We start from the raw sequence: 227,362 nt of genomic DNA on the forward strand, positions 1-227,362 counted from the left end.
GTCCTGCTCGTCGGCCGTCTCACCCGCGCCGGCGGCCAGGCGCTCGGCGGCGATACCGGCCTCTCCGGAACCCGGTATCCGCGTGGGTGCGGTGTCGACGTTGTCCGGGTTCTCTTCGCTCACACCGAATGCCGACGTGTCTGAGGCACCGTCGAAGCCCTCCGACGGCGCCTCCCACGGATTGGCCGATGATGTCGATCCCGACTCCCCCGGTGCAGACAGCGCACCCAAACCCTCAGTGGCGTACCGATCGCCGAACATTGCCGCCGATGGATCGCCGCCGCTCGATGCCTGTGCACCCGTACCCAGCGTGCTGTAGGCCTGTTCGGCCTCGGCGCCGTACGAGTCGTCGTAGCGGTCATCGACGGGGCCTGGACGATCGATGTCGCTACGGCGCCGGTTGCGTAGGGTCGCGAACGCCACCAGGCCCACGAGGATGAGCACCGGCACGATCGCGAGCAACCACCACCAGCTGAAGCTGAACCAGTTCCCGTTGCCCCCGGAGTCGGAGGCGCGCGGGGTACCCGGCGTTTCCGAACTCTGCTCGGCGGGCAAATCCAGCCCGGCCAACTCGGTCGCGAGATTGGGCGGTTCGGTGCTGAACTCGCCGGTGGACCGATTCCAGGAGACCACGCCGCCGGTGAACCGCTGGGTGATGACGTCACCCTTCTCGGACTGGTCGGCCATCGGTGCGCCGAGCGTCCCCTCCGCGCCGTCGAGCTTGTCCCACGCCGCACTCATCGCGCCGCGTACCAGCACCGCGCCGTGGTCCGGCGTCCAGAAGATCACCGGTTTGTCGTCGGCGGCGAACCGCGACATCCGGCTCGTCGTGGGCAGCCCGCCGTCGGCCTCACTGGCAATCGGGAATCCGAGATCGCCCTCGGGCCCGCCGAGGCTTTCGTACTTGGCCAGGACCTGTCCGGTGACGACTCGCGCCCCTGTGTCCGGACTGTAGAAGATCTTGCCTCCGGCGAAGTTCTGACCGAGTCCGTCTTCGCCTATCTGGTACGGCGGTCCTTCCGCGGCGCCGAGCGGGCCCAGCGGGCCTCCGGCCGCGCGCCGTGCAGCGTTGATCGCCGACGTCGCATCACCGGGGATTTGCACGTCCGCCAACTGCCCGGCGGCATCGGGGGGCACCGTGGTGAACGTCTTGTCGCGGGTGTTGTAGGTGATCTCACCGCCGGTGAATCGCTGCGTGATCAGATCGCCGCGGTAGGTCTCGTCGTCGGCGGGCACTCCGAGCGATCCCGTGGAACCGCCCAACTTGTCCCAGGCCGCGTTGATGGGTCCCCGGACCACGCGCGCGCCGGTGTCCGGCGTCCAGAAGATCACCGGTTTGTCACTGGCACTGAACGTGACGTTGAAGCTGCCGGGCGCGCGCCCCGGGCCGTCGTCCATGGTCGGGAAGCCGAGGTCGCTGTCGGCCGGTCCACCGAGCGATTCGTACTTCTCCAGGATTGCGCCGCGCATGATGTGAGCGCCGGTGTCGGGTGTGAAGAAGATCTTGCCGCCGGCGAAGTTCTGGGCGAACCCATCCCCCACCGGGTAGACGTCGCCCTGCCTGGGGCCCAAGGGGCCGCCGTCACCGCCGCTCCCGTCCCAGGCCGCGGTGATCGCGGCGTTGGCGGCATCGGATTCCGGCGATGCGCTCGCCACCGGCGGTAGCAGTAGGGCGACGGCGCCCACGAGCAGACCGATCGCCATCCGGCCCAACAAAGTGGTGCCCCGGCTGTTCTGCCCGATCATTCGACCTCCCGGGTCGGTACGAAATTTCGCTCGAGTTTTTCGCACCCGTCCTCTATCTGTCGCCAGACGCCAATAACCAACGAACACGCCGATCTTCGGAAGAAAATACCTGCCGACACTCCATTCGCTGTGGATAACCCCGCCGTGCCGCTCGATTTAATCGCGACGGCATCCCCACTATTCGTCATCACGGTCCCGTTGCAGCGCAGCAATCAGTTTGCACGCAGCAGTGGTGAATGGCGGGCATACGCGAAGTATTTGCACAAATATTGGTAGCTACCAGGCAATGTCTTGTGCGGTCGACGGCCCGTGCACGCGTTTGTGGGCAAATCGCCATTCGCTATCCGTGCGCGCCCGGGGCGGTTGGCCGGACCGGGCCGGGAGATGTCCGCACCTAGACTGATCCGGTGTCCACCCCGGTCAGCCTGACGCACTGGGGAGCCTTCGCCGCCGACATGCGAGACGGTGACATCTACGCGGTCAGACCCTTCGACGGCGACGCGGACCCCTCACCGCTGCTCGGCAATCTGCCGGGCTCGCTTCGACACCGATCACGGATAGCCACGCCCGTCGTCCGCCGCGGTTGGTTGCGCGACGGGCCGGGTCCGACGACTCGGCGCGGTGCCGACGAGTTCGTCGCCGTCACATGGGACCAACTGACCGAACTGCTCGCCGATGAGCTGCGCCGGGTCGTCGACGCGCACGGTAACGAGGCGATCTTCGGCGGTTCGTACGGCTGGTCGAGCGCAGGGCGCTTTCATCACGCCCAGAGCCAGGTGCATCGTTTTCTGAATCTCCTTGGCGGCTATACGTTTTCCCGTCACTCCTACAGCCTCGGCGCGACAGGAGTGATCATGCCGCGCGTGGTGGGCACACACGACGACCTGTTCAAGCGGTCCACCTCGTGGGAGGTCATCGTCGAACACACCGAACTTCTGGTGTGTTTCGGCGGGCTGGCACTGAAGAACACGGCGATCAACCACGGTGGGACGACCGCGCATCCGGCGCGGGACGCGCTGCGCCGTTACCGAGCCCGCGGCGGACAAATTGTGTCGTTCTCCCCTCTGCGCGATGACGTCGACGGTGAATGTGAATGGTTTGCGCCGGTGCCCGGCACCGACGTGGCGATCATGCTCGGGCTCGCCTATGTGCTCGCCACAGAGGGCCTGGCCGACCGAAACTTCCTGAGCACGTACTGCACCGGCTATGAACGCTTCGAGCGCTATCTTCTCGGAGCCGAGGACGGGGTGCCGAAAACTGCTCGGTGGGCGTCGGCGATCTCCGGCATACCCGCTGACGACATCGTCGGCTTGGCCCGGCGAATGTCGCAGCACCGCACGATCGTCACGGTCAGCTGGTCACTGCAACGAACGCGACACGGCGAGCAGGCACCGTGGATGGGTTTGACACTGGCGGCCATGCTCGGCCAGATCGGCGTTGCGGGCGGCGGATTCGGGCACGGCTACGGCTCGATGAACGAACCCGGTCTGGCGCCGCTGCGGTGCGGATTGCCAAGGCTCCCACAGGGCATCAACCCGGTGCGGACATTCATTCCGGTGGCCGCAATCAGCGATCTGCTGTTGCGACCCGGGGAGCCGTTCGACTACAACGGCCAACGGCTCGTCTTCCCCGACATCAGATTGGTGTACTGGGCGGGCGGCAACCCCTTCCACCACCACCAGAACCTCCCCCGGTTGCGGCGGGCACTCGGTCGCGTCGACACCCTCGTTGTGCACGAACCCTATTGGACCGCAATGGCCAAACACGCCGATATCGTCGTGCCGTCGACGACATCGTTCGAACGCGACGACTATTCGGGGTCGCGCAACGACCCCATGTTGATGGCGATGCCCAAGCTCGCCGAACCGTTCGCCGAATCACGCGACGATTACGCGACTTTCGCCGCACTGGCCGATCGTCTGGGGTTCGGCCACCAGTTCACCGAGGGCCGTACGCCGCGACAGTGGCTCGCGCACCTGTACGACAAGTGGGCCTCCGAGCTGGATTTCACCGTTCCGACGTTCGACGAGTTCTGGAGGCGTGGGCGTCTGCGGTTGCCTGTCGAGGAAGGCCTCACACTGCTGGCCGACTTCCGCGCCGATCCCCTGACCCATCGACTCGGCACTCCGAGTGGCTTGATCGAGATTTTCTCCGCCGACATCGACGGCTTCGACTACGCCGACTGTGCCGGACACCCGAAATGGTATGAGCCTTCCGAATGGCTTGGCGGCCCACGGGCGGTCGACTATCCCCTGCACCTCCTGGCCAATCAACCGGCGTCTCGGCTGCATGGCCAACTGGACGGCGGAGCGGTCAGCCAGAAGTCGAAAGTCGAAGGGCGCGAGCCTATCCGGATGCATCCGCGCGATGCCGCCGATCGTAACCTCGTCGATGGCGACGTGGTGCGGGTGTTCAACGACCGCGGGGCGTGCCTGGCCGGACTGGTGATCGACGATCGCTTGCGCCCCGACGTCGTGCAGTTGTCGACCGGCGCCTGGTTCGACCCCGTCGAACCGGGCGATCGCGATTCGATGTGCGCGCACGGAAATCCCAACGTGCTGACCGACGACGTGGGGACCTCTTCGCTCGCGCACGGCTGCACGGGTGCACATGTGTTGGTGCAGGTCGAGAAGTACACCGGCGACCTGCCGCCGGTACGGGCACACGAGCCGCCCGTGATCGAAGGGCTGTGAGCCTCCTCACCGCCAGCAGGTTGTCCGATTAGCGAAACCGCGTTTCGGGTATTGGACGGTCACACCGACCCGATCGGCAAGGAGGAAGCCGCAGTGTCCGACAAGAACAACAGTGGGCCCGAAGAGGCCATCAAAGGTGTCGTCGAGGGCGCCAAGGGCAAGGCCAAAGAGGTGCTAGGCGCCGTCGCCGGTCGCGACGACCTGTACCGCGAGGGCAAGGCGCAGCAGGACAAGGCGGACGCTCAGCGCAACGCCGCGCAGAAGGAAGCCGAGGCCGAGAGCGCGCGGGCCGCGGCCAAGACGGCCGAGAAGCGGCAAGAGTCCGAGCAGCGGCCATCCGACGACCGGTAGTCATTCAGCGAGAGGCGCGGAGGGATCGAACCCTCCGCGCCTCTGTGCGCCCAGGCCTCCGGGCCGCCCTCAGAACGTCGAGTACTCGCGCAGCGCGGCGGCCAGTGGAACCGGCACCCGGGCCTTGATCCGGGTCCCCTCGGCGGTGTGCTCGGTGGCATCGACACGGCCCTCGGCGTGCATACGGTTAACCAGATCGCCGCGCTCGTAAGGGATCGTCACGTCGACCACCGCGTCGGTGGGTGTGATCAGCTCGGCCATCCGCTGCTGCAAGCGCTCCAGCCCGTCACCGGTGCGCGCTGACACGAACACCGCATCGGGCAGGGCGCGACGCAGCTGCGCCAACGTCAAGGCGTCGGCGGCGTCGATTTTGTTGACCACCAACAGTTCCGGTGCCCTGGCCCCATCGTGGTCGGCAATGACCTCGTTGACCACCGTCCGTACCGCGTTGATCTGAGCGAGCGGATTGACATCGGATCCGTCGACGACGTGCACCAGCAGGTCGGCGTCGACGACCTCCTCCAGCGTGGAGCGGAAGGCCTCCACCAGCTGGGTGGGCAGATGACGAACGAACCCGACGGTGTCGGTCAGCACGAACGGCCTGCCGTCGGCGAATTCGCCTCGGCGCGTTGTCGGTTCGAGCGTTGCGAACAACGCGTTCTCCACCAGCACGCCCGCGCCGGTGAGCGCGTTGAGAAGACTGGATTTGCCCGCGTTGGTGTAACCCACGATCGCGACCGACGGCACCTCGCTGCGGCGCCTGCCGCTGCGCTGGGTGTCGCGGATCTTCTTCATGTCCTTGATCTCGCGTCGCAACTTGGACATCCGCTCGCGGATGCGACGACGGTCGGTCTCGATCTTGGTCTCACCGGGACCGCGCGTGCCCACCCCGCCGCCGGCACCGCCGGCACGGCCGCCGGCCTGCCGCGACATCGACTCGCCCCAACCGCGCAGTCTGGGCAGCATGTACTCCATCTGCGCCAGGGTCACCTGCGCCTTGCCCTCGCGACTGGTCGCGTGCTGGGCGAAGATGTCGAGAATCAGCGCGGTGCGGTCGATCACCTTGACCTTGACCGCCTTCTCGAGGGCCGTTAGCTGGGCGGGGCTGAGTTCACCGTCGCAGATGACGGTGTCGGCACCCGTCGCGAGCACGATCTCGCGAAGCTCGGCGGCCTTGCCCGAGCCGATGTAGGTCGAGGCATCCGGCTTGTCGCGACGCTGGATGATGCCCTCGAGCACTTCCGAACCCGCGGTTTCGGCGAGCGCGGCCAGTTCAGCCAGGCTGGCTTCGGCGTCGGCGGCATTGCCTTCGGTCCAGACGCCGACCAGCACCACGCGTTCCAGCCGGAGCTGGCGGTACTCGACCTCGGAGATGTCGGTCAGTTCGGTTGACAAACCAGCCACGCGGCGCAGCGCGGTGCGGTCTTCGAGAGCCAGCTCGCCTGCGCTCGGGGCGCTGTGGGTTGAAGGATCGGGATACGTCATAGGCGAATAGAGGTTCGCACGGAGATCACTTTTCATGCACCCCAATTAACGTTGCGCAACGTTCCACCATTCCTCGGACAGCTCGCCGTGGGCCACCAGGACCGACGGGCCGCGCAGAAAACTGCTGGCCTCGGTGACGGTGACCGAGACTTCGCCGCCCGGTATTCGGACGTCGAGGCTGCCGGTGGAGGCGCCGGAGTACGCCAACGCGGCGACCGCGGCGGCGACGGTGCCCGTTCCGCACGACCGGGTCTCGCCCACCCCACGTTCGTGCACGCGCATCGTCACCGCGCCGTCCACCGGTGCGGTCAGCACCTCGACGTTGACCCCCTCCGGGAACAGCGCGGTGTCGAAGGACACCGGCGCCCCGACATCGAGGGCGGACAGCTCCTCGGGCGTCAGGTCGGGGTCGACGCAGGCCAGGTGGGGGTTACCGACGTCGACCGCGAGCCCGGCGAATGGCCTGCCGCCGACGATCGCCTCTCCGGCGCCCAACTGGTTCACCTTGCCCATTTCGACGGTGACATCGGCGTTCGTCGCGTCCCAGTTGTGCAGGACCACCGGCCTCGGACCCGCCAACGACCCGACCACGAAATCGTCGCGGCTCTCCAAGCCGCTGGCGCGCAGATAGTGCGCGAACACCCGCACCCCGTTGCCGCACATCTGCGCGATCGATCCGTCGGCGTTGCGGTAGTCCATGTACCAGTTGTCGCCGGCGACGCCCTCCGGCAGTTGGTCGAACAAACCGGCGCGCTGCGCGGCCTGCGCGGTGGTCACCCGCAGCACACCGTCGGCGCCCAGCCCTCGGCGCCGGTCGCACAGCGCCGTCACCGCAGCCGGGGACAATGTCAGCTCGAAATCGAGGTCGGGCAGCAGCACGAAATCGTTCTGCGTGCCGTGCCCCTTGGCGAACCTCACGTGTTCAGGGTACGTCCCGCCACACCCGCAGCGTCTCCTCCGCGAGGCCCGGGGCGGCACCGTCCAGCCACGTGATGCGGTGGTCGCGGCGAAACCAGGACCGTTGCCTGCGGACATAGCGGCGGGTGCCGACGAACGTCGGCTCGCGTGCCGCCGAGCCGTCGCCGCCGGCGTCGAGGTCGGCCAGGACCTGTGCGTAACCGAGTGCCCGCGGTGCGGTGACGCCCTCGCGCAGGCCGCATTTCAGCAGCGCGCACACCTCGTCGATGAGCCCGTCGGCGAACATCTTGTCGGTTCGCTGGGCCAGGCGCTCGTCGAGAAGCGTTGTGGGCCAATCGAGCCCGATGATGACGGTGTCCCAGCGCGGGGCGCCGATGGTGGGGAACGACGCGGCAAAGGGCCGGCCGGTCAGTTCCACCACCTCGAGCGCGCGCACGATGCGTCGCCCGTCGGTGGGCTGGATGGAGGCGGCGGCGTCGGCGTCCACGCGGGCCAGTTCCTGGTGCAGGGCGGCCGTCCCGATGTCGGCGAGCCGCTGCTCCCAGCGTGTGCGCACCGCCGGGTCGGTCGCGGGGAACGTCCAGTGGTCGAGCAGCGATTGGACATACATCATCGACCCGCCCACGATGACGGGCACCGCACCGCGATCGAGGATGGCCTCGATGTCTTCGGCGGCCGACTGCTGGTAGCGGGCCACGCTCGCGGTCTCGGTCACCTCGAGCACGTCGAGCTGGTGGTGCGGGATCCCGCGGCGCTCATCGACCGTCAACTTCGCGGTCCCGATGTCCATCCCGCGGTACATCTGCATCGCATCGGCGTTGACAATTTCGGCGCCGATCTCGCCGCTCAATCTCTCGGCCACGCCCAGCGCGAGCGCCGACTTGCCGGTCCCCGTCGGGCCGATGATCGCGATCGGCCGCGTCATGTCCGAGCGCTCATCGCGGCTGCCACAGGCCCGCGAAATAGCCGACGCCGTAGGGCGCTCCGCGGTACAGCTCCTTGGCCGACCGGGGGCCCGGGCCGACCAACCCGGCCAGCACACCGAAGGCGACCCGCCCCACCACCGCCTCGGACAACCGCGTCAGCGGGGCGGTTTCGCCGCCGGCCAACGCGTCGTCCAGCGCGGCCTGCACGGCGATCGAGTCGGGGTCGAAGCCGCCCGGCGCGGACGGTGTCAGCGTGTTGGCGCCGTCGGCGACGACGAGCACGCCGATGGGTTCGCCCGCCTCGTCGATGTCGGCGCGCAACCGCTGGCCGTGAGCCAGCGCCGCGTCGGGGGAATGGCCGTCGGCGTAGACCCGCACCTCGGCGGAGACGTCGGGGCGGGCCGCTCCGCGCACCCAGCCGGTGATCAAGGCGCACAGCGGCAGCGTCACCGGATCGCCGTCGCCCTCTGGGGACAACGCGACCCTCACGTCGACGCCGTAACCGGCGAATGTGCCGGCCTGATCGGGACCGACGACCTGATCGCGTTCCCCCACCCCGACCGCGACCCAGCGCGAGGGCAGCCCGGCAGCCGCGGTGAACACCGCCTCACGCAGGTCGGCCAGCTCGGGCGCGGCACCTGCAGCGAGTTCGGGCACCATCACCGGTGCCGACGGGACGATCGCGATGGCGCTCAGCACGTCGTCCACGCTAATGCGATGCGGGCGCAGTGGCGGTGGCGGCTTCACCGCGGGCCAGCGCGGCCGTCGAAACCACCATCACCACCACCGCGACGATCAGCGTCAGCCAGCCCTCCTCGCCCGGCCGCAGCGTCTCCCCCAGGACGACGACTCCGAGCATCGAGGCGACCACCGGTTCGGTCACCGTCATCGTCGGCAGCGACGCGGTCAGCGACCCGGCGCGGAACGAGGCCTGCTGCCACGCTGTGCCCGCGACCGCCACCACAGCCCAGACGTAAAGCTCAGGTGTGCGTAACAGGGCCTCGAGCCCGTCGTCGAGACGGTCGACCACGCCCTTGGTCAGCACAGCGAACAGCCCCCACAACGCTCCGGACACCAGCGCCAGAAGAACCGCGCCGACGGGTCCCTTCCAGATGTTGGCCCCGATCACGCACAACGCCAGCGCCGGAACGAGCACCACCAGCACCGCCGCCCAGGTCTCCCACGAGGCCCGTGAGTCCCCCTCGGTCGGGTTTCCGACGGTCACGATCACCACGACCGACGCCGCCAGCAGCGCGGCCCACGTCCACTGCCACGGCGTCACCCGCTGATGCGAAAGCCGGGCGTGGATCGGCAGGGCGAACAGCAGCGAAGTCACCAGGATCGCCTGGACAAGGAGCACCGACCCAACGCCGAGCGCCGCGGCCTGCAACGCGAACCCCGCCGCGGCCACGAAGCTGCCCAGCCACCACTGCCGGTCCCGCAGCAGCCGGCTGAACAGCTCCAGATGACCGACCGGCTCGTCGGCGACGTCGTGGGCCTGCCGCTGGTGGATCACATCGCCGATCGCCACGAACACGGCGGCGCCGAGTGCCAGGACGACGGCCAGATCCACCTGAGCGCTCACACCCGCCATCGCAGTCCTCCCCTAGGTTGTCGCGACGAGCCTAGGCAGGTCATCGGGGAAAGCTGTGCGCACGCGCCCGGGCGACCTGTTTGAATAGCGTTCGGACAGCGATCAGGCGCCGCGTTGCGCGGCAGGTACGCGGCGCGCCGCGGAGGGCACGAGGATTACCGACATGACGACCAGCCAGCCAGGGGGCCAGTCCTCCTCGCCGAAACCCGCTCCCCGGCCCGGGCCGCCGCGACCCGGACCCGTGCCGCGGCCCGGCCGACCAGCCCCGACAGTGGTCGCGCCCCCGTCCAGCGATCCGCACCGATTCGGCCGGGTGGACCCCGACGGCACGGTGTGGCTGATCACCGGCTCCGGTGAACGAATCATCGGGTCCTGGCAGGCCGGCGACACCGAGGCCGCTTACGCGCACTTCGGGAGGCGTTTCGACGATCTGCAGACCGAGGTTGTGCTGATGGAGAGCCGGCTGGAGTCGGGCACCGGCGACGCGCGCAAGATCAAGGCGGCCGCGCAGTCGCTGGCCGAAACGCTGCCGACAGCGCACGTGCTCGGCGACGTCGACGCGATCGCCGAGCGATTGCAGGCGATCATCGACCACGCCGACGAGACTGCTCAGGCCGAGAAGGCCCGGCGCGAGGAGGTGCGCGCCGCGCAGACGGTCCGCAAGGAGGCGCTGGCGGCCGAGGCCGAGGACATCGCCGCCAACTCCACCCAGTGGAAGGCCGCAGGCGACCGGCTGCGCGAGATCCTCGACGAGTGGCGCACGATCACCGGATTGGACCGCAAGACCGATGATGCGCTGTGGAAGCGGTACTCGGCGGCGCGCGAGCAGTTCAACCGCAGGCGCGGCTCGCATTTCGCCGAACTCGACCGTGAACGCGCCGGCGCCCGGCAGGCCAAGGAGGCGCTGTGCGAACGCGCCGAGGGCTTGGCCGACTCGACGGACTGGGGTCCCACGAGCGCGGCGTTCCGCGAACTGCTGAACGAATGGAAGGCGGCGGGCCGCGCGGCCAAGGACGTCGACGACGCGTTGTGGCAGCGGTTCAAGGCGGCCCAGGACAAGTTCTTCGGGGCGCGCAACGCGGCCACCGCCGAGCGCGACGCCGAGTTCCGCGCCAACGCAGACGCCAAGGAGGCGCTGCTGGCCGAGGCGGAGAAGATCGACACCTCCGATCTCGACGCGGCGCGCGCTGCGCTGCGGGTGATCGGCGACAAGTGGGACGCCATCGGCAAGGTGCCCCGCGAGCGCGGCGCCGATCTGGAACGGCGTCTGCGCGCCATCGAGAAGAAGGTCCGCGAGGCGCCGACGCACGGTGTGGATCCCGAGGCCCAGGCACGAGCCGACCAATTCCGGGTCCGCGCAGAGCAATACGAGCGTCAAGCGGAGAAGGCCGCGGCCGCCGGTCGCGACAAGGACGCCGCCGAGGCGCGGGCCAACGCGGAGCAGTGGCGGCAGTGGGCGGACGCGGCCGCCGAGGCGCTCGGCAAGACCCGCTGAACGCTCAGCAGTCGGTGGAGATCTCGAACGGCGCGGTGGTGCGTTCGCCCGGATCGTCGTGGAAGAACCCGACCGCGGTGCCGGTGATCGTGAACTTGCCGTCCACCAGGCTGGCTTCGGCCTCACCGGTGGTCTTGTCCCAAAAGCTGCCCGTGAACCCGCCCAGGTTGTTGATCTGCACCGATCGCGCGACGACCGGATCCCCGGTGCGAACCTGGGCGATCAGGCCGGGCGTCTGCTCGAGCGTCTCGAGATTCCACAGCCAGCCCACCTGGGTGCAATCGACGGGGTGCCCGCCGGCGTCCTTCCCGTCGATGCTCACGTGAACGAGGTGCTTGGCCAGCAGTTCCGGGCCCGACGCGCATCCCGTCGGGATCATCAGCACGGCTGCTGTTGCAACGGCAAATCGTTTGTCCATGGTGCCGCCTCGATGACTTCCCGGCTACTCGTCTTCGCCGGGCGTTGACATTCGCGTTCCCCACGGAGATTTGCTGTATACCTCCGGCGTATGGCCGGCAGCCATTGCGGGTATCACTTTGACCCGATCCCGAAGGTCCGGTCATGGTCGAAGATGTCAGCGTCGCGCGCACCGCGGCAGCGCTGTTGCTGACCGTAGGGCTCGCCGGCTGCTCTTCCGCACCGCCGGCTTCACCCGACCCCATGGGCGGCACCGCGACGGTGTCCATCAACTCGCATCCCACCGGTGATCGGTACTACGTCAGCTGCGCCAAGGTGAAGTGGCTGCTGACCATCGAAAGCGGGGACACCGACACGGGTTTCACGGCCATCGTCGATACGGACGACGGCCCCGACGCGCAGGTCGTCAAGATCCGCGACCTCGGCGGGTTCACCGGTTCCGCGTGGACGGGTGGCGTCGGTCAACTGCGGGCAACCCGCGACAACGGCCGAATCACGATCAGCGGCACCGGCTACGGGTACTTCGCCGACGACCCTCACCGCCCAGCGACAGCGGCCTTCGACATCACGGCCGGATGCTAGCCCGGTTGCGAGAGTGAGCCCGTGCGCGAACCGATCGTCACCGTCGTTTGTTCACGGTCACCCCCGCGCATGAACACCATCGATTGCTCGGACCCCGGCTGCGTCTGGCGCAAGCCACCCAGTAGGTCCTCGACAGAATGCACCGGCTTGCCGGCGAACTCGACGATCACGTCGCCGGGCCGAAGCCCCGCGAGGGCAGCCGGTGCGCCGGGATCGACGCTGGTCACCAACGCACCGCGGTCGACCTGCACACCCCGCAGCTGCTGGATCGCCGGGGTCAGCCGGCCCAGGGAGATACCGAGGTACGGGTGCGTGGCTTCGCCGTCGGCGAGGAGTTGATTCGCCACGTCGAGCACCGTTGCCGCGGGAATCGCGAACCCCAACGACACCGCGCCCACTGCCGGCGGAATGTACGCCTCGTTGATCCCCACGACCCGTCCCTCAGCGTCGAGCAAGGCGCCGCCGGAGTTACCCGGCGAGATGGGCGCGTCGGTCTGGATCAAATCCACCAACGACTGAGTTTTCGCCGCCGAGCCGGGGATGTCTCGGTGCAGACCCGAGATGACGCCGACGGTCACGGAGTTCTGGAACCCCAGCGGACTCCCGATTGCGACGGCGACCTCGCCGGGCCGGGGCAGATCTTCGCGGAACTGCGGCACCGGCATGTCCTGGCCTTGCGTGCGCACGACGGCCAGGTCGGTCACCTCGTCCGTGCCCACCACGACGCCGGGCGAACGTTCCTCGTCGGCGGTTATGACGGTCACTTCGCGGGCGTCGCCGACGACATGGGCATTGGTCACCACGACGTCGGGGCGTAGCACCACACCGCTGCCGACGCCGCCGTCGCGCTCGACGGTCACCACGCTCGGACTGACGCGTTCCACCAGATCGGCGTAGCCGGTGCGGTCCAGCGCCGAAGGCGGGGAAGTCTCGGTCAACGGCGTCGCTGCCGGGATCGGTGTCGACGCCGGAGTCGATGTCGACGCGTCCTGTGGATTGGACTGCAGCGTGCATCCGGCGACGGCGACGAGAGCTGCCGCGGCGGCCGCTCCGACACGAAAATGCCTGCCCTGCAAAGGTTTACCTCCTGAATTCAGTATGCACACGGCACGGATCGGCCGCCGGCGATAAGCAGCGGCTCGGACTGCCGAAGCGGTGCACGGGCCGGCTAGGGGGACCGCTTGGCTCGCTTCCAGCGGGCACCCAGCACGAGCGCGCCGGCGGCAGCAACGACACCGGCGCCCGCCAGCGTGATCGTCCATATCCGCCGATCTTCGAGATTCATCTGACACAGCCGCGTGAAGTCGGTGTCGGCGACCACCCCACCGGGAACCGGGATGTTGGCTGCGCTGCCGTCGTCGTGCGCGCGAGCGGCGGACAGGTCGGGCGCCACGGCGCTGCCGCACTCGATCGTCAGATTCTCGGGTGATGCCGAAACCGGAGTGAACAAGCCCGCGACGCCGACGATCGCCGCGACGACACCAACGAAAAGCACTATCCGAAGCACAATCATGCGCCTGACATACCCATTGCCGCGGATTCCTCGCGGCAGGATTGCCGCAGCCGCTCCAGCGTCGCGCCGAGCAGCCGCGATACCTGTACCTGCGAAATGCCGAGGCGCCGGCCGATTTGGCTCTGCGGCAGGTTCTCACAGAACCGCAGCCGCAGGATCAGCCGTTCACGCTCGGTGAGCGTGCTCACCAGTCCGGCGACGGTCAGCGCGTCCTCGACGCTGCTGTAGCGCGGGTCGTCGAGGCCCTGTCGCGCGGCGGCCGGTTCGGATTTCCCATCACCGGGTGCCGCCGCGTCGAGTGACGACGGTCGGTACGCGACAGCCGCGTCGACCGACTGCACCACCTCGTCTCGGTCGACACCGAGCTCGGCGGCCAGTTCGGTGGCCGTCGGTGCTCGGCCGAGACGCTGTGACATCGGACCGATCGCGGCGCAAACGCGCTGGCGGGTGTCCTTGATCCTGCGGGGCACGTGCATGACCCACGTGTGGTCGCGGAAGTGGCGGCGAACCTCGCCCATGATCGTCGGTACGGCGTAGCCGAGAAACGGCCCCTTGCCTGGGTCGTAGCGGTCGATCGCCTTGATCAGGCCCAGCCGGGCCACCTGCCTCAGGTCGTCGGCCGATTCGCCGCGGCCGGCGAAGCGGCCCGCGATATGGTCGGCCAGCGGCAAACATCTGGTGATGATCTGGCAACGAAGCGAATCCCGTCGCGCCCCCTCCGGCGTGCGGCGCAGCTCGCAACACTGCGGGTGCACGTCGTCGTAGTCGTCTTCGTGAGTCCCCACCGCGCCCGTGCCGCCCGTCGGTTCCACGAAATCGACGCGATTGCCAGCCTCCATCAGGGCCGATACCATGACAGCCTCCCCTCTCGGTATTGACGTCGGACCGGCCCGCCCACCGTTCGGCTGGGCGCTGTCGACCGGCCTGTACGTGCAGACTATCGGCGCAGGAATACCGCAACCTGAAAGGACTCTAATAAGAACCCGTGAACCCGGACTCGCAAATTCAGCAAACAGAAGTAGGCGCAGTGGGCCCGGTGCGCCGGTCGGCTGCCGAACGTATAGGGACGCGGTTCGCGGGCAACTCTTCTCACCATGCAAGCTCTCACCGTTGACCCGACCAAAGCCCAGTCTCTGCGAGTGGAAGACCTCGCCGATCCCACTCCCGGGTCGACTGGCTGTGCCTGCCGCGCTTCGACTCGCCGGGATGCTTTGCCGCGAGATCGGCAACTCAGATGAAGACACTTACCGTTTCACGGCGTCGCGTTGCGGCGGCCGGTTTGGTGACGAGCGTGCTGGTCGCCGGTTGCGGCGGCGATCCGAACATGGACTCGTCGAACCGGGGCGCGGGTTCGGAGACCGAGACGACGTCGGTCGAGAATGCCTTCATCGTGCCGCGCTTCATACCGGGGTCGTGCGCCATTCAGGTCGGCGATGCGGCGGCGCTCACGTTCACGGTGACGAACAACCGGATCACCGAGCCCGAACGCCTGCTCGGCATCGAGACACCCGCCGCCGAGGCGATTCGGCTGTCTCCCGATGCGACGCTGGAGATTCCGCCCGAGACGTCGATCGCCGCCGGCCAACCGATCGAAGACGTCACCGACGGCGCCGCAGACCAACCCTTCACGGCCAGAGTCGAGGGGCTTCGGGAATCGGCGACGCCGGGCAAGTCGGTGGACATGACGTTTCACTTCGACAAGCAGGGCGACCTCGTGATGAAGGTTCCGATCGAGGCCTGTCCCACTCAGAAATAGGCCATTCGGTGCGGCCGCCGAGGGGTAGGTCAGCCGTCGGTCGAGCCGTCGTCGTCGTCGAGGTTCTCGAGCAGACCCTTCTTCTGTTGCTCCGCGGCGGCCCTGCGCCGTTCCTCCTCGGCGGCCAACTGCAGCGCGGTGCGCGCCCACACCGCCCTGGCCCAGTGGAACGTCACCACCGCGACCGCGATCCAGGCGATGATGAGCCCGATTCCGGGACCCGGGTAACGGTCGGGGGCGGTTTGGCGCGACCACACCGCCAACAAACCGAGAAGCGTCGCCACGGTCGAGCCCGCCAGCGCGATCCAGGCCAGCGCCCATCGCCGGGTGAGCAGCGCGAGCATCGAGAAGCCGACGCCGAATACCAGTACCAGCCAAGCGAATACCCGTAACGGCAGGGTGATTCCCTCGCGGAGCGCGGTTTCGCCGCCGACGAGCACATCCAGACCGCGCGCGTCGCCGGTGTGCGGCAGGATGAACGACACCAGCAGTACGAACACCCCGATGGCGATCACCAGGGCTCGTGCGCCGGGGTCGATCTCGCCCGCGACGCGTCGCTCGGCGGCCTCGATGTCGCCCTTGAACTCCTCGAAACCGTTGTCGCCGGGCGTCGTCACTGTGTGCATCCCGTCGCGGTAGCGGGTGTCGTCGGTGCGCCGATGCCCGGCATGCCCAGGCCCACTCCGGTGCGTGGGCGCCGACCTTCGGCGTGGGCGTCGCCCGCCCGGGTGCGCCGATGGCTGTGCACGGCCGAATCGGCGATCAGATGGTGCGGTGCGGCGCCGGTCACGGTCGTGGTCACGACGTCGCCGGGGCGGATGTCGAGTCGCTCCGGGTTGAAGTGCACCAGGCGGCCGTCGCGGGCACGGCCCGACATTCTGGCCGTCGAGGCGTCCTTGCGGCCCTCCCCGGCAGCCACCAGGACTTCGACGGTGCGGCCGACCAGCGCGCGGTTCTCCTCGAGCGAGATTCTCTCCTGGAGGTCGATCAAACGCTGATAGCGTTCGCTCACAACGGCTTTCGGAATCTGATCGGGTAACTCGGCGGCGGGGGTGCCGGGCCGCTTGGAGTACTGGAAGGTGAACGCGCTGGCGAACCTCGCCTGCTCGACGACATCGAGCGTCGCCTGGAAGTCCTCCTCGGTCTCACCCGGAAAGCCGACGATGAGGTCGGTCGTGATCGCCGCATGCGGTATCGCCGCGCGGACGCGGTCGATGATGCCGAGGTAGCGCTCGGCGCGGTAGGACCGTCGCATCGCGCGCAGGATGTGGTCGGACCCGGACTGCAGCGGCATGTGCAGCGTCGGGCACACATTCGGCGTCTCGGCCATCGCGGCGATGACGTCGTCGGTGAACTCCGCGGGGTGTGGTGAGGTGAACCGCACCCGTTCCAGTCCGTCGATGCGCCCGCAGGCGCGCAGGAGTTTGGCGAACGCGCCGCGGTCCCGCGGCTCTTCGGGGTCGACGAAAGAGACGCCGTAGGCGTTGACGTTCTGGCCGAGCAGCGTGATCTCGAGCACGCCTTGTTCGACGAGCGTCTGCACCTCGGCGAGCACGTCGCCGGGCCGACGGTCGACCTCCTTGCCGCGCAGCGCGGGCACGATGCAGAACGTGCAGGTGTTGTTGCAGCCCACCGACACCGACACCCAAGCGGCATATGCGGATTCGCGGGCGGCGGGCAGCGCGGACGGGAACTCCTGCAGCGCCTCGACGATCTCGACCTGGGCCGCCTTGTTGTGCCTGGCCCGTTCGAGCAGCGTGGGCAGGGACCCGATGTTGTGTGTGCCGAACACCACGTCGACCCACGGTGCCCGGCGCAGCACGGCGGCCCGGTCTTTCTGCGCCAGGCAGCCGCCGACGGCGATCTGCATATCGGGATTGGCCTGCTTGCGCGGCGCCAGGTGGCTGATGTTGCCGTAGAGCTTGTTGTCGGCGTTCTCGCGCACGGCGCAGGTGTTGAACACGACGACATCGGCGTCCTCGCCCTCGGCGGCGCGTTGGTACCCGGCGCCTTCCAGCAATCCCGCGAGTCGCTCGGAGTCGTGCACGTTCATCTGGCAGCCGTAGGTGCGGACCTGGTACGTGCGGATTGTCGCCGGCGCGCGTGAGGACTCGTCGGTCGCGTGTGGGCGAACGGCCACGTCGGCCGCTCCCTGTCGCGTCACCATCGAAGTCACGGCCCCATGGTACGGACCCGGCGGTGCGCCGACCCGGGCGGATTGACGAGTTCCGGGCAGGCATGCCCTTCCCTCGGTAAGGTCTGCACCCATGAAGACCAGCGAGTCGGACGGAAAAGAGGTCAATCCGACTCAGTCAAGCGTGCCGATGATCTCGATCTCGGATGTCAACAAACACTTCGGCAGCCTGCATGTGCTCAAAGACATCAACCTCGACGTGGAGCGCGGCGAGGTGATCGTGGTGCTCGGTCCGTCGGGCTCGGGCAAGTCGACGTTGTGCCGCACCATCAATCGGCTCGAACCCATCGATTCGGGCACGATCACGATCGACGGTGAAGTGCTTCCCGAGGAGGGACGCAAGCTCGCCGAGTTGCGGTCCGACGTGGGCATGGTGTTCCAGTCCTTCAACCTGTTCGCCCACAAGACGATCCTCGAGAACGTCACTCTGGCTCCGATGAAGGTGCGCAAAAAATCGAAGAACGAGGCCCGCGAGAAGGCGATGCAGCTGCTCGAGCGGGTGGGCATTGCGAATCAGGCCGACAAGTACCCGGCGCAGTTGTCCGGTGGCCAGCAGCAGCGGGTGGCCATCGCGCGATCTTTGGCGATGAACCCGAAGGTGATGCTGTTCGACGAACCGACCAGCGCGCTGGACCCCGAAATGATCAACGAAGTGCTCAACGTCATGACGTCGCTGGCCAAAGACGGGATGACGATGTTGGTCGTGACGCACGAGATGGGTTTTGCCCGGGGCGCGGCCAACCGGGTGGTGTTCATGGCTGACGGCGCGATCGTCGAGGCGGCCGAACCGGATCAGTTCTTCACCAACCCCCAAAGCGACCGTGCCAAAGACTTTCTCGGCAAGATCCTTCACCACTAGTCGAAAGGAATCTCCAATGCCATCGATCTCCAGGCGCGTTCTGGGAGCGCTCGCGCTCGCCGTCGCGCTGCCTCTGTCCGCCACTGCCTGCGGTGGTGGGAGCGACGGCGACACGATCGTCATCGGCACCAAGTTCGACCAGCCCGGGCTCGGAATGAAGAATCCCAACGGCAGCATGAGCGGCTTCGACGTCGACGTGGCGAAGTACGTCGCCCAGCAGCTCGGCTATCCGGAGGACAAGATCGAGTGGAAGGAAGCGCCATCCGGTCAACGCGAGACGCTGATCCAGAACGGGCAGGTGAAGTACATCGTCGCGACGTACTCGATCACCGAGGCGCGGGAGAAAAAGGTCGATTTCGCCGGACCGTATCTGATCACCGGCCAGAGCCTGTTGGTGCGCGCCGACAACACCGATATCACCGGTGAGGCATCGCTGGAGAACAACAAGAAGCTCTGTTCGGTTTCGGGATCCACACCCGCGCAACGCATCAAGGACAAGTACCCCCGCGTACAGCTGCAGCAGTACGACACGTACTCGGCGTGCATCGAGGCGTTGAAGAACGGCGGCATCGACGCGGTGACGACCGACGAGGTGATCCTTGCCGGCTATGCCGCGCAGAACCCCGGCGCGTTCAAGGTGGTCGGCGGCACCTTCTCCGAGGAGCGCTACGGGATCGGTTTGAAGAAGGGCGATTCCGAGCTGCTGACGAAGATCAACGACGCGCTCGCGAAGATGATTCAGGAAGGCGCATGGAAGAAGGCCTGGGACGACAACCTCGGGGCGGCAGGAATTCCCGCGCCGCAGCCCCCGCAGATCAACCAGAGCTGACAGACCTCCCCCGCGCAAGGAGGTCACGTGGAGGTTCTCCCCGGCTACACCGTCGGCCAGATCGTCGAGGCGTTCTGGACGACGATTCAGCTGACCGTCTACTCCGGCATCGGCGCGCTGGTGCTCGGCACGGTGCTGGCCGCGATGCGGCTGGCGCCGGTGCCGGTGCTGCGTTGGCTCGGAACGGCATACGTCAACGTGGTGCGCAATACTCCGCTGACGCTGATCATCCTGTTCTGTTCGTTCGGGTTGGCCGGCACTATGGGGATCACGCTGGTCGACCCGAACTCGCCAACGTCGATCGAGGACAGCAACTTTCGCCTGGCGGTGCTCGGCCTGGCGCTGTACACCGCGGCGTTCGTCTGTGAGACGGTGCGCTCCGGGGTGAACACCGTGCCGCTGGGCCAGGCCGAGGCGGCGCGGTCGTTGGGGTTGACATTCGGGCAGAATCTGCGGCTCATCCTGATGCCACAGGCTTTTCGAGCCGTGATCATTCCGCTGGGGTCGGTATTGATCGCCTTGACCAAGAACACCACGATCGCCTCGGCGATCGGCGTGGCCGAGGCGGCGTTGCTGATGAAGGAGATGATCGAGAACACCGCGGCGATCCTCACCATCGGTGCGATCTTCGCAGCCGGCTTCGTCGTCCTCACACTGCCGACCGGACTGTTCTTCGGCTGGCTCGGCAAACGGATGGCGGTCAACCGATGAGTTCGGCTTCTGTCCTCTTCGACGCTCCGGGACCGCGGGCGCGGGTTCGTAACTGGTTCGTGTCGGCGATCGTCATCGTCGTCACCGCGCTGGTCCTGGTCGCGGTGCTCGTGCAGATGGCGGCCAAGGATCAGCTCACGGCGGCCAAATGGAAGCCGTTCCTGACGGCCGACCTGTGGAGGACGTACGTACTGCCCGGCGTGCAAGGCACGTTGACCGCCGCGGCGGTGTCGATCGTGCTGGCGCTGATACTCGGTCTGCTGCTCGGTGTGGGCCGACTCTCGACACACGGCCTGCTTCGGTGGCCGTGCGCGGTCATCGTCGAATTCTTTCGTGCCGTACCGGTTCTGATCATGATGCTGTTCGCGTTCGCGCTGTACGCCGCCTACGACATGTTCCCGTCCAGGCATCTGGCGCTCGCCGCGGTCATCACCGGGCTGACGCTCTACAACGGCGCAGTCATCGCCGAGATCGTGCGCGCCGGCGTCCACGCCCTGCCCCGCGGCCAGTCGGAGGCGGCCTATGCCCTCGGCATGACGTGGGGCCAGACGATGCGCTCGATCCTGTTGCCGCAGGCGATCACGTCGATGCTGCCGGTGCTGATCTCGCAACTCGTCGTCGTCCTCAAGGACACCGCGATCGGCTACATCATCACGTTCCTCGAACTCGTGCGCCAGGGCGTGCAGATGGGTACCGCCTACAGCAATCTGCTGCCAGCGCTGATCGTGGTCGCGTTGTTGATCATCACCGTGAACTTCACGCTGTCCTGGGTGGCGACCCGGGTGGAAGCGCGGATGCGGCGTTCGCGTCGTGGTCCGACGCCGCTTGAGACCGAGGCCGTCGAGCAGGAGGGCGCACCTGGCGCTAAAGCCGTGTGATCAGGCCAGTTCCGCGCATCGGGCCAGCAACTCGTCGTCGGGCGGCTGATAGAAGGACAACACGACGTGCTGGCAGCCGAGTCGGCCGTAATCGGCCAGGGAGTCCAGCTGGGCGTCGACCTGATCGGGCTGCTCCGGATGCAGGAACAACTGCACGCCCCGTCGGATCGACGCTGGGTCACGGCTTTCGGCCGCGCACGCCTCGTCGAGACCGTGGCTGGCGGCCGCCCATTCCTGGGGCGAGGTACTCGGCATGTTCCATTCGTCGGCGTGGCGTGCCGCGACGCGCAACATCTTCGGCTGCGACGCGCCAACGACGATCGGCGGATGCGGACGTTGGAGCGGCTTGGGATCGCAGAGCGCCTGCTGCAGCGTGAAGAAACGGCCGATGAAGTCGACCGTCTCCTCGGTCCACAGCCTGCGGATGACCGTCAGCGCCTCGTCGACCATCGCGACCCGCTGTCCCGGCGGCGGAAAGTCGATCCCGTAACCGCGGTGCTCGGCCTCGTGCCAGCCGGCCCCGAGACCGAAGTCCAGTCGCCCGCCGGAGATGTGGTCCACGGTGACGGCCATCTTCGCCAGCACCGCGGGGTTGCGATAGGTGACACCGCTGACCAGGCAGCCCACGCGGGCGCGCCGCACGACGACCGCCATCGCGGCGAGACTGGTCCACCCCTCGTGGGTCGGCGTCGTGGGATCGACCAGGCCGTAGAAGTGGTCGTAGTTCCACACCGCCGGGAATCCGAGGTCGTCGGCGGTCCGCCAGAACCGCTCGAGGACCGGGTAGTCGAAGGTGGGCGCCAGCTTGACGGACAACTGCATGCAAAATGCTTACGCGGTCGGCTATTTCCTTGCAACCGGCCACGCTACGTGCGCCGAGGACTCGACTTCTCGACCACGGTCTGGAGTCCTAGACCTGGCGACGCTCGCGTTCGTTGGCCAAAGCGACCTTGACGACGTCGAACGCCATCGTTTGGTTGTAGCCGCGCCGGGCGAGCATCCCGACGAGCCGACGGGCCAGCTTGGCGTCGTCGCCATCGGCCAGCTTTTCGCGGCGCAGCTTGTCGGCCACGAGTCGCTCGGCGCGGGCGCGTTCGGCACCGGGTTCGTCGTCGGCCAGCGTCGCCTCGATGATGTCCGTGTCGACGCCTTTGGTCCGTAGCTCGGCAATCAACGCGCGCCTGCCTTTTCCGGCGTTCACCCGCCGGGATCGGACCCACTGTTCGGCGAAATTAGCGTCATCAACGAGGCCGACTTGTTCGAGCCGGTCGAGCACCTTTTCGCTGACGTCGTCTGGGTATCCACGCTTGGTGAGCTGGCCGGCCAGTTCGGCCCGAGTGCGCGCTCGCGCGGTGAGCAGACGCAGACACACATTTCGCGCCTGCTCCTCGCGCGAGGCCTCAGAAGTCGACGGGGGCGGGCAGGACTTCGTCATCGGTCACCACGGCGCCAATGCCGAGCTTCTCTTTGATCTTCTTTTCGATCTCGTTGGCCACCTCGACGTTCTCGAGCAGGAAGTTGCGGGCGTTCTCCTTGCCCTGGCCCAACTGCTCACCTTCGTAGGTGAACCACGAGCCGGACTTGCGGATGAAGCCCTGCTCGACACCCATGTCGATGAGTGAGCCTTCCTTGCTGATGCCCTTGCCGTAGAGGATGTCGAACTCGGCCTGCTTGAACGGCGGCGACACCTTGTTCTTGACGACCTTGACCCGGGTGCGGTTACCGACCGCGTCGGTGCCGTCCTTGAGGGTCTCGATCCGCCTGACATCCATCCGGACCGAGGCGTAGAACTTCAAAGCCTTTCCGCCCGTTGTGGTTTCGGGCGAATTGTGCACCATGACGCCGTCGACGAAATAGTTGTGGTTACCCTCGACCTCGATGTCGAATCGATTCATCGATCGAGTATGTGGCTTGACGTGGACATCGAGGACTCGCGCCGGAACCAACCGCTGCGTGGGCTCGACGAACTGCGGTGTTACCGCGCCCTGACCGCGGAACCGAGGCAGCAACTTGTACTCCATCGAGGGCGTGATGTACGGGGCCACCAATTCCTGAAACTTCGCGCTGGACGCGGTGGAGAACACCAGCACCGACTTTCCGGCCGCACCGGACAGCCGCAACCGTACGTCCAGACCGTGTGTATCGCGCAGATAATCACGCAGCCGGATCCGAGTGCCCTCACTCATGGCCTCGACACAAATCTCGATACGCCCGCTGCCACCCGCGGTGCGCTCCTGCAGCCCCTTGGAACGGACGGTGAACGTCCCGTCATCCATGTACCAGATAGCAAGCGCCAGCGGAGTGAGCGCCTTGAGGTACTCCTCGGATAAGAACTTCTTACCGTCACCGAGATACACCGCCCGCTGCAGTTCAGCCAACTCGGGCAGCGGGGTGAAGTCGACGAACGTTGCGCCCTTGTCATTTACGTGGGTCGAGTGCTTGATATTGCCCAGAAGCGCTGTCTTCCACTGCAAATAGTCGACCTGCTTGGCGCCGTGGCCCATTCTAAAGCGAACCCCATTACGGTCCCGGCGATTCGGCGACAGGTTGCCATCGCCCATCAAAGACCCGAGTACGACCTGAAACTGCTGATCGCTGAGTCGATGCGGCTCCGCGGCCATCACTCGATCACCGGCGACGAGGTCGCCCGCTTCCGTCCAGCCGGCGGGAGTGCGGATCAGGTGGTTCGGGGTAGCCGCGAACTGCGATTTGCCGTTGCCGCCCGACTTCTCGACGGTGAACTGAAGAAATTGCTCGGCGGGACCGTTGTTGAACCAGTTCACCACCTTGCGGGGCACAACCTGATCGGTGTCCGGGTCATAGGACATGACCTCAACGTCCATCTTCTGGTTGACGATCTTGCCGATCTTCTCGGTGGTGCCGTCGGCCAACTGCACCCGGGTGCCATAGGCAAAACACCCGAACATCACACCGATTTTTTCGCGGAGCTGGTTGATGAAGATCGCGGTGGTGCCCGAGTTGCTCAACGCGCCGGTCATCTTGCGCAGCGCCTGGCTCATCAGCCGGGCCTGCAGGCCGACGTGGCTGTCGCCCATCTCCCCCTCGATCTCGGCGCGGGGCACCAGCGCCGCCACCGAGTCGATGACCAGGATGTCCAGCGCGCCCGAACGGATCAGCATGTCGGCGATCTCCAGCGCCTGCTCACCGGTGTCGGGCTGGCTGACCAGCAGCGCGTCGGTGTCCACCCCGAGCTTCTTGGCGTACTCCGGATCCAGCGCGTGCTCGGCGTCGATGAATGCCGCGATACCGCCGGCGGCCTGCGCGTTGGCGACCGCGTGCAGCGCGACGGTGGTCTTACCCGACGACTCCGGGCCGTAGATCTCGATGACCCTGCCCCGCGGCAGGCCGCCGATGCCGAGGGCCACGTCCAGCGCGATCGAACCGGTCGGGATGACCGAGATGGGCTGGCGGACCTCTTCGCCGAGCCGCATCACCGACCCCTTGCCGAAGTTCTTGTCGATCTGCGCGAGTGCCAGCTCGAGGGCCTTCTCGCGGTCGGGTGCCTGCGCCATGGGGTTCTCCGTCCTTCGGATGTCTAGCTGTTCGGTGATCGGTTTCGATCTGTTGGCCGTGACGCTAGAGGCAGCCACCGACAAGTTCTGTGACAAGTCGGCCGGACCAGCAGCATCTAGCCGTCGAACACTGCCCACAGTAGACGAACACCTGTTCGACTCAAGTGAGACACGCCGTGGGATGGGCTGCGTGTCGAATAGGCCGCTCCTGCGGGCGCCGCGCGGCCTATCGTGAAGTCATCCCGGCCGAAACGGGGTCCGCGTGCACGAGATGGCGATAACGCAGAGTGTGGTCGATGCGGTGTGCGAGCACGCCGCGGGACGCCGGGTGCACTGCGTCAAGCTGGAGGTCGGCGCGCTGTGCGCCGTCGTACCGGACTCTATGCGGTTCTGCTTCGAACTCGCCACCGCGGGCACCGTCGCCGACGGCGCGCGCCTGGACCTCGATGTGCAACCCGGCGCGGCGCGCTGTCACACCTGCGGCCAAAGCTTCGAACTACCCGATCTGATTCTGTTGTGTCCCTGCGGCAGTGCCGATGTCGAGGTGACCGCCGGTCGGGATCTGAGGATTCTCTCGATGGAGGTGAGTTGAGCATGTGCGCGACCTGCGGCTGCGGCGACGACGGTGCGACCATCACCACGCCGGGACACACCCACCTCCACCCTCACGAGCATGACCATCTCCACGAAGGCGAACACGTCCACACCGAGACCATCACGCTCGAGCAGAAGGTGCTCGCCAAGAACGACGAGCTCGCCGAACGGAACCGCGCATGGCTGGCCGCCCGCAACATCCTGGCGCTCAACCTCACCAGCTCGCCGGGCGCCGGTAAGACCACCCTTCTGGAACGCGCCATCCGCGATCTGCACCCGGATCGCCCGGTCGCGGTCATCGAAGGCGATCAGGAGACGCTGCTGGACGCCGAACGCATCAGGGCCGCGGGAGCGCGGGCCGTACAGGTCAACACCGGCGCGGGCTGCCATCTCGACGCCACCATGGTGCAACGGGCACTGGAGACCCTCGACCCCGAGCCGGGGTCGCTTCTGTTCATCGAGAACGTCGGCAACCTCGTCTGCCCCGCTCTGTTCGATCTGGGTGAGCGCAGCAAAGTCGTCGTGATCTCGGTGACGGAGGGCGACGACAAGCCGCTGAAGTATCCACACATGTTCGCCGCGGCGGGACTGGTGATCGTGAACAAGACCGACCTGCTGCCGTATGTCGCTTTCGATCTTGAGAAATGCCGCGACCATGTACGCTCGCTGAACCCAGGCGCGCAGATACTGACCATGTCGGCCGCCACCGGCGACGGTGTCGCGCGGTGGTACGACTGGATCGACGATTGCGCGAACTCGGCCTCTGCGCTCGCACCCATTGACAAGATATAACCCCCGGAGTAAACCCAGACTCAGCGCCGGAATTCGGCGCCGCGGCACAACGTGAGGTTGGGAGCCCCAGCCCGGCTCCCGGTCGTGAGGGCCCCAGCCCGGCCCCCAGGAAGCTGTGACCTATGCCAACGGAGGCAGCAGTCAAAGCGGAAGAGGCCTTGATCCACGTCCTGTGGATCAACGCCGGATTGAGTTGTGACGGAGATTCGGTGGCGTTGACTGCCGCCACCCAGCCCAGCATCGAGGAGATCGCCCTCGGCGCTCTTCCCGGGCTGCCCAGAATCGCCGTCCATTGGCCCCTGATCGATTTCGAGTGCGGGCCGAACGGTGGCGCCGACGATTTTCTCGAATGGTTCTTCAAGGCCGACCGGGGTGAACTGGAACCATTCGTTCTGGTCGTCGAGGGGTCCATCCCGAACGAGAAGATCAAGGCCGAAGGCTACTGGTGCGGATTCGGCAACGATCCGGCCACCGGCCAACCGATGACCACCAGCGAGTGGCTGGATCGGCTGGCGCCCAAGGCCACTGCCGTCGTCGCGGTCGGAACGTGCGCCACCTACGGCGGCATCCACGCGATGGCGGGCAATCCCACCGGCGCCATGGGTGTCCCGGACTACCTCGGCTGGGACTGGAAGACCAAGGCCGGCATTCCGATCGTCTGCGTACCGGGATGTCCGATCCAACCCGACAACCTCGCCGAGACGCTGACCTACCTGCTGTACATGGCCACGGATCAGGCTCCGATGATCCCCCTCGACGATGCGCTACGGCCCCAGTGGCTGTTCGGCGCAACCGTGCACGAGGGTTGTGACCGAGCCGGGTACTACGAACAGGGCGATTTCGCGACCGAGTACGGATCGCCGAAATGCATTGTCAAACTGGGTTGCTGGGGTCCGGTCGTCAAGTGCAACGTACCCAAGCGCGGCTGGATCAACGGAATCGGCGGCTGCCCGAACGTGGGTGGCATATGCATCGGCTGCACCATGCCCGGATTCCCCGACAAATTCATGCCGTTCATGGACGAACCCCCCGGTGGCAAGGTGTCCACCGCGGCGTCGGGCCTGTACGGGTCGGTGATCCGCAGCCTGCGCCATATCACCGGCCGCACCGTCGACAAAGAGCCGAAGTGGCGCCATCGCGGCACGCAACTCACGACCGGAGCGACCCGCACCTGGTAGGTGTGGCTCGTCGGAGGGCGCGCAGGCGTGCTTTCGGTCTCCGAAATGTCCTGTGACGCTCCTCATCTGAAGAAAGAGAAGAGTTCGATGACAACCATCATCCCCGAGCCGTCACACGTGAAGCGCGACCCCGGCCAACTGGTGGAGATGGCGTGGGATCCCATCACCCGGATCGTCGGTAGCCTCGGCATCTACACCAAGATCGACTTCGACAATCGCGAGGTCGTCGAGTGCCACAGCACCTCGTCGATCTTCCGCGGTTACTCGATCTTCATGAAGGGCAAGGATCCTCGCGACGCGCACTTCATCACGAGCCGCATCTGCGGCATCTGCGGTGACAACCATGCGACGTGCTCGTGCTACTGCCAGAACATGGCCTACGGTGTCAAGCCGCCACATCTCGGCGAGTGGCTGATCAACCTCGGTGAAGCCGCCGAGTACATGTTCGACCACAACATCTTCCAGGAGAACCTGGTCGGCGTCGACTACTGCGAGAAGATGGTCTCCGAGACCAATCCCAGTGTGCTGGCCAAGGCGGAGAACACCCAGGCCCCGCATGCGGACATGCACGGCTACCGCACGATCGCCGAGATCATGCGTGCGCTCAATCCTTTCACCGGCGAGTTCTACCGCGAGGCCCTGCAGGTCAGTCGGTGGACGCGAGAGATGTTCTGCCTCATGGAGGGTCGACACGTCCATCCGTCGACGCTGTATCCCGGCGGTATCGGTACCACCGCGACGGTCCAGTTGATGACCGACTACATGACGCGGCTGATGCGCTACGTCGAGTTCATGAAGAAGGTCGTGCCCATGCACGACGACCTCTTCGACTTCTTCTACGAAGCGCTTCCCGGCTACGACCAGGTCGGCTTGCGCCGCACGCTGCTGGGCTGCTGGGGCTCGTTCCAGGACCCCGAGGTGTGCAACTTCGAGTACAAGGACATGGAGCGTTGGGGCGACGCGATGTTCGTCACGCCCGGTGTGGTGATCGACGGGAAGCTGCACACCCACTCGCTGGTCGACATCAACCTCGGCATCCGAATCCTGTTGGGCCACTCGTATTACGACGACTGGACCGATCAGGAGATGTTCGTCAAGACCGATCCCCTCGGCAATCCGATCGACCGGCGCCATCCCTGGAACCAGCACACCAATCCCCGGCCGCAGAAACGCGACTTCGACGGCAACTACAGCTGGGTGATGGCGCCGCGCTGGTTTGACGGCACGGATCACCTGGCGCTCGACACCGGCGGCGGTCCGTTGGCGCGGCTGTGGTCCACTGCGCTCGCCGGGCTGGTCGACATCGGCTATGTGAAGGCGACCGGTCAGAGCGTGCAGATCAACCTGCCCAAGACGGCCCTGAAGGGTCCGGTCGAACTCGAGTGGAGGATTCCGCAGTACGGCAGCAACACGCTCGAACGCAATCGCGCCCGGACGTACTTCCAGGCCTACGCGGCCGCCTGCGGCCTGCATTTCGCGGAGAAGGCGTTGACCGAAATCCGAGCCGGCCGAACCAAGACCTGGGAGAAGTTCGAGGTGCCCGACGAGGGCATCGGTTGCGGGTTCACCGAGGCGGTCCGCGGAGTCCTCAGTCATCACATGGTGATTCGCGACGGCAAGATCGCGAACTATCACCCGTATCCGCCGACGCCGTGGAACGCCAACCCCCGGGACAGTTACGGGACACCGGGACCCTACGAGGACGCGGTCCAAGGGCAGCCGATCTTCGAGGAGAACGACAGGGAGCATTTCAAGGGCATCGACGTCATGCGCACGGTGCGCAGTTTCGACCCGTGTCTGCCGTGCGGCGTGCACATGTACCTGGGTAAGGGGAAGTCGCTCGACCTGCTGCACTCCCCCACCCAGTCCGTCACCGGGGAATAGGGAATGGCCCCGCCGATCCGAGACGATGCGCAGTGGCGTACGGCGGGCGACCGAATACAGGCCCTGCTTGACGCGTCCGCCGCGGGCGGCCCCGCCGCGCACGAGCGCGCGGTCCAACTCGTCGGTGAGGTTACCGATCTCTACGGGGCCGCGCTCGAACGGATCCTGCGGATCGCGGTGAGCGCCGACGCCACGCTGGCCGAACGACTGGCCGGCGACGACCTTGTCGCCAGCCTGCTGCTGGTGCACGGGTTGCACCCGCACGACATCCACCGGCGCGTCGAGGATGCCCTGGACCGGGTGCGGCCGTATCTCGGCTCGCACGGCGGCGACGTGACACTCCTCGAAACACTGCACGGCCCAGACGGATTCACCGTTCGTCTGCAGTTCTCCGGTAGCTGTAAGAGCTGCCCCTCGTCGGCGGCCACCCTGGAGTTGACCGTCGAGGACGCGATTCGGGCGGCGGCACCGGAGGTCACCGCGATCGAGGTGGTGGCACCGCAGTCGAGTCCGACCGTGATACCGCCGGCGACACTGTTCAGCCGCGTCCAGCAGCGCGCGCCCAGCCATGCCTCGTGGCACCCCGTACCGGAATTCGCCGACCTGACGCCCGGCGAAGTGGGCGGATTCTCGGTGGCGGGAACCACCGTGCTGGCGTGCCGCATCGGCGAGGAGGTGTTCGCTTATCGCGACCGGTGCGGTGTCTGCCGCGAATCGCTGGCCGGTGCCGCGCTGCACCGTCGCATGGGGTCTCCCACCGGCGAGGCGGTGTTGCGCTGCCCGCGCTGCCACGCCCATTTCGACGTCGTGCACGCCGGGGCCTGCGTCGACAAGGGCCCCGACCCGGTCGCTCACCTGGAGCCGATTCCGCTGCTGGCGCGCGACGGCGTGCTGTCGATCGCGATGGCCGCGCACGCCACCGAGGCGGGTGTGGCATGACCAGCGCATACGACGTGCTCGCGATGATCAGGGCCAACCGCGGCGTTCCCGCGCCCGCCGGCGAACGCTGTGAGATGTGCACCGAAACGATTGCCGATGAGCACCAGCACGTCGTGAATGTCGAAGCGCGGGCGCTGATGTGCGTGTGCCGGGGCTGTTATCTGCTGTTTACTGACACCAGGGCCGCGCTCCGCTATCGTGCGGTCCCCGACCGCTGGTTGTCGTTTCCGGGATTCGGGATGGACCGCCGGGATTGGCAGCGTCTTCAGATCCCGGTCGGGCTGGCGTTCTTCTTCCGCAACTCGAGCCTGCATCGCGTGGCCGCCTTCTATCCCGGGCCGGCGGGCGCGACCGAGTCCGAACTGGACCTCTGGGCGTGGGACGGTGTGCGTGCGGCGGACCCGCGGGTGGACCTGCTCGCCGACGACACCGAGGCCCTGCTGGTGCTGGTGCCCGACGACGAACGACGGGCCCCGGAATGCTTTCTGGTGCCCATCGACGCCTGCTACGAGTTCGTCGGCAGGCTCCGTCAGCTGTGGCGCGGATTCGACGGCGGCCAGCAGGTGCGCGGCTACGTCGAGGACTTCTTCGAGCACGTGCGTAACCGGGCGAAGGTGGTGGCGCCGTGCCAGAGCTGACCTTCGCAGTGCTCGACATCCGCGCCGAACCGTACGCGGTCACACCCGTGCTCACCGCCCGGATCGGTATCGCTTCCGACGGTGACGACCCCGTGCACGCCATCGCGCTGCGCTGCCAGGTTCGCATCGAACCGTTGCGTCGCCGATACTCCGATGACGAGGCGCTCGGACTGCTCGACCTGTTCGGGCCCCGCGAACGCTGGGACACCACACAACACAACTTCCTCTGGCAACATGCCAGCACCATGGTGCCGGGATTCACCGGAACCACGCAGGTCGACCTGCCGCTCGAGTGCACCTACGACCTCGAGGTGACCGCGGCCAAATACTTCCATGCACTGCATGACGGCACGATTCCGCTCCAATTCCTGTTCAGTGGAACAATTTTCACCCGCGGTGAGAAGAACCTGCGCGTGCAGCAGGTTCCCTGGGATCGCGAGGACCGCTACGACATGCCCGTGTCGACGTGGCGTGACCTGATGCGCGTGCACTACCCCAACACGGGTTGGCTGCGGCTGGGTCACGACACCATCGCTGCGCTGTCGGAATTCAAATCAGCCCGCGGCCTTCTGGATTACGACGACGCGATCGTTTCGCTACTGGCCGTTCACACCGCAGAGGAGATTCGATGACCGCAGACTGGGATCACGCCCGAGCCGTCGCGGACGCGGTGCTCTACGAGGGGTACCTGTTGTATCCCTACCGAGCCAGCTCGCGCAAGAACCAGTCCCGTTGGCAGTTCGGCGTTCTCGGGCCGAACGGTGCCGCGGAGGCCGCCATCGGCGAAGACGCCTCGATGTCCACCCAGGTTCTGTTGACCCCGCACGGCATCCCGATGGTGACCGGTGTGATCCGGTTTCTGCAGCTTCAGCACCGCAGTGTCGAACGCGACGCCGGCGGTGGACGGTTCGAACCGGTCGACGAACTGAGTTCGGGAACCGACACATGGGTCAGCTGGGACGAGGCGGTCGAGTGCGAGATCCCGATCCACCCGTTCCCGGTGATGAGCCTGCCTGCCACACTGGACATCTCGGTTCCGTCGGCCAGTGAGATCGAGCCCGTCGCGGGCGGCAGGCTGGTGCGGACGCGTCGCGAGCTGAGCGGCCGGCTCGACGTCTCCGCCGAGCAGGACGGTGACTTGCTGCGACTCACGTTCGACGTGTGCAACACCGCTGCACCGGCCGGCGACAAGGACGAGGCGATCGCCGTGTCGCTGATCGGGACCCACCTGTTGCTGGAGGTGGCCGACGGCGAATTCGTCTCCCTGCTCGAACCGCCGGAGAGGGCCTCCGCCGCCGTGGCGCGGTGCCGACAACACCGCTGCTTTCCCGTGCTGGCCGGCCCGGCGCCGCATCGGGATCTCGTGCTCGCGTCGCCGATCATCCTTTACGACCACCCCGAGATCGCCGAGCAGAGCAAGGGTGCGCTCTACGACTCGACCGAGATCGACGAGATCCTGACGCTGCGCATCATGACGATGACCGACGACGAGAAAGCACAGGCCCGCGCTACCGATCAACGCGCCGCGGCGATCATTGATCGCTGCGACTCGATGTCACCCGAGGCGATGCTCGATCTGCACGGTGTGCTGCGGGACCCACATGCGCCCGGTGGGGAACCGGGCCTGATCCCGCAGATCCCGACCGGCATCGAGTGGTGGGACCCGATGGCCGATACGGCGGTGCGGCCGGACTCGGATGCCGTGCTGGTCAACGACACTCGCGTCGCCCGTGGCAGCCGTGTGCGGTTGCACCCGTCCCGGCGAGCCGACGCGCAGGACGTGTTCTACGCCGACAAGATCGCGCGCGTCACCTCGGTGCACGAGGACGTCGACGGCGAGCACCATATCGGCGTCGTCATCGAGGACGATCCCGGTGCCGAACTGCACGACTGGTACGGCCGCTACCTGTACTTTGCACCCGACGAGGTCGAACCTCTGGTTGAAGGGAGTCCGCAATGGAAGTGATCGGCTGGATCGCGGTAGGCGTCGTGGCGGTGGTGGCCGTGGCGGCGGCGGCGGTGGGTATCCGCTCCGTGCCGGATGCGCGGCGCTACATGAGAATGCGCCGGATGTGACGGCGAACGAGGTGTTTTGATCTCCCGAATTCTGGTAGCCGGGCTCGGCAACATCTTCCTCGGTGACGACGGCTTCGGCCCCGAGGTGATGCGCCGCGTGCCGCCCGACCTCGCCGGACCACACGTTGCGGTCACCGATTACGGGATCGGCGGCATGCACCTCGCCTACGACCTCCTCGACGGCTGCGACGCCCTGGTCCTGGTCGACGCCATCCCGAACCGCGGCACGCCGGGCACACTCCACGTGTTCGAAGCCGACCTCGACAACGCCCGGGCCGCAACCGGTTTGGATGCGCACGCGATGGACCCCGCGGCGGTGTTCGCCAGCCTCAACGCGCTCGGCGGCACCCCGCCCTTCACCGTGGTGATCGGCTGCGAAGTCGACCGCGTCGACGAGGGTATCGGGCTGTCGGATGCCGTTGCAGCGGCCGTGCCGGAGGCGGTCCGGGTGATCGGCGAGGTGGTCGACGGACTGTTGGCCCGCGTCCCGGTGGCGGAGGGCTGACCGATGTGTCTGGGAATTCCGGGACGGGTCGTGACGATGCTGGAGGGCTACGGCGATCAGCTGGCCCTCGTCGACGTGGCGGGTGAGCACCGCAAGGTCAACGTCGGCATGCTCCCCGAGGAGACGTTCGCACCGGGCGACTGGGTCATCATCCATATGGGCTTCGCGGTGGAGAAGACCGACAAGGCAGGGGCCGACGCGGCTCTCGCGGGCCTGCAGTTGATGGGCAGCGGCGAACCTGTTCCGGACCTCGGGGACTTGCCATGAGCACGCGGCGCCGGCTGCGCGTCCGGGTCCGCGGAGTGGTCCAGGGGGTCGGCTTCCGCCCCTTCGTGTATACGACGGCGGCCGGACTGGGGCTGACCGGAAGCGTCCGCAACGACAGCACGGGCGCGCTCATCGACGTCGAGGGTGACGCCGCCGACGTCGATGCGTTCCTGATTCGGTTGCGCGACCACCCACCGCCGCTGGCCGTGATCGAAAGTCTCGACGCCGAAGCGCTTACGGTGGCGGGCGGGACGGGCTTCGTCATCGCCGACACCACGCGCACCGACGGCGGCCGCACGCTGACCTCACCCGACGTCGCCATGTGCGCCGACTGCGCCGCCGAACAACGCGACCCGCGCAACCGACGCTTCCGTCATGGGTTCATCAACTGCACCAACTGCGGTCCGCGCTTCACCATCATCGCCTCGCTGCCCTACGACCGGCACGCCACGACCATGGCGGGCTTCGACATGTGCGAGGCCTGCACGCGCGAGTACCACGATCCCGCCGACCGCAGGTTTCACGCCCAGCCCATCTGCTGCCGCGACTGCGGCCCGGCCATGACCTACCGCGACCATGCGGGCGCGACCACGACAGGAGAATCCGCGCCGCGGCGCGCACGCCGATTGCTTACCGACGGCGGCATCCTCGCGGTCAAGGGCATCGGCGGCTATCACCTGGCGTGTGATGCCGACAACCAACACGCGGTCGCCGAGTTGCGTGCCAGAAAGCGCCGCGGCGACAAGCCGTTCGCGGTGATGGCACCCGACCTTGCGACAGCTCGCGAGCTGGTCGAGATCGATACGCCGTCGGCGCGGTTGCTGACCGGACCGCAACGCCCCATCGTGTTGATGCCGCGGCGCGGTGACGCCCCGGTCGCCGATGCCGTCGCACCGCACAACCCGGACCTGGGCGTTCTGCTGGCCTACACCCCGCTGCACACGTTGCTGTTCGGCTTGCCGGGCGACGAACCCGGTCCAAGCGCGATGGTGATGACCTCGGCCAACCTTGCCGGCGAGCCGATCTGCTTCACCGATGCCACTGCGCTGGAGAGGCTTTCGCATATCGTCGACGGCTGGCTCATGCACGACCGCGAAATCCTGGTGCCCTGCGACGACTCCGTGATGCGGGTGATCACCCTCGACGGCGCAGACAAGCCGGTGGAGTTGCCGATCCGGCGTTCGCGTGGCTACGCGCCGTTGCCCGTCGCGTTGCCGACGCCGGTCCCGCCCACGTTGGCGGTCGGCGCCGATCTGAAGAACACCATGGCGGTCGCGGACGGCCGGTACGCATGGTTGAGCCAGCACATCGGTGACATGGACGATCTGGCGACGTTGTCGGCGTTCGATTCCGCGCAACGCCATCTGCGGGAGCTGACGTCCGTCGCGCCGCAGGTGCTGGTCGCCGACGCGCATCCGCTGTACCGCTCGACCGAGTGGGCCCGGCGCAACGCGGCGGACCGGCCGGTCAAATTGGTTCAGCATCATCACGCGCACATTGCCGCGGTGATGGCCGAACACGGCCTCGACGGGTCCACGCAGGTGCTCGGGTTCGCCTTCGACGGAACGGGTTATGGGCCCGACGGTGCGGTGTGGGGCGGCGAGGTGCTGCTGGCCAATTACAAGGGCTACCAACGTCTCGCGCACCTGAAGTACGTGCCCCTGGCCGGTGGTGACGTCAGCGTGCTGCGGCCGTACCGGATGGCCCTGGCACACCTGTGGTCGGCGGGGATCGGGTGGGATCCTGAACTGCCCCCGGTTTCGGCCTGCCCACCCGGCGAGCGTCAAGCGCTCGCCCGGCAACTCGAGATCGGCCTCGGCTGCGCGCCGACCTCCAGCATGGGTCGGCTGTTCGACGCGGTGTCCTCACTGGTCGGGGTGCGGCACGTCGTCGACTACGAGGCGCAGGCCGCCATCGAGCTGGAGGGCATCTCACGCGGCATCGAACCCGGTTCAGACGCATACGCGTTCGCCGTCGACGCATCCGACTCGACGGCGGTGGTCGATCCCGCGCCCATACTGCACGCCATCGTCGCCGACCTCCGCGCGGGCATATCGCCCTCCGTCATCGGCGCCCGGTTCCACCGCGCGGTCGCCGACCTGGTCGTCGAGCTTGCTTGCATCCACGCCGACTCGTCGCGGCCCGTAGCCCTGTCCGGCGGTGTGTTCCAGAACGCCCTGCTCCTCGAGTCGACCCTGAACGGCCTACGCGCCAGGGGCATCGACGCGATGACCCATCGCGCGGTGCCGCCCAACGACGGCGGCATCGCATTGGGCCAGTTGCTGGTGGGGAACGCATCATGAACGACCGGGGCGGTTCCACGTTGTTCGGCCGCTATGCCTACCCACCGAACGAGCTCGGCTACTGCGGGCCGGCGGACTGCGGTGGCGCCTCCGGGCTCGCCTCACACGCCCGCGAATTCGACGGTGCCTGGCCGTATCTGACCGCCATCGCCGAGGCCGTCGGGGCATCCGACGCGCTGGACGACGAGGTCGTCGGCAGTTACTGGATCGGCGGTCCGGCGCTGTCCAAGGTGGATCCCGATCACCTGCTGGCGCGGTTGCGCGCGTCGTTCACCGGTCAGGTCACCGGGATGCTCGGCACAGTGCCCGCCACCTCCGATGTCCTGGCACACCACAGCTTTCACGTCTTCGTCGTCTACCCATGGGTGAAGTTCCTCGGGCGCGACGCCGACACCGCCGTGGGTGTCATGCAGGCCTGCCGCATCCGGTGGGGCACCGTCACGTCCGTGACCGGCGACCGGGCGGAGATCGCGTCGCGGCCCCTGCAATACGCGGATGGTCGGCTGATGCTGGGCGATTCCCGCGCCGAGCGGATCGCGTGGAAGCGGGGCGAGGTGTCACTTGCGCCCGTTCCGCAACTCGGCGCGGTCGTCTCCGCCCATTGGAACTGGATCTGCGGGACACTGACCGACGAGGAGGCCGCCGACCTCGAAGTTGCCACACAGACGACGCTCGACCTTGTCAACTCCGTCCTCGGACAGGGAGTATCGCCATGACGACCGCGCAACGCCCGTATGTCGGGGAGGAACTGTCAGCCGACCTCGCCGCCGCCGCCCTGGATTTCGCTCGCCGGTTCAACGATGGAGCGACCCTGTGGGTGATCTCGCCGCAGTGGGAGCCGCACGCCCATCACATCGCCGTCGAGTTCGTGCATCCGGTGATCGTGGGCAAGCGGGCACTTCCGTCGGTAGCCCTCGTCGAACCGGACCCCGTCGCGCAGGCGCGGGTGGCCAGCCGGCCCGGCGATCTGCTGATCGCGGTGGCCTCGGCGAACGAACCGTCGGTCGTCGACGCGATGCGGCGCGCCCGCGCGTGGGGCGTCCTGACGCTGTGGATCGGGTCCGGACCGCGTCCACCGGCGGGAGCGGCGAACCACATCCTCTGGATCGACACCGAGGACCCGATGGTGCCGGCCACCGGAGCGTTTGTGCTGCTGTATCACCTGCTGTGGGAGCTCACCCATGTCTGCTTCGAGCATCCGGGACTGCTCAAACCCGCAGAGCCCGCCGCGGTCTGCGTGACGTGCAGCGACGACGGGCGACTCGGTGAAGTGCTCGCGCCACCACTCGATGCGACCAGCTCGGCGCTGGTACGCACCGCCGACGGTGAGGAGTGGGTCGACGTGACCCTGGTCGGTGATGTCGCGGTCGACGATCTCGTTCTGCTGCATGCCGGCGCGGCCATTTCGCGTGTCGAGCCCGAGGAGGTGCGCCGATGACCGACTCCGATGCCACCGGTTTCCTGTACCCGTTCATCGAGTCCGAGGAGACCGACGCCGCGAGCCTGCTCGACGATCTCGCGGCCTCGGCCCGGGCCAAGGCGGCTGAAAGCGCTCGGCTGCAACGGGACTCGCTCGGAGAGTACGGTGACGCGTTGACCGCGGCCGGCTCGCAGATGGCCGAGCGGTTCCGCCGCGGCGGGCGGTTGTACACCTTCGGCAACGGCGGAAGTTCCACCGACGCCGCGACGTTGGCCTCGCTGTTCAGCCGGCCGGCGCGCGGAAGGCCGGTCGCCGCATGGTCTTTGGCCGCCGACAACGCGGTGGTGACCGCGCTCGGCAACGACGTCGGCTTCGAACTGATTTTCAAACGCCAGATCATCGCCCACGCCCGCGACCGCGACGTCGCGGTCGCGCTGTCCACGTCCGGCAACTCCGACGACCTGATGACCGCGATCACCGAGGCCAAGCGTCGCGGCCTGCTGACCGTGGGCTTCTCCGGACACGACGGCGGGCGGATGGCGGCCGCCGACGACCTCGACTTCTGTTTCACTGTCCACTCACAGAGCATCCACCGCATCCAGGAGAGCCATGCGATGCTCGGCTACCGGCTCTGGTCGGTGGTCCAGGAACAGCTGCACACCAACTCGGCCCGCGCACTGAACGGAGCACATTCCACATGACACGAGCTGCGAGCGCGTCCGAACGCGAGGACCGCGTGCTGGAACGGATCGACAAGTTCCGTCAGCGACGACCGCGGCTGCTCGACGACGTGGTGACGCTCGCGCACGGCGCGGGCGGCAAGTCGTCGGCCGCGCTCGTCGACGCGGTGTTCCTCGAGGCCTTCCGCAACGACGAACTCGAACAACTCGGCGACGCGGCGGCCGTGCGGATGTCGTCGGGTGAACGGCTGGCCTTCTCCACCGACTCCTTCGTGGTGTCGCCGCGGCGCTTCCCCGGTGGCTCCATCGGCCACGTCGCGGTGCACGGCACGATCAACGACCTGGCCGTCTCCGGCGCCCGCCCCCAGTGGCTCTCGGCGGCGTTCGTGATCGAGGAGGGCTTCGCGATCGCCGAGCTGCGCGAAATCGTCGCGGACATGGGCGAAGCCGCGTCGAACGCGGGGGTGCAGATCGTCACCGGCGACACGAAGGTCGTCGGCAAGGGGGCCGCCGACGGTCTCTACATCTGCACCGCGGGCGTGGGATTGATTCCCGAGGGCCGGCGGCTGTCCCGTGACAGCGTCCAGCCCGGCGACAAAGTCGTGCTGTCCGGCACGGTCGGCGAGCACGGGATGGCCGTCATGCTGGCGCGCGGCGACCTGGCCATCGACGCCGACATCGCCTCGGACACCGCGCCGGTACACGAACTCGCCGAGCTTCTCCTGACCGCGGCGCCGTCCACCCGGTGGATGCGCGATGCGACCCGCGGCGGCGTGGGCACGGTGGCCAACGAACTCGTCAAGGACGCGCCGTTCGCGATGATCCTCGACGAGGAGAAGCTGCCCGTCCTGCCGCAGGTGCTCGGGGCGTGCGACATGCTCGGTATCGACCCGCTCTATGTGGCGAACGAAGGCAAGTTCGTCGCCGTGGTGCCCGCCGACGAAGCCGATGCGGCGGTGGCCGCGTTGCGCGGCCACCCGCAGGGGGAACACGCCACGGTGGTCGGCGAGATCGTCCCCGAGCCCCACGGAATCGTCGCGCTACGAACGTCGTTCGGCGGCAGCCGAATCGTCGACATGCTCGTCGGCGACCCCCTGCCACGGATCTGTTGAGAGGAGAGCACATGTGCCTCGGTATCCCCGGTCAGGTGGTCGACATCGTCGACGCCGAACAGTCGCTGGCCAAGGTCGACGTCAACGGCGTACGCAGGATCATCAGCGTTCGACTGCTGGCCGACGACAACCTGCAGGTCGGTGACTGGGTCCTGGTGCACGTCGGGTTCGCGATGGCCAAGATCGACGAACGCGAGGCGAAGCTCACCCTCGACCAGGTGCAGAAGATGGGCGCCGACTACGCCGCCGAGATCGAAGCGTTCAACTCGTCCGAAATCGCTTGAGAGGCAAGTCATGAGATTCGTCGACGAATTCCGCGACCCGGCCGCCGCACGCGCGCTGGTCAGATCCATCACCGACCTCGCCGGTGACGACGAGTTCAAGTTCATGGAGGTGTGCGGCGGCCACACCCACACCATCTACCGCCACGGCATCGAGCATCTGCTGCCGGAGACGGTCGAGCTGGTGCACGGGCCCGGGTGCCCGGTGTGCGTCATCCCGATGGGACGCGTCGACGACGCGATGTGGCTGGCCGAACAAACGGACGTCATCTTCACGACGTTCGGCGACATGATGCGAGTGCCGGGCTCGCGGGGCAACCTCATCGAGGCGAAGGCCCGCGGCGCCGATGTGCGCTTCGTGTACTCACCGCTGGACGCGCTCAAGATCGCGCTCGACAACCCCGACAAGCGAGTCGTGTTCTTCGCCGTGGGCTTCGAGACCACCGCGCCGTCCACCGCCGTGACGCTGGTGCGTGCAAAAGCGTTGGGCGTGGGTAACTTCAGCGTCTTCTGTAACCACGTCACGATCGTTCCACCGATCAAGGCGATCCTGGAGTCTCCCGACCTGCGTCTGTCCGGATTCCTCGGGCCCGGACACGTCTCGACGGTGGTGGGGTTGCGCCCGTACCGGTTCGTCCCCGACGTGTACGGAAAACCCATGGTGGTGGCTGGGTTCGAACCGCTCGACATCCTCGCGTCGGTGCACATGCTGTTGCAGCAGATCCGCGACGGCCGCTGCGAGGTCGAGAACCAGTACACGCGAGTGGTGCGTCCCGAAGGCAACACCCAAGCGCTCAAGCTGATGGCGCAGACGCTCGAGCTGCGACCGCATTTCGAGTGGCGGGGCCTGGGTTTCATCTCGCAGAGCGCGCTGCGGCTCCACCCCGACTACGCCGACTTCGACGCCGAACGCACCTTCGCCATGCCGGGTGTGCGCGTGGCCGACCCGAAGGCGTGCCAATGCGGCGAGGTACTCAAAGGCGTCATCAAACCGTGGGAGTGCAAGGTTTTCGGGACTGCGTGCACGCCGGAGACACCGATCGGGACGTGCATGGTGTCCCCCGAGGGCGCCTGCGCGGCCTACTACAACTTCGGCCGGTTACACCGGGAGACAGCGCTGGTGCTCGGGCGGCGCGCATAGCGGCGGTCTAGTCATCGCCGCAGATTCCGCGGCGACAAGTGAGGAGTGATTGTCATGTCAGAGCCGGAGGAACGAGGCAAGCGCGGAACCGGATCCGATCAACCCTCGGGCGGGCCGGCGGACCGTCCGTCGGACACCTATCGCGGTGACGAGTCCGTCCCCGCACACGAGGACGGCGGTAAGCCGGACTTCCAGCCGGGATTCACCAACGAACCCCCCAAGGATGTCGAACCCGAGATCCCACCGTACGAGGGGCGGCAGCAGTCGGCCAAGCCGGAAGGCTCCGGCGACGACGGCGGCGAACGCACCGCGGGTGCGGTGAAGCCGGCCACCGATGCCGCGAGCAAGGCGCCGCCGCCGAGCGAGACCATGGGCGGTGCGACCGCCTCCCCCGCCGACGAACAGCCGGCATCACAGATGCCGGAGTCCGACCGCGACGACGACCGGGTCGGCCCGTCACACACCACGGGCGCCGGTCGCGCCGAGGACAAACGCTAGCCGTTCACCACTGATCGCGCGGGACGTCGAAGTCCGAGCACAGTGCGCGCCACACGTCGCGCGGTTCGACGCCGTCCTCGATGGCCTGCTCGGCGGTGCGCCCATCCAACCCGCTCAGGACATGGTCGACGAGCAGGGACGAGCCGCGCACGGGGCCGAACTGTTCCTCGACGAGCTGATGAAATTCCGTCAAGCGCACGAGCCCAAACTACGCTGTGGCCCTCAGTGCTTCATGGCACACCCGTACCGGATCATCGACGTCGGCTACCGTCGCCCCGGCCCGCCGCGCCGCCTGCCGGTAGCCAGGTGTGCTCATCACCTCGCGCACCGCCTGCACCAACCCATCCGGGGTGAGAGGACGCACCAACTGTGCACTCCCCTGGCGCACAACACGATTCGCGATCTCCCATTGGTCCCCGCCGCCCGGCACGATCACCATCGGCACACCGGCCAGCAGCGCCTTGGCAACGGTCCCGTGTCCACCGCCGCAGATCAGCACGTCCGCCTCGGCCAGCAGCTCGTCCTGGCGGCCGAGTCCGACCACGGCCCACGGCGGCACCTCGCGATCAGGCCCTTCGAGCCGCGACACCACCACCCGCGAACCGGCGGGCAGGACGTCGCCGGGCACCAACACGTCCAGCGCCAGGTCGGTGAGTCCGCCCGCACCCGTGGTCGCCGTCGACGGGGCCACCGCCACGACCGGGCCGTCACCGGCGGGCAGCGTCAGCACCGCGGTCGTCGGCTCGTAGTGCAAAGGGCCGACGACGACGGCCTCGGCCGGCCAGTCCGGTCGCAGCACCTCCAGGGCGGGCAAGGTCGCGATGAGACGTCGCAGCGGTCCCGGATCCTCGGGGGGCAGGCCGATCCCGACGCGGGCCGCGGATCGCTGCCGGAGCCCGGCGCGCCACGACCGCGCACTGAGTGCGCGCAGCGCCGCGTCGCGCAGCCGCCCCCGCACACCTGTTCCGGCCGCCAGCCCGCTGCCGATCGGGGGCAGGCCCTTTGACGGCCGGTACAGCGGGTGGGTGTTCAGCTCGACCCAGGGCACGCCCAGCAGGTCGGCGGCCAGCCCGCCGCACGCGGTGATCGAATCGGAGACCACCAGATCAGGTTCCAGTGCGGCGATCCGATCCCTGTTGAGCACCGCCATCCGGGCCGCCCGTTGGTGGATCTTGGCGCCCGCGTCGGCGTCGTCGTCGGCGGCCGTGGGATCCAGACCGTCCAGTTCGCAGGCCTCGATGCCCTCCCCTCGTGCCGTGTCGAGCCATCGGGTCCCGGTCAACAGCGTCGGTGAATCCCCGTTGGCCAGAAAACGAAGACACAGCGCGATCGCCGGAAAGGCATGCCCCGGATCGGGGCCGGCAACAACTGCGACGCGCATTGGGCTACCGTGCCACAGCGCTGCGGCACTACGCTTGCGCCCATGACCGACCAGGCTTCCGAACTGAAAACCGACGTCGACAACATCCGGGCGGTGGAGACGTTCCTGTACGCCCTGCAGGACGAGGATTTCGACACCGCCGACGGCCTGCTCGCCGATCACGCCGAATGGCACAACGTCGGCTATCCCACGATCCGGGGCAGGCAGCGCATCATCGGCCTGATGCGCCGGGGTCAGGGTCGGCTCGGCTTCGAGGTGAAGATCCACCGCATCGCCGCCGACGGCAACTCCGTGCTCACCGAACGCACCGATGCGCTGGTGTTCGGACCGGTGCGCCTGCAGTTCTGGGTGTGCGGGACCTTCGAGGTGCACGCCGGTCGGATCACATTGTGGCGCGACTACTTCGACACCCTGGACTTCCTCAAGGCCACGGTGCGCGCGCTGGTCGCGACGGTGTTCCCAGCGCTGCGGCCGACGATGTAGTCAGGCCCCGCGGAGGTGGCCGAGTTCGTTGAACGCCTCGGCCCAGCCGACGAGCCGGTCGGTGGCATTGGACAACTCGTCGCGGTAACGCTGTTGCCACATGGGCGAGGTCGACGTCGGTCCGGCGTTCGCCGCCGACACCAGTTGCGCTGCGGCGTTGACCATATCGGCGTACTGCCGTGCCCCGTGATCGAGTTGGGCCGTGAATGCCGCGATCGTGGGCGCCAGGTGCGCCCGCGAGTGCGGCGTCGCGCGGATCGCTTTCTCCATCGACGTCACTTCGTTCGCGGTGGCCGCCATGGTCGTCGCGGTCTGATTCGCCGCCGCGCTCAGCTCGCGCAGTTCATCCGGCGGCAGCATCCGCCCCCGCTCCAGGACCCCCAGCAGTGAGAAGAATCCACGCTCGGAGGCGGCCAACGTCGCCATCGGTTGGCGTGCGGCCGAACCCCACGGTGGGAGCCTGCGGGTGGCGCGCGATCGCGGAGGGGGCAGCGGCTCGCGTCGCAGCCACCGGTACCGCAGGAACGTCAGCGTGGCCAGGAACGCGGCGCCGACCGCGATCGGCGACGGGATGAGCAGCGCCCATGCGGGAACATCCCAGGCCGCCACCACGCCCGTCACGCCGATCCAGAACACGCAGGAAATCGCGAAGAAAACGGTGAGCCGCAATGCCCAGCGCCGCTTACGCAGCAGCTTCGCGCGGGGATCGGCGGCGGCGTTCAGCTTGTCGGCCAGCACATCGGACCACTCGGCCGCCGTGTCTATGCCGTTCTGGACACCCCGCTGCACCAGCGAGCGCCACGGCTCGGGTCGACTCCTCTGCGCACTCACGGGTGTCCTCACGAACTACTGAGACAGCGGATTTTCCGGTGTCGCCTGCTGCGGATTGGCCGCCGGGGTGGCGGGCTGCGCCGCGGCGTTACCGCCTGCGGGCAACTGCTCGCCGCGCATCGAGGCGCGGATCTGCTCGAGCCGTGAATGTCCGGCCATCTGCACGCTGGCCTGCTGGACCTCCAGCATCCGGCCCTGCACCGAGTTCTGCGCCAACTCGGCCTCGCCCATCGCGTTGGCGTACCGGCGCTCGATCTTCTGACGCACCTCGTCGAGGCTAGGGGTGGTCCCCGGGGCGGCCAACTCGCTCATCGAGCGCAGCGACGAGCTGACCTGCTCCTGCATCTTGGCCTGTTCGAGCTGGGACAGCAGCTTGGTGCGCTCGGCGATCTTCTGCTGCAGCATCATCGCGTTCTGCTCGACGGCCTTCTTGGCCTGGCCCGCCGCGTTGAGTGCCTGGTCGTGCAGGGTCTTGAGATCCTCGACGCTCTGCTCCGCGGTCACCAGCTGCGCGGCGAACGCTTCCGCGGCGTTGTTGTACTCGGTGGCCTTGGCGGCGTCACCGTTGGCGACGGCCTGATCGGCCAGCGTCAACGCCTGCCGCACGTTGACCTGCAGCTTCTCGATGTCGGCGAGCTGGCGGTTCAGACGCATCTCCAGCTGGCGCTGGTTGCCGATCACCTGGGCCGCCTGCTGGGTCAGGGCCTGATGCTGGCGTTGGGCTTCCTCGATGGCCTGCTGAATCTGCACCTTCGGGTCGGCGTATTCGTCCACCTTGGAGCTGAACAGCGCCATGAGGTACTTCCACGCCTTGACGAACGGATTGGCCATGTCAGTTCACTCCGCCTTCGTGTCGTTGTGTCGGACTCGCCGGCCCGCCTTCCCGTGCTGCCCAATCTATCGGGTCAGCGCGCATCACCACAGTCAGTAATGGTCGGCTCAGCGCGTCAGGCCACCGCCATCGACACGACCTGCGGGATGACCACCTTGGTGGTGGCGTCGATGTTGGCGGCGCCGGCGAAGGCGGCGCTTTCCTCTCGCTCCATCTCCTGACCGGCGTCGAAGAGCACCTGAGAGAGCGGAACGTCCAGGGCGCCGCAGATCGCGCTGAGCAATTCGCTCGAAGCTTCCTTGCGGCCGCGTTCGACCTCGGAGAGGTAGCCCAAACTGACCCGGGCGGTGTCGGACACTTCGCGCAGGGTGCGTCCTTGATCGACGCGGGCACGACGCAGCACGTCGCCGATCACCTCGCGCAGCAATGCCGTCATCGTGCATCTCCCTTCGGAGTGAATGTCTGGGATCTAAGAGGGCAACGCTGAAGGCGGGCCGGTTGGTTCCCGATTAACGCAGATCACTGTCGCACGGGCCCTGACCAGCGCTCGTGCGTCGTCACTGAGCAGCGGGTCGGCCACGGGAGTCCTTGATCGCCGTCACGACGTAGTCGACGCCGGTGACGACCGTCAGGATGACCGCCGCCCACATGACCACCCACGCGGCGGCCAGCCACGCGCCGGACAGCGGCAGCACGAACAGCCCTATGGCCACCCCTTGCACGAGGGTCTTGAGCTTGCCGCCGCGGCTGGCCGGGATCACGCCGTGACGCAACACCGCGAACCGCAGCGCCGTGATGCCGATCTCGCGGATGAGAATCACCACCGTGATCCACCACGGCAGGTCGCCCAGTAGCGAAAGCCCGATCAGCGCCGCGCCGATGAGGGCCTTGTCGGCGATGGGGTCGGCCAGCGTGCCGAACTCCGTCACCATGCCGTAGTTGCGCGCCAGCGCCCCGTCGAACCGGTCGGTGATCACGGCGACGGTGAACACCACGAATGCGGCTATCCGCCAGAATGTTTCATGCCCGTCACCGACGAACAGCACCACCAGAAAAACCGGGACCAACGCCATCCGCACGCCGGTGAGCACATTCGCGATGTTCGCTATGCGGGCGCGCGGGACCAGCGGATCAGTATGGGGTTGGCCCGACACCGCAACAGAATATCGGTTGCTCGAACCGATACTCTCCACCTGTGAGCGCAGAATCCGGCGAGGCCGTCGTGCGGCGTGCGCGAACCTCGGATGTCCCCGCCATCAAGACCTTGGTCGACATCTACTCCGGCAAAATCCTGCTGGAGAAGAATCTGGTGACGCTCTATGAGGCCGTGCAGGAGTTCTGGGTCGCCGAAATCGACGGCGAACTGCTCGGCTGCGGCGCGCTCCACGTGCTGTGGTCCGACCTCGGCGAGGTGCGCACTGTCGCCGTGCATCCCAAGGTCAGGGGCCAGGGCGTCGGGCATGCGATCGTCGACAAACTGCTCGACGTCGCCCGCGAATTGCGCCTCGAGCGGATCTTCGTGCTCACCTTCGAAGTCGAGTTCTTCAGCAGGCACGGGTTTCGGGAAATAGACGGCACACCCGTCACCGCCGAGGTCTACGAGGAGATGTGCCGCTCGTACGACACCGGCGTCGCCGAGTTCCTCGACCTGTCCTACGTCAAGCCGAACATCCTCGGCAACACCCGAATGCTGTTGACCCTCTAGCGGTTTGTGCACGCCTCGATGCGCTCAGCGCTCCTGAGCGCGCACAAGTCACTCGTCGTCGTCGCCGCCGGCGTCCGATCCGCGGATAGATGCCAGCGTGGCCGCGAGTTCGTCGGGTTTGACGAGAACCTCGCGGGCCTTGGAACCCTCGCTCGGCCCGACGATGTTGCGGGTCTCCATCAAATCCATCAACCGGCCCGCCTTGGCGAACCCGACGCGCAGTTTGCGCTGCAACATCGAGGTCGACCCGAACTGGCTCGACACCACCAGCTCGACCGCCTGCAGGAAGACGTCCATGTCATCGCCGATGTCGGGGTCGACGTCGGTGCGCTCGCTGTTGGTCTTGGCATTGGTGACGCCCTCGGTGTACTCCGGTTCGGCCTGCGACTTGGTCGCCTCCACGACGGCGTGAATCTCGTCGTCGGTGATGAACGCGCCCTGCAACCGGATGGGCTTGTTGGCCCCCATCGGCAGGAACAGCCCGTCGCCCATGCCGATCAGCTTCTCGGCGCCCTGCTGGTCGAGGATGACGCGGCTGTCGGTCAGCGACGACGTGGCGAACGCCAACCGCGAGGGCACGTTCGTCTTGATCAGGCCGGTGACGACGTCCACCGACGGTCGCTGCGTGGCCAGCACCAGGTGAATACCTGCCGCGCGGGCCTTCTGGGTGATGCGCACGATCGCATCCTCGACATCGCGCGGGGCGGTCATCATGAGGTCGGCCAACTCGTCGACGATCGCGACGATGTACGGGTAGGGCTTGTACTCACGCTGGCTGCCCAGCGGTGTGGTGATCTCGCCGGAGCGCACCTTCTTGTTGAAATCGTCGATATGGCGCACGCGCGACGCCTGCATGTCCTGATAGCGCTGCTCCATCTCCTCGACCAGCCACGCCAACGCGGCGGCGGCCTTCTTCGGTTGGGTGATGATCGGGGTGATGAGGTGCGGAATGCCTTCGTAGGGTGTCAGTTCCACCATCTTCGGGTCGATCAGGATCATCCTGACCTCTTCCGGTGTGGCCCGCACCAACAGCGACACCAGCATCGAGTTCACGAAGCTCGACTTGCCCGAACCGGTCGAGCCGGCGACCAGCAGATGTGGCATCTTGGCGAGGTTCGCCGAGATGTACTCGCCCTCAATGTCTTTGCCCAGACCGATGACCAGCGGGTGGTGGTCACCTCGGGTGGCCGGGTCGGTCAGCACGTCAGCCAGGCGCACCATTTCGCGGTCGACGTTGGGAACCTCGATACCGACGGCGGACTTGCCCGGAATCGGCGCCAGCATCCGGACGCTCTCGGTCGCGACCGCGTAGGCGATATTGCGTTGCAGCGCAGTGATCTTCTCGACCTTGACACCCGGTCCGAGTTCGACCTCGTAGCGCGTGACGGTCGGTCCGCGGGTGCAGCCGGTGACCGATGCGTTGACCTTGAACTGGTCGAGCACCTCGGTGATCGCCTCGATCATCCGGTCGTTGCCTGCGCTGCGCCGTTTCGGAGGATCGCCGGCGATCAGAAGCTCGAGCGACGGCAGCGCGTACGGTCCGTCGACCACACGGTCGAGCGTCATCGTCGGCTGCTTGGACTTCTTCTTGCGCGTCTTGGCGGTCGGTTCGGGGATTGTCGGGGCTTCGTCGGAGAGCGGATAGTTCTCCATCGGCGTTCCGGTCGGCCAGGCCTGTTCGGCGTCGTCGCCGTAGGAGGCGGGGTCGTCGTAGTAACCGTCGGAGAAATCGTCGGACTCGGAGATGACGGCGGTGTCCTCGTCGTCGTAATCGTCGTAGTCGTACTCGTCGTAGCCGCGTGCGGAGAACATCGCGCGCACGGTCGAGGGCACTTCGCGGATCGTTGTTCCGGTCACCAGCAGGACGCCGAACAGCACCCCGATGAACAACAGCGGCGCGGCGATCCACGGCGTCAGGCCATCGGAGAGCGGACCGCCGATTGCGAAGCCGAAGAAGCCCGACGCTTGTCGACGTGCCGCCGGATCCTGCGGCGAGCCCGCCCACAGATGCCACAGCCCGAGTGCGGGCAACGCGATCATCGCCGAACCCAGGATCAGCCTCGGCCTGGCGTCAGGATCCGGTTCGGTGCGCATGAGCGTCACACCGATGGCGGCCAGCGCGATCGGAACGAGCACGACGGCCGCGCCGATCAACGTCCGCCAGAAAGTGTCGAGCCAGTCGCCCACCGGACCGGCGGCGCCGAACCACGAACTCGCCGCGAGGATCACCGCCAGACCGAGAAGCGCCAACGCGATGCCGTCGCGGCGATGGCCGGCTTCCAGATCGCGGGCCCGACCCACCGAACGCGCCGTGGTGCCCGCGCCCTTGGCCAACATCAACCAACCGGCCCGCACGCCGCGTCCCACCGAGGCACCGGCCGACGAGATGGGCGACGATGTCCGGCGCGGTGACGACGTCCGGCGCGGAGCCGGCTTCCGTCGCGGCGCCGCGCGGCCACCCGATCGCGCGCCCGGCTTTGACCTGGTCGAACGACTTCCAGAGCGCGCGGCGGTCTTACTAGGCATGCCTGTAAGCCTAGTCGCTCTAGCCCCAGAATCACCATCTGCCACACGGGTAACAGATCCGTATCGATTGACGCCCTTTTGCGACTTATCGTGCGGAAATGACCGATAACGACAGGTCGGCGGGCTTGCCGACGACCACTAAAGCGCTCTGTGCCGTCTATGCCGCCATCGCGGTCGGCGCGCTGATCGCCACGTGGAGCCAGAACCTCGCCTACCTCGACAGCGGGGCGGGATTCTTCCGCGTGTTCTGGGAAGACACCAAGGTCAACCCGGCGTCGCGGTCCATCACCGCCGACATCGCCCTGTTCCTACTCGCCGCGGTGATCTTCATGGTGTTCGAGGCGCGCAAACACGGCATCCGATTCGTCTGGATCTACGTCGTCGCCTCATTCTTCATCGCGATCAGCGTGACGTTCCCGTTGTTCCTTCTCGCGCGCGAATTGCGAATACATCGCAGCGAGGCCCCGCGAATCGGGACGCTTGACACCGTGGGCCTCGTCGTCGTCGCGACGGCTACGGCGGCCTTCACGATCTGGATTGACGTGGTCTGAGCACCGCGGCTGTCGGTGAGTAGGCTGTGCACTCGTCCAGCAGCACTCACCGAGGAGTCCCGCCAATGCCCGTTGTCGTCGTCGCCACCATGACCGCCAAGCCCGAGTCCGTCGACACCGTGCGGGACGCGTGCAAAAAGGCCATCGAGGCGGTGCACCAGGAGCCCGGCTGCGAGCTCTACGCGCTGCATGAGGCGAACGGCACCTTCGTGTTCGTCGAGCAGTGGGCCGACGAGGACGCCCTGAAGACGCACAGCACCGCCCCCGCCATCGGTGAGCTGTTCGGTGCGGTCGGCGAGCACCTCGACGGCGCGCCCGACATCAAGATGCTGCAGCCGGTCGTCGCGGGTGATCCGAGCAAGGGCGCGCTGCGGTCCTGATGGCTCCGCTCGCAGGCAGAGTCGCGTTCATCACAGGCGCGGCGCGAGGTCAGGGCCGCGCAGAGGCGGTGAAGTTGGCCTCCGACGGCGCGGACATCATCGCCGTCGATCTTTGCGACCAGATCGCCTCGGTGCCTTATCCGCTGGCGACAGCAGACGATCTCGCCGAGACCGTGAAACTCGTCGAGGACACGGGCGCGCGAATAGTGGCGCGCCAGGCCGATGTTCGCGACCAGGATGGCTTGGCCTCGGCACTGCAGGCCGGTCTCGGCGAGTTCGGCCGCCTCGACATCGTCGTGGCCAACGCCGGTATCGCGCCGATGCAGTCCGGCGCCGACGGGTGGCGCGATGTGATCGACGTGAACCTCACCGGCGTCCATCACACGGTGGAGGTGGCCAAGGAGGCACTGATCGCCACCGGCGAGGGCGGTTCGATCGTCCTCACCAGTTCGGTGGTCGGCCTGGTCGGAATGGGCAGCGACGACCCCGGCGCGATCGGCTACGTCGCCGCCAAACACGGCATCGTCGGGTTGATGCGGTTGTATGCCAATCTGCTTGCGCCACATAGCATCCGGGTCAACTCGGTGCATCCTGCCGGCGTGGACACCCCGATGATCAACAACGAAGCGACGCGACAGTGGTTGGGCAGCATCGCCGAGAAGTCTCCGCAGGACATGGGCAACGCGCTTCCCGTCCAGGTGCTGCAACCCGAAGACATCGCCAACGCGGTGGCGTGGCTGGTCTCCGATGCGGCGCGTTACGTCACCGGCGTCGCGCTCCCGGTCGACGCGGGGTCGGTCAACAAGCGCTGAGCTGCCAGCAGCCGCGAGCTCGCAGCCGCCGCCTCTTCCAGCTGCCAGCAGCCGCAAGCTTGCAGCCGCCGCCTCCTCCAGCTGCCAGTGGTACCTCCTTTACTGCCCAGCTATGAGCGAATTATTCGTCGATAGCGAATAATTCGCTCATAGGCGGGCAGCCCCACAAGTGGGGTCCCACGGATGCCGATGAGGCTGGTCAGATTTCGATGACCGTCGGGACGATCATCGGCTGGCGCCGGTAGACCTCGCCCACCCATTTGCCGACGGCCCGCCGCGACGCCTGGGCGATGCGGTTTATGTCGGTGACCCGTTCGGCCACAAGCGCTTCGAGCGCCTCTTCGACCTTGCGGGTGGCCGGCTCGAGAGCTTTCGGGTCCTCGGAGAAGCCGCGGGAGTACAGGTGCGGCGGCGCCGCGGGCTTACCGGTGCCGCGCTGGACGACCACCGTGATGCCGATGAACCCCGAGGAGAGCGTGAGCCGTTGACCGACTACGGCGTCCCCCACATCGCCGGTCACCAGCCCGTCGACGAACATCTTCCCGGTGGGCACCGCGCCCGCGATCGAGGCTCGGCCCGCCACCAGGTCGACGCTCACGCCGTTCTCGGCCAGCACGATGTTCTCCTCGGGAACGCCCGTGCGCGCGGCCAGACCGGCGTTGGCCCGCAGCATCCGCCAGGTGCCGTGCACGGGCATCACGTTGCGAGGCCGCACACCGTTGTAGAGAAACAGCAGTTCACCGGCGTAGGCGTGACCGGTGACATGAACTCGCACTTGCGCGTTCGTGACGACGCGTGCCCCGATCTTCGCCAGCGCGTCCAACACTCCGAAGATCGCTTCCTCGTTGCCCGGTATCTGCGACGAGGACATGATGATGAGGTCACCCGGGGTCAGCGTGATGCTGCGGTGCTCGCCGCGCGACATGCGCGACAGGGCCGCCATCGGCTCGCCCTGCGTACCGGTGGTGACGAGTACGACGCGTTCGGGCGCCATCATCTCCGCGGCGCCGATGTCGATGATGTCGTCATCGTTTTCCAGCGTGAGATATCCGAGTTCCTTGGCGATCCCCATGTTGCGGACCATCGAGCGGCCGACGAACGCCACCTTGCGACCCAGCGCCACCGACGCGTCGATGATCTGCTGTACGCGACCGACATTGGAGGCGAAGCAGGCGACGATGACCCGGCCCTGGGCGCTGCGGATCAGCCGGTGCATGTTCGGCCCGATCTCACTTTCCGAGGGACCCACACCGGGAATCTCGGCGTTGGTCGAGTCGCACAGAAACAGGTCCACCCCGGCATCGCCGAGCCGCGACATACCGGGCAGGTCGGTCGGTTTCCCGTCGGGCGGAGACTGGTCGAGCTTGATGTCACCGGTGTGCAGCACAGTGCCCGCGCCGGTGTGGATCGCGATGGCCAGGCATCCCGGAATCGAGTGGTTGACCGCGAAGTACTCGCATTCGAACACGCCGTGTCGCGAGCTTTGGCCCTCGTCGACTTCGACGAAGACCGGCTTGATCCGGTGCTCGCGGCACTTCTCGGCCACCAGGGCGAGCGTGAACTTCGAGCCGACGACCGGGATGTCGCGACGGAGCTTGAGCAGGAACGGAATCGCGCCGATGTGGTCCTCGTGCGCGTGGGTGAGCACCAGCGCCTCGACCTCGTCGAGCCGGTTCTCGATGAGGCGCAGGTCGGGCAGGATCAGGTCGACGCCGGGCTCGTCGTGGGTGGGAAACAAGACACCGCAGTCGACGATCAGCAGTCGGCCCAGATGCTCGAAAACGGTCATGTTGCGACCGATTTCGCTGATCCCGCCCAGCGCAGTGACCCGAAGTCCGCCTGGGGCCAGTGGCCCCGGTGGGTTGAGTTCTTCGTTCACTACCGCAGCACCGCGGCCGCCCGCATATCTGCGGCCAACGCGTCGAGTTGTGCAGGCGTGGCGGGCACTTGCGGCAGCCTCGGATCGCCGACCTCGAAGCCCTGTAGTCGCAACCCGGCCTTCGACAACGTCACCCCGCCGAGTTGGGCCTGCGCGTCGACGAGCGGGCCCAGCGTGGCGTTGATCTTGCGGGCCGTCGCGATGTCGCCGGACTGGAAGGCCGACAACATCTCTCGCAGCTGGCTGGCCGCCAGGTGACCCCACACACTGACGAATCCGACAGCCCCCATGGCCAGCCACGGCAGGTTGAGCGCGTCGTCCCCCGAGTAGTACGCCAGCCCGGTCTCGGCGATGATCTGCCCGCCCCCGTGCAGATCGCCCTTGGCGTCCTTGACGGCCACGATGTTGGGGTGCTCGGCAAGGATGCGCAGCGTCTCCCACTGGATCGGCACCACCGACCTCGGCGGGATGTCGTAGAGCACCACCGGTAGAGGCGTCGCGTCGGCCACCGCGGTGAAGTGCGCCAGCAGCCCGGCCTGCGGCGGACGCGAGTAGTAGGGCGTCACCACCAGCAGCCCGTGTGCGCCCTCGGCGGCACAAGCCCTGGCCAGGTGCACGCTGTGCGCGGTGTCATAGGTGCCCGCACCGGCGATGATGCGTGCCCGGTCGCCGACGGCGTCGAGCACCGCTCTCAACAGCGCGATCTTCTCGGCATCGGTGGTGGTCGGCGACTCACCGGTGGTCCCGGACAGCACCAGGCCGTCACAGCCGGAGTCGACGAGCCGCGTCGCCAAGCGGGCCGCGGCATCACAGTCGAGCGTGCCGTCGGGCTTGAACGGAGTCACCATCGCGGTCAGCACGGTGCCCAAACGGGCCCTCACATCGATTCCGCTGGTGCTCACGCGGCTCAGATTACTCGTTGATGGTCACGCTTCCGTGGCCAGAGGGGATGTGGCGACCTCCGTGCCGTCGGACAGCGTGGAGATCTCGAAGTCGCTGAACACCTGGGGTGCGACGTTGACCAGTTGGCGCAGGCATTCGATGGCCAGTCGACGAATCTCGACGTCGGCGTGCTCGCTGGCCCGCACCGCGACGAAATGCCGCCAGGCGCGGTAGTTGCCGGTCACGACGATGCGGGTCTCGGTGGCGTTGGGCAGCACCGCACGCGCGGCCTGACGCGCCTGCTTGCCTCGCAGAACACCGAGTTTCTCGCCGGGCTCGTCGCCTCGGAATTTGGCCTCCAGGCGTTCGAGCAGCTCGGTGTAGGCGGCGCGGCTGGCGTCGGCCGCCGCGGCGAACATCTCGATCAACTCGGGGTCGCCCTCGATTGCCGGCGGCACCACCACCTGCGCGTCGTGTTCGGGGACGTACCTCTGCGAGAGCTGGGAGTACGAGAAGTGGCGGTGACGGATCAGTTCGTGGGTGCACGACCGGGAGATACCGGTGATGTAGAAGGAGACCGAGGCGTGTTCGAGCACCGAGAAATGCCCGACGTCGATGATGTGGCGGACGTAGGCGGCGTTGGTGGCGGTGCGCGGATTCGGCTTCGACCAGCTCTGATAGCACGCGCGGCCGGCGAATTCGACGAGCGCGGGTCCGCCGTCGGCGTCGGTCTCCCATGGCACATCCGGCGGCGTGCTGAACTCGGTTTTGGCGATCAGCTGGACGCGCAGCGGCGAGGTCTCGGCCACGGCTCACCCTAACGCGGGCCGACGGTGATGCCGGTGAGCGCCGAGCCGGCCGCCGGGTGTAGACCGAACCGAGCCGAGAATCCAGGTTTCGACCGCCCGCCGGCCGGGAACAAATCCGTTCTCAATCGGTGTTACCCAGACGCCGATCTAGAGAGGGAGTGTGACCGATGGCCACCGATTACGACGCACCCCGTGTGAAAGACCCCGACGAAGCGGTCGACGAGTCGCTCGAGGCGATTGCGGCCCGGCGGCGCGGACAGGTCGACGTCGCCGTGCTCGACGTCGATGATGGTGACGCGGCCGATCCGATCATCCTGCCCGACATGGACCTGTCCGGGGAGGAACTCACCGTGCGGGTGCTGCCCAAGCAAGCCGACGAGTTCACCTGCTCGAGCTGCTTCCTGGTTCAGCACCACAGCCGGCTGGCACTGCAGTCCGGCGATCGCACGATCTGCGCCGACTGCGTCTGAACCGTCCCTTTCGGCCGAGTGTCGGGTTGTGTCACGCGGTATCGCGCGACACGTGCGTCAACCCAACACTCGGCGTAGGTCAGCGGGCCCCTAAGAGCCAGACGAGCCAGCTGACGACCAGCACAGCGGCGTACACGAGCAAGATTGCCTTCGCGATACGAACTCCGCGATTCTGAGTCAAGCGCGATTGCACGATGCGACTTCTGCGCCCGGCGAACGCCAGCGCAACACCGACGACAGCGATCCCCGGCACCGCGACTGGCCACGCAGCCCAGATCAACGCCGGGCCGTAGAGGCTCAGCCCGAACACGAACCCGAGGACGTATTCCCCTCCCGAGGCGGCCCCGTTGACCACGAATCGCCCAGCCGTCAGAAGACCGGCTACGAGGCACGCTGCTGCTGCCACGAGAGCGATCGATACTCCGATCTCCCGAAGGGACGGCGAACGTCCGGTTGTGGCGACCACGGACCTATCTTCCTTTGGCGACTGTTGGCAGTCGACCGGCGGTCGGATCCTGCAACTCGGTCGCGTGGGCACTGAAGGGATCTCCACCCCAGGGTGTGAGGTTTTCCAGTTCCCACTTCCAACTTGGGATGTCGGGTTCAACGAAAGGGATGGTCGCATCGCCAACCCAATGGTGGCGGCTGAGGCTGGTCGCCGGGCCTAGTTCGCTACCCGAGTTGGCTGGATCCCATTGGAGTTCTACGGGCTCGGCGTAATCGCGGTACTGGTAGGTCTCCATGCTCGGGTAAATGGTCGTGTTGCCTCCGAGACTTACCGCACCATTCTCCGCGGGAGCGAAGGTCACGCGACCGTTCACAGTCACGCCAGCCGCCTTGGCCGCGGGGTTCTCGTATGAGTCGTGGGCGTTGTAGTCAATTGTGATCCGGCCATCGGGCGCTTCGAGAACATTGACCTGGGGAACGGCTGCAAGCGCGCCGCCTCGCTCTCCGTCGACTGCGACGGTTGGATTCTGTCGTGCGACGACAACGCCGTTCTCGTAGTCGAGCAGGATCGTCACGCGTGACGCTTCAATGTCGGCATTCGGATCCGGTCCACGGTTGTCGCCCAAATTGTCTGGGAATAACCGACCGTTGGCGATGTCAGTCCCGTCCATGGCGACATTCTGGACCTTCTCAGCCGGGATGAAGAGGTTGGTCCGGACAAGTCCCCGACCCGGTTGTGGGGTGAACCTCCCCGCCACCACTTCCGCGTCGACACCGAGATTCCTCGGCTGATATGACCCAGGGTCGAGCGCAGCCGCCATACGCCAGTCATTGGGCGAGGCGGGGTCGCGACCGTAGACCTCGCGGAACGCATTGCGGCGGTTGAGCTCTCGTTCAGGAGTGACGTTCTCCGCGCCGATGCTCGGAAATCGATCACCTGTCGCCGATGACAGAACCCGCGCAAGTTCGTCGTCTGTCGACTCAGCATGCATCAACACAGCAGCGATGCGATTCTGGAGGTCGGCCACCTTCGCATCCGCCTTGACGACCTCCTCCGTGGACCATCCGACGGTATCGGGTGGAAGAACGGTGTTGGTGTTGGTCACTATCTCGATTGCCGGCGACTCGGCGGCATATGCAAGAAGCTCTCTGACTTCACTCTTTACAGCCTTTGCATCGTCGTACGCACGTGCGGCGCCAACGGCGACGAGAAACGCCTCTCGCGCGGAGATCTCGAGGCTATTGCGGCTCTCGCTGATCGCTTCTCGAGCGGCTTCTGCGGCATCCCCGCTCCACTGCGTGAACGCCGGCAGGTTACGAAGCTCGTCGGCCTTCTCGCGACTGGTCCGAGCCCGAGCAGCCGCGGCCTGCGAGACCTCATGGATCTCGTCAGGTTCCCAAAACTGTATGTCCGCGAGCGAAATGGACACGCGTTAGCTCACAGTCCTAGGTCGCGCAGGCTGGGGCCGGCTTCGTCAATCGCAGAGGCTGATTCTGAGTCAGTTTCGAAGTAGCTGGCTGCAGCAGAACGGAAATCGTGGCCGCGCTCAACCAGATCAGTGTAGTGACGAGCGCTTTCCTCTTCCCATTGCGCCGCTTTCGCCGCTAGCGCGACCGCGCTCCCGCCGATCCAGCCACGCTGAGCTGCGGTTATCCGCAAATGCGCGGAACTATGGCGAGCACGCAGCTCGTCGGCGGTCGTATCAATGTGCCGCGCTGTCTTATCCAGAGCTGGCACATCTACTTTCAGTTCGTCACTCATCCAGGCACACGATTTTGCTAACGGGAAGCGCTGATTGTTTGCTGGACAACCTATCCCCATCAGGTGACCGCAACCGACACAAAATTTTTCGGCTATTAGAATCGGCGTAGATCGTCGACCAGGTCGCCATTTGCGCCGACCGTGACGTCGGTCAGCCCGAGCCACGACGCCATGGTCCGCAGTTCGTCGGCCAACGCCTTGGCGACCCGTGTCGGCTCAGCGCCCGACTCCCCGAACGCACCCACCACATGTAGCGCGTCGCGTGCGCGATCGGCCTTCAGGTCAACCCTTCCGACCAGTTCGCCATCGAGCAGAAACGGCCACACGTAATACCCGTACTGCCGCTTCGGCGCCGGGGTGTAAATCTCGATGCGGTACCGAAATCCGTTGAACAGGCGCTCGACCCGTGGTCGGAAGAAGATCAGCGGATCGAACGGGCACAGCAGCGCCGTTCCGCGGTCACGTCGCGGAATCACCTGTCCCGTCCGCAGATACGCCGGCCCCTTCCAACCGTCGACCTCGACCGGTTCGAGTTCGCCGTCGGCGGCCAGTTTCGCGATCGCGGGCTTCACTTGCGCCGGGGACAACCGGAAATAGTCCCGGATGTCCTGTTCCGTACCCACACCCAGCGAGCCCGAGGCTCTCAGCACCAGTTCGCGCACCGCGTCCGCCTCGTCGACCTCACGGGCGAGCACCTCCGGCGGCAACACCCGCTCGGCCAGGTCGTAGTGCCGCGCGAACCCGACCCGGGTGGCGGTCGTGAGCACTCCGGACGCGAACAGCGCCTCGGTCACCCATTTGGTGTCGCTGCGGTCCCACCACGGGCCTTTGCGGCCCCGCTGCTCGGCGCCCAGATGCTCCTCGATCTGGCCCGCGGTCGACGGGCCCAACTCGGTCACGGCGCGGACCACCTCGTCGGCCAGCTTGGCGTTCTTCTTGACGATCTCCTTGCCCCACCGGCCGTGGGTGTATTCGCGCATCCGCCACCGCAGCAGCGGCCAGTCGTCGACCGCCATCAGCGCCGCCTCGTGCGCCCAGTACTCGACCAGCATCCGCGGCGATCGCTGCGAATGGCTCCACGCCGCCCTGTCGAGCACGTCGCGGTCGTAGGGCCCGAGCCGACTGAACACCGGCGCATAGTGGGCGCGCACCGACACCGACACCGAATCCAACTGCAACACCTGGATCCGCGAGATCAGCCTTCGCAGATGTGCACGGGTGACCGGCCCCCGCGGGCGCGGTTCGGCGAGCCCCTGCGCGGCGACGGCGACACGCCGCGCCTGCTCGGCCGTGAGTCTGGTCGGCACCCCGCCATCGTGCCCCACACCACCGACATCGCCGTCGCCCAGCGCTCAGGCATGTACGCAATCTGCGGCGAAAACGTACCGAGCTGAGCGCTTGGGTGTTCAGCAGGCCGGTCAGCGCCGGTAGCTGTAGAACCGGTAGCGCAGGCCAGAGGTACTGGTCAGCCAGTCCCCCGCCGCCCCGATCCACGACTCGTCGAGCACCGGGGCCATCACGTCGGCGTCCTGACGCGGCAGGTCGATCTCGACCTCGGTCACCTCGCAGCGCGTCGCGATCGGCAGGGCCGCCGTGTAGATCTGAGCGCCGCCGATCACCCACACCGGATCGTCGGTCAGCGCGTCGTCCAGCGAGGCCACCACTTCTGCTCCCTCGGCCGCATAGTCGGGCCGGTGGGTGAGCACCACGTTGCGACGCCCGGGCAACGGACGGACCTTGGCGGGCAGCGACTCCCACGTCAACCTGCCCATCACCACCGTGTGACCCATCGTCAGTTCCTTGAACCGAGCCTGGTCCTCGGGCAAACGCCACGGGATACCCCCGCCGCGGCCGATGACACCGGAACTCGACTGGGCCCAGATGAGCCCGACGTTAGACCGCAACCGGGGCCTTGATCGCCGGATGTGGATCGTAGTTGCAGATGGCGACGTCTTCGTAGGTGTAGTCGAAGATCGAATCCCGCGGCGCGAGAACCAGTTCCGGGTAGGGTCGGGGGTCGCGGCTGAGCTGTAACTGCACCTGTTCGACGTGATTGTCGTAGATGTGGCAGTCCCCGCCCGTCCAGATGAACTCACCGACCTCCAGCCCGGCCTGCGCCGCCATCATGTGGGTCAGCAGCGCGTAACTGGCGATGTTGAACGGCACACCGAGAAACAGATCGGCGCTGCGCTGATACAGCTGGCACGACAGCCTGCCGTCCGCGACGTAGAACTGGAAGAACGCGTGGCACGGCGGCAACGCCATCTGCGGAATCTCCCCGACGTTCCATGCCGAGACGATGTTGCGGCGCGAGTCGGGATCGGACTTCAACAGCTCCAGCGCGCCGCTGATCTGGTCGATGTGCTCGCCCGACGGCGTCGGCCAAGAACGCCACTGCACGCCATATACAGGACCGAGATCCCCTGTCGGAGAGGCCCATTCGTCCCAGATGGTGACGCCGCGCTCCTGCAGCCAGCGGACATTCGAGTCGCCGCGCAAGAACCACAACAGCTCGTAGACGATCGACTTGGTGTGCACCTTCTTGGTGGTGATGAGCGGAAATCCGGCCGCGAGGTCATAGCGCATCTGGTGGCCGAACAGGCTGCGAGTGCCGGTGCCGGTGCGGTCGGACTTCGGGGTACCGCGCTCCATCACCAGCCGCAGGAGATCCTCGTAAGGCGTGACGATCGGCACGCCGGTCAGCTTACTTCCAGACCCGGCGAGTAGAACGGAGGCCATGCCGAGCATCTCCGCGACCGTCACCACTCCCGACGGCACCTGCCCTGTCACCCTGCACACGCCGAACGGCCCGGGACCGTGGACCGGCGTCGTGATGTACGTCGACGCCGGCGGTGTCCGCGACACCTTCCAGGAAATGGCCGCACGGCTGGCCGGGTTCGGCCACGCTGTGCTGCTGCCCGATGTGTACTACCGCCACGGCGACTGGGAGCCGTTCGACATGCGGACCGCCTTCACCGACGCTAAGCAGCGCAAACGCTTGTTCTCGATGATCTCCTCGATCACCCCCGACATGATGGCCTCCGACGCCGCGGCGTTCTTCGACTTCCTGCAGTCACGGCCCGAGGTCAAAGGCGACGCGTTCGGGGTCTGCGGCTACTGCATGGGCGGGCGCACTTCGGTGATCGTCGCGGGTCGGGTACCCGATCGGGTCGCCGCGGCGGGATCGTTCCACGCCAGCGGGCTGGTCACCGACGAACCCAACAGCCCGCATCTGCTCGCCGACCAGATGAAGGCCACCGTCTACGTCGCCGGCGCCGAAAAGGACCAGGGCTTCACGACCGCGCACGCAGAGACCCTCGACAAGGCCCTGACCGCGGCGAACGTCACCCACACGGTGGAGTTCTACCCCGCCGGCCACGGCTTCGCGGTGCCCGACAACGCCCCGTACGACGAAGAGGCCGCCCAGCGGCACTGGATTGCTCTGCAGGAGCTGTTCGAATCCGCTCTGCCCAACTGAGGCGCATTTGACCGGGTCCGGGCACAGCCTGCCCGGCCGATACGCAACGATGATCCGATGGACGTTTCGGATCACGGCGCTCACGCGGACCACGAGGACGTCGGCTCGCGTATCGACCCGGTGCTGGCCCGCAGCTGGCTGCTGGTGAACGGCGCACAGTACGACAGGTTCGCCCCTGCCGTACGGTCCCGAGCCGACATCGTCGTCCTGGACATCGAGGACGCGGTCGCGCCGAAGGACAAGACCGTCGCCCGCGACAACGTCGTCCGCTGGCTGACCGAGGGCAACACCGACTGGGTCCGCGTCAACGGGTTCGGCACGCCGTGGTGGGCCGACGACCTCGACGCGCTGGCGAAGACGTCGGTCGGTGGGATCATGCTCGCGATGGTCGAATCCGTCGACCACGTGACCGAAACCGCCAATCGGCTACCGGGGGTGCCGATCGTCGCGCTGGTCGAAACCGCCAGGGGGCTCGAGCGCATCACCGCCATCGCCGCGGCCAAGGGCACGTTCCGGCTGGCGTTCGGCATCGGCGACTTCCGGCGTGACACCGGGTTCGGCGAGAATCCGACCACCCTCGCCTACGCGCGGTCGCGGTTCACCATCGCGGCCAAGGCCGCCCACCTCCCGAGCGCGATCGACGGCCCCACGGTGGGTTCGAGTGCGCTCAAGCTCAGCGAGGCCACGGCGGTGTCCGTCGAGTTCGGCATGACGGGCAAGATCTGCCTGACACCCGAGCAGTGCACCACCGTCAACGAGGGGCTTTCCCCGTCGCCCGAGGAAATCGCCTGGGCCAAAGAGTTTTTCGTCGAGTTCGAACGCGACGGCGGTGAGATCCGCAACGGGTCGGATCTACCCCGCATCGCCCGGGCGAACAAGATCCTCGATCTGGCCCGCGCGTACGGCATCGAGGTGTCGGAGTTCGACGACGTCGACGATCCTGCGCACATCCCGGCTCCGTCGGACACCTACCACTACTGAGGACGACGTCTGCGCAGCAACATCTGCAGCGATCGCAGCAGGCCGCGCGCGGCGTAGATCCCGGCGACGATCGTCGCGAGGATCATCACGATGAACATCAACAGCCAGTTCGTCCGGTCGTGGTCGACGTTCCACCAGACGATGGTGAACAGGATCGCGCAGAGGAACACCACGATGTCGCGCCAGTTCCCCCGGTAGGACATTGCCGCCAGCCGCAGGTCGCGGCTGCGCTCGGCGGCGCTGATCATGTCTTCGATGCGATGGTCGATGCTGGCTTTCAGCCGCGCCTTGAGTTCGGGTTGGTCGTCGGGTATGCGCTCGAGCAGATCCATGTCCTTGGCGATCATCCCGCGAAAGTCGGGTCCGCGGAGGTTGCCCGCGGCGATACCGAGCAGTGCCCCGCCGGCGAGTGGCGCGGCGCCGAGGGCGAGTTCGGCGATTCCGGGCATGAGTCCTCCCTCAACGTGGCGGCCAACGGTCGTGATGGTTACCTTATGGGCGCTCGATCTTGCAGCGCGGTGATCATCCGTTGTATCGCCTCGCGCGTCGCCTGCAGCGTCGAAGGCTCCAATGCGTCGGCAAGTCGATTGTTGACGACGAGGGCGCGTTCGGTGATTCCTTGCAGAACGCGACGGCCCTCGGCGGTTGGCCCAAGGAGGGGCGATGTGCGGTGGTCGGGGTTGGGTCTGAATTCAGCCAAGCCGGCCGCGACGAGATCATTGGCGACCCTCTGAACCCCCTGGCGGCTGACCCCGAGGCGGCGAGCGGCTTGCGGCACGCTGCGCGGTAGTTCCGAGACCACGCTGAGCAGCTGCCATCGCGCCTGGGTCTGGCCTTGGCCGGCCGCGATCGCTTCACCTGAGCGCCGCAAGAGTCCGGCGAGTTCGTATACGTCTGCGATCAGCAGTGCGACCTCGTCAGCGCTATCCATTGACAATATGTTGTCATTATGGTTTGTTGTTGTCAATGGGCTTGCCAACTCGACCGGTAACGGAGAAGACATGACTGCTGCGGTAGCGAATCTTCAAGCAGCACAGCGTGATGCCGCCGCGCGGCGTCCAGGGGTCCAGGCATTTCCCCATCTGGCTGAAACGATGCGGCGCGCCGGTGTCCGATTCAATACCTGGTGGCTTCCAGCGATGCACAGCCTGTACGAAACCGATCTCGGTCCGGTTTGCGTCCAGGACGTGCCCTGGTTGAGGGCATGTCGGAGGTGCCGTCGTTCAACCAAGAGGCGCTCGTCGCCGCGCTGCGTGCCGACCAGGCGGGTGAAACCACGTTTCGAGAGTTTGCCGCAGCGGCGTGGCGAGCCGGCGTTCTCCGCTATGTCGTCGACCTCGAGAATCGCACCTGCACCTACTTCGGCCTACACCATCGGTCGTACGTCGAACACTATGCTGCAGTGAGGATTTGCGACAACCCAGGACTCTCTGAGGCTTGACAGCTATTCCATCAGCTGAGCAGCGACTGTTGCCCCGAGGTTCCAGCACGCCTCGACGTCGGCCTTGGTCGGCTTTCCCATGACAAGAACCGTCTCCGCAGCCTGCACCCAGCCAAGCCCAGTAGTGATGGCCACGAGACCCCGCTCGGCTCCCTCGGTGCCCTCGTTGCCGTGGATGTAGGCCCCGAACGACCGTCCTTGAGTGGTGTCGAGCAGTTGGTAGTACGACTGGTCGAAGGCGTGCTTGAGGGCACCACTGAGATATCCGAGGTTGGCGGGCGTGCCCAGCAGATAGCCGTCAGCCTCCAACATCTCGACCGGAGACACCGTGAGCGCTGGTCGGCGCACCACTTCCACACCTTCGATCTCCGGATCGGTTGCGCCTGCCACGACCGCCTCGAGCATCTCTTGGCAGTGTGGCGACGGCGTGTGATGGATGACCAACAACGTTTTGCTCACGGCTCGCGCTCTTCCATCTCGACGGCCTTCCTCATCGCCTCGCGCGCCCTGCTGCGGTCACCGGCGTAGTCGTAGGCACGTGCCAGTCGATACCACCGTCGCCAGTTCTGCGGGTCGTTTTCCAGTTCCGCGCGCACGGTGACGAACAGCGCGTCGGCGGCGTCGCGCTGGATTCGCCCCGACGGCATCCGGGGCAGCGCGCTGACGTCGAGTTCCATCCCCTCGTCGTGGACGATCCGCGCGAGCCGCTGATGGGCCAGGCCCGCCCGCAGCGTGCTGAGCATCGCCCACAACCCGATCAACGGAAGCCCCATCAGCGCCAATCCCAGCCCCACCGCGGCCGGCTCACCGGTCCTGACGAACGCCATCGCGAGGCGGCCCAGCAGCACGAAGTACACGACCAGCGCGACACACATGAAGCCGATCAACAGTTGGATGCGCAGGACGCGGCCGCCCTCGGCCATCAGAGGTCGAGGAGCGGCTCGATACCCACCGTGAGCCCCGGCCGTTCGGCGACCCGCCGCACCGCGAGCAGCACTCCGGGCACGAAGGAGGTCCGGTCCAGGCTGTCGTGCCGGATGGTCAGCGTCTCCCCCTGCGTGCCGAACAGCACTTCCTGATGGGCGACCAGTCCGGCCAGGCGCACCGAATGAACCGGAACACCGTCGACGTCGGCACCGCGCGCACCGTCCAACCCGGTGCTGGTGGCATCGGGGTTGGGCGGCATGCCTTTTCGCGCTTCGGCGATGAGTCGCGCGGTGCGCGCCGCGGTGCCGGACGGGGCGTCGGCCTTATGCGGATGGTGCAGCTCGATGACTTCGACCGATTCGAAATGCCGCGCGGCCTGCTGGGCGAAATGCATCGACAGCACCGCTCCGATCGCGAAGTTCGGCGCGATCAGTACCGCTGCGTCCGGTTTGGCCTCCAGCCATTGCCGGACGGTGGCCAACCGCTCGTCGGTGAACCCGGTGGTGCCGACGACGGCGTGTATCCCGTTCTCGATGAGGAACTCGAGGTTGTCCATCACAACGTCGGGATGGGTGAAGTCGATGACGACCTCGGTCTGACTGTCGGTCAGCAGGCTCAACGGATCACCCGCATCCACGCCCGCGGTGAAGGACAGGTCATCGGCGGCTTGGACGGCCTCCACCATCGTCGCGCCGACCTTGCCCTTTGCGCCCAGCACTCCGACTCGCATGGCGTCACCTTATCCACCGGGGTCGACGCCGATTGATGCGACCGGATCGCCGCATTCGGCGGCAATGCCTCGGGAAAGCGGGTAACCATGCTGACAGCACACCGGAACGACAGCAGATGGAGTTCGAAGTGACGGATACGAGTGGACGGCCCGAGCAACAGGTGGGTGACCAGCGGCCCGCCCGCCAGGTCATCGCGACATTCGACAACTATGCCGACGCGCAACGGTTGGTGGACCGGATGTCCGACGGCGGCTTCCCCGTCGAGCATGTGCGCATCATCGGCGACGACCTGCGCACGGTCGAACGCATCACGGGACGTATGACCAAGGGACGCGCGGCATTCGCCGGCGCGGCGAGCGGCGCCTGGTTCGGCTTGTTCATCGGCCTGCTGTTCGCGATCTTCACCGTCGGACCGGTGTGGATCGTGACGATGCTGATCGCGCTGGCAATCGGCGCGTTCTGGGGCGCGGTATTCGGGTTCGTCGCGCATGTGGCGACCAGAGGTGAACGGGACTTCTCCAGTGTCGAGTCGCTCGAGGCTCGGCGCTACGAGGTGTGCGTGCCGCCCCAGTACGCCGCCGACGCGGCGCGCTACATTCAAACCCCTTGAGCAACAACGGTTTTTCGGCTACAGCGGCGACGCTCCCCGGAGGTGCTCGAAGATCAGCGACGTCTGCGTACCGGCGACGTCGGCATCGGCATTGAGGTTTTCCACCACGAACGAGCGCAGATCGTCGGTGTCACGGGCGGCGACGTGGAGGATGAAGTCGTCGGCGCCGGCCAGAAAATACACGTCCATCACCTGCGGCCTGCGCCGGATCTGCTGAATGAAGCTGTGGATCCTGCCGCGAGCGCTGGACTGCAGGCTCACCGAGATCATCGCCTGTAGCGGCAGACCGATCGCCGCCGGATCGATGTCGGTGTAGAAACCGCGGATCACCCCGGAGTCCTGGAGCCGGCGCACCCTGCCGTGGCACGTCGACGGCGCAATCCCGACCGCCTCGGCGAGCGCACTGTTGGACATGCGCGCGTCGCGGTGTAGCGCGGCCAGAATCCGGCGGTCGACGTCGTCGAGAGGAACGGGGCGAACATCCTTCGGATCCCCACCGCCTGATGCCCGCGGGAATGAAGATCTATCGTCCATACCGCGAGATTACAGAATTTCACGCAGATGAATTGCCCGCTAGAGCGAAGTTTCTTCACACTGGATTTCACACTTCAGCAGAGGAGCGGTCATGCGTGTCGGCATTCCGACCGAGATCAAAAACAACGAATACCGGGTCGCGATCACCCCGGCCGGCGTCGCCGAGCTCGTGCACCGCGGTCACGAGGTGATCATCCAGTCGGGTGCGGGTGAGGGTTCGGCGATCTCGGACGCCGACTTCAAACGCGCGGGAGCCCAGCTCATCAACGGCGCCGACGAGGTGTGGGCCCAGGCCGACCTCCTGCTCAAGGTCAAGGAGCCGATCGAAGCCGAATACGAGCGCATGCGCCGTGGTCAGACGCTGTTCACCTACCTGCATCTGGCGGCATCGCGGCCGTGCACCGAAGCCCTGCTGGTCTCCGGGACGACGTCGATCGCCTACGAAACCGTCCAGACCGCCGACGGCGCCCTTCCGCTGCTGGCCCCGATGAGCGAGGTTGCCGGACGGTTGGCGGCCCAGGTCGGGGCCTACCACCTGATGCGCAGCCACGGCGGCCGCGGCGTCTTGATGGGCGGCGTGCCGGGTGTGGCTCCGGCCGCCGTCGTCGTGATCGGCGGCGGCACCGCCGGATACAACGCCGCGCGGGTGGCCGCGGGCATGGGGGCGCACGTCACCGTGTTCGACGTCAGCCTGAACAAGCTGCGCGACGTGGACTCAGAGTTCGGTGGCCGCGTGCAGACCCGCTACTCGTCGATCCTGGAGCTCGAGGACGCGGTGAAGGACGCCGACCTCGTCATCGGCGCGGTTCTGGTGCCGGGCGCCAAAGCACCCACTTTGGTTTCGAATTCGACTGTCGCCCATATGAGAACCGGTGCAGTGCTGGTCGACGTCGCGATCGACCAGGGCGGGTGCTTCGAGGATTCGCATCCGACCACGCACGACGACCCGACGTATGCCGTGCACGACACGATCTTCTACTGCGTCGCCAATATGCCCGGAGCCGTGCCCCGCACGTCCACCTTCGCCCTGACCAACGCCACCATGCCGTACGTGCTCAAACTGGCCGACCAGGGCTGGCGGGCGGCGTGCCGGGCCGACGCCTCGCTTGCGAGGGGTTTGTCCACCCACGACGGCGCCCTGCTGTCCCAACAGGTCGCCGCCGACCTCGACCTGCCGTACACGGATCCGGCGTCGTCGCTGGTCTGAGACCGAATTGCGCGTGTTTGCCCGGCACCCTTAAACGTGCCAGTGCAAAAAGATAGGGATTCGCCCGATTCCTCCGTCGCGCCGCATGCCATACCGTCTAGTCAGCGGCTGGCGCTCAGTGCAGGGGGGGCCAAGAGCGTGGGGGGACAGCCGCTGACAGCCAGCTGGACCCGGCCCCGAGGGGTGGCCGGGCTAAGCTGCTGCTTTCGGCGTCATCCGGCCAGAAGTTCGGCCACCAGCACAGAAGCCACGTAACCGACCAACTGCCGGTCGTTCGGGACGTCGGGGTCGTTTGCCGCGGTCCTGGTCATGATCGCCAGTAGCAGTCGTTCGCCGACCGGGCCGTACGCGATACCCACGTCGTTGGTGCTCGCGTAGTCACCACTGCCGGTCTTGTCGGCCGTCGCCCAGCCCGGTGGCAGCACGGGTCGCACGCTCGACGTCTGATTGGCCCGCATCCAGTCGTCGAGTTGCCGGCGTTGCGGCTCGGCGAGCACATCGCCGGTGAGTATCGACCGGTAACCCGCCCCGATGGCCTCGGGCGTCGTCGTGTCGCGCGGGTCTGCCGGCACCGCCGCGTTGAGCTCGATCTCCCAGCGGTCGAGCCGGGACCGCTGGTCGCCGATGCTGCGGGCGAAATCGGTCACGCCGGACGGACCGCCAATGACCCGTAACAGCCAGTTGGCCGCGGCGTTGTCGCTTCGCTGCAGCGCGGCCTGACACAACTGCGCCAACGTCATCGTCTGCCCGACGTGCGCCTCGGACACCGGCGAATTGGGCACGATATCGCCCGGCTCGATCGTGACGCGATCGGTGAGCGCGAGCTCACCGCGCTCGGCCTTCTGCAGTACCCGCGCCGCGGCGTAGGTCTTGAACGTCGAGCACATCGCGAACATGTCCTGCGCTCGGTGTGCGATGGTGCGCCCGGTGCCGAGATCGGTTGCGAACACCCCGATCAACGCGTTCTGGCGACGTTCCATCTCGCCGAGTCGATCCTCGACCGGCTGCAGCGGGCGGTTGGGATCGGCCACGACGGCCTTGTGCGGTGATGCGGCCAGCGCCGCGAGTGTCAACCCACCGATCAGAACGTGACGCCGTGACAACCCGGTCATGGGCCCCCAGCGTAGGCGATCAGCCGGCGATGGCCCGAAGCGGCTGAGGCAGTGACCGTTTCGACCGAACCGGGCCCAGCACGGCGCCGCCGTAGGGCCGCCGCAGAAGCCGGCGCGCGACGGCGTTGACCTCGTCGAGCGTCACGGCGTCGATCTTCGCCAGCGTCTCGTCGATCGTGCGGTGTTCACCGAAATGCAGTTCGCTGCGGCCGATGCGGTTCATTCGCGATCCCGAATCCTCGAGGCCGAGGACCAGTCCGCCGCGCAGGGAACCCTTCGCGATGCGGCACTCGTCTTCGGTGATCCCGTCGCGCGCCACCGCCTCGAGCACATCGGTGGTCACGCGGGCGACCTCGTCGAAGCGGTCCGGCAGGCAACCCGCGTACACCGACAGAGCCCCGCTGTCGGAGAAGGTGTCGACCGCCGAGTACACCGAGTACGCCAACCCGCGTGCCTCTCGAATCTCTTGGAACAGCCGCGAACTCAGGCCACCGCCGAGCGCCGTGTTCAGCACCGACAGCGCCCAGCGGTGTTCCCAGTGTCGCCCCGGCGTGCGCACTCCAAGCGTGAGGTGCGTCTGCTCGGAGTCCCGGTTGACCAGCTCCAGGGTCGGGTGTCCACCGACCCTGCCCGCGCCCTTGCGGGGCGGCACCGGTGCGCGGCCCCGCGCCAGTCGCGCGCCGAAGTACTCGCGCGCCAGCGACACCACGTCGTCGTGGTCGACGTTTCCCGCCACCGCGAGCACCATCCGCTCGGGGGTGTAGCGGCGGACGTGGAAGGAGTGCAGTTGGGCGCGTGTCATCGCAGAGATCGAGTCCACGCTGCCGATGACCGGGCGCCCGACCGGATGCGAGCCGAACATCGCGGTGAGGAACACGTCGCCGAGGGTGTCCTCGGGATCGTCGTCGCGCATCGCGATCTCCTCGAGTACCACGTCGCGTTCGACCTCGACGTCCTCGGCCGCGCACTGTCCGCGCAACACCACGTCGGCGACGAGGTCCACGGCCAACTCCAGATCGGAGTCGAGCACATGCGCGTAGTAGCAGGTGTGCTCGCGGGCGGTGAAGGCGTTGAGCTCACCGCCGACCGCGTCGACGGCCTGCGCGATGCTCACCGCCGACCGGGTCGGCGTCGACTTGAACAGCAAGTGCTCGAGGAAGTGGGCCGCGCCCGCGACGCTCGGGCCCTCGTCGCGCGAACCGACATTGACCCATAGCCCCACCGACGCCGAATGCACCGACGGCAGGTACTCGGTGACCACACGCAGGCCACCGGGTAACACCGAGCGACGCACTGCCTCCGATGATCTGTCGCCACGTCCGGTGTGGCGCAACGCCCTAACTGCTGGCCGCTGCGGCATCTGCCGGTGCGGTCTCCGAATTGGGGGTTTCCTCATCGACCAGGATCAGCGAGATCTTCCCGCGGTTGTCGATGTCGGCGATCTCCACCCGCAGCTTGTCGCCGACCTTGACGACGTCCTCGACCTTGGCGATCCGCTTGCCGCGTCCCAGCTTCGAGATGTGGACCAGGCCGTCGCGACCCGGAAGCAGCGACACGAAGGCGCCGAAATCCGTTGTCTTGACGACGGTTCCGAGGAACCGCTCGCCGACCTTGGGCAGCTGTGGGTTGGCGATCGCGTTGATGCGGTCGATCGCTGCCTGCGCCGACGGTCCGTCGGTGGCACCGACGAACACCGTGCCGTCGTCCTCGATGGAGATCGACGCGCCGGTCTCCTCGGTGATCTGGTTGATGATCTTGCCTTTCGGGCCGATCACCTCGCCGATCTTGTCCACCGGCACCTTGATCGTGGTGATCCGGGGCGCGTACGGGCTCATCTCGTCGGGGCCGTCGATGGCTTCGGCCATCACCTCGAGGATCGTCAACCGGGCGTCCTTGGCCTGCGAGAGCGCACCCGCCAGCACCTTCGACGGAATGCCGTCGAGCTTGGTGTCCAATTGCAGCGCGGTGACGAACTCCTTGGTTCCGGCGACCTTGAAGTCCATGTCGCCGAACGCGTCCTCGGCGCCCAGGATGTCGGTCAGCGCGACGAAGCGGCGCTCGGTCTTACCGTCCACTTCGATGTCGTCGGACACCAGGCCCATCGCGATGCCCGCGACCGGAGCCTTCAGCGGCACACCGGCGTTGAGCAGCGCCAGCGTCGAGGCGCAAACCGAACCCATCGAAGTGGAACCGTTGGAGCTCAACGCCTCCGACACCTGGCGGATCGCGTAGGGAAACTCCTCGATGCTGGGCAGCACCGGCATCAGCGCGCGCTCGGCCAGTGCGCCGTGGCCGATCTCGCGGCGCTTGGGCGAACCGACACGGCCGGTCTCACCGGTCGAGTAGGGCGGGAAGTTGTAGTGGTGCATGTAGCGCTTGCTGGTCTCGGGCCCCAGTGAGTCGATCTGCTGGGCCATCTTGATCATGTCGAGGGTGGTGATGCCCAGGATCTGGGTCTCGCCGCGCTCGAACAGCGCGCTGCCGTGTGCCCGCGGAACCACTGCGACCTCGGCGCTCAGCGCGCGGATGTCGGTGATGCCGCGGCCGTCGATGCGGAAGTGATCGGTCAGAATGCGTTGGCGCACAAGCTTCTTGGTCAGTGACCGGAATGCGGCGCCGACCTCCTTCTCACGGCCCGCGTACTGCTCGGCCAGCCGCTCGAGCACCTCGGCCTTGATCTCGTCGGTGCGGTCGTTGCGCTCGGCCTTTCCGGCGATGGTCAGCGCCTCCGACAACGCGTCGGTGGCCACTGAGGCGACGGCGTAGTAGACGTCCTCGCCGTACTCCGGGAACACCGGGTAGTCCGCGGTCGGTTTGGCGGCGCTCTGCGCCAGCTCCTGCTGGGCCGCGCACAGGCTCGCGATGAACGGTTTGGCGGCCTCCAGGCCCTCGGCCACGACGGCCTCGGTGGGCGCCTGCGCGCCGCCGCCGATCAGCTCGATGACGTTGTCGGTGGCCTCGGCCTCGACCATCATGATCGCCACGTCGCCGCCCTCGATGGCACGACCGGCGACGACCATGTCGAAGACCGCCCGCTCGAGCTGCTCGACGGTCGGGAAGGCGACCCAGGTGCCGTCGATCAGCGCGACACGCACGCCGCCGACCGGTCCGGAGAACGGCAAGCCGGCGATCTGGGTGGACGCCGACGCGGCGTTGATCGCGACCACGTCGTACAGATCCTTCGGATCCAGGCTCAAGACGGTGACCACGACCTGGATCTCGTTGCGCAGGCCGTCGACGAACGTCGGCCGCAGCGGGCGGTCGATCAGCCGGCAGGTCAGGATCGCGTCGGTCGACGGGCGGCCTTCGCGGCGGAAGAACGAACCGGGGATACGACCCGCGGCGTACATGCGCTCTTCGACGTCGATGGTCAACGGGAAGAAGTCGAAATGGTCTTTGGGGTTCTTGCTGGCCGATGTCGCCGAGAGCAACATCGTCTCGTCGTCGAGATAGGCGACGACGGCGCCCGCGGCCTGCTGCGCCAGCCGACCGGTCTCGAAACGAATGGTGCGGGTGCCGAAGCTCCCGTTGTCGATCACGGCGGTCGCTTCGTACACGCCGTCTTCAATTTCAACTACAGACATAGGTGTCCGTATGGCCTCTCTGGTTCAGTGTCTCCACTGTTTAGCTGTTTTCGCGTCGTCACAGCGCTTGAACCACGGGCCTCGATGCGGCTACGGCCATCGATCGAAGCTGCCGGCAGTTCTTCCGGCAGCCACTACCGAAGACCGCGCGATCGAGCAGGTCCTGGTTATGACACGCGGGAGCGATGCTCGCGGAGCTGCGAAAACCGCACCCAGGTCGTTCGCGCCGAAGTGGCAGTCGAACGAGGCCATCGTACTCTGCGGGGAGTACCCGGCCGAATCCCGGCGCGCGTTCGCGCGCCGGTACGAGGTCAGCGACGCAGGCCGAGTCGTTCGATCAGCGTGCGGTACCGCTGCACGTCCACCTGGGCCACATACTTGAGCAGCCGGCGCCTGCGGCCGACGAGCAGCAGCAGACCGCGCCGCGAGTGGTGATCGTGCTTGTGCACCTTCAGGTGCTCGGTGAGGTCGGTGATCCGCTTGGTCAGCAGGGCGACCTGCGCCTCGGGCGAACCGGTATCGGTGTCATGCAGGCCGTACTCGGTCAGGATCGACTTTTTCTCTTCGGCGGTGAGCGCCACGAAACAACTCCATCTTTTTCAGTCCGCGGGAAGGGGCGAATGGCCCCGGGGAGGCGCGGCCGCCGCGAACTGCAGCACACGCCCGGTCGGCAGGCAGTCTAGCAGCGGCGAGGTGAGCGACGAAATTCGCCGAGCGCTCCCCTACGTACACCTGTCGACCCGCCGTCCTGGGGTTTTGTGGTCATACCGGAGCGCTCGCGGTCAGCGGGCGAGGATCGAACGGGCGTATTCGGTGTCGCGGCCCATCTGCTGCACCAGGTCGTCGACGTTGGCGAACTTCTCCTGGCCACGCAGCCTGGCCACGAAGTCGACGGCGACGTGCTGGCCGTACAGGTCGGCGGTGGTGTCGAGCACGAACGCCTCGACGGTGCGGGTGCGCCCGGAGAACGTCGGGTTGGTCCCCACCGAGACCGCGGCCTGGTACCGCTCGCCCGGGATCACGCTGCCGGCGACCGGTCCATGGCCGAGCACGGTGAACCACGCCGCATAGACGCCGTCCGCGGGGATCGCCGAGTACATCGGCGGTGCCACGTTGGCGGTCGGGAAACCCAGCACCTTGCCCCGTCCATCGCCGCGCACCACGACACCCTCGACGCGGTGCGGGCGTCCCAACGCCTCGGCGGCGGCGACGACGTCGCCCGCGTCGACGCAGGACCGGATGTAGGTCGAGGAGAACGTGACGGCCTGGTCCCGGTCGGTGTCGGCCGCCTCGGAGACCAGGGTCACGCTCTCCACCGCGAAGCCGAACCGCTCGCCGGCCTGGCGCAGCAGGGCGACGTTGCCCGTCGCCTTCTTCCCGAACGTGAAGTTCTCCCCCACGACGACCTCGACCACGTGCAGGCGTTCCACGAGGAGTTCGTGGATGTAGCGCTCGGGGGTCAGCTTCATGAAGTCGGCGGTGAACGGCATGACCAGGAAGACGTCGACGCCGAGTTCCTCGACCAGTTCGGCGCGCCGGGTCAGCGTGGTCAGCTGGGCTGGGTGGCTGCCCGGGAAGACGACCTCCATCGGATGGGGGTCGAAGGTCATCAGCACCGTCGGCACCCCGCGCGACCGGCCAGCCTTGACCGCGTGGTTGATCAGCTCCTGATGTCCGCGATGCACACCGTCGAAGACCCCGATGGTGACCACGCAACGGCCCCAGTCCGTCGGGATCTCGTCTTGTCCCCGCCAGCGCTGCACGAGGGCAAGCCTACGGCGCGTACGGGGCCCCGCGCCTCGCCGGATCCCCCGGACGAGGTGAGTATTGCCTAAACTCTCTAAGTGTGAATCCTGCCGGCGATGCGCGTGACCTGACGACGGTTGCCCAGGACTACCTGAAAGTCATCTGGACCGTCCAGGAGTGGTCGCAGGAAAAGGTGAGCACCAAGCTGCTGGCCGAGCGCCTCGGTGTGTCGGCCAGCACCGCATCGGAGTCGATCCGCAAGCTCGCCGACCAGGGTCTGGTCGATCATGAGAAGTACGGCGCGGTGACGCTGACCGAGGCCGGCCGGGCCGCCGCGCTGGCGATGGTGCGCAGGCACCGGCTGATGGAGACATTCCTCGTCCGCGAGCTGGGCTACAGCTGGGACGAGGTACACGATGAGGCCGAGGTGCTCGAGCACGCGGTCTCGGACCGCATGCTCGACCGCATCGACGCCAAGCTCGGGCACCCGACCCGCGACCCGCACGGCGACCCGATCCCGGCCGCGGACGGACGCGTGCCCACCCCGGATGCGCGCCAGTTGTCGGCCTGCCACGACGGCGACCGCGGCACGATCGCGCGCATCTCGGACGCCGATCCGGAAATGCTGCGGTATTTCGACAGTGTGGGCATCAGCCTGGACTCACGACTTCGCGTGGTGGCCCGGCGCGACTTCGCCGGCATGATCTCGGTGGCCATCGAGTCGGCAGACGGCGACGACACCACCGTCGACCTGGGAAGCCCTGCTGCAGAAGCGATCTGGGTGGTCGCGAGCTAGCTGGTTTGTGACACCGTGGCGCGCGGCCGACCACCTCGGTGAGTGCCCGCCTATCAGCGAATTATTCGCTGGTAGCGAATAATTCGCTGCGAGGCGGGCATCTTGGTCAATGGTGGGCAGCCAGAGCCGGCCGCTGGATTTTCGTCCCTGGCGCCCATTCGGCGGGCTTCCGCGAGCCTCGGGTCAGGGTCGCAGGCTGTCCTTCGGGCAGCCACGGATGCCACGCGCTCCCCGACCACCCCGCTCTGGGACGACGTCGGCGTGCGCGCGGATGCGTGGCTACGAAGGTGGGCTACGGGGCTGGGCTACAGAGTGGCGGGACGCAACACGACGACCGACTTCGTGCGCGCCGACCGGTCTTCCAACAGCGCGATGACCTGACCGTCCTGAGCCGTCGCGGCATAGATCCCCTCGATGCCCGCCGGTGTGAGCGGTCGGCCGTGCCGCACGTCCGCGGCCTCCTCCGCGGTCAGGTCCCGGCGCGGAAACGTCAGAAGACATGCGGTGTCGAGGCTGTAGGACAGCTGGGGGGTTTCGGCGAGCTCGTCGAGCGTGCGCGCCTCCGTCAACCCGAAACCGCCGACCCTGGTGCGGCGCAACGCCGTGAGGTGCCCACCGACACCCAGCGTGGTGCCGATGTCGCGGGCCAGTGCGCGGATGTAGGTGCCGCTGGAGCACTCCACCTCGACGTCAACGTCGATCACGCCGGGATGGCGACGGACGTCGAGCACGGCAAAGCGGTCGATGCGGACGCGGCGGGGCGCCAACTCGACAGCCTGACCTTCGCGCGCGAGCTTGTAAGCACGCTGCCCGCCGACCTTGATCGCGCTCACCGCCGACGGGATCTGATCGATATCCCCGCGCAACTGGGCCACCGCTGCCTCGATCTGCTCATCGGTGACGGCGTCGGCCGAACTCTCCTGCAGCAGTTCGCCTTCGGCATCATCGGTGGAGGTGGTCTGGCCGAGGCGAATGGTCGCGGAATACGCCTTGTCCGTCGCCGTCAGCTGGCCGAGGATCTTGGTGGCGCGCTCGATGCCGACGACCAGAACGCCGGTCGCCATCGGGTCGAGGGTCCCGGCATGCCCGACTTTGCGGGTACTGAAGAACCGACGGCAGCGGCCGACAACGTCATGGCTCGTCATGCCCGCGGGTTTGTCGACGATGACCAGACCCGCCTCGGTCATAGCACGATCGCGGTCAGCGCCAGACCGTCGCGGACCGACCACCGGCCGGTCAGACTCTCCAGCGGCGGTCCGTGCATCGCCGCCGGGTCGATCAGAATCCGCGAGACGAACCCGCCGGATATGCCGCTGTCGTCGACATCGAAGACGATGTGCGCGTCCTCAAAGCCCAGCCATCGGCGGGTCACCGGAAACCACGCCTTGTAGGTCGCCTCCTTGGCGCAGAACAGGATTCGGTCCCAGTGCAGACCATCCGGGAGCTGCGCGAGCTCGGTTCTTTCCGCGGGCAGGCTGATCGCGTCGAGTACACCGTCGGGCAGCACACCATGCGGTTCGGCGTCGATGCCCACCGACCGCACCTCGACGCGCCGGCCGACCACGGCACCGCGGTAACCCTCACAGTGTGTCAGCGAGCCGACGACGCCGTCGGGCCAACACGGTTCGCCCTTCTCGCCTTTCAGAATCGGCACCGGTCCGACTCCGATCTCGGCGAGTGCCTGCCGCGCGCAGTACCGCACCGTGACGAATTCGTTGCGCCGCTTGGCCACCGACTTGGCGACCAGCGGCTCCTCCTCGGGCAGCGGCGCCAGTCCCGGCGGATCGCGATAGACCTCCGCGGCCGCCAGCCCGGTCGTCGTCGCCGGTAGCACACCGGACAACAGCGAAGCGGCGACCGTCATCGCGAGACCTGCCTGTCGCGGAGGCGCTGCTGCATCTTCTGGGCGTTCTCCCGCATCTCCTGAGTGATCTGGAAGTGACCGCCGAACTCGTTGAGGTACCCGGGCGGATACTGGGGGTCCGGGAGGATCTGGCGCATCCAGCGATATGGCTTGCGGCGCCGCCACTCTCGTGGATAGCCGACCGACACCTCCTCGAACCGCACACCGTCGTACCACGTCGTGCGCGGAATGTGCAGATGTCCGTAGACCGAGCACACCGCGTTGTAGCGGGTGTGCCAGTCGGCGGTGGCGGTGGTGCCGCACCACAGCGAGAACTCCGGATAGAACATCGCATCGCACGGTTCGCGCACCATCGGGAAGTGGTTGACGAGCACCGTCGGCGTCATCCAGTCCAGGTCCTCGAGCCTCTTGCGGGTGTAGGCCACCCGATCGCGGCACCACGCATCGCGGGTGGCGTACGGCTCGGCGGACAGCAGGAACTCGTCGGTGCCGACGACGTTGCGCTCCCGCGCGATGGCCAGTCCCTCGGCCTTGGTGGCGGCGCCCTCCGGCAGGAAGGTGTAGTCGTACAGCAGGAACATCGGCACGATCGTGGCCGGGCCACCCTCCTCGGTCCACACCGGAAACGGGTGCTCGGGCGTGATGATGCCCATCTCGTCGCACATGTTGACCAGGTAGTCGTAGCGGGCCTTGCCGAAGATCTGCATCGGATCGCGGTTGGTGGTCCACAGCTCGTGGTTGCCCGGAATCCAGATCACCTTGGCGAACCGTTTACGCAACAGGTCCAGGGCCCACCGGATCTCGTCGGTGCGTTCGGCAACGTCGCCGGCGACGATGAGCCAATCGTCGGGCGAGGCCGGGTGCAGCGACTCGGTCACGGGTTTGTTGCCGGTGTGACCCGTGTGCAGGTCGCTGATCGCCCAGAGGGTGGGTCGTCGGCCGTCGCGTGTCACAACCGACCAGGGTACTTAACCAGATCCGCGCGGCTCGCCCGGCAACTAGAACAGGTTCTTGTTTCCACTTCGGGCGCTGGGAGCGGACCGCTAGACTCCCCGCAGGGTCGGACCGACGAACAAAGGGGTGACATGCTCGCCAAGCTGCGCTTGGTCTCGGCACTGTGCGCACTGATCGCTGCGGTGATGGTGGTGTGGCAGGCCAATCCGGCGGGCGCCCCTCGGGTGGATGCCGGCGACATACCGATGACGAATGTCACGACGTCGATCAAGTGGCCCGTCATCGAGACCACCGACCCCTCGCCGTTCAATCCGTGCAAGCAGATTCCGCTCGAGGCGGTGCAGGCGCTCGGTCTGACGTTCACCCCGCCGACGCCGGAGGACCAGCTGCGGTGCCGCTACGACGCGGGCAACTATCAGCTGGCCGTCGAGGCGATCGTGTGGCGCACCTATGAGCAGACGCTGCCCACCGATGCGGTCCAGCTCGACATCGACGGTCACCGTGCGGCGCAGTACTGGGTCATGAAGCCGACTGACTGGAACAACCGCTGGTGGATCACCTGCATGATCGCCTTCGACACCAGCTACGGCGTGCTGCAGCAGTCGCTGTTCTACTCGCCGATCTACTCCGAACCCGACCCCGACTGCATGCAGACCAACCTGCAACGCGCGCACGAGCTGATCCCGCACTACGTGTTCTGATCGGCCCTTGACTCGATGCGGTCCATCGGGCTCGACCGCTCCAGCATCCCGATCGTCTCCTCGCCGTCCCAGCGATAGCGCACACCGGCCTGCTGCAGGGCAGGAAACGTCCAGTTGGCCATCTTTGCCAGTTGTTCGGCGGGGATCGCGGCCGGATCGGTGATGTCGTGGGTGGACAGCACGGTCTCCCCCTCGATGCGCAGGATTCCGCGAGCCGTCTCGAGCACCATCGACACGTCCTCCCCACGCGGTTGCAGTCGGCGCAGCCACGGGGCCTCGACGACGCGGGCGGGGATCAGCGCTGCCGAGTCCCCGAGGTACAGGTACCCCTCGTTGTAGTTCGGCTGCCCGTCGGGCCGCGGCGGGTAGGCGATGTAGCCGAACGCACGTCCGCTGTCGAACAGCGCCGACTGCCAGCAGTGTCCCCAGAACCCCTCCAGCCGACGGACACCCTGCCGACGGATGCGCAGCCCGGTACCTGTGAGCGGCTGCCGACGACCCGCCACCTCCACGGCACCGTCGGCGCGGAACAACTGTTCGTAACGGGCGCCACCCATCAATTCGCCGACCACCGTGGTCTTCAGCTGATCGGCGGCGTCCGCTTGCATCGCGCCCTGGCTCCAGGGCGGCACCGCCATCGTCGCCTCGACCTCGAACCGCACGTCGACCAGCGGGCCGCTCTTGTCACCGGCGGCCAGCGCCTCCGAGGACGTCTCGACCGCGCGGCCGTCGAACGCCACCGTCCACGTGTCGAACGGCGCCACGCACTCGAACGTCAGCGGCCCCGCCCCGAGCACCGTGGGTTTGCCGTCGCGGCCCCGCACCGGCTTGCTCTGGCCGTCGTCGCGTAACCGGTAGACGCGTCCGTCGGCGAACGCCAGGTTGACCTGTAGTCCGTGGGATGCCCAGTTGGACGCGACCGCCTCGACGCCGATTCTGGGCAGGCCGAACTCACCGCTTTCGTCGAACACCCAGAAGCTGACCGAATCCCGCATCTCGGGGTCCTGCGGCCGCTCGTCGAACATGTACTCGCGGGCCGGGTCGATGCCGCCCGTCACGTCGGGGGTCATGGCGCACTTTCCTTCTGCCGCTCCGGACGCCGAGAGCCACCGGCGTAGGCATCTACGTACGCGGCGAACAACGGTCGAATCGCGTTGTCGTCCAGGCCGAACGACTGTGGGTCAGCCTTGGGGTGCGGCTCACGCTTTTCGGCGTTCTCGGCCCACCACCTCCGCATCTGCGCCTCGAACCGGTCGGTCACACCCTCGCCGAGCCAGCTGTACAGCCGCTTGACCTCACCGATCGGATCGGCCTGAATGGCACGAAAGTCGATGTCGTAGAACCGATCCGCGGCCTTCTCGCGGAACGCCATCACCCGCGCGATGCCCGTCGACCACTGGGTGACGTTGAGCTCGCCGAGATAACGCCGGTCGAGGTGGTCGGTGAAACCGCCGACGATGTCGGCGTAGACGTCGACGACCGAGAACAGCACGTCGGCCGGATCGCGGTGTGTCATGACGAAGCGGGCGTCAGGGAACACACGGGCGAGATAGTCCAGCGAAAGCACGTGTGCCGGTGACTTGAGCCGCCACGGGCGGGTCGGCTCCCCCCACTGCAGCAACTTGAGCACCCGTCGTTCGTAGCGGTAGGTCGAGGTGAAATCAGCTGCCTCACAGAGCCATTGAGAGTAGCTGGGAATCTGCGCGTAGGCCTGGAAGATCTGGGATTTGAAGTCGAGCGCCATCAGGTCCAGGCATTCCATCGGGCCGCGGACGTCAGTGGGCACGTGGTGGCGAGTGCCGACGAGCACGTGCCGCTGATCCGGCGGAATGCGGGGGTCCTCGCCGCGCACGGTCGACGGTGGAGGGCACGGCTGCGCGGACTCCCAGCTGCGCAGGTAACGGACATCGGGATCCTGGGCGAGCAGAAACGACAGCGCGGTCGACCCCGTCCGCGGCAGGCCCAGCCCGAACAGCGGCGAGCGGATCTGCTCGTCGTCGATGCCGGGATGGCGCCGGTACCAGTCCTCCACCAAGAGCCGCTGAGACAGGTGCAGCCTGATGCGGTCGTAGACGAAGTGCTCGCCGCGCGCGTTGAGCCGAGCTTCATCGCGCAGGGCACGGACGAGGATCTCCAGGCCCTCCCGGAACGAGTCCTCACCGAAGTCGTCGAGCCCGGTGCGCTCGACGGCCGCGGCCATCAGCTCCTCGACAGATGCCACGCTGCACCTCCCGCCGACCCGCCAACGTTCATCACCGCTCGATACTCGGTAACTCTTCGCGCGGTGTTCAACGTTCGGCAGGATTGTGAATTGGTGACAGTACACTGTCATCATCATGGCCGGCTCGTCAACGCGTGCGTACGACAACAGCGTCCGCAGGCGCAAGGCCGCCGACACTCGTGAGCGCATCGTCGTCGCGGGCAGTGAACTGGTGCACGAGTTCAAGAGTTGGGACTGGCGCGAGCTGACGTTCAGGGCCGTCGCCGCGCGGGCCGGGGTCGGCGAGCGGACCGTGTACCGGCATTTCCCGACCGAACGCCATCTGCACGATGCGGTGATGCAGCGCCTCGAGGACGAGGCCGGCGTGTCCTATGACGACGTCACGTTGGCGAACCTGAGCGAGGTGACGGCGCGGGTTTTCGCGTCGCTGCAACGCTTCTCGGTCGAGCGCAGCGCGCCGTCGCCGGCGGACCCCGCGTTCGTCAGCTCCGACGTGCGCCGCCGCGACGCGCTGCAACGAGCAATCATCGAGGCCGCACCGCAACTGCCCGATGAGCAGCGGCGCGCGATCGCGGGTCTGCTCGACGTGCTGTGCAGCCCGGCCACCTACGAGCGCCTGGTCGCGGTGTGGGGCCTCGACGGCGACGCGGCGACCGATGCGATCGACTGGTTGATGGCCCAGGTGACACGGGCGATCGACGGCGACGGCATCGGTTCTGCGTAGCCTCGTGACGTGACCGCTTCCACCGTCGCCGCCCCGCACGCATCCCGTTCGAAGGTCAAGCAGCTCGCCGGACGCACCGTGTCACGCCTGCTGCGGCTGCCGCCGCACACCACCGACTTCACAACGCACAAGGTCAGCGTGCCGATGCGCGACGGTGTCGAGTTGCGCGCCGACCACTATGCGCCCAGCACAGCGGATCCAGCGGGCACGCTGCTGGTGCGCTGCCCCTACGGTCGCGGCTTTCCCTTCGCAGCCCTTTACGCACGCGTGTACGCCGCGCGCGGCTATCACGTCGTGCTGCAGAGCGTGCGTGGCACCTACGGCTCTGGCGGCGATTTCGATCCGATGGTCAACGAGATCGCCGACGGCGCGGATACCGTCGAGTGGCTGCGCAACCAGGAGTGGTTCACCGGCTCGTTCGCCACGATCGGGCTCTCGTATCTCGGCTTCACCCAGTGGGCGCTGCTCTCCGACCCGCCACCGGAGATGAAGGCCGCGGTGATCACCGTCGGTCCGCACGACGTCAGCGGGCCGCGGTGGGGTCCCGGTTCGTTCGCGCTGAGCGACTTCCTCGGCTGGAGCCATCTGGTGGCCTATCAGGAGGATCCGAACCGGGCGCGGGCACTAATTCGCCAACTGCGGTCACGGCGCCGACTCGCCCGCGCGATGAACCGGCTGCCCGCCGGGGAGGCGGGCCGCACACTGCTGGGCTCGGGCGCGCCGTGGTGGGAGTCCTGGCTCGATCACCCCGATGCCGACGATCCCTTCTGGACCGCGCTGAACTTGCGGCGGGCCTTGGACACCTCCGACGTGCCGGTGCTGCTGATCAGCGGCTGGCAGGATCTGTTCCTGGAGCAGACGATGGCCCAGTATCTACGGCTGCGCGAGCGCGGCGTCGAGGTCGGACTGACTGTCGGCCCGTGGATCCACACCCAGCTGATGACCAAGGCCGCGCCGACGGCCATCCGCGAAACGCTCGACTGGCTGGGCGCTCACCTCACCGGCGCCGAGAGCAAGCGACGCCAACCGGTGCGGATATTCGTCAACGGCAGCGGCTGGATCGATCTGCCCGACTGGCCACCGGCCATGCCCGAGGTAGTGCGTTACCTGCAACCGGGTGGCCGGCTGGGCGATGCCGTCCCGCCGGAGACCGCCACTCCGTCGACGTTCTCCTACAACCCGGCCAATCCGACGCCGACCGTGGGCGGCCGGCTGCTGTCGCCGGAAGGCGGATATCGCAAGGACACCAAATTGGCTCAGCGTGCCGACGTGTTGAGCTTCACCGGCGACCGCCTGCCCGCCGATCTGTACGTGGTGGGGGTGCCGGTCGTCGAGCTGTCGCACTCGTGCGACAACCCGTACAACGACCTGTTCGTGCGCGTGAGCGAAGTGGACGCCAAGGGGCGCTCACGCAATGTGAGCGACGGCTACGTCAGCGCCGCACCCGATTCCGGTCAGGTCCGCATCGAACTCGATCCGATTGCGCATCGCTTCCGTGCGGGTTCGCGCATCCGGGTGATCGTGGCGGGCGGGTCGCATCCCCGGTTCGCCCGCAACCTCGGTACCGGCGAGCCGCTCGGTACGGGTAAGACCCTCGCGCCGGCCACCCATACGGTGCATCTCGGCGATGGCGCGTCGCGGCTGGTGCTGCCCGCCGGACCCCAGCCGCCGACAGGCTGACGCGCGGGTCACCCCACCGAACGGCGCAGTCGCTCGGCGATCTCGCGCAGCGCGGCCTCGTCGTGCACCGGCGCCGCCCATTCGGGATCGACCGGCAGTTGCACCCAGCTGGTACAACCCGCGTACTCGGGTCTGCGGTCGAGCTGCAGCGGCCGCACCAGCGGGCTGGCCTGGACGACGAGCGCGGTGAGCCGATGTTTGGGCCGGAAATCGAGCCGGTCGGCGCGAACCGATGCGTCGGTCCAAATATGCAGGGACGCAACCTGTTCGAGGCGCTCTGGACGGATCACCTCGACCGCGGCCACAACACGAGCGCCGGCTCGGATCACGACTGCGTCGTCGGTGCTGTCGGCGGCCGCTGTGTCGAGCAGATCGCGGTGCTCGGGGCGCACACGTTCGGCGTGGCTGTGCGCGACGGTCGGAAACAGCAAGAATCGCGACGCCGTGACCGCGAACCGCTTCTCGTGGATTCCGCCCTTGCGCAGCAGCACCGTCTGCCTGCCGTCCAACAAGGCGTGCACCGCGGCGCTCCACTCCTTGAGCGCGGGCTGCGTCAGCGTCGTCGTCATCGGGCTATGTCGCGGCCGCCGCTTTGGCGTCCATGCGGGCCCGCACCTCGGGCCGGCGCAACGGCGGCACCGACTTCGGCGGCTGACGCCGCGCCGGCAGGGCCGTCAGCAGCCGGTGGGTGGTGGCGGTGACCTCCGCAACGGCGGCCTCGAAGGCGTCGACGTTGGCCGCGGTCGGCCGGGTGATGCCGCTGACCTTGCGAATGTACTGACGCGCGGCGGCCTCGATCTCCTCGTCGGTGGCCGCCGGTTCGAGCCCGCGTAGCTCGGTGATGTTTCGGCACATGGCTCCACGATAGGTTCGTCGGGTGACTGACGACATCCTGCTCATCGACACCCGCGACCGGGTGCGCACCCTGACCCTCAACCGACCGCAGTCGCGCAACGCGCTGTCGTCCGAGCTGCGCAGGCGGTTCTACCGCGCCCTCGGAGAGGCTCAGGCCGACGACGACGTCGACGTCGTGATCGTCACCGGCGCCGATCCGGTGTTCTGCGCGGGTCTGGACCTCAAGGAGCTGGGCGACACCAGCGAGCTGCCCGACATCTCGCCGAAGTGGCCGCCGATGACCAAGCCGGTGATCGGCGCGATCAACGGCGCGGCGGTCACCGGGGGCCTTGAGATCGCCCTGTACTGCGATGTGCTGATCGCCTCCGACCAGGCGCGGTTCGCCGATACGCACGCCCGGGTCGGGCTGTTGCCGACGTGGGGGCTGTCGGTGCGCTTGCCGCAGAAGGTCGGCATTGGCATGGCCCGCCGGATGAGTTTGACCGGCGACTATCTGTCGGCCGAGGATGCGCTGCGGACCGGGCTGGTCACCCAGGTGGTGCCGCACGCCGAGCTGATGTCGAGCGCGCGGCAGGTCGCGGCGTCGATCGTCGGCAACAACCAACGGGCCGTGCGTGCGCTGCTGGCGTCCTATCACCGCATCGACGAGGCGCAGACCAACGAGGGACTGTGGATCGAGGCGGCGTCGGCGCGCGAGTGGATGCGCACCACCAGCGGCGACGACATCGCCGCCAACCGCGACGCCGTCCTGCAGCGAGGCCGCTCCCAGCTGCGCTGACCTTCCCTTTGTTGCGCGAACGTGCGTGTCTGCACACGACACGCCGCTGATTTACAGCAGTTTGCGCACCCTCGTACGCTGCGAGCGTGAACGAAGCGCATGAGTACTGCGGAAGCGAGGAATGGCGGCAGCTGATCCGCGAGGTGATCCTGCCGTGGGCGTTGGGTGAGATCGACCTCGGCGACGACGTCATCGAGGTCGGCCCCGGCTACGGCGCGACCACCGACGTGTTGAGCGAATCGGTGGGCCGGCTGACGTCAGTCGAGATCGACGACGAACTCGCGGCGATGCTGACCGCTCGCTTCGCCGACGTCCCGAACGTCGAGATCGTGCGCGGCGACGCGACGGCGCTGTCCTACGACGACGACCGCTTCACCGGCGCAGCATGTTTCACGATGCTGCACCACGTCCCCACCGCCGAACTTCAGGACCGGCTGTTCGCCGAGGTCGCACGGGTCCTGCGGCCGGGGGCGGCGCTGGTGGCCAGCGACAGCCTCGGCAGCGACGAGTTGGCCGTCGCGCACGAGGGCGACACCTACAATCCCGTCGACCCCGATACGCTGCCGGACCGGTTGGCGGCGGCGGGTTTCGGCGATGTGCGGGTCAAGACGACGGAGTTCGGCTGGGCCGCGGTAGCCCGCGCACGCTCATAGCGCGGACGCTGACGCCCCGCGAGCGCCCACATTCAGCCATTTCTTGGCGGTGTGTCGTACACAGACACGGGCGCTCGCGGCAGGAAAGTCAAGCCGTGCCCGGCACCAGCCAACGGCCCGAGAAGGCGCGCCAGCCGACGAAGACCAACCGCAGCACCATGAACGTCGACAGCCCCGCCCAGATGCCCAGCAGCCCCCAGCCGAACGCGAGCGACAACCAGATCAACGGGAGGAAGCCCACCAGCGCGCTCGTCAGCGTCGCGTTGCGCATGAACTTCGCGTCGCCCGCACCCAGCAACACGCCGTCGAGCGCGAAAACGATTCCGGCGACCGGCAATTGGGCCACCATGAACCACCACGGCACGCCGATGGCGTCGAGCACCGAGCGGTCGTCGGTGAACACGCTCGGAAACACCGACGCACCGGCCGCGAACACGATGGCGAGCACCGCCGAGGCCAGCGTCGAGAAGATCGTCACTCGCCACGCCACCGACTTCGCGTGCGTCAGCTGCCCCGCACCCAACGCCGCACCCACCAGGGACTGAGCGGCGATCGCCAGCGAATCGAGAACCAGCGCAAGGAAATTCCACAGCTGCAGCACGACCTGGTGCGCGGCGACGGCGGCCGCGCCGAACCGTGCGGCGACGGCACCTGCCGACACGAAACACGCCTGGAACGCCACCGTCCGCAACACCAGGTCGCGGCCCATGACCACCTGCGCGCGCAACACCTCGGGGTGCACCCGCAGCGGCACCCTTTCGATCAGCAGGGCGCGACAGAACAGCGCGGCGGCCAGCCATTGGCCCACCGCGTTCGCGACGGCCGAGCCGGGCAACCCGAGCCGGGGCATGCCGAGCCAGCCGTACACCAGCAGCGGGCACAGCACCGCCGACACCGCGAACCCGAAGACGACGAACTTCAACGGCCGCACGATGTCCTGCACCCCGCGCATCCACCCGTTGCCCGCCGCCGACACCAGGATGGCCGGTACGCCGAGGATCGCGATGCGCACCCACGACAGCGCCTCGTCGGCGATCTCTCCCCCGTCGGAAGACCCCGCCAACGCCGACACCAACGGCACCGCGAACACCTGCACCGCCGCGACGATGACCGCACCCAACCCCAGCGCCAGCCAGGTGGCCTGCACGCCTTCCCCGACCGCGGCCGCCCGATCGCCTGCGCCGTAGAAGCGGGCCGAGCGCGCGGTGGTTCCGTACGCCAGGAATGTCATCTGGGAGCTCACCGTGGTGAGTATCAGACCGCCGATCGCCAGCCCCGCCAACGCCAACGCGCCCAACCGGCCCACGACCGCGAGATCGAACAGCAGGTAGATCGGTTCGGCCGCCAGCACTCCGAGCGCCGGCAATGCCAGGCCGGCTATCCGGCGGCCGGTCGCCGCAGCGTTCGGCGGCTCCGGTGCGGGCTCAGCCAAGGGCCGTGTGCAACGCCTTCACCACGTCCTCGGCGGACCCGGTGGCCGAATATCCCGCGGCCAGCCGGTGACCGCCACCGCCGAACCCACTCGCGACCGGCGACAGGTCATAGGACTTGGCCCGCATCGACACCGACCAGTGCCCCGGCTCGATCTCCTTGAACACCGCGGCCACCTCGGCCTCCTCGGTGGTGCGCACGATGTCGACGATGCTCTCGACCTCCTCGGGCCGGGCGTTGACCCACTCGTCGTACGCCACCACCGCGTACACCAGGCCCCGTCCTCCGGCAGCATCAGGCAGCAGCTGCGCCGAGGACAGCACCCGCGACAGCATCGGCAGCCAGGCGTACGGATGGGTGTCCAGCAGGGTCCGGCTGATGCCGGCGTTGTCGACGCCGAGATCGACCAGCCGCGCCGCCAGCCGGTGCGCGCGGGGCGTGGCCCACCGGAACGAACCGGTGTCGGTGGTCAAGCCCGCGTACAAGCAGTGCGCGACGCCGATGTCGATCGGCTTGTCCCACGCGTCGAGCAGGTCGGCCACCAGCATCGTGGTGGAGTCCGCCGAGGCGTCGACGTAGTTGGCGGTGCCGAACAGCTGGTTGGAGGCGTGGTGGTCGATGACCAAGACCTCGCGGCCGTCGTCGACGAGGCGGCGCAGCACGCCGAGGCGGTTGACGCTGGGAATGTCGACGGTGACGACCAGGTCGGGGTCGCGGCGCATCTCGTCGGGTCCGACGAGCAGTTGTCCGCCGGGCAGCGACTGCAGCGATTCGGGCAGTTTCTCCGGCGCCGCGAAACTCACCTGGACGCTCTTGCCCACCTGATCGAGCACCAGCGCCAGCGCCAGCCCGGCACCGATGGTGTCGGCGTCGGGGTAGACGTGGCAAACCACCGCAACCGAGGCGGCCGCCGACAGCAATTCGGCAGCGGCGCGGGCGTCGACCCGATCGCCCACTTCCAGGGCGTCAGTCGTCTTGTCGATCGCGGTCACCGCTGTCCTCAGAGTCGTCGGGCCCCCCGGCTACTGCCTCGCCCTCCACCTCACTGACACGGTACGGGTCCGCATCGCCCGCGTGCTTGGCACCTTGCCGAACTCTCGCCAAATCCTCATCGGCGGCGCGAGCGCGGGCCAGCAGTTTCTCCATCTTGACCGCGGCGTCGGGAACGGTGTCGCGCTCGAACGCCAGGGTGGGCGTGAACCGCACACCGAGGCTCGCGCCCACCTTGGACCGCAGCACGCCTTTGGCTTTCTCGAGCGCGGCCGCTGCCCCGCCGTAATCCGGCTCTTCGGACAGCGACGCGCCGAGCACCGTGTAGTACAGCGTCGCGTCGTGCAGATCGTTGGTGACCTTGGCGTAGGTGATCGTCACCCCGGCCAGCCGCGGATCCTTGATCTCGTATTCGATCGCCGAGGCGACGATGGTGGAGATGCGTTTGGCCAGTCGCTTCGCCCGTGCGGGGTCAGCCATCTACACCCGTTCCTTCTCGACCAACTCGTAGGTCTCGATGACGTCGCCTTCCTTGATGTCGGAGTACGTCAGCGTCAGACCGCATTCATAACCCTCGCGGACCTCGGTGACGTCGTCCTTCTCCCGGCGCAGCGACGACACGGTGAGGTTCTCGGCCACGACGACGTTGTCGCGCAGCAGCCGGGCCTTCGCGTTGCGACGCATGATTCCGGACTGGACGAGGCAGCCGGCGATGTTGCCGACCTTCGACGACCGGAAGATCGCCCGGATCTCGGCGCGGCCGAGTTCGCGCTCCTCGTAGATCGGCTTGAGCATGCCCTTGAGCGCTGCTTCGATCTCATCGATCGCCTGGTAAATGATCGAGTAGTAGCGGATCTCCACACCCTCGCGGTTGGCCAGCTCGGTGGCTTTGCCCTCCGCGCGGACGTTGAAGCCGATGATGATCGCGTCCGAGGCCGACGCCAGGTTGACGTTGGTCTCGGTGACACCACCGACGCCGCGGTCGATGACACGCAGCTCCACCTCGTCGTCGACCTGGATACCCAGCAGTGCCTCCTCGAGCGCCTCGACGGTACCGGCGTTGTCGCCCTTGAGGATCAGGTTCAACTGGCTGGTTTCCTTCAGCGCCGAATCCAGATCCTCGAGGCTGATCCGCTTGCGGCTGCGCGCCGCCAGCGCGTTGCGCTTGCGCGCGCTGCGCCGATCGGCGATCTGACGCGCGATGCGGTCCTCGTCGACGACGAGCAGGTTGTCACCGGCGCCGGGCACCGACGTGAAGCCGATGACCTGCACGGGCCGGGAGGGCAGCGCCTCCTCGACATCCTCGCCGTGTTCGTCGACCATTCGGCGGACACGACCGTAGGCGTCACCCGACACGATCGAGTCGCCGACGCGCAGCGTGCCGCGCTGCACCAGCACCGTGGCCACCGGGCCGCGACCGCGGTCCAGGTGCGCCTCGATCGCGACACCCTGGGCCTCCATGTCCGGGTTGGCCCGCAGGTCCAGGGCGGCGTCCGCGGTCAGCACGACCGCTTCCAGCAGCGCCTCGATGTTGGTGCCCTGCTTGGCGGAGATGTCGACGAACATCGTGTCGCCGCCGTAGTCCTCGGGGATGAGCCCGTATTCGGTGAGCTGGCCGCGGATCTTGGCGGGGTCGGCGCCTTCCTTGTCGATCTTGTTGACCGCCACCACGATCGGAACCTCGGCGGCCTGGGCGTGGTTGATCGCCTCGACGGTCTGCGGCATCACGCCGTCGTCGGCGGCGACCACCAGGATCGCGATGTCGGTGGCCTTCGCACCGCGGGCACGCATGGCGGTGAACGCCTCGTGACCCGGGGTGTCGATGAACGTGATCGGCCGGACGGTGCCGTCGAGGTCGACCTCGACCTGGTACGCGCCGATGTGCTGGGTGATGCCGCCGGCTTCGCCCTCGCGGACGTTGGCCTGACGGATGGTGTCCAGCAGCCGGGTCTTGCCGTGGTCGACGTGGCCCATGACCGTGACCACCGGCGGACGCTGTTCGAGGTCCTCCTCGCCGCCTTCGTCCTCGCCGTAGGTGAGGTCGAACGACTCGAGCAGTTCGCGGTCCTCGTCCTCCGGGGAGACGACCTGAACCTTATAGTTCATCTCGCTGCCGAGCAGTTCGAGGGTGTCGTCGCCGACGGACTGCGTCGCGGTGACCATCTCGCCGAGGTTGAACAGCGCCTGCACCAGCGCGGCCGGGTTGGCGTCGATCTTCTCGGCGAAGTCGCTCAGCGACGCGCCGCGGGCCAGCCGGATGGTCTCGCCGTTGCCGTGCGGCAGTCGGACGCCACCGACGACCGGCGCCTGCATGTTCTCGTATTCGGCGCGTTTCGCCCTCTTCGACTTGCGTCCGCGCTTGGGCGCGCCGCCGGGACGACCGAACGCACCGGCCGCACCGCCACGCTGGCCGGGACGGCCACCGCCGCCGGGACGACCCCGGAAGCCTCCGCCGGCGGGCGCGCCGCCGCCACCGCCGCGGTAGTTACCGCCGCCACCGGCACCGCCGGGACCGCCGGGACGACCGCCGCCGCCACCGGGTCCGCGACCACCGGGGCCCGGACGCGGACCACCGGGGCGACCCATCGCACCGGGCCGGGCGCCGGGCGGACGCGGCGGCATATTGCCGGGCGTCGCACCGCCTGGGCGTGGCGCGCCGGGACGCGGACCACCGGGCCCGGGACGGGGGCCTTGGGGACGGGGAATCGGCCGGTCGACCGGCTGTTGAGAGGAGAACGGGTTGTTGCCGACGCGGGGTACGCGTGGCGCCGGCTTCGGCGCGCCCGGCGTGGGGCCCGGCCGCGGGCCGGGGGTCGGCCCCGGGCGGCTGGGCGGCGCGGCGGGTGTGGCCGGCGGGGCGGCGGCCGCCGCGGGTGGCGCGACGGCCGGAGCCTCGGTGGCGGGTGCCGCAGGCTTGGGCGCCGGCGCGGGCTCCGTCGGAGCGGCGCTCTTGGCAGGCGCGGCCGGCGCGGCGGTCGATGGGGCGGCCGCCGAACCATTGCCATCGGATTTGACCTTCTCGGCGGCCTTTTTGCCGCCGCCGAAGGATTCGCGCAACCGGCGCGCAACCGGGGCCTCCACCGTGGAGGATGCGGATTTGACGAATTCGCCTTGTTCGCTCAGACGAGCGAGAACTTCCTTACTGGTGACACCGAGTTCCTTGGCCAACTCGTGTACACGGGCCTTACCTGCCACTACATCTCCATCTCTAGAGGCGTCAGCGGTGGTAGGCGCCGCGCCTCGGGTTAGCTATGACGCATGGTCATCGGGACTTCACGGTGTGCTCATGTTCTTCGCTACCTGTTCTGTTGCCGAGGGGTCGGGCGGGTCGGCACTGCTGCGAGTGCCGACACACTCGATCACCGCGGATACGTCCGGTGAACCGGTGATGCGCAACGCTCGACCGAACGCTCGCCGACGAATCGCTGCCTCGAGGCACTGAGGAGTGGGATGCAGCCACGCACCCCGCCCCGGCAGCTTTCTCGCCCGGTCAACGGTGACGGTGCCGAGAGAATTCCCAGCCCCATCGACGTTGCCGACAGCGACCACCCGAAGCAGTTCGACGGCCAGCTCTCGTTTCCGGCAACCAACGCAGGTCCGCACCGGTCCGACAGGATCGTCGGGGCTGCGTCGTTGCGCCGAAGCCGAAGTCTCGCGCTGGATCACAGGTGAGTCTACCGTCACGTCCGCTGGTATTTGAAATGGCTGCGCTGCTCGGCGTGGACGCGTGCGCCGGCCGGCGCTTACCGGTCCCCCACGGCGCCGCGGGCCGCGTCCTGGTCGGGCTCGCCGGTGCCCGCGGGAGGCGCGTCGCTGCGGATGTCGATGCGCCAACCGGTGAGCCGGGCCGCCAGCCGGGCGTTCTGCCCTTCCTTGCCGATGGCCAGCGACAGCTGGAAGTCGGGTACGACGACGCGGGCCGCGCGGGCGGCCTCGTCGATGACGGTCACCGAGACCACCTTGGCCGGTGAGAGCGCGTTGGCGACGAACTTCGCCGGATCGGGGTCGTAGTCGATGATGTCGATCTTCTCGCCCGACAGTTCGCTCATCACATTGCGCACCCGCTGACCCATCGGCCCGATGCAGGCGCCCTTGGCGTTGAGCCCAGGAACCCGCGAGGCCACCGCGATCTTCGAGCGGTGACCGGCCTCCCTGGCGACCGCGACGATCTCGACCGAACCCTCGGCGATCTCGGGCACCTCGAGCGAGAACAGCTTGCGCACCAGGTTCGGATGCGTGCGCGACAACGTGATCAGCGGTTCCCGCGCGCCGCGGCTGACGCCCACGACGTAGCAGCGCAACCGGTCGCCGTGTTCGTAGCGCTCGCCGGGCACCTGCTCCGCGGCGGGGATGACGCCCTCGGAACCCTTCGTCTCACTGCCCATCCGGACCACGACGAGGCCGCGGGCGTTGGCCCGCGCATCACGCTGGATCACCCCGCCCACGATGTCGCCCTCGCGCGCGGAGAACTCGCCGTAGGTCTTCTCGTTCTCGGCGTCGCGGAATCTCTGCAACATCACCTGCCGCGCCGTCGTCGCGGCGACGCGACCGAATCCTTCTGGGGTGTCGTCCCATTCGGTGATCGTGTTGCCGTCCTCGTCCACCTCGCTCGCGATGACCTTGACCTCGCCGGTCTTGCGGTCGATCTCGATGCGCGCCTCGGCGGCATGGCCCTCGGTGTGTCGATAGGCCGTCAGCAGCGCGGATTTGATGGTCTCGACGAGCTCGCCCACCGGTATTCCGCGGTCGACCTCGATGGCGTGTAGCGCGGCCATGTCGATGTTCACGCCGACGCCTCCTTCCCAGATTGGCCGACCAGCTCCAGCTCTCGCGGATTGGGAGGCGAGAATTCAACTTGCACAACAGCTTTCGAGATACCGTTGAGCGGCAACTCGCGGACCGAGAAGTTGGCCTGTCGGCCGGCCCGCACCACCAAACGCACCACGCCGTCGCGGGTTTCGCCGAGCCTGCCGGTGAGCTGCGAGCCGTCGGACAGGGTCAGTTCGACCTTGCGGCCGCGCGCTCGGCGGTAGTGCTTCTCGGCGGTCAGCGGCCGGTCCACACCCGGTGAGGTGACCTCGAGGACATAGGGCGCGGATCGGTCGTCGACCTCATCGAGCAGCGCAGAAGCAGCACGGGACAGTTGGGCGATCGAAGCGAGGTCGAGGCCGTCGTCCCCGTCGGCCACCACCGTGATGCGCGGCGGACGCGCGGCCGGGTCGACGATCACGTCCTCGATTTCGTAACCCGCACGCGCGAACTCGCCGTCGAGTAGCTCGATCACCTCTTTCTGCGACGGTAATCCCGCAGAACGCTCCGTCACGGCGAGCTCCTCGTCTTGAGTTGTCCGGACACGATCCCCGGCGACACACCTCGGAACCAACACTCCACGATACGCCAGCACCGGCGCGGTAAACGCCAAACGAACACCGATGCGGACCGAGCGCAATGGCAAGATGATCTCCGTGCCGAGCCCCCCGCCGACCATCAGCAGAAGACGCGTGTTGGCCTCGGCGGCGGCATTGGCGCTGCTGGGCGCAACCGCGGCCGCCTGCGGCTCGCCGCCTCCGCCGCCCGAGGTCGACGAACTCGCCGCTCAGCTCGAGCGTGCGCGCGCCGACAGCCAATTGGCCACCGACGCGGCGGCCAACGAGCGCGGGACCGTTGCGGAGGCCCTGACGGCGGTGGCGGCCGAACGCGCGGCCCACGCCCAGGCGCTGTCCGACGAGTTGGTCCGGTTGCGCGGCGACGAGGCACCCACGTCCACTCCTACCAGCACCACCGCGGAACCGGCGAAGCCGCCCACCGTCAAGGACGCCGTCAACGCGCTGCGGGCGTCGGCGTCGAGCGCCGCCGAGCTGGCGGCCAAACTGTCGGGCTACCGCGCCGGACTCGTCGCCTCGATCGCCGCGGCGTGCACGGCCGCGTACATGGTCGCCCTCGCCGAACCGGAGAAACCGCTATGACATCGGCAGAGCCCACGCCGACGCGGCCGTCGGAGGCCGCGGACGGCGCGCTCTACGACGCGATCGCCACCGAACACGCGACCATCTACGGATACGGCGTCGTGTCGGCGCGCTCGGCGCCCGAGGACAACACGCTGGTGGCCAAGTCCATGGCCGAGCACCGTGAACGCCGCGAGGCCGGGCTGCAGATGCTCGAGGACCGGTCCGTCGCCGGCCCCCTGCCCGCTGCGGGCTATCAGCTGCCGATGGAGGTCAAGACCCCCGCCGACGCCGCCAGGCTCGCGGTGCGGATGGAGGAGGACGCGGCCGTCGCGTGGCGCGCCGTCGTCGAGCAGGCCACCTCCGAGCAGGAGCGGGCGTTCGGCGTTGAGGCGCTGACGCAGTGCGCGGTGCGGGCGGCGCGGTGGAGCCGACTGCTGGGCACGACGCCGGTCACGGTGCCGTTTCCCGGCGGCAGCGAGTAACCACCACGCGCCGAGTGTGGGCGTATGTCACGCCTCGGCCGCCTCAGGCGTGCGGGTAACCCACGTTCGCGCTAGGGCCGGAGGGCGGCGACGATCTCGTCGGCCGCGGCGCCGACCGCAATCTCGCGCGTCTCGCCGGAGAACCGGTCGCGCAGCTCGACGACGCCGTCGGCCCAGCCGCGGCCGACCACGACGAGCCACGGCACACCGAGCAGCTCGGCGTCCTTGAACTTCACCCCCGGCGAGGCGGTGCGGTCGTCGAGCAGCACGTCAATCCCGCGGCAATCCAATTCGCCGGCCAGTTCTTCGGCCCCGGCGCGCGCCGCGGCGTCCTTGTTCGCGATGACGAGGTGGACGTCGAACGGTGACACCTCCGACGGCCAGCGCAGCCCGAGCTCGTCGTGGTGTTGTTCGGCGATGACGGCAACCAGCCGCGACACCCCGATGCCGTAGGAGCCCATGGTCAACCGGACCGGCTTGCCGTTTTCGCCGAGCACGTCGACCTCGAACGCGTCGGTGTACTTGCGGCCCAGCTGGAAGATGTGGCCGATCTCGATACCGCGCGCGCTCACCAGCGGCCCGGCCCCGTCCGGCGACGGGTCGCCGTCGCGCACCTCGGCGGCCTCGATGGTGCCGTCGGCGACGAAGTCGCGACCGGCCACCAGGCCCACGACGTGCTTGCCGGGTTGGTCGGCGCCGGTGATCCACGACGTCCCGTCGACCACCCGGGGGTCGACCAGATAGCGAACCCCGTTGGCCAGCAATGCCTTCGGGCCGATGTACCCCTTGACGAGGAACGGATACCTGGCGAAGTCGGCGTCGTCGAGCAGCGCGTACTCGGCCGGTTCGAGCGCGGCGCCCAGACGTTTGTCGTCAACCTCCCGATCGCCGGGCACACCGATGCCCAGCAGCTCCCACTCGCCGCCCGGCACGCGGGTCTTGAGCATGACGTTCTTGAGGGTGTCGGCCGCGGTGACGGTGCGGTCGAGGGTCGCGTTGGCCCAGTCGACCAGCGTGGCGATCGTCGGAGTGTCCGGGGTGTCGTGGACCTTGGCCTCGGGCTGCCCGTCGATGGGCAGCGCAGCCGGGGCGGCGGTGGTCACCGCTTCGACGTTGGCGGCGTAGCCGGATTCCAGACACCGCACGAACGTGTCCTCGCCGATCTCGCTCTCGGCCAGGAACTCCTCGGACGCGCTGCCGCCCATCGCCCCCGAGACCGCCGAGACGATGACGTACCGGACGCCCAACCGGTCGAAGATCCGCTGGTAGGCCTGCCGGTGGGCCAGGTACTGCGCGCGCAGCCCGTCGTCGTCGACGTCGAACGAGTACGAGTCCTTCATGACGAACTCGCGGCCGCGCAGGATTCCCGCGCGCGGGCGCGCCTCGTCGCGGTACTTGGTCTGAATCTGGAACAGCAGCAGCGGAAAGTCCTTGTAGGAGCTGTACTCCCCCTTGACCGTCAGGGTGAAGAACTCTTCGTGCGTCGGGCCCAGCATGTAGTCGTTGCGCCGGCGGTCCTGCAGCCGGAACACGCTGTCGCCGTACTCGGTCCAGCGGTTGGTCGTCTCGTACGGCCCCTTCGGCAGCAGCGCAGGGAACAGGATCTCCTGGCCGCCGATGGCGGTCATCTCGTCGCGGACGACCCGTTCGATGTTGCGCAGCACCCGCAGCCCCAGCGGCAGCCAGCTGTACAGGCCGGGCCCGACCGGTCGGACGTAGCCGGCGCGGATCAGCAGTTTGTGGCTGGGCACTTCGGCGTCGGCCGGGTCGTCACGCAGGGTGCGCAGGAACAGCTCCGACATGCGGGTGATCACAGGCGACAACCTTACTGACCGTGTTGATCCCCCGATCGCTACGCTCCTACCCCGCCGGAACCCGGGCTACAGCTCGCCGGCCTCCACAGCTTCCTTGGTGTGCTGCGCGGAGGCGATCTGACGGGAGGAGAAGCCGATGAAGAAGGCGGCGACACCGACCAGCACCGCGACACCGGCGACCCACAGCAGCGAATAGGTGTAGCCGTAGCCGAGCGCGTCCAGTTGGGCGGGCGTCATGTCCTTGACCGGTCCGGTGGTGCCGCCCAGGTACAGCGTGCGCGACGTCTGCACCGCCTGGATGACGACGAGCACCAAGGGACCGCCGAGGTTCTGGACCATCAGCGTGATCGACGACACCGGGCCGATCTCGCCGGGACCCACTCCGGCGATCGCGCACAGCGGCAGGATCACCGCGATTGCTCCGATGCCGAAGCCGCCGATCACAATCGGCGCGAACAGGTCCGGGAAGTACGGGATGCTGCGGTCCAGCGTCGACCCGTACAGCATCGCGCCCAGCACGAACAGGCCGCCGCCGAGGATCAGCCAGCGTGGTGCGACAAGCGGCGCGAGTCGGGCGGCCACCGCGGTGCCCACCCCGAACGCGAGCGCGAACGGGATGAAGCAGATGCCCGCTTCGAGCGCCGAGTAGCCCAGAACGTCCTGCACCAGCAGACCGATCATCACGGTCAGCGTCAGCAGCACGCCGCCGGCCAGGAACAGCGCGATGAACGTCATGACCCGGTTGCGGTTGTCGAACACCGAGAACGGCACGATCGGGTGCTGGGCGGTGCGTTCGACGAGCAGGAAGCTGATGAAGAAGACCGCAGAGGCGACCGCGGCGCCGATGACCAGCGGGTCGACCCAGCCGCGCGGCGGGCCCTGGGTGAAGACGAGCACCGCCGACGAGCAACCCAGCGTGGCGAGCAACGCGCCGGTGATGTCGAGTTTGAGTCGCTCGTGGTGTGTTTCGGCCAGTTTGAGTACCGCGATGGTGATGATCGCGATGCCGATCGGCACGTTGATCAGAAACGCCAACCGCCAGGAGATCACCGTCAGAGCGCCACCGAGCACCAGGCCGAGCACCGAGCCGATGCCCTGCATGGCCGCGGAGATGGCGAGCGCGCGGTTACGCGCCTGGCCGACCGCGTAGGTCGTCGCGATCAGCGCCAGCCCGGTGGGCGCCGCCACCGCCGCCCCGATGCCTTGTACCGCGCGCGCGACGATCAGCGTGGCGGGGTCGGTGGCCAACCCGCAGACCAGCGAGGCGATGGTGAAGACCCCGACGCCGGACAGGAATGCGCGCTTGTGACCGATCGCGTCGCCGACGCGGCCGCCGAGCAGCAGCAGTCCGCCGAACGCCAGGACATAGGCGGTGATCACCCAGCTCTTGCTGGCGTCGGTGAGGCCGAGGTCGGCCTGCATCCGGGGCAGCGCGACGATCACGATGGTGCCGTCCAGCGTCGACATCAGCTGCATGCCCGTGATCGCGATGATCGCCGGGCCCAGAACGGACTTGGCGAGCGGCAACGCCGCGGGCGGCACGGGACGGTCCGTCGACTCGGAGGAACCACCGACGGCAGACATGGAACGCCACCCTACCGAGTGCCGTTTCGGTGTACTCGGTCGCGGCGGACGCGACGGACTACACCGAAGTCACAACTCTCCGGAGTGAGATGTCGAGCTAAAGCTCTCCGGTGTTGGATGTCGAGCTAAAGCTCTCCGGAGTCGATCGCGTCCTTGACTTCCTGCGCATGCGCAACCTGCGACGCGCTGTAGCCGATGAACAGCGATGCGAGCCCGACCACGACCGCCACCGCGGCCACCCACAGCAGTCCGTAGGTGTAGCCCTGGTCGAGCGCGTGCAGCTGCGCGGCGTTCATGTCGTTCACCGGCCCTGTGGTGCCGCCCAGATACAGCGTGCGCGACGTGATCACGGCCTGGATGATGGCCAGCACGACGGGCCCGCCCAGGTTCTGCAGCATCAGCGCGATCGCCGACACGGGGCCGATCTGGTCGAAGCCGACCCCGGCGATCGCCGACAGCATCAGCGGCACCACGATCATTCCGATGCCCAGGCCGCCGACGGTGATCGGCAGCACCAGGTTCGGGAAGTACGGGATGTTGGCGTCGAGCGTGGAGCCGTAGATCATCGCACCCAGCACCAGCACGCCACCGGCGATGACCAGCAGCCGAGGCGGGAACATCTGCACCAGCTGCGACGAGAGCCCCAGCCCGATCCCGAGCGCGATCACGAACGGAATGAATCCGATGCCTGCGCGCAGCGGGCTATAGCCCATGATGTCCTGCACGTACAGCCCGATCAGCACGGTGAGCGTGAACATCACGCCGCCGGCCAGGAACACCGCGGCGAAGGTCGCGACCCGGTTGCGGTCCTTGAACAGGTCGAACGGCATGACGGGGTTGGCCGCCGTGCGCTCGACGTAGAGGAACGCGAGGAAGGCGGCGCAGGCGGCGAGACCCGAACCCAGCGTGATCGGTGACAGCCAGCCCTGTTCCGGTCCCATCGAGAACCCGAACACCGCCGCGGTGCAGCCGAGGGTGGCCAGGATCGCGCCCGTGGCGTCCAGCTTGAGCCGCTCGCGGTTCGTCTCGCGCAGCGTCTTGCGCGCCAGGTGGATCATCACCAGGCCGATCGGCACGTTGATCAGAAACGCCCAGCGCCACGACACCTCGGTCAGCGCTCCGCCGACGATCAGGCCCATCACCGAACCGATTCCGGTCATCGCGGCGAATATCGCGGTGGCCGCGTTGCGGGCCGGGCCCTTCGGGAACGTGGTGGCGATCAATGCCAGTGCTGTGGGTGACGCGATGGCCGCGCCGACGCCCTGCAGCAGGCGGGCGACCACCAGGGTCGCCTCGTTCCACGCGAGGCCGCACAGGACCGAGGCGATGGTGAACAGCGCCACGCCGACGATGAAGGTGCGCTTGCGGCCGATCGTGTCGCCGAGTCGCCCACCGAGCAGCATCAACCCGCCGAAGGTCAGCACGTAGGCGGTGATCACCCAGCTGCGGCCGGCGTCGGAGAGGCTCAGCTCGTCCTGGATCTTAGGAAGCGCGACGATCGCGATCGTGCTGTCCATCGTCGCGAGAAGCTGCATACCGCCGATAGCGATGACCGCCGCGATGAACCTCGGCGACGGCAGCCACGTCGAGGACCTGCCGGTTTGCCCGCGCACGGACTCGACAGCGGTCTTCTGGGAGTGCGGTGGGAACGCTCCGTTTGCCCCACCTTCGACGTCACGGCGCATGGCAGCACGCTCTGCGTCATTGAGAGCCGTCATGCGGGTTACCTTACAGTAATCTTAAGAATCCTTTAACCGCCGAAGGCGGCCACGGGCCCGATCACGATGATCGCAGGGGGCCGAATTCCGTCCTCGCGGATGCGTTCTGCCGCATCGGCGAGCGTCGCGCGCAAAGTCCGCTGTGCGGAGGTTGTGCCGTGCTGAACGACCAGCACCGGTGTATCCGCTGGTCGTCCGCCTTCCAGCAGAGCGGTCGCGAACAGTTCGATGCGTTCGACCGCCATCAGCAACACGATGGTGCCCGAGAGCGCGGCCAGGGCATTCCAATTGACTAACGATTCGGGATGCCCGGGCGCGACGTGCCCGCTGACCACCACGAACTCGTGGGTGACGTGCCGATGGGTGACGGGCACGCCGGCGAGCGCGGGAACTCCTATGGCACTGGTCACACCGGGTACGACGGTGACCGGGATGCCGGCCTCGGCGCACGCCAACACCTCTTCGTATCCGCGCGCGAACACGAACGGGTCGCCGCCCTTGAGCCGCACCACGAACTTGCCCGCCTTGGCCCGGTCGATCAGCAGGCCGTTGATCGCGTCCTGCGCCATGGCCCGCCCGTACGGAATCTTCGAGGCGTCGATGACCTCGACATGCGGCGGCATCTCGGCCAACAGTTCCTGGGGCGCGAGCCGGTCGGCGACGACGACGTCGGCGTGCGCCAGGAGCCGGCGCCCCCGAACGGTGATCAACTCGGGATCACCCGGCCCGCCTCCCACGAGCGCCACGCCGCCGTGCACGACGTCGGCGGTCGCCGAACTGTCCGGGGCGATGAGCCCCCGCTGCATCGCCTCGTGGATCGCGGACCTGATCGCCGCCGACCGGCGGTGCTCACCACCGGCGAGCACACCGACCGACAGGCCCTCGTACTCGAACGATGCGGGGGTGACCGCGGTGCCCTCGACGGCCACGTCCGCGCGCACGCAGAAGATGTGGCGCGCCTCGGCCTCGGCGACGACGGCGGCGTTGACGGCCGGGTCGTCGGTGGCCGCGATCGCGTACCAGGCACCCTCGAGGTCGCCGGGGCGAAACTCACGCAGCTCCAGTGTGATTCCCGTCATCGCCTCGACCACGGGAGTGGCATCACGCGCGATCACGACCACGTCCGCGCCGTTGGCCACCAGAAGCGGCAGGCGGCGCTGCGCCACGCTGCCGCCGCCGACGACGACGACCTTTCTGCCGGTCAGGCGTAGACCGACGAGGTAGGCGTTCTCGGTCACTGATCCGAATCCTGTTCGCGCGAGCTCATCGGCGCGAGCTTAGAGGCCGCGGCCACCGCCACGAAGCGGCTGATCGCCCGCGGGTGCGCGGCGGGGTGGGTGTGCAGGTAGCCGGCATGCACGGCTCCGTCCACGACACCGTCCCTTCTCCTGTCGGTGGCCTGGCCGGCGAAGATCCACGCGGGTGCATAGTCGTCGTTGAAAGTGACTGCGGTGCGGTGGAACTCATGCCCCATCATCCTGTCACCGATGGTGTGCAACGGCGAGTCGGCCACCACGACGGCCTCGCGGTAGCCGAGTGTGAGGCGATCGGTGAAGGTCGCAGTGCCCGAGATCACGCCACACATGGGGTGACCGTCGAGGTCGTCGACGAGATAGGTCAGCCCCGCGCACTCGGCGTGCACGGGCGCCCCCGACACCGCCAGTTGCCTGACCTGGGTGCGTGCGAGCTCGTTGGCCGAGAGTTCAGCGACGAACTCTTCCGGGAAGCCGCCGGGTAGGACGAGGGCGTCGGCGCCCGCGGGCAACGGATCGGTCAACGGGTCGAACTCCACGACCTCTGCGCCCGCCGCGGTGAGCACTTCGCGATGTTCGGCGTAACCGAAGCTGAACGCCCTGCCTGAAGCCAGCGCCACCGTGGCGTTTCCACCGACGGGCGTCACCTCCTCGGCAGCCCAGGGGTCGTCCATGACCCGGCTGTCGGCCAGCGCGGCGATCTCCGCCAGGTCGACGTGGCGACCGACCAGCGCGGTCATCGCCTCCACCGCCGCGCGCGCCCTGTCCCCGTGTTCGACCGCGGTGACCAGACCCAGATGCCGTGAGGGGACTGACATTTCGTCGCTTCGCGGAATTGCGCCGAAGACGGGGATGCCGGCGTGGGCACAGGCCTGGCGCAGCACCTCCTCGTGACGCGGCGATCCGACGCGGTTGAGGATTACCCCGGCGACGTGAACCGATGAGTCGAATGTCGAAAAGCCATGCAGCAGTGCGGCGATACTGTGGCTCTGCCCGCGGGCGTCGACGACCAAAACTACCGGGGCCCCGAGCAGGGCGGCGACGTGTGCGGTGGATCCGAACGCATTGCCGCGCGAATCTTCGGTGATGCGCCCGTCGAACAGGCCCATCACGCCTTCGATCACCGCGATGTCGGCGCGGGCGCTGCCGTGCCGGTACAGCGGGCCGATCAGGTGCTCCCCTGTCAGGACGGGGTCGAGGTTGCGGCCGGGCCGCAGCGAGGCCAGCGCGTGGTAGCCGGGATCGATGTAGTCGGGCCCGACCTTGAACGGCGCGACCGCCCGCCCCGCCCCTCGCAGCGCGCCCATCAAACCCGTTGCGACGGTGGTCTTTCCGCTACCCGAGGCGGGCGCGGCGATCACCACCGCTGGCGTCGCCCTCGTCACGCCCGCCGCCCCCTCTCCTCTTCCCCGCGAGCGTGAGTAGCGCGAGGGAGGGTCACCACTCGATGCCTTTCTGCCCCTTGCGGCCGACGTCCATCGGGTGCTTGACCTTGGTCATCTCGGTGACCAGGTCCGCGGCGTCGAGCAACTGCTGCGGGGCGTCGCGGCCGGTGATGACGACGTGCTGCCTCCCGGGTCGCGAACGGATCGTCTCGACCACCTCGTCCACGTCGATCCAGCCCCACTTCAGCGGATAGGTGAACTCGTCGAGCACGTAGAAGTCGTGGCGTTCGTCGGCGAGCCGGCGCGCGACCTCGGCCCAACCGTCGGCTGCGACCGCGGCGTGGTCGGGCTCGTCGCCCTGTGCGCGCGACTTGTCCCTTGTCCAGGACCACCCCGACCCCATCTTGTGCCACTGCACCGGTCCCCCGACGCCGTGCTCGTCGTGCAGCCTGCCGAGCTCGCGGAAGGCCGCTTCTTCGCCCACCTTCCACTTGGCGCTCTTGACGAACTGGAACACCGCGATGTCGAAACCTTGATTCCATGCGCGCAGCGCCATGCCGAACGCCGCGGTCGACTTGCCCTTGCCCGCACCGGTGTGGACGGCGAACAGCGGCGCATTGCGGCGCGCGCGCGTGGTCAACCCGTCGTCGGGGACCGTCAGCGGCTGACCTTGAGGCATATCTACCTCTCTCTACTCCGTGGGCCGATCTCAGGCGGCGGTGCGGACCACGTCGGTGAGGCTGTCCGCCCGCAGTTGGGCCAGCCGCACCGCCGGGGCACCCAGTTGTCCAGCGAGCTCTTCGGCCAGGCCCAACCGCACGTACGACGTTTCGCAGTCCACGACGACGGCGGCGGCGCCTTCGGCCACCAATCGCGCAGCGGCCGACCGTGCGCGCCCCAGTGGGTCGGGGCCGCCGGTGGCGCGCCCGTCGGTCAGCACCACCACCAGGCTGCGCCGGGCGCGGTCGCGGGCCTTCTCCCTCACCACGAGGTCGCGGGCCGCCAGCAGCCCTTCCGCCAGGGGCGTCTTGCCGCCGGTGTCGAAGCGTGCCAGGCGTCTGCTGGCGATATGCACCGACGACGTCGGGGGCAGCAGGACTTTCGCGTCCCGCTGGCGGAATGTGATGACGGCGACCTTGTCGCGTCGCTGATAGGCGTCGCGCAACAGCGACAGCGCCGCGCCGCCGACCGCGGACATCCGGTCACGCGCGGCCATCGAACCCGACGCGTCGACCACGAAGATCACCAGGTTCCCCTCGCGGCCCTCCCGGATCGCGCGCCGCACATCGCCCGGTTGCGGCCGGGGCGCCCCGGGTCTCCGCTGCCCTTCGACCGCGGCCAGCAGGGTGCCGAACACGTGCACGCCGTGACCGGTCCCGGCGTCGGACGTGGCAGAGATCGTCTTGCCGGTGCGGTTACGCGCCCTCGACCGGCGACCGGGCGCCCCCTCCCCCACGCCGGGCACCACCAGGGAGCGGGTGCGAAACACCGCCGAGGGTGCGGCACTGGGACGCGAAGCACCACCCGAATCCCGTTGCGACGGTTGCCCATCGCGGCCGTCAGTGTCCGGCGACGACGCGCCACCACCTGGCGGGTCCGGATCCGGTTCGGTATCGCGGTTCTCATCGGTGGCCTCGTCGGCCTGCGCCATCGCGTCGTCGAGTTGGCCTGGATCGAGGCCGGGGTCGTCGAACGGGTCGCGCCGTCGGCGGTGCGGCAGCGCGAGTTCGGCGGCCACCCGGATGTCCTCCTCGGAGACCACCTCGGCCCCGCGCCACGCGGCGTGCGCGACGGCGGTCCTGGCGACCACCAGGTCGGCGCGCATCCCGTCGACGTCGAAGGCCGCGCACAGCGCCGCGATGCGACGTAATTCGCTGTCGGGCAACGAAATCGATTCGGACAGAGCGCGGGCGGCCGCGACACGGCGCGCCAGCTCGGCATCGGCTTCGGCGTAGCGCTGCGCGAATCCGGCGGGGTCGGCCTCGTACGCCATGCGCTGCCGGATCACCTCGACGCGCACGTCGACGTCGCGCGACGCCCGCACGTCGACGGTGAGCCCGAACCGGTCGAGCAGCTGCGGACGCAGTTCGCCCTCTTCTGGATTCATCGTGCCGATCAACACGAAGCGCGCCTCGTGGCTGTGCGACACCCCGTCGCGCTCGACGTGCACCCGCCCCATCGCCGCGGCGTCGAGCAGCACGTCGACCAGATGATCGTGCAGCAGGTTCACCTCGTCGACGTAGAGCACACCGCCGTGCGCGCGGGCGAGCAGCCCCGGCGAGAACGCGTGCTCACCGTCGCGCAGCACCTTCTGCAGGTCCAACGAGCCGACCACCCGGTCCTCGGTGGCACCTATCGGCAGTTCGACCAGCTGACCGGTGGTGCCCGACGCGCCGTCTGCCGCTTCCAGCACCTTGGCCAGCCCCCGCACCGCCGTCGACTTCGCGGTGCCCTTCTCCCCACGGATCAACACCCCGCCGATATCGGGCCGGATCGCGCACAGCAGCAGCGCCAACCGCAGACGGTCATGCCCGACGATCGCACTGAAGGGATAGGTCACGGCTTCAGCATAGGGACGTGCGGAATGCCGTCCTGCATGAACTCCTCTCCGTCGCGGACGAAGCCGAGGCGGGCATACATATCGGCGAGGTAGGTCTGCGAGTCGATGCGGCATGGATAGTCGCCCACCTCGGCCAGCGCCGCCAGCAGCAGCCGGGTGCTGTGGCCCTGCCCGCGTGCCTCGCGCTTGGTGCACACCCGCCCGATGCGGAAGCCCTTCTGCCCGCCGGGATGCTCCTCCATCAGACGTAGTGTCGAAATGACCTCACCGGTGGCGGTTTCCAGCCAGAAGTGCCGCGTCTCGGCGAGAAGGTCGCGGCCGTCGAGCTCGGGATACGGGATGGCCTGCTCCACGACGAAGACCTCGACGCGCAGCTTGAGCAGTTCGTACAGCGTTGCGGCGTCAAGGTCTCGAGACCAACTGCGGCGCAGCGCAACCGTCATCCCGTGGCCACCGCCGACGACTCGTCAAGGCGCAGGACCCGCGTTCCGTGCGACCACACCTCGTCGAACAGCCCCGGCTCGGAGGACAACTCGTGTCCCAGCGACGGCACCATGTCCTTGATCTTGGACTCCCAGGCCGGATAGCGCTGGGAAAAGCAGCGTTGCAGCACCTCGATCATCGCGGGCACCGCGGTCGACGCCCCCGGGGATGCGCCGAGCAGCCCGGCGATGGCGCCGTCACCGGAGGTGAGCACCGTGGTGCCGAAGTCCAGCACGCCCTTGCCGCTCTTACCGCAGATGACCTGGACCCGCTGCCCCGCCACGTTGAGCTCCCAGTCTGATTCCCTTGCGCTGGGCGCGAATTCGCGCAAGGCCTCGATACGCTCGGCGTCTGACAGCATCAACTGGCCCACCAGGTACTTCAACAGACCGAATTGGGTGAGCGCGACGTTGACCATCGACGCGACGTTGTTGAGCGTGATGGACTCGGGCAGATCGAAGACGTCGCCCTGCTTGAGGAACTTCGGTGACCAACCGGCGAACGGCCCGAACAGCAACCAGGACCGGCCGTTGATGACGCGCGCGTCCAGGTGCGGAACAGACATCGGGGGCGCACCCACCGGAGGCTGGCCGTACACCTTGGCCCGATGCGCATCGGTCAGGCGCGAGACGTCGGTGCGCAGGAACTTGCCGCTGACGGGGAAACCACCGAAGTTCTTGGCCTCCTTCATGCCTGCCTTCTGCAACAGGTTCAACGCCCCGCCGCCCGCGCCGACGAACACGAACCCGGCGTTGAGCTTGCTGGTGCGCCCGGTCCGCAGGTTGGTCAGCTTCAGCGTCCACGAACCGTCGGAGTCCTGGCGCAGGTCGCGCACCTCGTGACCGAAGTATGTGGTCATCCCGCGCTGGGCGACGTAGCCGAGCAGTTGGCGTGAGAGGGCACCGAAGTCGACATCGGTGCCCTGCTCGGTCCAGTTCAAAGCGACCGGTTCGGAGAAGTCACGTCTCTCGGCCATCAGCGGCAACCGGCGGGTGAACTCGTCCTCGTCCTCGATGTACTCCATGCGGGCGAACAGCGGATTGGTCACCAACGCGTCGTAGCGGCTCCGCAGATACTTCACGTTGTCCTCGCCGTGCACGAAGCTCACGTGCGGGATGGGATTCACGAAGCTGCGCGGATCGTCGATCAACCCGTTCTCCACCGCGTACGCCCAGAACTGGCGCGTCACCTGGAACTGCTCGTTGACGCGGACCGCCTTGGAGATGTCGATCGAGCCGTCGGGTTGTTGGGGGGTGTAGTTCAGCTCGCACAGCGCCGAGTGGCCGGTGCCCGCGTTGTTCCAGGCGTCGCTGCTCTCGGCGGCCGCGGCGTCGAGGCGCTCGATGAGTGTGATCGACCAGTCCGGCTCCAGCAGCCGCAGCAGCGCGCCCAACGTCGCGCTCATGATCCCGGCCCCGATGAGCACGACGTCTGTCTTTCTGGGTTCGTCAGACACTCTCAGTTCCCCCGACTGGACTCGGTTTGGCGGCGGCCGGTGGAATCCGGCCCCGGTCATGGTCGATCATCAGGTTAGCCCGCAACGGATGTTCTCAATCCCCACGCGATCGCCGCGCGCAGCACTTCGTTGGCCCGCTTCACCCGGCGGCATCGGCCGTCGCGGCTATCGTTGCTGTCGTGCCCGACTGGAAGCCAGACGTGCTGCCGGGCTACTGGCAACACACGATGGCCCTCGGCGCGGACCCGGACGGAGAGGGCGAGCTCGTCGCCACCATCGTGCGTCGCGGGGAACCGGACCGGTCGGCCACGCGCGCGGTTCTGTTGGTGCACGGCTTCACCGACTATTTCTTCAACACCGAGCTCGCCGACCACCTCGCCGGGCGCGGATTCGCCTTCTACGCGATCGACCTGCACAAATGCGGACGCTCGTGGCGCGAGGGTCAGACGCCTCACTTCACCACCGACCTGGCCCGCTACGACGTCGAACTGGAGCGCGCGCTCGACATCATCGGTTCGGTGTCCCCGGCGGAGGTCCTGATGTACGGGCACTCGGCAGGTGGGCTCATCGTGTCGTTGTGGCTGGATCGGTTGCGCCGCCGCGGGCGGACCAGACGCAAACGCGTCGGCGGCCTCGTACTGAACAGCCCGTGGCTGGATCTGCAGGGGCCGTCGATACTGCGGGCCGCGCCGACGCGTGCCGCGCTGGGCGCCGTCTCGCGGGTGAGCAAGCGGCTGGTGGTGCGCCCGCCGAGCGAGGGTGGCTACGGTTCCTCACTGCACCGCGACTATCACGGCGACTTCGACTACGACCTGAAGTGGAAGCCCGTCGGCGGCTTCCCCGTCACGACGGGCTGGATCGCCGCGATCCGTCGGGGTCACGCGAGACTTCACCGCGGCCTCGACGTCGGTGTGCCCAACCTCATCCTGCGCTCGGACCGCAGCGTGCGTGAGATCAGGGACCCGGACGCGATTCAGCGCGGCGATGCGGTGCTCGACGTCAGGCAGATCGCCCGGTGGGCGGGATGCATCGGTAACCGGACCACGATCGTGCCCGTCGTCGACGCCAAGCACGACGTGTTCCTGTCGGTACCCGACGCGCGGCGAGCCGCATACGGCGAATTGGACCTGTGGCTGGACTGGTACCTCGACCCGGCCGCCCGCGGCTCCGCCGTCACTCGATCCCCAGGAGGCCGATCATCATGACGCACTTCGACATCGCGATCATCGGTACCGGCTCGGGCAACTCCATCCTCGACGAGCGCTACATCGACAAGAAGGTCGCGATCTGCGAGCAGAACGTGTTCGGCGGCACCTGCCTCAACGTGGGTTGCATCCCGACGAAGATGTTCGTCTACGCGGCCGGCATCGCCGACAACGTCAGGGATGCAGCACGATACGGCGTCGACGCGCACATCGACGCGGTGCGGTGGCCCGACATCGTCTCGCGGGTGTTCGGACGGATCGACCCGCTGGCGGTTGCGGGAGAGAACTACCGCCGCTCGTCACCGAATGTGCAGGTGTTCTCCAGCCACACCAGGTTCGCGCCGACCCGAGCCGACGGCCGGTACGCGTTGCGCACCGATGACGGCGACGAGTTCACCGCCGACCAGGTGGTGATCGCGGCCGGTTCCCGGGTGGTGGTGCCCGAGGCGGTCACCGAATGCGGTGCGCCGTACCACACCAGCGACACGATCATGCGGATCACCGATCTGCCCGAGCACCTCATCATCGTCGGCGGCGGTTATGTCGCTTGCGAATTCGCCCACATCTTCTCGTCGCTCGGCACCCGGATCACACTGCTGATCCGCGGCAGCACCCTGCTGCGCGGCCACGACGACGACATCGCCATGCGCTTCACCGACATCGCCGCCAAGAAGTGGGAGGTGCGCAACCATCACGAGCTGGCCGACGCCCACGAGGTCGACGGCGGCGTCGAGGTCACCTGTCACGACGGCTCCAATCTGCGCGGTGACGCGCTGTTGGTGGCGACCGGCCGCGTCCCCAACGGCGACCTGCTCGACGCGGAACACGCCGGTGTCAAGGTCACCGCGAGCGGACAGGTCGTGGTCGACGAATACCAACGCACCACGGCCCGTGGCATTTTCGCGCTCGGCGACGTGTCGTCGGATTATCAGCTCAAGCACGTGGCCAACCACGAAGCGCGCGTCGTCAAACACAACCTGCTGCAGGACTGGGATGACACCGACGCGCTCATGCCGGCCAACCACCGCCATGTGCCCTCGGCCGTCTTCACCGATCCGCAGATCGCCAGCGTCGGACTGACCGAGAACGAGGCCCGCGCACGGGGTTTCCGGATCAGGGTCAAGATCCAGGATTACGCCGACGTCGCCTACGGGTGGGCCATGGAGGACACCGCCGGTATCGCGAAACTCATCGTCGACGACGACTCCGGGCTGCTCCTCGGCGCCCATATCATGGGCCACCAGGCATCATCGCTGATCCAGCCGGTCATCCAGGCGATGGCGTTCGACCTGCCGGCCCAAGAGATGGCGCGCGGGCAGTACTGGATTCACCCCGCGCTGCCGGAAGTCATCGAGAACGGTTTGCTGGCGCTGTGCGGTGAACCGCCGTGGCCACCGTCCAAACGGCACTAGTCTCCGGCGATTTGGGTGCGTCGAAGCGCGCTCAGCGCAACAAGGCGCACACGATCCGCTAGCGGGCCGGCACCTCGAAGCCCCAGGGCAGCTCCAGCCGGTGCGCGGCAAGCAGTTCGGTGTCGGCGAGGATGTCCCGAATCGGCCCGTCTGCCACGATCACGCCGCGGTCCATCACCACCGCGCGCTCGCACAGCTGGGCGGCGTAGGGCAGGTCATGGGTGACGATCAGCATCGTGGAGTCCAGCGCGGACAGCGTCGCGGCCAGTTCCCGGCGGGCGACGGGATCGAGGTTCGCCGATGGTTCGTCGAGGACGAGGATGTCGGGCCGACATGCCAGCACGGTCGCCAACGCCGCGCGGCGGCGCTGGCCCGCCGACAAGTGGGTGGGGCTGCGATCGGCCTCATCGGTCAGCGACACGGTCGCGAGCGCTTCGCGCACCCGGTCGGCCAGCTCGCCACCGCGCAACCCGAAGTTCGCGGGGCCGAACGCCACATCCTGGGCGACGGTCGGCATGAACAACTGGTCGTCGGGGTCCTGGAAGACCAGTCCCACGCGCCTGCGCACATCGCGAAGTGTCTTGCGGGTCAGCGCGACATCGCCGATCCGCACCGTGCCCGACGTCGCGGTGAGCACACCGTTGAGGTGCAGCATGAGTGTGGTCTTGCCTGCGCCGTTGGGGCCCAGCACGGCGATGCGTTCCCCGTGGGACACGGTCAGGTCGACACCGTCGAGGGCCACGTGACCATCCGGGTAGACGTGGCGCAGGCCCTCGATAGTGATCGCGTTCATCGCAGCACCCATGCCGATACGGAGACCGCCACCGCGGCCGCGGCCGGCGCCATCACGACCACCCATTGCGACGCGACCGCCCGCGGTGGCGCACCGATGACGGCCAGATCGGGGGCGTTGCCGTCGAATCCGCGGGACAGCATCGCGACGTAGACCCGCTCACCGCGCTCGTAGGACCGTAGGAACAGTGCCCCGATGCCCTTGGCGATCGCGCCGGCCTGATGTAGGACACGTGGTGAATCGCCGCGCGAGATGCGCGCCATACGCATCCGGCTCGTCTCGGCGGTCAACAGGTCGACGTACCGGATCATCAGCACCAGAACCGACGTCGCGACCGCAGGCACACCGAGCCGGCCCAGAGCGGTCGGTAACTCGGTCGTCGAGGTGGTGGCGGCCAGGGTCAGCGCCGCCGCGACCCCGAGCGTGCCTTTGACGACGATGCCCCATGCCGCCCACAACCCGGCGACCGAGAGCTGCAGCCCGGCAACCTCGATGCGGTCGCCCCCCTCGGCGAACGGCAGCAGCACGGCCAGGACGAGGAACGGCGCTTCGATCAGCATCCGCGGCAGGACCCACCGCAGCGGGATGCGCGCGAGACGCCAGACGCCGACGACGATCACGGCGTACACGGCGAAGGGCCAGAACATCTCCCGCGGTGTCGCGACGACCGCGAGCACGAATACCAGAAGGCAGACGACCTTCACCTCGGCCGGGGCGCGGTGCACGACCGACTCGTCGTGCCGATAGAGGGGATGAGCGCCCGCGCCCATGGTCAGCCAGGCCCGTTGCGGTCGGTCACGTTGCGGCTGCGGGCAATCAGCCAGAACACCGATCCGGCGACGACGACCGTCGCGAGCACGCCGATGATCCCGGCGATCCCACCGGTGCCGTCGCGTCCGCCGATCGCGTAGTCGGCAAGCGGGGACGACGCCAGGCTGTGCTCCTCGGCGTGCTGGGCGATGCACTGCCCGGTGAGTTCCTCGCCGTCGGCGGTCTCGACGACCTCACACCCGCGCAGCGTCGTCGCATCGAGCCCGTCCGGGCTGGAACTGGCGAAGTAGGACACCGCACCGGCGATCAGCAGCGTGACGACCGCGAACACCGCCCAGAACTGCCAGCGCGCCCTCATGCCGCAACCTCCCGCCGGCTCCGACGCAACAGGTAGACGAGGTCGGGACGCGAACGCGCGACGGCCACCACGGTGACCGCGGTGATCACGCCCTCCCCCACACCGATCAGCGCATGGGTGCCGAGCATGTAGCCGGTCACTGCGCCCAGCGACGTGGTGGCCGCTCCACCGATCGCGTACTCGACGACGAAGCCCATTGCCGCGCAGATGGTTCCGATCAGCGCCGCGACGAACGCGATCACACCCAGTCCGGCCACCGGGACGTCCCGGCGCCTGCGCGCGACGGAGTACAGGAGCACGGCGGTCCCGTAGCCGGCGGCCACACCGATCACCGCCATGTTGACGATGTTGGTGCCCAGTGCCGTGACACCCCCGTCGGCGAACAGCAGCGCCTGCACCACGAGGACGATCGCGATGCACAGCGCCCCGGTGTACGGGCCGACGAGGATCGCCGCGAGCGCGCCGCCGAGCAGGTGACCGCTGACACCCGGGAGGATCGGGAAGTTGATCATCTGCACGGCGAAGATGAACGCGGCGACCAGGCCCGCCAGCGGCACCGTGCGCTCGTCGAGCTCGTTTCTGGCCTTGGCCGCGCACAGTGCGACGACGGCAACGGCGACGACGCCGAAGACGACGGAGGTCGGGGCGTTGACGATGCCGTCGCTCATGTGCATCGCGACGTACGAATGGGTCACCAGGCGAGCCTAGAGCTCCAGGTGAACACCTGTCTAGCTGAACAGGTGTTCATGCGAGCTTTGGCCTCCGGCGGGACCGGGCGGGCACCAATGGCCCACCCGGTCATGGCCTCAGCTGAGGCAAAGCCGGTGGTAGGTGTCCAGGGTGCGATTGGCGATATGAGTCCAATCCTTTTCCGCCTGCTTGTCACCCTGTTGACGTGCCACGTTGGCTACATGAATAGCGCTATCGGCCGACGCAGCGATCGCTGCGCAATTGGCTTGCCTCGGCTTGGCAGCGGCAGTACCTGTGGTGAGACCGGCGACTGCCGGCGTCGCGAGGGCCGCGGACAGCAACGCGGCGGCGATCGCCCGGTTGAGCACTGTGGCCATGATGTTTTCTCCTTCGCTTGTCGTCCGCGGGCCGTTCCCGCGAAACTGTTACGGCATCACCGTCGCGCGCGCGGCTTCGGTCTTCGTTGACGAAATGTGAAACGCGCAGTTCAGCGGGAGTTATCGCAATAGCGCAGGAGGGCTGCCCGGGCGAGCGCCACCGCCTCGGCGCCCGTCGGAGCGGCGTGCTCAGGGTCGGCTTCGGCGTCGTTGAGCGGCGAATCTTTTCCGGCGGTGAGCAACGCCTGGTGAAGTGCGAGCGCATCGCCGTCGGCCCCGACCCGGGCGAAGAACCGGGCGACGTAGCGCAGGTTGAGCCACTGTTGGCTCCAGTCCCCCACCCGGTCCCAGTGGTCCAGCACGTCGACGAAAGCGGTTGCCGCATCGGCGGGTTCACCGTGCACGGCCCGGGTCGACGCGACCTCCATCAGCGCGATGCCATACCACCAGAGGTTCGCAACCGAATCGGCAAGCGCGGCGGCCTCGTCGAACAACTGCAGCGCGCGATCGGGCTCGGATTTCTTGAGCACCAGCCCCAGCGCGTAGCGGCCCATCGATCGCGCCGTCGCGTTTCCGGTCTCGTCCGCGACACGCACCGCCTCCTCGGCCGCCGCCACCCCCTCGCTCGGGACCCGCAGGGCGGCATGGCATACCGAGATGTAGAACAGCGTCCACACGAGACGAATCGGATCGGCGTCGTCCCTGGCACGCTGTGCCTCCGCCTCGTAGTGCAGCAGGCTTGCGGCCGCATCGCCCTCGTAGAGTGCGACGTCGGCCAGCACGTCGGCGGGGTAGGCGACGCGAGCGGTGCCGCGGGCAGGAGGGCGGCCCTGTGCGAGCGTCGCGAGCCTACGGGCCGCATCGAATTCGCCCCTGTTCCAAGCCCCGCGCGCGGCGAAGCCGACGGCCGCGGCGTAGAGCGGGTGGGCGGGATCGGCCGCTTCGACGGCGCGTTCGGCCCACCCTGCCGATTCGTAGCTGTGTCGTAGGTGGACGACTTCGGGTAGTGAGGTCACCAGCCGCAGCGCGGTGTCGACGTCTCGAACCGAGAGCGCGTACTCGAACGCGGCTCGCAGGTTGTCGTAGTCGGGCAGCATCATGTCCACCCACATCCGCTCGTCAGGGCCGTGCATACCGGCAGCCGCGCCTTCTGCCAGCGCGGTGAAGTACTCGGCGTGCCGCGACGCCACGGAGTTGTCAACATTGTTGCGCTGCAGGCGATCCCGCCCATATGCGCGAAGCATCTCCAGAACCGTGTAGCGTGTCCGGCCAACCGATGTTTGCCGCGTCACCATCGATTTCTCGATGAGGCCGGTGAGTGAGTCGAGCGTGTCGTCTTCGTCGCCCGCGCCGCAAACCGCGTGCGCGGCTTCGACGTCGAATCCGCCCGCGAACACCGACAGCTTGGTGAACAGTTGCTGTTCGGCATCGGTCAACAGCTGGTAAGACCAGTCGATGGTCGCGACGAGGCTCTGTTGACGAGGACTGCCCCGCGCGCCGCCGCTGAGCAACCGCAACCCGTCCAACCGGCGCGCGACGTCGAGGCTGCTCATGGCGCGCATCCGGGCGGCGGCCAATTCGATTGCCAGTGGCAGACCGTCGACGCGTCGACAGATTTCGGCGACGGCGCCCACGGGCTCGTGTTCCAGGGCGAAATCGTGCCGGCTCGCCCTGGCTCGGTCGACGAATAACTGGGTGGCCTCGTCGAGCGGAAGCGGTGACACCGGCCAGATGTGTTCACCGTCAACGCCGATCGCTTCTCGGCTGGTGGCCAGTACCACGACATCGGGGCAGTTGCCCACAATCGAGTCGGCCAGCGTCGCGGCCGCGTCGAGCAGGTGTTCGCAGTTGTCCAGAACCAGCAGCAGGTTCTTCGCGCGCAGGTAATCGATCACTGTTTCCTCGATGCCCAGGCCGTGGCGTTGCTGCAGGCGAAGTGCGGCGGCCACGGTATGGCCCACGGCTGCACCGTCATCCAGCGGGGCGAGCTCGACGAGCGTGACTCCGTCGGCGAAGCGCGCTTGCGCCATGGCCGCGGCCTCGAGTGCCAGGCGGGTCTTGCCCACGCCGCCGACCCCGGTCATCGTGACCAGTGAACGCTCACGCAATACGTCGACGACGTGGGCGACCTCGTCGTCGCGCCCGACAAAACTGGTGCTTCGCCGCGGCAGGTTCATCCGGGGTCGGGCGCTGACGGCCACCGGTGGTCCGGCGGCCGGAACCGGAGCCGCCCGGTCACCCTCCAGGAGCTGCATGTGCACCTGTTGCAGCGCCGGACTCGGATCCGCGCCCAGATCCTCGACGAGCCGCTCACGCATCGCGCGGAACGTCTCGAGTGCGTCGGCCTGACGGCCACACCGGTACTGCGCCACCATCAGCTGCGCGGCCAACCGTTCGTCGAGCGGGTGATCGGTCAGCATGGTGGTCAGTTCGGGGAGCACCTCGGCGTGCCTGCCGGCCCGCAACGCGGCGTCGTTGCGATCCAGTGCGACAGCGAGTCGTTCGGCGTGCAGGGCGTTTCTGACCTCGTTCAGCCACGGGGTGTCGAGCGTGACGAATGGGTCGCCACGCCACAGCTGCAGCGCCCGGGCGAACAGCTCGTCGGATTCGAGGGGGTCGACTGCGGCGCGCGCCTGGTTGCTCAGATGCCGAAATCGGTGCAGGTCGACGCTCATCGGATCGGCCACCAGGGCATAGCCGCCGGACTCCCGCGCGATGTCGGCGTCCGCGCTGCGCCCGATGACTGCTCGCAACCGAGACACGTAGGCCGCCAGCGCATTACGCGCACGGTGGGGCGGTTTGTCGGCCCACACCCGATCGATCAGCTGGTCGGACGGGACCGGGCGGTTCAGGTCGATCAGCATCGCGACGAGAACCGCACGCTGGCGGGCGTGCCCGATGTCGACGCGTTCACCGTCGACCTCGGCCCCGACGTCGCCGAGCAGCCGGAACATCACCGTCACGCTCACAGCTTCCACCAGGGCCAACCGGGTGTCGGCACTATTCGTCAAGTACGGACAATCAGTGCCCCGATGCGGTCTTCGTGGCGGTGATCAGCAGATACTCGGCGTCGTACCCGGTTGCCGTCGAGCGGGGCCAGTCGGTGAGAAACCGTAGGAAGTCGCGGTCGAGGTCGGCGATACGCTGCGGCTCACTGGCGTTGAAGGCGTAGGTGGCGATCGTCGGCCCGTAGTTGCGCTTCCAGTACTCCCTGAACTCGAGCGGGCTCGCGCAGCGATCCATGCGAACGGTTCGCCGCTGCATCCGCAGATCGGTCACCCGGTCGGCGAACAGCGACTGCACGTGCGATTCGTCTCCCCACAGCGGTGCGGGGCTCGCACCGGGCGGCGGGGGCGGTGCGTAGGGCTTCATTGTCTTGAAGAGGTTGCCGATGAACCCCTCGGGAGTCCAGTTGATCATTCCGATGGTTCCGCCCGGTCGGCACACCCGCACCAGCTCATCGGCGGCGGCTTGATGGTGCGGTGCGAACATCGCTCCGACGCACGACATCACGACGTCAAAGCTGTTGTCGGCGAACGGCATCGCTTCGGCGTCCGCTTCGACCCACTCGATCTGGACTCCGTGCCGGTCGGCGATCGCGCGCCCCGCGGTGAACAACTCCGGCGTGAGGTCGCTTGCCGTGACGGCCGCACCCGCGGTGGCGGCCGGGATGGCCGCGTTGCCGGAGCCCGCGGCGACGTCGAGCACGCGGTCGCCCGCGCGGACTGCGCAGCCGCGCACCAGTTCGGGGCCCAGCTCGGGAATCAGCTCGGCGGCAACGGCCGGGTAGTCACCCGACGCCCACAGCGCCCGGTGTTTGGCCTTAAGTGCGCGGTCGGCATCGTGTTCGGTCGTGTTGTCCAGGGTGTTCTTCATGATCGTGCGCCTCGGTTTTCTCCTGCCCGTCACCCACCGGCGAGCATGGTCATCTGACGGCTTCGACGATCGGTCGAGGATGTGAAGCAACGCTTCGGTAATCGTGAAATTCCCTGGTCAGGCGTTCAGCCGTGCCGGGCGCCGATCCAGTGCAGCAAGTCGTGCACGATCTCGTCGTCGAGACGGTAGCTCACGGCCCGTCCCACCCGCGTGGCGCTGACCCAGCCCTGCTGGCGCAACACGCGAAGCGCCTGCGAGACGGCGTTTTCCGACCGGCCCAATGCCGATGCGAGGTCTCCGACGCGGATTCCCGGCACTCGGTGCAACGTGAGCAGAATCTCCAGCCGATGCGGGTCCGACAGCAGGTCGAACCGCTGCGTCCAGCTGGCGGTGTCGACGTCGGCCAGCGCCGACGCCGCGCGTTCGACGTCCACCTGGCCGACTGGCTCGTTCACGGGACTCAATGTAGCGCCGATGCGCACGCTCGCGGGCGCATGACCGTGCGCGAATGTCGATAAATGACCGGCGTGTCGGCGACTTACACGCACGCTGGCGAGGATTGTGTGGGGGCGCGGTGCTAGTCGAGGAAACCGTGCAGCAGCGCCGCGGACCCCTCGACGTGGGCCCGCATCGCTGACGCCGCACCCTCACCGTCGCCGGCGAGGATCGCGAGCACGATCGCCTCGTGCTGCTCGTCGGAATGGGCGATGTTGCGTGGCAGCAGCGGGATCCGGTCGAGCAGGGCATTGAGCCGCATCCTGTTCTCGGCCAGCAGCGGGACCAGCGACGGCGATCCGGCGGCCTCGGCGATCGCCAGGTGCAGGCGAGAGTCCAGGCGGCGGTAATCGTCGGGGGCGGCGGCGCGAACGTCGGCCATCCGGGCCCACAGCACCTCGCGTTCGGCAGCGGCGAGGGTCCGGGTGGCCGCCATCCGCGCGGCGCCGACTTCCAGGATCTCGCGCAGCCGTAACGCGTCGTCGATCTCCGCGCATGTGACCGCATCGGCCTCACCGGTGGGTCGCGGCAGCTCGTCGGCGAGGAACGTCCCGCCGTACCGTCCGCGCCGCGACACCAGGTAGCCCGCGTCGGACAACGACTTGATCGCCTCGCGCACGGTGTCGCGGCTGACGCCGAGCCGTGAGGCCAGTTCCCGCTCGGGCGGTAGGCACTCACCGGGCGCCAGCACGCCGAGCCGGATCATCTGCAGGAGCCGGGCCACGGCGTCCTCAAAGGCGTTACCCCCACGCACCGGGCGCAGCAGCGCTTCGGCCGCCACTTCCGCGGCGAAGCCGGCGTGCGTCACCGGCATCTCCGAGTCGGCCGACATGACTACAGCGGCGTGACGTAGTGACCGCCGATGCCGCCGTCGACGAGGAACGACGAGGCGGTGATGAACGACGCGTCATCGCTGGCGAGAAAGGCCACCGCGGCCGCGATCTCGTCGGGTTCGGCGAACCGGCCGGCCGGAATGTGCACCAACCGCCGTGCGGCCCGTTCGGGATCCTTGGCGAACAGCTCCTGCAGCAGCGGAGTGTTCACCGGTCCGGGGCACAGCGCGTTAACCCGGATCCCCTGGCGCGCGTACTGCACGCCCAGTTCACGCGACATCGTCAGCACGCCGCCCTTGGAGGCGGTGTAGGAGATCTGGGATGTCGCCGAACCCACCACCGCCACAAAGGAAGCCGTGTTGATGATCGAGCCCTTCTGCTGTGGCACCATGTGGCGCAGCGCCGCCTTGCAGCACAGGAACACCGACTTGAGGTTGACGTCCTGCACCCGCTGCCAGGCGTCGATGCCGGTGTTCTCGATCAGATCGTCATCGGGGGGGCTGATGCCCGCGTTGTTGAACGCGATGTCGACCGATCCGTAGGTCTCGGCGGCGGTGTCGAACAGCTTGTCCACGGCCACCTGGTCGGAGACGTCGAGCTGGACGAAGGTGCCGTTCAGATCGTCGGCGACGGTTTTTCCGGCCGCCGGGTCGATGTCGCCGATCACGACGGACGCACCCTCGGCCTTCATTCGCTTGGCGCTTGCCAGGCCGATGCCGCTGGCCCCGCCGGTGATGACGGCGACCTTGCCCGCCAAACGTTGCGTCAGATCCATCAGGCCTCCTGCACCGCGATGAACACGTTCTTGGTCTCGGTGAACGACAGCGGCGCATCCGGGCCGAGTTCGCGCCCGAGGCCGGACTGTTTGAAGCCGCCGAACGGCGTGTTGTACCGCACCGAGGAATGCGAGTTGACCGACAGGTTGCCCGCTTCCACCGCCCGCGACACCCGCACCGCCCGCGACAGGTTCTCGGTCCAGATCGACCCGGACAACCCGTATGGGGTGTCGTTGGCGAGCGCGATCGCGTCGGCCTCGTCGTCGAACGGCAGCACGGTGACCACCGGACCGAAGATCTCCTCGCGCACCGTGCGGTCGGTGCGCTGCGGCGTGAGCACCGTCGGCGGGAACCAGTACCCGGGCCCCGATGGAGCCGAACCCCGGAACGCGACGGGCGCGTCGTCGGGCACGAACGACGCGACGGTCTTCCAGTGTCCCTTCGACACCAGCGGGCCCATCTCGGTGTCTTTGGCGCGCGGGTCGCCGACCACGACGCCTTGTACCGCGGGCTCGAACAATTCCATGAAACGGTCATAGATGTTGCGCTGCACCAGAATTCGGCTGCGTGCACAACAGTCCTGCCCCGCGTTGTCGAACACCCCGTACGGCGCGGTAGCCGCCGCCTGCTCCAGATCGCAGTCGTCGAAGACGATGTTGGCGCTCTTACCGCCGAGCTCGAGGGTGACGCGTTTGACCTGTTTGGCCGCGCCCGCCATGACCCGGGTGCCGACCTCGGTGGAGCCGGTGAACACCACTTTGCGCACATCGGGATGCGAGACGAACCGTTCCCCGACCACCGACCCCTTACCGGGCAGCACACAGAACAGGTCGGCGGGGATGCCCGCCTCGACGGCCAACTCCCCCAGCCGGATCGTGGTGAGCGGCGTCCACTCCGCGGGTTTGACCAGCACGGCGTTGCCCGCCGCGAGCGCGGGCGCGAAGCCCCAGGCGGCGATCGTCATCGGAAAGTTCCACGGCGTGATGACGCCGACCACCCCGAGCGGCTCGTTGAACGTCACGTCGATGCCACCGGCGACCGGAATCTGCCTGCCGGACAGGCGTTCCGGCGTAGCGGCGTAGAACTGCAGCACATCGCGGACGTGGCCGGCCTCCCACTCGGCGTTCCCGATGGGGTGCCCCGAGTTGGCGACCTCGAGCGCCGCCAACTCGTCGATGTGAGCATCGACCGTCGCGGCGAACGCGCGCAGCGCGGCCGCCCGGTCGGCCGGTGCCTGCCGCGCCCATTCCCGTTGTGCCGCTTTCGCCCGGGCCACCGCATCGTCGACCGCGGCCTCGTCGGTCTGCTCGACGCTGGCCAGCAGCTCCTCGGTCGCCGGGTTGATCACGTCGGAAGTGCTCAAGCGTTCACCCTTTCTCGTGCATATGCGTCCGCCGCTTCGACGACGGCGGCGAACAGCCGCAGGTCGTCGAGGCGCTCTTCGGGATGCCACTGCACGGCCACGACGAACGCGTCCGGGTGTGTGGTCCTGTCGAGTTCGACCGCCTCGATGACGCCGTCGTCGTCCTGCGCGCTGATCACCAAGCCGTCGCCGAGTCGGTCGATGGCCTGGTGGTGGTAGCACTGCGCGTCCGACGACTCGCCGATGAGCTCGGCTATCCGGGTGCCCGGCACGGTGCGGACCGTCGACGTGGTGAACACCGCGTTGCCCTGCTGATGGCGGTTGTGTCCGATGACGTCGGGCAGGTGCTGGTGCAGGGTGCCGCCCAGCGCGACGTTGAGGACCTGGGCGCCGCGGCAGATGCCCAGCACCGGCATGCCGCGTCGCATCGCGCCGCGCACCATCGCGAACTCGAACTGGTCACGGCGCCGGTTGTCCTCGATGTCGGCGTCGGTGGCCGGGTGCGGGTTCTGGCCGTAGTGAGCGGGAACGACGTCACGGCCACCGGTGATGACGACGCCGTCGAGGCCGTCGAGCAACCGGTCGGCGATGTGGTCGTCGACGGGCTGCGGCGGAAGCAGAACCGAGATGCCGCCGGCCAGTTCGACGCCCTCGAAGTAGATCGCGGGCAAGAAGCTGGCCCGCACATCCCACACCCCGCTCTGCGCCTGCTGCAGGTAGGTGGTCAACCCGAGTACGGGCCTGCGATTCTGCCCGCGCGCACTAGAGCCGCTCAAAACCGCGAACCCTTTCCCAGTCCGTGACGGCGGCGTTGAACGCGGCCAACTCGACACGGGCGTTGTTGAGGTAGTGCTCGACCACCTCGTCGCCGAACGCGGCCCGCGCCACCTCGGACTTCTCGAACAGCGCCGCGGCCTCGGCGAGGGTGGTCGGAAGCCGTTCGACGCCACTGGTGTACGCATTGCCCTCCGTCGGCTCGGACAGTTCGAGTCCGCGTTCGATGCCGTACAGACCGCCGGCAATCAGCGCCGAGACCGCCAGGTACTGGTTGACGTCACCGCCGGGGGCCCGGTTCTCCATCCGCATACCGTGGCCGTGGCCGACGACGCGCAGCGCGCAGGACCGGTTGTCCAGACCCCACGCGATCGCGGTCGGGGCGAAACTGCCGTCGACGAACCGCTTGTAGGAGTTGATGTTTGGCGCGTAGAACAGCGTCAGCTCCCGCAAGGTGGCCAGCTGCCCGGCCACGAAGCTGCGGAACATCGGCGACATGCCGAGCGGGTCGGACTCGTCGGCGAACACCGCTGCACCGTCGTCGCCTCGCAGCGAGATGTGCACGTGGCAGCTGTTGCCTTCGCGTTCATCGAATTTCGCCATGAACGTCAGGCTCTTGCCGTGCCGGTCGGCGATCTCCTTGGCGCCGTTTTTGTAGATCGTGTGGTTGTCACAGGTGACCCGGGCATGGTCGAAGCGGAACGCGATCTCCTGCTGGCCGAGATTGCACTCCCCCTTGACACCCTCGCAGTACATGCCCGCACCGGTCATGCCGAGCCGGATGTCGCGCAGCAGCGGCTCCATCCGTGTCGAGCCGAGCATCGCGTAGTCGACGTTGTAGTCCGAGGCCGCCGTCAAACCGCGATACCCCTTGGCCCACGCCTCGCGGAAGCCGTCGTCGAACACCATGAACTCGAGTTCGGTCCCGACGTAGGGCACCAGACCGCGTTCGGCGAGCCGGTCGATCTGCCGGTTGAGGACGCTTCTGGGGGCCTGCTCGACCGGGCCGCCGTCGTGCCAACCCAGATCGGCCATCACCATCGCGGTGCCCGGCAGCCACGGAATCCGCCGCAGCGTCGAGAAGTCCGGCGTCATCACCATGTCGCCGTAGCCGGTCTCCCAACTCGACATCGAGTACCCGTCAACGGTGTTCATGTCGACGTCGACGGCCAGCAGATAGTTGCAGCATTCTGCGCCGTGCTCGGCGACCTCCTCGAGGAACAGCCGAGACGACACCCGCTTACCGGTGAGCCTGCCCTGCATATCGCAGAAGGCGACGATCACCGTGTCGATCTCGCCGTCGGCGATCATGCGCTCGAGATCGGCCTGCGACAACATGCCCGATGTGACGCTCATCCGTGGTGGGGCCTTTCCTTCGACGGCGCGAGATTGCCGGTAGTCAACCATCGGCCGTGACACGCTCCGGCGTTCGCCCAAGTCTTTTACCGAGATGTCACTTCCAAAGGTAGGACACCAGACCTTTGCAAGTTTATTCTCCCTATGCCTGGTAACCGCAAGAAGGAGACCGAATCCGTGGCTGACGACAAGATGAAGAGCTCGGGTGGAGTCACCTACAGCCAAGCGGGCGAGGGCTACTTCGAGAAGCGGCAGCTCAAACGCACCGCCGGCTTCTGGGGCCTGTGGGGAATCGGCGTCGCGGCGGTCATCTCCGGTGACTTTTCCGGCTGGAACTTCGGCATCGGCGCCGCCGGATGGGGCGGCTTGGCGATCGCCTCCGTCGTCATCGTGATCATGTACTTCGGCATGCTCTTCTCGATCGGGGAGATGTCGGCGGCCATGCCCCATACCGGCGGCGCCTACTCGTTCGCCCGCGCCGCGATGGGACCGTGGGGCGGCTTCGTCACCGGGTTCGCCGAGACCATCGAGTACGTGTTCACCACCGCGGTGATCGTCTACTTCTCGGCCTCCTACGCCAACGCGGTCACGACCGATCTGTTCAACCTCTCCCTGCCGATGTGGGTGTGGTGGATCATCCTGTATGCGATCTTCGTCGGGCTGAACTCATGGGGCGCGGAGATCTCGTTCAAGTTCGCCCTTGTCGTCGCGATCATCTCGATCGGCATCCTGGTGTTGTTCGGCGTCCTGGCCATCGCCAACGGCGCGGTGGACTTCTCCAGGCTGTTCGACATCGCACCAGATCCGGCCGCGGCGGGTTCCTCGACGTTCCTGCCGTTCGGCTGGGTCGCGATTCTCTACGCGATGCCGTTCGCGATGTGGTTCTTCCTGGGCATCGAGGAACTTCCGCTGGCCGCCGAGGAGGCGCACGACCCGGCCCGCGACATTCCCCGCGCCGGCATCTGGGGGCTGCTCTCGCTGATCGGCTGCGGTGCGATCGTGTTCTTCCTCAACCCGGCGGTGACCGGGTCGCAGGCACTGGGCAATTCGGACGAACCTCTGCTCGACGGCTTCCGCGCGTTCCTGCCCGCCAACCTCGCCGCGGTGCTCTCGGCGTTCGCGTTGATCGGGCTGCTGGCCAGCCTGCAGGGCATCATGTACGCCTACGGCCGCAACATGTACTCGCTGAGCCGGGCCGGCTACTACCCGAAAACGTTGTCGCTGACCGGATCCCGGCAGACGCCGTACGTCGCGCTGCTGGCGGGCGCGGTCATCGGATTCGTGGCGCTGCTCATCGTCAACTACAACGAGGGCGCCGGAGCGGTGGTCCTCAACATCGCGGTGTGGGGTGCGGTGCTGGCGTACGGGTTGCAGATGGTCTCTTTCATCCTGCTGCGTCGCAAGTTTCCCAACGCGCGACGACCATGGGTGAGCCCGACCGGCAACTGGGGTGCGGTCGTCGCGCTGGTCATCGCGGCGGTGACATTCGTCGGCGTGCTCGTCAACCCGGACTACCGGCCGGCGGTCATCGCGATCGTCATCTTCTACGTCCTGGGACTGCTGGTGTTCGGCTTCTACGGCAGGCACCGCCTGGTGCTGTCGCCCGAGGAGGAGTACGCCGTCACCGGGGGTCTGCACGGTTACGACCCCGGCGCCGAAGGGCTCGGCGGCACCATCGAGGACGAGATCCTCAAGGGCCACACCGAGTGAGCCGCCGGCGCGCCGGAGATTGCCCGTACGGTGACCGGCGATGCGACTTTTGCTGGTCCGACCAGCGCTGACTAGACCCACGTCACACCCGTAACAGGTTTCGCTGCCGTCAACAAGGGTAATGTCGAGGGCGTGTGTGGAGCCACCGGCGAGGTGCGTCTCGACGGCCGGGTACCGGATGTAGCAGCTGTCTCGGCGATGGCCGAGGCGATGACACCCAGGGGTCCCGACTCGGCAGGCGCGTGGTCACAGGGCAGGGTCGCGCTCGGTCACCGTCGCCTCAAAATCATCGATCTGACCGAAGCGGGCGGCCAGCCCATGCTCGACTCCGAGCTGGGGTTGGCGATCGCGTGGAACGGCTGCATCTACAACTACAAACAGTTGCGCCGCGAGCTCAGCGAGCAGGGGTATCGGTTCTTCTCGCACAGTGACACCGAGGTGCTCCTCAAGGCGTATCACCACTGGGGCGACCGGTTCGTCGACCATCTCTACGGCATGTTCGCGTTCGCGATCGTCGAGCGCGACAGCGGTCGGGTGCTGCTCGGCCGCGACCGGCTCGGCATCAAACCGCTGTACATCAGCGAGAATTCCAACCGCATCCGGTTCGCCTCGTCGCTGCCCGCCCTGCTCGCCGGTGGCGACATCGACACCCGCATCGATCCGATCGCGCTGCACCACTACATGACGTTCCACTCGGTGGTGCCCGCGCCGCGCACCATCCTGCGCGGGGTCGCCAAGGTGCCGCCGGCCTCGCTCATCGCAATCGAGCCCGACGGCCGCCGCACGACCACGACGTACTGGGAACCCGACTTCACCCGCCACGCCGACCGCGCCGACTGGTCCGAACGGGACTGGGAGAACGCGGTTCTCGACACGTTGCGCGTTGCCGTCGAGCGGCGCCTCGTCGCCGACGTCCCGGTGGGCTGCCTGCTCTCCGGCGGCGTCGACTCCAGCCTGATCGTGGGCCTGCTCGCCGAGGCGGGCCAACACGGGCTCAAGACGTTCTCGATCGGCTTCGAATCGGTCGGCGGTGTGGCCGGTGACGAATTCAAGTACTCCGACATCATCGCCGAGCGCTTCGGCACCGACCATCACCAGATCCGCATCGGCACCGACCGCATGCTGCCCGCGCTCGACGGCGCGATCGGCGCCATGAGCGAGCCGATGGTCAGCCACGACTGCGTCGCCTTCTATCTGCTCAGCCAGGAGGTGGCCAAACACGTCAAGGTGGTGCAGTCCGGTCAGGGCGCCGACGAGGTGTTCGCCGGATACCACTGGTATCCCCCGCTGGGCGGTCCGGATGCGGCCACGCTCGACGGAGCGGTGGCCAGCTACCGCAAGGCGTTCTTCGACCGTGACCGCGCGGGCTACGACGCATTGGTGACACCGGCGTTCGCCGTCGACGGCGACCCCAGCCTGGATTTCGTCACCGAGCACTTCGCCCGGGCGGGCGCCGAGACCGGCATCGACCGCGGTCTGCGACTCGACACCACGGTCATGCTCGTCGACGACCCGGTCAAGCGCGTCGACAACATGACCATGGCGTGGGGCCTGGAGGGCCGCGTACCGTTCCTCGACCACGAACTCGTCGAGCTCGCGGCGACCTGCCCACCCGAGCTGAAGATCGCCCACGAAGGCAAGGGAGTGCTGAAACAGGCGGCACGCCAGGTGATTCCGTCCGACGTCATCGACCGGCCGAAGGGCTACTTCCCGGTGCCTGCGCTCACCCATCTCGAGGGTCCGTATCTGGACATGGTGCGCGACGCGTTGTATGCGCCAGCCGCCAAGGAACGCGATCTGTTCCGGCCCGCTGCGATCGACCGGTTGCTCGCCGATCCGAACGGACGCCTGACGCCACTGCGCGGCAACGAACTGTGGCAACTGGCACTGCTCGAATTGTGGTTGCAGCGACACGGCATCACGGGGCCCGCGGCATGACGGCGCTGGGACCCGACGCAGAGCAGACCGAAGCGATCACCCTCGGCCTGCACGACGCGTCACCGCAGCATCTCGTCGACGCGATGGCCGACGACGTCGTCATCGAGATGGGTTGGGGGCGACTGATTTTCGGTCAGACCTTCGCCGACCCGGCCAAGCTGGCAGAAGTGCTGCGGCATGAGGGACACGGCAGGCGCGACATCTGCATCTACGCCCGCGAACCCCACGTCCTGGTGTCGATGGCGCCCGCCGAACTGTTCATCGACCCCAGCCACACCTACCGGCTCCGGTTCACCGAGGACCCCGACCCCGGCAAGACGCCGACCGGGTTCTCGGTGCGCTCCCTGCAGAGCGCCGACGACGCCGACGAAATGAACCGCGTGTACGTGCGCTGCGGCATGGTGCCCGCGCCCGTCGACGTGCTGTGGAACAACCACCAGACCCAGGACGCCCTCGACTACCTGGTCGCGGTGCGTGACGACGACGGCTCCGTACTGGGCACCGTGACCGGCGTCGACCACAAACGGCTGTTCTCCGATCCGGAGAACGGTTCGAGCCTGTGGACGCTGGCCGTCGACCCGACGACGAGCCTGCCCGGCGTCGGCGCCGCGCTCACGCGGGCGCTGGCCGCGATCTACCGCGAACGTGGCCGCGCCTACATGGATCTGTCGGTCAGCCACGACAACGCCGCGGCGATCTCGCTCTACGAGAAGCTCGGTTTCGAGCGGGTGCCGGTGATGGCGGTCAAGCGCAAGAACGCGATCAACGAACCGCTGTTCACGCATCCACCCGAAACCGTGGAAGACCTCAACCCGTACGCGCGGATCATCGCCGACGAGGCCATGCGCCGCGGCATCTGGGTCGAGGTGCTCGACGCCGAGGCCGGCGAGATGCGCCTGTCGCACGGCGGCCGCACCGTCATCACCCGGGAATCCTTGTCGGAGTTCACCTCCGCGGTCGCGATGGCGCGCTGCGACGACAAGCGGCTCACCAGGCGGCTGGTGGCCGAGGCCGGCATCGCGGTGCCCAAGGGCAGACTGGCGACCTTCGACGAGAGGGACCACGAGTTCCTCGCCGAGGTCGGTGACGTCGTGGTCAAGCCCACCCGCGGCGAGCAGGGCAAGGGCATCACCGTCGGCGTCAGCAGCGCCGATGATCTGGACGCCGCGCTGGCCCGCGCCCGGGAGGAACACCCGCACGTGCTCATCGAGCAGCGCGCTGAGGGTGACGACCTTCGGCTGGTGGTGATCGACGGCAAGGTGGTGGCCGCGGCGCTGCGCAAACCCGCCGAGGTCGTCGGGACCGGGCACCACACCATTCGCGAGCTGATCGAGGCGCAGAGCCGGCGGCGGGCGGCGGCCACCGGCGGTGAATCGCGCATCCCGATCGACGCGGTCACCGAGTCGACGGTCACCGAGGCGGGTTGGTCATTCGACGATGTGCTGCCCGAGGGTGAGCGGCTGCGGGTGCGGCGCACCGCGAACCTGCACCAGGGCGGCACCATTCACGACGTGACCGCCAAGGTCCACCCGCATTTGTGTGACGTCGCGGTCAGGGCCGCCCACGCGATCGGCATCCCCGTCACCGGAATCGACCTGCTGGTGCCCGACGTCACCGAGCCGGAGTACGTCTTCATCGAGGCCAACGAGCGTCCCGGGCTGGCCAATCACGAACCACAGCCCACCGCAAAGGCTTTCGTCGACTTCCTGTTCCCGGGCAGCCCGGCACTGCCGCAGGCGTGGACGCCCGAGGAGTCGCCGGCCTGATTCACCAGGTGCTGGTGCGCATCACGATCTCGGCGGCCAGCTGCGCCGTGGACTCGGCGGCGTTACGCCTGCCGAGCAGGTCGACCATCCGGTAGTCGCCGTACACGTAGCGCTGGCTGGCCTTGGCGACCGCGCGTGCCGCGGGGGTGCTGACCAGTGCCGTGGTGTTCATCTCCACCGGCGGACAGTGCTCGTCGCGGATCACGCCCGCGGCGTCGGCGACGCGCGGATGGCCGCGGTCGATGACGACGAGGCCGATGAACCGGTCGAGCCGGGTCGCGGCCAGTTCCCACGCGAGCTCCCCACCGACGCGGTCCCCCACCAACAGCGCCCATTTCACGTCCAAGGCGTCGAGGATGGAGATGACCGACTTCGCGGTCAGGCGGGGATCAGGAGGCACGACGACGGTCCGCAGGGACGCGGTGTGCAACCGTTGGCATACGGCGTCATAGGCCGCGGCCGGTTGATGGCCCGCCCCGAGCACCACCACGACCGACCCCTTGTCGGGACCGGCGACGTCGACGGGCACGTTGAATCCCTCGACCGTGACCGTGGTGGATGGCATTGGGCCACGCTACAGCGGTCGACGGGGCGACGCGGTCGTTTCGCCGGGAGTGAACGGGCGGTTCAGAGCGCAGCCACGCGCTCGGCCTGTTGGGCCGCGATGTCCAGAAAGGTCTGCGGCAGCGTGGCTTTGACCGGAATCGTCGGATTCGGGGTCGGGAACGCGACACCGTACACCGCCATGGTCCCGATGTTCTCGAAGGTGAAGTAGACGCTGTTGTCCACCCCGCCGAGTTGCATGGTCTGCTCGTAGACGAGCGAGTCGGCGCGAGGTGGATCCATCCTGGTCGTCGTCATCGGGATGCCCGGCGAGTACTCATCGAAAAACGTCTCGAAGTGCGAGCACCGCTCGGCCGTGACCGCGAGCTTGTCGAGATCCAGACGCCATGTCAGCACGGTCAGCACCATGCGGGCGCCGTCGTATCCCACGACGTACTCCGCCGCGCTGCCCGGGCCGCGCTCCCCCGACTCGGCGATCACCCGGGTGAGTCCCTCCGAACAGCCCGCCGGGCGGGACAGCATCGCCGGTGGGGCACCTGCTCCGTCGCCACCCTGGCCGGGCTCGCGGACGACGCGGTCGAACTGCACCCCGGCCGGGAAGTCGGCCGCGGTGAGCAGCGCTCGGTCCAGGCGGGCGCCGGGCCAGGTCGGCGAGCCCTCGATCGAGTGTGCGCAACCGGTCAAGATCAGCACGGTCAGCACGGCCGCCGCCGCGAGTCGTCGGATCATCGTCGCAGTCCCGTCACGATGTCGGGCCGGGCCGGGGCGCCGTCCTCCAGCAGAGTCAGCACCGCGTCCACATCGAGGTGGCTGGTCAGCAGGTCGGCCATCAGATCCAGTTGCGCGTCCCGCCGGGCACTGACATCGACATCGTCGGCCACGACGAACCCGTCACGGCCGGCGGCCTGCGCGACCTCGACCAGCCACGAGCGGCGCACGTCGTCGTTGTCGAGCACCCCGTGCCAGTGGGTGCCGTACACCGCCCCGCGCCGCAGGCCGACGCGAAGCCACTGCTCCTCGGTCGAACGGACGAGTTGACCGTGGTGAATCTCGTAGCCGGACAACGGTTCTTGGTGACGGCGCAGGGTTTTCTCGGGCGCGAAGACGACGTCGGCGTCCAGCAGATGCAGGCCCGGCACGACACCGGCGCCGGACTCGACCGGATCGTCGATGCGCGCGCACAGCATCTGGAAGCCGCCGCACACCCCCAGCACGGGCAGGCCGCGGGCGGCGTGTGTGCTCAGCGCGTCGGCAAGTCCGCTGCGGCGCAGCCAATCCAGGTCGGCGACGGTGGCCTTGCTGCCGGGCACGACGACGACGTCGGCGTCGACGAGATCGGCGGGTTCGCTCACCCAGCGCACGAGCACGCCCGGTTCGCACGCGAGGGCCTCGACGTCCGTCGAGTTGGAGATGCGCGGCAGCCGGATGGCTGCCACCCGCAGCCACTGCCCACCGCGCGGGGGTTGCGGCTCGCCGACCACCCGGCGGGCCACCACTGAGACGGAGTCCTCGGTGTCGAGCCACAACCCGTCGGCATACGGGATGACGCCGAAGGTCGGCCGCCCGGTCAGCTCCTCGAGTTGCGCCAGGCCGGGTGCGAGCAACGACGGGTCACCGCGGAACTTGTTGACCACGAATCCGGCGATCAACCGCTGGTCCTCGGGGTCGAGCACCGCGACGGTGCCGAACAGGTGCGCGAGCACGCCGCCGCGGTCGATGTCGCCGACGACGATCACGGGCAGATCTGCCGCGCGGGCCAACCCCATGTTCGCCAGATCGGTTGCCCGCAGGTTGATCTCGGCAGGGGAACCGGCACCCTCGCAGATGACCGCGTCGAACTCCGAACGCAGATGCTCGAGTTCGCCTGCGACCACAGTGCTCAGGCGCTCACGGTGGTGGATGTAGTCGCGCGCGCTGACGGTGTCGACCACCTGACCGCGCACCACCAGCTGCGATGTGCGGTCGCTGCCGGGTTTGAGCAGGATCGGGTTGAACCGCGTGTGCGGCGCCAGACCGGCGGCGCGGGCCTGCATCGCCTGGGCGCGGCCGATCTCTCCGCCGTCGGCGGTGACCGCGGAGTTGTTCGACATGTTCTGCGCCTTGAACGGAGCGACCCGAATACCCTTGCGCGCCAACAGCCGGCACAGCCCGGCCACCACCATCGACTTACCGGCGTCCGAGGTGGTGCCGGCCACCAGAAGCGCGCCGGCCACCGGTTGTGAATCAGGCGACGGGATTCCGTGTCTGGGCGTCGTCGGATTCACAGTCCAGCGCCCTAGTCGGCGACTGTCAGGATCTCGGCGCCCTCGTCGGTGACCACCAGCGTGTGCTCGAACTGCGCGGTCCACTTCTTGTCGGTGGTCACGACGGTCCAACCGTCGTCCCAGATCTCATAGTCCAGGCCCCCGAGATTGATCATCGGTTCGATGGTGAACGTCATACCCGGTTCCAGCACCGTCTCCACGGCGGGCTGGTCGTAATGCAGGACCACGAGGCCGTTGTGGAACGTGGTGCCGATGCCGTGGCCGGTGAAGTCGCGAACCACGTTGTAGCCGAACCGGTTCGCGTAGGACTCGATGACCCTGCCGACGACGGACAGTTGGCGTCCGGGTTTGACCGCCTTGATCGCGCGCATGGTCGCTTCACGCGTCCGCTCGACGAGCAGGCGGTGTTCCTCGGAGACGTCGCCGGCCAGGAAGGTCGCGTTGGTGTCGCCGTGCACACCGTCGATGTAAGCGGTCACGTCGATGTTGACGATGTCGCCGTCCTCGATGACCGTCGAGTCGGGGATGCCGTGGCAGATGACCTCGTTGAGCGAGGTGCAGCAGGACTTCGGAAAACCCTTGTAGCCGAGCGTGGACGGATAGGCGCCGTGATCGATCATGTACTCGTGGGCGATACGGTCCAGCTCATCGGTCGTGACGCCGGGCGCGACGGCTTTACCCGCCTCGGCCAGCGCCCGCGCCGCGATCCTGCCTGCGACGCGCATCTTCTCGATCACCTCGGGCGTCTGCACCCACGGCTCGCTGCCCTCGTCGACGGTCTGTTTCCAGGCATACTCCGGCCGCGGGATCGACGCGGGCACCGGCAGCGTCGATGAGACCACGCCGGGACGGAGGGCGGTACGAACGGGCATGTCAACAGGGTAGACGAGGCTAACGGCGGTCGAACGGGCTGAACCGCAGGGACCGGCGCGGCCCACGGATGTCCACCGAGCCGCAGACCACCTTGCCGGTCAGGATCACGTGCGGATTGCCCTCGGCCGGCGCGTCCCTGCGGTGGTCGCGGGCGCTGCCCACGTTGACCTCGACATCGTCGATGGATGCGCTGGCTCCGTCGGGAAGCCGCAGCTCGAGCCCGCCGAATTTCAGGTCGAGCTCGATGACGACCATCGGCCCGGCGAAGCGTGCCCGCGTCAGGTCAAGGTCCACCGAACCCATCCGCCGGTGCAGCGCCAGGCGGCTCGGCACCGTCCATTCGCCGTGCCGCTTGAGGGAGCCCAACACGCCACGCAGCTCGACGCGGTCGGCGGCGGAGGTGACGATCGCGCCCGGGCCGGGCAGGTCGCCCACCAGGGCGTCCAGGTCCGAGTGCAGGCGCGCCCGGGCCACCGCCGCCGAGCGCTCCTCGAACTCCTCGATGTCGATCAGGCCCAGCGCGACGGCGTTGTGCAGTCGCCGCAGCGTGCCGTTGCGGTCGGCGTCGGAGACGCGCATGGCGTCGTGGTTGATCTCGGTCATCGCACGTTCCACGGTACGGCGACCAGACCCGATCAGGCCAGGTAGTCCGGTGGCAGCCCGTCGAGCATGCCCTTGAGCATCCGCACCGCGTATTCCGATGAGCCGCCACCGACGATCATCGCCGCGAACGCCATGTCGCCGCGGTACCCGGCGAACCAGGAGTGCGAACCGCCCGCGAACTCCGCCTCACCGGTCTTGCCCCGGACGTCGCCCGCGCCCTGCAGATCCTCGGCGGTGCCGTTGGTCACCACCAACCGCATCATCGGCCGCAGCCCCTCGACGATCTTCGGGTCCATCGGCGCCGGACTCTCGGCGACCTCGGTCTCCTTACCCTGAATTAGTTGTGGGACAGGCGTTTTCCCGGCGGACACCGTCGCCGCGGCCAACGCCATACCGAACGGGCTGGCGAGCACCTTGCCCTGACCGAAGCCGTCCTCGGTGCGCTCGGCGAGGTCGACGGTGGGCGGCACGGAACCGGTCACCGTCCGCAGGCCGGGGATGTCGTAGTCGGCGCCGAGGCCGTACTTGGCCGCGGCCATGGTCAATCCGCGCGGCGGCATCCGGCTGGCCAACTCGGCGAAGGTGGTGTTGCAGGAACTGGCGAACGCCCGCGACATCGGGACGGTGCCGAGGTCGAAGCCGCCGTAGTTGGGCACCGTCCGGTGGCCGATGTCCATCGTGCCGGGGCACGGAAGCATCGTGTTGGGGGTGGCCATGTCGCGTTCGATGGCCGCCCCCGCGGTCACCATCTTGAACGTCGAACCCGGCGGATACAGGCCGGTGGTGGCGATGAGGCCTTCGGTGTCGGCGGCCGCGTTCTGCGCGACGGCCAGAATCTCACCGGTCGACGGTTTGATCACCACGATCATCGCCTTCTTGCCGGTGAAGTTGACCGCGTTCTGCGCGGCGTTCTGGACCGAGCGGTCCAGGCTGATCCGGATCGAGGGTGCGGGTTTACCCGGCACCTCGTTGAGCACGTCGACGTCGACGCCGTTCTGGTTGACGGTGACCACCCGCCACCCCGCGTCCCCGCCGAGTTCGCCCGCGACCGCCCTCTTGACCTCGCCGACGATCGCCGGCGCGAATTTCTCGTCAGTGGGCAGCATTTCGGCGAGCGGCGTGATGACCACACCGGGCTGCGCACCGATCGCGGCGGCCACCCGGTCGTGGTCGGCCTTGCGCAGCGTGATCAGGTTCAGCGGCTGTTTGGACGAGCTGGCCTGCTCGGCGAGCCGCTGCGGGTCGAGCGTGTTGTCGAAGGGCCGCAATGCGTCGACGACGGCCCGCGCGGTCTGCATCAGCGACCCGTCGGCCGCCCGCGCGTCCAGCGAGTAGCTGTACAGGTATCCCGGCACCAGCACCTCGGTACCGCCCCGTTCGATCACCGACGCCCGGGGCGGGGCGTCCGCGCGCAACGCGAAGGTCTGATTCTCGCCGAGGCGCGGGTGCAGGCCGGTGGCGCTCCACCGCACCATCCAGCGGCCCTCGTCGCGGACCATGTTCAGTTGTCCGTCGTAGGTCCAGGTCCGGTCCTTGGGCAGATGCCACGTGTAGCGGTAAGTGACGCTGCCGGTGTCCATCGCGTACTTGGAGGCCAGGATCTGGGTGTCCAGGTGGGTGGCCTGCAGCCCGGCCCACGCCTCGTTGAGGTCTTCGCGCGCATCGGCGGGCCGGTCGCTGAGCTCGGCCGCGCCCGCGGTGTCACCGGTCGCGAGCGCCGCGAAGAACTTCTCGGCGGCGGTCTCGGGCCCGGCGGGCTTGGGCGTGCAGGCGCTGTTGAGGCCGACGACCAGGAGTCCGACCGCGGCCAAGCTCATGATGCGTGTTACTGAAGATGCCATTGGGGCAGATGTTACGAAGTCGAGACCTGCAATCCCGGTAGGCGCACCGATTTTTGCGAGTCGGTTCTCCGATTGGGCGGCTTAACGGGTTGATTGCACGCACCTGGCGCGTGAGATCAACCCGTTAAGGGCGAATCGGCGCCTGGCGCCGTCTGCCGGTCGGCGCGCCTGGCGCCCGCCGCCGGTCGGCGCCTCAGCCCGCCGTCGGCCCGGCGCCGAACGTCAGCCCGCGGCCGGTGCCCGCACCACCAGCGGCACCCCCGGGAAGTAGGCGGCCATCTCCGAGCGCGACTTACGCAGCGCCGCGGTGCCGTAGCCCTGCTTGCGGTGGTCGGGGTGGATCCAGATCCGCACGTTGACCTCACCGGAGACCAGGTCGCCGAACACCATCCCGATCTTCTCGGAACCCTGCACCGCGACCAGCCAAGCCGCCTCCTCCGCGTCGACGCGTCGCAGGCCGGCGCGGATCTCGTCGTCGAGATCGCCCGCGGGGGCGCGCGAGCCGTCGCCCGCTTCGCGCACGTCCTGGGTGCGCGCGGCGAAGATGTCGCGATCGGTGTCGGCCAGGAACGGGCGCAGCGCCATGCTGTCGGCGTTACGTGCCGGCTCGCCCATCGTGAAGCTGAGCTGGTTGTTGAGATCTTCGAGTTCGGCGGCGATCCGGCGCCGCGACACCTTGGTCAGCCGATCGAACGACAGCCGCAGCACCGCCTCGGCGGCGGTGGGCGATGCGCCAAGCATGCTCGCGATGGCCTCGATCGCGGCGTCGTAGTCCTCGGAATCGACGATGACGTCGAGCAGTTCGTGCCGCCGTTCCAGGGCGCGCACCATCGTGTCGGCGATCTCCCTGCGCGCGATTGTGCGGTCGTCGTCAGCCATGCCGTGAGCGTAAATCAGTCCGGCGGTCGGAACGGTCAGTCCAGCAGAACGGTCGCGAACGTTCCCACTTGATGGAAGCCGACGCGGTCATAGGTGGCCCGCGCGACGGTGTTGAAGTCGTTGACGTACAGGCTCGCCGTTCGTCCGGACCGGACCACCGCCTCGGCCAGCGTGGCGGTGCCCGCGGTGCCCAGACCGTGCCCGCGCCAGTCGGGGTGCACCCACACGCCCTGGATCTGCCCGACCGTCGGCGACTGCGAACCGACCTCGGCCTTGAACACCACCTCGCCGCGCTCGAAGCGGGCCCAGGCCCGGCCCGCGGCGATCAGGCCGGCGACCCGTCTGCGGTATCCCCTGCCTCCGTCGCCCAGGCGCGGGTCGATGCCGACCTCACCGATGAACATGTCGATCGAGGCGACGAGGTAGGCGTCGAGCTCGTCGGCACGTACCTGGCGCACGGCGGGATCGGTCGCGCACGACGGCGGCGTGCTCAGCGCCAGCAGCGGCTGATGCTCGCGCACGTCGCGGGCGGCGCCCCAGGCGTTCTCGAGGCGACGCCACATCGGCAGCACCAGCTCGGCCCGCCCGACCAGGGACGAGCAGCGGCGCGCGGTGCTCATCGCCTTCTCGGCGAACGCATGCAGGTCAATCATGTCCCCGCGCAACGGAATCAGGTTCGCACCGGCGTAGCACAAGGATTCGGTGGGCCTGCGCCGCGTCCACAGTTCGCCGCCGATCGCCGACGGCTCCACACCGTATTCGGCCACCCGACAGGCGACCATGCACGAGCCGACCGGATCCTCGTCGAGCACCCGCATCACGGCGCCGACGTCGCGCACCACCGAGACCCGTCGTTCGTCGACGTGACGAAACAGCGGCGGTGCCGACATGGGATCTCTTTCTAACCGACACCGGACGGTGCTACCCGGTGTTTGGGATCACATTCAGCTTACGGTCACGACGGGCGAACCGCTGGCATCTGTTCCACGCTCTTCCGCGATTCGCATGGCCTCTTCGATCAGGGTCTCGACGATCTGCGCTTCGGGGACGGTCTTGATGACCTCACCCTTGACGAAGATCTGGCCCTTGCCGTTGCCGGAGGCCACCCCGAGGTCGGCTTCGCGCGCCTCGCCGGGACCGTTGACGACACAACCCATCACGGCCACGCGCAGCGGAACGTCCATCCCCTCCAGCCCGGCGGTGACCTCGTTGGCCAACGAGTAGACGTCGACCTGGGCGCGCCCGCACGAGGGGCACGACACGATCTCCAGCGACCGCGGGCGCAGGTTCAGCGATTCGAGGATCTGGTTACCCACCTTGACCTCTTCGGCCGGCGGCGCCGACAGCGAAACGCGGATCGTGTCGCCGATGCCCTTGGACAACAACGCACCGAACGCGACCGCCGACTTGATCGTGCCCTGAAACGCCGGGCCCGCCTCGGTGACGCCGAGATGCAGCGGGTAGTCGCACTGCGCGGCGAGTTGTTCGTAGGCGGCCACCATCACGACGGGGTCGCTGTGCTTGACGCTGATCTTGATGTCGCCGAAGCCGTGCTCCTCGAACAGCGACGCCTCCCACAGCGCCGACTCGACCAGCGCCTCGGGCGTGGCCTTGCCGTACTTCTCCATGAAGCGCTTGTCCAGCGATCCCGCGTTGACACCGATGCGGATCGGGACGCCCGCCGCGCCTGCGGCCTTGGCGACCTCGCCCACGCGGCCGTCGAACTCCTTGATGTTGCCGGGGTTGACGCGTACGGCGGCGCAACCGGCGTCGATGGCGGCGAAGATGTACTTCGGCTGGAAGTGGATGTCGGCGATCACCGGAATCTGGCTGTGCCTGGCGATCTCGGCGAGCGCGTCGGCGTCCTCCTGACGCGGGCACGCCACCCGCACGATGTCGCAGCCCGACGCCGTCAACTCGGCGATCTGCTGCAACGTCGAGTTGACGTCGTGGGTCTTGGTGGTGCACATGGACTGCACCGCAATCGGGTGATCGCTGCCGATGCCGACATCGCCGACCATCAACTGACGGGTTTTGCGCCGGGGCGCCAGAACCGGCGCCGGGGGCGTCGGCATTCCCAGTCCTATTTGTTGAGACCCGATCTGTTGGCCGGAGGCCATTTTTTCTCCTACTGCTTACTGAAAGATTCTGATGGGGTTGACGAAGTCGGCGGTCACGGTCAACAGCATGTAGCCGGCCACCACGACGAGGATCACGTACGTGGCGGGCATCAGCCGCAGGTAGTTGACCGGAGCCGCGGCCACTTTGCCGCGGGCCGACCGAATCGTGTTGCGGATCTTCTCGTAGAAGGCGATCGCGATGTGGCCGCCGTCGAACGGCAGCAGCGGCACGAGATTGATCGCGCCGAGCACGAAGTTCAACTGCGCCAGGAAGAACCAGAACGCGACCCACAGCCCCTGATCGACGGCGTCGCCGCCGATGATGCTGGCGCCCACGACGCTGATCGGGGTCTCGGGATCGCGCTCCTCACCGCCGATGGAGCGCACCAACGCGCCCATCTTGGTCGGCAGTTTGGCCAGCGACTTGCCGATCTCCACGGCGAGGTCGCCGGTGAACGCGATCGTCGCGGGCGCCGCCGACAGCGCGTTGTACTGCGTGGGCCCGAACTGCGCCGCGGTGATGCCGACCGTGCCGACCGGAACCGGTTCGGCGACCTCGCCCTTGGCGACCCACCGCTGGGCGGGTACGACATCGACGAGAGTGGTGAACTCGCTCCCGTCGCGCTGCACGGTGAACTCGGTCGGACCGTCGAGCGCACGCACGGCGGATACCAACTCGTCGAAGTTCGCCACGGGCGTGTCGCCGATCTTGACCACGGTGTCCCCGGCTTGGATGCCCGCGGCCGCAGCCGGCGAGGGCGCCAGGCAGTCACCGAGCTGACCCCTGCTGACTTCGGCTTTCACGCACGACGTCTCACCGACGATCGCGGTGGTCGGCGCGTGCAGGTTGGGCAGCCCCCACACCACGGCGATGCCGTAGATCAGGACCAGGCCGATGAGGAAGTTCATCCCCGGCCCCGCGGCCAGCACCGCGACGCGCTTCCACGTCTTCTGCTTGTACATCGCGCGGTCCTGCTCATCGGGCGCGAGTTCCTCCACCGAGGTCATGCCCGCGATGTCGCAGAACCCGCCGAGTGGGACCGCCTTGACCCCGTACTCGGTACGATCGCCGACCTTGTTCGCCCGCCAGGTCGCCCACAGCGTCGGACCGAACCCGACGAAGTAGCGGCGCACCTTCATTCCGGTGGCACGCGCCACCCACATGTGGCCGCATTCATGCAAAGCCACCGAGACCAAGATGGCCAGTGCGAACAGCACGACACCGGTGAGCCACATCATCTGGTGGTGATTACCTCCCGCTCGACCGCGCGCGCGGCACGGTCACGCGCCCACTGCTGGGCGTCAAGTACGTCGTCCACGGTAGCTGGTTCGGCGGCCCACTGGTCGGCAGCGCGCAGCACGTCCTCGATGGTGCGCACGATCGCCGGGAAGCGGATACGCCCGTCGAGGAACGCCGCGGCCGCCTCCTCGTTGGCGGCGTTGTAGACCGCTGTCAGGCAGCCGCCCGCTTCGCCGGCCTGGCGGGCCAGCGCCACGGCGGGGAACACCGCGTCGTCGAGCGGTTCGAAATCCCAGGTCGACGCGGTGGTGAAGTCGCAGGCCAGCGCGGCCGCCGGAACCCGTTCAGGCCAGCCGAGCGCCAGCGCGATCGGCAGCTTCATATCGGGCGGGCTGGCCTGAGCCAGCGTGGAGCCGTCGGTGAACGTGACCATCGAGTGCACGATCGACTGCGGGTGCACGACCACCTCGATGCGGTCGTAGGGCACTTCGAACAGCAGGTGCGTCTCGATCAGCTCGAGCCCCTTGTTGACCAGCGACGCCGAGTTGAGTGTGTTCATCGGCCCCATCGACCAGGTCGGGTGGGCACCGGCCTGCTCCGGCGTGGCCGACTCCAACTGTTCGGCGCTCCACCCGCGGAAGGGACCGCCCGATGCGGTCAGCACGATCTTGGCGACCTCGGCGGGGCTGCCTCCGCGCAGGCACTGCGCCATCGCCGAGTGTTCGGAGTCAACGGGCACGATCTGGCCTGGTCGGGCCGCCTTGAGCACCAGGGGGCCACCGGCGACGAGCGACTCCTTGTTGGCCAGCGCCAGGCGTGCGCCGGTTGCCAGCGCGGCCAGCGTCGGATGCAGCCCCAGCGCGCCGACGAGCGCGTTGAGCACCACGTCGGCCTCGGTGTTCTCGATCAGTTGGGTGGCGGCGTCGGGTCCGGTGTAGGTGACGTCACCGAGGCGGGCGGCGGCGGCCTGGTCGGCGACCGCGATATTGGTCACACCCGTCGCGGCGCGCTGCCGCGCCAGCAGGTCCGGGTTACCGCCGGCGGCGGCCAGGCCGACGACCTCGAAGCGGTCGGGGTTGGCGGCGATGACGTCGAGCGCCTGGGTGCCGATCGACCCCGTGCTGCCGAGGATCAGGACGCGTCGCCGACTTGACGCCCCGTCGCCGCGCTCGGCCTCGCCGGAAGTACTCACCGAACCATTGTGCCGCCTACCGGCGCACGCTCGTCAGTCCGCCGGGCGCGGGCCACTCGCCCGGAAAACGTGACGCAAATCTGACGGGATCCATCCCCTGACCACTCCGGTCCGAATCTCCGGTGTCACCAGCAGAGGACGGAACCATCCGTCCACGACAAGGGAGCAACGCATGAAGATCAAGTTCGGCAAGTCCGTATCCGCAGCGGGTGTGGCCGCAGCCGCGATCCTGACCCTCTCGGCGTGTTCGAACGACGCCACCTCCGCGGCGCCCGCCGCAGACCCCGAGACGGCCTCGATGACGACCAGCCTCGCGCCCGCGCCGATGGAGCAGCCCATCAACCCGGCCGGCGGCCTGGTGGGCGACGGTTGTGCGACGTACGCCGAGCAGGTGCCGTCGGGCCCGGGCTCGGTGGCCGGAATGGCGCAGGACCCGGTGACCGTCGCCGCGTCGAACAACCCGATGCTCACGACCCTGACGCAGGCGCTGTCCGGGCAACTCAACCCGAACGTCAACCTCGTCGACACGCTCAACGGCGGGGAGTTCACCGTCTTCGCCCCGACCGATGAGGCCTTCGGAAAGATCGATCCAGCGACCATCGAGACGCTCAAGACCGACAGTGAACTGCTGACCAGCATCCTCACCTATCACGTGGTGCCCGGTCAGGCCAGCCCGGCGCAGGTCCCCGGCGACCACAAGACCGTCCAGGGCGCCGACGTCTCGGTCACCGGCGAGGGCGCCGGTCTCAAGATCAACGACGCGGGCCTGGTGTGTGGCGGGGTGTCGACCGCCAACGCGACGGTGTACATGATCGACACAGTCCTGATGCCCCCGGCCGCCTCATAGGCCAACCGACCGCGAGCGGGCGCGGAATCGCTTGAACTCCACATGCGCGATTCCGCGTCCGCTCGCTTCTTGAAGGACCGGCAATGTTCACCCTTGTTCTCATCGGCTTCCTCGGCGGGCTGATCACCGGCATCTCGCCGTGCATCCTGCCCGTGCTGCCGGTGATCTTCTTCTCCGGCACGCAGACCGCTCGCCTCGACGGGGGTGCACCCGCGGGCGCCGGCTCGGCCATCGCCACCGAAACACGGCCCGCCCTCGTCGAGCGGCTCCGGCCCTACCTGGTGATCGCCGGGCTGGTGGTCAGCTTCTCGACCGTGACGCTGCTCGGTTCGACCGTGCTGTCGCTGCTTTCCCTTCCGCAGGACGCGATCCGCTGGGTTGCGCTCGTCGCGCTCATCGCCATCGGCGCCGGCCTGATCTTCCCCCGATTCGAGGCGCTGCTGGAAAAGCCGTTCACGCGCCTACCGCAGAAGCAGTTCGGTTCCGGCAGAGGCGGATTCGGTCTCGGTCTGGCGCTCGGCGTCCTGTACGTTCCGTGCGCCGGACCGGTGCTGGCCGCCATCATCATCGCGGGAGCCACCGGCAGCGTCGGCATCGCCACCGTGGCGTTGACCCTGTCGTTTGCCCTCGGTGCCGCGCTGCCTCTGCTGTTCTTCGCACTCGCGGGCCGTCGCGTCGCGGAACGGGTTGCGGCCTTCCGTAACCGCCAGCGCCAGATCCGCATCGCTGCCGGGGTGGTCACGATCATGCTGGCGCTCGCGTTGGCGCTCAACCTGCCCGCCGCGCTTCAGCGTGCCATCCCGGATTACACGAGCACACTGCAGGAGCGGGTCGGCGGTGACGAACAGATCCGGGAACAACTCAACCTCGGCGGGCTGGTCAACGACCAGAACCGACTGCTGTCCAACTGCAGCAACGGCGCTCCCGAACTCGAGAGTTGTGGGCCGGCGCCGGACCTGACGGGCATCACCGGCTGGCAGAACACTCCCGGGGCCGGCCCGGTCGATCTGAAAGCGTTGCGCGGCAAGGTGGTTCTGGTCGACTTCTGGGCGTACTCGTGCATCAACTGTCAGCGAGCGATACCGCACGTCGTCGACTGGTATACCGCGTACCGGGAGGCCGGGCTGGAGGTGATCGGTGTGCACACCCCGGAGTACGCCTTCGAACGGGTACCGGCCAACGTCGCAAGCGGTGCGCGAGACTTGGGCATCACCTATCCCGTCGCACTCGACACCAACTATTCCACCTGGACGAACTACCGCAACCGGTACTGGCCGGCCAAGTACCTGATCGACGCCGAGGGCACGGTGCGCCACATCAAATTCGGCGAGGGCGACTACGCCGAGACGGAACAACTGATCCGGGAACTGCTTTCGCAGGCGAACCCCCGCGGCGCCCTGCCGCCGCCGACCGAACAGACCGATGCCACTCCCCCGCGCGGCCTCACTCCCGAGACCTATCTCGGTGTCGGCAAAATGGTCAACTACGGCGGAAGCGGCGCCTACGACGAAGGCACGTTCGTCTTCGCCGATCCAGAACGCCTGTCCGAGGACACATTCGGGCTACGCGGGCGCTGGAGACTCGACTACCAGGGAGCCACCGCCGAGGGGCCGGACTCGGTGATCCGGCTCGACTACCACGCCCGCGACGTGTACCTCGTGGTCGGCGGGACCGGCATGGTGACGGTCACGCGCGACGGTGAATCACGCCGGATCCCGATCGAGGGCCCGCCGAGGTTACGCCAGCTCGTCGGCGACGACACCGTCCGAGAAGGAACGCTCGACGTTCAGCTGAGCCAAGGCCTGCAAGCGTTCTCCTTCACCTACGGCTGAAAATCCGACCCATCCGGAACCCGACCGGCTCCGAATAGCCATTGCAAGCAAGTTCCGGCGGCACCTGCCGTCCCGTCCAGAAGTGGAGTGCGAGTGATAAATGCCAGGAAGAAGATCGTCAGCGCGGGCGTGGCCGCACTGGGAGCCACCGGCCTGATGCTGGGCACAGCGGCCGTCGGGCATGCCGAGATGGTGGGCCCGGGTTGCACGGCCTACGCGCAGCAGGTGCCGGTGGGCCCGGGCTCGGTGACGGGCATGGCCCAGGACCCCGTCGCGGTCGCGGCCTCGAACAACCCGCTGCTGACCACGTTGACGAAAGCCGTTTCGGGGCAACTCAATCCGCAGGTCAACCTCGTCGACACCCTCAACGGGGGCCAGTTCACGGTGTTCGCGCCGACCGATGACGCGTTCGCCAAGCTGGACCCGGCCACCATCGAGACGCTCAAGACCGATGCCCCGCTGTTGACGAGCATCCTGACCTATCACGTGGTGCCCGGTCAGGCCGGCCCGGCCCAGGTGGTCGGCACCCACAAGACGGTGCAGGGCGCCGATCTCACGGTGACGGGCCACGGGGCTGATCTGAAGGTCAACGACGCCTCGGTGGTCTGTGGCGGTGTGCAGACGGCCAACGCGACCGTCTACCTCATCGACACGGTGCTGCTGCCCCCAGCGAACTGACCTGCGCCACAACAGGATCGGAGGGCGGCCCGGTGACCCCCAACCGGGCTGCCCTCCCCTGTCGGCGACAAGGCCGGCTCAGCCCGCCCCGAGTTGTCGCAGTAGTCCGTGCATGTCGAGTTGCCCGCGGTGCGCGACCAGCATATCGCCCTGAAAGCGGTCGATGTGAATTCCGGTGACCGAGACCTTGTTTCCCGTCGCCGGTATGCCGCGGAACTCGCCGTCATGGGTACCGGTGAAGGTGAACCGCGTGATGCCGTGCGAACCGTCGACCAGAATCTCCTCGATCGCATGCCGTCCATCGGAGAACCCGCGGGTGAACTCCTCGAGGTGGGCCTGCCACTCCCGCCACCCGAGGACGGGCGGACCGGCGAGCTCGACGACCAGCCGGGGCGAGACCAGGGCCTGAACCGTCGCCCAGTCCCGGCGATCGATCGAGGTGTAGAGGCACGAGACCAGGTCGCGGATCTCGTCCTCGGAGAAGGTCATGGCCGCACCTTGGCGATGATGGTCTCGGCGAACCGCTCGATCGGCTCCCGGTACCGCTCCACCCCGCCGGGTTCGAGGTCCATCCCCATCCAGGGACTGCACATCACCGCGGTGATGCCGGCGTCTTCGGCCCGCTTGTACAGGTCCGGTGTCGGAGGCTCGAGTAACGCCAGCATGATGTCGAAGGGTTCGCTCTCGCGGCCGTACTCGCGTAGCAGCGCACGCAACTTCCGGGCGTAGCCCACGGCTTCGTCCCACCGGTAGGCGTAGCCGACCCAGCCATCGCACAGCCGTGCGGCGCGACGCAGCGCGGCATCGGACTCTCCGCCGCACAGGATCGGCACCGGGGCCACCGGGTGGGGTTCGATCATCATCTCGGGCACCTGGTAGTAGTCGCCGCTCCACGACACCCAACCGCCGCGCCACAGTTCGCGCAGCGCGGGGATCATCTCGTCGAGCCGTTTACCGCGGGTGCCGAAATCCTGGCCCATCAACTCGTATTCCTCGCGCATCCAGCCGACGCCCGCCGCCAGTGACACCCGGCCGTCGGACAGCACCGAGGCCGTCGCGACCTGCTTGGCCACCTCCAACAGCGGGCGCGCCGGCGCGATGTACACCGCGTTGGAGAACCGCAACCGGGTCGTCACCGCGGCCATCGCACCGATCTGCACCCAGCAGTCGGGCCAGGCGGTCTCCGGTGCCCACATCGGCTTGCCGGTCGGCGAATCCGGATACGGCGAACTGAGTTCGCGCGGATAGATCATGTGGTCCGAGCAGACCATTCCGTCGTAGCCGGCCTCGTCGAAGGCGCGTGCGAGCCCGAGAATCTCTGACGTTTTCATGAACGCGGTGCCCGACCAGAACTCCATCCTGTTTCTCTATCGCGAAATCGGGGCAGCATCAATGCCATGCCCACATTGTTGTGGTTTCGTCGCGATCTGCGCCTGCGCGATCTGCCCTCGCTGCTGGCCGCGGCCGCCGCTGACGGCGAGGTGCTCGCCTGCTACGTCCTCGACCCCCGGCTCGAAGCCTCGGCGGGTGCCCGTCGACTGCAGTACCTGTATGACGCGCTGCGCGATCTGCGGGACGGCCTCGGCGGCACGCTGTACGTCACCCGGGGCCGACCTGAGAAGCGAATACCCGCTGTCGTCAAGGCGATTGGTGCGTCGGCGGTACACATCTCGGCGGACTACTCGCCGTTCGGGCGGCGGCGTGACGACGCCGTCGAGGCCGCGCTGGGCGATATCCCTCTCGAGGCGTCGGGCTCGCCGTACCTGGTCTCTCCCGGCCGGGTGACCAAACCCGACGGCAGCCCGTACAAGGTGTTCACCCCGTTTCACCGGGCCTGGCGCGAACACGGCTGGTGCGCACCCGCCACGTCCGGGCCGAAATCGGCGCGTTGGCTCGACCCCTCGGATGTCGCGGGCGCGGTGGACATCCCGGATGCCGGGGTCGACCTCGAGCTGCCGGCCGGAGAGACCGCGGCCCGCAAGCAGTGGAAGTCGTTCGTGAACAACGGGCTGGCCACCTATGCCGACGACCGCAACCGCCCGGATCTGGATCGCACCAGCCGCATGTCGGCACATCTGAAGTTCGGCACCATCCATCCACGCACCATGGCTGCGGACCTGGGACGGGGGAAGGGCGCGCAGGCGTACCTGCGGGAGTTGGCGTTCCGCGACTTCTACGCCGCGGTGCTCAACGAATGGCCGCGCAGCGTCTGGTGGAACTTCAACCGGTCGTTCGACGGGATGAGCCTCGATGACGGCCCCGAGGCGCAGAAACGGTTCGAGGCCTGGAAGCAGGGCAGGACGGGTTATCCCATCGTCGACGCCGGGATGCGCCAGCTCGCCGAGACCGGGTGGATGCACAACCGGGTCCGCATGATCGTGGCCTCCTTCCTGGTCAAGGACCTGCACCTGCCGTGGCAGTGGGGCGCGCGCTGGTTCCTCGAGCAGTTGGTCGACGGCGATATGGCCAACAACCAGCATGGGTGGCAGTGGGCTGCGGGCACCGGGACGGACGCCGCGCCGTACTTCCGCGTCTTCAACCCGACCACGCAGGGGCAGAAGTTCGATCCCGACGGCGGTTACGTGCGCCGCTGGGTGCCCGACGTCGACGATGACGCCTATCCGGAGCCGATCGTCGACCACGCCGCCGAACGCAAGGAGGCGCTGCGCCGCTACGCCGAGATCACTTGACGATCTGTCCGCCGTCGACCGGCAGCGCCACCCCGGTGACGTAGCGCCCGGAGTCGCCGCACAGGTACACCATCGCGTCGCTGATCGCCTCCGGCTCGACCGGCGGGACGTTGAGCAGCGGCTGCTGGGAGACGCTGAACGCCGGGTGCTCACCCGACCATTCGGCCAGCGCCTCGTTGTAGATCATCGGGGTGGCCACTCCGCCGGGATGAACGGAGTTGACGCGAATGTTCTTCTCCGCCAGCCCTCGTGCGAAGTGGCGCATCACGCCGATGACGCCGTGCTTGGCGACGGTGTATCCGGCCGCGCCGTGGTTCATCGTGCCGAAGTCGACGGTGACCGGTTTGAACGCGGCCGCCGAGCTGGTGATCACGATCGCGCCGCCGTCGCCGTGGGCGAGCAGGGCGGGCAGCGTCGCGGTGATCGTGTAGTAGACGCCGTTGAGCATGACGTTCACCGCGTCGACGAACGCGGAGATCTCGCGTCCCTGCTCCCCCGCGGCGGGCAGGATCCCCGCGTTGGCGAGCACGAAGTCGATGCGGCCGAACTCTTGGGCCCCGTTGGCCGCGATCTCCTGCATCCGCTCAAGGTCGCGGACGTCGCCGCGTTCGGCGATGATCCTGCGGCCGGTCTTCTCCACCAGGTTGACGGTCTCGTCGAGATCGTCCTGCGTCGCCATGGGGTAGGCGACGCTGTCGATCTGCTCGCACAGGTCGACAGCGATGATGTCGGCGCCCTCCTCGGCGAACCGGACGGCGTGCGCCCGGCCCTGGCCGCGCGCCGCGCCGGTGATGAATGCGACCTTGCCCTCGAACTGCATGTGCCCGTCTGCTCCTCGCGCCCGCGGTGTCATGACGCATCACCCTACGGCGGGCGTAGTAGGCCCCCTGTTTTGGGCATATGCCAGAATGTCGGGCAGTACTGAGCCCGACCGTGAGGAGCAGCCGTGGCCAACACCGAGGTGCAGCGACACACCGGGGTCGACGTCGAAGACGTACCGTCCGCCGAGTGGGGCTGGTCGAAGGAGAACCCCACGTTCTTCCACGTCGGCGGCATCATCGCGGCCCTGTTTCTGCTCTCCCTCATCCACGGCAACCACACCGGACGCGTCGAGGACCTGTTCCTGGTCGGATTCGCCGTGCTGATTCTCGCCGCGGTCGCGCGCGACTGGTGGCTGCGCAAACGGGGCTGGATCCGCTAGACCGGGTTCAGCGGCCGGACGGACTCGGGCCCCAGATCGACCAGCGTCTCGGTGGCGCCGACGGTGTGCGTCAATCCTGCCGCCGCCAGGGCGCGGGCCTTGAACGCGCGGGCGGCGATGCTGAGCGGGTGCTCAATCGTGTCGATGCGATCACCGAACTCACCCGGACTCTCGTCACCCCAGGCAATCACCTCGACACCGCGCCTCGCCAGCTCGAAGACGCCGGCGCGGACCCGCGGATCGTCGCGTAGCAGCACCGCACTGACCGCCAGGGCGCCGTTGCGGGGCACGTCGCGCACGATGGCCTCCGGGGTGTCGTCGACGGTGTTGGCGCCGAGGATCGTGAGCGGCCGCTCGTCAGCGCAGTCCGCGATCCACACGTTGACGTCCCAACCGGCCCGCGCCCGGTCGAACAGCCAGCCGCCCGCAGGCCCGATGACGTCGGCCAGGTCCGCCGCCAGGACCGTCAGGTGATGGTGGTTGGCCGGGCCGTCGGCAGCCGGAGCACCGTCGACCGACACGACGTCGTCGGGAGAGGGTCGAGTTGCCATAGTTCCTATCCGATCGGGTCAGCGACGCCGGTCGAGGGGCTGTCGCGGCGCCCCTAGAGCGTGACACTATTGTCGCGATCTGTAAAGGTCCGACGGCGCGGTGTCGATCAGTGTGACGCGGCGGCCAGCGGGAGGGCCGATGCGACGGTGGCCAACTCGCCGGGGAGTCCGGCCGCGCGGCGGATATCGGCGAAGGATTCGAGCAGCGCGTCGGTGGCCTCATGCGGATCGTCGAGCGTGCGGTCGTCGGTCAGCACCGAGATGGCGAGTTGGTCGACGTAGCTCCACACCGTGATGTTCATCCCGCTTCCCGTGACGACCGGCCCCACCGAGTAGATCTCGCTGAGGACACCGCCCGCGATGTGTCCGGGGTCGCGGGGTCCCGCCACATTCGAGATGGTCAGGTTCATCACCGCGCCGGACTCCATCCGGCGTGCCTGCAACCGAAAGAACTTGGGCGCCAACGCCGGCGGTAGATACGACATCCACGCCGGTAGCACCGCCGGTCCGAGCAACTGATGGCTCTCCTTGGCGATCTTGGTGGCCACCGCGGTGAGCCGGACCCGTTCGAGCGGATCGGCGATGTGCACCGGCAGCGACGGCATCATGTAGGTGAACTCGTTGCCCGTCAACCGATCTGGCGAGGGGTTGGTGCTGACCGGGACGCCGGCGATCAGCGGTTCCTCGGCGTGCCCGTCATAGCGCAGCAGCAGCGTGCGCAGCGCCCCGGCCGCGGTGGCCAGCACGACGTCGTTGAGCGTCACACCCAGATGCCTGCCGGTCTCCTTGACCTCCGCCAACGACAGCGGCGCCGTCGCGAAGCGCCGCCCGGGGGACACGACGTGGTTGATGAAGGTCTGCGGAGGGGCGAAGGTGCGCGCCAGGTCGGGATGTCGGCCCCGTTCCTTGGCGCGCCTGCGCACCCGGGCGACACCGGTTGCCGTCTCGTTGACGAGCCTGGGCAGTCTGCGGATGAGGTGCGCGTGGTCACGGCCCGCGGTCTTGAGCAGCTGCGCGGTGGTCCGCGTGGCCGGATCTGCCACGGCGCGAACGGGCGTCGGCGTCTCGTCGCTTATGGCCTTCGCCAGCTGGTTGGCCGAGGCGACGCCGTCGGCCAGCACGTGATGGACCTTGTGGATGATCGCGACGCGGCCGTCGGCGAGCCCCTCGGCGTGGTACATCTCCCACAACGGGCGGCTGCGGTCCAGCGGCGTGCTGGCGATCTGCCCGATCAGGTCGTCGAGCTCGCGCCGTCCACCCGGCGGCGCGATGTGTGCGCGGCGCAGGTGGTAGTCGAGGTCGATGTCGTGGTTCTCCCACCACATCGGATGGTGCAGGCGCAGCGGGATGTCGACGAGTTGGTAGCGCAGCGCCGACAACGCCAGCAGGCGCGGGTAGGCGACCTGTCGGAACATCTCGAAGTTGTAGTTGTCGACGCCCGACACGTCGAGGATGCCGATCTTGAGGGTGTGCATGTGGACCTCGGGCGTCTCGCTGTACAGCATCAACGCGTCCACACCGTTGAGTCGCTTCATTCCGCCCCGCATCCCACCTCGCCCAGCCGACGCCTACCGGTTTCCCAATCGTGCTCTTTTCCAAGCACGTTCGTGGGAGAGGTGACGATGGAGCCAAAATTTGTAAAGCTGACGGTCATGAGTCTCGTCGCCGCCCGCGGGCCGCTGAGCAAGGAGCCGGCCGGCTGGTTCACACCGCCGCTGCCGGACGACGTGGTGTTCATCGAGCCGCATCCGCGCCGTGTGCAGGCTTTGCGCGGCGGACGCACGGTCCTCGACACCGAGCGCGCGCTGATGGTGCACCGCCGCGACCATCCGCTCAGCTACGCCTTTCCCGTCGACGACGTCGGCGATCTTCCGTCCGAGCCGGTGGTCGAGGCGCCCGGATACGTCCACGTGCCGTGGGATGCCGTCGACACCTGGCTGGAGGAAGGCCGCACGCTCGTGCACTATCCGCCCAACCCGTATCACCGCGTGGACTGCCGCCCGACCCGTCGCGCGCTGCGGGTGGCGGTGGCGGGCCAGGCTCTGGTCGACACGACCGACACGGTGATCGTCTTCGAGACGTCACTGGAGCCGCGCCTCTATGTCGGCCCGTCGCACGTGCGTACCGACCTGCTGAGGCCCTCGCCGACCACCACCTACTGCAACTACAAGGGTTACGCGACGTACTGGTCGGCCGTTGTCGGCGACACCGTGGTCGAGGATGTGGCATGGAGCTACCCGGACCCGCCGCCCGAGACGTTGCCGATCGCGGGGTTCTTCAGCTTCGACCCCGAGCGCGTCGAGGTCTCGGCCGAACTGCCCGGCACCTGATCACCGCCGAATCTGAGCTTCTGCGCGAGAATCGCCCCCCGGATATCGCGCACAAGTTCTGTCTCGGCGTCAGGACTTGGCGATCACCGATTCACCGAACCGCTCGATGGTCTCGAGCACATGCGCGAGGCTGTCGCCCGGAAGGCCCACCTGAACCCACGTCACCCCGATCCCGGCCAGCTTCTCCAAGCCGGACAGGTACGCGTCGGCGTTGAAGTCGTCGCCGCCGGGACTGCCGCCGTCGGGGTTGGTGAACGTGATGTCGATGCGCGACCAGTCGCGCCCCGCCTCATCGAAGCGGCGGCGCAGATCCTCGACGCCGGCTGCCAGTGCGTCGACGTCCATCGGCGCCGTGCGCGCGGTCTGGGCCAGGACGGCCGGCGCCGGGAACGGGCACCACCCGTCGCCGTAGGCGACCACGCGCTTGCGGGCGGCGACGGTGTTGCCGCCGATCCAGATGGGCGGGTGGGGATCGCTGACGGGCCGGGGGTGCGCCGTGATCCCGCTGGCGGTGAAGTGGCGGCCCTCATAGGAGAAGTCGTCGGTGGTCCAGATGCCGCGGATGACCTCCAGCGCCTCCTCGAACAAGGCGGCGCGCTCCTCGAAATCCACACCCACCGCAGCGAATTCGCGTTTGAGGTAGCCGACACCCACCCCGAGGGTGAACCGCCCCTCCGACAGCAGGTCCAGGGTGGCACCCGACTTGGCGACCACGAACGGATTGCGGTACGGCAGCACCACGATGTTGGGGATGAGCCGCAGCGTGGTCGTCGTCGCGGCCGCGTATCCCATGGCCACGAACGGGTCCACCGCATCGTGGCCGCCGGCGTTCAACCAGCGCTCGGTCGGCGCCGGGTGGTCGGTGAAACCGAAACCGTGAAAACCCGCGGCCTCGGCGGCGGCCGCGACGGTCGCGACCCCCGCGCCCGTGACCAACTCCGGGTTGTACGGGTGGCTGTGCATCGGGTGGGTGAAGGTGAACCGCATATCTGCTCGTCCCGTCTAGAACATTCTTCTCGTTTTGCGAGAATGTCGTTACCATGCGAACCGCGGAAAGTACAGCTTCGACAGTGATGGGACTGCGCATGGGGAAGCCCGAGATCGGCGTCTACCTGCCCCAGATGGGCTTCACCTACGAGCAGATGCTGGATCGCACCCGGCGCTGCGAGCAACTCGGCATCGACTCGCTGTGGCTCTACGACCATCTCTACGGCCCGGGCGTGCCGGACTATCCCTCGCTGGAGGCGTGGACGTTGGCCACCGCGTTGCTCAGCAACACCGAACGCATCCGCATCGGACACATGGTGCTGTGCAACCAGTTTCGCCACCCTGCGGTGCTGGCCAAGATGGCGACCACGCTCGACCAGATTTGCGCGGGCCGGCTACAACTCGGGCTCGGCAGCGGCTCGATCGAGGGTGAGCACCACCGGGTGGGGCTGGCGTGGGGATCGTTTCGCGAGCGTTCCGAGCGCCTGGGCGAGACGCTGGAGATCCTGACCCAGGCCTTCGCCGACGAGCGAATCGACTTCAGCGGCAAGCATTTCACGGTAACGGACTTCCCCGTCAAGCCCGGCGCCGTGCAGCAGAGGCCGCCCATCGTGGTGGGCGGCGTCGGCGAGAAGTACACGCTGCCGTTGGTGGCGCGCTACGCCGATGTGTGGAACGTGCCGACGTACGCCTTGGGGGAACTGCACCACAAGGTGTCGGTGCTGCGCGGTATCTGCGAGGACGTCGGCCGGGATCCGTCGAGCATCGTGCTGTCGGTCGAGGCGGTGATGGCGCTGGCACCCGACGAGGCGTCGCTGCCGGAGGTGCGTCGACTCGCCGAGAAGCGTTTCGGCGCACCGGCATTCGGGCTCGAGGAGGCAGGCTTGATCGGCACACCGCCGGCGATCGTCGACCGTCTCCACGAACTGCGGGAACTCGGCTTCGGCCAGATCGTGTTGTTCACCCACGATCGCGCATCCGACCGGACGCTGGACCTGCTGGCCACCGAGGTGATCGCGCGGCTCTAGGCGGGACGCTTCGCCGGCGGTGAGTAGTTCGGCCGACCGAGTCCCAGTGCGTGCTGGGCGATCATGTTGCGGAACACCTCCAGCGTGCCGCCGTAGATACCGGCGGGCCCGGCCAGCCGGAAGGCGTACTCGACTCCCCCGTCGCCCGCCGCGCCCTCGACACCGGCCGGCAGGGCGCCCGCGGCTCCGGAGAGGTCCATCAGATCCGGCGCGACGTCGCGCATCGTCTGCGCGTTGGCCACCCGGCCGAACATCTCCGGTGTGCTCATCGCCGCCTCGATCCTGGCGATCGCGCGGCCCAGGCGATACCGGGCCGAATCCTCTTCGCCGGCAACGGCGGCGAGCCGGTCGACGGCCTCGGCCAGCAGTAGCAGGTGCTCGCTCATCGTCGCCAGCTTCTGCAAGCCCTGATTGTCGCGTTCGATGGTGCCGTGTTCGGCGTTGAGCGCCTCGCGAAGCACCGACCAACCGCCGTTGACCGCACCCACGCGGTACTTGTCGTCGACGCGGACGTCGCTGTAGAAGGTGATGTTGGTGCGGTCGCCGTCGACGGTGCGGATCGGCTGGATCTCGATGCCGGGCGAGGCCAGCGGCACCAGGAACATCGTCAGGTTCTTGTGTTTCGGCGCGTCGGGGTTGGTGTTGGTGATCAGGAAGACGTAGTGCGCGTTGTGCGCGTTGGACGTGAACATCTTGGAGCCGTTGACCACCCAGGCGTCGCCGTCGCGCACCGCCCGGGTCTTGCAGGTCGCGACGTCCGAGCCGCCCTCGGGTTCGGTGTAGCCCAGGCACAGCCGGTAGTGCCCGGAGAGAACCTTCGGGAGCACCTCCTGCTTCAGTTCCGGCGTGCCGAACTGTTGCAGGCTGCGCGCCACCATCAGCGTGGTGGGCCAGTGGAACCACGGTGCGTGGGAGCGGCCGATCTCCAACTCCCAGATCCGGCGGCGGACGGCGCTGAAGCCGCCCTCGGTCTCGGCGTTGAATTCCGCGGCGAGGTAGCCGCGCTCGGCGAGCGCGAGGTGGACGCCCTCGTCGAAGTTCTCACCGGTCCGGCGGTCCCGCTCGATGACCTCGTCGGTGACGACGGTGCGCAGGAAGTCCCGGACCTCCTGCTGGAACGCCCGATCGTCCTCGCTCAGCTGCACGCGGGAGAAGTCCACCTGGACACCGTGACACTTTTACGGTTAGTTGTAAAGCCTCAGTCGGTTCCCCACGGAAGGCAGCACATTGGGCATCGTCACCACCAGTTCGGAGACCGCGTTTCGACAGCCGGCCGAGGCGATCTACGACTTCGTGACGAACCCGGCAAACTGGCCCAAGACCTACCCCACCAGCGCCCATATCGGCGGCCTGCCCGATCATCTCCCGCTGAGGGTCGGCGACACCTGGACGGAGGCGGGTGCCGATGGCGACCGCATCTTCACGTGGCACCTGGCCATCGCGGCGCGCCCGGCGATCTGGGTCTTCAGCTCGGTCGGCCGGCTCGGTCACGACCGCGACGGCAACGGCGGCATGGAGGGCCGCATCACCGTCGAGTACCGCTTCACCCGGCCGGGCGAGGACATCACGCTGTTCACCCGGACGATGACGGTCGAGGCCCCCAAGCACGCTCCGATGCCGGACGGGTTCTTCCGGGCAGTCAACCCGGCGCACATCGATGCCTACCACTCCGCGATCGCCCGAGAGCTCGATACTTCCTAAATCCCCAATCTCCGCGAGCGACCGCGTTTGCGCTCGGACACGCCGCGACGTCACGACAGTTTGCGGCCGCTCGCGACCGTCGAGCGCACCCCGCGGCCCGCTATCAGCCTCCGTGCAACGCACGCCGCAAGGCCACGCCCTGGAGTTCGAACAGCCGGATACTGGTGTCCCACTCGGGAATCAGCGAGTCGAAGCCGTGGCAGGTGCCTGGAAACACGTGCAGTTCGGTCGTGACACCCGCATGCATCAGCCGCTGCGCATACTCCACCGCCTCGTCGCGTAGTGGGTCGAGCTCCGAGCAGCTGATGAAAGCGTCTGCCACACCGGACAAGTCGGCGGCGCGGCCCGGCACCGCGGACGCGTCGGCGGCCGTGTCGCCGAGGTAGTGCCGCCACATCATCTCGGTGGCGGGCCCGTCGAAACCCGGCGTCGTGGTGAACTCCGCCTTCGAGTCGGTGGGCCGGTCGTCGAGCACCGGTTGGTGCAGCAGCTGAAACACCACCGGCGGCGCCGCCGCGTCCGCCGACCGTTGCGCGAGCCCCGCCGCCAGCGCGCCACCGGCGCTGCTCCCTGCGACCGCGAGCCTGGCGGGGTCGAGCCCGAGTTCGGTTGCGCACTCGGCAGCCCAGTTCAGCACGGACAGTGCGTCGTCGAGCGCCGCCGGGAAGGGATGCTCGGGCGCGAGCCGGTAGTCGACCGAGAGGACCGTGCAACCGCCGCGCCTGGCCAATTCGACGCACTGAAGGTGGTCGGTGTCGAGGTTGCCCAACACGAACGCCCCGGCGTGACAGTAGATCACCGCGGGCGACGGTGCGGCAGCGCCCCGATAGATCCGCACCGTAACCGAATGAGCCACCCGCTCTTCGACCTCGACGACGATGTCGTTGACCGCCCTGGCCGTTTCGGCGCGGCGTTGGTTGAGCGAATCGCGCACGACACCGAGCAGTCCTGGCGACAGGTCGGTGCGGGCCTGCGCCAGATGGCGCAGTGCGGGGTCGAGCCGCTCGACGATGGCCACGACGTCAGCGCCTCGCCGCGGTCGGGGTCTCCGTGGGGGCCGCGCGGTCCCGCCGAGCCGGCTCGAACGTGTAGTCGGATGCCTTGAACCGTCGTGTCATACCCCAGAACGCGCGGGCGCTGCGCGGCCACTGCGTGACGACGCGGCCGTTCGCGGCACGGAAGTAATTGCTGCACCGGGTGAGCCAGACGGTGCCCTCCATCCACCGATCGACCTTGCCCAGGAACGCCGCCATCGCACTCGGCCGGACCGCGATGTACGACCTGCCCTTACGCCGAAGGTGTTTGAGCGCCCGCACGATGTAGTGCGCCTGCGCTTCGAGCATGAAGATCACGCTGTTGGACCCGACGTTGGTGTTGGGGCCATAAAGCATGAAGAAGTTGGGAAAGCGCGGCACCGCCATGCCCAGGTAGGCGTAGGCGCCCTCGCTCCAGGTTTCGCGCAGCGTGACCCCGCCCTCGCCGACGACGTCGATCTGACCCAGGTAGTCGGCGGCGGCATAGCCCGTCGCGCACAGCACCACGTCGACGTCGAGTTCGGTCCCGTCCTCGGTCACCAGAGACCGCGCCCGCAATGCCCGCGCCGGGCTCGCGATGACCTCGACGTGCGGTTGCGTCAGCGACTGCAGATAGTCGGTGGCGAACACCAACCGCTTGCAGCCCAGCGGATGGTCGGGGGTCAGCTTGTCGCGTAACTCGTCGTCGCGGATCGTCGCCTCGAGCGTCGTGAGCGCGATGCCCCTGAACTCCTGTGTCTTGTCGCTGCCGTTCTCGATCACCGAGATGTTCGACTCGCTGCGCAGCCACAACCGGGTCCGGTAGATCTTCTTGGCCAGCGGGACGTTGCGGAAAACCCACTTCTCCCGCTCGGTGTAGGGGCGATCCGGTTTGGGCAGCACCCATGTCGGTGAGCGCTGCACCGAGTAGACCCGCTCGGCCACCTTGGCGACCTCCGGAACCAACTGCGCCGCGGTCGATCCCGTGCCCAGCACTGCCACCCGCTTGCCGTTGAGATCGACGCCGTGGTCCCACCGCGCGGTGTGCATCAACGTGCCGGTGAACGGTTCCTCCTCCAGCAGGTCGGGCATGACGGGCCGGGTGAACAGGCCGACGGCGGAGACCACCACGTCGAACGCGAACCGCTGGCCGTCAGCCGAGGACAGCTCCCACTCCTCACCCGACCACCGCGCCGAGGTGATCTCGGTGTTGAGCCGCAGGTGTGGGGCCAGTTCGTAACGCCGCGCGCAGCGTTCAAAGTATTCGAGGATCTCTGCCTGCCCGGACCACAACCGCGTCCAGTCCGGGTTCAGGTCGAACGAATAGGAGTACAGGTGCGACTTCACATCGCAGGCCAGGCCGGGGTAGGTGTTGACCCGCCATGTGCCGCCGACCCCGTCCTCGCGGTCGAAGATCGTGAAATCGCGAAACCCGGCCTTGCGCAGAAAGATTCCCAGTGCCAAGCCGCCCGGGCCCGCGCCGATGATCCCGACCGAGAGGCCGGGCTTTGCGGCCGTCACATCTGGACGCACTGGCCACCGTCCACGACGAGTTCGGCGCCGGTGACGAACGACGCGTGATCGGACACCAGGTATGCGACCGCGTCGGCCACCTCCATCGGCTGGCCGAGACGGCCGAACCGCGCGGTCAACCTGCTCTGCGTCGCGTCGTCGAGCATCGGCGTCGCGATCGGTCCGGGAAACACCGCGTTGACGCGGATACCGTCGCTCGCGAGTTCGGCCGCGCAGATCTGGGTGAGCCCGCGCAGCGCCCACTTCGACGACCCGTAGGCGGCATGTGCCGGAAACGCCCGCATGGCGCCGGTGCTACAAGTGTTGACGATCGCCGCACCGTCGACCCGCCGCAGGTGCTCGAGCGTTGCCTGGATGCCCAGGAAGGGCCCGAGACAGTTGACGCGCCAACTGGATTCGAACCCCTCCGGTGTCTCGTCCGCCAGCGCCGCACGGTGCAGCATCCCGGCGTTGTTCACCAGCGTCGTCACCGCACCCAACTTGTCGCCGACGGTCGCCACCGCCTCGGCCCACTGCGCGGGCGACGTCACGTCCAGCCCGATGGCGATCACGCCGTCGTCGCCGAGCTCACCGACCGAGTGTTTCAACTCGTCGACCAGTAGATCGCATGCCGCGACACGGAAGCCGTCTCCGCGCAGCCGCCGTACGATGGCCGCCCCCTGCCCCCGGGCGGCGCCTGTCACCACCGCGACGCGTTCGGCCGATGTCACCGGGCCTCCCGCAGGATCTCGGACGCTCCGAGACGCAGCGCCTGGGACTCCGACGCGAGTGTCAGCATGCGAAAGCCCAACTCGGCCATCTTCTTTCCGTTCGCGGCCCCACCTGCGTGGATGCCGGCAACCAGCCCGGCGGATGTGGCGGTGGCCGCGATACGGGCGATCGCGTCCTGCACTGCCGAGGCGCTCCACGCTTCTGCGGGCGTGTGCCCGAGCGAGATCGCCAGATCCGCCGGCCCCACATAGACACCGGTGATGCCCGGTACGGCACAGATCGCGTCGACGGCGGCCAATCCGGGCGCGCTCTCGATCATCACGAAGACGCTCACCCGCGCTTCGTGTTCGACGGGTTCACGGCCGAGGTCTCCGCGCAGCGGCCCGTAGCTGCGCACCCCGGCCGGGGCGTAACGGGTGGCCGCGACCGCTGCCGCCGCCTGCTCGGCCGATTCCACCATGGCGACGATCACGGCGTCGGCTCCCGCGTCGAGCACCCTGCCGATGGGCGCGGCATCGGTGGACGGAACACGCACCGCGGTTGCGATCGGTACGTGCTCCAACCTGCGCAGCAGCAGAGCGACGTCGGCGTCGTCGAGGTAGCCGTGCTGGATGTCGAAGCCGACATAGTCGTAGCCGGCCGCGGCGAATTCCTCCGGACCGATGATGGTGGGGCCGACGACCCACCCGCCCCACACCGGCTCCTTGCCCGCCAGCGCGTCCTGCAACCTGCCGGCGGTCATTCGACGATCGCTATCTTGATGCGGTCGGGCGCCGCGCGGCACGCCAGTTCGAACGCGGCCTGGGTGTCGTCGACACCGAAGGTGTGCGTCACATAGGCCGGTAGCAGGTCGGGATGGTGGCGGACGAACTCGTTGGCCGCGGCCAGCATTCGTCGCCGGTCCAGGGTCACACCGGATTTCAGCGTCAGGTTGTTGCGCAGCATGGTGCGCATGCTGATCGGATAGCTGTCGTCGTCCGGCACACCGAAATAGAACACGGTCCCGCCGGGGGCGGCCGCCTCGATCGCATGACCGAGCGTGGCGACCTGGTGTCCGACGGCTTCGATCACCACCTCGGGCCGGTCCCCGGGCTCGAGGTGGCTCACCCACCGGTCGCTGGTGGCGCGCACGATCGTGTCGACACCGAACTCCTTGGCCACCGCGTCGCGGTCCACCGGGTCGACGCCCGTCACGCGGCGGGCGCCGAAAGCCTTTGCCGCATAGGAGAACAGCAGGCCGATCGACCCCTGCCCGATCACCGCGACGTGCAGACCCTTGAGTTTGGGCAACTGTTCGACCGCATACAGCACGCATGCCAGCGGTTGCAGCGCGACGGCGTGCTGCGGGCTCAGATTGTGGTCGTAGTAGGCCAGCCCGTCACCATCGGCGACCACATGTTGCATCAGGCCGTCGAACCCGGACGCCCAGCCGACCACCCCGTCCCCGATGCCGTGGCTGCGATGCCTGCTGGCGACCACCTCACCGACGACCTCGTGAATCGGGAAGCCCGGCATCTCGGCAGCGCTCAGACCGCGGTCGCCGGCGATCTTGCCGCGAACACCGCGGAACGGCGGCAGGTCGCTACCGCAGACGCCCGCCGCACGGAAACGCAGCAGCACCTGCCCATCCGCCAGCGAGTCGGGCGTCTTCTCCGGAATGTCTTGGCGCTCGAAGGTGTACGGCGCGACCAGTCGATAGGACCACATCTCATACCTCCACCGGAACACTGCTCCAGCCCCACTGGAAGCTCGACGGCGGCCGGGACGCGGCCTCGCTGTCGATGCTCCAGTCGCCAACGCGGTTGAGCCATTCGGTCACCATGATGCCGATCTCCAACCGCGCCAGGTGCACGCCGAGGCAGAAGTGTTGTCCGCGACCGAAGGCCAGCAGGCGCTCGATGGGGCGGTTCCAGATGAACTCGTCCGGAGAGGAGTATTCGCGTTCGTCACGGCTGGCCGACGCCAACAGCGTGATGATTCGCTGACCGGGCCGCAGGGTGGTGTCGTGGATGGTGAACGGCTTGCGGACGGTGCGCGCAAACCATTGCGCCGGTGCGCAGTAGCGGATCATCTCTTCGCGCGCGACGGGGACATGCGCGTCGACGTCGCTGCGCACGGCGGACAGCTGACCGGGCCGAAGACCCAGCTCCCACAGGCCGTGCGCCACGATCTTCGGCACTGTTTCGGTTCCCCCGATGAAGATTCCGAGCAACTGGGTGGCGGCCTCGACATCGTCGAACGCCGAGCCATCCGGCAGCCGGTAGGCGATCAGGTTGTCGGCGATCGGGTTATCGCCCGGCGTGGTCCTGCTGCGCTGGATGATCGGAATCAGATACTCCAGGTATCCCGGTCGCGCATTGGCCACCTCAACCCCGCTGCCCGGCTGCGCGAGGCTTCCGGCGTTCACCGTCGCGAGCACATCGGCCGCGAGATCGACAGGCAGACCGAGCAATTCGCAGACCACGGACGCCGCGACGATACCGCCGTAGTCCTGCGTCAGGTCGAAGGCACCACGCGGCAGCAACTCGTCGAGACGCTCGTTGGCCAGGACGCGGATCCGGTCGGCCAGTTTCCCGACCGACCTCGGCCGGAACGGGGCCGATGTGCAACGTCGCACGCTGTCGTAGATCGGCGTGTCGAAGTTCGCGTGGAAGGGCATCGGGTGCAGCGCCGGGTCGGGTACGGGACCGTCGTTGCGCGCCGCGAGAACCGTTGCCGCGGGCAGGGTGCCCTCGGAGGCGACGAATGTGCCGTCGTTGACCTCCAGCACCCGCCAGATGTCCGCGAACCGCGACAACGCGTAGGTGTCCCACTTCTCGACGTAGTACACCGGATATCGGTCGCGCAGTATCCGGTAGAACGGCAACGGGTCGGCCATCACCGCCGGATCGAACGGATCGTAGGAAAACGTCTCGAGCACAGTCATGTTCATTGCAGCGGTGAGGGCGGTAGGGCCTGCAGGATCGAGTCCTCCCAGCCATCGCGAAGCGCGGGCGCGACGCTCATCCAGGTGACGATCTCGGCGGGCGGACTGTCCTTCCACGACGGGTAGTGGTTGGCGAAACAGTCCCAGTCGTCGTCGAGCGCCCAGTAGTGAATGACCTCGTTGAAGCGGAAGGTCGTGATGAACGAACCGAGCCAACGCTTTCCGGTGCGCTCCGACCACGGGACATACAGACGTTCCAGCTCGCGGATGTAGTCGTCCTGCCGGCCCGGTTTGGTCTGCATGATTTCCTGGATCACCAGCCCTGCACCGAAATTCGCCTCCTGCAGTTGCGCGAGCGTCCGATTGTATTTGCCGGCGTACATGATGCGGCCCTCCCCGGAGGCGCCGATCTCGGCGAGAAACGTCGACCACCTCCCCGCCGCATGCGCATGGGTGCAGCCCCTGGCTTGCGCCCTGCCGATGCGCGCATAGTCGGCGAACTTGTCGATCTCCCAGATGATCGTGACCTGCGGCCAGTGGCCGTTGTACGGTGTCGTCTGCCAGATCGCGAACAGCCGCGCGCCGAGGTCGGCCATCATCGGGTGGTACACCTCGCCGAACACGTCGATGAATTGGTCTTCGCGCGGGCGCTCATCGCCGACAAACCGGTCGGCGCGCCCGGAACCGAGCGCGATGGTCTCGTGGAGATAGAGCAGCGTGTGACCGTGGTACTTCTTCATGACCTGCGACCATTTGACAGTGACACCCTGCGAGCGTGACACTTGTCGCGTGTTTTGTAAAGGTGTGCGTGGATGACCCTCACGCCGCTGGCGAAGGGGTTCTGCTTCGGCGAGGGCCCGCGCTGGTTCGAAGGCCTGCTCTGGTTCTCCGACATGCTCGCCGAGGCCGTGCACACCGTCGACCTCAGCGGTGACCTGACGACGCTGCCGTTGCCGGGCCACGCGCCGGCCGGCCTCGGGTTCCGTCCCGACGGCTCCCTGCTGATCTGCTCCACCGAGTCTCGACAGGTTCTTCGCTACGACGGCGAGAACGTCTCGACGATCGCCGATTTGTCCGCGATCGTCCCGGCCCCCCTCGGCGACATGGTCGTCGACGGCGACGGCCGCGCCTATGTCGGCTCGCAGGCCCGCGAGGGTGGACTGATCGTGCGGCTCGATCCCGACGACACCGTCACCGTCGTCGCCGACGGCCTCGACTTCCCCAACGGGATGGTCATCACGCCCGACCGCGCGACGCTGATCGTCGCGGAGTCGACCGGACGGCGGTTGACCGCGTACTCCATCGGCGCCGACGGCGCGCTGTCGCAGCGTCGGGTCTTCGCCGACGGACTGGACGGACCACCCGACGGCATCTGTCTCGACGCCGAGGGCGGCGTGTGGGCCGCGATGACGCTGGCCGGTCAATTCGAGCGGATCACCGAAGGTGGCGGCGTCACCGACCGCATCGACATCGGCGAGCGCACCGCGATTGCCTGCGCGCTCGGCGGTTCCGAGCGTCGTACCTTGTTTCTGCTGTCCAGCACCGACGCGTACCCGCAGCGACTCAAAGGCACCAAGGGCTCACGGGTCGATGCGACCACCGTCGACATACCGGGAGCCAGGTTACCGTGAGCGATTCCTACTACGAGCTCATCGACGACGCCGATCCGCTCGGCGAGAAGTTCCGCGCCACCGATCTGGTCCGCAGCACCTGGTCGGCCGCGATCCAGCACGGAGCGCCGGTGTCCGCCATCCTGGTTCGCGCGCTCGAACGCTGCCGGGCCCGCGACGACACCCGCCTGAGCCGGGTGCTGATCGACCTGCTGGGCGGCGTTCCGACCGAGGGCGATCTGTGGGTACGGTCGCGAATCGAGCGCTCGGGCAAGCAGATCGAGCTCGTCAGCTCCGAATTGCTCGCCGCGCGGCCGGACGGCGACCCGCGCCCCGTCGCACGAGCCAGCGGGTGGCGGTTGAAAACCGTCGATACCAGCGCCGTGCAACACGCACCGGCACCACCCCTGCGGCCGCTGTCCGAGGCGAAAAGCCGTGACATGAAGAAAGACTGGGATCGTAACTACGTGCACAGCCTCGACTGGCGGTGGCTGACCCAACCGTTGTGCGAGGGGCCCGGTGAGTCGTGGATCCGCCCGGAGGTCGACCTGGTCAAGGGCGAGACCATGACACCGCTGGAGCGGCTCTTCACGGTCGCCGACGACGCCAACGGCATCGGCACCAAGCTCGACATCAGCCGCTGGACGTTCATGAACACCGATCTCGTCGTGCACGTGCACCGCATCCCGCAGGGCCAGTGGATCGGCATCCGTGCGGAGACCAACTACGGACCCGACGGCATCGGCACGACGCTCGGCACGCTGTTCGACGAAATCGGCGCGGTGGGCGCGATACAGCAGTCCGTGCTGGTGCGCCCGAGACCGGGGCGCTGATCAGGGCGTGCAGGCGCCGGTCGCGACCGGCCTGTGGGCCCGCACCCCATCCATCATCAGCGTCGAGACCTGCTTGGCGGTGAGCACGAAACCGGTCTCGGGGTCATCGATCGCCGCCCCGAAGCTGATGCCGAGCACGTGGCCGTTGAGGTCGATGAGTGGCCCACCGGAACCGCCGTGCCGGATCGGCCCCCGGATGACGTAGACCTCGCGATTCACCGTCGTGGTGCGGTAGATGTCGGGCACGAGAAGCTCCATGACCCTGCGAATACGAGCGGGCGTGGCCACAAACGGCCCTCCGCCCGGATATCCGAGCACCAGGGCATCGGTGCCGGTGACGGCGGTGTGCTGGTCCATCGACAACGTGGGGGCCCGCAGGTCGGGCACGTCGAGCACGGCGACGTCCATCGCCGGGTCGTAAACCACGACGGTGGCGCGTATTTCCCGATCACCCGCCCAGACACTGACGATGTCCGCGCCCGCCACGGTGTGCGCAGCCGACATCACCCTGTTCGGCGCGACGACGACCCCGCTGCCGTCCACCGTTCTCGCGCACTGGAGAGCCTCCGTGTGGATCCTGACCACACTGCGGGCCGCCTCGGCGACGATCGCGCTGTCGGCCAGCGTGGCATCGGGCGCGGCGACCGTGGTGATCGCGATCGGAGTCGGTTCCGGCGGGACAAGATCGAACGATCCGTTGATCGCGCAGCCGGCCACGCCGATCGCGACCAGGCACACCGCAAACAATCTCGACCTCATTGCGGCAACGATAACGCCGCCGAGCTGGATTGGCGGGCAAGCCGCGTGACGCTAGTCGACCAATCGCAGCGCCGCAGCCGGGCACTGCGTCACGGCCTGCTGCATCCGGTCCCTGTCGGACTCCGGGCGCTCGGGCTCGTGAATCAGCACGATGCCGTCGTCACGCACCTCGAACACGTCCTCGGCGATCGACTCGCAGATCCCGTGTCCGGTACACTTGTCGAGGTCGACTTCGACGCGCATGTCCACTCCTAGCGAACGACGGCGGGCAGCCGCTTGACGCCGTGCACGAAGCTGCTGTACAGCAGGTCGGGTTCGCCGAACTCGATCGTCGTCAAGCGGGTCAGCAACTCTCGGAACAGGTTTCGCAACTCGGCCTTGGCCAGCTGGCTTCCCAGACAGAAGTGCGGGCCTCCGCCGCCGAACCCGAGGTGTGGGTTGGGCGACCGGGAGAGGTCGAACGCGCCGGGGTCGGTGAACACGGCCTCGTCGCGGTTCGCCGAGCAGTAGAACAGCGCGACCTTGTCGCCCTCGCCGACCGGCTGGCCGTTGATCTCGGTGTCCTCGGTGACAAAGCGGGCGAACTGCAGGACCGGTGAGGACCAGCGCACGAATTCTTCGATGGCCGAACCGATCCGGCCATCGAAGTCCTCCATCAGCCAGTCACGCTGTTCGGGGTTTTCGACGAGCGCCATCATCGCGTGTGTGGTCGCCTGCTTGGTGGTGTCGTTACCGGCCGAGGCGAGCAGGATCAGGAACGACCCGATCTCCTCGTCGCTGAGCCGGTGGCCGTCGACCTCGGCGTTGACGATGCTGGTCATCAGGTCGTCGCCGGGGTGGGTGCGCCGGAACTTGGCCAGCTCGACGCCGGTGTTCGACAGCAGCGTGATCTGAGCGACGGGGTCGGCGAGATGTTCATCCTCGGTGGCGTACTCGTCGTCGGTCATGCCGAACAATTTCTCCGCGGCATAGGCGACGGCGGGCTGGTCGGCGCTGGGCACGCCGAGCATGTCCATGATCGTCAGCATCGGCAGCTGGGCCGAACACGCCTTGACGAAGTCGATTTCGCCTGCGCCGACCAGGTTTTCGACGATGGTGACGGCGTTCTTGTGGATCTGTTCCTCGATCAGCCGCACGTTGCGGGGCGTGAACGCCGAGCTGATCAACCTGCGATACACGGTGTGCTGTGGTGGGTCCATGGTCAGGAAGAACGACGCGAACCGCTGGATCTCGGCGGGCATCGGGTTCAGCGCCACACCCTGGGCCGAGGTGAACAATTCGGGATGCTGGCTGACATAGGCGATGTCCGCGCGCCGCGTCAACGCCCAGAAGCCGGGCTCCTCCAGCCCGAACATGGAGGGCAGTGGTGGGTGCCAGCTCAACCCGTCAGCGGCCCGCAGCCGGGCGAACGTCTCGTCGCGCGCGGCGAACGGCCGGCTCCAGAACTCTTCCGACGTGATGTCGACGGCACTGTACTCGCGGGCTGATGTCACCGATTCAGCGTGACACTTCGTCAAATGTTTGTAAAGCTAGGACGGTGCCGGTAACCGATGCGGATTCCTCGACGCGCGAACGCATCCTCGCAGCGACCGCGGAAGTGCTCGGCCGCCACGGCATGACCAAGCTCAGCCTCTCCGAGGTCGCGTTGCAGGCGCAGGTCTCCCGCCCCACTCTCTACCGCTGGTTCGCCTCCAAGCGCGACCTGCTCGACGCGTTCGTGGTGTGGGAACGCCAGTACTACGAACGCGCCGTGGCCGAGGCGACGGCGGGCCTGCCACCGGGAGAACGCCTCGACGCCGCGCTGCGGGTGATCGTCGACTATCAACAGTCCTACCCGGGCCTGCGCATGATCGACATCGAACCCGAACAGGTGATCAAGCGGCTCTCCCGGGTGATCCCGTTGATGCGCCAGCGCCTGGAACGGCTGGCCACCGGACCCGATCCCGGCCTGGCCGTGGCGACGGCGGTGCGGGTCGCGGTGTCGCACTACCTGGTGCGCAGCGACGACGACGCCGATTTCCTCGCGCAGTTGCGCCACGCCGTGCGGGTCAAGCACCCGACCTCTTGAGCTCGGCCAGGATTTCGTCGGTGTGCTGCCCCAATCTCGGGGCGGGCGAACGGGGCTCCCATGGCGTGCCGGCGAAGTCGGCCGGTGAGGCGACCATCGGCGCGGTGCCGTCACCGTCGGGCACATAGACGATTCCGCCGGCCGCGTGAAACTGCTCGTCGCCCACGACGTCCTCCAGCGAGTTGATCGGCGACCAGAAGAGCTCCGGTTCTGCCGCGAAGACCTCCGCCCATTCGGCGAGGGTCTTCGAGGCGAAGATCTCGTCGAGTTCGGCGACGAGTTCGGCCGCGTTGGCGGCGCGCGCCCGCGGCGTGTCGAAGCGCGGATCGGTCAGCCACAGCGGACGCCCGATCGCGCGACACAACGGCGGCCAGTGCCGGCCGGCTTCCAGGCCGACGATCCAGAAGCGGCGCCCGTCGCCCGCCGCGTAGTTGTTCATGCACGGATTGCCCATGGTCTCGCGCTGACCGATCGCGATCGAATTCCCGGTCAGCAGAAAGGTATTGAGGTCAAAGCTCACCGTGTAGGCGCCCTGGCGGTACAGCGACGTGCTGACCAGCTGCCCCTCCCCCGTGCGGCCCCGCGCGACCAACGCCGCACAGATCGCGGCGGCCAGCGTCATGCCCGCGGCGTGGTCGCCCATTCCGCCGCGCTGAAACGGCGGACTATGGCCGGGTCGGGTCAGCAGGTGCGCCAGGCCCGCCCGCGCCCAGAACGCGGCGACGTCGTAGGCCGCGCGGTCGGCATCCGGCCCCCTCTCGCCATAGCCGGTGATCAACCCGTACACCAGCCGCGGGTTCTGGGCGGCGACCGCAGCGAAGTCGAGCCCCATCCGCGCCAACGCGCCCGGCCGCACGTTGGTGAGGAAAACGTCTGCGCCGTGGATCAATTCGCGGGCCGTGGCGCGGCCGTCGGCCGTCGTCATGTCGAGCATGATGCTGCGTTTACCGCGGTTGTCCATCTCGAACGGCGGGTTCACGTCGCCGTCGAGGCCGAGCATCTTGCCGAACAACCGCGCCGGATCGCCGGTCGGCGGTTCGATCTTCACGACGTCGGCACCCCAGTCGGCGAGAATCCCTCCGGCCGCCGGCCCGGCCACCCACACGCCGAGTTCGACCACGCGCACACCTTCGAGCGGACCCGCCATCGACACCTTCTTTACATATATCCGCAAATTTGTAAACTGGCGTGGTGAAGCACGCTGCGCCGGTGCTCGGTCTGGCCGCACATCTGGGCCGCGGAGTACAACGTATCGCCACCGACGCCGCGATCGGCCGTCTCCGCTCACTTCCGCGCTCCGTGTCCGAACTGGACGGGCCCGCCATGTCGCGGATCATCGGCCGCCCGGTGGCCGCGGTGTCGGTGCTGGGCGGCGACTCCGGCACCTCATCGCGCGCCCGGCTCGCGCTCACCGGTGACGACGTCCCGGCGACCGTGTTCGTCAAACTGGCCGCCGAAACCGTCGCCACCCGCCTGATGGGCGAAATGGGGCGACTGGGCGCCACCGAGACCCGCTTCTACCGTGAACTTTCCCCGCGGCTGACCGGCGTCCCGGCCTGTCACGGCTCGGCGTTCGACCCGGTGACCGGCCGCTATGTCCTGGTTCTGGAGGACTTGCCCGCCGACGAATGCGAGTTTCCCGACACCTTGCACCCGATCAGCGTCGACCGGGCCGCCAGGATCGTCGAGCTCCTGGCGAGGCTGCACGCGACCTTCTGGGACCGGGTGCCCGGCTGGCTCTACACCGCATCGGGCGATACCGCGTCGTTGCTCACCGGGCCCCTGTTGAAGACGTCGGCGCGCCGCATCGCCGAGCGCACCGATATCGCGGTCCACACCGGCCGCTTCATCGACGAGCACTACCGCGCCGTGGCCGGGCTCATCGACGAGCCGCCGCACACCGTGATGCACGGCGATGCGCACCCCGGCAACGTGTACTTCCGCAACGGCGAGGCCGGGCTGTTGGACTGGCAGGCCGTCCGGCGCGGGCATCCCAACCGCGAGCTGGCATACACACTGGTCACCGGCATGACACCCGCCGATCGTCAGGCGCATCAACGCGACCTGCTCGACGTCTACCGTCAGGCGCTCGCGGCATGCGGCGGCCCCGAACTGGACCGCGGCCAGCTGTGGGAGCGGTACCGCCAGGGCGCCCTCTACGCCTATGTCGCCGCGCTGATCACCGCCGGGATGGGGGGCATGCAGGCCGAGGGCATCGCGCTCGAGGGCCTGCGCCGCGGCGTCGCGGCGCTACAAGATCTCGACACTGTCGCGGTACTCCAGAAGTCGATGTAGAGAAGGATCTACGCTTGCCCCGTGAACGAAGCGCTGCGCGACGCACTCGGACCCGAGGACACCTCGACGCGGCACCGGATTCTCGTGGCGACCTCGGAGGTGCTGGCCCGAAGCGGGCAGACCAAGCTCAGCCTGTCGGAGGTCGCGCTGCAGGCCGGCGTGTCGCGCCCGACGCTCTATCGCTGGTTCGCCTCCAAGAGTGAACTGCTCGACGCGTTCGGCGTCTACGAGCGCGATCTGTTCGACAACGGCATCAGCAAGGCGACCGCCGGCTTGCGGGGCACCGAGAAGCTCGACGCCGCGCTGCGGTTCATCGTCGAATACCAGCACTCGTATTCGGGTGTGCGGCTGGTCGACATCGAGCCCGAGGTCGTCATCTCCCAGCTCACGAAAATCATCCCGGTCATGCGCGCGCGCCTGCAGAAACTGCTGAGCGGCCCGAACGCGGCGGTCAAGGCCGCCACCGCAATTCGCGTGGCCATCTCGCACTACATCGTCCGCAGTGACGACGACGACCAGTTCCTGGCCCAGCTGCGCCACGCCACCGGGATCAAGCCGAACGGCTGACACTTCCGCAAATATTTGTAAAGTAGTCGGCATGACCCAGGTTGAGACCGACACCGGCGTGCTCGCCGGCGACGAGCGGATGTTGATTAACGGCGAGTTGCAGACCACGGCGAGCGGCGCGACGTTCGATGTGATTCATCCGGCCAGCGAGCAGGTCGCCGGCCGGGCCACCGACGGCACGGTCGAGGACATGGCGCGCGCGGTCGGGGCGGCGCGGCGGGCCTTCGACGAAACCGACTGGTCGCGCGATCTGGAGTTTCGTTATCACTGCCTGACCCAGTTGCACGAGGCGTTCGAGCGCAACAAGGAGCGGTTGCGTCGGATCCTGATCACCGAGGTGGGTTGTCCGGTCTCGGTGAGCGGCAGTCAGATCGAGAGCCCGATCGACGAGGTCAGGCATTGGGCCGAGCACGGTAGGAATTTCGAGTATCTGGTCGACAACGGTGTGCACGAGACACCGTTGGGCCCGGCGCGGCGCAAGATCCATTACGAGCCGGTGGGCGTGGTCGGGGCGATCACTCCGTGGAACGTGCCGTTTTACCTCAACGTCGCCGAGACCGTGCCCGCGCTGATGGCCGGCAACACCGTCGTCCTCAAACCGGCCCAGCTGACGCCGTGGTCGGGTAGCGAGTACGGCCGCATCGTGGCCGAGGAGACCGACATCCCGGCCGGGGTGTTCAACGTGGTGGTGTCCAACGCCAACGAGGTGGGCGCGGCGCTGTCGGCCGATCCGCGGGTAGACATGATCACCTTCACCGGGTCCACGGCCACCGGGCGCGCCATTTTAGCTGCGGGTGCGGCGACGGTGAAAAAGACGCTGTTGGAGTTGGGCGGCAAGTCGGCCCACATCGTCTTGGATGACGCCGATTTCAACTCGGCATTGTCGATGGCGGCGATGATGGCGTGCGTGATGAGCGGGCAGTCCTGCATCCTGCCCAGCCGGATCCTGTTGCCGCGCAGCCGCTATGACGAGGGCATCGAGATCCTCAAGACGATGATGGAGGGCTTCCCGGTCGGTGACCCGTGGACGCCGGGCAATATGCAGGGCCCGCAGATCAGCCAGACCCAGCGCCAGAAGGTGCTCGGCCTGGTCAAGAGCGGTATCGACTCGGGTGCGCGGCTGGTCACCGGCGGCGGCATCCCCGAGAACCTGCCGGTCGGTTACTACACCCAGCCGACCCTGCTGGCCGATGTCGACCCCGATTCGCAAGTGGCGCAGGAGGAGATCTTCGGCCCGGTGCTGACGGTGACGCCGTATGACACCGACGACGAGGCGGTCGCGATCGCCAACAACACGATCTACGGCCTGTCCGGTGAGGTCTCCGGTGGCGACGTGGACCGTGCGTTCGCGGTGGCCTGCCGCATGCGCACCGGCAACGTGACGATCAACGGCAAGAGTCACTTCGGCATCAACAGCCCGTTCGGCGGCACCAAACAGTCCGGGTTGGGTTACCGCAACGGCGAAGAGGGCTACAAGGAATACCTCGAGGCCAAGACCATCGGCATGCCGGAATGAGCGACGATCGGCGCGTTGGCGACGAACTCGACATCGCCGCGCTGCTGCACCGCTACGCCCGCGCGGTCGACACCAAAGACTGGGAGCTGTACCGCTCGGTGTTCACCGACGACGCGCACATCGACTACTCGTCGGCCGGCGCCGTCGTCGGAAGCCGCGACGAGGTCGTGGACTGGTTCGCCGCGAATTTCGGGGTGATCGCGTGGAGCATGCACCACATCACCAATATCGAGGCCGAAGTCGACGGTGACAGCGCGCGGGTCCGGGCGATGTTCTACAACCCGATGCAGCTGCCGGGCATGACCGAGCCCAGCTTCTGCGGCGGGTATTACCACCACGACCTCGTGCGCACCCCCGACGGCTGGCGCAGCCGTCGGCTGGTCGAGGAAAACGTCTGGTTCACCAACCCTCCGGGACAGTGACGCCGAGACCGACGCTTTGGCGAAACCGCCCGCGCGAAACCCGCCAAAACGTCGGTTTGGCCGCCCAGTTCAGCTCTGAGCGGCCAATTGTCCGCAGGCGGCAGCGATTTCGCGACCCCGGGTGTCGCGGACAGTGCACGATACACCGCGCTCGCGCACGCGCCGGACGAACTCGCGCTCCACGGGCTTGGGGCTGGCGTCCCATTCGCTGCCGGGAGTCGGGTTCAGCGGGATGAGGTTGACGTGCGCCAACGGGCCCAGCGCACCGCGCAGCTTCTTCCCCAAAAGGTCTGCGCGCCAAGGCTGGTCGTTGACGTCGCGGATCAACGCATATTCGATCGACACCCGCCGACCGGTCACGTCGGCGTAGTACCGCGCCGCGTCCAATACTTCGGACACCTTCCACCGGTTGTTGACCGGGACCAGCGTGTCGCGCAGTTCGTCGTCGGGGGTGTGCAGTGACAGTGCCAGCGTGACGCCGAGCCGTTCGTCGGCGAGCTTGCGAATCGCCGGGGCCAGCCCGACGGTCGACACCGTGACCGAGCGGGCGGAGATGCCGAAGCCGTTCGGGGCGGGCGCGGTGATCCGTCGCACCGCGGCCAGCACCCGGTTGTAGTTGGCCAACGGCTCGCCCATGCCCATGAACACGATGTTGGACAGCCGTCCGTCCCGGGCCGCGGGCACGATCCCGTCGCCGTCGCGGTCACGCAGTTCGACCGCCGCGGCGCGCACCTGCTCGAGGATCTCGGCCGTCGAGAGGTTGCGCTTGAGTCCGCCCTGGCCCGTCGCGCAGAACGGGCACGCCATTCCGCACCCGGCCTGCGACGAGATGCAGACGGTGTTGCGTTGCGGGTAGCGCATCAGCACCGACTCGAAGGTCGTGCCGTCGACCGCTCGCCACAGCATCTTGCGCGTCTCACCCGCATCGGTCTCGATCTCGCGCACCGCGTCGAGCAGCGTGGGGAACAGCGCGTCGGCGACCTGATCGCGCACGCCTGCGGGCAGGTCGGTCATCCGGCGGGGGTCGGCGATCAACCGCCCGTAGTACTGATTGGCCAGCTGTTTGGCGCGAAAAGCCGGCAAGCCGAGCTCGGTCACCGCCGCGGCCCGACCGTCCTCATCGAGGTCGGCGAAATGCCGCGGCGGCATGGCGCGGCGCGGCGCTTCGAAGACGAGCGGCAGAGAAGTGGGCATGTGAGCACCAGTATCCCACTTCGGTCGACCCAGAAATTGATTCGCCAATCCGGGCGTTGGTCGCCACCATGGGACCCGTGCCCCGCTCCACCATGCCGCTGCGTGCCGCGGCGCCGCTGACGTTCTTCTATGCGTTGGGCTATCCCGTTGGTGCGCTTGCTGTTTCGGTGATGTCTCCGATGGCGGTGCTGGTGTTCAGGTTCGGTCTGGCCGCCGCCATTCTGTCGGGATGGGCAGCGGCCGCCCGCGTGACATGGCCCACAGGACGCGCGCTGGTGCGTGTGCTCGTCAGTGGGTTGCTCGCTCAGGGTGTGCTGTTCTCGTGCCTGTACCTGGCACTGCTGCACGGCGCACCCGCGGTATTGGGTGCCGTGATCATCTCCATGAATCCGGTGGTCACCGCCGTGTTGGCGGCGATGTTCCTCGGCGAGGGCATGACGCTGGCGCGGGTGGGCGCATTGGCGCTGGGTGTCGCGGCGGTGCTGGCGGCCTGCGCGGGACGGTTGATCGCGGTCGGCGGTGTCGACATGGCGGTGCTGTTGATCCTCGTGTCCCTGTTCGCCGTGGCCGCGGGCGGCGTCTACCAGCAGAAGTTCTGCTCGGGGGTCGATTACCGGGCGACGGCGGCGCTGCAGAACGCCGCGTGCGTGCTGCCCGTCGTCGTGTTGGCCGCCGTCACCCCGTGGTCGGTGACCGATCCGTGGAAAGCCGCGGCGACGGTCGCGGCGGTGGTACTCCTGAACGCCGTGCTGTCGATGACGCTCTACGTGCGCGGAATCAACCAATACGGCGCCGCGACCGTCGCGATGTTGTTCACGGTCATACCCGCGGTCGCCGGGCTGTTGTCGTGGCTGATGCTCGGTCAGCGGCCCGACGTCGGCGTCGCGGTCGGCCTGACGGTCGGCGCCGCGGCCTGCTGGCTCAACGCCACCGATGCGCGGCGCCGCCGTCAGCGGTCGGTCGCCTCGCCGACGGTCAGCGTTCGGCGCAGCGACCCCGCCACGTCGACTCCCGCCGGCTGAACCTCAGATGAGGGCGTGCCGGTGCTCCTCCTGTGGTTCACCGGCGACCGTGGCGAACGCGTCGAACGCCGTGGCCAATGCATCGCGTTGAGTCGGCGACATCTCCCGCAGGATCCGGCGGATCGCGATGCGGCGGTGATGAACGACCCGATCGATCAGCGCCTGCCCGTCCGGGGTGAGCGTCAGCGCGATGTTGCGCCGGTCGGCGGGGTCGTCCCGGCGGTCGACCATGCCGATCTTGAGCAGCCGATCGCAGATCCGGCTGGCGTTTGACGCGCTCACCTGTAGGCCCGCCGCCACCGCCGCGAGGTTGACGGCGCCCCGGGTCGCGATCATCATCATCACCCGCAGTTGAGGCACGGTCACCAGATCATCGACAGTCGAGATCGACGCTGCCGTGATGCCGACGAGAGCCCGCGACGCCCTCATCACCGACTCCACCTGCTCGTTCGTCACACCAGTGCCGCGACCGGCCATCTCGCCTCATTCCATGTTCGAGGAAATACTTATCGAACCGCAATCATTCTTGGTTTGCAAATACTGCGCACCGGCAAGTCTTGGTTTCATGCAGGCATTGACGGTACGGCCCGGCAAGGCGGACACGCTCGCCGTCGACGACGTCGACGAACCCAGCCCCGGCCCGGAGGAACTACTGGTAGACGGCCTGGCCATCGGTGTGTGCGGAACCGACAAAGAGATCGCGGGCGGACAGTACGGCTGGGCACCGCCCGGCCGGGACACGTTGGTGATCGGACATGAGTCCCTAGGCCGGGTGGCGACGGCGCCGCCCGGCACGTCGTTCTCCCCCGGCGACCTGGTGGTCGGCGTGGTGCGCAGGCCCGACCCAGTGCCGTGCCGGGCCTGCGCCCACGGCGAGTTCGACATGTGCCGCAACGGTCGCTACACCGAACGCGGGATCAAGGAGATGGACGGCTACGGCAGCCAAAGATGGTGCGTGAAAGCCGATTACGCGATGCGCATCGACGACGACCTGCGCGAGGTCGGGATGCTCATGGAGCCCACCACGGTGGTGGCCAAGGCGTGGGAGCAGGTTCGGCGGGTGGGTCAGCGGGCCTATTTCGAACCCGAACGGGCGCTGATCACCGGCGCGGGCCCGATCGGGCTACTGGCGGCCCTGCTGTCCGTGCAGTCCGGACTCGACACCCACATCCTCGACCGCGTCACCGGCGGACCCAAACCCGGGATCGCGGCGGCGCTCGGCGCGACCTACCACCACGACGACATCGACGACGTCGCATCCCGGCTGCAGCCGGACGTCGTGATCGAGGCGACCGGCGCCGGACCAGTCGTCTTCGGAGCGATCGCGAACACCTCGGCGTATGGCGTCGTCTGCCTGACCGGAGTTTCCCCTGCCGGGCGACGCCTCAAAGTCGACGCGGGCGCCATCAACCGCGAGCTGGTGCTGGAGAACGACGCGGTCGTCGGATCGGTGAACGCCAACCTGCGGCACTACCGGCAGGCCGCCGAGGCATTGGCCAAGGCCGACAAGGACTGGCTGGCGAGCCTGGTCACCCGGCGGGTGCCGCTACACCGCGCCGCCGACGCCTTCACCGCCCAACCCGACGATGTGAAGGTGGTCATCACCCTCGACGACGCGAGCTGACATGGCCGAAATCGAGGACTACGCACTGATCGGGGATCTGCAGACCGCAGCCCTCGTGGATCGCAGCGGAGCCATCGACTGGTTGTGCCTCCCGCACTTCGACTCACCGGCCTGCTTCGCGGCACTGCTCGGCGGGGCCGAGGCAGGCACCTGGCTGATGGCGCCGGCGGACACCGGGCCTGCCACGCGACGGCGCTACCGCGACGACGCGGTGATCCTCGAAACAGAGTGGGACACCGCGGATGGAAGCGTTCGGCTGATCGATTTCATGCCACCGCGCGGCGTAGCCGCCGACGTCGTACGCATCGTCGAGGGCGTGCGCGGCACCGTTCCGATGGCGATGACCCTGCGCCTGCGCTTCGACTACGGCCACGTGGTGCCCTGGGTACGACGCCGCGACGGCGGCTTGTCGGCGATTGCGGGGCCGGATGCGGTGTGGCTGCGCACACCTGTTCCCACGCACGGGCAGGAGCTGACGACGGTCGCGGAGTTCATCGTCACCGAGGGGCAGCGCATACCGTTTGTGCTCACACACCAGCTCTCCCATCTGCCGGCACCACAACCGGTCGACGCCGAGCAGGCGCTGGCGGAGACCGAACGCTGGTGGAGCGCGTGGATGGCGCAATGCAGCTACACCGGATCGTGGCAACCGGAGGTGCGCCGGGCGTTGATGTTGCTCAAGGCCCTGACTTTCGCCCCCACCGGCGGCATCCTCGCCGCGGCCACCACGTCATTGCCCGAGCAACTCGGTGGACCGCGCAATTGGGATTACCGCTACTGCTGGCTGCGCGACGCCACCTTCACCCTGCAGGCGCTGCTCGGCACGGGTTTCGTCGACGAGGCGCGCGCGTGGCGCGAATGGCTGGTGCGCGCGGTGGCCGGCGACCCCGCAGATCTGCAGATCATGTACGGCGCCGACGGACGGCGACGCCTACCCGAGTTCGAACTCCCCTGGCTGGCCGGTTACGAGAACTCGAGCCCGGTGCGGGTGGGCAACGCCGCGGCGGCCCAGCTCCAACTCGACGTGTGGGGCGAGGTGTTAGACGGGTTGCACCTGGCCAGGGACAGCGGGCTGCCGACCGACGACACCGCCTGGGACGTCCAGCGTGCACTTCTGGATTTTCTCGAAGGCAATTGGCAGCGGAGTGACTACAGCCTCTGGGAGATCCGCGGGCCTGCACGCCATTTCGTGCATTCGAAGGTGATGGCGTGGGCCGGGGTCGATCGTGCGGTACGCACCGTGGAGAACCATCAACTGGACGGCCCGCTGTCGCGGTGGCGAGCCCTGCGCGACGAGATCCACGCCGACGTCTGCGAACACGGATACAACACGCAGCGCGGTTGCTTCACTCAGTCCTACGGATCCGACCACCTCGACGCGGCGCTGTTGCTGCTCCCGCGTGTCGGCTTCCTGCCCTACGACGACCCGCGCATCGTTGGCACCATCGAAGCGGTGCAGAAGGAACTCTGCTGTGACGGGCTGCTTTTGCGATACCGTCCCGAACGAAGCGACGACGGCCTCCCGGGCGGTGAAGGCGCCTTCCTGGCGTGCAGCTTCTGGCTCGTCGACGCGCTGTGCGGCATCGGCCGCCCCGACGAAGCCACCGCGCTCTTCGAACGACTGCTGGAACTCCGCAACGACGTCGGGCTGCTCAGCGAGGAGTACGACCCGAAAGGCGGTCGCCAGCTGGGCAACACACCACAGGCCTTCAGCCTCGTCGGATTGATCAACAGCGCCCGACAACTCAGCGGATACCACACCATGACGTCCGCACACGACCGGCGACAGCATCCCCACGCAACGGCACGACAGTAAGGAGACGATGATGCCCCCACCCCACGCACCTCCACACCGCAACTGCCGACGATGACCACTCCGCGGACACAGTTGGTCGAGGTCAGCCTGAACCGGTCGCGGTATCGCAGCGGCCGATGGTTGCTCGTCGCCGAGGGGGTGGCGTGCGCCGCCCTCGGAAGCGCCGCCGCCATAGGACACCTCGCCCGCGAATCTCGTTCGGGGACCGGGATATCCGTGTTCGGCGTGCACATCTCCGCCGTCGAGAGCCTCGTCTTGGCGGTGTTCGGGGTGCTGGCCGTGGTCGCGGCGTTTCGACGCGGCACGTCGGTGGCCCTGAGCGCGATCGGTGTCGTCGGTGGCATGACGATGGTGATCGTCACCTCCGTGGCGGCTGCACACCACGCCGACGGACCGATGGGCTTCGAGTTCGGCGACATCCTGCTCTCCGGCCTGCTCGGCGCCTACAACCTCGCACTGCTGATGTGGCTGTGTTCGGACGCCGTGGAGGGGAAGGTGTGGCGATACCGACGCCGACCCGTGACGACCGCGTCGAGGGGCCGGCGACGGCGACTCAATTGATTCCCAGGAAGCAATAGTTGCTGCATAGCAAATGAGAGCGTAGGACGGAGATAACGCCCCGCCCACGGATCCAACCGAGAAGGAGCAGCCATGCCCGATCAAACCGTTGCCGACTACCTGCTCGAACGGTTGCGCGCCTGGGGTGTGCGCCATGTGTTCGCATATCCGGGTGACGGGATCAACGCGACCCTTGCCGCCTGGGCCCGCGCCGGCGACGAACCCCAGTTCGTGCAGTCCCGCCACGAGGAGATGAGCGCGTTCGAAGCAGTCGGCTACGCCAAGTTCGGTGGTGCGAAGTTCGGCGTCTGCATGGCGACGTCCGGGCCCGGGGCGGTCCATCTGCTCAACGGCCTCTACGACGCCAAGCTCGATCACGTACCGGTGGTGGCCATCGTCGGGCAGACCAACCGCAGCGCGATGGGCGGGTCGTACCAACAGGAGATCGACCTGCTGAGCCTCTACAAGGACGTCGCCTCTGAATACGTGCAGATGGTGACCGTACCCGAGCAGCTTCCCAACGTCGTGGACCGCGCGATCCGCACCGCGGTGGCGAGGCGGTGCCCCACGGCCCTGATCATCCCGGCCGATGTGCAGGAACTTCCCTACAGCCCACCGCAACACGCCTTCAAGATGGTGCCGTCGAGTTTGGGTGTCGACTGGCCGGCGATCACCCCCGACGACGCAGCGATCGTGCGGGCCGCCGAGATCCTCAATGCTGGAATGAAGGTCGCGATGCTCGTCGGCAACGGCGCCCGCGGCGCGGAGGCCGAACTGACCGAGACCGCTGAGCTGCTCGGCGCCGGAGCCGCCAAGGCCCTGCTGGGCAAGGACGTGCTACCCGACGAACTGCCGTGGGTGACCGGAGCGATCGGCCTGCTGGGTACTCGGCCCAGCTACGAGCTGATGCGCGATTGCGACACGCTGCTCACCATCGGATCGAGCTTCCCCTACACCCAATTCCTTCCCGACTTCGGGCAGACCCGCAGCGTGCAGATCGACATCGATCCGACGATGATCGGCATGCGCTATCCCTACGACGTGAACCTGGTGGCCGACGCGAAATCCGCTCTGCGGAGCCTCATTCCGCATCTACAACACAAATCCGACAGGTCGTGGCGGTCCACGATCGAATCGAATGTCAGCCGCTGGTGGGAGACCATGGCCAAGGAGGCGGCCGTCAAAACCGACGGCGTGAACCCGCTGCGCCTGTTCTCCGAACTCTCCGCGCAGCTCCCCGGCAACGCGATCGTCACCGCCGATTCCGGCTCGGCCGCCAACTGGTATGCGCGGCAGCTGCGCTTCGGGCCTGGCGTGCGCGGTTCGTTGTCCGGAACGCTGGCGACCATGGGACCGGGTGTTCCTTACGCCGTAGGCGCCAAGTTCGCCCACCCCGACCGACCCGTCATCGCCCTCGTCGGCGACGGTGCCATGCAAATGAACGGGCTGGCAGAGCTCATCACGATCAAGCACTACCACCAGCAGTGGACGGACCGCCGCCTGATCGTGGCGGTACTGCACAACAACGACCTCAACCAGGTGACTTGGGAGATGCGTGCGATGAACGGCTCGCCGAAATTCGCGGCATCACAGACGCTTCCGGATGTCGACTACGCCGCCTTCGCCGCCAGCCTCGGTCTCGAGGCTCACACCGTGCGAGACCCCGAAGGGCTCGCCGACGCCTGGCGCTCGGCGCTTTCGGCCGACCGGCCGACGGTGCTCGACGTGCACACCGACCCCGACATGCCGCCCATCCCGCCGCACGCCACGTTCGAACAAGCCAAGGCCACCGCCACAGCGGTGCTCAAGGGAGACGAGGACAGTCGCGGCTTCATCAAGCAGGGCCTCAAGACCAAGGTGCAAGAGTTCATGCCGCACGCACGCTCATGATCACCGACGACGCCGTTCGCACCGTAACTCCCACTGCGACCGTCGATGCACTGCGCGTTGCGGCTTACCGCATCCCCACCGAGACGCCGGAGGCCGACGGGACCCTGGCCTGGGATCACACCACACTGATCGTGGTCACCGCCGATTGCGGAGGCATCACCGGTACAGGCTGGACGTACGGACATCCGGCCTGCACCGACGTCATCACCCGCAGCCTGGCCAGTCATGTGCTGGGACGGGATGCGCTCGACGTCGCGGCCGCGTTCGACGCCATGGCCAGAGCTGTGCGCAATATCGGGCGCAGCGGCATTGCTGGACAGGCGCTTTCCGCGGTCGATGTGGCGCTGTGGGACCTCAAGGCCCGGGTTCTGGGCATCCCGCTGCACCGACTCCTCGGCGCCGTTCGCGACAGCGTTCCCGTCTACGGGAGTGGCGGGTTCACCACGTACGGACCCCACCGGATGCGGGACCAACTCCTCGGCTGGGTGCGCGACGACGGCGTCACCCGCGTAAAGATCAAGATCGGACAGTCGTGGGGCACCCGCACGAGGCGCGACGTGTCGCGGATGCGCCAGGCCCGGGCCGCGATCGGCGACGAAATCGCACTGATGGTCGACGCCAACGGCGGCTACACCGCCAAACAGGCCGTGCGATTGATGTCCGAGGTCGCCGACCTCGCGATCACCTGGCTGGAAGAGCCGGTCTCATCCGATGACGTTTCAGGGTTGCGTGCCGTGCGCGATTCGGTCGACGCCGATGTCACCGCGGGCGAATACGGCCATCGGCTGGTCGATTTCGTGCCGTTGTGTTCCGCGGTCGACTGCCTGCAGATCGACGCGTCGCGCTGCGGAGGGATCACCGAATGGCAGCGGGTGGCCGCACTCGCCGCCGCACACCACCTCGAAGTGTCGGCGCACTGCGCGCCGTGGCTGCACGCCTCCGTCGGCGCGGCAACACCCAATCTGCGCCACCTCGAGTGGTTTCACGACCACGCCCGCATCGAGACCCGCTACTTCGACGGCGCCACTTCGCCGATCGACGGGGCGATCCGCCCCGACCCGTCCAGCCCGGGACACGGCCTGACCGTACGCAGTACGGACCTCGAGCCCTACCGCGTCAGCTGAAAGCGATACCACCGCATGAGCCCTTCGTCACTGCTCTATTCCACGCTCGCTGCCGAGTTGGACCGCCGTATCGCCGGTGAGGTCCGATTCGACCCTGGCTCGCGGGCGGCCTACTCCACCGACGCCTCGAACTACCGTCAGGTCCCCATCGGTGTCGTCGTGCCCCATACGCCGGACGATGCGGTCGAGGCCATCGCTGTGTGCCGCGACAACGACGTTCCCGTCCTGTCGCGCGGTGGCGGCACCAGCTTGGCGGGTCAGTGCTGCAATGCCGCCGTCGTGCTCGACTGGAGCAAGTACTGCACCCGCATCCGCGCAATCGACGTCGACAGGGGCACGGCGGTGGTCGAACCGGGCATCAAGCTCGACGTACTCAACGACCACCTCGCGGACACCGGCTGGATGGTGGGCCCGAAACCGTCCACACACGTCAGTTGCACCGTCGGCGGAATGATCGGCAACAACTCGTGCGGTTCGACCGCGCAGGCATACGGAAAGATGGTCGACTCGGTTCGCGCCCTTCAGATTTTGACCTATGACGGTGTCCAGCGTTGGGTCGGCCCGACCGATGACCGTGATATCGACCGGATCATCACCTCGGGAGGACGGCTCGCCGAAATCTACGGTGGGCTGCGCTCGATCGTCACCGAGTTCAGCGACGACATTCGCGAGCGCTACCCCCACATTCCACGCCGGGTGTCGGGATACAACCTCGATAGCCTATTGCCCGACAACGGCTTTGACCTCGCGAAGGCGTTGGTCGGAAGCGAGAGCACGCTCGTCACCGTGCTGTGCGCCGAGATCGGCTTGGTCCGCCGACCCGCGGCGAGCGCGCTGGCAATACTCGGGTTCGACGGCATCGCCGCCGCCGCCGACGCCGTTCCGGCCGTGCTCGAGCACGAACCGGCGGCGCTGGAAGGCCTCGACCAGCGGCTGGTCGACCTCGAACACTCACGGCGGCTGGCCGAGAAGGCCCTCAGTCAGCTTCCCCGCGGCAGCGGTTGGCTCATGGTGCAAGTCGACGGAGACGACCAGGATCAGGCCGACCACCGCGCAAAGGCCATGATCGAGGCAGTGCAGGCCGCGGCCGACTGCGATGCCCGGATCGTCAGCGATCCAGTACACAAGAAGCAGGTGTGGGCCGCCCGGGAGGCCGGACTGGGCGCGACGGCCTACCCACCGGTCGGGCCTGAGACGCACGAAGGTTGGGAGGATGCGGCGGTCCCGCCGCACCGGCTGGGCGCTTACCTGCGTGACTTTCACACCCTGCTCGACCGCTACGGCTACGGAACATCCTCGCTCTACGGACATTTCGGCCAGGGTTGCGTACACACCCGGATTCCCTTCGATCTGCGCACCGCCGACGGCATCGCCGCCTACAGACGGTTCGCCCACGACGCCGCCCGCCTCGTCGTCGACTACGGCGGGTCGCTGTCCGGGGAACACGGCGACGGTCAGTCGCGCGGCGAACTGTTGCCGATCATGTTCGGCCAACGTGTCGTTCGTGCGTTCGAGAAGACCAAGGCGCTCTTCGACCCCGACAACCGGATGAACCCCGGAAAGGTCGTCAAGCCCTATCGGCTCGACGACAACCTGCGATTCGGTACCGGGTATCTCCCCATCGAGCCGGCGACGGCGTTCGCGTACGCCGATGACGGGCACCGCTTCTCGCGCGCCGCAGCACGGTGCGTCGGTGTCGGGAAGTGCCGCGGTGACGAGTCCGGTGTGATGTGTCCGAGCTATCGCGCCACCGGGGAGGAACACCATTCGACCCGTGGGCGGGCGCGGTTGCTGTTCGAGATGCTCCAGCGGGACGTCATCACCGACGGCTGGGCTTCCACCGAGATCCGTGACGCTCTCGATCTGTGCCTGGCGTGCAAGGGGTGTCTGAGCGACTGCCCGGTCAACGTCGACATGGCAACCTACAAGGCGGAGTTTCTTTTTCACCACTATCACCGTCGACTGCGTCCGATGGCCCACTACACGATGGGATGGATACCCCTGTGGGCCCGCATGGCCGCGGTCGCACCGCGAGCCGTCAACGCCTTGACCCACATGCCGCGCCTGGACGCGGCAGTCAAGGCCCTCGGCGGGATAGATTCGCATCGCGATCTCCCGCGGTTCGCGACGCAACGATTCACCCGGTGGTGGCGCGATCAGCCGCTGCGAACCGACGGACACGAGTCGGTCATCCTGTTCGCGGACACCTTCACCAACAACTTCGAGCCGGGCATCGGCTGCGACGCCGTCGAGGTGCTCCGCTCGGCCGGCTTCACCGTCACCGTTCCACGTCGATCACTCTGCTGTGGGCTCACATGGATTTCCACCGGCCAACTCGGTGTCGCGAAAAAGGTTCTGGGGCGGACGCTGCGGGCCCTGCGGCCCGCGCTGCGCACCGGCACTCCGGTCGTCGTGCTCGAGCCCAGTTGTGCGGCGGTGTTCCGCTCCGATGCCACAAACCTGTTGAACGGCAACGAGGATGCGCATCGGCTCGCTGAGCAGACGTACACGATCGGTGAACTTCTGCACCGCAAGGCAGGCGAGTGGAACCCTCCCCGCATTGGGGGCCGCGCCGTCGTGCAGCCGCATTGTCACCAGCACGCGGTGCTGCACTACTCCGACGAGAAAGCGGTTCTCGAGGATGCCGGTGTCGACGCCAGAGTGCTCGATGCCGGATGCTGCGGCCTTGCAGGGAATTTCGGTTTTCAGCGCGGACATCATGACGTATCGGTGGCGTGCGCCGAGGACAAACTGCTTCCCACGCTGCGTGATGCGGACCCAGAGACAATGGTGCTCGCCGACGGATTCAGCTGTCGAACGCAGATCCGCGACCTGATCGAGAACCGTACCCCGCGTCACACCGCTTCCATCCTCGCCGAGGCCCTACGAGATCGAAAGGAGAAACGATGACCCTCACCTTGTCCGACGAAGATCGGGCCACCCGACTGGCGGCCGCTGCGCCGGTCACCGAGGCCGAACGCCTGCGGCTCGAAATCGCTCAGCTGCGGGACAAGCTCGCCGGCCTGCCCGTGATCGAACAGGCCAAAGGGATGCTGATGCAGACGTTCGGCCTCAATGGCGAGCAGGCGTTCGACCTCCTTCGCGTGCTGTCTCAGGTCAGCAACGTCAGGGTTCGGCAGGTCGCGGGCTGCGTCGTCGAGATATGGACCCGGTGTGGGCCGCGGCCCGACTTCGACGCCGCGACCCAATCCTTGGTGACGGTGCGGGAGGGGCTGCGCGCGACCGCCAGGACTGCGGGCGGGGAATGAACCCGCCTCAGCGCTCGGTCGCCTCGCCGATGGTTTCAATGTCGGTCGATGACCTGGTGGCATTCGTCGGCCCGACCGTCGGGCGCTATCTGACCGCGGATTAAGCCAACAACGTCAGAACGATCCAGCCCGCCACCGCGGACGGGAGCATCGCGTCGATGCGGTCCATGATGCCGCCGTGGCCGGGCAGCAACGTGCCCATGTCCTTGATTTTGAGGTCGCGTTTGACCTGCGACTCGACCAGGTCGCCGAGCACACCGGTGATCACCAGCATGAGCCCCAGGGGCAGGCCGACCCAGGCGGGCTTGTCCATCAGGAACGTCACCGACACCACCGCGGCGGTGGTGCCGAACAGCATCGAGCCGCCCAGCCCCTCCCAGGATTTCTTCGGGCTGATCGCCGGGGCCATGAGGTGCCTGCCGAACAGCACCCCGGCCACGTAGCCGCCGATGTCGGCGAACACGACGGTGGCGATCACCGTGAAAACCCGTCCGCCGCCGTGGTCCTGGAAGATCAGCAGCGCGCTGAAGCTGGCGAACAGTGGCACCCACGTCGCCAGCAGCACGGAGGCGGCGATGTCGCGGAGGTAGTTGACCGGCTGATGGCGTAACCCGTGCCCGACGAGCCGCCACACCATGCAGACGACGATGGTTCCGCCGTATGCGCCCAGCACCCCGGCCGGTCCGTACGGCCAGCTCAACCAGATCATCGCCTGGCCGCCGAGGAGCAACGGAACGGCAGGCAGGTCGTATCCGGCCTCGCGCAGTCTGCGGATCACCTCGTGGGTGGCGATCGGGATGAACACGGCCAGCACGGGCAGCCATCCGATCGGCCAGAAGAGCAGCGTCCCGATCGCCATCGCGCCGAGCGCGACGCCGACCCCGATCGCGGCGGGCAGGTCACGGCCCGCCCGCGACTTCTTCTTGGGCGGTTCGTCGACCGGCGTCTCTGCCACGGATCCCTTGTGCTGTTCGGTCACTAGACCTCCAGCAGCTCGCCTTCTTTGTGCTTGACCAGCTCGTCGATCTGGTGGGTGTAGGTGGCGGTGGACTTGTCGAGGTCCTTCTCCGCGCGCGCCACCTCGTCCTCGCCGGCCTCGCCGTCCTTCTTGATGCGATGCAGCTCCTCCATCGCCTTGCGGCGGATGTTGCGCACCGCCACCTTGGCGTCCTCACCCTTGGCCTTGGCCTGCTTGACCAGATCGCGGCGACGCTCCTCGGTGAGTTGCGGAATGGCGACGCGGATGACGTTGCCGTCGTTGGTGGGGTTCACGCCGAGGTCGGAGTTGCGGATCGCGTCCTCGATGTTGCGCAGTTGGCCCGTCTCGTAGGGCTTGATCACCACCAGCCGCGCCTCGGGCACGTTGATGCTCGACAGCTGGGTGATCGGCGTCGGCGATCCGTAGTAGTCGACGTTGACACGGGAGAACATGCCGGGGTTGGCGCGACCGGTGCGAATCGAGGACAGGTCATCGCGCGCGACCGACACCGCCTTCTCCATCTTCTCCTCGGCATCGAAGAGGGTTTCGTCGATCACGGTCCGTCTCCTTCGTCTGTGCACGTCGGTCACCAGTCTCGCCGCACCCTCGCAGGGGTGCGCGAGGTGTCAGGTGGTGACCAGTGTTCCGATCTTCTCACCCGCGACCGCGCGGGCGATATTGCCGTCGGTGAGCAGGTTGAACACCAGGATCGGCATACCGTTGTCCATACACAGGCTGAACGCGGTGGCGTCGGCCACCTTCAGGCCGCGGTCGATGACTTCGCGGTGGCTGATCGCGGTGAGCAGCTCGGCGTCGGGGTTGTGGCGGGGGTCGGCGGTGAAGACGCCGTCGACGGCCTTGGCCATCAGCACCACCTCGGCGCCGATTTCGAGTGCGCGCTGGGCGGCGGTGGTGTCGGTGGAGAAATACGGCAGGCCCATGCCGGCCCCGAAGATGACGACGCGGCCCTTCTCGAGGTGCCGCACGGCCCGCAGCGGGATGTACGGTTCGGCGACCTGACCCATCGTGATGGCGGTCTGCACCCGGGTCGCGATGCCTTCCTTCTCCAGAAAGTCCTGCAGCGCCAGGCTGTTCATGACGGTGCCGAGCATCCCCATGTAGTCGCTGCGGGTGCGCTCCATACCGCGCTGCTGCAGTTGCGCCCCGCGGAAGAAGTTGCCACCGCCGATGACCACGGCCACCTGCACGCCGCTGCGGACCACTTCGGCGATCTGACGCGCCACCAGATGCACGACATCGGGATCGAGGCCCACTTCCCCACCGCCGAACATCTCGCCGCCCAGCTTGAGCAGTACGCGGGTGTACATGGGACGGATGGAACCTCCTGCGGCTCCGTTGGGTTTGCTCGCGTCCGGAGCCGCCGGGGCGACTTCGGAGTTCGGAGCTGCCTGACCGGCGACGTTGGGATCCGCCATCCGACTCCTTACGGGTCCTCGCTGAGATCCCCTTCATCCTGCCTCATGGCAGGCCCGAGGGCGGCGAGTGGGTCGCGACTCGCCGGGTCAGTCGGGCAGGTGGGCGCTCAGCAGCCAGGCAGGCACGGATTTGCGGCCTTTCGGCTCGTCGCGCATGTCGAGCGCCGGGAAGAACTCCTCGAATCCGTCCGGGAAGACACCGTGGATGCGCGCCGGCCTGATCTCGTCGATGGTCCAGTACTTGGAGACGACATCGCGCAGTTCCTCTTCGGTGACGGGGTTGGCCGGACCGTTGGGCATGCCCGCCCTGTCGAACACCAGCACGAAGTACGAGGCGCCGGGGGCGGCGGCGCGGACGATCGACCGCTGGTAGCCCTCGCGCAGCTCGACGGGCATCGAATGGAACAGCGTCGAGTCGACGATGGTTCCGAAGCGCCCGTCGTAGCCGGAGAAGTCGCTGATGTCGGCGACGTCGAAGGTGGCGTTCGTCAGGCCGCGCTTGGCGGCCTCCTGCCTGGCCAGCTCGATCGCGGTGGGCGACTGATCCAGCCCCACCGTGGTGTAGCCCCGCTCCGCGAGGTGAATCGCCAGCGCGGCCTCACCGCATCCCGCGTCGAGCACATCGCCGTGGAATCTGCCCTGTTCGATGAGGGGCGCGAACTCCGGCTGCGGCTCTCCGATGCTCCACGGCGGTTTGCCGCCGCTCATCTCCGGCATTTCGCCCTTGTACGCGTTGTCGAACATTTCGCCCGTTGGTTCGGTCATCCATCGTTGATATCAATGTGGTTGATATATGTCAATATGATTGACATGAATGGAGCGCTCGAGGATCAGCCGCTGGGGTTCTTGCTGTCGCGGGTCGCCAAGGCGCTTCGCAACGAGGTCACGACGACGGTCCTCGAACCCCTGGGCGTGGCCTTCCCCCAGTACCTGTGCATGCGGATCCTTTCCCAGCACGAGGGACGGTCCAACGCCGAACTCGCCCGCGACTTCAACGTCTCCCCGCAGGCCATGAACATGGTGCTGCGCGGCCTCGAGGACCGCGGGCTCGTATCCCGGCCTGCGAGCGTGTCGTCGGGACGGTCGCTGCCCGCTGCGCTCACACGCGACGGTCGGGAGTTGTTGAAACGCACCGATTCCGGCGTGCGCGCCGCAGAGCGCAAGTTGATGGCGAATCTGACGCAGCGACAGCAGCGGGAATTCAAGCAGATCCTGGCGACGCTCGGAACGGACTAACCACCGTTAATATCGCCTACGTCAATTTTTGCGAGATCCCATTCGGTCGCACCCGCCAGGGCTAAGCTTGCACGGCCCGCGAGGAGAGGATCCCGCACATGAGCTTTGCTCCCAGCGCCGAAGAGGCAGTGCATCTGCTCGAAGGATATTTCTATTGGAGCGGATTCCCGAAGTTGCTGGGGTGTGAGATCGAAACCGATTTCACCAAGGCCGACATCGCTCTGGTGGGGCTACCGCTGGCGGTCAATCCGGTCGAGCGGACCCAGTACCTCGCCCCCCGCGCCGTCCGCCACCGATCGCAGGCCTACCACCGTAGTCACCGCGAGTTCGGCATCGATCCCTTCGAGCTGGCCCGGATTCGCGATTTCGGTGACGTGCCGATTCCCACACCCACGTTGGCCGATCAAGCGGTCCTCGAAATCGAGAAGTTCTACGCGCGAATGGACGCCGCCGGAGTTCTTCCGTTCACGATCGGCGGAGACCACGCCTGCACGCTGCCGGTATTGCGGGCGATCGCCGGCCCGAACTCTCGACGCAAGGGGCCGATCGGCATCATCCATTTCGACTCGCACACCGACACATACGGTGATTCGGCGGGTGTGCATTGCCACGCCGGTAACGGCTTCCGGATCGGCAACGAAGAGGGCTTGATCGATGCGTCCCGTTATGTACACGTCGGCCTCAACGGCCCGATGGCCCATCCGAACATGGACGACTATTCCAAGGAAGCCGGATACCGGTTGCTGTCCCTCGACGAAATCGAGGAGATCGGCATACCCGCTGCGACGCAGGAGATTCGCAAGGTAGTCGGAGACGGGCCGGTCTACGTGACAGTGGATCTGGACGTGCTGACGCTTTCCGATGCGCCCGCGGTGGCCGACCCGGAGGCCGGCGGGTTGACGATTCGGGAGATGCTGAGGATTCTGCGCAGTTTTCGCGGCATGGACATCGTCGGCGGCGACGTGGTGTGCTTCGTGCCCCACCTCGACCCGTCGCAGATCACCGCGCTACACATCAGCGCGATCATGCACGAGATCGTCACGATGATGGCCGAGGGCGTCGCCGGTAAGCGATAGCACCGTCCCTCGGTGGCAGCAGAACGGACAGTGTGGTCAACTGTGGCCAGCGATGAAGATAGTCCTGGCGCCTGACTCATTCAAGGAGTCGATGACGGCGTCCGAAGCGGTGGCCGCGATGACGGCCGGCGTCGCAGCCGTGCTTCCGGAAGCCGACGTCGTCGGCGTGCCGATGGCTGATGGCGGCGAGGGCACCGTCGACGCCGTCGTCGACGCGTTGCACGGTGAGCATGTCGAGGCGCCCGTGTCGGATGCACTGGGTCGCACGGTCACCGCGCGGTACGGCTACGTGCCGCTGCGCCAGTTGGCGGTCATCGAGATGGCGGCCGCGGCAGGTCTCGAGCTCATTGCGCCCGGCCAACGAAATATCCTGTGCGCGACCACATTCGGAGTCGGGCAACTGATCCGCGCCGCCCTCGATCGCGGCGCCGAGGATTTCCTGATCGGGCTGGGCGGGTCCGCCACCAACGACGGCGGAACGGGCATGCTCACGGCGCTGGGCGTGGCGTTCCTCGACGCCGACGGAAAGCCGCTGGCGCCCGGCGGCGCCGACCTGGAACGCCTCGCACGCATCGACGTCAGCGGGATGGATCCGCGCCTGCGCGAGGTCCGGATCCGGGTGGCCTCCGACGTCACCGCGCCGCTGTTGGGCCCCGGCGGGGCCAGCGCCGTATTCGGCCCGCAAAAGGGGGCGAGACCAGAGGACGTGACCCGACTCGAGACGGGTCTGTCCCGGCTGGCCTCCGTCGCGTCCGAGACACTCGGCACCACCCGACCGCAACGCCCCGGGGCCGGCGCGGCGGGCGGCGTGGGTTTCGCGCTCGTCGAATTCCTCGGTGCGGTAAGCAGATCCGGCGTCGAGGAGGTGGCCGAGACCGTCGGCCTCGAACGGGCGTTGCACGGCGCGGACTGGGTGTTCACCGGCGAGGGCAGCGTCGACGCCCAGACCGTGATGGGCAAGACGCCGTTCGGCGTGGCGCAGGCCGCGCTGCGCGCCGGGGCCCGGGTGGTCATCTTCGCAGGCCGGGTCGCCCCCGATGCCGCCGTACTGCTGGACCACGGCGTCGAGCGACTCGTCGCGATCACCGCCGACGGCACGCCGATCGAGCGGGCGCTTCGCGAGGGACCCCAGTCGCTTTCTCGCGCCACCGCCGAGGTCTGCCGCTCCCTTCAGCGCGGGTCCTGAATGCGCTTGAAGGGACGCGCCTCCTCGAGTTCGTAGGCCAACTCGAGCAACCGGCGCTCCTGTCCGACGGGCGCGGCGAACATCATGCCGACCGGCAGGCCCGACGCGGACTCGGCGAGAGGCAGCGAGATCGCCGGCTCCCCCGTGGCGTTCTGCAGAGGCGTGAACGCCACCCACTCGACGAGCCGGTCGATGATCGTCTGGTAGTCCAGCGTGGGGTCGAGATGACCGATCCGCGGCGTGACGTCGGCAAGGGTCGGGGTGAGCACGACGTCATGGTCCCGGGTGACGCGTTCGGTGACCTGGCGCACCCGCGATAACCGCGCGATCGCCTTCGGCAACCGGTGCAGGTTGCGTGCCGCCTGACGACTGAGGCCCGCGGTCAGGTTGTCGAGGCGCCCCCGGTCGAAATTGGGGCCCAGCGTACGTCCGCTGCGAACGATCGCGAACGCCAGAAACGACCAGTACAACAGGAAGTCGTCCATGAAATGCGACGGCACGGGATTGTCGATCACGGTGACCCGATGTCCCAGCTCCTCGAGGAGCGCGGCGTTCTTCAGCGTGAGCTCACGGACCTCCGGGCTCGCCTCGCGCGCTATCGACTGCGTGCACACCGCGATGCGCAGCCGTTGTGCTCCGGGTCCGGTGATGGTGCCGACCGCGGGCAGCGCCGGGCTGCGATACACCCGCTCGATCTCGCGGTAGAACGCGGCCGAGTCGCGCACGGTGCGCGTGACGACACCGTTGGCGACGATGCGCAGCGGCATCTGCCGCAACTTCTTGTCCAGGGGCAGCCGGCCCCGTGACGGCTTGAGGCCCACCAAACCGTTGCAGGACGCGGGGATCCGGATCGATCCGCCGCCGTCGTTGGCGTGTGCGATCGGCACCACCCCGGCGGCCACGAACGCCGCGGAACCCGACGACGATGCGCCCGCGGTGTGCTCGGGGTGCCACGGGTTACGCACCGGGCCCAGCCGCGGATGCTCGGCAGCCGCGCTGAAACCGAATTCCGACATCTGCGTCTTGCCCAGCGGCGCCAGACCGGTCGCCAGGAACGAACGCGCGAAGTCGCCGTGCAACCGCTCGGGGCGTGGATCCCAGGCATCGGTGCCGTTCATCGTCGGCATCGCCGCGACTGCGACGTTGTCCTTGAGGAAGGACGGAACACCGTTGAAGTAGCCGCCGTACGGGGGTGCCGCAGCACGTGCGCGCGCCTGCTCGAACGCCTCGTAGGCCAGTCCGTTGAGCGCGGGATTGACGGCCTCGGCGCGCGCGATCGCGGCTTCGACCAGTTCGGACCGCGACACCGCCCCCGACTGCAGCGCCTCCACCAGACCGACCGCGTCGAGATCGCCGAGGGCGTCGTCGCCGAAGGCGCTTATCCGAGTCATGCCGAGACGGTACCAAGTCGTACCGCCGCGGCCCCAGAAATGGCTGAGCGCTCACCCTTGTACATGTCCCGGGCGTCGGGCCGGACAAGGATGAGCGCTCAGCGCAGAGGCTTTAGGCCTGGCCGACCTCGAAGCGGACGAACCGGGTCACGGTCACACCCGCGTCGTCGAGCAGGGCCTTGACCGTCTTCTTGTTGTCCGACACCGACGGCTGGTCGAGCAGCACGACGTCCTTGTAGAAGCCGGTCACGCGGCCTTCGACGATCTTGGACAGGGCCTGCTCGGGCTTGCCCTCGTTGCGGGCGGTCTCCTCGGCGATGCGCCGCTCGTTGGCGACGACGTCCTCGGGCACGTCCTCGCGGGTGAGGTACTTGGCCTTGAGCGCGGCGATCTGCAGGGCGACCGCGTGAGCGGCCTCCTTGTTTTCGCCCTGGTATTCCACCAGCACCCCCACCGCCGGAGGCAGGTCCGCGGCGCGCTTGTGCAGGTAGGTCTCCACGGTGCCGTCGAAGTAGGCGACGCGACGCAACTCGAGCTTCTCGCCGATCTTGGCCGACAGGTCCGCGATGACCTGCTCGACGGTAGGGGCCGCCGAATCGGCGGAAATGCGAGCGGCCTTGAGCGCGTCAACGTCGGTGGCCTTGGCCGCCGCAGCGGCGGCGACGATCTGGTCGGCCACCGACTGGAACTCCGCGTTCTTGGCGACGAAGTCGGTCTCGGAGTTCAACTCGATCAGCGCGCCGTCCTTGGCGGCCACCAGGCCCTCGGCGGTCGCGCGCTCGGCGCGCTTGCCGACGTCCTTGGCGCCCTTGATGCGCAGCAACTCGACGGCCTTGTCGAAATCGCCGCCGGCCTCGACGAGCGCGTTCTTGCTGTCGAGCATGCCGGCACCGGTCAGCTCCCGAAGTCGCTTGACGTCGGCAGCGGTGTAGTTAGCCATATCAGCCTTCTCTTACGGGTTCTGTGCGGGTTTGGGTTCGGTCTGGACGTCGGCCTCGGGGGAGCCGGGCTCGGCACCCGCGGCGGTCGGCGATGCGGTCGCCGGCGCGGTTGCGGAAGCCAGCAGCTCCTGTTCCCACTCGGCGAGCGGCTCGGCGGCCTCGGCGTCCGGCTTGTCGCCGTCACGACCCACGCCCGCGCGGGCCTGCAGACCCTCGGCGACCGCGGCGGCGATCACCCGGGTCAGCAGCGCGGCCGAACGGATCGCGTCGTCGTTGCCCGGGATCGGGTAGTCGACCAGATCGGGGTCGCAGTTGGTGTCGAGGATCGCGATGACCGGGATGCCCAGCTTGCGCGCCTCGCCGACGGCGATGTGCTCCTTGTTGGTGTCGACCACCCACACGGCCGACGGCACCTTGGACATGTCGCGGATACCGCCCAGCGACCGCTCGAGCTTGTTCTTCTCGCGGGTCAGCATCAGGATTTCCTTCTTGGTGCGACCCTCGAAACCACCGGTCTGCTCCATCGTCTCGAGTTCCTTGAGACGCTGCAGCCGCTTGTGCACGGTCTGGAAGTTGGTGAGCATGCCGCCCAGCCAGCGCTGGTTCACGTACGGCATGCCGACGCGGGTGGCCTCTTCGGCGATCGACTCCTGCGCCTGCTTCTTGGTGCCGACGAACATGATCGTGCCACCGTGCGCGACCGTCTCCTTGACGAACTCGTACGCCTTGTCGATGTAGGTCAGCGTCTGCTGCAGGTCGATGATGTAGATGCCGTTGCGGTCGGTGAAGATGAACCGCTTCATCTTGGGGTTCCAGCGACGGGTCTGATGCCCGAAGTGGGTGCCGCTGTCGAGCAGCTGTTTCATGGTTACAACAGCCATGAGTCCATGGTCCTTTTCGTCGGTTGATGCCGGCGTCGGGTGACGCCGAGCCCTGGTGACTGCTCGGAGTGCCGAACCCTTTCCGAGAACTCGGGCCGGGACCGACGGCATCCGGGGTACGACCTAGTGGAACGGGCCGTGGCGCAGACACGCGAAGTCAGCCCGCGCAAGCGAGCTGCGGTTAGGAGTTTACACCCTGCACAGGGGTGCTTTTTCCACGTCGATTCCATGTCGAGCCGGTTGTCCACAGATCCTCGTCGCGGTCTGGCGCCGGTTGGGCGTGGTGCGCTGAGCTGGGGTTATGCGTTGGGTCGCGCTCTTGGCCGCCGCGGTCGTGTCCGGGCTGGCGTGGGCGGTGCCCGCAGCCGCGCAGGACGGTCGGTTGTCCTGGCCGCTGCGGCCACGCCCCGCGGTGACCAGGGCCTTCGACGCCGCCGAGCCGAACTGGACGCCGGGACATCGCGGCGTCGACCTCGCGGGCACACCGGGTGCGCGTGTGCTGGCGGCGGCCGAGGGCACCGTGGTTTTCGCGGGTGAGCTGGCAGGGCGGCCGGTCGTGTCACTCGCCCACCCCGGCGGCCTGCGGACCAGCTACGAACCGGTCCGGGCGACGGTCGTGCGGGGACAGCGCGTCGGCGCCGAGGCGGTGATCGGGGTGTTGGAGGCCGGACATCCGGGCTGCCCGCGCTCGGCGTGCCTGCACTGGGGCGCGATGTGGGGCCCGGCGTCACGCGCCGACTACGTCGACCCGCTCGGGCTGGTGGTCACCACCCCGATCCGCCTGAAACCCGTCACGGGCTGACTTGCTCCCTATGGGCCGAGCGTGCATGTCTGTACACGCCACGCCGCTCTTTCTCCGCCATCTACGCACGCTCGAGACGCGACGAGCGTGCGCCTAACGTCGAACCGTGGCCACCGACGCTCATCGCTGCCGGCCCATGCGTTTCGGGCTCACTGCCGGCCTGCCGCGCACCGGCGAGCAGATGCGGACGTTCGCCCGCGCGGTCGAAAGTTCGGGCTTCGACGTGTTGTCGTTCGCCGACCACCTCGTGCCCATGGCGCCGCCGTTCACCAGCGCCGCCGCGGCCGCGATGGCCACCGAGCGGTTGCACGTCGGAACGCTGGTGCTCAACAACGACTTCCGTCATCCCGTCGAAACGGCCCGCGAGGCGGCGGGCCTCGCGCTCGTCTCCGACGGCCGGTTCGAACTGGGCATCGGCGCCGGGCACATGAAATCCGAGTACGACGCCGCCGGTATTCCGTTCGACGACGGCCGAATCCGCGTGTCGCGGTTGGCCGAGGCGGCCGAGGTGATCCGCGCGCTGCTCGACGGTCGGCCCGTCGATGCCGGCCTCCAGCACTACCGGATCCGCGCCGAAGCAGGCCGGCTGCTTCCGGTTCCGTCTTCACGCGTGCCACTGTTGATCGGCGGCAACGGAACTCGCGTCCTGAGACTCGCGGGACGGATCGCCGACATCGTCGGGCTCGCGGGCATCACCCACAACCGCGACGCCACCGCGGTCCGGCTGACACATTTCGACGCCGAAGGACTCGCGAACCGCATCGCCGTGGTGCGCGAGGCCGCAGGTAACCGGTTCGACCGCATCGAACTCAACGTGCTGATCCAGGCCGTGGTCGTGACCGATGAGCCGCACCGAGCCGCCGAACAGCTGGCCGCTTCGCTTGGTGGCGTCTCCCCCGAACGCCTGCTGACGTCGCCGTTCGTGCTGATCGGCACACACGAGCAGATGGCCGAACAACTCAGCGATCGCCGGCAGCGGTTCGGGGTCAGTTACTGGACCGTCTTCGACGAACTGCCGGGGCGACCGTCGGCGATGCCGGATATCGCCGAGGTGATCAAGCTGCTGCGCTGAGCGCGTCGAGAAACTCCAGCATCGCAGATACCACGACGTCGGGCCGATCCCGCTGAACCCAATGTGCCGCGCCCGCAACGACTTCGAGGTGAGCCTGCGGTATCAGTTCGGCCGCGGCCCGCGCCGCCGACAGCGGCACGCTGGTGTCCTTGTCGCCGTGAACGATCAGCGCCGGACGCGGAAACGTCGCGAGCCGGTCGCGGTAGTCGGTGGCAAGACGGTTCCACCGGACCTGGTCGCGCTGCCACTGTCCGAACGCGTCGAACGCGTGATCCGTGCGGGCAGCCGCCATGATCTCGTCGACCAGCTCGGGTGTGCGCGCCGCGGGGTCACCGATCAACGCCGGCATCACCCACTCCATGGCACGCCTGCTTCGCCCCGACCACCGGCTCACCGCACTCAGCAGTCCGGTGCGCACCATGGCCCAGGTCAGGACCTGCCGGACTCCCGACAGCGGTCCGTCAGACAGTCGGGACATGAACCCGTAACTGCCCAACAGCATTGCCCCCGTGACCTTTTGCGGCCGGTCCAGCACGTGCCCGATCGTCATCCCACCACCGAGCGACAGACCGCCGACCGCGTAACGGTCCAACCCAAGCGCGTCGACGAAGTCCCCGACGTAGCCGACCAACCGATCCTGAGTCGACGGCCAAGGCGCCGGCGGGCTGTCGCCGTAGCCCGGATGGTCCGGAGCGAGCACGCGGTAGCCGCCGGCCGCGAGCCTCGGTCCGACACCACCCCAGGACAGCGATGCGCTGTCCACTCCGGCGCCGTGCAGCAGCACCACCGTCGGCGCGCCAGCCTGATCGGGCGCCCATTCGAGGTAACCGACCGGCCCCCACGACAGCCGAACTGTTGCCCTTCGCACGAGTCCTCCTTTGCGATCTCGGTGTCCGCGCAGTCGCTGAGCGATCGCTAGAGCACCGAAACCACCGTAGTCACGCGCGGGGGTGGGCCTGGTCGTGGACGGCGCGCAGCCGTGCGACCGTGACATGTGTGTAGAGCTGCGTGGTGGCAAGCGAGGAATGGCCGAGCAACTCCTGCACAATGCGCAGATCGGCGCCGCCTTCGAGCAGATGCGTTGCGGCGCTGTGGCGCAACCCGTGCGGTCCGATGTCGGGCGCGCCGTCGACGGCCGCGACGGTCTGGTGCACGACGGTGCGCGCCTGGCGAGGGTCGAGCCGACGGCCACGCGCCCCCAGCAGCAGCGCCGGCCCCGAATCCGCGGTCGCCAACGCCGGCCTGCCGCGATCGAGCCACGCCGTCAGCGCATCCTGCGCCGGCGCACCGAACGGCACCGTCCGTTGTTTGTCGCCCTTGCCAAGGACCCGCAGCAGCCGCCGCGGCATGTCGACGTCGTCGATGTCGAGTCCGCAGAGCTCGCTGACGCGAATACCGGTGGCGTACAACAACTCCACGATCAGCAGGTCGCGCAGCGCCATCGGATCGCTCTGTTCGGCCCCGGATTTCGCGGCCGCCATGGCGTCGAGTGCCTGGTCCTCGCGCAACACCGCGGGCAGCTCACGCCGAGCCTTCGGCACCTGCAACCGGGCCGCAGGATCGCCGGCGATCAACCCGCGCCGCACCGCCCACGCCGTGAACATCTTGACCGCCGACGTGCGCCGGGCCAGCGTCGTACGGGCGGCGCCGGCCGCGGCCTGGGCAGCCAGCCATGCCCGCAGCACCGGCAGGCTCAGCGCCTCGAGACCGACGTCGTGTCCGCGCTCGGACATGAACCCGAACAGCGACCGCAGATCTCCGAGATAGGCGCGGCGGGTGTGCTCGGAGCGGCCCCGCTCCAGCGCGAGGTACTCGTCGAACTCCTCGAGGACGCCTTCCACGACACCAACCGTCGCAGAGTCGCACCGCAACGCTCAGGTGACGCGCCGCAGCGTGTCCGGAGTGAGATCGGCAAGCGTGGGATAGCCATCGACGGCCATCGTCAGATCGGCCTCGGCCAGCAGCGAACGCAGCACGTGAACGACACCGTCCACGCCGCCGAGCGCCAAGCCGTAGGCGTAGGGCCGCCCGATTCCGACGGCCGTCGCGCCGAGCGCGAGCGCTTTGACGATGTCGGACCCGCTGCGAATGCCCGAGTCGAACAACACCGGTAGCCCGTCGGCCGCCTCCACGACGCCGGGCAGGCAATCGATGGCCGCGAGCCCGCCGTTGGCCTGTCGTCCGCCGTGATTCGAGCAGTAGATCGCGTCGACGCCCCCGTCCTTGGCGCGCCGCGCGTCGTCGGGATGGCAGATGCCCTTGACGATGAGCGGTAGATCGGTCAGCGAACGCAGCCACGGCAGGTCGTCCCACGTCAGCGGGTTGCCGAAGAGGCCCACCCAGTGCATGACGGTGCCCTGTGGGTTCTCCTCGGGCGGCTGCGGCAGCGCGGCACGGAAGACCGGGTCGCTGGTGTAGTTGGCCAGGCAGCGGCCGCGCAGCTGCGGGAAGTTCGACGTCGACAGGTCACGCGGTCGCCAACCGGGCACCCAGGTGTCGAGGGTGACGATGATCCCCTTGTATCCCGCCGCCTCGGCGCGGTGGACGAGGCTGGCGGCCAACTCCCGGTCGGTGGGCGTGTACAGCTGGAAAAAGCCTGGCGTGTCACCGAATTCGGCGGCGACGTCCTCGAGCGGGTCCTCGGTGAGGGTCGACACCACCATCGGCACCCCGGTGCGCGCCGCGGCGCGGGCCGTCGCGAGGTCGCCATGCCCGTCCTGCGCGCAGATGCCGATCACCCCGATCGGCGCCATGAACACCGGCGACGGCAAGGTCATGCCGAACAGGTTGACCGAGAGGTCGCGTTCGCGGGTGGCGCGGAACATCCGCGGCATCAGGCCCCAGTTGTCGAACGCGGTGCGATTGAGGCGCTGGGTCCGTTCGTCCCCGGCTCCTCCCGCGACGTAGGAGTACACCGACGGCGGCATGGCCGCTTCGGCCTTGGCCTCCCACTCTGCGAACGTCATCGGCAGCTTCGGCATGATGCCGGAGAGGCCCTGCAGGTAGATCTCGAACTGGTAGTTACCGAACGTCATTCTCTAATTCCCTCCATCTACCAGATGACTTGATGTGGTATCGAAGCCACATCGCCTAGCAGAGCGCTACTGGGTCCAACATCGTCTGAATGCAGAGGACACGGCTCTGCCTGCAATCGCTGAGTTGACGGCTGACAGAATTTAAGTCGCTGCTTGACGCGTTGATTCATCAAAACGAAAGCTTCAGCTCTCGTGTAGGGCGCCGTTGCTGTCCCGTCGTCTAGTCCTCGGCGATATCCGCGTGCGGTTCGCCGACCACCAGCGGTGCCGAACCAGCCGACGCGCTGCCGAACAGTTCGCGTAGCCCACAACCGAAGAGACGGCGGCATCACGCCACCGGCTGGCGGCGGCGCTGGCACCAACCGCGTGGGAGGTGCAGGCGCCGCTGGGTGCTGTCGATCGATGCGGTACTGCCATTGCTGGGAAACCTACAGTCCACGAAGAGTATCTCTGGCTTCAGCCGCAGCAATCGTGTCGTGACGCGTCACTGGTGTGCGGCCACAGGTCACCGTTGCGGGCACAGCGCGTCTCCGAGAACACGGCAGAAGTTTAAGTCCAGGAGCAGGTCAGATCTTGGTGTCGATAAAGACCGCTCGCACGATTTTGAGGTGACCTATCTCGAAAACGATGCGTCCGAGAGTCTCGAAATTCGTGTCGCAAAGCGGACGAAGCGCAACGTTGTTGGTTAGACCTCATCGGGCCATTCATCTCGCGAATTCATACTTCCCCAGTCACCCCGTGAATCGAGGCCATCCCAGTGGTCCCATGTCTGGCGGTGTCTGTCGCGAGGCCGGATGATTCGCCTTCGCAGTTCCAGCAGCAACTCTTCGGTGGAGGCACCGGCTAGGGCGTCGTCGGTGGCGAAGGAACGATGTCGAGGCTCGGGGCTTTCGCGGCGTAGCTTGACCACCAGGTCTTTAGGTTCGCCTCCGGCGAGAATGGTGTCAATGCTGCCCGGTGCCCAGCCCAGCTTGTTTTCCAGCATGGCGTAAGTGCCGGGGCTGGCTCTGCGGACGCCGTTCTCGATGTCGGCGAGGGTGCGCACGGTAAATTGCAGACTGCTCGCGAAGTCGGTGCGGGTGCGGTAGCCCAACTCAACACGGCGACTGACTATGTGGTGGCCGAGCCGTTCCAGGGAATGTCGGTCCATGGCCAGATCATGACCTCCCCCGTCGACTATGTCGAGTCGCTGCACGCAATCGTTTCCATTCTGCGTGCAGAAGATGCAATCACTTCCGTGGCACCCCAGCCAGATCAGCCCTGACCTGTGTAATCGTGTCCCAGAACAGTTCCTCCACCTTCTCCTTTGACAGCCCGGCCACCTCTACTCGCGGAATTCCCGCAAGTTCGCGGCGCACCACCTTGGCATCGGGCAGGGCGTCGCCTGTCCACCATTCTTGGCGGATATCGAAGTCATCGAAGCGCTCGCCAGAACGGGTATGGCGCAGCTCAGCGCGCCGCTTGCTCACCGGGACTCGCGCCCACCACGACGCCCGCCAGTACGGGCCATCGTAGGCACTCGGGGGGGCACCGGTCTGCCATTCCTCCACGTGCACAGACTGGACTGGGGCGATGCCGTTGTAGTCCTGCACGAACCGATCCGCTTCTTCGCGATCATCGTAGATCCGCTCGATGCGGTAGGTGTCGCCGCTGCCCGCCGTCACCACGAACACCGTCGTCATCGCCGCCTCCCTTATCCGCTGGTGGCAGCTCAAGTGTCCCACCGCCACTGCCCTCTCACGGACTGATTCGGCGAGCACACCAAGGGACAGCCCTCTCCTGTGATTACTGAGCGAAGTCCGGCGCAGGATGAAATAACTGGAAAATATATCTTTACACATGAGAAAATTTCCGTTACGTTCCCATCATTGCCTCGCGTCGAATTGCTGCTCAGCAGGGGCGCATCGGCTTCAGGCACACCTTCGATCTCCGCATGACGAAAGGAAACGCCGTGAGACATCGCCCCATGCGGTCAGTGCCACTGCCGCTGCCATTGCGGCCGCGTCGATGCACCCAGCGGCCAAACTCGCCTGCCACCGCCACGGCCTTCATGGTGTTCGAAGCGCTTGTTCCGTTTATCGACATTGCTGGATCGAGGCGCATCACCGGCGAGCCTGAAGTCGAGCGGCTGCCACAACCCGTCTGCTGACGCCGAAAGGAGAAGTCCGCAATTTGTATTCAGTCGCCCCCGCCAGGGAGGCCGGGGGCGCTCGATTCGAGGAATGAAAATGATGTTCAACGCATTGGCGTCCACCGCGAGTGCCTTATTGGTGGCGACTGTTTTCTGGGGGTCACCATCGGCAGGGACGCCACAGGTGGAGCTGTCCGCGGACGCGACGGCTCTGGTCCTCGGCGCGACCAGCTTTCCGACCCCGAACCAGTTCATCATCGACTGGACCAAAGACAAGTACGTTGCGCCGGTCTATTCCGGCCGCGATATCGATATCGAGTACATCCCGGTGACGACGCCGCAGGAGTTCTGGCCAATCACGGGCGTGTTCCGCGTGATTGGCCCGGCTCTGGCGGCGGTGGACCCACGCATCTCGCCCAAGCTCATCGCCGCTCAGTTCCCGGACGGGATGCCGCTGTGGAAACTCTCGGGCTTGTTCGACCTCACCGCCGACCAGTCGATCCGGAAAGGTGCCGACATCCTGGAGGCCCGCATTGCCCAGCAACTGGCCGACCACCCCGGGGAACCGATCATCGTCACCGGCATCTCGCAGGGCGCGGGCGTAGCGAACGTCGTCAAGGCACGGCTTGCGGAGAAGTACGCGGGCGACCCCAACCCGCCTGACATCGACTTCGTGCTGGCCGGTGATCCGAACCTACCCAACGGTGGCTTGTTGTCGCGGTTCGACGGGCTGTACATTCCGATTCTCGACTTCTCATTCAGCGGCCCGGCACCGAGCGACACCCCGTTCGAAACCGTAGAGATCTTTCGGCAATACGACGGGTTCACCGATTTTCCGCTGTACCCGATCAACGTCGTGTCGGACGTGAACGCGCTGTTCGGGTTGATCTTCGTGCACCTCTACCTCGGCGAGGTCAGCCTCCCCGAGGACCCAGAGATCAACTCCCCGGCGTTCGTCGGCAAGCACGGTGACACCAGCTACTACTTCTTCCGGTCTGAGAACCTGCCGTTATTTGAGCCGCTGCGCATCGCCGGTGTTCCGGAGTCAGTCATCGACGTGTTCGAGCCGTTCGTCCGCGAGATCGTCGAGCTGGGGTACGACCGCAGCATCAAGCCGTGGGAGCCCACCCCGGCGCGACTGATCCCGCGGCTCGATCCCGCGAAGGTAGCCACCGATCTCGTCACTGCTGCGACCGAGGGCATTCACAACGCCACCGCCCTCGTCTCACCGCCGCCGATCTCCCCCGCACCCGTCGCGCTTGTATCCACTGCTGACGAACCGCAGAATGCGTCACCCCAAGCCGAGGTCCGGTCCACCGCAGAAGTCGACACGGCAACCACGGCGGCAATGACAGCGACCGAACGGGTTGACACATCCATTCAGGATGCTCCGGCAGAACCGGTGGGCGACCGGTCGGCATCGGTAATGAGCGAGCCTTCTGCGACCGACTCCGGACAGCGAAACGAGGCATCCCAGCCGGTTAAATCTCGCGTGCGGGATTCATCACGGGCCGAGCCGGTCAAGCCACAAGTGCGGAATCCATTGCGGGCCGAGCCGGTAAGACGTCAGGTGCGGGGCTCCTTGCGGGTCGAGCCGTCCCGGGTTGACGAGGGGGGTGTCGGGATGACTCGGCCTGACACCGCTGACAACGAGGCCGACGCAGAGGACGCGGGCGAGGACTCGCGATCGTCATCAGATGCGTCGTCGGCAGGCTCCGATTCTCGCTCAGGTAACTAATGTTGCTCCATCCAGCGGGGATGGGACGACGGACAAGATGTCCTGACGGGCGCCGACGGTCGGGTCCGGAAACCGGATCCTCCGGTCGCTACCCCCGTGATAGAGAGGAGAAAAGCGGGCATAACGCTCCCTACGCCCCCATGACAGTCGTCAGAGCAAGGGTGAGAGTCAACCCGACGGCGGGCATCTAACGCACGCGTCTGTAAGTCGGCGCTAGGCGTTATCTACCGAACTGGTAGTTACCGAACGTCATGCGGCCAGCGTGCCAGGCCGCTCGTCAGGCGCTGGCCTCGGCCTTGGCGAGCTCGGTCTTCCACTGGCGGAAGGTCTCCTCGGTGCGGCCGCGTCGCCAGTAGCCGGAGATCGATGACGCCCATTTCGCCTCGATGCCGCGCTCCTTGCGGATGTAGGGCCGCAGGTTGTGCATGACGGCCTGGGCCTCGCCGTGGATGAACACCTGCACCTGCCCGGGCAGCCACGGGGTCTCCTTGACCGCGGCGATCAGCGGGGCATGGTCACCGGCCTGATCCTCGGGCACCAGGTCGGCTCGCCCACCGCGATAGATCCAGCGCACCTCGACACCGTCGGGCTTCTTCAGCGGAATCTCGTCGTCGGGGCCGGCGACCTCGATGAAAACTCGCCCGATCGCGTTGTCCGGCAGCGCTTCCAGCGCGGCGCTGATCGCGGGCACCGCGGCTTCGTCGCCCGCCATCAAATGCCAGTCCGCCGCCGGATCGGGCGCATAGGCGCCGCTGGGCCCCATCAGGTAGGCGGGCTGACCGGGGGTCGCGGCCGCCGCCCATGGCCCGGCGACGCCGTGCTCACCGTGCACCACGAAGTCGATGCAGATCTCGCGGCGCTCGGGGTCGACGCTGCGCACGGTGTAGGTGCGCACGGTGGGCCGCCGCTCCGGCGGCAGCGACGAGAACGAGTCGAGTGTCAGCGGCTGCGGCAATTGCGCCACATCGATGCCGCGATCGACGATCACGATCTTGACGTAGGCATCGGTGAACTCGTTCGGGGTGAACGTGTCGAACCCCGACCCGCCGAGAACCAGTCGAATCATGTGCGGTGTCAATTGCTCGGTACGCACCACTTCAAAGGTGTGTATCGGTCGCGCTGCCACGAAGAATCCCTCCAAGAACTCGGCCGACCTGGTCATTCGTCGGCCTTATCGACTATACGAGCGGGCCACGCCGACCGGGGGCCCACGTCGCCGGGCCGACGGACGGCCCACGCAGGCGCACCCGCTCACGATGTTCTCGACCGCTGGCACAGCACCGCTCAGTTGCGGATGTCGGATGGGTGCGTCGCCAGCGGGGTCACCTCGATGAGCATGTACGGGAACAGCGGCAGACCCGAGAGGATCTGGTGCAGTTCGTCGTTGGATTCCACATCGAATATCGAGTAGTTCGCATACTCACCGACGATGCGCCAGATGTGCGGCCATTTGCCTGCGCGTTGCAAATCCTGGCTGTAGCGCTTCTCCCGGGCCACCATCTCGTCGCGTTGCTGCGGGTCGAGGTCGGTCGGGAGGTCGACGTCCATGCGTACGTGGAAGATCACGCGACATCATTCCCCACCGGGTCGAGGACGAAGTCGTAGACGACTTTCTGGGTGCCGTCGGGCTGGCCCTGCGGGTCGAGGACGAGCTCGGGCTTGACGGCATCGGCGATGTCGTCGCCGTTATGCGGGTCGCCGGGGAAATACAGTTGCGCGGTGAGCAGTTCGTAGCCCGGCGCGGAAACCTTGACGTGCAGATGCGCAGGCCGCCACGCGTGCCATCCCGCCGCTGCGATCAACTTGCCGCACGAGCCGTCGGTCGGAATCTGGTAGGGGGCCGGCCGGATGGTGGTGATCTCGAACGCCCCGTCGGCGCCGGTTGTGAAGGTGCCGCGCAGATTCCACTCGGGCAGGTTCGGTGCGAACTGCGAGTAGAAGCCGTCGGCGTCTGCGTGCCACAGTTCGACCTTGCCCGGCAGCGGCGTGCCGTCGGTCGCGGTGATCCGCCCCTCCCACACCAGCGGGGTGCCCTGCTCGCCGTCGCGCATCGGGATCGCCCCGCGCGCACCACATTCGGGTGAGCCGGGCACGTAGTACGGGCCCTCGATGGTGCCCTTGTTGCCCTTGCGGTGGTCGGTGGCGACCTCTTCGACGACGTGCTCCACCCAGACGTCGAGGAACAGCGGCCACTCACCGCCGTTGCCCACGTCGATCAGCCACGCCTTGAGCGCGTTGTACTCGTCGTAGGTGACGCGGTGGCGGCGGATGGTGTCGTGTACGGCCGACAGGACCTCGCGGGCCAACAGGCTGACCCGCTCCTTGGGGGTGTCCCGGACCGCCTGGTACGGAGACTTGTCGGCGTGAAACCGCTCGGTCGCACATGCGCCCGATGCCGCCGCCGTAGCGGTGCCGACCGGAACCTCGATGATGCTTTCCATGGTGGTCATGTCGTGCTCTCTTCTCTCCATTGATCTTTCACACCCGGGGCTGACCGCGGGAAGCCTTACTTGTCGGTGCGGTAACGACCGAGCTTGTCGGTGTCGATGTCGATTCCCAGGCCCGGTCCGGCAGGCACGTGCAGCTGACCGTCGTGGATGCGCAGCGGGGTGGCGAGCAGATCGTCGGCCATATCCAAGAAGTTGGACAGTTCGCCCGCGCGGCGGGATGTCAGCTCGAACGCCGACCCGAACGCGACGGCGCAGGCGGTGCCGAGTTGGCCGTCGATCTGGTTTCCCATCACCACCTCCAATCCGAGTCCCTCGGCGAGGTGATGCACTCGCCGCGAACCGGTGAAACCGGTCCGCGCGGTCTTGATGCTGACCGCGGTCGCCGACCCGCCCATGATCTCGCGCGTGACGTCGGCCGGGGTCGGCACGGATTCGTCGGCGATGAACGGAATGTCGAGGTGCGACACCAGCCAGCGGCGGCCCAGCACATCGTCGGCCGGACAAAGCTCCTCGGCGAAGAGCAGGTCCAGATCGACCATCTCGTTCATCGCGCGCAGCGACTCCGCGGCCGTCCAGCCCCGGTTCCCGTCGATGTAGAGCTCGACGGAGTTCCCGAAGTGCTCGCGGAGCGCGCGCACGACCGCGGTGTCCAGGGAGACCGGCCGGCGACCGACCTTCACCTTGAAGGTCGTGATTCCGTAGACGTCGTTGACGCGTTCGGCCTCGGCCACCATCTTTTCCGGCGTGTCGAAGCCCAACATGTGGCTGACCCGCATGTGGTCGGTGTAGCCGCCGAGCAACGCGGTGACCGGCAACCCGAGGGTCCGGCCGAGCGCGTCCCAGATCGCCATGTCGACAGCGGCTTTCGCGGTGGGGTTGCCCACCGTACGGGCCAGCCGAGCGTGGATCGTTTCGCGCTCGGTGAGCGTCAGACCCACGATCTGCGGCGTGAAGACCTGGCGGATCACCGCGAGGATTCCGTCCTGGGTCTCGCCGTAGGTGAATGGCCGCGGCGGCGCCTCGGCCACGCCGACCACGCCTTCGTCGGTGTGCACCCGCACCAGGACGTGCTCGGCGGCGCGCACCTCGCCCGAGGCGAATTTGAGCGGCTTGACGTAGGGAATCGCGAACGGAATGGCCTCGACGGCAACTATTTTCATGAGTCTTCCTCGCTGAGTGCGGATACCGGCGGCGCGTATGCCGCCGACAAGACGGCCACGACGGCGTCGACGACGGGGTTGTCGACGCCCCGGCGCCACGCGAGTGCCAGTTCGATCGACGCGCCGTCGAGCAGGTCGCGGAACACCACGCCGTGCAGCGGCAACGCCCGTACCGACGCGGGCACCATCGCGACCCCCAGCCCGGCGGCGACCAACGCCAGCAGCACCGCGGTGCCGGGGGCGACGTGTTCGCGGTGCGGCACGAACCCGGCCCGGCGGCAGGCCCGTACGACGGTGTCGTTGACCGCGGAGTCCTGACCCGCATAGCCGATGAACGGCTCGCTGCGCAGGTCCGCCAGCGAGATGACGGGCTCGGCGACCAGTCGATGATCGGCGGACACGGCCAGGATCAGCGGCTCGTCGTCGATGGTCTGCAGCTCGATCTCGTCGCCGACTGCGGGCGGGCGCAGCACGCCGACGTCGAGCGCGCCGGTCTCCAGCCTTTCGCACTGGGCGGGCGTGAGCACGTCGGCGTGGATGTCGAGGGCCAGGGCGGGCAGCTCCTGGCGCAGGATGCGGGCCATCCGCGGAAGGTGAGTGAACGCAGCGGTACCCGTCAGGCCCAGTCGCAACAGTCCAGAGCGGCCGGCGGCGATGCGGCGCACCCCTCGCTGGGCCTCATCGACCCGGTCCAGGATGCGGTCGGCTTCGTCGCGCAGGAACTCGCCCGCGGCGGTCAGTGACACGTGGCGGGTGGTCCGGTTGAACAGCGTGACGTCCAGCTCGTCCTCGAGTTGGCGGATGGCATAGGACAGCGCCGGCTGCGCAACGTGCAGGAGCTCGGCGGCCTGCCCGAAATGGCAGGTCTCGGCCACCGCCGCGAAGTAGCGCAGGTGCCGCAGCTCCATTGCGTCGCTCCCTTCCGGCTGTGTCCGGCCCCCTTGATGAGCCTCGATGTGATCGCCGACACCATTGACGGTAACGGTGCGATCGATAGATCACAAAGACCTATTAGCGACTGATTTAGGGGATTCATTTATCAATAGCCACCTGGGCCACGACTAGGCATAACCCTAGTGTGACCGGCGCCACTCACTGTCAGAGTGCAGATAAGCGTCACATCCACCCCCGTTGGAGGTCCCCATGACCGCATCGATATCCGCCCCGAAAAGCCGCGTCGCCGCCGTGCTGTCCGACGCGGTGATCGACGACCCCGAGGCCGGGATCTACCGGGCCAACCGCCGGATCTTCACCGACGAGGAGATCTTCGAACTCGAGATGAAGCACATCTTCGAGGGCAACTGGGTCTACCTCGCCCACGAGAGCCAGGTCGCGAACCCCGGTGACTACTTCACCACCTACATCGGCAGGCAGCCCGTCGTCATCACCCGCGACAAGAGCGGCCAGATGCACTGTCTGATCAATGCATGCGCACACCGTGGCGCGATGCTCTGCCGACGCAAGACCGACAACCGGATGACGTTGACGTGCCCCTTCCACGGATGGACGTTCCGCAATGACGGAGCTCTGCTCAAGGTCAAGGACCCCGAGGGCGCCGGCTATCCGGAGACGTTCAACGCCAACGGCTCCCACAACCTGACCCGGGTCGCCCGGTTCGAGAGCTATCGCGGCTTCCTGTTCGGCAGCATCAACGACGATGTGTTGCCGCTGTCAGAGCACCTGGGTGACGCCACCAAGGTCATCGACATGCTCGTCGATCAGTCCCCCGACGGCCTGGAGGTGCTGCGGGGGTCGTCGACGTACACCTATGACGGCAACTGGAAAGTGCAGGCGGAGAACGGCGCCGACGGCTACCACGTGACCGCGACGCACTGGAACTATGCAGCCACGACCAGTCGCCGCGGCACCGGCGAATCCTCGAACGACACCAAGGCTCTCGACGCGGGCAACTGGGGCAAGTCGGGCGGCGGGTACTGGTCGTTCCCCCACGGCCACCTGTGCCTGTGGACCTGGGCCGCCAACCCGCAGGATCGACCGCTGTGGGACAAGCTCGACGAGCTCAAGGCCGCGCACGGCGACGCCAAGGGCGATTTCATGGTTCGCGGTTCTCGCAACCTGTGCGTCTACCCGAATCTGTATCTGATGGACCAGTTCTCGACGCAGATCCGGCACTTCCGGCCGATCGCGCCCGACCAGACCGAGGTGACGATCTACTGCATCGCACCGAAAGGCGAAAGCGCCGCTGCCCGGACGCAACGGATCCGCCAGTACGAGGACTTCTTCAACGCGTCCGGGATGGCCACCCCCGACGATCTCGAAGAGTTCCGCTCGTGCCAGTTGACGTTCCGCGCCGAAGCCGCCCCGTGGAACGACATGAGCCGCGGCGCAAAGCACTGGTTGACCGGGCCCGACGAGGTCGCCACCTCATTGGGTATGGACGGCGTCGTATCGGCCGGAGTCAAGAACGAAGACGAGGGTCTCTACCCCGTCCAGCACGGCTACTGGCTGCACACCATGCGCGAGGCGCTGCAGAAGGAATCGGAGAAGTGACGATGACGACCACCGCTGGAACGAGCCCCGCGACAACGGGTTCGGCCGACAAACTGATCACCCAGAACGCCATCGAGCAATTCCTTTACCGCGAGGCGCGCTATCTCGATGACCGCGAGTTCGAGAAGTGGTTGGACTGCTACGCCGATGACGTGCAGTACTGGATGCCCGCATGGACCGACGACGACCGGCTCGTCGAGGACCCTACGCGCGACATCTCGCTGATCTACTACGCCAACAAGGGCGGCCTCGAGGACCGGGTGTTTCGCATCCGCACCGAGCGTTCGTCGGCGACGTCTCTGCCCGAGCCGCGCACCAGCCACAACATCTCCAACGTCGAGGTCATCGAACGACGCGGAAACCTGGTCGACGTCCGGTTCAACTGGCACACCATGTATTTCCGGTACAAGACCATCGACCCGTACTACGGCACGTCCTTCTACACCATCGACTTCACCGGCGACCAACCCTTGATCCGCCGCAAGACGGTCGTGCTCAAGAACGACTACATCCACCACGTGGTGGACATCTACCACGTCTGAGGTGCTGACCATGACCGAACTGCAGGACACCCCGACGTACTCTGTGGCACTGTCTTTCGAGGACGGCGTCACACGCTTCGTCAACTGTCGTCCCGACCAGACCGTCGCCGACGCCTCGTACCGTCAACGCATCAACATCCCGCTGGACTGTCGCGACGGCGCGTGCGGCACCTGCAAGGCCCTGTGCGAAACCGGCCGCTATGACGCCGGGACCTATATCGACGACGCGCTTTCCGCCGACGAGGCCGCCGCCGGTTTCGTCCTGCCCTGCAGCATGCGCCCGCGCTCCGACCTGGTGCTGCAGATCGCGGCAACCTCGGATTCGGCCAAAACCCAAGCGGCCTCTTATACCGGCACACTGACTGTCCTGGAACGTCTTTCGGCCACCACCGTCAAGATCGGCATCGAGATCCCCAACCGTGCCGAGCTGGCGTTCCTGCCCGGTCAGTACGTCAACATCTCGGTACCCGGCACGGACCTGACGCGCTCATACTCATTCTCCAACGCACCCGACGACGAGTTGCTCACTTTTCTGATCAAGCTCACACCGGGTGGGGCGATGTCGGACTATCTGGCCGACCGCGCGGCTGTCGGTGACCGCATCACGTTCACCGGACCCAACGGCTCGTTCTTCCTGCGCGAAGCCGATCGTCCCGTGCTGCTGCTCGCCGGCGGAACCGGTGTGGCGCCGATCCTGTCCATGCTGCGCACCATGCGCGCGGCGGGCAGCGTCCGGCCGGTACACCTCATCTACGGCGTCAGCTCCGACGAAGACCTCACCGCGCTCGACGAGATCACCGAAACCGGTTCGACGCTGGCCAATTTCACGTGGGACTACTGTGTCGCCGACCCCGCCAGCAGGGCACCGAACAAGGGTCCCGACCGCGCCTACGTCACCAACCTGATCGAACCCGACCACCTCAACGGCGGCGACCTGGCCATCTATCTGTGTGGTCCACCGCCGATGGTCGAGGCGGTGCGCAGCCATTTGGCCGGGTCCGGCATCGAGCCCACCGGGTTCTACTACGAGAAGTTCGGGTTGGCCAGAGCCGCGTCCGCCGCCACGGCGACGGCACAGCCGCCCCGCGACACGGCCCCGCCCGCGGCGGTCGACGAGATCCTGCCCGTACCCGACGCCCGCGGGGTGGCCGGTCAGATGATGCTGCCTGCCACCACATTCGCCGCCGCGGCCGGCACCGCCGCAGCCGACGATTCCGTCGCGATCCGCAGCGTCGCAGGCCAATTGATGGTCTCCGGCGGCGGTGGTGAGAGGCGGCCGATCGACACCGACGACGGCCGCCTGCTGGCGTGTGGCGCCCGCAGCGTGGTGGGACAGACCGTCCTGCCGCACGTCGAAACCTGCACTGGCCCTCACACCCCCAGCGAGGTCACCGCCCCGGTGGTCGCCGACGACGGCTACCAGATCGGCGAGGAGCATCCCGAGGTGCGCGAGTCCGACGCCTTGTTCGAGGCGCGTTCGGCGCTCGAACTGGGCGCGCTGGAGCTGACGATCGGACGTCTGTCGAGCCGGCAACTGGCCGGCTACCGCCTTCTCGCGGAGGCGACGCTGCCGTACGTCGACGGCGAGCGTTTCGTCGACGCCGCGCAGTACACCGAGACCAACGCGGCGTTCCACGACTATCTCTTCGCTCTGACCGGCAATGCGCACCTGCTCCAGGCCTACCAGGCGCTCGACGTCAAGGGCCGGATGAGCGATGTGCTGCGCAACGCGACCTGGTGTGACCCCCGCTGCGCCACCGACCACGTCGACATCGTCGCCGCGTTCGAATCCGGCGACCGTGAGGCGGCGCGCACGTTGATCACCGCTCACGCGGCGCGGTCCAAGCAGACGATGCGCCGCGCCATGGCCGAGGCCGCCGAAGCAGCCACGCCGGCGTTCATCACGCCCGGCCGCTTCGCAGGCAAGGTGGTGGTGATCACCGGAGCCGCGCAGGGCATCGGTGAGCACACGGCCCGCCGCATCCACGCCGAAGGTGGCACGGTGGTTTTGGCGGACCGCTCCGAGCTGGTCAAGGAGCTCGCCGATGAGCTTGCGCCACAGGGCTCCCCGGCCATCGCGGTCACCGCGGACCTCGAACACGCCGAGGGCGCCGACACCATGATGGAACAAGCGATCGCATCGTTCGGCCGCGTCGACGTGTTGATCAACAACGTCGGAGGCGCGATCAACTTCAAACCGTTCACCGAGTTCAGCGCGGGCGAGATCCGCGCGGAGATCGACCGGTCACTGATGACGACGCTGTACTCCTGCCGTGCCGCGCTGCCCGCGATGGTCGGGCAGGGCCGCGGTGTCATCGTCAACATCTCCTCCGCCGCAACCCGCGGCGTGCACCGCATCCCGTACTCGGCGGCCAAGGGCGGTATCAACGCGATCACCGCATCGCTTGCGATGGAGTACGCCGAGCGCGGCATCCGAAGCGTCGCCACCGCGCCTGGCGGCACCGCGGCGCCTCCGCGGCGGATCTCGCGCGGTACACCCGATCCGGAAACCGCGACGCAGCAGGCGTGGTTCGACGCGCACATCGAGCAGACGGTCGAATCCTCGTTGCTCAAGCGCTACGGCACACTCGACGAACAGGCCGCAGCCATCTGCTTCCTGGCCTCCGACGAGGCGTCCTACATCACCGGCACCGTTCTGCCGGTCGCCGGTGGTGATCAGGGCTAGCTGCGCGGCGCCGTCGAGCCAAAGCACCGAAGCCGACGGCACGCGCCTCTACGATGGCGGATGTGCCCATGGCGCCAGCCTCTTTCGTCGGTCGCGTCGGCGACCTCGACGAGTTGGCCTCGCGTGTCGCGGCCACCGCCGCCGGTGGGCTCGAGATCCTCGCCGTCACCGGTGAGTCCGGGATCGGCAAGACCGCACTGCTACGCCGACTCGCCGATCAGCTGCCCGGCTCCCGCTGGGCGACGGCGCTGGCGTGGGAGAACACCCGCGACGGGGCCGTCATCGCACAACTGCTGAAGCAACCCGCTTCGCGTCAGCCTGGCGCCGCCGCGCAACAGATCGCCGATACCCTCGGCACGGATCATCCGACGCTGTTGATCATCGACGACGCAAAACACATCGATTCGATTTCCTGGCAGGCCATCTCGACGATGGCCCGCCATCATCGAGCACTGCCGGCTCTCGTCGCGGTGGTCTTCGATCGCGTCCCGCAAGCGGTCGAGGACACGATCACGGGCGAGTTCACCGTGACCGGCCTGCCCCGTGACGACGTCGCCGCGCTGGCTTCGGCACACGGCCGAATCCTGCATCCGTCGATGGTCGATCGGCTGGCGCATCACACCGGTGGCAACCCGCGCCACATCCGCGCACTGCTCGACGAAGTTCCACCGCAGACGTGGACGCGGTTCGACGCCCGGCTGCCCGCGCCCACGGCCGTCGCGCGGGACGTCGCCGACAGGCTGTCCGACGCCGGGTCCGACGGCGCCGCGCTGGCCGCCGCCCTCACCATCCTCGGCGAGCACGCGAACCTGACCGACGCCGCGCGACTGGCCGGTTCGGCCGATCCGCTGGCAGCGGTGGAGGCCGCCACCCGAGCCGGACTGCTGTGCGACGACGACCCCTTCGAGCCACGGATACGCGATGCGATGACCGCCGCCGCGGTCATCGACAGTTACGGTCCGCACGCCACCGCCGCGGCGCACCGGCGTGCCGCCGACATCGTGGAGGACCCCGTCGCGCGGCTGCGGCATCGCGTGGCCGCCACCCCCGTGCGTGATCCGGCACTGGCCGACGAGGTCGACCGCCTGGCGCGTGCCCGCGGCGCGGACGGCGCGTGGAGCCAGGCCGCCAGCCTGTTCCGCGACGCCAGCCGAATGACCGACGATCCCCTGCTGCGCGACGATCGGCTGACCCGTTCGGTGGACGCGCTGGTGGCCGCCGGTGACTGTGTGGGCGCCGCGTCGCTGGTGCCCGCCGTGGAAAACCTGCGCGAAACACCCTTGCGCAACGCGACTTTGGCATATCTTGCCATCCTGCGCGGGCGCGCGACGGAGGCCGAGATCCGGTTGCGCCGCGCCTGGGACATCGTCAACAGCGATCGTGAGCCGGACACCGCGGCGTTCATCGCGCAGCGGCACGTTCTGCACGCCCTCGTACTCGGCCAGGGTGACCAGCTCGTGCAGTGGGCCGACCGCGCTTTCGAACTGGCCGACCCCGATTCGCCTGCGGCCATCGAGGCCGCGGCGATTCGCGGGCTGGGGCTGTTGGCCGCCGGCCACCCGAAGCGCGCTGCGGCGGCCTACGACGATCTGCACGCCCGCGTCCGCCACGGCCCGCAGGCCCAGCGTGTGATCATGGGCCGAGGGTGGGTGCAGCTGATGCGCGACGACGTCGAGGCCGCCCGCACCAGCCTGGAAACGGCCTGCGCCGCAGCCGAACTCGGAGGATCAACCCGAATCACGCTGTGGTCCTACGCCTGGCTGGCCCGTACGCAGTTCGTCATGGGCGAATGGGACAACGCCCTGCGCAGCGTCGAGCACGGTCGCCGCCTGGCCGTAACAAGCGGGATCGTGTTGATCACACCGCTGCTGGAGTGGACTGCGGGACAGATCGCCGCTCTTCGGGGCGATTGGGACGCCGCCGATCAGGCAGCCCACAGCGCCTCTGACGGTCCCGACGAGTACGCCATGATGCGGATTCCCGGCGCGCTGCTTCGGGCTCATATCGCCGAGGCCCGCGCCGACTACGCCGCGGTCCGGCGGGCGCTGGAACCGTTGCGGCGCATCGCCGCCGGCACCTCGCTGCAGGAGCCCGGGTACTGGCAGTGGGTGGACAGTCTGGCCAACGCGATGGTCCTCGACGGCGATCTCGAGGCCGCTGACGCGTTCCTGCGGCCCCACGAGCAGCGCGCCAGATCCCGGGGGCATCGCAGCGCCCAGGCCCGGCTGGGCGCTGTCCGCGGCCGCCTGTTGGGCGCGTCGGGGGATATCGCTGCTGCGCACCGGGCTTTCGAGCAATCCCTGGCGCTGCTGGACGGCCTGCCGCTGCGCTATGACACGGCGCGCATCGGCTTCGCCCATGGCCAGACCTTGCGGCGGGCGGGCAAGCGGCGCGAGGCGGATGCGGCGATCGGCGCCGCCCGCACGCTGTTCGCCGGGCTCGGCGCCCAGACGTATGTGGCGCGATGTGAGCGCGAGCTCAAGGCAGGCGGATTCAACCAGCCCCGGGACGGCCGCGACGCGGTCGACCTGACCCCACAGGAAGAAGCGGTGACCACCCTTGTCGCCAAGGGACTTTCGAATCGCGAGGTAGCCGCCGAACTGTATGTGTCACCGAAGACGGTGCAGTATCACCTGACCCGCATCTACACCAAGCTCGGCGTGCGGTCCCGCTCGGAGCTGGCGGCGCTGCGACGCTGACGGCGGTCGGCGACCGGGGCGGCGGTGTTCGCGACGACGCGTTCGAAGTCGACGCCGGACGCCAGTTCCACCACGTCGAAACCCGTTCCGGTGACATCGAAGACCCCCAGATCGGTGATCACGCGGCTCACGACGGCCTTGCCGGTCAGCGGCAGATCGCACACCGGCACCAGTTTGGGCGCTCCGGATTTGGCGACGTGGTCCATGAGGACGATGACGCGTCCCGCGCCGTTGACGAGATCCATTGCGCCGCCGATGCCCTTGACCATCGAGCCGGGGACCATCCAGTTCGCGAGGTCGCCGTTGGCCGCGACCTGCATGCCACCGAGAACGGCGACGTCGACGTGGCCGCCGCGGATCATCGCGAAGCTGGTGGACGAGTCGAAGAACGACGCTCCCGCGACGATGGACACGGTCTGCTTGCCGGCGTTCACCAGGTCGGGATCCACCTCGTCCTCGTAGGGGAACGGCCCGACGCCGAGGATGCCGTTCTCGGCGTGCAGGGTGACGTCGGAGCCCTCGGGCAGGTGGTCGGGTATCAGCGTGGGCAGCCCGATGCCGAGGTTGACGTAATCTCCGTCGCGGAGTTCGCGTGCGGCCCGGGCGGCCATCTCGGTACGGGTCCAGCTCATGCGAATGCCTCCTGCGGTCTGCGGGGTCGGGTCGTGCGCTTCTCGATTCCCTTGCGGGCGGCCTGATCCGGGGTGAGCTCGACGACGCGTTGCACGAAGATTCCGGGCAGGTGGATGGCGTCGGGCCCCAGGTCACCGACCTCGACGACACGTTCAGCCTCGACCACCGTGGTGCGCCCGGCCATGGCCGCAGCCGGATTGAAATTGCGTGCGGCGGCGTGGAACACACAGTTGCCCGCCCGGTCGGCGACGGACGCCCGCACCAGCGCGTAGTCGGTCACGATCGACTCTTCGAGCAGCATCTGCCGGCCGTTGAAGGTGCGAACCTCCCTGGGCGGCGAGGCCAGTGCCACGCTGCCGTCGGGGTGGTACCGCCACGGCAGGCCGCCCTCGGCGACCAACGTGCCCACCCCGGTGGGGGTGAAGAACGCGCCGATACCACTTCCTCCCGCGCGCAGGCGTTCGGCGAGGGTGCCCTGGGGGGTCAGTTCAACGGTCACCTCCCCCGCCAGGTACTGGCGGGCGAACTCCTTGTTCTCGCCGACGTAGGAGGCGATCACCCGACTGATCCGCCGGGCCTCCAACAACAGCCCCAGCCCGCCGCCGTCGACACCGCAGTTGTTGCTCACGATGGTCAGATCGTCGGCACCCTGCTCCAGCAGGGCCTCGATGAGGAACCACGGGATGCCGGCCAGTCCGAACCCGCCGACGGCGAGGCTGGCGCCGGATGCGATGTCGGCGACGGCCTCGGCCGGTGATCCGACCACTTTGTCGAGTGTCATTGTCGCTCCAGGTGTTCGATGAGGGCGGAGGTGATGGCGCGGGGCTGCTCGGCGTTGGCGAGATGGGCGGCGCCCTCGATCACCAATAGCTTCGAATCGGCGATACCGGCGGCGATCTCTTCGAGCTTGGCCGGCGGGGTGGCCGGGTCCTCGGCGCCGGCGATCACCAGGGTGGGTGCGGTGATGGCCGAAAGAGCTTGTCGCAGATCGAGTTCGGCGATGGCTTCACAGCAGGCGGCGTAGCCCTCGGCCGGGGTGGCAGCGACCATGTCTTCGTGCGCGGAGCGCACCTCGGGGTGCGCGTCGAGGTAGCCCGGGGTGAACCACCGCGCGACGACAGCGGATGCGACCGAGGCGGAGCCCTGTGTGCGCACGGTTTCCGCACGCTCCGTCCAGGCACTCGCCGGCGGCAGTTGGGCGCCGGTGCACAGCAGCGCCATCCGGTCCACGCGTTCGGGATGGCGCTGCGCCAGGCGCATGGCTGTCATTCCGCCGAGCGACAAGCCGACCAGGTGGGTGCGCGCGGCGTCGAGGCGGTCGAGCAGGGCAACGACATCGTCGACCAGATCGTCGAGGGTGTAGGGGCCCGCGGGGACCGGTGACGCTCCGTGCCCCCGGGTGTCGTAGCGCACCACGCGGAAGTGCTCGTTCAGCGCGGCGATCTGGGCGTCCCACATCCGGTGCGTCGAGCCCAGCGAGTTGGACAGGACAACCACCGGGCCGTCCCGGCGGCCGGAGACGGTCGCGTGAACGGTGACGGCGCTCATCGGCTCGCCCCGCCCGGGTCGGCCGGCGTCACCAGCGTCTCGTTGTTCACGTCCATGTAGACGAGCGTATGAGCCGATCTCGATATTGTGAAATACCTATTGCTCGCGGATTAAGAGGTTTACGATCTTAATTATGGAGTTGCGCCACCTGCGGTACTTCCGCGCAGTCGCGGAGGAACTGCACTTCGGCCGCGCCGCGGAGCGGTTGCACATCGCCCAGCCCCCGCTGTCGCAACAGATCCGTCAGCTCGAGCACGAGATCGGCACCGCGTTGCTGACGCGCACCACCCGCAGCGTGCAGTTGACCCCCGCCGGCGAGGCGTATCTGCAACGGATTGTCAGGATTCTCGATGCCGTCGACAGCGCCGCGAGACAGGCCCGCCGCATCGGCGAGGGAATCGAAGGGCATCTCGCGATCGGCTGCGTGGGGTCGGCGACCTATTCGCTGCTACCGCGGTTGGTGCGCGCGCTCGGGGAGACGCTGCCCGACGTCGACGTCAGCGTGCGCGGTGAGATGTTGGCCCCGGCGCAGTTGTCGGCATTGAAGACAGGAGAGATCGACCTCGGGCTACTGCGCCCGCCGGTCGAGGATCCCGATATCACCGTCGAGACGATCCGGCGTGATCGGTTGTTGATCGCGCTGCCCGCCGGACACGAGTTCGCCGACCGCGACGAGATCGCGATCGCAGACCTGCGCGACGCCGATTTCATCGGCCACGCCGGTGCGGGTCGTTCCCGTATGAGCGTCCTGGTTTCGACGCTGTGTCTGCGCGCGGGGTTCAGCCCCCGGATCCGCCACGAGGTCGAGGAGACCTCGACACTGATCACCTTGGTGGCCGCCGGGCTGGGTGTCGCGGTGGTCCCGGAACCCACCGCGGCACTGGGAGTCAGTGGGGTCGTGTACCGACCGGCATCCGGTCGGGACGCCTCGATCGACTTGCTCGCCGCCTATCGCACCGCCGACATCTCGCCACTGATCGTCAACGTGGTCGATGTCATGCGCGCCGGTGCAGCGTCGACGGTCGGCTGACCGCGCGTTCGAGGTCCGGTGCACGCCGGGGCTCTCTCAACCGGCCGCAAGCTTCCACCTACCGTCCCGGCTGACCACCAGTCCGCAGAGCTCGAGGTTCACCAGCGGACCCAGGACCTGTCGCGCCGGTAGACCCGAGACCACCGCGACCTCCTCGGCGGTCCGGCCCCCACGGCGCGGAAGCGCATCGTAGACCCGCTTTTCGATGTCACCGAGGTCGTCCAACGGCGAGGCCGGACGCACCTCGTCGGGCGCCAGTTCACCCATCCGGCCGACCAGTTCGACGACGTCCGCCGCGCGCGTGACGAGGTGCGCTCCGCCCCGCAGCAGCGCATGGCACCCGACCGACGCCGACGACGTCACCGGACCGGGCACCGCGCACACCGGGCGACCGAGCGCCCGCGCCCATGCCGCCGTGTTGGCCGCACCGCTTCGCGCACCCGCCTCGACCACGACTGTCGCCCCGGCCAGCGCGGCCACCAACCGGTTACGGGTCAAGAACCGGTGGCGCGCCGGGCGCACGCCGGGCGGATATTCACTGAGAAGCAGACCGTGTTCGGCGATGCGGCGCAGCAGCGCCGAATGACCTGCCGGATACGGGACATCGATGCCACCGGCGAGCACCGCGACGGTCACCCCCTCCGCGGCCAGCGTCGCACGGTGCGCGGCGCCGTCGATGCCGAACGCGCCACCGGACACCACCGCGACGTCGCGCTCCGCCAGCCCGGTCGCCATATCGCCGGCGACGAACTCGCCGTATGCCGTCGCGGCCCGGGTCCCGACGACCGCGGCGGACCGGAAGACGACCTCGTCGAGAGCTGCCGGCCCGATCGCCCACAGCACCATCGGTGCATGCGCCTGCGGCCGCAGCCGGCCCAGAGCGGCTCCGAACCCGGCGAACGCCAGCAGTGGCCATTCGTTGTCCTCACCGGTGATCAGCCGGCCGCCGAGCCGCGCCAACACGGCCAAATCCTCAGCTGCGCGGTCGATGTCACGGCGCGCCTCGGCGTGCCGGTTGATTTCCTCGTCTGCCATTCCGCGCCGCACCCGCTCCGCGGCCTCGACCACCCCCGCCCGCTGCACCAGCGCCGCCAGTGCGGGGCACGGGGGTTCGACGACCCTCGAGAGATACGCCCAGGCGTGCGCGGTTCTGTCGGTCACGGCAGACCTCCGGCCGGCCGGAAACTCAACGCGGTGGTGACGTCCTCGAGAGTCGGCGATGCCCGGCCCGCAAGGTCACTCAGCGTCCACGCGACCCGCAATGTGCGATCCATACCCCGGACGCTGAGCGTGCCGCGATTCAACGCCGCCTCGAACGGTTTCATCACCGCGTTGGGCAGCCGAAACCTGCGGCGCAGCAACGAACCGCTGACCTCGACGTTGGTGCGGATACCGTGTGGCCGCCACCGCTCGGCGGCCGCGGCACGTGCCGCGGCCACCCGCTCACGCACTACGTCGGTGGACTCGCCGTCCTTGGCGACGATCGCGCCGGCCCGTAGCGAGTGCATTCGGACGTGAAGATCGACCCGGTCGAGCAACGGACCGGAAAGCTTGCCGAGATAGCGTCGCTTCTCGTGGCCGGTGCACACACAGTCCCGGGGGTCCGGGCGCGCGCACGGACACGGGTTCGCGGCCAGCACCAGCTGAAACCGGGCCGGATACCGGGCGACGCCGTCCCGGCGTGCGAGGCGGATCTCGCCGTCCTCCAACGGAGTACGCAACGCCTCGAGCACACTGCCGCCGATCTCGGCACACTCGTCGAGGAACAGCACTCCGCGGTGCGCCCGGCTGACCGCACCGGGCCGCGCCATGCCCGACCCGCCGCCGACCATCGCCGCCACGCTCGACGTGTGATGCGGCGCGACGAAGGGCGGCCGGGTGATCAACGGGGCGTCCCCCGAGAGCAGACCTGCCACCGAGTAGATCGCCGTGACTTCCAGCGCCTCGCTCTCCGACAGTGACGGCAGCAGACCCGGAAGGCGTTGCGCCAGCATTGTTTTCCCGACACCCGGCGGGCCGGTCAGCATGAGATGGTGACCGCCAGCCGCCGCCACCTCGACGGCATACCGCGCCTCGGTCTGGCCGACCACGTCGGTGAGGTCGGCCATCGGTTCGGGTCTCGACGAAGGCGAGGCGATGCGGCCTTCGAGTCGTGCCCTGCCCTGCAGCCACGACTTCAACTGACTCAGCGTGCGCGCGCCCCACACCTCGATACCCTCAACCAGGCTCGCTTCGGCGAGGTTGCCGGCGGGGACGACGGCCGCCGGCCAGCCCTCGCGCTTGGCGGCCAGCACAGCGGGGAGGATGCCCCTGACGGAGCGGACCCGTCCGTCGAGGGCCAATTCGCCGAGCAGCACGGTCTTTTCGAGACGCGGCCATCGTTCTTTCGCGCCGGCCGACAACACCGACAACGCCAACGCGAGGTCGTAGACCGACCCGACCTTGGGAAGAGTCGCGGGTGAGAGCGCCATCGTCAGCCTGGTCATCGGCCAGTCACACTTGGAGTTCGTGATGGCAGCCCGGATCCGAGCGCGCGCCTCCTGCAGCGCCGCATCCGGCAGTCCGACCAGATCAACGCTCGGCAGACCAGACCCGACAAAGGCCTCGACCTCGACGATCTGGCCCTCGAGCGCGGTCACCGCGACCGAGTACGCGCGCCCCAGCGACATCTACCCCACCCCCTGAATATGGGTGATCTCCGGGGTGCGGCGCCGCCCGATCCGAACCCCGACGACGTCGATGCGCAGCTGCGACCAATCGGTGTCCTGGGCGGCCAGCCACAGCCCGGCGAGACGTCGCAACCGACGCACCTTCTGCGGGGTCACGGCCTCCACGACCCCGCCGAACCGCTCGCTGGTACGGGTCTTCACCTCCACGAAGACCGCGGTGTGGGCCGAGTCGTCGACCGCGATCACGTCCAGCTCGCCGTACCGGCACCGCCAGTTGCGTTCGAGCACCCGAAGCCCCAGCGCCCGCAGGTGATCGACCGCGAGTTGCTCTCCCAGCGCGCCGATCTCGGCGCGAGTCCATGCGTTCATGGCTCCACGGTCGAGCAGGCGACCGACACTGCGGCGGCGTACGGGCGCCCTCACGACCCGTCATCCCCAACCCGAACTTCATCCACAGCTCGAGCCCGGCTGTTTCGTCGTCGTCAAAAAGCGGGTACACGCCGGCATGACCGACAACTCGTTACACGGAGTCGCCGACCGCGCAACCGACAGCGATGCGTTCGAATACACCGCGCGTGCCGGTTTCGCGATCAGCGGCGTACTGCATCTGCTCGTCGGCTATCTGATCCTGCGCATCGCGTTGGGCTCCGGCGGCAACGCCGACCAATCGGGGGCGCTGGCCACCTTGGCACAGCAGACGGGCGGCGCGGTACTCCTGTGGGTTGTCACCGCCGGATTGTTGGCGCTCGGACTGTGGCGCGTCGCCGAGGCGATCGTCGGGCCGCGGCCGGGTGAGGGCGCGGGCCGCTTCCGCGACGACACACCGGCGTGGAAGCGCGCGAAATCGCTCGGCCTGGCGGCCGTCAACTTCGCGATCGCGTTCTCGGCGGCCCGCTTCGCGATGGGCAGCGGACAGCAGAGTTCTCAACAGAACGCCGGCCTGTCCGCGCAGATGATGCAATCCGGTTGGGGCAAGGCCGTGTTGATCGCGGTCGGCCTGGGCCTGATCGTCGTCGGCGGCTACCACGTCTACAAGGGCGTGACGAAGAAGTTCTTCAAAGACCTGCGCGCGTCCGGCGGCACCGGCGTCACCGCCGTGGGCATCGCCGGTTACACCGCCAAGGGACTGGTCCTTGCGGGCGCGGGTGTGTTGGTGATGGTGGCCACGCTGCAGGCCGACCCCGCCAAGGCGACCGGACTCGACGCCGCGGTCAAGACGCTCGGGCAGGCACCGTTCGGCAAGTTCCTTCTCATCCTCGCCGCGATCGGCATCGCCGCGTTCGGCGTCTACAACTTCGTCCGCGCCCGCTCCGGGCGGATGTGACTATTCGCCCATCGCGTCGAACAACATCGCCAACTGTCCCGGGCTGACGGCGATACCGCACTGCGCGCGCATATCGGTCAACGGTGCGGCGATCCCCCGCAGGTCGAGGTACTCGTTGGGATGCGCGGTGAAATAAGCCCGCACGTTGGTACGCGCGACGTCCGGCGGCTGCGTCGCCGCGGCGGTCAGCACCTCGTTGGCGCCCGGATGCGACTCCAGATAGCCGCCCGCCTGGCTGAGCACGCCGCTCGCCGTCGTGGCCAACCCGCCGGCCGTACACGGCGCGGCACTCGCCACCGGGACGGCGCCCAGGACACCGGCCGACACCAGCGCCGCGGCGCAAACCGGTACCGAACGCTTGAATGTGGTCATCTCGTCCGTCCTCGGTCTCGGTACCGCAGGGCCGCCGCCCCCGAATGAGGCAAACGTACCCCGCACGCGGCGACGCGGCGGCGCTGTGCCGAAACGGGGCGAGACCCCGGCGGGCGGCCGCCACGGCCCGATCGATCCACACCCGCCTCAACGGATCACGACAGGGTATGTTCGTTAGGCAAACCTCAGCTAATGATTACGGCCTGACCTGCACGTACCGCGAAAGGATCCCCTGTATGCGATCACGGTGGAGGCGGATCGCCGCCGTCCTGTCAACCCTCGCCCTGACAGCCGGCGTCAGCGCGTGCTCGGATGGGGGCCAGAGCGACGAACTGCTGATCTACAACGCCCAGCACGAGTCGCTGACCAAGGAATGGATCGACGCCTTCACCAAGGAGACCGGGATCAAGGTGACCTACCGCCAAGGCGGTGACACCGAACTCGGCAACCAGCTGGTGGCCGAAGGGAAAGCATCGCCCGCCGACGTCTTTCTGACGGAGAACTCCCCGGCGATGGCCGCGGTCGAGCGCGCCGGACTGTTCGCCGACCTCGAATCCGAGACCCTCGAGCAGGTGCCGCCGCAGTACCGTCCGCCCACCGGCAAGTGGACCGGGGTGGCCGCGCGCAGCACCGTGTTCGTCTACAACACCTCGAGACTGCAGCCCGAGCAGCTGCCGAAGTCGCTGCTCGACCTGCAGCAGCCGGAATGGAAGGGCCGCTGGGGAGCGCCTCCGACCAAGGCCGACTTCCAGGCGATCGTCTCGGCGCTGCTCCAACTGAAGGGCGAGCCCGCGACCGCTCAGTGGTTGGCGGCGATGAAGGCCAATGCCAAGCTCTACAGCGACAACATCGCCACGCTCAAGGCGGTCAACGCCGGTGAAGTCGACGGCGGAGTGATCTACCACTACTACTGGTTCCGCGATCAGGCGAAGACCAAAGAGATGAGCGGCAACACCGCCCTGCACTATTTCAAGAACCAGGATCCCGGCGCCTTCGTCAGCCTCTCCGGTGCTGGGGTGCTTGCCTCGACCGACCGGATGGACCAGGCCCAGCAGTTCGTCCGGTTCGTCACCGGCAAGGCCGGCCAAGAGGTGCTCGAGAAGGGCACATCGTTCGAATACCCCGTCGCCAGTGGCGTGCCCGCCAACCCCGCCCTGCCCCCGCTGGACACGCTGCAGGCGCCGAACGTCAACCCGTCGAACCTCGACGCTCAGAAGGTCACCGATCTGATGACGAAAGCCGGCTTGTTGTAGGTGGTCGCCGCCGCTCCCCCCGTCCCCCCACCCGCGGCACCGGTGTCGCGGCCGAACAAGGCGGCCCGGCCCGGCCCGCTGGTCTCGCTCACGGTCGCGATCCTGGTGGCGGCCACCTGCATTCCGCTGGGATATGTGGCGTGGGCGACGATTTCGGTGGGGTGGACGCGGGCGTACGACCTCGTGGTGCGCCCACGCGTCGGTGAACTGCTCCTCAACACGGTCGCACTGGTTCTCATCACCGTTCCGCTGTGCGTGTTGATCGGCGTCGGCGCGGCGTGGCTGGTGGAGCGTACGGACCTTCCCGGCCGGACACTCTGGCGGCCGCTCTTCGTTGCGCCGCTGGCCGTTCCGGCGTTCGTCAACAGTTACGCCTGGGTCGGGGTGTTCCCGTCGCTGCACGGCCTGACGGCGGGCGTGCTGGTCACCACGCTGTCCTACTTCCCGTTCACGTACCTGCCGGTCGCCGCGACGCTGCGACGGCTCGATCCCGCCGTCGAGGAATCGGCCAGGGCGCTGGGATCCGGTTCGGCGGGGGTGTTTCTGCGCGTCACGCTTCCGCAGCTGCGGCTGGCCATCCTGGGGGGTTCGCTGTTGGTCGGGTTGCATCTACTCGCGGAGTTCGGTGCGTTTGCGATGTTGCGGTTCGACACCTTCACCGTCGCGATCTTCCAGCAGTTCCAGGCCACCTTCGACGGAGCGGCGGGCAGCATGCTGGCCGGTGTGCTCGTGCTCCTGTGCCTGGCGCTGCTGGTCGTCGAGGCCGCCGCGCGGGGAAACGCCCGGTTCGCCAGAATCGGCTCGGGTGCGCAGCGTGCGGGCGCACCGATCCACCTGCGCCACAGCGTGATTCCGGCCACGCTTGCTCTGACTGCGCTGGCCGTGCTGGCCATCGGGGTGCCCGTCGGCACGATCGTGCGGTGGCTGTGGCTGGGGGGCGCCGACGTCTGGATCGTCGATGACATCCTCTCCGCGCTGGGTCAGACCGTCGGATTGGCTTCGGCCGCAGCAGTCGTGACGACCGTGCTCGCGTTCCCGGTCGCCTGGGTGGCGGTGCGCTCGACCGGCGTCCTTGCCCGCGTCGTGGAAGGCGCGAACTACGTGACCAGTTCGCTGCCCGGCATCGTCACGGCACTGGCCCTGGTGACCTTCACGATTCACTTCGTGCGACCCCTCTACCAGAGCGTGACGTTGATCGTCTTCGCCTACGTTCTGCTGTTCATGCCCCGAGCGCTGGTCAACGTCCGGGCCGGCCTCGCTCAGGTCCCGCCGAGCCTGGAGGAGGCGGCCCGGTCGCTGGGCAGTTCGCCGACCGCGACGTTCTTCCGGGTGACGCTGCGACTGACCGCTCCCGCCGCTGCGGCAGGTGCCTCGCTCGTGTTCGTCGCGGTGGCAACCGAACTGACGGCAACCCTGCTGCTCGCGCCTACCGGGACCCGGACGCTGGCGATGATGTTCTGGTCGTTCTCCAGCGAGCTCGACTACGCGGCGGCGGCACCCTACGCCTTGGTGCTCGTGGTCCTCGCCATACCGGTGACCTTGCTGCTGTATCGGCAGTCGACGAGGGCGGCGGCACTGTGAGCGTCGTCGAAATACACGGCCTGGCCAAGGCTTTTAACGGCCACGTGGTGTTGGATCACGTCGACCTGGAATTGCAGGCGAGCACCATCACCGCGGTGGTCGGGGCGTCGGGGTGCGGCAAGACCACGCTGCTTCGGCTGATCGCCGGCTTCGAGACACCCGACGACGGGACCATCGTGATCAGCGGCCGCCAGGTGGCCGGCCCGGGCGGTGCGGTCGCACCGCATCGGCGCGCCGTCGGATACGTGGCCCAGGACGGCGCACTGTTCCCACATCTGACCGTGGGCCAGAACATCGCATACGGACTGAACGGATCGCTGCGCCGGGCCGAGATCCGCGCCAAGGTCGGCGAATTGCTCGAGACGGTCTCGCTGGAGCCCGCCTTCGCATCACGACGACCACACGAACTGTCGGGCGGCCAACAGCAGCGGGTGGCCCTTGCGCGGGCGCTCGCCCGCAAGCCGGTCGTGATGCTGCTCGACGAACCGTTCAGCGCCCTCGACACGGGGCTGCGCGCGTCAACACGAAAAGCTGTGGCCCGCTTGCTGATCGATGCCGGGGTGACCACGCTGCTGGTCACTCATGACCAGGAGGAGGCGCTTTCGGTCGCCCACCAGGTCGCTGTCATGCGCGACGGGCGGTTCACTCAGGTGGGACCACCGCAACAGGTGTACCGACATCCGACCGACCATTTCACCGCCGCATTTCTCGGCGACTGCATATCGCTGCCGTGCACGGTCATCGACGGCGTCGCCGAGTGCGCGCTGGGGCGAATCCCCCTGCACGGTACCCAAATCCGTGCGGCAGGTCCCGCCACGCTGCTTCTGCGGCCCGAACAGCTTGTCGCGACGACGGTTTCGGACACCGAGCGGCTCGAGGGTGTCGGTACCGTGTTGGCGGTCGAGTTTCTCGGCCACGACGTGCTGTTGACCGTCGACCCGGCCGGCGGCGCGGACCCGATCATCGTGCGTCAGCACAGCCTCGATCCCCCCCAGGTGGACGCCAAGGTCCACATCCAGGTAGTGGGAAGCGGAGTGGCGCTGTGACGTACCCACTGATCGAGCACCTGCGCGGCTACGGCGACAACGTCGCGGTGCACACCGATGCCCAGCGCCTGACCTATGCCGCGCTGGCCGACCGGGTCGCGGCCGCGATGATCGACCTCGGCCAGAGCAGGCGCCTCGTGCTGCTCGAAACACGCAACGACATCGACACGCTCGTGCACTATCTCGCTGCGCTCGCCGCTGACCATGTGGTGTTGGCTGTCCCGGCCGGGCGGGAACACTCGACGATCCTGCGCACCTACCACCCCGACACCGTCATCGCCGACGGAGCGATCCACCATCGCCGCAGCGCCGGCGGGCACCGCCTGCACGAGGACCTGGCGATGCTGATGTCCACGTCGGGCACCACCGGCTCGCCGAAGCTCGTCCGACTCTCCCGCGGCAACCTACTGTCCAATGCCTGCGCGATCGCCGACTACCTCGACATCGGCGAAACCGACCGTGCGGCGACCACCCTGCCGATGTCGTACTGCTATGGGCTCTCGGTCGTCAACAGTTACCTGCTCCGCGGCGCCGGCCTGATTCTCACCGATCTCTCGGTGACCGACGATCGGTTCTGGGACCTGTTCCGCCGCCACCGCGGCACCTCGTTCGCGGGTGTGCCCTACACGTTCGAACTGCTCGAGCGGATCAAGTTCGACACGATGGACCTGCCGGACCTGAGGTACGTGACGCAGGCCGGCGGACACATGCCTGCCGAGCGGGTCCGGCGGTTCGCAGAACTTGCCCGCAGCCACGGCTGGCAACTGTTCGTCATGTACGGAGCCACCGAGGCGACCGCGCGAATGGCTTATCTGCCACCGGAACACGCGCTGTCGCGGCCCGAGGCCATCGGCCGGCCGATACCAGGCGGTTCGTTCACGATCGAACCGAGCGGCGAAGGCACCGACGACGCGGTCGGCGAACTCGTCTACCGCGGACCCAACGTGATGATGGGCTACGCCCGCGGCCCCGCTGACCTGGCCCTGGGCAAGACCGTCGAATCGTTGCACACCGGCGACCTCGCCCGCCGCGCTCCCGACGGGCTCTACGAAATCGTGGGGCGCACCAGCCGGTTCGTCAAAATGTACGGCTTGCGCGTCGATCTGCAGCGCATCGAGTCCGCGTTGAGTGCCCGCGGTATCACCGCGTTCTGCACCGACGACGACGACCGCCTCCTCGTCGCGGCGGCCGGCGCACACAGCGACCGCGACGTCCAACGCATCGCGGCCGAGGCCGCCGGTGTGCCCACGTCGGCCGTGCGCGCGGTCGCGGTGGACGAACTGCCGCTGCTGGAGTCCGGTAAACCCGATTATCAAACCGTCCGCGAACTCGCTCGGGGCCCCGACCCGACGTCGACCACCGACCTGCGCGAAGTGTTCGCCGACGTGCTGCAGCTCGACCCGGCTGCGGTCGACCGGGACGCGAGCTTCGTGGACCTGGGCGGGAATTCGCTGTCCTACGTGGCAATGTCGGTGCGTCTGGAGCGAGCGCTCGGGCAGTTGCCCGCCGAATGGCAGCAGCGGCCGCTTCGCGAACTCGAGAGGTTGGTCAAGCGGCCGCGAACGCGGTGGCGGCTGTGGGACGCGACGCTGGAGACCAGCGTGGCGTTGCGGGCCGTCGCGATCATTCTGATCGTCGGTTCGCATGCCGAGTTGTTCGAGCTGTGGGGCGGCGCGCATCTGTTGCTCGGCATCGCCGGATACAACTTCGGCCGGTTCTGCCTGACACCGGTGTCGCGCACCAAGCGAGTGCGTCACCTGCGAAACACCATCGGCTGGATCGCGGTGCCTTCGGTGCTGTGGGTGGGCTTCGTCCTGCTGTGGACGTCGGACTACACCTGGACGAACCTGTTGCTGGCCAACAAGTTTCTCGGTCCGCACGACAGCATGACCGCCGGGCGCCTGTGGTTCGTCGAGGTTCTGGTGTGGACGCTGGTCGGATTGACGCTGCTGTTCTGCATCCCGGCGGTGGACCGGGTCGAACGTCGACGTCCGTTCGCGCTCGCCGTGGTGTTCCTGGTCTCCGGGTTGGCGTTGCGCTACGACGTGCTCGGGCTGGAGATGGGCCGGGATGCCTGGTTCACGATGCTCGCGTTCTGGTTCTTCGCCATCGGTTGGGCGGCTTCGAAAGCCGGCACGACCCTGCAGCGCGTGCTGCTGACGGTGGTTCTGGCGGTGGCGCTGTACGGCTACTTCGACAGCACGCTGCGAGAGCTTCTCGTATTCGGCGGTCTCGCCCTGGTGATCTGGCTGCCGACCATCCGCTGTCCCGCGGCGCTGACCGTCGCGGCAGGCGTTCTCGCCGAGGCCTCGCTCTACATCTACCTCGTCCACTACCAGGTGTATGCGATGTTCCCCGGGCACCCCGCCGTCGGCGTGATCGCCTCGCTCGCCGTCGGCATCCTGCTCACGTATCTGGTGACGATGACACGCCGACTGCTGCGGGTACGCCGCAGGCAGAGCGCCTCGGCAAGGCTCAATCCCGCTCCGCGATGAGACCCTCCTGCGCCAGCGTGGCGACGATGACGCCGTCGGCGCGGATCAGGCTTGCCGTGACGACGCCCCGACCCCGTGCGGCGGCGGGCGACGTCGACTCCAGCAGGTTCCACTGATCAGCGAATACCGGTTGGTGAAACCATATCGACGAATCCGTGGTGCCGCTGCGGTGCGTTCGCGCCCGCATTGAATGGCCGTGAACCTGTAGCGCGGGATCGATCATGTACACGTCGCACACATAGACCGCGATCAGGGTGTGCAGGATCGGATCGTCCGGGACGGGCACCGTCGCGCGCCACCAGAGACGGCGGACGAACTCGCCTGAGGAGCCGTCGTCGAAGATCCTGATGTCGAGTTCCTCGAGCGGCATCGACGGTGCTGGCCCGGCCGGACCGGTGCGCGGCAAGGACTGCGGATCGTACAGCGCCGCGAGTCGACGCCCGTGCTCCGGACCACGCATCGGCACCGCGAACGACACCGTCGCCGTCGTCAAAAGTCTTTGTCCTTGCCGGGATTCGACCCGGCGGGCCGAGGACGTGCGACCGTCGAACACGCGTGCAACGCTGTACTCGACCACGTCACCCGCTTCCCCACCACGCAGGAACTGCAGATGCAGGTTCGTCGGCAACCGATCTCCGTCGACGGTGCGGCACGCGGCCGCCAGGCTCTGCGCGACGAACTGCCCGCCGTAGGCGCGTTTACCCGCCGGGCCGCTCGCCGGCCCGATCCAGCTGTCGGTTTCGGTTCCCGAGCGCACCTCGAGCAGGTCGAGCAGCCTGCTCATCCAGCGCGTCCCGTCGCCACAGCACCCGAGGCGACCAGGCCGTCGACCTGCTCGACGGTCAATCCCAGCCACTCACCCAACACGCCGACGGTGTCGTCCCCCAACGCCGGCGACGCGACCGCCGGCGGGTACTGCCCGCCGATCGAAATCGGAAGTCCCGGCGCCAGATAGGTGCCGATTCGTGGCTGGTCGAGCGAGGTGAACAACGGGTTGGCGGTGACCTTGTCCTCGGTGGTCGCCTCGGCGAAGGTGCGGTAGCGCTCCCACAGCACCGAGGTGGCCGACAGCGCTGTGGCGATCTCGTCGGCGGTGTGCGCGGTGAACCATTCGGCGAACAATCCGCTCAACGCATCGCGGTGCACGAATCGCTGTCCCTCGTCGGAGAAATCGGCACCGAGCGTTTCGGCCAGCGCGGCAACCGCTTTCGTCGTGCCGGTGAGCTCGGTGAGGTCGCGGAAATGCCGACCGGTCAAGGCGACGACCATGAACGACACACCGTCGCTGCTGAGGAAGTCCTGACCGTACTGGCCGTACACCGAGTTGCCGATGCGTTCGCGTGCGGTGCCGTTGACCATGACCTCGGTGAAGAAGCCGAGGTTGCCCGCCGTCGCCAAGGCGACGTTCTCCAGCGGGATGCCGATTTTCTGGCCTTCTCCGGTCGCGTCACGGTGCCGCAGCGCGGTCACGACGGCCAGCGCGGTGTAGAGGCCGCACGCGACATCCCACGCCGGCAGTACGTGGTTCACTGGGGCGGCGAGTTCCGATGGCCCGGTGACCAGGGGGAAACCGATGCCCGCGTTGACCGTGTAGTCGACGCCGGTGCCGCCGTCGGCGCGTCCGGACACCTCGACGTGGATCAGATCGGGCCGCAGCGGCTTGAGCGTCTCGTATGAATGCCATTCGCGCCCAGCCACATTGGTGATCAGAATCCCGCTGCTGGCGATGAGTCGCTTGATCACGTCCTGCCCCTCGGCGGAGCGCACGTCGGCGGCGACCGATCGCTTACCCTTGTTCAGGCCCGCCCAGTAGATGCTCTCGCCCTCGCCGGTGACCGGCCATCGGCGGTAGTCGGCGGCGCCGCCGATCGGATCGACCCGCGTCACCTCGGCTCCGAGTTGGGCCAGCGTCATTCCGGCCAGCGGAACGGCGACGAAGCTGGAGATCTCGACAATGCGCACGCCGGCCAGTGGCCGCGTCGCCTCCGATGTGCTGGTCATCGGGGTCAGTGTAGGCAGCGGTCGCGCCGTGTCTCACACCAGTTCGATCGCCTCGGCGATGGACGGCAACACGCGGCTGGGCCGGAACGGGTACCGCTCGACCTCATCGACCGTCGTCGACCCGGTCAGCACCAGGATGGTCTCCAGACCCGCTTCGATGCCCGCGACGACGTCGGTGTCCATCCGGTCGCCCACCATGACCGTGCTCTCCGAATGCGCCTCGATCCGGTTCAGCGCGCTGCGGAACATCATCGGGTTGGGCTTGCCGACGAAGTACGGTTCGCGACCGGTGGCCTTGGTGACCATTGCGGCGACGGACCCGGTGGCCGGTAGCGGCCCTTCCGCGGAGGGTCCGGTCACGTCGGGATTGGTCGCGATGAACCGAGCCCCACCGAGGATCAACCGGATCGCCTTGGTGATGGCCTCGAACGAGTAGGTCCGCGTCTCACCGAGGACCACGAAGTCCGGTTCGACGTCGGTGAGTGTGTAGCCCGCCTCGTGCAGCGCCGTGGTCAGACCGGCCTCACCGATGACGTACGCCGATCCGCCCGGCAGTTGGTCGGTGAGAAACGATGCGGTCGCCAGCGCGGATGTCCAGATGGACTCCTCGGGCACGACCAGACCGGACCGCTTGAGCCGGGCGGACAGATCGCGCGGCGTGAAGATCGAGTTGTTGGTCAGGACCAGGAAGGGCCGCTGCAGGTCGACGAGCCGCTGCAGAAATTCGGCGGCGCCGGGCAGCGCGTGTTCCTCGCGGACGAGCACGCCGTCCATGTCGGACAGCCAGCACTTCGGTGTGTCGCGCACACCTTCAGTGTGTCAGTTCCGTAGGCGATCGTTAGCCCATCGGCAGGTCGGGCATCGCGACATCGCAGCGTGCGCGGAAGTCGGCCGCAGGCTGCCGGACGGCACGCAGCTCGTCGCGGACCTGCGGATTGGCGTCCAGATATGCCTTGATCTCGTCGGTCATCTGGTCCCGGGGCTTGCCTTTGAGCCCGGTGAAGAAGGCGTTCACATCCGGATGCGTGAACAGATAGGACGACGTACCCGCCGAGACGCCGGCCATGACGCCGGCCAGATCGGCGGCGGTGCAGTTGGGCGGATCGGCGGCGGCGGGTGCGGCACCGAGCAACAACCCACTGCAGATCAGTCCGGCACCAAAAACGTTGCGTGAGAACATTCCAAGCTCCTTGCTCGAATCAACGGGAACGTCTGGAGAAAAAGTCAGCGCGGTCCGACCCCCGGCCGTCCCGGGCGATCTATTATGGGCGGCCTCGGCGGCCGCGGAGGATCGGGGTCGACGACGATGTCGAGTCCCCAATCGTCACTGCAGTACCAGGGGTCGGCGCAGTAGCCCGGATATACCGGCCCCGCCTGCGGAGCGTCGGGTCCACCGCCGCGGACGTCGCCCTGCGCGCAGATCGTCGCCGCCCCCGCGTTCGTGCAGTCCGCCGCCACGACGGGAGCGACGGCCACACCGACCGGCACCACCGAGATCGACAACGCAACCAGTAGGCAGCAGCGATGGCCTGATCGCATGGCCGCCTCCCTTCTCGTGACCCCCAGTGGGTGCGC

229 protein-coding genes (1 of these 229 cut by a window edge) are annotated in these 227,362 nt (G+C 67.7%); 91 read left to right on the top strand and 138 right to left on the bottom strand.

Translation table 11 applies throughout. The features are described from left to right. Positions 1–1,746, bottom strand: partial view of an LGFP repeat-containing protein gene (locus AU197_RS09995; protein ID WP_064402414.1) — the 5' portion only. Its footprint begins 447 nt before the window's first position; only the first 1,746 of its 2,193 coding nucleotides appear in the window; the start codon lies at positions 1,744–1,746; its stop codon lies beyond the left edge, outside the window. A gap of 407 nt (positions 1,747–2,153) precedes the next feature. On the opposite strand from AU197_RS09995, the gene AU197_RS10000 reads away from it, so the two are divergent. Together AU197_RS10000 and mbp1 are read left to right on the top strand one after the other, a co-directional pair. Continuing rightward, positions 2,154–4,439, top strand: coding sequence for a molybdopterin guanine dinucleotide-containing S/N-oxide reductase (locus AU197_RS10000; protein WP_286145559.1), 2,286 nt, complete (start codon positions 2,154–2,156; stop codon positions 4,437–4,439). A gap of 93 nt (positions 4,440–4,532) precedes the next feature. After that, entirely contained in the window at positions 4,533–4,790 is a 258-nt protein-coding gene (gene mbp1, locus AU197_RS10005) for a microaggregate-binding protein 1 (protein WP_064402854.1), read from the top strand. A gap of 69 nt (positions 4,791–4,859) precedes the next feature. Here mbp1 and hflX read toward each other — a convergent pair whose 3' ends face one another. From hflX to AU197_RS10030, 5 genes are read right to left on the bottom strand one after another with little or no spacing between them, the layout of a single operon-like run. Beyond that, positions 4,860–6,275: a GTPase HflX gene (hflX, locus tag AU197_RS10010; RefSeq protein WP_064402417.1), complete on the bottom strand. Its 1,416-nt coding sequence runs from the start codon at positions 6,273–6,275 to the stop codon at positions 4,860–4,862. 45 nt (positions 6,276–6,320) lie between these two features. Continuing rightward, positions 6,321–7,193, bottom strand: a complete 873-nt coding sequence (gene dapF / locus AU197_RS10015) for a diaminopimelate epimerase (protein WP_064402418.1) — start codon at positions 7,191–7,193, stop codon at positions 6,321–6,323. 4 nt (positions 7,194–7,197) lie between these two features. After that, on the bottom strand, positions 7,198–8,118 hold the full coding sequence (miaA, locus tag AU197_RS10020; RefSeq protein WP_064402420.1) for a tRNA (adenosine(37)-N6)-dimethylallyltransferase MiaA: 921 nt from the start codon (positions 8,116–8,118) through the stop codon (positions 7,198–7,200). A gap of 10 nt (positions 8,119–8,128) precedes the next feature. Beyond that, the gene (locus AU197_RS10025; protein WP_064402855.1) at positions 8,129–8,818 is read right to left on the bottom strand and encodes a class III extradiol ring-cleavage dioxygenase family protein; all 690 of its coding nucleotides are present in this window, start codon (positions 8,816–8,818) and stop codon (positions 8,129–8,131) included. Positions 8,819–8,828: 10 nt separating this feature from the next. After that, on the bottom strand, positions 8,829–9,713 hold the full coding sequence (locus AU197_RS10030; RefSeq protein WP_064402422.1) for a DMT family transporter: 885 nt from the start codon (positions 9,711–9,713) through the stop codon (positions 8,829–8,831). A 163-nt stretch (positions 9,714–9,876) separates the two neighbouring features. Here AU197_RS10030 and AU197_RS10035 point away from each other — a divergent pair, with 163 nt between their 5' ends. Next, complete coding sequence (locus AU197_RS10035) at positions 9,877–11,208, top strand: DUF349 domain-containing protein (RefSeq protein WP_064402423.1); 1,332 nt, start codon at positions 9,877–9,879, stop codon at positions 11,206–11,208. A gap of 4 nt (positions 11,209–11,212) precedes the next feature. Here AU197_RS10035 and AU197_RS10040 read toward each other — a convergent pair whose 3' ends face one another. Then, positions 11,213–11,626 carry a lipoprotein LpqH gene (locus AU197_RS10040; RefSeq protein WP_064402425.1) on the bottom strand — a complete coding sequence of 138 codons (414 nt, stop codon included), beginning with the start codon at positions 11,624–11,626 and terminating at the stop codon, positions 11,213–11,215. 143 nt (positions 11,627–11,769) lie between these two features. Between AU197_RS10040 and AU197_RS10045 the strand changes: the two genes are divergently transcribed. Then, on the top strand, positions 11,770–12,207 hold the full coding sequence (locus AU197_RS10045) for a lipoprotein LpqH (protein ID WP_064402426.1): 438 nt from the start codon (positions 11,770–11,772) through the stop codon (positions 12,205–12,207). Here the strand turns inward: AU197_RS10045 and AU197_RS10050 are convergent. The 3 genes from AU197_RS10050 to AU197_RS10060 all read right to left on the bottom strand — a co-directional run bounded on the left by AU197_RS10050 (position 12,204) and on the right by AU197_RS10060 (position 14,574). Then, positions 12,204–13,283 carry a S1C family serine protease gene (locus tag AU197_RS10050; RefSeq protein ID WP_231744884.1) on the bottom strand — a complete coding sequence of 360 codons (1,080 nt, stop codon included), beginning with the start codon at positions 13,281–13,283 and terminating at the stop codon, positions 12,204–12,206. The genes AU197_RS10045 and AU197_RS10050 overlap by 4 nt on opposite strands. A gap of 92 nt (positions 13,284–13,375) precedes the next feature. Continuing rightward, positions 13,376–13,702, bottom strand: a complete 327-nt coding sequence (locus tag AU197_RS10055) for a hypothetical protein (RefSeq protein ID WP_231744885.1) — start codon at positions 13,700–13,702, stop codon at positions 13,376–13,378. 14 nt (positions 13,703–13,716) lie between these two features. Continuing rightward, positions 13,717–14,574, bottom strand: coding sequence for a SigB/SigF/SigG family RNA polymerase sigma factor (locus tag AU197_RS10060; protein ID WP_231744886.1), 858 nt, complete (start codon positions 14,572–14,574; stop codon positions 13,717–13,719). A gap of 380 nt (positions 14,575–14,954) precedes the next feature. On the opposite strand from AU197_RS10060, the gene AU197_RS10065 reads away from it, so the two are divergent. Continuing rightward, the gene (locus AU197_RS10065) at positions 14,955–15,476 is read left to right on the top strand and encodes a copper chaperone PCu(A)C domain-containing protein (RefSeq protein ID WP_067089976.1); all 522 of its coding nucleotides are present in this window, start codon (positions 14,955–14,957) and stop codon (positions 15,474–15,476) included. Between the two features lie 29 nt (positions 15,477–15,505). On the opposite strand, the gene AU197_RS10070 is transcribed toward AU197_RS10065, so the two are convergent. Together AU197_RS10070 and miaB are read right to left on the bottom strand one after the other, a co-directional pair. Next, on the bottom strand, positions 15,506–16,102 hold the full coding sequence (locus AU197_RS10070; protein WP_064402431.1) for an Rv2732c family membrane protein: 597 nt from the start codon (positions 16,100–16,102) through the stop codon (positions 15,506–15,508). Continuing rightward, positions 16,090–17,643, bottom strand: a complete 1,554-nt coding sequence (miaB, locus tag AU197_RS10075) for a tRNA (N6-isopentenyl adenosine(37)-C2)-methylthiotransferase MiaB (protein WP_064402434.1) — start codon at positions 17,641–17,643, stop codon at positions 16,090–16,092. Before miaB ends, AU197_RS10070 begins: the two co-directional genes overlap by 13 nt. 157 nt (positions 17,644–17,800) lie before the next feature. Here miaB and AU197_RS10080 point away from each other — a divergent pair, with 157 nt between their 5' ends. The 4 genes from AU197_RS10080 to AU197_RS10095 are packed head-to-tail and all read left to right on the top strand — an operon-like array spanning position 17,801 to position 20,947. Then, entirely contained in the window at positions 17,801–18,529 is a 729-nt protein-coding gene (locus tag AU197_RS10080; protein WP_064402858.1) for an amino acid ABC transporter ATP-binding protein, read from the top strand. Between the two features lie 16 nt (positions 18,530–18,545). Then, complete coding sequence (locus AU197_RS10085; protein ID WP_064402435.1) at positions 18,546–19,358, top strand: glutamate ABC transporter substrate-binding protein; 813 nt, start codon at positions 18,546–18,548, stop codon at positions 19,356–19,358. Between the two features lie 27 nt (positions 19,359–19,385). Next, on the top strand, positions 19,386–20,069 hold the full coding sequence (locus AU197_RS10090) for an amino acid ABC transporter permease (protein WP_064402437.1): 684 nt from the start codon (positions 19,386–19,388) through the stop codon (positions 20,067–20,069). Beyond that, positions 20,066–20,947, top strand: coding sequence for an amino acid ABC transporter permease (locus AU197_RS10095; protein WP_064402439.1), 882 nt, complete (start codon positions 20,066–20,068; stop codon positions 20,945–20,947). The genes AU197_RS10090 and AU197_RS10095 overlap by 4 nt, the downstream gene beginning before the upstream one ends. Here AU197_RS10095 and AU197_RS10100 read toward each other — a convergent pair whose 3' ends face one another. The 3 genes from AU197_RS10100 to recA form a co-directional block, all read right to left on the bottom strand. Further along, positions 20,948–21,769 carry a TIGR03560 family F420-dependent LLM class oxidoreductase gene (locus AU197_RS10100; protein WP_064402441.1) on the bottom strand — a complete coding sequence of 274 codons (822 nt, stop codon included), beginning with the start codon at positions 21,767–21,769 and terminating at the stop codon, positions 20,948–20,950. 88 nt (positions 21,770–21,857) lie between these two features. Beyond that, positions 21,858–22,382: a recombination regulator RecX gene (gene recX, locus AU197_RS10105; protein ID WP_064402443.1), complete on the bottom strand. Its 525-nt coding sequence runs from the start codon at positions 22,380–22,382 to the stop codon at positions 21,858–21,860. Continuing rightward, on the bottom strand, positions 22,348–24,480 hold the full coding sequence (gene recA / locus AU197_RS10110; RefSeq protein ID WP_064402444.1) for an intein-containing recombinase RecA: 2,133 nt from the start codon (positions 24,478–24,480) through the stop codon (positions 22,348–22,350). Before recA ends, recX begins: the two co-directional genes overlap by 35 nt. A 262-nt stretch (positions 24,481–24,742) precedes the next feature. Between recA and AU197_RS10115 the strand changes: the two genes are divergently transcribed. The 19 genes from AU197_RS10115 (at position 24,743) to AU197_RS10200 (ending at position 40,788) form a co-directional block, all read left to right on the top strand. Continuing rightward, positions 24,743–25,072: a hydrogenase maturation nickel metallochaperone HypA/HybF gene (locus AU197_RS10115; RefSeq protein ID WP_064350943.1), complete on the top strand. Its 330-nt coding sequence runs from the start codon at positions 24,743–24,745 to the stop codon at positions 25,070–25,072. Positions 25,073–25,074: 2 nt separating this feature from the next. Next, a complete protein-coding gene (hypB, locus tag AU197_RS10120) occupies positions 25,075–25,866 on the top strand; it encodes a hydrogenase nickel incorporation protein HypB (RefSeq protein WP_064402446.1) in 792 nt (263 codons plus the stop codon). A gap of 122 nt (positions 25,867–25,988) precedes the next feature. Then, entirely contained in the window at positions 25,989–27,044 is a 1,056-nt protein-coding gene (locus AU197_RS10125) for an NADH-quinone oxidoreductase subunit B family protein (RefSeq protein WP_064350945.1), read from the top strand. Between the two features lie 87 nt (positions 27,045–27,131). Beyond that, entirely contained in the window at positions 27,132–28,928 is a 1,797-nt protein-coding gene (locus AU197_RS10130; protein WP_064402859.1) for a nickel-dependent hydrogenase large subunit, read from the top strand. A 3-nt stretch (positions 28,929–28,931) separates the two neighbouring features. Further along, complete coding sequence (locus tag AU197_RS10135) at positions 28,932–29,867, top strand: NifU-related iron-sulfur-binding protein (RefSeq protein ID WP_064402448.1); 936 nt, start codon at positions 28,932–28,934, stop codon at positions 29,865–29,867. After that, on the top strand, positions 29,864–30,505 hold the full coding sequence (locus AU197_RS10140) for a DUF5947 family protein (RefSeq protein ID WP_064402449.1): 642 nt from the start codon (positions 29,864–29,866) through the stop codon (positions 30,503–30,505). Before AU197_RS10135 ends, AU197_RS10140 begins: the two co-directional genes overlap by 4 nt. Then, positions 30,493–31,137: a DUF6084 family protein gene (locus AU197_RS10145; RefSeq protein WP_064402451.1), complete on the top strand. Its 645-nt coding sequence runs from the start codon at positions 30,493–30,495 to the stop codon at positions 31,135–31,137. The genes AU197_RS10140 and AU197_RS10145 overlap by 13 nt, the downstream gene beginning before the upstream one ends. Further along, entirely contained in the window at positions 31,134–32,471 is a 1,338-nt protein-coding gene (locus AU197_RS10150) for a hypothetical protein (protein ID WP_064402453.1), read from the top strand. Before AU197_RS10145 ends, AU197_RS10150 begins: the two co-directional genes overlap by 4 nt. Next, positions 32,462–32,581 carry a DUF6893 family small protein gene (locus AU197_RS26890; protein WP_371259254.1) on the top strand — a complete coding sequence of 40 codons (120 nt, stop codon included), beginning with the start codon at positions 32,462–32,464 and terminating at the stop codon, positions 32,579–32,581. Before AU197_RS10150 ends, AU197_RS26890 begins: the two co-directional genes overlap by 10 nt. Before the next feature lie 16 nt (positions 32,582–32,597). Beyond that, positions 32,598–33,086: a hydrogenase maturation protease gene (locus AU197_RS10155; RefSeq protein WP_064402455.1), complete on the top strand. Its 489-nt coding sequence runs from the start codon at positions 32,598–32,600 to the stop codon at positions 33,084–33,086. Positions 33,087–33,089: 3 nt separating this feature from the next. Further along, positions 33,090–33,353, top strand: coding sequence for a HypC/HybG/HupF family hydrogenase formation chaperone (locus AU197_RS10160; RefSeq protein ID WP_064402457.1), 264 nt, complete (start codon positions 33,090–33,092; stop codon positions 33,351–33,353). After that, entirely contained in the window at positions 33,350–35,656 is a 2,307-nt protein-coding gene (gene hypF / locus AU197_RS10165) for a carbamoyltransferase HypF (RefSeq protein ID WP_064402458.1), read from the top strand. Before AU197_RS10160 ends, hypF begins: the two co-directional genes overlap by 4 nt. Next, positions 35,653–36,372, top strand: a complete 720-nt coding sequence (locus tag AU197_RS10170) for a DUF6390 family protein (RefSeq protein WP_064402461.1) — start codon at positions 35,653–35,655, stop codon at positions 36,370–36,372. Before hypF ends, AU197_RS10170 begins: the two co-directional genes overlap by 4 nt. Beyond that, entirely contained in the window at positions 36,369–37,094 is a 726-nt protein-coding gene (locus AU197_RS10175; RefSeq protein WP_064402462.1) for a HypC/HybG/HupF family hydrogenase formation chaperone, read from the top strand. The genes AU197_RS10170 and AU197_RS10175 overlap by 4 nt, the downstream gene beginning before the upstream one ends. After that, on the top strand, positions 37,091–37,777 hold the full coding sequence (locus AU197_RS10180) for a D-sedoheptulose-7-phosphate isomerase (protein WP_064402464.1): 687 nt from the start codon (positions 37,091–37,093) through the stop codon (positions 37,775–37,777). The genes AU197_RS10175 and AU197_RS10180 overlap by 4 nt, the downstream gene beginning before the upstream one ends. Then, on the top strand, positions 37,774–38,868 hold the full coding sequence (gene hypE, locus AU197_RS10185; RefSeq protein ID WP_082696594.1) for a hydrogenase expression/formation protein HypE: 1,095 nt from the start codon (positions 37,774–37,776) through the stop codon (positions 38,866–38,868). Before AU197_RS10180 ends, hypE begins: the two co-directional genes overlap by 4 nt. A gap of 11 nt (positions 38,869–38,879) precedes the next feature. Further along, positions 38,880–39,152: a HypC/HybG/HupF family hydrogenase formation chaperone gene (locus AU197_RS10190; RefSeq protein ID WP_064350957.1), complete on the top strand. Its 273-nt coding sequence runs from the start codon at positions 38,880–38,882 to the stop codon at positions 39,150–39,152. Between the two features lie 10 nt (positions 39,153–39,162). Then, positions 39,163–40,290 carry a hydrogenase formation protein HypD gene (gene hypD / locus AU197_RS10195; protein ID WP_064402466.1) on the top strand — a complete coding sequence of 376 codons (1,128 nt, stop codon included), beginning with the start codon at positions 39,163–39,165 and terminating at the stop codon, positions 40,288–40,290. A 54-nt stretch (positions 40,291–40,344) separates the two neighbouring features. Further along, positions 40,345–40,788, top strand: a complete 444-nt coding sequence (locus AU197_RS10200; protein WP_064402468.1) for a hypothetical protein — start codon at positions 40,345–40,347, stop codon at positions 40,786–40,788. A gap of 4 nt (positions 40,789–40,792) precedes the next feature. On the opposite strand, the gene AU197_RS10205 is transcribed toward AU197_RS10200, so the two are convergent. Both AU197_RS10205 and AU197_RS10210 read right to left on the bottom strand, forming a co-directional pair. Beyond that, a complete protein-coding gene (locus AU197_RS10205; protein ID WP_064350960.1) occupies positions 40,793–40,987 on the bottom strand; it encodes a DUF3046 domain-containing protein in 195 nt (64 codons plus the stop codon). A gap of 9 nt (positions 40,988–40,996) precedes the next feature. Beyond that, positions 40,997–42,169, bottom strand: a complete 1,173-nt coding sequence (locus AU197_RS10210) for a glycosyltransferase (RefSeq protein ID WP_064402470.1) — start codon at positions 42,167–42,169, stop codon at positions 40,997–40,999. A 42-nt stretch (positions 42,170–42,211) separates the two neighbouring features. On the opposite strand from AU197_RS10210, the gene AU197_RS10215 reads away from it, so the two are divergent. After that, positions 42,212–42,652: a limonene-1,2-epoxide hydrolase family protein gene (locus tag AU197_RS10215; protein ID WP_064402472.1), complete on the top strand. Its 441-nt coding sequence runs from the start codon at positions 42,212–42,214 to the stop codon at positions 42,650–42,652. Here AU197_RS10215 and pspM read toward each other — a convergent pair whose 3' ends face one another. The 4 genes from pspM to pgsA form a co-directional block, all read right to left on the bottom strand. Beyond that, on the bottom strand, positions 42,653–43,483 hold the full coding sequence (pspM, locus tag AU197_RS10220; RefSeq protein WP_064402473.1) for a phage shock envelope stress response protein PspM: 831 nt from the start codon (positions 43,481–43,483) through the stop codon (positions 42,653–42,655). A 15-nt stretch (positions 43,484–43,498) separates the two neighbouring features. Next, positions 43,499–44,314, bottom strand: coding sequence for a phage shock protein PspA (gene pspA, locus AU197_RS10225; protein WP_064402475.1), 816 nt, complete (start codon positions 44,312–44,314; stop codon positions 43,499–43,501). A gap of 116 nt (positions 44,315–44,430) precedes the next feature. Then, positions 44,431–44,751: a transcriptional regulator ClgR gene (gene clgR / locus AU197_RS10230; RefSeq protein WP_064395243.1), complete on the bottom strand. Its 321-nt coding sequence runs from the start codon at positions 44,749–44,751 to the stop codon at positions 44,431–44,433. Positions 44,752–44,872: 121 nt separating this feature from the next. Continuing rightward, on the bottom strand, positions 44,873–45,469 hold the full coding sequence (pgsA, locus tag AU197_RS10235; protein WP_064402476.1) for a CDP-diacylglycerol--glycerol-3-phosphate 3-phosphatidyltransferase: 597 nt from the start codon (positions 45,467–45,469) through the stop codon (positions 44,873–44,875). A 41-nt stretch (positions 45,470–45,510) separates the two neighbouring features. Here pgsA and AU197_RS10240 point away from each other — a divergent pair, with 41 nt between their 5' ends. Further along, positions 45,511–46,020, top strand: a complete 510-nt coding sequence (locus tag AU197_RS10240) for an amino-acid N-acetyltransferase (protein WP_197415506.1) — start codon at positions 45,511–45,513, stop codon at positions 46,018–46,020. Between the two features lie 48 nt (positions 46,021–46,068). Here the strand turns inward: AU197_RS10240 and AU197_RS10245 are convergent, their stop codons facing one another. Continuing rightward, positions 46,069–48,546, bottom strand: a complete 2,478-nt coding sequence (locus AU197_RS10245; RefSeq protein ID WP_082696595.1) for a DNA translocase FtsK — start codon at positions 48,544–48,546, stop codon at positions 46,069–46,071. A gap of 98 nt (positions 48,547–48,644) precedes the next feature. On the opposite strand from AU197_RS10245, the gene AU197_RS10250 reads away from it, so the two are divergent. From AU197_RS10250 to AU197_RS10260, 3 genes are all read left to right on the top strand, one after another. After that, positions 48,645–49,097, top strand: a complete 453-nt coding sequence (locus AU197_RS10250; protein WP_064402478.1) for a DUF2834 domain-containing protein — start codon at positions 48,645–48,647, stop codon at positions 49,095–49,097. A 65-nt stretch (positions 49,098–49,162) separates the two neighbouring features. Further along, on the top strand, positions 49,163–49,477 hold the full coding sequence (locus AU197_RS10255; protein ID WP_064349694.1) for a putative quinol monooxygenase: 315 nt from the start codon (positions 49,163–49,165) through the stop codon (positions 49,475–49,477). Beyond that, entirely contained in the window at positions 49,477–50,289 is an 813-nt protein-coding gene (locus AU197_RS10260; RefSeq protein ID WP_064402481.1) for a mycofactocin-coupled SDR family oxidoreductase, read from the top strand. Before AU197_RS10255 ends, AU197_RS10260 begins: the two co-directional genes overlap by 1 nt. A 199-nt stretch (positions 50,290–50,488) precedes the next feature. On the opposite strand, the gene AU197_RS10265 is transcribed toward AU197_RS10260, so the two are convergent. From AU197_RS10265 to thyX, 3 genes are read right to left on the bottom strand one after another with little or no spacing between them, the layout of a single operon-like run. Further along, complete coding sequence (locus AU197_RS10265; protein WP_064402483.1) at positions 50,489–52,168, bottom strand: ribonuclease J; 1,680 nt, start codon at positions 52,166–52,168, stop codon at positions 50,489–50,491. Beyond that, positions 52,168–53,070, bottom strand: coding sequence for a 4-hydroxy-tetrahydrodipicolinate synthase (gene dapA, locus AU197_RS10270; protein ID WP_064402486.1), 903 nt, complete (start codon positions 53,068–53,070; stop codon positions 52,168–52,170). Before dapA ends, AU197_RS10265 begins: the two co-directional genes overlap by 1 nt. A gap of 24 nt (positions 53,071–53,094) precedes the next feature. Beyond that, the gene (thyX, locus tag AU197_RS10275; RefSeq protein ID WP_064402488.1) at positions 53,095–53,859 is read right to left on the bottom strand and encodes an FAD-dependent thymidylate synthase; all 765 of its coding nucleotides are present in this window, start codon (positions 53,857–53,859) and stop codon (positions 53,095–53,097) included. A 167-nt stretch (positions 53,860–54,026) separates the two neighbouring features. On the opposite strand from thyX, the gene AU197_RS10280 reads away from it, so the two are divergent. Next, on the top strand, positions 54,027–54,329 hold the full coding sequence (locus AU197_RS10280; RefSeq protein ID WP_064402490.1) for a DUF4193 domain-containing protein: 303 nt from the start codon (positions 54,027–54,029) through the stop codon (positions 54,327–54,329). Between the two features lie 79 nt (positions 54,330–54,408). Here the strand turns inward: AU197_RS10280 and AU197_RS10285 are convergent, their stop codons facing one another. The 6 genes from AU197_RS10285 to AU197_RS10305 form a co-directional block, all read right to left on the bottom strand. Continuing rightward, entirely contained in the window at positions 54,409–54,735 is a 327-nt protein-coding gene (locus AU197_RS10285; RefSeq protein ID WP_156434374.1) for a hypothetical protein, read from the bottom strand. A gap of 64 nt (positions 54,736–54,799) precedes the next feature. After that, positions 54,800–56,206 carry an Rv0964c family protein gene (locus AU197_RS10290; RefSeq protein ID WP_064402494.1) on the bottom strand — a complete coding sequence of 469 codons (1,407 nt, stop codon included), beginning with the start codon at positions 56,204–56,206 and terminating at the stop codon, positions 54,800–54,802. An 8-nt stretch (positions 56,207–56,214) separates the two neighbouring features. Continuing rightward, positions 56,215–56,538: a WXG100 family type VII secretion target gene (locus AU197_RS25985; protein ID WP_197415507.1), complete on the bottom strand. Its 324-nt coding sequence runs from the start codon at positions 56,536–56,538 to the stop codon at positions 56,215–56,217. 95 nt (positions 56,539–56,633) lie between these two features. Then, positions 56,634–57,845, bottom strand: coding sequence for a winged helix-turn-helix domain-containing protein (locus AU197_RS10295; RefSeq protein WP_064402495.1), 1,212 nt, complete (start codon positions 57,843–57,845; stop codon positions 56,634–56,636). 111 nt (positions 57,846–57,956) lie between these two features. After that, positions 57,957–58,442: a dihydrofolate reductase gene (locus AU197_RS10300; RefSeq protein ID WP_064402497.1), complete on the bottom strand. Its 486-nt coding sequence runs from the start codon at positions 58,440–58,442 to the stop codon at positions 57,957–57,959. Then, entirely contained in the window at positions 58,432–59,232 is an 801-nt protein-coding gene (locus AU197_RS10305) for a thymidylate synthase (protein ID WP_064402862.1), read from the bottom strand. The genes AU197_RS10300 and AU197_RS10305 overlap by 11 nt, the downstream gene beginning before the upstream one ends. A 43-nt stretch (positions 59,233–59,275) precedes the next feature. Here AU197_RS10305 and AU197_RS10310 point away from each other — a divergent pair, with 43 nt between their 5' ends. Both AU197_RS10310 and AU197_RS10315 read left to right on the top strand, forming a co-directional pair. Then, the gene (locus tag AU197_RS10310) at positions 59,276–60,016 is read left to right on the top strand and encodes a dienelactone hydrolase family protein (RefSeq protein ID WP_064402498.1); all 741 of its coding nucleotides are present in this window, start codon (positions 59,276–59,278) and stop codon (positions 60,014–60,016) included. Between the two features lie 57 nt (positions 60,017–60,073). Continuing rightward, on the top strand, positions 60,074–60,997 hold the full coding sequence (locus AU197_RS10315) for an HpcH/HpaI aldolase/citrate lyase family protein (RefSeq protein WP_064402500.1): 924 nt from the start codon (positions 60,074–60,076) through the stop codon (positions 60,995–60,997). On the opposite strand, the gene AU197_RS10320 is transcribed toward AU197_RS10315, so the two are convergent. Next, entirely contained in the window at positions 60,991–61,446 is a 456-nt protein-coding gene (locus tag AU197_RS10320) for a hypothetical protein (RefSeq protein WP_064349714.1), read from the bottom strand. The genes AU197_RS10315 and AU197_RS10320 overlap by 7 nt on opposite strands. A 38-nt stretch (positions 61,447–61,484) precedes the next feature. Continuing rightward, positions 61,485–61,928: a MarR family winged helix-turn-helix transcriptional regulator gene (locus tag AU197_RS10325; RefSeq protein WP_064402502.1), complete on the bottom strand. Its 444-nt coding sequence runs from the start codon at positions 61,926–61,928 to the stop codon at positions 61,485–61,487. A 273-nt stretch (positions 61,929–62,201) separates the two neighbouring features. Between AU197_RS10325 and AU197_RS26630 the strand changes: the two genes are divergently transcribed. Then, positions 62,202–62,438, top strand: coding sequence for a DUF1398 family protein (locus AU197_RS26630; RefSeq protein WP_231744887.1), 237 nt, complete (start codon positions 62,202–62,204; stop codon positions 62,436–62,438). Positions 62,439–62,441: 3 nt separating this feature from the next. Here the strand turns inward: AU197_RS26630 and AU197_RS10335 are convergent, their stop codons facing one another. Genes AU197_RS10335 through dapB form a run of 3 tightly spaced genes read right to left on the bottom strand, consistent with a single transcriptional unit; the run spans position 62,442 to position 64,095 of the window. Then, entirely contained in the window at positions 62,442–62,843 is a 402-nt protein-coding gene (locus AU197_RS10335) for a flavodoxin family protein (protein ID WP_156434385.1), read from the bottom strand. Positions 62,844–62,893: 50 nt separating this feature from the next. Next, positions 62,894–63,361, bottom strand: coding sequence for a tetratricopeptide repeat protein (locus AU197_RS10340; RefSeq protein WP_064402506.1), 468 nt, complete (start codon positions 63,359–63,361; stop codon positions 62,894–62,896). Continuing rightward, positions 63,361–64,095 carry a 4-hydroxy-tetrahydrodipicolinate reductase gene (gene dapB, locus AU197_RS10345; protein WP_064402508.1) on the bottom strand — a complete coding sequence of 245 codons (735 nt, stop codon included), beginning with the start codon at positions 64,093–64,095 and terminating at the stop codon, positions 63,361–63,363. The genes AU197_RS10340 and dapB overlap by 1 nt, the downstream gene beginning before the upstream one ends. 128 nt (positions 64,096–64,223) lie before the next feature. On the opposite strand from dapB, the gene AU197_RS10350 reads away from it, so the two are divergent. Beyond that, entirely contained in the window at positions 64,224–64,706 is a 483-nt protein-coding gene (locus AU197_RS10350; RefSeq protein WP_064402863.1) for a YflT domain-containing protein, read from the top strand. 18 nt (positions 64,707–64,724) lie between these two features. Here the strand turns inward: AU197_RS10350 and aldR are convergent, their stop codons facing one another. Then, complete coding sequence (gene aldR / locus AU197_RS10355; RefSeq protein ID WP_064402510.1) at positions 64,725–65,240, bottom strand: HTH-type transcriptional regulator AldR; 516 nt, start codon at positions 65,238–65,240, stop codon at positions 64,725–64,727. A 91-nt stretch (positions 65,241–65,331) separates the two neighbouring features. Between aldR and ald the strand changes: the two genes are divergently transcribed. Beyond that, the gene (ald, locus tag AU197_RS10360; protein ID WP_064402511.1) at positions 65,332–66,447 is read left to right on the top strand and encodes an alanine dehydrogenase; all 1,116 of its coding nucleotides are present in this window, start codon (positions 65,332–65,334) and stop codon (positions 66,445–66,447) included. A 212-nt stretch (positions 66,448–66,659) separates the two neighbouring features. Here the strand turns inward: ald and bla are convergent, their stop codons facing one another. From bla to AU197_RS10385, 5 genes are all read right to left on the bottom strand, one after another. Beyond that, positions 66,660–67,559 carry a class A beta-lactamase gene (gene bla, locus AU197_RS10365; protein ID WP_064402513.1) on the bottom strand — a complete coding sequence of 300 codons (900 nt, stop codon included), beginning with the start codon at positions 67,557–67,559 and terminating at the stop codon, positions 66,660–66,662. Between the two features lie 19 nt (positions 67,560–67,578). Continuing rightward, entirely contained in the window at positions 67,579–68,919 is a 1,341-nt protein-coding gene (locus AU197_RS10370; protein WP_082696597.1) for a M16 family metallopeptidase, read from the bottom strand. Further along, entirely contained in the window at positions 68,897–71,143 is a 2,247-nt protein-coding gene (locus AU197_RS10375; protein WP_064402516.1) for a polyribonucleotide nucleotidyltransferase, read from the bottom strand. The genes AU197_RS10370 and AU197_RS10375 overlap by 23 nt, the downstream gene beginning before the upstream one ends. Before the next feature lie 311 nt (positions 71,144–71,454). Further along, entirely contained in the window at positions 71,455–71,724 is a 270-nt protein-coding gene (gene rpsO / locus AU197_RS10380; RefSeq protein ID WP_064402518.1) for a 30S ribosomal protein S15, read from the bottom strand. Positions 71,725–71,925: 201 nt separating this feature from the next. Further along, positions 71,926–72,906: a bifunctional riboflavin kinase/FAD synthetase gene (locus tag AU197_RS10385; protein ID WP_082696598.1), complete on the bottom strand. Its 981-nt coding sequence runs from the start codon at positions 72,904–72,906 to the stop codon at positions 71,926–71,928. A gap of 83 nt (positions 72,907–72,989) precedes the next feature. On the opposite strand from AU197_RS10385, the gene mntR reads away from it, so the two are divergent. Then, complete coding sequence (gene mntR, locus AU197_RS10390) at positions 72,990–73,685, top strand: manganese-binding transcriptional regulator MntR (RefSeq protein WP_064349740.1); 696 nt, start codon at positions 72,990–72,992, stop codon at positions 73,683–73,685. Between the two features lie 305 nt (positions 73,686–73,990). Here mntR and truB read toward each other — a convergent pair whose 3' ends face one another. The 3 genes from truB to pptH are packed head-to-tail and all read right to left on the bottom strand — an operon-like array spanning position 73,991 to position 76,502. Next, complete coding sequence (truB, locus tag AU197_RS10395) at positions 73,991–74,872, bottom strand: tRNA pseudouridine(55) synthase TruB (protein WP_064402522.1); 882 nt, start codon at positions 74,870–74,872, stop codon at positions 73,991–73,993. Beyond that, on the bottom strand, positions 74,869–75,549 hold the full coding sequence (pptT, locus tag AU197_RS10400) for a 4'-phosphopantetheinyl transferase PptT (protein ID WP_064402524.1): 681 nt from the start codon (positions 75,547–75,549) through the stop codon (positions 74,869–74,871). Before pptT ends, truB begins: the two co-directional genes overlap by 4 nt. Continuing rightward, entirely contained in the window at positions 75,546–76,502 is a 957-nt protein-coding gene (gene pptH / locus AU197_RS10405; RefSeq protein ID WP_064402525.1) for an ACP phosphodiesterase PptH, read from the bottom strand. Before pptH ends, pptT begins: the two co-directional genes overlap by 4 nt. A 132-nt stretch (positions 76,503–76,634) precedes the next feature. Between pptH and AU197_RS10410 the strand changes: the two genes are divergently transcribed. Then, positions 76,635–77,204: a DUF3558 domain-containing protein gene (locus tag AU197_RS10410; RefSeq protein ID WP_064402527.1), complete on the top strand. Its 570-nt coding sequence runs from the start codon at positions 76,635–76,637 to the stop codon at positions 77,202–77,204. Here AU197_RS10410 and AU197_RS10415 read toward each other — a convergent pair. After that, positions 77,192–78,274: a DUF7064 domain-containing protein gene (locus AU197_RS10415; RefSeq protein WP_064402528.1), complete on the bottom strand. Its 1,083-nt coding sequence runs from the start codon at positions 78,272–78,274 to the stop codon at positions 77,192–77,194. The two genes, AU197_RS10410 and AU197_RS10415, sit on opposite strands and share 13 nt — an antisense overlap. After that, positions 78,271–79,425, bottom strand: a complete 1,155-nt coding sequence (locus AU197_RS10420) for a sulfotransferase family protein (RefSeq protein WP_064402530.1) — start codon at positions 79,423–79,425, stop codon at positions 78,271–78,273. The genes AU197_RS10415 and AU197_RS10420 overlap by 4 nt, the downstream gene beginning before the upstream one ends. A gap of 115 nt (positions 79,426–79,540) precedes the next feature. On the opposite strand from AU197_RS10420, the gene AU197_RS10425 reads away from it, so the two are divergent. Further along, a complete protein-coding gene (locus AU197_RS10425) occupies positions 79,541–80,149 on the top strand; it encodes a TetR/AcrR family transcriptional regulator (protein ID WP_064402531.1) in 609 nt (202 codons plus the stop codon). Between the two features lie 9 nt (positions 80,150–80,158). After that, positions 80,159–81,829 carry a CocE/NonD family hydrolase gene (locus AU197_RS10430; protein WP_064402534.1) on the top strand — a complete coding sequence of 557 codons (1,671 nt, stop codon included), beginning with the start codon at positions 80,159–80,161 and terminating at the stop codon, positions 81,827–81,829. A gap of 8 nt (positions 81,830–81,837) precedes the next feature. Here the strand turns inward: AU197_RS10430 and AU197_RS10435 are convergent, their stop codons facing one another. Together AU197_RS10435 and AU197_RS10440 are read right to left on the bottom strand one after the other, a co-directional pair. Next, entirely contained in the window at positions 81,838–82,398 is a 561-nt protein-coding gene (locus AU197_RS10435) for a DUF1802 family protein (RefSeq protein ID WP_064402536.1), read from the bottom strand. A 4-nt stretch (positions 82,399–82,402) separates the two neighbouring features. Continuing rightward, positions 82,403–82,684: a DUF2277 domain-containing protein gene (locus AU197_RS10440; protein ID WP_064402539.1), complete on the bottom strand. Its 282-nt coding sequence runs from the start codon at positions 82,682–82,684 to the stop codon at positions 82,403–82,405. A 22-nt stretch (positions 82,685–82,706) separates the two neighbouring features. On the opposite strand from AU197_RS10440, the gene AU197_RS10445 reads away from it, so the two are divergent. Both AU197_RS10445 and AU197_RS10450 read left to right on the top strand, forming a co-directional pair. Beyond that, on the top strand, positions 82,707–83,462 hold the full coding sequence (locus AU197_RS10445; RefSeq protein WP_064402541.1) for an enoyl-CoA hydratase: 756 nt from the start codon (positions 82,707–82,709) through the stop codon (positions 83,460–83,462). A gap of 86 nt (positions 83,463–83,548) precedes the next feature. Next, positions 83,549–84,115 carry a class I SAM-dependent methyltransferase gene (locus tag AU197_RS10450; RefSeq protein WP_064402543.1) on the top strand — a complete coding sequence of 189 codons (567 nt, stop codon included), beginning with the start codon at positions 83,549–83,551 and terminating at the stop codon, positions 84,113–84,115. Positions 84,116–84,203: 88 nt separating this feature from the next. On the opposite strand, the gene AU197_RS10455 is transcribed toward AU197_RS10450, so the two are convergent. The 7 genes from AU197_RS10455 to rimP form a co-directional block, all read right to left on the bottom strand. Next, a complete protein-coding gene (locus AU197_RS10455; RefSeq protein ID WP_064402546.1) occupies positions 84,204–85,547 on the bottom strand; it encodes an MATE family efflux transporter in 1,344 nt (447 codons plus the stop codon). Continuing rightward, entirely contained in the window at positions 85,540–86,538 is a 999-nt protein-coding gene (locus tag AU197_RS10460; RefSeq protein WP_064402548.1) for a DHH family phosphoesterase, read from the bottom strand. The genes AU197_RS10455 and AU197_RS10460 overlap by 8 nt, the downstream gene beginning before the upstream one ends. Further along, the gene (gene rbfA / locus AU197_RS10465; RefSeq protein WP_064402550.1) at positions 86,513–87,016 is read right to left on the bottom strand and encodes a 30S ribosome-binding factor RbfA; all 504 of its coding nucleotides are present in this window, start codon (positions 87,014–87,016) and stop codon (positions 86,513–86,515) included. The genes AU197_RS10460 and rbfA overlap by 26 nt, the downstream gene beginning before the upstream one ends. Then, complete coding sequence (gene infB, locus AU197_RS10470) at positions 87,017–89,731, bottom strand: translation initiation factor IF-2 (protein ID WP_064402551.1); 2,715 nt, start codon at positions 89,729–89,731, stop codon at positions 87,017–87,019. 78 nt (positions 89,732–89,809) lie between these two features. Beyond that, on the bottom strand, positions 89,810–90,220 hold the full coding sequence (locus AU197_RS25990; RefSeq protein WP_353612129.1) for a YlxR family protein: 411 nt from the start codon (positions 90,218–90,220) through the stop codon (positions 89,810–89,812). Between the two features lie 59 nt (positions 90,221–90,279). Further along, on the bottom strand, positions 90,280–91,323 hold the full coding sequence (nusA, locus tag AU197_RS10480) for a transcription termination factor NusA (RefSeq protein WP_064402555.1): 1,044 nt from the start codon (positions 91,321–91,323) through the stop codon (positions 90,280–90,282). After that, positions 91,320–91,859, bottom strand: coding sequence for a ribosome maturation factor RimP (gene rimP / locus AU197_RS10485; protein ID WP_064402864.1), 540 nt, complete (start codon positions 91,857–91,859; stop codon positions 91,320–91,322). Before rimP ends, nusA begins: the two co-directional genes overlap by 4 nt. 133 nt (positions 91,860–91,992) lie before the next feature. Between rimP and AU197_RS10490 the strand changes: the two genes are divergently transcribed. Both AU197_RS10490 and AU197_RS10495 read left to right on the top strand, forming a co-directional pair. Further along, entirely contained in the window at positions 91,993–92,502 is a 510-nt protein-coding gene (locus AU197_RS10490) for a hypothetical protein (RefSeq protein WP_064402558.1), read from the top strand. Then, complete coding sequence (locus AU197_RS10495) at positions 92,499–92,966, top strand: ferritin-like domain-containing protein (RefSeq protein WP_064402560.1); 468 nt, start codon at positions 92,499–92,501, stop codon at positions 92,964–92,966. The genes AU197_RS10490 and AU197_RS10495 overlap by 4 nt, the downstream gene beginning before the upstream one ends. Positions 92,967–93,037: 71 nt before the next feature. On the opposite strand, the gene AU197_RS10500 is transcribed toward AU197_RS10495, so the two are convergent. From AU197_RS10500 to mqo, 9 genes are all read right to left on the bottom strand, one after another. Then, positions 93,038–94,780 carry a proline--tRNA ligase gene (locus AU197_RS10500; RefSeq protein ID WP_064402562.1) on the bottom strand — a complete coding sequence of 581 codons (1,743 nt, stop codon included), beginning with the start codon at positions 94,778–94,780 and terminating at the stop codon, positions 93,038–93,040. A gap of 66 nt (positions 94,781–94,846) precedes the next feature. After that, a complete protein-coding gene (locus AU197_RS10505; protein ID WP_064402565.1) occupies positions 94,847–96,364 on the bottom strand; it encodes an MFS transporter in 1,518 nt (505 codons plus the stop codon). 125 nt (positions 96,365–96,489) lie between these two features. Then, entirely contained in the window at positions 96,490–98,082 is a 1,593-nt protein-coding gene (locus AU197_RS10510) for an MFS transporter (RefSeq protein WP_064402567.1), read from the bottom strand. Positions 98,083–98,114: 32 nt separating this feature from the next. Then, entirely contained in the window at positions 98,115–99,320 is a 1,206-nt protein-coding gene (gene cobA / locus AU197_RS10515; RefSeq protein ID WP_064402569.1) for a uroporphyrinogen-III C-methyltransferase, read from the bottom strand. After that, on the bottom strand, positions 99,317–100,720 hold the full coding sequence (locus tag AU197_RS10520) for a cobyrinic acid a,c-diamide synthase CobB (protein WP_064402570.1): 1,404 nt from the start codon (positions 100,718–100,720) through the stop codon (positions 99,317–99,319). The genes cobA and AU197_RS10520 overlap by 4 nt, the downstream gene beginning before the upstream one ends. A 52-nt stretch (positions 100,721–100,772) precedes the next feature. Beyond that, a complete protein-coding gene (gene cobO / locus AU197_RS10525; protein WP_064402572.1) occupies positions 100,773–101,399 on the bottom strand; it encodes a cob(I)yrinic acid a,c-diamide adenosyltransferase in 627 nt (208 codons plus the stop codon). A gap of 30 nt (positions 101,400–101,429) precedes the next feature. Continuing rightward, a complete protein-coding gene (locus tag AU197_RS10530; protein ID WP_064402573.1) occupies positions 101,430–103,280 on the bottom strand; it encodes a magnesium chelatase subunit D family protein in 1,851 nt (616 codons plus the stop codon). Beyond that, the gene (locus tag AU197_RS10535; RefSeq protein WP_064402574.1) at positions 103,277–103,723 is read right to left on the bottom strand and encodes a GNAT family N-acetyltransferase; all 447 of its coding nucleotides are present in this window, start codon (positions 103,721–103,723) and stop codon (positions 103,277–103,279) included. The genes AU197_RS10530 and AU197_RS10535 overlap by 4 nt, the downstream gene beginning before the upstream one ends. Beyond that, complete coding sequence (gene mqo, locus AU197_RS10540; RefSeq protein ID WP_064402865.1) at positions 103,720–105,219, bottom strand: malate dehydrogenase (quinone); 1,500 nt, start codon at positions 105,217–105,219, stop codon at positions 103,720–103,722. Before mqo ends, AU197_RS10535 begins: the two co-directional genes overlap by 4 nt. Positions 105,220–105,398: 179 nt before the next feature. Between mqo and AU197_RS10545 the strand changes: the two genes are divergently transcribed. Beyond that, the gene (locus tag AU197_RS10545; protein WP_197415508.1) at positions 105,399–106,424 is read left to right on the top strand and encodes an alpha/beta hydrolase; all 1,026 of its coding nucleotides are present in this window, start codon (positions 105,399–105,401) and stop codon (positions 106,422–106,424) included. Then, positions 106,421–107,836: a mycothione reductase gene (gene mtr / locus AU197_RS10550; RefSeq protein WP_064402576.1), complete on the top strand. Its 1,416-nt coding sequence runs from the start codon at positions 106,421–106,423 to the stop codon at positions 107,834–107,836. Before AU197_RS10545 ends, mtr begins: the two co-directional genes overlap by 4 nt. 58 nt (positions 107,837–107,894) lie before the next feature. Here mtr and AU197_RS10555 read toward each other — a convergent pair whose 3' ends face one another. The 13 genes from AU197_RS10555 to AU197_RS10615 form a co-directional block, all read right to left on the bottom strand. Beyond that, positions 107,895–108,629 carry an ATP-binding cassette domain-containing protein gene (locus tag AU197_RS10555; protein ID WP_156434375.1) on the bottom strand — a complete coding sequence of 245 codons (735 nt, stop codon included), beginning with the start codon at positions 108,627–108,629 and terminating at the stop codon, positions 107,895–107,897. Continuing rightward, positions 108,626–109,399, bottom strand: coding sequence for a cobalt ECF transporter T component CbiQ (gene cbiQ / locus AU197_RS10560; protein ID WP_064402580.1), 774 nt, complete (start codon positions 109,397–109,399; stop codon positions 108,626–108,628). The genes AU197_RS10555 and cbiQ overlap by 4 nt, the downstream gene beginning before the upstream one ends. Positions 109,400–109,401: 2 nt before the next feature. Continuing rightward, positions 109,402–109,758, bottom strand: coding sequence for a PDGLE domain-containing protein (locus AU197_RS10565; RefSeq protein ID WP_064402581.1), 357 nt, complete (start codon positions 109,756–109,758; stop codon positions 109,402–109,404). Continuing rightward, positions 109,755–110,432, bottom strand: coding sequence for an energy-coupling factor ABC transporter permease (locus tag AU197_RS10570; RefSeq protein ID WP_064402867.1), 678 nt, complete (start codon positions 110,430–110,432; stop codon positions 109,755–109,757). Before AU197_RS10570 ends, AU197_RS10565 begins: the two co-directional genes overlap by 4 nt. Positions 110,433–110,564: 132 nt before the next feature. Next, entirely contained in the window at positions 110,565–110,825 is a 261-nt protein-coding gene (locus AU197_RS26255) for a hypothetical protein (RefSeq protein ID WP_156431733.1), read from the bottom strand. A gap of 110 nt (positions 110,826–110,935) precedes the next feature. Beyond that, a complete protein-coding gene (locus AU197_RS10580) occupies positions 110,936–113,836 on the bottom strand; it encodes an AfsR/SARP family transcriptional regulator (protein WP_231744888.1) in 2,901 nt (966 codons plus the stop codon). Positions 113,837–113,846: 10 nt separating this feature from the next. Further along, positions 113,847–114,701, bottom strand: a complete 855-nt coding sequence (locus AU197_RS10585; RefSeq protein WP_064402584.1) for a class I SAM-dependent methyltransferase — start codon at positions 114,699–114,701, stop codon at positions 113,847–113,849. Between the two features lie 125 nt (positions 114,702–114,826). Next, entirely contained in the window at positions 114,827–115,156 is a 330-nt protein-coding gene (locus AU197_RS10590; RefSeq protein WP_197415509.1) for an ArsR/SmtB family transcription factor, read from the bottom strand. 122 nt (positions 115,157–115,278) lie between these two features. Further along, positions 115,279–116,028: a FadR/GntR family transcriptional regulator gene (locus AU197_RS10595; RefSeq protein WP_064402586.1), complete on the bottom strand. Its 750-nt coding sequence runs from the start codon at positions 116,026–116,028 to the stop codon at positions 115,279–115,281. Between the two features lie 2 nt (positions 116,029–116,030). After that, complete coding sequence (locus AU197_RS10600) at positions 116,031–116,807, bottom strand: 3-oxoacyl-ACP reductase (RefSeq protein ID WP_197415516.1); 777 nt, start codon at positions 116,805–116,807, stop codon at positions 116,031–116,033. After that, positions 116,804–118,168, bottom strand: coding sequence for an aldehyde dehydrogenase family protein (locus AU197_RS10605; RefSeq protein WP_064402590.1), 1,365 nt, complete (start codon positions 118,166–118,168; stop codon positions 116,804–116,806). The genes AU197_RS10600 and AU197_RS10605 overlap by 4 nt, the downstream gene beginning before the upstream one ends. Then, the gene (locus AU197_RS10610; RefSeq protein ID WP_231744889.1) at positions 118,165–118,944 is read right to left on the bottom strand and encodes a gamma-glutamyl-gamma-aminobutyrate hydrolase family protein; all 780 of its coding nucleotides are present in this window, start codon (positions 118,942–118,944) and stop codon (positions 118,165–118,167) included. The genes AU197_RS10605 and AU197_RS10610 overlap by 4 nt, the downstream gene beginning before the upstream one ends. Next, the gene (locus AU197_RS10615; protein ID WP_064402593.1) at positions 118,931–120,298 is read right to left on the bottom strand and encodes a glutamine synthetase family protein; all 1,368 of its coding nucleotides are present in this window, start codon (positions 120,296–120,298) and stop codon (positions 118,931–118,933) included. The genes AU197_RS10610 and AU197_RS10615 overlap by 14 nt, the downstream gene beginning before the upstream one ends. A gap of 177 nt (positions 120,299–120,475) precedes the next feature. Here AU197_RS10615 and AU197_RS10620 point away from each other — a divergent pair, with 177 nt between their 5' ends. The 3 genes from AU197_RS10620 to ngg all read left to right on the top strand — a co-directional run bounded on the left by AU197_RS10620 (position 120,476) and on the right by ngg (position 125,712). Then, on the top strand, positions 120,476–122,008 hold the full coding sequence (locus tag AU197_RS10620) for an amino acid permease (protein WP_064402870.1): 1,533 nt from the start codon (positions 120,476–120,478) through the stop codon (positions 122,006–122,008). Positions 122,009–122,140: 132 nt separating this feature from the next. Continuing rightward, the gene (locus tag AU197_RS10625; protein ID WP_064402595.1) at positions 122,141–123,946 is read left to right on the top strand and encodes an N-acetylglutaminylglutamine amidotransferase; all 1,806 of its coding nucleotides are present in this window, start codon (positions 122,141–122,143) and stop codon (positions 123,944–123,946) included. After that, a complete protein-coding gene (gene ngg / locus AU197_RS10630) occupies positions 123,943–125,712 on the top strand; it encodes an N-acetylglutaminylglutamine synthetase (protein WP_064402596.1) in 1,770 nt (589 codons plus the stop codon). Before AU197_RS10625 ends, ngg begins: the two co-directional genes overlap by 4 nt. Position 125,713: 1 nt before the next feature. On the opposite strand, the gene AU197_RS10635 is transcribed toward ngg, so the two are convergent. The 11 genes from AU197_RS10635 to dxr form a co-directional block, all read right to left on the bottom strand. Beyond that, positions 125,714–126,277 carry an alpha/beta fold hydrolase gene (locus AU197_RS10635; RefSeq protein WP_064402598.1) on the bottom strand — a complete coding sequence of 188 codons (564 nt, stop codon included), beginning with the start codon at positions 126,275–126,277 and terminating at the stop codon, positions 125,714–125,716. A 62-nt stretch (positions 126,278–126,339) separates the two neighbouring features. Then, positions 126,340–127,005, bottom strand: coding sequence for a hypothetical protein (locus tag AU197_RS10640; RefSeq protein ID WP_064402600.1), 666 nt, complete (start codon positions 127,003–127,005; stop codon positions 126,340–126,342). Beyond that, positions 127,002–128,489, bottom strand: coding sequence for a cobyric acid synthase (locus AU197_RS10645; protein ID WP_156434376.1), 1,488 nt, complete (start codon positions 128,487–128,489; stop codon positions 127,002–127,004). Before AU197_RS10645 ends, AU197_RS10640 begins: the two co-directional genes overlap by 4 nt. A 62-nt stretch (positions 128,490–128,551) precedes the next feature. After that, the gene (gene map, locus AU197_RS10650; protein ID WP_064402602.1) at positions 128,552–129,412 is read right to left on the bottom strand and encodes a type I methionyl aminopeptidase; all 861 of its coding nucleotides are present in this window, start codon (positions 129,410–129,412) and stop codon (positions 128,552–128,554) included. A gap of 19 nt (positions 129,413–129,431) precedes the next feature. After that, on the bottom strand, positions 129,432–130,016 hold the full coding sequence (locus AU197_RS10655) for a DUF1707 SHOCT-like domain-containing protein (RefSeq protein WP_064402872.1): 585 nt from the start codon (positions 130,014–130,016) through the stop codon (positions 129,432–129,434). Between the two features lie 32 nt (positions 130,017–130,048). Continuing rightward, a complete protein-coding gene (locus tag AU197_RS10660) occupies positions 130,049–131,857 on the bottom strand; it encodes a penicillin-binding transpeptidase domain-containing protein (RefSeq protein WP_064402604.1) in 1,809 nt (602 codons plus the stop codon). A 222-nt stretch (positions 131,858–132,079) separates the two neighbouring features. Beyond that, positions 132,080–132,736: a GNAT family N-acetyltransferase gene (locus AU197_RS10665; RefSeq protein WP_064402606.1), complete on the bottom strand. Its 657-nt coding sequence runs from the start codon at positions 132,734–132,736 to the stop codon at positions 132,080–132,082. Between the two features lie 35 nt (positions 132,737–132,771). Further along, positions 132,772–133,626, bottom strand: coding sequence for a GNAT family N-acetyltransferase (locus AU197_RS10670; RefSeq protein WP_064402607.1), 855 nt, complete (start codon positions 133,624–133,626; stop codon positions 132,772–132,774). A 54-nt stretch (positions 133,627–133,680) separates the two neighbouring features. Further along, a complete protein-coding gene (ispG, locus tag AU197_RS10675; protein WP_082696603.1) occupies positions 133,681–134,856 on the bottom strand; it encodes a flavodoxin-dependent (E)-4-hydroxy-3-methylbut-2-enyl-diphosphate synthase in 1,176 nt (391 codons plus the stop codon). 15 nt (positions 134,857–134,871) lie between these two features. Further along, the gene (locus AU197_RS10680; RefSeq protein ID WP_064402611.1) at positions 134,872–136,095 is read right to left on the bottom strand and encodes a M50 family metallopeptidase; all 1,224 of its coding nucleotides are present in this window, start codon (positions 136,093–136,095) and stop codon (positions 134,872–134,874) included. Further along, positions 136,092–137,288 (bottom strand): 1-deoxy-D-xylulose-5-phosphate reductoisomerase, encoded by a 1,197-nt coding sequence (gene dxr / locus AU197_RS10685; protein ID WP_064402612.1) that lies wholly within the window; start codon positions 137,286–137,288, stop codon positions 136,092–136,094. Before dxr ends, AU197_RS10680 begins: the two co-directional genes overlap by 4 nt. 172 nt (positions 137,289–137,460) lie before the next feature. Between dxr and AU197_RS10690 the strand changes: the two genes are divergently transcribed. The 3 genes from AU197_RS10690 (at position 137,461) to AU197_RS10700 (ending at position 140,645) form a co-directional block, all read left to right on the top strand. Then, positions 137,461–138,135: a fasciclin domain-containing protein gene (locus AU197_RS10690; RefSeq protein WP_064402613.1), complete on the top strand. Its 675-nt coding sequence runs from the start codon at positions 137,461–137,463 to the stop codon at positions 138,133–138,135. Between the two features lie 83 nt (positions 138,136–138,218). Beyond that, positions 138,219–139,967 (top strand): cytochrome c biogenesis protein DipZ, encoded by a 1,749-nt coding sequence (locus tag AU197_RS10695; RefSeq protein WP_064402615.1) that lies wholly within the window; start codon positions 138,219–138,221, stop codon positions 139,965–139,967. A 156-nt stretch (positions 139,968–140,123) separates the two neighbouring features. Next, positions 140,124–140,645 (top strand): fasciclin domain-containing protein, encoded by a 522-nt coding sequence (locus tag AU197_RS10700; RefSeq protein ID WP_082696625.1) that lies wholly within the window; start codon positions 140,124–140,126, stop codon positions 140,643–140,645. Positions 140,646–140,723: 78 nt separating this feature from the next. On the opposite strand, the gene AU197_RS10705 is transcribed toward AU197_RS10700, so the two are convergent. Both AU197_RS10705 and AU197_RS10710 read right to left on the bottom strand, forming a co-directional pair. Beyond that, positions 140,724–141,134 (bottom strand): ester cyclase, encoded by a 411-nt coding sequence (locus AU197_RS10705; RefSeq protein ID WP_064402620.1) that lies wholly within the window; start codon positions 141,132–141,134, stop codon positions 140,724–140,726. After that, a complete protein-coding gene (locus AU197_RS10710) occupies positions 141,131–142,003 on the bottom strand; it encodes a TIGR03619 family F420-dependent LLM class oxidoreductase (protein ID WP_064402621.1) in 873 nt (290 codons plus the stop codon). Before AU197_RS10710 ends, AU197_RS10705 begins: the two co-directional genes overlap by 4 nt. Before the next feature lie 39 nt (positions 142,004–142,042). Here AU197_RS10710 and AU197_RS10715 point away from each other — a divergent pair, with 39 nt between their 5' ends. Next, positions 142,043–143,335: a cryptochrome/photolyase family protein gene (locus AU197_RS10715; RefSeq protein WP_064402623.1), complete on the top strand. Its 1,293-nt coding sequence runs from the start codon at positions 142,043–142,045 to the stop codon at positions 143,333–143,335. On the opposite strand, the gene AU197_RS10720 is transcribed toward AU197_RS10715, so the two are convergent. Further along, positions 143,328–144,188 carry a mycofactocin-coupled SDR family oxidoreductase gene (locus tag AU197_RS10720; RefSeq protein ID WP_064402624.1) on the bottom strand — a complete coding sequence of 287 codons (861 nt, stop codon included), beginning with the start codon at positions 144,186–144,188 and terminating at the stop codon, positions 143,328–143,330. The genes AU197_RS10715 and AU197_RS10720 overlap by 8 nt on opposite strands. A gap of 93 nt (positions 144,189–144,281) precedes the next feature. Between AU197_RS10720 and AU197_RS10725 the strand changes: the two genes are divergently transcribed. Further along, positions 144,282–144,536: a DUF2631 domain-containing protein gene (locus tag AU197_RS10725; protein ID WP_064402625.1), complete on the top strand. Its 255-nt coding sequence runs from the start codon at positions 144,282–144,284 to the stop codon at positions 144,534–144,536. Here the strand turns inward: AU197_RS10725 and AU197_RS10730 are convergent. Beyond that, complete coding sequence (locus AU197_RS10730; RefSeq protein ID WP_231744890.1) at positions 144,533–145,087, bottom strand: hypothetical protein; 555 nt, start codon at positions 145,085–145,087, stop codon at positions 144,533–144,535. The genes AU197_RS10725 and AU197_RS10730 overlap by 4 nt on opposite strands. 107 nt (positions 145,088–145,194) lie before the next feature. Continuing rightward, entirely contained in the window at positions 145,195–146,622 is a 1,428-nt protein-coding gene (locus AU197_RS10735; protein ID WP_064402628.1) for a WS/DGAT/MGAT family O-acyltransferase, read from the bottom strand. A 117-nt stretch (positions 146,623–146,739) separates the two neighbouring features. Between AU197_RS10735 and AU197_RS10740 the strand changes: the two genes are divergently transcribed. After that, on the top strand, positions 146,740–147,417 hold the full coding sequence (locus AU197_RS10740) for a DUF427 domain-containing protein (protein ID WP_064402630.1): 678 nt from the start codon (positions 146,740–146,742) through the stop codon (positions 147,415–147,417). A gap of 69 nt (positions 147,418–147,486) precedes the next feature. On the opposite strand, the gene AU197_RS10745 is transcribed toward AU197_RS10740, so the two are convergent. After that, positions 147,487–148,404: an LLM class F420-dependent oxidoreductase gene (locus AU197_RS10745; protein ID WP_064402632.1), complete on the bottom strand. Its 918-nt coding sequence runs from the start codon at positions 148,402–148,404 to the stop codon at positions 147,487–147,489. Positions 148,405–148,502: 98 nt separating this feature from the next. On the opposite strand from AU197_RS10745, the gene AU197_RS10750 reads away from it, so the two are divergent. Continuing rightward, on the top strand, positions 148,503–149,432 hold the full coding sequence (locus AU197_RS10750; RefSeq protein ID WP_064402873.1) for an LLM class flavin-dependent oxidoreductase: 930 nt from the start codon (positions 148,503–148,505) through the stop codon (positions 149,430–149,432). Here the strand turns inward: AU197_RS10750 and AU197_RS10755 are convergent. Beyond that, positions 149,429–150,592 (bottom strand): acyl-CoA dehydrogenase family protein, encoded by a 1,164-nt coding sequence (locus AU197_RS10755; protein ID WP_064402633.1) that lies wholly within the window; start codon positions 150,590–150,592, stop codon positions 149,429–149,431. The genes AU197_RS10750 and AU197_RS10755 overlap by 4 nt on opposite strands. 67 nt (positions 150,593–150,659) lie before the next feature. Here AU197_RS10755 and AU197_RS10760 point away from each other — a divergent pair, with 67 nt between their 5' ends. After that, complete coding sequence (locus tag AU197_RS10760) at positions 150,660–151,133, top strand: SRPBCC family protein (RefSeq protein WP_064402635.1); 474 nt, start codon at positions 150,660–150,662, stop codon at positions 151,131–151,133. Between the two features lie 103 nt (positions 151,134–151,236). Here AU197_RS10760 and AU197_RS10765 read toward each other — a convergent pair whose 3' ends face one another. The 7 genes from AU197_RS10765 to AU197_RS10795 are packed head-to-tail and all read right to left on the bottom strand — an operon-like array spanning position 151,237 to position 158,056. Continuing rightward, a complete protein-coding gene (locus tag AU197_RS10765) occupies positions 151,237–152,151 on the bottom strand; it encodes an alpha/beta hydrolase (RefSeq protein ID WP_064402637.1) in 915 nt (304 codons plus the stop codon). A 4-nt stretch (positions 152,152–152,155) separates the two neighbouring features. Continuing rightward, positions 152,156–153,667: a flavin-containing monooxygenase gene (locus AU197_RS10770; RefSeq protein WP_064402639.1), complete on the bottom strand. Its 1,512-nt coding sequence runs from the start codon at positions 153,665–153,667 to the stop codon at positions 152,156–152,158. Continuing rightward, positions 153,664–154,389, bottom strand: a complete 726-nt coding sequence (locus tag AU197_RS10775) for an SDR family NAD(P)-dependent oxidoreductase (protein WP_064402641.1) — start codon at positions 154,387–154,389, stop codon at positions 153,664–153,666. Before AU197_RS10775 ends, AU197_RS10770 begins: the two co-directional genes overlap by 4 nt. After that, positions 154,386–155,132 (bottom strand): HpcH/HpaI aldolase family protein, encoded by a 747-nt coding sequence (locus AU197_RS10780; protein ID WP_064402643.1) that lies wholly within the window; start codon positions 155,130–155,132, stop codon positions 154,386–154,388. The genes AU197_RS10775 and AU197_RS10780 overlap by 4 nt, the downstream gene beginning before the upstream one ends. Beyond that, complete coding sequence (locus AU197_RS10785; RefSeq protein WP_064402645.1) at positions 155,129–156,097, bottom strand: zinc-binding dehydrogenase; 969 nt, start codon at positions 156,095–156,097, stop codon at positions 155,129–155,131. The genes AU197_RS10780 and AU197_RS10785 overlap by 4 nt, the downstream gene beginning before the upstream one ends. A 1-nt stretch (position 156,098) precedes the next feature. Beyond that, positions 156,099–157,322: a cytochrome P450 gene (locus AU197_RS10790; RefSeq protein WP_082696606.1), complete on the bottom strand. Its 1,224-nt coding sequence runs from the start codon at positions 157,320–157,322 to the stop codon at positions 156,099–156,101. Then, complete coding sequence (locus tag AU197_RS10795) at positions 157,319–158,056, bottom strand: NIPSNAP family protein (RefSeq protein ID WP_156434377.1); 738 nt, start codon at positions 158,054–158,056, stop codon at positions 157,319–157,321. Before AU197_RS10795 ends, AU197_RS10790 begins: the two co-directional genes overlap by 4 nt. Positions 158,057–158,128: 72 nt before the next feature. Between AU197_RS10795 and AU197_RS10800 the strand changes: the two genes are divergently transcribed. Then, entirely contained in the window at positions 158,129–158,947 is an 819-nt protein-coding gene (locus AU197_RS10800; RefSeq protein ID WP_064402649.1) for an SMP-30/gluconolactonase/LRE family protein, read from the top strand. Beyond that, on the top strand, positions 158,944–159,759 hold the full coding sequence (locus AU197_RS10805) for a thioesterase family protein (RefSeq protein WP_064402651.1): 816 nt from the start codon (positions 158,944–158,946) through the stop codon (positions 159,757–159,759). Before AU197_RS10800 ends, AU197_RS10805 begins: the two co-directional genes overlap by 4 nt. Here AU197_RS10805 and AU197_RS10810 read toward each other — a convergent pair whose 3' ends face one another. From AU197_RS10810 to AU197_RS10820, 3 genes are read right to left on the bottom strand one after another with little or no spacing between them, the layout of a single operon-like run. Next, complete coding sequence (locus tag AU197_RS10810) at positions 159,760–160,518, bottom strand: MarP family serine protease (RefSeq protein WP_082696607.1); 759 nt, start codon at positions 160,516–160,518, stop codon at positions 159,760–159,762. A 51-nt stretch (positions 160,519–160,569) separates the two neighbouring features. Then, a complete protein-coding gene (locus tag AU197_RS10815; RefSeq protein WP_064402875.1) occupies positions 160,570–160,761 on the bottom strand; it encodes a ferredoxin in 192 nt (63 codons plus the stop codon). Positions 160,762–160,769: 8 nt separating this feature from the next. Continuing rightward, complete coding sequence (locus tag AU197_RS10820; RefSeq protein WP_156434378.1) at positions 160,770–162,011, bottom strand: cytochrome P450; 1,242 nt, start codon at positions 162,009–162,011, stop codon at positions 160,770–160,772. A 44-nt stretch (positions 162,012–162,055) separates the two neighbouring features. Here AU197_RS10820 and AU197_RS10825 point away from each other — a divergent pair, with 44 nt between their 5' ends. After that, a complete protein-coding gene (locus AU197_RS10825; RefSeq protein ID WP_064402656.1) occupies positions 162,056–162,586 on the top strand; it encodes a TetR/AcrR family transcriptional regulator in 531 nt (176 codons plus the stop codon). On the opposite strand, the gene AU197_RS10830 is transcribed toward AU197_RS10825, so the two are convergent. Further along, entirely contained in the window at positions 162,567–163,733 is a 1,167-nt protein-coding gene (locus tag AU197_RS10830) for a CaiB/BaiF CoA transferase family protein (RefSeq protein WP_064402658.1), read from the bottom strand. The two genes, AU197_RS10825 and AU197_RS10830, sit on opposite strands and share 20 nt — an antisense overlap. 44 nt (positions 163,734–163,777) lie before the next feature. On the opposite strand from AU197_RS10830, the gene AU197_RS10835 reads away from it, so the two are divergent. The 4 genes from AU197_RS10835 to AU197_RS10850 are packed head-to-tail and all read left to right on the top strand — an operon-like array spanning position 163,778 to position 167,386. Then, positions 163,778–164,881 (top strand): phosphotransferase, encoded by a 1,104-nt coding sequence (locus AU197_RS10835; RefSeq protein ID WP_064402876.1) that lies wholly within the window; start codon positions 163,778–163,780, stop codon positions 164,879–164,881. 21 nt (positions 164,882–164,902) lie between these two features. Then, on the top strand, positions 164,903–165,448 hold the full coding sequence (locus AU197_RS10840; protein ID WP_064402660.1) for a TetR/AcrR family transcriptional regulator: 546 nt from the start codon (positions 164,903–164,905) through the stop codon (positions 165,446–165,448). Between the two features lie 31 nt (positions 165,449–165,479). After that, positions 165,480–166,964 (top strand): aldehyde dehydrogenase family protein, encoded by a 1,485-nt coding sequence (locus tag AU197_RS10845; protein ID WP_064402662.1) that lies wholly within the window; start codon positions 165,480–165,482, stop codon positions 166,962–166,964. After that, positions 166,961–167,386 carry a nuclear transport factor 2 family protein gene (locus tag AU197_RS10850; protein ID WP_064402664.1) on the top strand — a complete coding sequence of 142 codons (426 nt, stop codon included), beginning with the start codon at positions 166,961–166,963 and terminating at the stop codon, positions 167,384–167,386. Before AU197_RS10845 ends, AU197_RS10850 begins: the two co-directional genes overlap by 4 nt. Before the next feature lie 69 nt (positions 167,387–167,455). Here AU197_RS10850 and rlmN read toward each other — a convergent pair whose 3' ends face one another. After that, positions 167,456–168,580, bottom strand: coding sequence for a dual-specificity RNA methyltransferase RlmN (rlmN, locus tag AU197_RS10855; RefSeq protein WP_064402665.1), 1,125 nt, complete (start codon positions 168,578–168,580; stop codon positions 167,456–167,458). Positions 168,581–168,648: 68 nt separating this feature from the next. On the opposite strand from rlmN, the gene AU197_RS10860 reads away from it, so the two are divergent. Then, the gene (locus AU197_RS10860) at positions 168,649–169,602 is read left to right on the top strand and encodes a DMT family transporter (RefSeq protein WP_502687870.1); all 954 of its coding nucleotides are present in this window, start codon (positions 168,649–168,651) and stop codon (positions 169,600–169,602) included. A 3-nt stretch (positions 169,603–169,605) separates the two neighbouring features. Here the strand turns inward: AU197_RS10860 and AU197_RS10865 are convergent, their stop codons facing one another. Next, positions 169,606–170,079 carry a MarR family winged helix-turn-helix transcriptional regulator gene (locus tag AU197_RS10865; protein WP_064402668.1) on the bottom strand — a complete coding sequence of 158 codons (474 nt, stop codon included), beginning with the start codon at positions 170,077–170,079 and terminating at the stop codon, positions 169,606–169,608. Positions 170,080–170,167: 88 nt separating this feature from the next. On the opposite strand from AU197_RS10865, the gene AU197_RS10870 reads away from it, so the two are divergent. The 7 genes from AU197_RS10870 to AU197_RS10900 all read left to right on the top strand — a co-directional run bounded on the left by AU197_RS10870 (position 170,168) and on the right by AU197_RS10900 (position 179,883). Beyond that, positions 170,168–171,226, top strand: a complete 1,059-nt coding sequence (locus AU197_RS10870; protein ID WP_064402670.1) for a glucose 1-dehydrogenase — start codon at positions 170,168–170,170, stop codon at positions 171,224–171,226. Position 171,227: 1 nt separating this feature from the next. Continuing rightward, positions 171,228–173,042, top strand: coding sequence for a glycoside hydrolase family 15 protein (locus tag AU197_RS10875; RefSeq protein WP_064402671.1), 1,815 nt, complete (start codon positions 171,228–171,230; stop codon positions 173,040–173,042). A 51-nt stretch (positions 173,043–173,093) separates the two neighbouring features. Then, entirely contained in the window at positions 173,094–173,603 is a 510-nt protein-coding gene (locus tag AU197_RS10880) for a hypothetical protein (protein ID WP_064402673.1), read from the top strand. 90 nt (positions 173,604–173,693) lie between these two features. Further along, a complete protein-coding gene (locus tag AU197_RS10885) occupies positions 173,694–175,490 on the top strand; it encodes a thiamine pyrophosphate-requiring protein (RefSeq protein ID WP_064402675.1) in 1,797 nt (598 codons plus the stop codon). After that, positions 175,487–176,614: an enolase C-terminal domain-like protein gene (locus AU197_RS10890; RefSeq protein WP_064402678.1), complete on the top strand. Its 1,128-nt coding sequence runs from the start codon at positions 175,487–175,489 to the stop codon at positions 176,612–176,614. The genes AU197_RS10885 and AU197_RS10890 overlap by 4 nt, the downstream gene beginning before the upstream one ends. A gap of 15 nt (positions 176,615–176,629) precedes the next feature. After that, positions 176,630–179,524 (top strand): FAD-binding and (Fe-S)-binding domain-containing protein, encoded by a 2,895-nt coding sequence (locus AU197_RS10895; RefSeq protein WP_064402679.1) that lies wholly within the window; start codon positions 176,630–176,632, stop codon positions 179,522–179,524. Continuing rightward, positions 179,521–179,883: an ANTAR domain-containing protein gene (locus tag AU197_RS10900; protein WP_064402681.1), complete on the top strand. Its 363-nt coding sequence runs from the start codon at positions 179,521–179,523 to the stop codon at positions 179,881–179,883. Before AU197_RS10895 ends, AU197_RS10900 begins: the two co-directional genes overlap by 4 nt. Positions 179,884–179,983: 100 nt before the next feature. On the opposite strand, the gene AU197_RS10905 is transcribed toward AU197_RS10900, so the two are convergent. The 4 genes from AU197_RS10905 to AU197_RS10920 form a co-directional block, all read right to left on the bottom strand. Then, entirely contained in the window at positions 179,984–180,862 is an 879-nt protein-coding gene (locus AU197_RS10905; protein ID WP_064402684.1) for a phosphatidate cytidylyltransferase, read from the bottom strand. Beyond that, on the bottom strand, positions 180,862–181,419 hold the full coding sequence (gene frr / locus AU197_RS10910; RefSeq protein WP_064402686.1) for a ribosome recycling factor: 558 nt from the start codon (positions 181,417–181,419) through the stop codon (positions 180,862–180,864). The genes AU197_RS10905 and frr overlap by 1 nt, the downstream gene beginning before the upstream one ends. Before the next feature lie 69 nt (positions 181,420–181,488). Continuing rightward, on the bottom strand, positions 181,489–182,298 hold the full coding sequence (pyrH, locus tag AU197_RS10915; RefSeq protein WP_082696608.1) for a UMP kinase: 810 nt from the start codon (positions 182,296–182,298) through the stop codon (positions 181,489–181,491). A gap of 87 nt (positions 182,299–182,385) precedes the next feature. Then, positions 182,386–183,063, bottom strand: a complete 678-nt coding sequence (locus AU197_RS10920) for a class I SAM-dependent methyltransferase (RefSeq protein ID WP_064402688.1) — start codon at positions 183,061–183,063, stop codon at positions 182,386–182,388. Positions 183,064–183,099: 36 nt separating this feature from the next. Between AU197_RS10920 and AU197_RS10925 the strand changes: the two genes are divergently transcribed. The 3 genes from AU197_RS10925 to AU197_RS10935 all read left to right on the top strand — a co-directional run bounded on the left by AU197_RS10925 (position 183,100) and on the right by AU197_RS10935 (position 185,796). After that, on the top strand, positions 183,100–183,534 hold the full coding sequence (locus AU197_RS10925; RefSeq protein ID WP_082696609.1) for a MarR family winged helix-turn-helix transcriptional regulator: 435 nt from the start codon (positions 183,100–183,102) through the stop codon (positions 183,532–183,534). Positions 183,535–183,632: 98 nt separating this feature from the next. Beyond that, the gene (locus tag AU197_RS10930) at positions 183,633–184,610 is read left to right on the top strand and encodes an arginase family protein (RefSeq protein WP_064402690.1); all 978 of its coding nucleotides are present in this window, start codon (positions 183,633–183,635) and stop codon (positions 184,608–184,610) included. Positions 184,611–184,662: 52 nt separating this feature from the next. Then, a complete protein-coding gene (locus tag AU197_RS10935) occupies positions 184,663–185,796 on the top strand; it encodes a glycerate kinase (RefSeq protein ID WP_064402691.1) in 1,134 nt (377 codons plus the stop codon). Here AU197_RS10935 and AU197_RS10940 read toward each other — a convergent pair. From AU197_RS10940 to rpsB, 3 genes are all read right to left on the bottom strand, one after another. Next, on the bottom strand, positions 185,781–187,187 hold the full coding sequence (locus tag AU197_RS10940; protein WP_064402692.1) for an amidase: 1,407 nt from the start codon (positions 187,185–187,187) through the stop codon (positions 185,781–185,783). The two genes, AU197_RS10935 and AU197_RS10940, sit on opposite strands and share 16 nt — an antisense overlap. Before the next feature lie 112 nt (positions 187,188–187,299). Further along, positions 187,300–188,127 carry a translation elongation factor Ts gene (tsf, locus tag AU197_RS10945; protein ID WP_064402693.1) on the bottom strand — a complete coding sequence of 276 codons (828 nt, stop codon included), beginning with the start codon at positions 188,125–188,127 and terminating at the stop codon, positions 187,300–187,302. Positions 188,128–188,139: 12 nt separating this feature from the next. Continuing rightward, positions 188,140–189,009, bottom strand: coding sequence for a 30S ribosomal protein S2 (gene rpsB / locus AU197_RS10950; RefSeq protein WP_064402694.1), 870 nt, complete (start codon positions 189,007–189,009; stop codon positions 188,140–188,142). A 301-nt stretch (positions 189,010–189,310) separates the two neighbouring features. Here rpsB and AU197_RS10955 point away from each other — a divergent pair, with 301 nt between their 5' ends. Together AU197_RS10955 and AU197_RS10960 are read left to right on the top strand one after the other, a co-directional pair. Next, the gene (locus AU197_RS10955) at positions 189,311–189,811 is read left to right on the top strand and encodes a murein hydrolase activator EnvC family protein (RefSeq protein ID WP_064402695.1); all 501 of its coding nucleotides are present in this window, start codon (positions 189,311–189,313) and stop codon (positions 189,809–189,811) included. Between the two features lie 136 nt (positions 189,812–189,947). Continuing rightward, the gene (locus AU197_RS10960) at positions 189,948–190,883 is read left to right on the top strand and encodes an LLM class F420-dependent oxidoreductase (RefSeq protein ID WP_082696610.1); all 936 of its coding nucleotides are present in this window, start codon (positions 189,948–189,950) and stop codon (positions 190,881–190,883) included. On the opposite strand, the gene AU197_RS10965 is transcribed toward AU197_RS10960, so the two are convergent. From AU197_RS10965 to AU197_RS10985, 5 genes are all read right to left on the bottom strand, one after another. Then, positions 190,867–191,751 (bottom strand): alpha/beta fold hydrolase, encoded by an 885-nt coding sequence (locus AU197_RS10965; protein WP_064402697.1) that lies wholly within the window; start codon positions 191,749–191,751, stop codon positions 190,867–190,869. The genes AU197_RS10960 and AU197_RS10965 overlap by 17 nt on opposite strands. Before the next feature lie 70 nt (positions 191,752–191,821). Next, the gene (locus AU197_RS10970; RefSeq protein WP_064402698.1) at positions 191,822–192,724 is read right to left on the bottom strand and encodes a tyrosine recombinase XerC; all 903 of its coding nucleotides are present in this window, start codon (positions 192,722–192,724) and stop codon (positions 191,822–191,824) included. A 33-nt stretch (positions 192,725–192,757) separates the two neighbouring features. Then, positions 192,758–193,918, bottom strand: coding sequence for an alpha-hydroxy-acid oxidizing protein (locus AU197_RS10975; protein ID WP_064402699.1), 1,161 nt, complete (start codon positions 193,916–193,918; stop codon positions 192,758–192,760). 685 nt (positions 193,919–194,603) lie between these two features. Then, positions 194,604–195,068 (bottom strand): helix-turn-helix domain-containing protein, encoded by a 465-nt coding sequence (locus AU197_RS10980; RefSeq protein ID WP_064402700.1) that lies wholly within the window; start codon positions 195,066–195,068, stop codon positions 194,604–194,606. A gap of 79 nt (positions 195,069–195,147) precedes the next feature. Then, on the bottom strand, positions 195,148–195,600 hold the full coding sequence (locus AU197_RS10985) for a hypothetical protein (RefSeq protein WP_156434379.1): 453 nt from the start codon (positions 195,598–195,600) through the stop codon (positions 195,148–195,150). Between the two features lie 384 nt (positions 195,601–195,984). On the opposite strand from AU197_RS10985, the gene AU197_RS10990 reads away from it, so the two are divergent. Beyond that, positions 195,985–197,787, top strand: a complete 1,803-nt coding sequence (locus tag AU197_RS10990; protein WP_231744891.1) for a PE-PPE domain-containing protein — start codon at positions 195,985–195,987, stop codon at positions 197,785–197,787. Positions 197,788–198,064: 277 nt separating this feature from the next. Here the strand turns inward: AU197_RS10990 and AU197_RS10995 are convergent, their stop codons facing one another. From AU197_RS10995 to AU197_RS11015, 5 genes are all read right to left on the bottom strand, one after another. Further along, complete coding sequence (locus tag AU197_RS10995; RefSeq protein ID WP_064402879.1) at positions 198,065–198,913, bottom strand: siderophore-interacting protein; 849 nt, start codon at positions 198,911–198,913, stop codon at positions 198,065–198,067. Positions 198,914–199,071: 158 nt separating this feature from the next. Continuing rightward, on the bottom strand, positions 199,072–199,353 hold the full coding sequence (catC, locus tag AU197_RS11000; RefSeq protein WP_064402703.1) for a muconolactone Delta-isomerase: 282 nt from the start codon (positions 199,351–199,353) through the stop codon (positions 199,072–199,074). Continuing rightward, positions 199,350–200,237, bottom strand: coding sequence for a catechol 1,2-dioxygenase (gene catA / locus AU197_RS11005; protein WP_064402704.1), 888 nt, complete (start codon positions 200,235–200,237; stop codon positions 199,350–199,352). Before catA ends, catC begins: the two co-directional genes overlap by 4 nt. Positions 200,238–200,293: 56 nt before the next feature. Further along, complete coding sequence (locus AU197_RS11010; protein WP_064402705.1) at positions 200,294–201,397, bottom strand: mandelate racemase/muconate lactonizing enzyme family protein; 1,104 nt, start codon at positions 201,395–201,397, stop codon at positions 200,294–200,296. Continuing rightward, positions 201,394–202,305 carry a LysR substrate-binding domain-containing protein gene (locus tag AU197_RS11015; RefSeq protein WP_064402706.1) on the bottom strand — a complete coding sequence of 304 codons (912 nt, stop codon included), beginning with the start codon at positions 202,303–202,305 and terminating at the stop codon, positions 201,394–201,396. The genes AU197_RS11010 and AU197_RS11015 overlap by 4 nt, the downstream gene beginning before the upstream one ends. Positions 202,306–202,540: 235 nt before the next feature. Here AU197_RS11015 and benA point away from each other — a divergent pair, with 235 nt between their 5' ends. From benA to AU197_RS11035, 4 genes are all read left to right on the top strand, one after another. After that, positions 202,541–203,908 (top strand): benzoate 1,2-dioxygenase large subunit, encoded by a 1,368-nt coding sequence (benA, locus tag AU197_RS11020; protein WP_064402707.1) that lies wholly within the window; start codon positions 202,541–202,543, stop codon positions 203,906–203,908. 2 nt (positions 203,909–203,910) lie between these two features. Further along, positions 203,911–204,450, top strand: coding sequence for a benzoate 1,2-dioxygenase small subunit (gene benB / locus AU197_RS11025; protein ID WP_064402880.1), 540 nt, complete (start codon positions 203,911–203,913; stop codon positions 204,448–204,450). Positions 204,451–204,460: 10 nt separating this feature from the next. After that, positions 204,461–207,136 (top strand): benzoate 1,2-dioxygenase electron transfer component BenC, encoded by a 2,676-nt coding sequence (benC, locus tag AU197_RS11030; RefSeq protein ID WP_064402881.1) that lies wholly within the window; start codon positions 204,461–204,463, stop codon positions 207,134–207,136. Between the two features lie 68 nt (positions 207,137–207,204). Next, positions 207,205–209,835 (top strand): helix-turn-helix transcriptional regulator, encoded by a 2,631-nt coding sequence (locus tag AU197_RS11035; RefSeq protein ID WP_064402882.1) that lies wholly within the window; start codon positions 207,205–207,207, stop codon positions 209,833–209,835. On the opposite strand, the gene AU197_RS11040 is transcribed toward AU197_RS11035, so the two are convergent. The 3 genes from AU197_RS11040 to pcaD are packed head-to-tail and all read right to left on the bottom strand — an operon-like array spanning position 209,781 to position 212,016. Next, positions 209,781–210,467 carry a 3-oxoacid CoA-transferase subunit B gene (locus AU197_RS11040; protein ID WP_064402708.1) on the bottom strand — a complete coding sequence of 229 codons (687 nt, stop codon included), beginning with the start codon at positions 210,465–210,467 and terminating at the stop codon, positions 209,781–209,783. The genes AU197_RS11035 and AU197_RS11040 overlap by 55 nt on opposite strands. Next, positions 210,464–211,249, bottom strand: coding sequence for a CoA transferase subunit A (locus tag AU197_RS11045; RefSeq protein WP_064402709.1), 786 nt, complete (start codon positions 211,247–211,249; stop codon positions 210,464–210,466). The genes AU197_RS11040 and AU197_RS11045 overlap by 4 nt, the downstream gene beginning before the upstream one ends. After that, the gene (gene pcaD, locus AU197_RS11050) at positions 211,246–212,016 is read right to left on the bottom strand and encodes a 3-oxoadipate enol-lactonase (RefSeq protein WP_064402710.1); all 771 of its coding nucleotides are present in this window, start codon (positions 212,014–212,016) and stop codon (positions 211,246–211,248) included. Before pcaD ends, AU197_RS11045 begins: the two co-directional genes overlap by 4 nt. A 133-nt stretch (positions 212,017–212,149) precedes the next feature. On the opposite strand from pcaD, the gene AU197_RS11055 reads away from it, so the two are divergent. Next, a complete protein-coding gene (locus tag AU197_RS11055; protein WP_064402711.1) occupies positions 212,150–213,046 on the top strand; it encodes a LysR substrate-binding domain-containing protein in 897 nt (298 codons plus the stop codon). Between the two features lie 36 nt (positions 213,047–213,082). On the opposite strand, the gene dprA is transcribed toward AU197_RS11055, so the two are convergent. Genes dprA through AU197_RS11070 form a run of 3 tightly spaced genes read right to left on the bottom strand, consistent with a single transcriptional unit; the run spans position 213,083 to position 216,084 of the window. Further along, a complete protein-coding gene (gene dprA, locus AU197_RS11060; RefSeq protein ID WP_064402712.1) occupies positions 213,083–214,207 on the bottom strand; it encodes a DNA-processing protein DprA in 1,125 nt (374 codons plus the stop codon). After that, positions 214,204–215,715 carry a YifB family Mg chelatase-like AAA ATPase gene (locus tag AU197_RS11065; RefSeq protein ID WP_064402713.1) on the bottom strand — a complete coding sequence of 504 codons (1,512 nt, stop codon included), beginning with the start codon at positions 215,713–215,715 and terminating at the stop codon, positions 214,204–214,206. Before AU197_RS11065 ends, dprA begins: the two co-directional genes overlap by 4 nt. Next, a complete protein-coding gene (locus AU197_RS11070) occupies positions 215,716–216,084 on the bottom strand; it encodes a YraN family protein (RefSeq protein WP_064402714.1) in 369 nt (122 codons plus the stop codon). Positions 216,085–216,220: 136 nt separating this feature from the next. On the opposite strand from AU197_RS11070, the gene AU197_RS11075 reads away from it, so the two are divergent. Then, a complete protein-coding gene (locus tag AU197_RS11075; protein WP_064402715.1) occupies positions 216,221–217,039 on the top strand; it encodes a DUF1206 domain-containing protein in 819 nt (272 codons plus the stop codon). Here AU197_RS11075 and AU197_RS11080 read toward each other — a convergent pair whose 3' ends face one another. Continuing rightward, positions 217,040–217,411 carry a heme-binding protein gene (locus AU197_RS11080; RefSeq protein WP_064402716.1) on the bottom strand — a complete coding sequence of 124 codons (372 nt, stop codon included), beginning with the start codon at positions 217,409–217,411 and terminating at the stop codon, positions 217,040–217,042. 236 nt (positions 217,412–217,647) lie between these two features. On the opposite strand from AU197_RS11080, the gene AU197_RS11085 reads away from it, so the two are divergent. Genes AU197_RS11085 through AU197_RS11100 form a run of 4 tightly spaced genes read left to right on the top strand, consistent with a single transcriptional unit; the run spans position 217,648 to position 223,786 of the window. Next, positions 217,648–218,664, top strand: coding sequence for an iron ABC transporter substrate-binding protein (locus AU197_RS11085; RefSeq protein ID WP_064402717.1), 1,017 nt, complete (start codon positions 217,648–217,650; stop codon positions 218,662–218,664). Further along, entirely contained in the window at positions 218,665–220,245 is a 1,581-nt protein-coding gene (locus AU197_RS11090) for an ABC transporter permease (RefSeq protein ID WP_064402718.1), read from the top strand. Then, positions 220,242–221,291 (top strand): ABC transporter ATP-binding protein, encoded by a 1,050-nt coding sequence (locus AU197_RS11095; RefSeq protein ID WP_064402719.1) that lies wholly within the window; start codon positions 220,242–220,244, stop codon positions 221,289–221,291. Before AU197_RS11090 ends, AU197_RS11095 begins: the two co-directional genes overlap by 4 nt. Further along, a complete protein-coding gene (locus tag AU197_RS11100; protein WP_197415511.1) occupies positions 221,288–223,786 on the top strand; it encodes an AMP-binding protein in 2,499 nt (832 codons plus the stop codon). The genes AU197_RS11095 and AU197_RS11100 overlap by 4 nt, the downstream gene beginning before the upstream one ends. Here the strand turns inward: AU197_RS11100 and AU197_RS11105 are convergent. The 5 genes from AU197_RS11105 to AU197_RS11125 all read right to left on the bottom strand — a co-directional run bounded on the left by AU197_RS11105 (position 223,767) and on the right by AU197_RS11125 (position 227,326). Next, the gene (locus AU197_RS11105; RefSeq protein WP_064402720.1) at positions 223,767–224,570 is read right to left on the bottom strand and encodes an acyl-CoA thioesterase; all 804 of its coding nucleotides are present in this window, start codon (positions 224,568–224,570) and stop codon (positions 223,767–223,769) included. The two genes, AU197_RS11100 and AU197_RS11105, sit on opposite strands and share 20 nt — an antisense overlap. Next, positions 224,567–225,787 carry a CoA transferase gene (locus AU197_RS11110; protein ID WP_064402721.1) on the bottom strand — a complete coding sequence of 407 codons (1,221 nt, stop codon included), beginning with the start codon at positions 225,785–225,787 and terminating at the stop codon, positions 224,567–224,569. Before AU197_RS11110 ends, AU197_RS11105 begins: the two co-directional genes overlap by 4 nt. Before the next feature lie 33 nt (positions 225,788–225,820). After that, on the bottom strand, positions 225,821–226,561 hold the full coding sequence (locus AU197_RS11115) for an HAD-IIA family hydrolase (RefSeq protein ID WP_502687874.1): 741 nt from the start codon (positions 226,559–226,561) through the stop codon (positions 225,821–225,823). Between the two features lie 64 nt (positions 226,562–226,625). Continuing rightward, positions 226,626–226,967 carry a heme-binding protein gene (locus AU197_RS11120; RefSeq protein WP_064402723.1) on the bottom strand — a complete coding sequence of 114 codons (342 nt, stop codon included), beginning with the start codon at positions 226,965–226,967 and terminating at the stop codon, positions 226,626–226,628. 44 nt (positions 226,968–227,011) lie between these two features. Next, positions 227,012–227,326, bottom strand: a complete 315-nt coding sequence (locus AU197_RS11125) for a hypothetical protein (protein ID WP_064402724.1) — start codon at positions 227,324–227,326, stop codon at positions 227,012–227,014. Between the last annotated feature and the right edge of the window lie 36 nt (positions 227,327–227,362).

It is taken from the genome of Mycobacterium sp. IS-1590 (assembly GCF_001500025.1).
In the GTDB taxonomy this organism is placed as follows: Bacteria; Actinomycetota; Actinomycetes; order Mycobacteriales; family Mycobacteriaceae; genus Mycobacterium.

What these genes read in the sequence shown, in the direction of transcription:
- hflX (WP_064402417.1), bottom strand. Translation starts at nt 6,275, where the DNA reads ATGACGTATCCCGATCCTTCAACCCACAGCGCCCCGAGCGCAGGCGAG.
- miaA (WP_064402420.1), bottom strand. Translation starts at nt 8,118, where the DNA reads ATGACGCGGCCGATCGCGATCATCGGCCCGACGGGGACCGGCAAGTCG.
- AU197_RS10030 (WP_064402422.1), bottom strand. Translation starts at nt 9,713, where the DNA reads ATGGCGGGTGTGAGCGCTCAGGTGGATCTGGCCGTCGTCCTGGCACTC.
- AU197_RS10035 (WP_064402423.1), top strand. Translation starts at nt 9,877, where the DNA reads ATGACGACCAGCCAGCCAGGGGGCCAGTCCTCCTCGCCGAAACCCGCT.
- AU197_RS10040 (WP_064402425.1), bottom strand. Translation starts at nt 11,626, where the DNA reads ATGGACAAACGATTTGCCGTTGCAACAGCAGCCGTGCTGATGATCCCG.
- AU197_RS10045 (WP_064402426.1), top strand. Translation starts at nt 11,770, where the DNA reads ATGGTCGAAGATGTCAGCGTCGCGCGCACCGCGGCAGCGCTGTTGCTG.
- AU197_RS10060 (WP_231744886.1), bottom strand. Translation starts at nt 14,574, where the DNA reads ATGGTATCGGCCCTGATGGAGGCTGGCAATCGCGTCGATTTCGTGGAA.
- AU197_RS10065 (WP_067089976.1), top strand. Translation starts at nt 14,955, where the DNA reads ATGAAGACACTTACCGTTTCACGGCGTCGCGTTGCGGCGGCCGGTTTG.
- AU197_RS10070 (WP_064402431.1), bottom strand. Translation starts at nt 16,102, where the DNA reads ATGCACACAGTGACGACGCCCGGCGACAACGGTTTCGAGGAGTTCAAG.
- miaB (WP_064402434.1), bottom strand. Translation starts at nt 17,643, where the DNA reads ATGGTGACGCGACAGGGAGCGGCCGACGTGGCCGTTCGCCCACACGCG.
- AU197_RS10080 (WP_064402858.1), top strand. Translation starts at nt 17,801, where the DNA reads ATGATCTCGATCTCGGATGTCAACAAACACTTCGGCAGCCTGCATGTG.
- AU197_RS10085 (WP_064402435.1), top strand. Translation starts at nt 18,546, where the DNA reads ATGCCATCGATCTCCAGGCGCGTTCTGGGAGCGCTCGCGCTCGCCGTC.
- AU197_RS10095 (WP_064402439.1), top strand. Translation starts at nt 20,066, where the DNA reads ATGAGTTCGGCTTCTGTCCTCTTCGACGCTCCGGGACCGCGGGCGCGG.
- AU197_RS10100 (WP_064402441.1), bottom strand. Translation starts at nt 21,769, where the DNA reads ATGCAGTTGTCCGTCAAGCTGGCGCCCACCTTCGACTACCCGGTCCTC.
- recX (WP_064402443.1), bottom strand. Translation starts at nt 22,382, where the DNA reads ATGACGAAGTCCTGCCCGCCCCCGTCGACTTCTGAGGCCTCGCGCGAG.
- recA (WP_064402444.1), bottom strand. Translation starts at nt 24,480, where the DNA reads ATGGCGCAGGCACCCGACCGCGAGAAGGCCCTCGAGCTGGCACTCGCG.
- hypB (WP_064402446.1), top strand. Translation starts at nt 25,075, where the DNA reads ATGTGCGCGACCTGCGGCTGCGGCGACGACGGTGCGACCATCACCACG.
- AU197_RS10125 (WP_064350945.1), top strand. Translation starts at nt 25,989, where the DNA reads ATGCCAACGGAGGCAGCAGTCAAAGCGGAAGAGGCCTTGATCCACGTC.
- AU197_RS10130 (WP_064402859.1), top strand. Translation starts at nt 27,132, where the DNA reads ATGACAACCATCATCCCCGAGCCGTCACACGTGAAGCGCGACCCCGGC.
- AU197_RS10135 (WP_064402448.1), top strand. Translation starts at nt 28,932, where the DNA reads ATGGCCCCGCCGATCCGAGACGATGCGCAGTGGCGTACGGCGGGCGAC.
- AU197_RS10140 (WP_064402449.1), top strand. Translation starts at nt 29,864, where the DNA reads ATGACCAGCGCATACGACGTGCTCGCGATGATCAGGGCCAACCGCGGC.
- AU197_RS10150 (WP_064402453.1), top strand. Translation starts at nt 31,134, where the DNA reads ATGACCGCAGACTGGGATCACGCCCGAGCCGTCGCGGACGCGGTGCTC.
- AU197_RS26890 (WP_371259254.1), top strand. Translation starts at nt 32,462, where the DNA reads ATGGAAGTGATCGGCTGGATCGCGGTAGGCGTCGTGGCGGTGGTGGCC.
- AU197_RS10160 (WP_064402457.1), top strand. Translation starts at nt 33,090, where the DNA reads ATGTGTCTGGGAATTCCGGGACGGGTCGTGACGATGCTGGAGGGCTAC.
- hypF (WP_064402458.1), top strand. Translation starts at nt 33,350, where the DNA reads ATGAGCACGCGGCGCCGGCTGCGCGTCCGGGTCCGCGGAGTGGTCCAG.
- AU197_RS10170 (WP_064402461.1), top strand. Translation starts at nt 35,653, where the DNA reads ATGAACGACCGGGGCGGTTCCACGTTGTTCGGCCGCTATGCCTACCCA.
- AU197_RS10175 (WP_064402462.1), top strand. Translation starts at nt 36,369, where the DNA reads ATGACGACCGCGCAACGCCCGTATGTCGGGGAGGAACTGTCAGCCGAC.
- AU197_RS10180 (WP_064402464.1), top strand. Translation starts at nt 37,091, where the DNA reads ATGACCGACTCCGATGCCACCGGTTTCCTGTACCCGTTCATCGAGTCC.
- hypE (WP_082696594.1), top strand. Translation starts at nt 37,774, where the DNA reads ATGACACGAGCTGCGAGCGCGTCCGAACGCGAGGACCGCGTGCTGGAA.
- AU197_RS10190 (WP_064350957.1), top strand. Translation starts at nt 38,880, where the DNA reads ATGTGCCTCGGTATCCCCGGTCAGGTGGTCGACATCGTCGACGCCGAA.
- hypD (WP_064402466.1), top strand. Translation starts at nt 39,163, where the DNA reads ATGAGATTCGTCGACGAATTCCGCGACCCGGCCGCCGCACGCGCGCTG.
- AU197_RS10200 (WP_064402468.1), top strand. Translation starts at nt 40,345, where the DNA reads ATGTCAGAGCCGGAGGAACGAGGCAAGCGCGGAACCGGATCCGATCAA.
- AU197_RS10210 (WP_064402470.1), bottom strand. Translation starts at nt 42,169, where the DNA reads ATGCGCGTCGCAGTTGTTGCCGGCCCCGATCCGGGGCATGCCTTTCCG.
- AU197_RS10215 (WP_064402472.1), top strand. Translation starts at nt 42,212, where the DNA reads ATGACCGACCAGGCTTCCGAACTGAAAACCGACGTCGACAACATCCGG.
- pspA (WP_064402475.1), bottom strand. Translation starts at nt 44,314, where the DNA reads ATGGCCAATCCGTTCGTCAAGGCGTGGAAGTACCTCATGGCGCTGTTC.
- clgR (WP_064395243.1), bottom strand. Translation starts at nt 44,751, where the DNA reads ATGACGGCATTGCTGCGCGAGGTGATCGGCGACGTGCTGCGTCGTGCC.
- AU197_RS10245 (WP_082696595.1), bottom strand. Translation starts at nt 48,546, where the DNA reads ATGCCTAGTAAGACCGCCGCGCGCTCTGGAAGTCGTTCGACCAGGTCA.
- AU197_RS10250 (WP_064402478.1), top strand. Translation starts at nt 48,645, where the DNA reads ATGACCGATAACGACAGGTCGGCGGGCTTGCCGACGACCACTAAAGCG.
- AU197_RS10255 (WP_064349694.1), top strand. Translation starts at nt 49,163, where the DNA reads ATGCCCGTTGTCGTCGTCGCCACCATGACCGCCAAGCCCGAGTCCGTC.
- AU197_RS10260 (WP_064402481.1), top strand. Translation starts at nt 49,477, where the DNA reads ATGGCTCCGCTCGCAGGCAGAGTCGCGTTCATCACAGGCGCGGCGCGA.
- AU197_RS10280 (WP_064402490.1), top strand. Translation starts at nt 54,027, where the DNA reads ATGGCCACCGATTACGACGCACCCCGTGTGAAAGACCCCGACGAAGCG.
- AU197_RS25985 (WP_197415507.1), bottom strand. Translation starts at nt 56,538, where the DNA reads ATGAGTGACGAACTGAAAGTAGATGTGCCAGCTCTGGATAAGACAGCG.
- AU197_RS10310 (WP_064402498.1), top strand. Translation starts at nt 59,276, where the DNA reads ATGCCGAGCATCTCCGCGACCGTCACCACTCCCGACGGCACCTGCCCT.
- AU197_RS10315 (WP_064402500.1), top strand. Translation starts at nt 60,074, where the DNA reads ATGGACGTTTCGGATCACGGCGCTCACGCGGACCACGAGGACGTCGGC.
- AU197_RS10320 (WP_064349714.1), bottom strand. Translation starts at nt 61,446, where the DNA reads ATGCCCGGAATCGCCGAACTCGCCCTCGGCGCCGCGCCACTCGCCGGC.
- AU197_RS10325 (WP_064402502.1), bottom strand. Translation starts at nt 61,928, where the DNA reads ATGGATAGCGCTGACGAGGTCGCACTGCTGATCGCAGACGTATACGAA.
- AU197_RS26630 (WP_231744887.1), top strand. Translation starts at nt 62,202, where the DNA reads ATGTCGGAGGTGCCGTCGTTCAACCAAGAGGCGCTCGTCGCCGCGCTG.
- AU197_RS10335 (WP_156434385.1), bottom strand. Translation starts at nt 62,843, where the DNA reads ATGCTCGAGGCGGTCGTGGCAGGCGCAACCGATCCGGAGATCGAAGGT.
- AU197_RS10340 (WP_064402506.1), bottom strand. Translation starts at nt 63,361, where the DNA reads ATGGCCGAGGGCGGCCGCGTCCTGCGCATCCAACTGTTGATCGGCTTC.
- dapB (WP_064402508.1), bottom strand. Translation starts at nt 64,095, where the DNA reads ATGCGAGTCGGAGTGCTGGGCGCAAAGGGCAAGGTCGGCGCGACGATG.
- aldR (WP_064402510.1), bottom strand. Translation starts at nt 65,240, where the DNA reads ATGGACGATAGATCTTCATTCCCGCGGGCATCAGGCGGTGGGGATCCG.
- ald (WP_064402511.1), top strand. Translation starts at nt 65,332, where the DNA reads ATGCGTGTCGGCATTCCGACCGAGATCAAAAACAACGAATACCGGGTC.
- bla (WP_064402513.1), bottom strand. Translation starts at nt 67,559, where the DNA reads ATGACCGGGTTGTCACGGCGTCACGTTCTGATCGGTGGGTTGACACTC.
- AU197_RS10370 (WP_082696597.1), bottom strand. Translation starts at nt 68,919, where the DNA reads ATGCCGCAGCGGCCAGCAGTTAGGGCGTTGCGCCACACCGGACGTGGC.
- AU197_RS10375 (WP_064402516.1), bottom strand. Translation starts at nt 71,143, where the DNA reads ATGTCTGTAGTTGAAATTGAAGACGGCGTGTACGAAGCGACCGCCGTG.
- truB (WP_064402522.1), bottom strand. Translation starts at nt 74,872, where the DNA reads ATGACCGAGGCGGGTCTGGTCATCGTCGACAAACCCGCGGGCATGACG.
- pptT (WP_064402524.1), bottom strand. Translation starts at nt 75,549, where the DNA reads ATGACGGTCGCCGCTTCGCTGTTGTCCGGTGTGCTACCGGCGACGACG.
- AU197_RS10410 (WP_064402527.1), top strand. Translation starts at nt 76,635, where the DNA reads ATGCTCGCCAAGCTGCGCTTGGTCTCGGCACTGTGCGCACTGATCGCT.
- AU197_RS10415 (WP_064402528.1), bottom strand. Translation starts at nt 78,274, where the DNA reads ATGACCCCCGACGTGACGGGCGGCATCGACCCGGCCCGCGAGTACATG.
- AU197_RS10425 (WP_064402531.1), top strand. Translation starts at nt 79,541, where the DNA reads ATGGCCGGCTCGTCAACGCGTGCGTACGACAACAGCGTCCGCAGGCGC.
- AU197_RS10435 (WP_064402536.1), bottom strand. Translation starts at nt 82,398, where the DNA reads ATGACGACGACGCTGACGCAGCCCGCGCTCAAGGAGTGGAGCGCCGCG.
- AU197_RS10440 (WP_064402539.1), bottom strand. Translation starts at nt 82,684, where the DNA reads ATGTGCCGAAACATCACCGAGCTACGCGGGCTCGAACCGGCGGCCACC.
- rbfA (WP_064402550.1), bottom strand. Translation starts at nt 87,016, where the DNA reads ATGGCTGACCCCGCACGGGCGAAGCGACTGGCCAAACGCATCTCCACC.
- AU197_RS10490 (WP_064402558.1), top strand. Translation starts at nt 91,993, where the DNA reads ATGATCTCCGTGCCGAGCCCCCCGCCGACCATCAGCAGAAGACGCGTG.
- AU197_RS10495 (WP_064402560.1), top strand. Translation starts at nt 92,499, where the DNA reads ATGACATCGGCAGAGCCCACGCCGACGCGGCCGTCGGAGGCCGCGGAC.
- AU197_RS10505 (WP_064402565.1), bottom strand. Translation starts at nt 96,364, where the DNA reads ATGTCTGCCGTCGGTGGTTCCTCCGAGTCGACGGACCGTCCCGTGCCG.
- AU197_RS10510 (WP_064402567.1), bottom strand. Translation starts at nt 98,082, where the DNA reads ATGACGGCTCTCAATGACGCAGAGCGTGCTGCCATGCGCCGTGACGTC.
- cobO (WP_064402572.1), bottom strand. Translation starts at nt 101,399, where the DNA reads ATGCCTCAAGGTCAGCCGCTGACGGTCCCCGACGACGGGTTGACCACG.
- AU197_RS10535 (WP_064402574.1), bottom strand. Translation starts at nt 103,723, where the DNA reads ATGACGGTTGCGCTGCGCCGCAGTTGGTCTCGAGACCTTGACGCCGCA.
- mtr (WP_064402576.1), top strand. Translation starts at nt 106,421, where the DNA reads ATGACGCACTTCGACATCGCGATCATCGGTACCGGCTCGGGCAACTCC.
- AU197_RS10555 (WP_156434375.1), bottom strand. Translation starts at nt 108,629, where the DNA reads ATGAACGCGATCACTATCGAGGGCCTGCGCCACGTCTACCCGGATGGT.
- cbiQ (WP_064402580.1), bottom strand. Translation starts at nt 109,399, where the DNA reads ATGGGCGCGGGCGCTCATCCCCTCTATCGGCACGACGAGTCGGTCGTG.
- AU197_RS10565 (WP_064402581.1), bottom strand. Translation starts at nt 109,758, where the DNA reads ATGAGGGCGCGCTGGCAGTTCTGGGCGGTGTTCGCGGTCGTCACGCTG.
- AU197_RS10570 (WP_064402867.1), bottom strand. Translation starts at nt 110,432, where the DNA reads ATGCACATGAGCGACGGCATCGTCAACGCCCCGACCTCCGTCGTCTTC.
- AU197_RS26255 (WP_156431733.1), bottom strand. Translation starts at nt 110,825, where the DNA reads ATGGCCACAGTGCTCAACCGGGCGATCGCCGCCGCGTTGCTGTCCGCG.
- AU197_RS10585 (WP_064402584.1), bottom strand. Translation starts at nt 114,701, where the DNA reads ATGAAGAACACCCTGGACAACACGACCGAACACGATGCCGACCGCGCA.
- AU197_RS10595 (WP_064402586.1), bottom strand. Translation starts at nt 116,028, where the DNA reads ATGTCGGCCGACTCGGAGATGCCGGTGACGCACGCCGGCTTCGCCGCG.
- AU197_RS10615 (WP_064402593.1), bottom strand. Translation starts at nt 120,298, where the DNA reads ATGAGCGTCACATCGGGCATGTTGTCGCAGGCCGATCTCGAGCGCATG.
- ngg (WP_064402596.1), top strand. Translation starts at nt 123,943, where the DNA reads ATGACGGCGCTGGGACCCGACGCAGAGCAGACCGAAGCGATCACCCTC.
- AU197_RS10635 (WP_064402598.1), bottom strand. Translation starts at nt 126,277, where the DNA reads ATGCCATCCACCACGGTCACGGTCGAGGGATTCAACGTGCCCGTCGAC.
- AU197_RS10640 (WP_064402600.1), bottom strand. Translation starts at nt 127,005, where the DNA reads ATGATCCGACGACTCGCGGCGGCGGCCGTGCTGACCGTGCTGATCTTG.
- map (WP_064402602.1), bottom strand. Translation starts at nt 129,412, where the DNA reads ATGCCCGTTCGTACCGCCCTCCGTCCCGGCGTGGTCTCATCGACGCTG.
- AU197_RS10655 (WP_064402872.1), bottom strand. Translation starts at nt 130,016, where the DNA reads ATGACCGAGATCAACCACGACGCCATGCGCGTCTCCGACGCCGACCGC.
- AU197_RS10660 (WP_064402604.1), bottom strand. Translation starts at nt 131,857, where the DNA reads ATGGCATCTTCAGTAACACGCATCATGAGCTTGGCCGCGGTCGGACTC.
- AU197_RS10665 (WP_064402606.1), bottom strand. Translation starts at nt 132,736, where the DNA reads ATGGCTGACGACGACCGCACAATCGCGCGCAGGGAGATCGCCGACACG.
- AU197_RS10670 (WP_064402607.1), bottom strand. Translation starts at nt 133,626, where the DNA reads ATGTCGGCACCGCCGCTGTTTCGTCACGTCGACGAACGACGGGTCTCG.
- ispG (WP_082696603.1), bottom strand. Translation starts at nt 134,856, where the DNA reads ATGGCCTCCGGCCAACAGATCGGGTCTCAACAAATAGGACTGGGAATG.
- AU197_RS10680 (WP_064402611.1), bottom strand. Translation starts at nt 136,095, where the DNA reads ATGATGTGGCTCACCGGTGTCGTGCTGTTCGCACTGGCCATCTTGGTC.
- AU197_RS10690 (WP_064402613.1), top strand. Translation starts at nt 137,461, where the DNA reads ATGAAGATCAAGTTCGGCAAGTCCGTATCCGCAGCGGGTGTGGCCGCA.
- AU197_RS10695 (WP_064402615.1), top strand. Translation starts at nt 138,219, where the DNA reads ATGTTCACCCTTGTTCTCATCGGCTTCCTCGGCGGGCTGATCACCGGC.
- AU197_RS10700 (WP_082696625.1), top strand. Translation starts at nt 140,124, where the DNA reads ATGCTGGGCACAGCGGCCGTCGGGCATGCCGAGATGGTGGGCCCGGGT.
- AU197_RS10705 (WP_064402620.1), bottom strand. Translation starts at nt 141,134, where the DNA reads ATGACCTTCTCCGAGGACGAGATCCGCGACCTGGTCTCGTGCCTCTAC.
- AU197_RS10710 (WP_064402621.1), bottom strand. Translation starts at nt 142,003, where the DNA reads ATGGAGTTCTGGTCGGGCACCGCGTTCATGAAAACGTCAGAGATTCTC.
- AU197_RS10715 (WP_064402623.1), top strand. Translation starts at nt 142,043, where the DNA reads ATGCCCACATTGTTGTGGTTTCGTCGCGATCTGCGCCTGCGCGATCTG.
- AU197_RS10720 (WP_064402624.1), bottom strand. Translation starts at nt 144,188, where the DNA reads ATGACACCGCGGGCGCGAGGAGCAGACGGGCACATGCAGTTCGAGGGC.
- AU197_RS10730 (WP_231744890.1), bottom strand. Translation starts at nt 145,087, where the DNA reads ATGGCAACTCGACCCTCTCCCGACGACGTCGTGTCGGTCGACGGTGCT.
- AU197_RS10735 (WP_064402628.1), bottom strand. Translation starts at nt 146,622, where the DNA reads ATGAAGCGACTCAACGGTGTGGACGCGTTGATGCTGTACAGCGAGACG.
- AU197_RS10740 (WP_064402630.1), top strand. Translation starts at nt 146,740, where the DNA reads ATGAGTCTCGTCGCCGCCCGCGGGCCGCTGAGCAAGGAGCCGGCCGGC.
- AU197_RS10745 (WP_064402632.1), bottom strand. Translation starts at nt 148,404, where the DNA reads ATGCGGTTCACCTTCACCCACCCGATGCACAGCCACCCGTACAACCCG.
- AU197_RS10750 (WP_064402873.1), top strand. Translation starts at nt 148,503, where the DNA reads ATGGGGAAGCCCGAGATCGGCGTCTACCTGCCCCAGATGGGCTTCACC.
- AU197_RS10780 (WP_064402643.1), bottom strand. Translation starts at nt 155,132, where the DNA reads ATGACCGCCGGCAGGTTGCAGGACGCGCTGGCGGGCAAGGAGCCGGTG.
- AU197_RS10785 (WP_064402645.1), bottom strand. Translation starts at nt 156,097, where the DNA reads ATGTGGTCCTATCGACTGGTCGCGCCGTACACCTTCGAGCGCCAAGAC.
- AU197_RS10790 (WP_082696606.1), bottom strand. Translation starts at nt 157,322, where the DNA reads ATGAACATGACTGTGCTCGAGACGTTTTCCTACGATCCGTTCGATCCG.
- AU197_RS10795 (WP_156434377.1), bottom strand. Translation starts at nt 158,056, where the DNA reads ATGAAGAAGTACCACGGTCACACGCTGCTCTATCTCCACGAGACCATC.
- AU197_RS10800 (WP_064402649.1), top strand. Translation starts at nt 158,129, where the DNA reads ATGACCCTCACGCCGCTGGCGAAGGGGTTCTGCTTCGGCGAGGGCCCG.
- AU197_RS10810 (WP_082696607.1), bottom strand. Translation starts at nt 160,518, where the DNA reads ATGAGGTCGAGATTGTTTGCGGTGTGCCTGGTCGCGATCGGCGTGGCC.
- AU197_RS10815 (WP_064402875.1), bottom strand. Translation starts at nt 160,761, where the DNA reads ATGCGCGTCGAAGTCGACCTCGACAAGTGTACCGGACACGGGATCTGC.
- AU197_RS10830 (WP_064402658.1), bottom strand. Translation starts at nt 163,733, where the DNA reads ATGGCGGGTCCGCTCGAAGGTGTGCGCGTGGTCGAACTCGGCGTGTGG.
- AU197_RS10845 (WP_064402662.1), top strand. Translation starts at nt 165,480, where the DNA reads ATGACCCAGGTTGAGACCGACACCGGCGTGCTCGCCGGCGACGAGCGG.
- AU197_RS10850 (WP_064402664.1), top strand. Translation starts at nt 166,961, where the DNA reads ATGAGCGACGATCGGCGCGTTGGCGACGAACTCGACATCGCCGCGCTG.
- rlmN (WP_064402665.1), bottom strand. Translation starts at nt 168,580, where the DNA reads ATGCCCACTTCTCTGCCGCTCGTCTTCGAAGCGCCGCGCCGCGCCATG.
- AU197_RS10860 (WP_502687870.1), top strand. Translation starts at nt 168,649, where the DNA reads ATGGGACCCGTGCCCCGCTCCACCATGCCGCTGCGTGCCGCGGCGCCG.
- AU197_RS10865 (WP_064402668.1), bottom strand. Translation starts at nt 170,079, where the DNA reads ATGGCCGGTCGCGGCACTGGTGTGACGAACGAGCAGGTGGAGTCGGTG.
- AU197_RS10870 (WP_064402670.1), top strand. Translation starts at nt 170,168, where the DNA reads ATGCAGGCATTGACGGTACGGCCCGGCAAGGCGGACACGCTCGCCGTC.
- AU197_RS10875 (WP_064402671.1), top strand. Translation starts at nt 171,228, where the DNA reads ATGGCCGAAATCGAGGACTACGCACTGATCGGGGATCTGCAGACCGCA.
- AU197_RS10880 (WP_064402673.1), top strand. Translation starts at nt 173,094, where the DNA reads ATGACCACTCCGCGGACACAGTTGGTCGAGGTCAGCCTGAACCGGTCG.
- AU197_RS10885 (WP_064402675.1), top strand. Translation starts at nt 173,694, where the DNA reads ATGCCCGATCAAACCGTTGCCGACTACCTGCTCGAACGGTTGCGCGCC.
- AU197_RS10890 (WP_064402678.1), top strand. Translation starts at nt 175,487, where the DNA reads ATGATCACCGACGACGCCGTTCGCACCGTAACTCCCACTGCGACCGTC.
- AU197_RS10895 (WP_064402679.1), top strand. Translation starts at nt 176,630, where the DNA reads ATGAGCCCTTCGTCACTGCTCTATTCCACGCTCGCTGCCGAGTTGGAC.
- AU197_RS10900 (WP_064402681.1), top strand. Translation starts at nt 179,521, where the DNA reads ATGACCCTCACCTTGTCCGACGAAGATCGGGCCACCCGACTGGCGGCC.
- pyrH (WP_082696608.1), bottom strand. Translation starts at nt 182,298, where the DNA reads ATGGCGGATCCCAACGTCGCCGGTCAGGCAGCTCCGAACTCCGAAGTC.
- AU197_RS10920 (WP_064402688.1), bottom strand. Translation starts at nt 183,063, where the DNA reads ATGACCGAACCAACGGGCGAAATGTTCGACAACGCGTACAAGGGCGAA.
- AU197_RS10925 (WP_082696609.1), top strand. Translation starts at nt 183,100, where the DNA reads ATGATTGACATGAATGGAGCGCTCGAGGATCAGCCGCTGGGGTTCTTG.
- AU197_RS10930 (WP_064402690.1), top strand. Translation starts at nt 183,633, where the DNA reads ATGAGCTTTGCTCCCAGCGCCGAAGAGGCAGTGCATCTGCTCGAAGGA.
- AU197_RS10935 (WP_064402691.1), top strand. Translation starts at nt 184,663, where the DNA reads ATGAAGATAGTCCTGGCGCCTGACTCATTCAAGGAGTCGATGACGGCG.
- AU197_RS10940 (WP_064402692.1), bottom strand. Translation starts at nt 187,187, where the DNA reads ATGACTCGGATAAGCGCCTTCGGCGACGACGCCCTCGGCGATCTCGAC.
- tsf (WP_064402693.1), bottom strand. Translation starts at nt 188,127, where the DNA reads ATGGCTAACTACACCGCTGCCGACGTCAAGCGACTTCGGGAGCTGACC.
- rpsB (WP_064402694.1), bottom strand. Translation starts at nt 189,009, where the DNA reads ATGGCTGTTGTAACCATGAAACAGCTGCTCGACAGCGGCACCCACTTC.
- AU197_RS10955 (WP_064402695.1), top strand. Translation starts at nt 189,311, where the DNA reads ATGCGTTGGGTCGCGCTCTTGGCCGCCGCGGTCGTGTCCGGGCTGGCG.
- AU197_RS10960 (WP_082696610.1), top strand. Translation starts at nt 189,948, where the DNA reads ATGCGTTTCGGGCTCACTGCCGGCCTGCCGCGCACCGGCGAGCAGATG.
- AU197_RS10975 (WP_064402699.1), bottom strand. Translation starts at nt 193,918, where the DNA reads ATGACGTTCGGTAACTACCAGTTCGAGATCTACCTGCAGGGCCTCTCC.
- AU197_RS10980 (WP_064402700.1), bottom strand. Translation starts at nt 195,068, where the DNA reads ATGGACCGACATTCCCTGGAACGGCTCGGCCACCACATAGTCAGTCGC.
- AU197_RS10985 (WP_156434379.1), bottom strand. Translation starts at nt 195,600, where the DNA reads ATGACGACGGTGTTCGTGGTGACGGCGGGCAGCGGCGACACCTACCGC.
- catA (WP_064402704.1), bottom strand. Translation starts at nt 200,237, where the DNA reads ATGACCACCATGGAAAGCATCATCGAGGTTCCGGTCGGCACCGCTACG.
- AU197_RS11010 (WP_064402705.1), bottom strand. Translation starts at nt 201,397, where the DNA reads ATGAAAATAGTTGCCGTCGAGGCCATTCCGTTCGCGATTCCCTACGTC.
- AU197_RS11015 (WP_064402706.1), bottom strand. Translation starts at nt 202,305, where the DNA reads ATGGAGCTGCGGCACCTGCGCTACTTCGCGGCGGTGGCCGAGACCTGC.
- benA (WP_064402707.1), top strand. Translation starts at nt 202,541, where the DNA reads ATGACCGCATCGATATCCGCCCCGAAAAGCCGCGTCGCCGCCGTGCTG.
- benB (WP_064402880.1), top strand. Translation starts at nt 203,911, where the DNA reads ATGACGACCACCGCTGGAACGAGCCCCGCGACAACGGGTTCGGCCGAC.
- benC (WP_064402881.1), top strand. Translation starts at nt 204,461, where the DNA reads ATGACCGAACTGCAGGACACCCCGACGTACTCTGTGGCACTGTCTTTC.
- AU197_RS11035 (WP_064402882.1), top strand. Translation starts at nt 207,205, where the DNA reads ATGGCGCCAGCCTCTTTCGTCGGTCGCGTCGGCGACCTCGACGAGTTG.
- AU197_RS11040 (WP_064402708.1), bottom strand. Translation starts at nt 210,467, where the DNA reads ATGAGCTGGACCCGTACCGAGATGGCCGCCCGGGCCGCACGCGAACTC.
- AU197_RS11045 (WP_064402709.1), bottom strand. Translation starts at nt 211,249, where the DNA reads ATGACACTCGACAAAGTGGTCGGATCACCGGCCGAGGCCGTCGCCGAC.
- pcaD (WP_064402710.1), bottom strand. Translation starts at nt 212,016, where the DNA reads ATGAGCGCCGTCACCGTTCACGCGACCGTCTCCGGCCGCCGGGACGGC.
- AU197_RS11055 (WP_064402711.1), top strand. Translation starts at nt 212,150, where the DNA reads ATGGAGTTGCGCCACCTGCGGTACTTCCGCGCAGTCGCGGAGGAACTG.
- AU197_RS11065 (WP_064402713.1), bottom strand. Translation starts at nt 215,715, where the DNA reads ATGTCGCTGGGGCGCGCGTACTCGGTCGCGGTGACCGCGCTCGAGGGC.
- AU197_RS11070 (WP_064402714.1), bottom strand. Translation starts at nt 216,084, where the DNA reads ATGAACGCATGGACTCGCGCCGAGATCGGCGCGCTGGGAGAGCAACTC.
- AU197_RS11075 (WP_064402715.1), top strand. Translation starts at nt 216,221, where the DNA reads ATGACCGACAACTCGTTACACGGAGTCGCCGACCGCGCAACCGACAGC.
- AU197_RS11080 (WP_064402716.1), bottom strand. Translation starts at nt 217,411, where the DNA reads ATGACCACATTCAAGCGTTCGGTACCGGTTTGCGCCGCGGCGCTGGTG.
- AU197_RS11085 (WP_064402717.1), top strand. Translation starts at nt 217,648, where the DNA reads ATGCGATCACGGTGGAGGCGGATCGCCGCCGTCCTGTCAACCCTCGCC.
- AU197_RS11105 (WP_064402720.1), bottom strand. Translation starts at nt 224,570, where the DNA reads ATGAGCAGGCTGCTCGACCTGCTCGAGGTGCGCTCGGGAACCGAAACC.
- AU197_RS11110 (WP_064402721.1), bottom strand. Translation starts at nt 225,787, where the DNA reads ATGACCAGCACATCGGAGGCGACGCGGCCACTGGCCGGCGTGCGCATT.
- AU197_RS11115 (WP_502687874.1), bottom strand. Translation starts at nt 226,561, where the DNA reads ATGGACGGCGTGCTCGTCCGCGAGGAACACGCGCTGCCCGGCGCCGCC.
- AU197_RS11120 (WP_064402723.1), bottom strand. Translation starts at nt 226,967, where the DNA reads ATGTTCTCACGCAACGTTTTTGGTGCCGGACTGATCTGCAGTGGGTTG.
- AU197_RS11125 (WP_064402724.1), bottom strand. Translation starts at nt 227,326, where the DNA reads ATGCGATCAGGCCATCGCTGCTGCCTACTGGTTGCGTTGTCGATCTCG.